The organism is Massilimicrobiota sp. SW1139, assembly GCF_012027715.1.
GTDB classification, from domain to species: domain Bacteria; phylum Bacillota_I; class Bacilli_A; order Erysipelotrichales; family Coprobacillaceae; genus Allocoprobacillus; species Allocoprobacillus merdigallinarum.
Window position 1 is genome coordinate 1 of the sequence record NZ_SJOR01000001.1, and the last position, 230686, is coordinate 230686.

Sequence of the window (230686 nt, forward strand, 5' to 3'; positions counted from 1 at the left end):
AACATCTGCTTTTCATTTTGTAAAAACTGTGGCATAATAGATACGAAAAGAGGGAGAAAAATGAAAGATATATATCAGGAAGCATTAGAATTACATGAAAAAACAAAAGGGAAGCTGGAAGTACAGTTAAAAGTCCCTTTAGAAGAAAGTCATGATTTATCATTAGCATATACACCAGGGGTGGCTCAGCCATGTCGTGAGATTGCGAAAAATAAAGATGATGTCTATAAATATACCTGGAAACAAAATAGTGTTGCTGTTGTCAGCGATGGAACTGCAGTTTTAGGATTAGGAGATATTGGACCAGAAGCAGCTATGCCTGTTATGGAAGGAAAAGCTGTCCTATTTAAAAAGTTTGGAAATATTGATGCTGTGCCTATCTGTTTAGATACAAAAGATCCTCAAGAAATTATTCGTACAGTTAAAGCTATTGCACCAACATTTGGTGGTATTAATCTTGAAGATATTAGTGCACCACGATGCGTAGAGATTGAAAGAACACTTATCAACGAATTAGATATTCCAGTCTTTCATGATGATCAACATGGAACAGCCATTGTTGTTACAGCTGGTTTATTGAATGCATTAAAAGTTGTTCATAAGAAAATTGAAGATATTACTGTTGTAGTAAGTGGAACTGGTGCAGCAGGAAGTTCTATTATCAAAATGATTCATGCATTGGGTGTTAAAGAAATATATGGATTTAATATCAATGGTATTGTCACAAGAGAAGATTATGATCAATATGATTTTTTAACTCAGGAACTAACTGAAATCACAAATTCTCAAGCGAAACGTATGACAATGGCAGAAGCTATGAAAGAAGCTGATGTCTTTATTGGTGTTTCAGCACCAGGTGTTTTAACACCAGAAATGGTCAAAAGTATGAAAGAAAATCCAATTGTTTTTGCGATGGCAAATCCTGAACCAGAAATTCCTTATCAGGATGCTATTGATGCTGGTGTTGCCGTCATGGGAACTGGACGCTCAGATTATCCAAATCAAATTAATAATGTTTTGGCATTTCCAGGATTGTTTAGAGGGGCTTTGGATGTAAGAGCAAGAAAAATTAGTGAAGGAATGAAATTGGCAGCGGCTCATGGTTTGGCCTCACTTGTGAGTGATGAAGAATTATCACCAACATATGTTATTCCAAATGCGTTAGATCCACGTGTGAGTCAGATTGTAGCTCAGGCTGTTGCAAAAAAGGCTATTGAAGAAGGACTTGCAAGATAAAGGCTATTTACAGCCTTTTTTTTGTTATGCTATGATGAAAACGCAAAGATAAAAACACAGTTTGGTTGGTAGTCCAAACATAAGTATTTAACTTATCAGTAACCTTCCTCCTTAGGTCGTCCGTTCTTTGTTTATGAAAGAAAGGAGGATGACAATGGAATCTGTTTCAATTACTTTAAAGGTTTATTATGAAGAAACATTTTAGGTGGGTGTTTTTGAAAGAATAGAAAATCAACAATTCTCTGTCTTCAAAATCATCTTTGGATTAGAACCACAAGATCAGGATATTTATCGAATGATTCTTAAACAATATCAATCTTTTGTTTTTAGTCCACCCATTGATCATGCTGTAAAAGTTCATAAGATGAATCCTAAGAAAAAACAAAGAACGATTCATCGAGAAGTTTCAAGTGTTTATATGTCAACACAATCACAGAGGGCTCTATCTTTGCAATATGAACAAATGAAAGTTTTGCAAAAACATCAAAAGAGTCAGACAAAAATGAAAACGAAAGAAAAACTTTATCAACTTAAACAGTAAAAGAAAAAACAAAAACATAGAGAACATTAGGCCTCTATGTTTTTTGCTTTTCTATTAATACATTCCTGGTGCCATTGGAGCAGGAGCTGGATTATCTTCTTTAACTTGTGCAACACCTGCTTCAGTTGTAATAAATAAAGCAGAAATACTTGCAGCATTTAATAAAGCACTACGTGTAACTTTTGTTGGGTCAATAATACCTTTATCAAACATTGATACCCATTCACCATCTTTAGCATCAAATCCTTGTCCATCAGCAACTTTCATTTGTTGTTCTACAATTTCATCACTATTGAAACCAGCATTTTCAGCAATTTGTCCCATTGGAGCAAGTAATGCATCTAAGACAACTTTAATACCTTTTTGTTTATCTACGTTAGAATCTTTTAACTGGTCTTTTAAAGCTACATAAGCGTTAACTAATGTAACACCACCACCCATAACGATTCCTTCACTAACAGCAGCTTTTGTGGCATTTAAAGCATCTTCAATTCTTAATTTCTTTTCTTTCAATTCAGATTCAGTAGCTCCACCAACTTTAATAATTGCTACACCATTACTTAATTTACCTAATCTTTCAGCAAAATTTTTCTTATCGTATTCTTGTTTTGCATTATTCATCTGTTCAGTGATTTCTTTAACACGTTGATCAATAGCAGTCTTATCACCACTACCACCAATCATTGTTGTATGATCTTTAGTAATGTGTATTTTCTTAGCAGATCCTAAATCAGTCATTTGCATGTCTTTTAAATTCATATTTAAATCTTTACTATAGAATTTAGCATTTGTTAAAATGGCAATATCTTGTAAGATTTCTTTTTGATTATCACCAAAACCAGGAGCTTTTGTAGCCACAACATTAAATGTCCCTCTTAATTTATTAACAACTAATGTTGAAATAACTTCTTGTTCAAAATCATCAGCAATTAATAATAAAGGTTTATTAGATTGCATAACTTGTTCAAGAATTGGTAAGATTTCTTGAACTGTGTTGATTTTTTGATCAGTAACCATGATTAATGGGTTATCTAAATCAACAGTCATTTTTTCTCTATCAGAAACCATATATGGAGAAACATAACCTTTATCATATTGCATACCTTCAGCAACTTCTAATTCTGTATCAAAGCTGTTAGATTCATCAACACTGATGACACCATCTCTACCAACTTTTTCCATGGCTTGAGCAATATATTGACCAATTTCTTTATCTCCAGAAGAGATTGTCGCAACACTTTCAATATCATTGCTTGTTTCCACTTTATGAGATTTATCTAAAATATATTTTGCAACTTCTTTACTTGCATAATCAATACCTTCACGCATTAATACAGGATTAGCACCTTTTTCTACAGCTTTTAATCCATCTTGAATCATGCTTTGAGCTAAAATTGTTGCTGTAGTTGTTCCATCACCAGCAACATCATTTGTTTTATTGGCTACCTCATATACAAGTTTTGCACCCATGTTTTCAAATGCGTCTTCTAGTTCGATTTCTTTAGCAATTGAAACACCATCATTTGTAATTAAAGGTGATCCAAACCCTTTATCTAAAACAACATTACGTCCTTTAGGACCAATAGTGACTTTTACTGCATCTGCAAGAGTATTAACTCCATTTAACATTGCATCTCTGACATCTTTAGAAAAACGAATTTCTTTACTCATTATTTATTCCTCCTATTCAATAATAGCTAAAATATCTTCTTCTTCTAAAATCATATATTCGTCATCATTATCTTTAAATTTTGTTCCTGAATATTCTTTAAAGATAACAGTCATACCTTCTTTTAAGTGTTCATCACATTTAGGCCCAACAGAGACAACAGTCGCTTGATTGCTTGCTTGTTCTTTTGGACTTGTTAAAATGATTCCGCTTGCTGTTTGAGTTTCAGCTTTTTCTTTTTTTAATATCACATAATCATGTAATGGTTTCAACATTTTGTATTCCTCCTTATGTTTTAGCACTCATATATCTTGTTTGCTAACAAGTATTATTATAGCTTGATATATGAACTGAATATGAACTTTTAGCACTATGTTTTCAAAAGTGCTAAAATCGTTAAAATATATGAATGTTTATTCTTTTTTATAACTCTATTTGATATAATATTTTTATAGATTGAAAGGTTAAAGGAGAATAAAAATGGCTAAAAAATATGAAAGATTTGTAAAATCATATGAATCATCAAAGTTTGCAGGTTCAACAGAAATATGGGTAGATAAAGAAACAGGTGTGAATTATTTATTTCATAGTAATACAGTTGGGGCTGGAATGACTGTATTGGTAGATAGAGAAGGAAAACCCATTATAACAACAGTTTTTCCAGATGATGAATAAATGGATTTGTTGAAAACAATATTGAATGATTTCAATAAGAATGTTTCATTTTTAGGGTAGTTGTTATAAGAGAAAATGAAATTATAGATAAAAATTATATTTGTTTGATGATCAATAACGATTAAAACATTAATCATTATACTTTGTAAATGCATTAACAATATGAAATAGTTGATCCCTATGCACTCATTGAGTGCTTTTTTATATTCTAAATTAGGAGGAAGATAAAAATGATCAAAAAATATAATTTCAAACAATGGTTCAGGGCAGCAGGTGTTCGTGCTGTCAAAACAATGGCACAGACATTTGTTGCGATGATTGGAACTTCAACTGTCATGAGTGAAGTCAATTGGCTAATGATTGCAAGTGCAACAGTTCTATCAGGTATTCTTTCAATAGCAACATCCATTGCAGGCTTGCCTGAACTTGAAGAAGTCAAAAAATAGCAGATATGAGAAATAACATTTGTCATACAGGTCTCTCATGCATGCATCTCAATGTTTCAGAATAATTCATTTTTGAATAAACGAAGTCATATAAGATTATTCAAACGCATAGGACATGAAATAGATGTCAATATATGAAAGAAAGATAACAAAGAGTAGTCAAAAAGACTGCTCTTTTGAGATTATACCTGAATATTATAAATCAAAAGGTGGGATGCTGATTATGAAAATAAATGTACACGGTGGACACAACAAATATTCTACAGGTGCATCAAAATATCTTAATGAATTAACTGAAGATAGGAAAGTTAAAAATGAAGTCATTCGCTTATTAAAAGCGCAAGGACATACTGTATATGATTGTACAGATGACGTTGGAAAAACCCAAAATGCGAACTTATCGAATATTGTAAAAAAATGCAACGCACATTCAGTGGATTTAGATGTTTCTATTCACTTAAATGCTGGAGGCGGAACGGGCGTTGAAGTATATGTCTATTCTGATACTTCAAGTTATGCTAAAACTATAGCAACACGTATTTGTGCAAAGATTGCAAAAACATTAGATATTAAAAACAGAAGAATGAAATATTCATCTAGTTTATATGTTTTAAAACACACGAAGGCGCCTGCATTATTAATTGAATATTGTTTTGTAGATTCAAAAGCAGATAAAGAAAAGTGGAATGCTAAAAAATGTGCTCAAGCCATTGTAGAAGGTCTTTTAAATAAGACTATTTCGACTGGCTCAGGTTCTTCATCAAGTTCAACAAAAACAAATTTCCTGATTAAAGTTTCAGGAGTTTCAAAAGGAGATGTGTTAAATATAAGAGCAAATGCAAATGCATCATCAAAGAAAACAGGGTCACTTGCATATAATGATCCTAATCAATACACCATTGTTGAAACAAAGAAAAATGGTACTGAAACTTGGGGTAAATTGAAATCAGGAATTGGATGGATCAATTTAAGATATACAAAGAAAGTCTAAGATGAATGATGTTATCATTCCGTAGCGAATACTCATGATTAATGAGGAATTTATTGGTTTATGTTGAATCTTTATGATTTAAAAAAACACTGTTATTGTTGAAATGAACCTTGTTATCTGTATATCCAAATAACAAGGTTCATTTTGTTATAACAAGTCAGATGAAATTATTCTTTAAAACCATTCTTTCTTTTGAATTTCAAAGACTTGATTTTCATGAGTGACAGGTAATATTTGAGCATGATATGGATTATCTAAATGTTCTTGTGATAAAAGTTTTGTTGTTTCATAATGTCCAAAATAATGAATTGGTAAAACGTAATGGCATGGAACATGGCGTAAGAAATAAGATAATCCCAGTGAATAATTCTTTTCTTGTCTGATATCTACAACGATACATGCTAAATCAATAGGTTGATCAATACTATTGATTTCTTGCTGATATGTGATGCGCTGATATTCATTATCCTTTTGTGATTCACCCTCCCAATGCCACCAGTGAAGATCACCAGCATGATAAATCGTTTGATTTTCTACCTGAACTATAAAAGCACATCCTTCATCAGTAGAAAGCAATGTGGAAATAGATAAATCATCTATTTGATAAGTTTGATGTATATCTACATAATATGCATCATATTTATGACGCAGTGTATTGGATAAAATATAAGTGATTTGAGGATGATGAATTTTAAAAATATTGGGATTATAATGATCATAATGACGATGGGAAACAAATACATAAAGTGGTTTGTTATGATTAAGATTGAGCTGACCTTGATAATAATCAAATAGAAGAAGGTGCTCTTCCAACTCTACTAAACATCCACTATGATATAAATGTGTAACTTTCATATAAAAAAAGATAACATGCGAAACATGTTATTCTTCTTCTCCTTCATCATAATTTGAAACATTATGGTAAACTTCATCAACATCATCACAGTCATTAAGTAATCCCATTAATCTTTCAAATAACATCATATCTTCACCTTCAAGTTCTACATAGTCTTGAGGTGTTGTTGTAATATCATCCACATCAAATTCAATATCTTCTTTAACAGCTTCAATAGCTGTTTTGATTTTATTTAAATCTGTTGGTTCACCTGTTATTTTAATACGTCCATCTTCTAATGTTGTAATGTCTTTAGCATCAACATCACCCATAACTAAAGCTTCTAAAACTTCGTCTTCGCTCATACCACTTAAAACAACAGTGCTTTCTACATTATATAAATAAGCGACAGAACCTTCAGCTCCTAATTTAGATTTTGCTTTCGTAAATGCAGGACGGACTTGAGAAATTGTACGATTAATATTATCAGTTAAACATTTTACAATTAATGTTGAGTTTCCTGGTCCAAAACCTTCAAATTGAATAGGTTCATAGTTTTCTGTTACACCACTTTTGACTTTATCAATAGCACGTTTAATAACATCAGCAGGAACTTGTTCTTTTTTTGCTTTATCTACTAAACGTCTTAATGCTAAATTTCCATCTAATTCAGGTCCACCAGCTTTTGCTGTTAAATAAATTTCTTTTCCATAGCGAGAATATAATTTCGCTTTTTTAGCTGCAGTTTTTGCCATTGCAACTTTACGCACTTCATGTGCTCTTCCCATGATAAAATTCCTCCTTTGAAAATTCCTTTAGTATTATAAACATTTTTTAGTGATTTTTCAATAAAAAATGGTATAATCACTATATTTCATATAGAATTGAATGAAGAAAGGAGAAATTATGAGAAAAATAGTGATTGTTGGAGCTGGAGCTTCAGGTGTCTATTTATCTGTTTTATTAAAACAAAAATATCCTCAAGATGATGTTATTGTTTTAGAACAAAATCAATCTCCCTTAAAGAAACTTTTAGCGACTGGAAATGGAAGATGTAATCTTTCCAATCAAAATATGGATCAACAATATTATGATAGTGATAATTTAGATATTGTTCAGTCGATTATTCAAGATTTTGATATGGTTAGTCAAATGAAAGAAATAGGACTATATTGTCTATATCAGGGTCATCTCTTGTATCCTAAAAGCGAGCAGGCTTTATCGGTAAAAAATGTATTGATGCAACGTGCTCAAGAAGCAGGGGTTTTATTTCTTTATGAACAGGAAGTTTATCGCATTGAATGTCAAAATCAATATAGAATTGTAACATCAAAACAAACATTTCATGCTGATATTGTTATTTTGGCCATGGGGAGTGAAGCAGGGAAACTTTCAGGCATGAATGAATCACGTTATCATATTTTAAAGCAGCTTCAATTAAAAGTGATTGAACCAGTACCTTCTTTAGTTCAGTTTTATACATCACCTGTTTTAAAAGCTTTAAAAGGTGTAAGAGTGAAGGGGACTTTTTCGTTGATGGAAAATGACAAGTGTATTCATCAGGAAAAAGGTGAATTATTATTTACTGACTATGGTGTGAGTGGTATTGCTGTTATGCAATTGTCATCTTTTTATAAAAAACATCATCAATATCAATTATATATTGATTTTTTTGACGAATTAAGTCACAATCAGTTATGTCAATATTTATCTCAGCAATCTTCATTATTTTTAGAAGGTATGTTAAATCATAAAATTGCATCATATTTTCAAAAATATCAAGATCTTCCTATTCAAAAACTGGCTTTTTTATTAAAACATTATCGTTTAGATATTCAAGGTATCAGAGAAGCGCAGTATGCACAGGTGATGAAAGGAGGATTATCATTAGAAGATGTCACTTATGATTTAGAATTAAAAAGATATCCTAGTATGTTTGCTATAGGGGAAATATTAAATGTAGCAGGAATGTGTGGAGGATATAATTTGCATTTTGCATTGGCAAGTGCTTATCGTGTAGCGCAGGCTATAGAAAGGAATGTATATGTTAAGAATTCATAATGTCAAAGTCAAATTAGGAGAAAAACGTTATGCAAAAGTCATATCACAATATTTGAATGTTCGAGAAAAAGAAATTCGAAATGTAACTTTGGTCAAACAATCTATTGATGCAAGAAGACAAAATGTTCATTTTATATGTAGTTTTGATTTTCAGGTTCGTGATGAAGCGCAGTATTTAAGAAAATTTCCACTGCTTCAACGTGTTCAACCATATCAATATCATTATTTACCATCAAATGATCAAAGTGTCATGATTGTAGGAAGTGGGCCAGCCGGTTTATTTTGTGCCTATGTTTTGGCTATGAGTGGTCAGAAAGTGACTGTTATTGAGCGTGGTCAGGAAATTGAAAAAAGAGAAAAGGCAGTGGCTGATTTGTTAGAAAATGGTTGCTTGCATTGTGAAAGTAATATTGCATTTGGTGAAGGTGGAGCTGGAACTTTTTCTGATGGAAAATTAACAACTGGTATAAAAAATGAACGTATTCGTTATGTATTGGAAACTTTTGTTCAATTTGGTGCGCCAGAGGATATTTTATATCTTCATAAACCTCATATTGGTACAGATTATTTACGTCAAGTTATTCAAAATATGCGTCAATTTTTAATTGAAAAAGGAGTTACATTTTTATTTGAAACACAAATGATTGATTTTAAACAGGAATCAGATAGTTATCATGTTACTGTTTTACATCATGGTCAGACTAAAGTGATGGATACTGATTTACTTGTATTGGCTATTGGTCATAGTGCACGTGATACTTATGAATTACTTTATCAAAAAGGTATGACTCTTGAACAAAAAGCTTTTGCAGTAGGCGTACGTATTGAACAATCACAACAAAAAATCAATCAAATTCAATATAAGAAAAGTGCTTCTTCACCATATTTAAAGGCGGCAGCATATAAACTTGCTGTACAAAGTGGAAAACGAGGTGTTTATACATTTTGTATGTGTCCTGGTGGTTATGTTGTCCCATCACAACATGAAGATGGAACGCTATGTGTTAATGGGATGAGTTATTATGCACGTGATGGTCAAAATGCAAATAGTGCTATTTTAGTCACTGTTTCCACAGATGATTTTGATAGTTCACATCCATTGGCAGGAATTGAATTTCAAAGACAATTAGAAAAGAAAGCATTTATGTTAGGTGGTGGGCATTTTCATGCTCCGGTACAAAAAGCTATGGATTATATAAATAATGAAGTCAATCCATTAGGTAAGATTAAGCCAACTTATCAGCCAGGATATCAGCTTTGTGATTTAAATCAGATATTTCCTGATTTCATTAATCATTCTTTAAAAGAAGGTTTGTTATTAATGAATCAAAAGATGCCTGGATTTATTGATGAGGACACAATTTTAACAGGAGTGGAATCAAGAAGTAGTGCACCAGTTAGAATTTTAAGAAATGAAAACTTTCAATCATCAATGAAAGGAATTTACCCAATTGGAGAGGGTGCTGGTTATGCTGGTGGTATTATGTCATCTGCAATTGATGGGATGATGTGTGCGGAACAGATCCTAAAGACGCATAAATAGTGGGAGGAATTATGAATATTGTTATTATTGGATTAGGAAAAGTGGGACAGATGCTGACACATTATTTATCAAATGAAGGATATAATATTGTTGTTATTGATCAAAATAGTCAGAAAGTAGAAAATGTTGTTAACCAATATGATGTTTTAGGAATTAGTGGAAACGGGGCCAATTTTCAAGTCTTACAAGAAGCGGGTGTTGATAAAGCCAATGTTGTTATTTCAGTAACGACATCGGATGAATTGAATATTTTATCTTGTTTATTAGCTAAGCAATTAGGAGCTAAGCACATCATTGCGCGTGTTAGAAATCCTGACTATTCCTTACAAAGTGAAATCTTAAAAAATAAATTAGGATTTTCTATGATTATTAATCCTGAGTTGGAAGCTGCAAATGATATCAGAAGAACAATTTTGTTTGCATCAGCCATGCGTATAGATACTTTTGCAAAGGGAAAAGTAGAAATTATTGAATTACGTATTTGTAATGGAATGAAACTAGATTCTATTGCTTTAAGTCAATTGTCTTCTGTTACAAAATCTCAAGTGTTAATTTGTGCGGTAAAACGTAACGATAAGGTTATGATTCCCGATGGAGATTTTATTTTAAAGGGTCAAGATCATATTTATGTTGTTGGTTCACATAAAGATTTAACAAAGTTTTGTTTAGATGCTGGTTTTGTATCAGAAAAAATCAAACATGTTATGATTATTGGTGGAAGTAAAATTACTTATTATTTAGCAAGACAATTAGCTGTACATGGAATTAAGACAAAGATTTTTGAAAGAAATCATGAGCGCTGTATTCAATTGTCTGAACAGCTGCCATATTCTGTCATTATTGAAGGAGATGGTAGTGATGAAAATATTTTAATGGAAGAAGGCGTCAATAGAAGTGATGCCTTAGTCAGTTTAACAGGATTGGATGAAGAAAATATTGTTTTAGCCCTAGTAGCAAAACAATTAGGTGTAAAGAAATCTATCGCAAAAGTGAATCGTATGAATCTGAATGGTGTTATTGATCAATTAGGTATAGATAGTATTGTTGATCCAAAAGTTTTAGTAACTTCTCAAATTATTCGTTATTTACGTGTCAAAGAAAATCATGATCGTTCTTCTAGTATTCAGACATTATATAAGATTGTCAATGAAGAAGTGGAAGCCGTTGAATTTATTGTTGATGAAAAAACAAAATATTGCAATATTCCATTAGCTCAAGTGAAAACAAAGAAAGATTTATTGATTGGTGGTATTATTCGTCAAAATCAGACAATTATTCCTAATGGTCAGGATGTTTTAAATGTTGGCGATCGTATTATAGTCATTGCTTACCATACCCCTCTTAAAGATATTAATGATATTTTTGAGGAAATTCACTGATGAATAGACGTATGATTTTTTATACGCTTGGTAAAATGCTCATGATTGAGGGGCTGTTGATGCTTTTACCATGCTTGACTGGTATGATTTATCATGAAAAGGAAAGTTTGGCATATCTTATTATTGCAATTTTATTATGCTTTATAGGAAAGCTTATGAGCTTACATAAACCTCAAAATAAAATCATTTATGCTAAAGAAGGTTTTGTAGTCGTTGCTGCAGCATGGATTTTTTTATCCATTTTTGGAGCTATTCCTTTTTGCTTGACGGGTGAAATTCCTTCTTATGTAGATGCCTTGTTTGAAATAGTTTCAGGTTTTACAACAACGGGTTCATCTATTTTAACAGATGTTGAGGCTTTATCACATGCCAGTCTATTCTGGCATAGCTTTTCACACTGGATTGGTGGTATGGGGATTCTGGTTTTTGTCGTGGCATTTTTACCAGATGCCAATGGTTCTACTTTACATATTTTAAAAGCGGAAATGCCAGGTCCTATTGTAGGAAAGTTAGTTTCTAAAATAACAGTATCTTCACAGATTTTATATCAGCTTTATACAGTTTTAACAATTCTTGAAGTCATACTTTTGATGTTGGGTGGAATGCCTTTCTTTGATAGTTTATTAAATAGTTTTGGAACTGCTGGAACAGGTGGATTTGCAATTAAAAATGCTTCAATAGCTTATTATAATAGTGCTTATTGTGATGGAATTATTACCTTTTTTATGATTTTATTTGGTATTAATTTTAATTTGATATATTTTGTTGCGATTAAAAAATTCAAAGCAGCTTTTAAAAGTGAAGAATTACGCTGGTATCTTATTATTATCTTTGCTTCAGCCATTGCGATATCGTTTAATATTTTACCTTTATATCATTCTATTTTTGAAGCTTTTCGTTATGCTATCTTTCAAGTTGGATCTATTATCACGACGACAGGTTACGTCACTGCTGATTATGGACAATGGCCATTATTTTCACAAACAATTTTAGTCTTGTTGATGTTTGTTGGAGCCTGTGCAGGTTCAACAGGTGGCGGGATGAAAGTTTCACGTATTATTATTGGAGTTAAAAGTGCTGTTGCCGAAATGAAGCATATGCTCCATCCACATAGTGTTGTTTCAGTTGTATTTGAAGGGAAACATTTATCGTTATCTACTTTAAATAATATTCATGTTTATTGGGTGCTCTATTTCTTATTGTTTGGTTTATCGTTTTTATTTGTTTCTTTACAAAATATTGATTTTACATCAGCATTTAGTGCTGTTGCGACATGTTTTAATAATGTTGGGCCTGGTCTTGGTGTTGTTGGACCAACAGGAAATTTTTCTAGTTTAACAGATATGTCAAAAATTGTTTTATCATTGGATATGCTGGCAGGTCGTTTGGAGATTTTCCCATTGTTAATGTTCTTTTCACGTTCTTTATGGAAAAAGTAAGAGTTGTTTGTAAAAAAGCAACTCTTTTCATTATGGAATTTTTTGTTATTCTTCACACCATATTTTTTTTTGTCATAAAATGTGATACACTAATAAAAAAGGTGGTTATAAAAATGAGTGCATTAATTGAATTTAAAAATATAGTTAAGAGCTATACAATGGGGGATATTACAATTAATGCCAGTGATGGTGTTGATTTTACTGTTGAAAAAGGGGAATTTGTCGTTATTGTTGGTGCTTCGGGAGCCGGGAAAACGACAATTTTAAATTTGCTTGGGGGTATGGATTCACCAACCAGTGGTTCGATTATCGTGGATGGTGAAAACATTGCCTTATATGATGAAAAAAAATTGACGGAATACAGACGTAATGATATTGGATTTGTCTTTCAATTTTACAATTTAGTTCAAAATTTAACAGCATTAGAAAATGTTGAATTGGCTTCTCAGATTTGTAAAAATCCATTAGATGCACGAAATGTGTTAGAAAGAGTTGGATTATCAGATCGTATGATGAATTTTCCAGCACAATTATCTGGAGGAGAACAACAACGTGTGGCTATCGCCAGAGCGATTGCTAAAAATCCAAAATTGTTGTTGTGTGATGAACCAACAGGAGCATTGGATTATCAAACAGGAAAGGCTATTTTATCATTGCTTAGAGAAATGTGTACAACTTATCAGATGACTGTTATTGTGATTACTCATAATTCTGCTTTGGCACCTATGGCAGATCGTGTTATTCATTTAAAAAATGGAAAAGTGAATGGTATAGAATTAAATGAAAATCCAAAACCAATCGAGGAAATAGAATGGTAAAAAGCAAGAAAAAAGCTTATTGGAAAAATCTGAGAAAGTCTATTTGGGCTTCTAAAGCAAGATTTTTTTCTATTTTTGCAATTGTCTTTTTGGGTGCAGCATTTTTTGCAGGATTGAGAAATACACCAGGAACAATGACAAAATCAATGGATGCATTTTTAGATCAGTATCATTATGCTGATTTAACATACATGGCTTCATTAGGTTTTTCTAAAGAAGATATTCAGGAAATCGAAAATATTGAGGGAATTGAAGCAATTGGATATGGTTATCAATTTGATGCCCTAGTCAATCATAATGATGATTCCTTGTCAGGGATGACTGTTTATGCAAATGATCATTATGATAAAGACATGATTAATAGTCCTTATCTGGTTGATGGACGTTATCCTCAAAAGGATAATGAATGTATGATTGATGAAGAAATGTTATCTGAAGGTTACCAGCTTGGTGATGAAATCTTGATTCATAATGATCAGGGCAAAAAAACATTTCAAATTGTTGGTATTATTAATGATGTTCGTTATATTGCGGTTACTGATCGTGGAACGAATACTTTAGGTGATGGGACAAATTCTGGATATATTGAAATTTTGAATGAAAACAATGATTTTTTAGCTATGCCAGAAGATTTGTATGATTTGCGTGATGAAGATGTTTTGTATAATCAGATTTCTGTTTGTGTTGAAGGGGCAAAAGAGTACAATGTCTTTAGTGAAGAATATGATGATTATATTGAAGATATCAATACAAAAATAAAAAGTACTTTATCCTTAAAAATGAGTCGTTTGTATGAAGACTTAACAAGTGATGCCAAAACACAGTTAGATAAAGCTCAAAAAGAATATGATGAAGGTTATACCACATATCAGGATTCAAAGAATTTATTTGATGAAAAAATATTAGAAGCAAAGATTCAATTAACAAATGCGAAGATAACATTAGCACAAAAAGAAAGTGAATATCTCAAAGCTCAAGCGACCGCTTCTTCGCAAATTGAAGACATGCTTGGAACTATTGAAAATACAAGTCAAGAATTGAAAAGTAATTTAGAAACTTTACAGGCTGAACTTGAAAACTATCAAAATAATTCTATTGAAGATATTTCGCCAGAAGTTCAAAAATCTATTCAGAGCTTGGAAAAAATGGGAGATATATTGAATTCGGCATCTTCTTCGTTAGATGGTTTAACACAGTTAAATGAGGCTTCTATTGCTATAGAAAAGGCAAAACTAGAAATTCAACAACAGGAAAATAAATTAACTTTAGAAGAATTACAGACAAATAACGAATTAGAAAAAGTTCAAAAAGAATTAAATGATGCCAAAACAAAATTGGATGATGCAAAAGATGAAATCAATCAAATTCCAAAAGGAAGATTATATACTCTAACACGTCATGAAAATGCTGGTTTAGTTAATTTTGATTCTAATAGAGAATCTATTGCTTCTATTGCAGATATATTTCCACTGATGTTCTTCTTGGTTTCTGCTCTTGTTTCTTTAACAACTATGACCAGAATGGTAGAAGAACAGCGTGGTCAAAGTGGAACATTACGAGCTCTAGGTTATTCTAAATGGGATGTTATTAAACAGTATATTGTTTATGTTATATTGGCTACTTTGTTTGCATGTCTATTAGGAATTGTGATTGGAACACAATTTTTCCCACGTATTATTTACTATTTATATAATTTAATGTTATTCCAGGTTGATGCACCTATTGCTATCTATTCAAGTTTATGGGTGGCAATAGAAACACTTTTCATTTCTGTTTTTGTTATTTTAGCAGTTACTCTCTTTGTATGTGTGAGTGAGTTGAATTTAATGCCTGCTGTCTTAATGCGTCCTAAGGCACCAAAGATTGGAAAACGTATTCTTTTAGAAAGAATTCCATGGCTTTGGAAACGTCTTTCTTTTAATCAAAAAGTCACGATGCGAAATATCTTTAGATATAAGAAACGTTTCTTTATGTCAGTTATTGGTATTGCAGGTTGTACAGCTTTAATTATTACGGGCTTTGGTATCAAATCTTCTGTATCACAAGTTGTTGATAAGCAATATCAGGATGTCTTTACGTATGATTATCTTGTCCGTATGGAAGATAGTGTATCAACCAAAACAGCACAGGAATATCAAAAAGATCTTTTGAATCGCAGTGAGGTCAGCAATGTTGAATATGTTTTAAATAAAAGTGTTAATCTTTTAAAAGATAAAGAAGATTTGTATGGTTCATTGATTGTGTATCAGTCAATGGATAATATGAAAAATTTTGTTAATTTTAATGATTATCACACACATAAAGATTTGGTTTTAGACGATGAAGGTATTATTCTTACTGCCAAAGCTGCAGAATTGCTGGGAGTAGAAAAAGATGATACGATTGATATCGAATTAGATGAAACTAAATATAATGTTAAAGTATCAGGAATAACAGAAAACTATTTTATGAATTATGTATATATGTCACAGACACTCTATGAATCAGTGACTTCACAAGATTTGGAAGTGAATAATGCATTTTTGATCATGCAAGATGATCGAGATTCAAGTCAAAAAACTTTAGAAACATATATGAAAGAGAAAGGATACGGTAATCTTTCTAATGTTGCATCTATTGGTGAGGAGTTTGATAAACAGGTACAAAGTGTTAACTTGGTTGTTATTATTTTGATTATCTGTGCAGGAGCATTGAATTTTATTGTCTTATATAATTTGACAAATATTAATATTCAGGAACGTAAAAGCGAGATTGCAACAATTAAAGTTTTAGGATTTAGGCGTAAAGAAGTCTATGATTATATTTTTAGAGAAAATGTTCTATTGTCTGTTATTGGATCTTTAGTTGGTATTATCTTTGGTTATTTCTTGCATAAGTTCATTATTATTACGGTTGAGCTAGACATGACTATGTTTATTAGACAAATTCATATAAGTAGCTATATTTATGCAGTACTCATTACTTTAGGTTTCACATATTTCATCAATTTGACAATGCGTCATGTTTTAAATAAAGTAGATATGGTAGAATCTTTAAAAAGTATTGAATAATATAAAATAATCAAGATAAATGGCATCAAATGTTTCATGGTGGAGGAGAAGTTCAAGAAAAATGAACTTCTCCTTTTTTACATAGATATTGGAACAGGAAAGGGTATAGATTTTTATTTATTTGATGATTATCATGCAAGTGATTTTTATAAAAATATTTAAAATTTATATAAAAAATAAATATCTTTATGATTTTTAGAATATTTGAAAAAATAAAGTTATTTTTTGTTGACTTGTATAAAATGTTAAGTATAATAATGAATATATTTAGAAAAAGGGGAGAGATATATGAATATAAAAAAAGTTATGTCTTTAATGGCTGTGTCAAGTATGTTGGTTGCTTGTGGTGGAGGAACTGGTGGTTCTTCAGCTACAGAATTAAAAGAAGGGGATACAATCAAAATTGGATTTGTTGGTCCATTAACTGGAGAAACATCAACTTATGGAATTCCAGTTAAAAATACAATTGAACTTGCCATAGAAGATTATAATAATTCTGATGATGCAAAATATAAAGTAGAATTACTAGCTGAAGATTCTCAAGGTAAGGAAACAGATGCTGTGAATGCTTATAAAAAATTAGTTGGTGAAAAGGTTGTTGGAATTGTTGGTCCTGTTATTACGGCTGAAGGTTTAGCTTTAGGAGAGGCTTCTAAAGCTGATGGAACACCTATTGTTTCACCAAGTACTTCTGGTGATAGTATTACTTTAAATAATGATGGAAGTACAAGAAGCAATTACTTTAGAACATGTTCTAATGACTCAATGGGTGGTCAGACAATTGCAACAGCTATTGGTGATGGTCGTATTAATGTTAAGAAAGTTGCTATTTTAACAAATAGTGGTAGTGATTATAGTCAGGGATGTACAGATTCATTTGTTGCTCAGGCAAATAAAGATGGCACACAAATTGTATTACAAGAAAAATATCCAAAGGATACAAAAGATTTTGGAAGCTATATTACAAAAGTAAAACAATCAGGAGCAGATGCTGTTTATATTCCAGATTATTATGAAATGATTGCAACTATGGTTGGTCAATTTAAAAATGCTGGTTACAATGGTACATTCTTAGGAACTGATGGTTGGGATGGCGTTTTATCAGTTAAAGATGTTGATAAATCTATTTTCAATGGAGCTTATTATACAAATACATTCGATGACCGTGTAGAAGATGTACAAAATTATGTAGCTAAATATAAAGAAAAATATAACAGTGATACAAACATGTTTGGAACAATGGCTTATGATGCAACTTGGGTATTATTGAAAGCAGTTGAAGCTGCTGGAACAACTGATTATGCTAAAATTTGTGAACAGTTAGAAAAGACAAATTATGATGGTATTACAGGTCATTTTGAATTTGATGATCAACATAATCCAACAAAAGAATTGGTTGTTAAAACTATTAAAAATGGTGAATATAGTTATTTAGATTAGAAGAAAAATAAAGGAGATTTTTCTCCTTTATTTTTTTAAGTCAGGAGGTTTACAAATGGAATTTTTAACACAAATTATCAATGGATTAAGTACAGGTGGAATGTATGCACTTGTTGCCATTGGTTATACAATGGTATATGGGATTGCTAAAATGATCAATTTTGCTCATGGTGAAATTATTATGGTTGGCGCATATCTGGCTTATGTGATGACAACTATGGTGCAAGCACCCATTATTGTTAGTGTTTTAGTAGCCATTGCTGGATGTGCTTTATTAGGTGTTGTGACAGAAAAAGTGGCTTATAAGCCCCTTAGAAATAGTGGGAGTTTAGCTGTTTTAATTACTGCTATTGGTGTCAGTTATCTGTTACAGAACTTATTTTTGATTTTATTTGGTTCTGCTGCCAGAACTTTTCCTCAATATATGCCTAGTGGTACAGTATCTTTTTTTGGCGCTCATATTACGTATGTCGCTTTGCTTTCACTTATCTTAACTTTTATTTGTACTGGATTATTGCTTTTGTTTATAAACAAAACAAAATTGGGAAAAGCAATGCGTGCTGTCAGTGAAGATCGAGGAGCTGCAGAATTAATGGGAATCAATGTGAATACAACCATTTCTCTAACATTTGCCATTGGTTCTGGTTTAGGGGCTATTGCAGGTATTATTTATGGTATGAGTTATTCTTTGATTAATCCCTATTTAGGTGCCATGTTAGGTATCAAAGCTTTTATAGCAGCTGTTCTTGGTGGAATTGGAAGTATTCCAGGAGCAATGGTAGGTGGATTGATTATTGGTGTTGCTGAAGCATTTACAATTTCATATATTTCATCTGCTTTTTCAGATGCAGTTGTTTTTGGTATTTTAATCTTTATTTTATTAGTTAAGCCAGCAGGATTGTTTGGTCAGAATATGAGAGAGAAAGTGTAGGTGATAGGGATGAAAAAGAAACAAATAAAAGATTTGATTATATCCTTTATCATGGCGCTGATTATTTATGGAATCATTATGTTTTTAATGAGTGCTGGAATTGTTGACTATTATTGGTCAGGAATTCTCATTATGGCTTGTGTCAATGTTATTTTAGCAACAAGCTTGAATTTAGCGAGTGGTTATTTAGGACAGTTAACTTTAGGACATGCTGGATTTATGTCCGTAGGAGCTTATACATCTGCTTTATGTAGTTTATATCTTCATTTCCCATTTTTATTAAGCTTATTGATTGGTGCTATTGCTGCCTGTCTGATTGGCGTTGTTATTGGTATACCAACATTAAGATTAAAAGGTGATTATCTTTGTATCATTACTTTAGCATTTAATGAAATCATACGTGTTATTATGCTTAATTTAAGTATTACAAATGGTGCCAAAGGATTGATGGGATTTCAAGCAATGAATATTGATTTTTCTGTCTATTTTTTAAGTGCTGTGATTACAATCTATGTCATTTACTGTATTGTTAAATCACGTCATGGGCGTGCCATTATTTCTATTTGTGAAGATGAAACAGCCAGTGAATTATCTGGTATTCCTACATCATATTATAAGATCTTAGCTTTTGCTATTTCTGCTTTCTTTGCTGGGATTGCAGGTGGATTATATGCTCAATATATGGGAATGCTGGTTCCTTCTACATTTGATTATAATAAATCAGTAGAAATTCTGGTTATGGTAGTATTAGGTGGATTAGGAAATTTAAAAGGTTCTATTATAGCAGCTATTATCATGACGATATTGCCAGAGTATTTAAGAGCATTTGCGGATTATCGTATGTTACTTTATGCAATTGTTTTAATTGCTGCAATGATTATCAAAGAAAAAAATTTAGTGCCTCGTATTAAAGCTAAATTTTTTAAGAATAAGACAGTGGAGGTGGATGACTGATGAGTTTGTTAAAAGCAGAGGGATTAGGAATCCAATTTGGTGGTTTAAAAGCTGTTGATGAGTTTAATTTTGAAATGGATAAAGACCAATTATATGGTTTGATTGGACCAAATGGAGCTGGAAAAACAACTGTATTTAATTTGTTGACAGGTGTTTATAAACCAACGAGTGGACAAATACTTTTTGATGGGAAGTCACTTTTAAAGATGACACCTACGCAAATTACACAATTAGGGATTGCAAGAACATTTCAAAATATTCGTTTGTTCAAAAAAATGAGTGTTATTGATAATGTTAAGGTTGGATTGCATCATTCTCAAAATTATTCATTATTATCATCTATTCTTCATCTTCCAAGTTATTTTAAAGGTGAAGAGGCTATGCAGGAAATGGCTATGAGCTTACTTCGTGTTTTTGATCTAGAAAAATATGCTGATGTCAAAGCTGGAAATTTACCATATGGAAAACAACGTAAACTAGAAATAGCAAGAGCACTTGCAACGTCACCTAAACTTCTTTTGTTAGATGAACCTGCAGCTGGTATGAATCCTATTGAAACAGAAGAATTAATGGAAACGATAAAGATTGTAAGAGAAAAATTTTCTATTGCGATTTTATTGATTGAACATGATATGAAACTTGTTATGGGGATTTGTGAAAAAATTGCAGTTTTAAATTTTGGTACAGTCTTAGCATTTGGGACTCCAGATGAAATTAAAAATAATCCTGATGTGGTTGCAGCATATTTAGGACATGAAGAATAGGGGGATGACCATGTTAAAAGTTGATCATTTAAATGTTTATTATGGTGTGATTCATGCGATTAAAAATGTAAGTTTTGAAGTGAATCAAGGTGAGATTGTGGCTTTGATTGGAGCTAATGGGGCTGGAAAGACATCTATCATGCATGCTATTAGTGGATTGGTAAAACCTAAAAGTGGTACGATATCTTTTATGGGGGATGAGATTACAAAACTTCCTGCACATAAAATTATTGCTAAAAATTTAGCTCAAGTTCCTGAGGGTAGACGTATTTTTGCTCAATTAACGGTTCAAGATAATTTGGAAATGGGTGCTTATTTACGTACGGATAATAAAATAGGACAAGATTTAGAAAAGGTCTATCAAAGATTTCCACGTTTAAAGGAACGTAGAAATCAATTGGCTGGAACACTGTCAGGTGGAGAACAGCAGATGTTAGCAATGGGGCGCGCACTAATGTCAAAACCAACGCTATTATTGTTAGATGAACCATCAATGGGGTTATCACCTATTTTGGTTAATGAAATTTTTGACATTATTAAAAGTATTAATAAAGATGGAGTAACGGTATTATTAGTTGAACAAAACGCAAATAAAGCACTTTCAATTGCTGATCGTGCCTATGTTCTTGAAACTGGAAATGTTATTGTATCAGGGAAAGCCAATGAAGTTGCAAATAATCCCAAGGTAAGAGAAGCTTATCTTGGTTAAAGAAGATTGAAGAATCTTCTTTTTTTTAATGAATATTGAGACCGTTTTGTTTTGTTGTTAACAAACGATCACCATATGCTTTTAAAATAAACGAAATGTAAATCAGACTTATAAGATAACATGCATCATGACGTAATGATAGTGAGCAAATAAATGGATGAATTATATAAATGAATAAACCACTTAATAAACACCATAAAATAAAATATATCAAACATATTCTCCCTTGATAATTGAAAGCATGATGAGAATAATCCCAACATTGAGTGTGAAAAAATCGCTCAATATAATAACTACTTAATAATTCTAATAAAGTCATACAAATTCCACCGATAAGACATACGAAAAATGGATGAAAATACTGAAGATAGGGTTGGCATAATATAAGGATACAAGCACCAAAACCATATAAGGGAATAAATGGCCCATTCAATAAACCTGATGAGATCCATTTTTTGCGAAATAACGAAACATAAATAGATTCAAGCCAATATCCTAAAAAACAATAAATTGAAAAATAGACAATAATCATAGCATTCTCCTTTTCAACTCATTCTATGAAATGAAGATAATAATATGTCTAAAATTGATTAAAAAGTGAATACTTTGTATAGAAAAATGATAAAAAACAAAAAAATATCAAAAAAAGTTAATTCAAAAAATATTGATACAATCAACAAAATTTTAATTTCTTAAGAATTTCTTAAGAAAATTGTGGACTTTTTGTGAACGTTGTTTTATAATTCTAAGTGGGTATATTATTGAAAGGAGGCAACGAATGGATAGTAATATTAAGACGAATTTATTGGAAATTATGCAAGAGCATGTTTTAAAACGTAAAGCTATGTTCATTCCGATGTTATGTATTTCAACATTTGGTTTGGTTGGTTATGCTGCTGTCGATAAAGAAAAACCTACAATCGAAGCTAATAAGATTGAAGTTCTTTATGGGACAAAGCTAGATAAAACGATGTTTGCTATTTCTGATAATCGTGATTCCCTAGACGCTATGGATGTAAAAATTGATGATACATCATATGATGCATATCAATTAGGTATATATAACGTCGAAGTAACTGCAACCGATATGTTCTCAAATTTAAGTACAAAGGTTGTTCAAGTAGAAGTTGTTGATAAAACTGCTCCTGAATTGAATCCGGTAGGAGATAGTCAAGGTTATGTTATTGATGTTGAAGCAAATGGTAGTCAAGATATCGCTCAATATGTCAATGCATCTGATAATGTTGATGGAGATGTTACACCATTTATTGAAACAGACAAGAAACTCGATACTTCAAAATTAGGATCTCAAATGATTGAATTGAGTGTTTCAGATAACGCTGGAAATCAAACTCAACAAACATATGAATTCTATGTATCAGATACGACTGCACCTACTATTAGTTACAAGAAGGGATCTACAGTTACAGTAGACTATGGTTCTCAATTTGATTATTTAGATTATATCAAAGTGACTGATAACTTTGATAAGAAAGTGAAATCTATTGAAGTAGATGGAACTGTTGATACTAAGAAAGATGGAGAAAAAACTTTAAAAATTACTGCTAAAGATTCTTCTGGTAATGCATCTGAAGAAACATTAAAAGTTAAAGTTGGTGACTTAAGTGCACCTAAGATTAGTTTATCTAAGTCTTCAGTACAAATTACTAAAGGTAAGAGCTTTAATGCAAAAAGTTATCTAGAAAGTGCAACTGACAACAAAGATGGAAATGTGACTTCTAAAGTCGAAATCAGCAATCCAGTTAATACAAATAAAGCAGGAAAATATACTGTTGAATATAGTGTTACTGATAAAGCTGGTAATTCAAGTTCTAAAACTTTGAAAGTTACTGTTGTAAATCCAGATGACATTGCTCCTAATCAAGGAATGGTAGCTACTGCTCAATCACGATTGGGTTGTCCATATCAATGGGGTGCAACTGGACCAAGTTCATTTGACTGTTCAGGATTTACTCAATGGGTATATCGTAAGAACGGCAAGAGTATCCCACGTACATCTGGAGCACAAAAAAGTGGAGGAAGAAAAATTTCTTTATCTCAAGTGAAACCAGGTGACATTGTATGGCGACCAGGCCATGTAGGAATCTACGTTGGTGGAGGAAGAGTTATTCATTCACCGACAACAGGATCTGTTGTTAGTTATACAAGTTTAAGTGGATTTACTTGTGGTGTAAGATATTAATGATGAAAAACTGTAATGAATGATTTCATTACAGTTTTTATTTTGTTATAATAGGGCTAAGGTTAGGTGATGAATATGTATATTGGAAGCCATACTTTAATGAAAAGATATGATGAATGTTTATTGAAACACGGTTATACAATTGAACAATTGGTTGATAAAGCAAGTGATTGTTTGTTGAAACATATCCATGGTGAATCATTTAGTATTGTTTGTGGGCCAGGTAATAATGGTGCAGATGGGCTTTCTCTGGCTATTAAACTTTATCAACAGAAAAAGAATGTACAAGTTTTTATATTTGAAAACACGAATCATCTTTCAAAAGCCAATGCTTATTATTTGCAGAAATGTTATGATTTGTCTCTTCCTGTTTATTTATTTCAGCAGGATAATTTAGAAGAATTGATTAGTTATATGACGGCTTGTGATACAATTGTTGATGCAATATTTGGCTTTGGGTTGAATAGCTCACCACGAGGTATTTATCAAAGTGTTATTGAAAGTATTAATCAACTCTATGATCAGGAAGTCATTGCTGTAGATATTCCTACTGGTCTTCAATGTGATTCAGGAAAACCATATCAAAGCGTCATTTATGCAACTTCAACAATTACTTTGAGTGCTATGAAAAATGGATTTCTTAATCCTGATAGCTACTTTTTTACGGGAAAAGTTATTGTTGAAAAACTAGATGTTGATGATGTGAGTGAAGAAGCTGGATTGTATCAGATGGCAGATGATAAAATGATGTTTCCGCTTTTAAAAGAAAGAATTTTTGATGGATATAAAGGCACATATGGACATACTTGTCTTATTACAGGATGCATGGAATATAAAGGAGCAGCTTTGTTAAGTGCAAAAGGTTGTGTTTATAGTGGTAGTGGAATTACGACAGTTATGAGTGATCAGGAAGTTATACATGCATTAACTCAATTCTGCCCTGAAGCAACTGCGGTTTTAAGGCCTCCTATTTTACAGAAAGAAGATTTCCTTCGATATGATGCTATATTAATTGGATGTGGACTAGGTCAAAGCTTAGATAGTTATCGTTATGTTATTGATGTTTTAGAAAAAACAAAACAACCTCTCGTTATAGATGGTGATGCTTTAACGATTTTATCAGCACATACTGATTTATTAAAACAGCAAAATCGAGATATTATTTTGACTCCACATTTAGGTGAATTTCAGCGTTTATGTCCATTCGACAGTCAGGATGATATGTTATTGGTTGCTCAAGATTTTGCAAAAGAGCATCATGTTGTTTTGGTGTTAAAAGGACCTTATACCATAGTGACAAATGGTCAGGAATCATATCGTATTCGTGCAGGAAATAAAGCTATGGCAACTGGAGGAATGGGCGATGTCTTAGCTGGAATAATTACAAGTCTTGTAGGACAAGGTTATCCTGCCTTACAGGCTGCAATGTTGGGTGTTTTCATACATGGATATACCGGTGATCTTTTAGCTAAAGAAGCCTATACTGTGATTCCGTCAAAGTTAATTGAATTTATTCCAAAAGCTATGAATAATATGATAAAAAGTAACCCGGAGGTTACTTCATAGAAATTAATGTAATATTGCGATGAGGACTTTTATTTCTTCGATAGGAGAAAAAGAGGTCCTCATTTTCAATTGTACAGTATGGAGAAATGGTTATATTTTTTTGCGGCACTTGAAGATTAAGCAATTGTTGTTGAATTAAACCTTTACTATTCAATAAATAAGCTCCATCTTCTTTTTGAATATAAAAATCATGTGTATCAAAAGACATTTGTTTAACCAAATCAATAATATCATCTTTTGCTTCAAAATTTCTTTGTTCAATGGATGGTCCAATATAGGCATAAATCATTTGAGGATTACAATTTTCATGAGTTATTAAATGTTTTGTGACTTTTCCAACTATTTCATTTACGGTTCCTTTCCATCCACTATGAATAGCGGCAACAATTTTCTGATCTCTGCAATATAATAAAACAGGACAGCAATCAGCATGAAAAGACCACAGCCATAAATGGCGATCACGTGTATATAAAGCATCATAATTGTCAAATGCATCCTCTTGACTCCACATACCTCTACCTCCATCTTGAAGTTGAACTTTTAAAAAGTTTGTGGTATGTCGTTGATGTGTTGCAACCATATGATTTAAATCAGTATGCAAAATTTGAGCTAATTTTTCTCGATTCTTTAAAACCTGTTGATCATCAATACCATTGAAACTCATATTCATGAGCTCTCCGTTACAATAACTGCATGTTGTATAAGCTTCAATTTCATGAAAACAATCCCATTTGATGAATTTCATTATAAAACTCCTTTCATTTGCCCTACCTCTTTTAAAAATATAACATACATTAAAGTGAAGGAGGGATTAATTATGTTTCAACAATCTTGTGGTTGTCAAAATATGAATTCATGTTCATGTCAAGGACAACAAATGAATTTTGGAAGTGTCAATGGTTGTCCACGTCCACAACCTTTAGTAGCTCCTAGAAGAGTTTGTGTGACAAATCAAATTACACCTGTTGCTCAGCCTGTGATTTGTCCAATTGAATGTCGTCGTGTCAACCATTGCATGTATTATCCAGTATTTTATCCTGTTTATGAGCAAACATTTGTCAATGCTCCAAATATGAACTCTATGAATTCACCTTTCTCATATCGTTAAAAATAGTTTCATCAGGATCAATGTAAATCGTTGAGTAATGTGAAAGTATCACTTGTCCCGGTTTAGCACCCTGTGGCTTTTTTAGCGTTTTAACCAAGGTATAATTGACAGGAACTGAAGAACTGTGTTTACCTTTGGAAAAGTAAGCAGCTATTTGACTTGCTAAACGAATGGTATATTCATCTAGATTCTGACTATGCACAATGACATGGCTTCCAGGCATGTCCTTGACATGAAACCACATATCATTTTTAGAAGCCATCTTAAAGGTAAGATAATCGTTTTGCAGGTTATTCTTACCTACATAGATTTGTATATTGTCTTTAGTAAGATATTGTTCAATATGCAATTTTTTTGGTCGATGCACCTGTTTGGTTTTTTTCTTTTTCAAATAACCTAAATTTTCTAATTCTTCTTTCATTTCTAATGCATCATAATAGGAAGCATTTTCCATCAGTGTGATAAGACTATCAAAATAAAGAATTTCATTTTCGACAATATCTATCTGTTCTTGAAGATGTGTTAAAGCTTTTTTTGCTTTTTGGTATTTTGCATAATACTTATTTGCATTTGTTTTACCATCATATCTTTCATCTAAAGCGATAGTCATCATACTACCATCATAATAATTTTCAACAGTGACTTCTTTTTGTCCTTTAGAAATCAGATGGAGATTAGCAAATAAAAGATCACCTTTAATACGTAAATCATCACTGTTTTGTGATTCAAAAAGAGTTTGTTTTAATTTATTAAGTTTATTGATGTTTCTTTGATATTCATTTTGAATAAATTTTGCTAAATCTGAAGTCTGTTGCTTGATACGATCTTTTTCATCAATTAAATCATAGTGTTTATCTAAACCATCAAATAAAGGATAAATTTCTCCGTTACACTGTAGATGCGTTAAAGGAATAATATGAAAATATTCCTTATCTTGATATTTGTGGATATAGATATTTTGTGAGTGATGTAATAATTGAATAATGTCTTGAAAAGTTTCTCCATGATGGATACGATAAAGAACTTCTTTTGAGAGTTCAGGAGAAAACCCTTGATAAGTTTTTGTCAGATTATCTGTTTCCATCCATTCACTTGTAAAAGGATTTTTCTTTTCAATTAAAGGGGGTTGATTATAAGTTGCTCCTGGCTGTAAAATACGAGCACTCATAGCGGGAGAAACACGTTTTAAACAATCAATGATTTTATTGTTGTCATATGTCAAGATTGCATTAGAATGTTTACCCATGATTTCTAGATAGAGATGATATTTAACAGTATCTTTGAGCTCATTTACACCAATCAGTTCAATATCTACAATACGATCAAGTTGAATCTGAGAAATTTTTTCAATATAAGCTCCTTCCAGATGCTTTCTCAAAAGCATTGTTAAAGCATTAGGGCTGGCTGGAGTTGGATAAGATAATTGAGTTAATTGAATTCTTGCATATACAGGATGTATTGAAATCAATAATTTGAAATTTTCTCTTTGTGAACGAATATGAAATAAAAGTTCATATTGAGAAATTTGATAGATTTTATTAATTTTTCCTCGTGTTAATTGATTTTGTAGTTGTTCTACAACACGAGATAGCATAATTCCGTCATAAGCCATATTTCATCACCGATAAATAGTATAACATATTTCAAAAAGAATTGACATTAATGTTTCATTCATGTAACATTGTTTCAAAAGGTGGTGGAGAGATTGAAAAAGGGGCTTTTAATCATTCTAAGTGGTCCAAGTGGTGTTGGGAAAGGAACAGTTCGTCAGGAACTTTTTAAAGATGAGAGTTTAAATTTAGCTTATTCTATATCTATGACAACAAGAAAACCTCGTCCAACTGAAAAAGAGGGAATTGATTATTTCTTTGTGAGTGAAGAAGAATTCAAAGAGAAAATTGAAAAAGGTGAATTGCTTGAATATGCTCAGTTTGTTGGAAACTATTATGGGACACCTCAATTTTATGTTGATCAGTTATTAAGTGAAGGGAAAAACGTTGTATTGGAAATTGAAGTTCAGGGTGCTTTGCAGGTGATGGCAAAATGTCCTCATGCTTTAACCATTTTCTTAGTACCCCCATCACTTGAAGAATTGGAACGTCGTATTCGTGGGCGTCGTACTGAAGAAGAAAGTATCGTTCAAGAAAGACTTGCAAAAGCAAGAAAAGAAATTGCAACAAAAGACGAATACAAGTATGTTGTTGAAAATGACGATGTTGTTGCTGCAAAAGAAAAAATTGCTAAAATTATTAAAGAAAATTTATAAAGCACCTTATGGTGTTTTTTTATTTGAGAAAAGAATTGACATGGGTTTCATTTTTATGACATGATATATTTAAGAATGTTTAGGAGGTATCTTATGAAAAAGAATCAGTGTTGTCCTAAGTGTCAAAGTCAGGATATTCTTTATGTTCCAGCTAAAGGGGTTTTCAGACGTAATGCTTATCAGGATATTGTTGTTGATGATCGTAAGCTAAAGGTTGAACAATATATTTGTAAAAAATGTGGTTATGTGGAAACATATGTCCATGATGATGATCTCAAAAAGATGGAGGAACTGTAAATTATGGATATCTGGGAAAAAATGTATTTGAAAGCTAAGGAACAATATCAACCTCATGAAGTTTCACCATTTATTTATGCACATCATGTTGTTTGTGCTTTGGAAAGTGAAAATGGTGAAATATATACTGGATTTTGTATAGAAAGCTGTAGTGGAGTGTTAGATTTATGTGCTGAAAGAGTTGCAGCATTGAATATGTATATGCAAAGTCAACAGACTATTGTGAAAAGAATGATTGCTTTTCGTGATCGTCCTCCATATGGAGGCGGGAGTGGGATGCCTTGTGGAGCTTGTCGTGAGTTTTTTATGCAATTGAATGAAAAAAATCAGGATATGGAAATTATGGTCGATTTTGATACGAGAGAAACTGTGACTTTAAAGGAACTTTTGCCTTTATGGTGGGGAGAAGAGAGATATCAAAATGAAAATCAATAGGACAGTCATGAAGACTGTCCTTTATAAATGAAAAAGGTCTTGGAATTATTTTAAAAAAAGTAAATTTATGATAGAATAGTGCAATAGGCAGGTGAGGATATGTATATTGTCAAAGTGTTAGTTGAACATCCTGTACATGCACTGGATACAACATTTGATTATTTGAGTGAAAAATCATTGCTTGTAGGTGTACGTGTATGGATTCGTTTTGGTTATCAAAAAATTATTGGTTATGTTGAAAATGTTGAAGAAACACATTTTTCAAAATCAGAGTTAGAACAACGTGCTGGTTTTCGCTATCAATATATTTTAGATGTTATTGATGAAGAACCGTTATTAAATGAAGAGTTACAGACATTGGCTAATCAGTTATCACGTATGACATTATCCCCACGTATATCATGTTTGCAGGCGATGTTGCCAACGCAATTAAAACCGAGTACTCACCAAACAGTAGGTATCAAAACACAACAGGTTGTTCACCTAGTTGAAGGAACTTATGCCAAAACAATCAAACAACAGGAATGTATGGCTTTTTTACAAGAACATCCAGATATTCCTGTTAAGGATATTCCATACAGTCGAGCTTTGCTTGATAATTTAAAAAAACAAGGATGTATTGAAATTGTTGAAAAAGAAGTTTATCGTCAGCCATTTTCAATTGAACATCAATCAAAACATATTCAATTAACAACACAGCAACAAAAAGTTGTGGATGGGATTTTGGCTCATCAAGGGAGAGTTGCTTTATTACACGGTGTTACAGGATCTGGGAAAACAGAAGTTTATTTAGCTTTAGCTGCTCATTATATTCAACAAAATAAGTCTGTTATGATGCTGGTTCCAGAAATTTCATTAACGCCTATGATGGTAGAAGTTTTTAGACAACGCTTTGGCAATCAGGTTGCGATTTTGCATTCCCGTTTATCACAAGGTGAAAAATATGATGAGTATCGTCGCATCAAACGCCAGGAAGTTAAAATAGTTGTGGGCGCCAGATCTGCTGTCTTTGCGCCATTAGAAAATATAGGCATAATTATTCTAGATGAAGAGCATGATGCCAGCTATAAACAGGAAGCAAAACCACGTTATTTAACCTCACAAATTGCTAAAATGCGTGCAAAAACGCATCATGCCGGTGTTGTTTTGGGAAGTGCAACTCCATCTTTGGAAAGTTATGCCAGAGCTTTAAAAGGGGTTTATGATTTATATGAATTACCTGAGCGTATTAATCAAAAACCATTACCACAAGTAGAAATAGTGGATATGATTCAAGAAACACGTCAGCGTAATTATTCATTATTTTCCAGAAAAATGAAACAAAGTATTCAACAGACAATTGATAAAGGTGAACAGGTTATTTTGTTATTAAATAAAAGAGGTTATGCTTCTTATGTACAATGTCAGGATTGTGGAGAAGTATTAAAATGCCCGCACTGTGATGTCACTTTAACTGATCATCGCAGTGAGCATAAATTAAAATGTCATTATTGTGAATATATGATAGATTATCCTCATGTTTGTCCTCGCTGTGGTTCAAATCATTTAAAGAGTGTAGGTTATGGAACGCAGAAAATTGAAGAAGAAATAGAAAAAAGCTTTAGTGGGGCTAAAGTGATTCGTTATGATGTGGATACAACCCGTCAAAAAAATGGGCATTTGAAATTGCTTGAAAGGTTTAGAAATAAGGAAGGAAATATTTTATTGGGTACACAAATGATTGCGAAAGGATTGGATTTTGAAGATGTCACATTTGTTGGTGTTTTAAATGCTGATTTGAGTTTGAATATTCCAGATTTTCGTGCCAGTGAAAGAACTTTTCAGCTTTTGTGTCAGGTATCTGGTCGAAGTGGAAGAGGGCAAAAACAAGGACATGTTATTATTCAAACATATAATCCAGAACATTATGCCATTACTTGTGCTGCCAAACATGATTATATTGCTTTCTTTCACCAGGAAATGCAATATCGTCAAAAAGCCAAATATCCGCCATATTGCCATATGGTCAGCATTTTGATTCAATCGCCTCATGAGGAACTTATACATAGTGTTGCGATAGATGTTAAAAATTATTTATTGGTACATAGTCAACAAACCGTTATTTTAGGTCCTGCTAGAAGTGCAATCTATAAAATGCAGGATATTTATCGAGAACGTATACTTGTTAAATTTTTACATTCACAAGATATTTATGAAGCTTTATGCGTTATGAATGATTATTATAATAAACAACAGAAAGGAAAGGTAAGGATCGTTTGTGATTTTAATCCATACTCACAAATATAATTATGGAAAGACAGATAGCATTAGAAATATTATTAAAATTTAAACAAGATAAAAGTTATTTAAATCTAACCATTAATGCCTATTTTAATCGTTATGATTTAACACGACAACAAAAAGATTTTATCACAAGAGTTGTTTATGGAACAGTTCAAAATATGTTGTTATTGGAATATATATTAAAGCCACATCTTCATATGCGTGTTAAAACATATGAAAAGATGCTTTTACTGATGAGTCTTTATCAGCATGAAATGATGGATTCTATTCCAGATTATGCTATTATTAATGAAGCTGTAGAATTAGCCAAAAAGAAAAAAGGAATGAAAACTGCACGTTTTATCCATGCTATTTTACAAAAGACTTTTCAATCATCTTATCAATTGGATGATTTGCCACCATTAGAAAGAATATCCATTGAAACAAGTCATCCATTATGGCTGGTAAAAATGTTTGATAAACAATATGGCTATGAAGAAACAAAACGTATTTGTTATGCTTTTTTAGAAGTGCCTCATCATTGTGCGAGAGTGAATACACTGCTTACTTCAAAAGAGGCTTTGTTGAAAGATTCAAAGTGGCAAGAAGCAAAACTGTCACCTGATGGTCTTTATTATTCAGGACATCATATTGCTTCTGATGAAGCTTTCATAAAGGGGTATGTGACAATCCAGGATGAATCTAGTCAACTTGTAGCCAGGTTATTGAATCCTCAAGCAAGTGATTATGTTTTAGATATGTGCTGTGCGCCTGGCAGCAAGACAACGCATTTAGCGATGCTTATGAATAATCAGGGATCAATTGAAGCTTATGATTTATATGCGCATAAAATAGATTTGGTTCAACAGCAAATACAACGCCTTAAAGTTAAAAATGTGCATACACATGAAGGTGACTCTACTTTGCTTAAAGATGTGTATCCAGCTGAGTCTTTTGATAAAATTCTATGTGATGCACCATGTAGTGGATTGGGAGTTCTTGCCAGAAAACCTGAAATTAAGTATCATGAGAGTTCGGCAATGGATGAAATGATAGCTATACAAGAAAAATTATTAGAAAATGCATATTTTTTATTGAAAAAAGGTGGTAATATTGTATATAGTACATGTACACTCAATAAAAAAGAAAATGAAAAACAAATAGAAAAATTCATGACAAAGTATCCTGATATGAAGAAAAGAAAAGAATTAACAATTTTACCATATCAGTATCATAGTGATGGTTTTTATATGTGTCTATTAGAAAAGGAATGAAAATATGAAATCAATTTATGATTATACACAAGAACAGATGATTGAAGAATTTAAAGAACTTGGAGAAAAGAAATTTAGAGCAACACAAGTCTTTGAGTGGCTATATCGTCAAAATGTACAATCGTTTGAACAGATGAATAACTTATCATTAGATTTAAGAGAAAAATTATCTCAAATCTATCAGATTGGACCAATGAAAATTGAAACAAAACAGGTTTCTCAAGATGGAACAATTAAATATCTTCTTCAACTGGAAGATGGAGGTTTTATTGAAACGGTATTAATGGTTCATGATTATGGAAGAAGTTTATGTGTCACAAGTCAGTTGGGATGCAATATGGGATGCCGTTTTTGTGCCAGTGGTTTACTCAAAAAACAAAGAAACCTGACTGCTGGAGAAATGGTCAATCAAGTACTGACAGTTATGCAAGATACACAGGAAAGAATCAGTCATGTCGTTGTCATGGGAACGGGAGAACCTTTTGATAACTATGATGCTGTCATGGATTTTGTTCGTATTATTAATCATCCTAAAGGTTTGGCTATTGGTGCTAGACATATCACAATTTCTACTTGTGGTTTATGTCATCAGATTGAACGTTATGCCAGTGAAGGAATTCAAACCAATTTAGCTATTTCTTTACATGCACCAAATAATGAAATTAGGGATCAATTAATGCCCATCAATAAGCGTTATCCAATGGAACAGTTACGACAATCTATTGAAAATTATATTCAACAGACGAATCGTCGTGTGACTTTTGAATATATTCTTTTAAAGGGAGTTAATGATGAATTAAAACATGCCAGACAGTTAGCTCATTACATCAGAGGGCTTAATGCCTATGTCAATTTAATTCCTTATAATGCTGTTGATGAACATGGATATCAACAGTCAGATAGAGAAACTGTTGAGGCATTTAAAAGTGAGTTATTGCGTCTAAAAATGAATGTAACTTTACGTAAAGAACATGGACGTGATATAGATGGGGCATGTGGGCAACTGCGTGCCATGAAGGTAGGTGAACAACATGCAAGTCATCATGAAAAGTGATATTGGACGCATGAGAAAAGTGAATCAGGATTATGTCCGTTGCTATCAAAAAAGTGATCATGAATGTTTGGTTGTTTTATGTGATGGAATGGGTGGACATAACGCAGGTGAAATTGCTTCACAAATGGCTTGCGATGATATTATTGAAAATTATCAGCAACAAGAGTCTTTAACTGATACAAGTCAAATTCATGATTGGATTTTATCAGCTATTCAACATGCTCATATGATTGTTGAATCAAAAAGCCATGAATCTCAAGAATTTGAAGGTATGGGAACAACAATAGTTCTTGTTTTATGTATTCATGACAATATTTATATTTCTCATGTTGGTGATTCGAGAGTTTATTGGGTTACTGATGAATTTATTCAATTAACAAGGGATGATACTTTGGTGAATGTTCTTGTTGATTCGGGGACAATTTCACAAGCTGAAGCAAGATTTCATCCTCAAAAGAATATCTTATTACAGGCTGTAGGAGTCAGTGATTCATTGAATCCTTCTTTTCTTGAAAAACAAATCAATGATGGGTTTTTATTGGTCTGTTCAGATGGGTTATATAATTCACTGAGTGATGAACAGATGATGAATATTTTGCATGCTCAGGAAGATATTGAAACGAGGGCTAGTCAGTTGATGGATGCTGCCAATACATATGGTGGGCAAGACAATATCAGTTTTGCACTTATTTTGACAAAAGGAGTTGTTAATTTATGAGTTCAATCAATAAAACGATTGCTGGACGTTATCAATTGAAAAGATTAATTGGACAAGGTGGAATGGCTGATGTTTATGAGGCTGAAGATTTAATTTTAAAAAGAACAGTGGCTGTTAAAATTATGCGTTCATCATTAACAGGGGATCCAGTTTATGTGACACGTTTTCATCGTGAAGCCAGTGCGGCTGCGGCTTTGTCACATAAAAATATTGTTGAAATTTATGATGTTGGTGATGAAAAAGATGACTATTATATTGTCATGGAATATGTACCAGGTCAAACTTTAAAAGAATTGATTCATAAACGTGGTGCTTTACATTACGTAGAAGCTGTTGATGTTATGAAGCAGGTTGTTAGTGCTACTGCTAAAGCACATTCTATTGGTATTATACATCGTGATTTAAAACCTCAAAATATTATGGTTACTGATAGTGGGGTTGTCAAAATTGGTGATTTTGGAATTGCATCTATTCAATCATTATCACAGGTGACACAAACAGATACAATTATGGGTTCTTTACATTACTTGGCACCTGAAATTGCCCGTGGAGAGAAAGCAACTGCACAAAGTGATATTTATGCTTTAGGGATTGTCTTTTATGAGTTGCTTCGTGGTGAAGTTCCATTTAATGGGGAATCTCCAGTTAATATTGCTTTAAAACATATGCGTGATGAAATTCCTTCTGTTTGTGCTTTTAATCCATCTATCCCTCAATCGGTTGAAAATATTATTATTAAGGCAACTGCTAAAAATATAAAAGATCGTTATGCAAGTGCTTCTGAAATGTTGGAAGATTTGAATCATTGTTTGGAAGCAGCCCATATCAATGATGAAAAAATAACATTTGATTATGAGGAAGATGATGAATTAGCAACAATTGTTGCTGAAGATAAAGACTTTTTTACACAGTCACAGACACATTTACCAATTGAAGAAGAAACAGAAGAAGAAACAAAACGTTCACATAAAAAGATGCTGATGATTATTGGTGGTAGTGTTGTCGCAGCATTAGCAATTTTAATTGCAGTCTATTTTCTGCTTTTACGACCTTCACAATCATTTGAAATGCCTGATGTAGTGAATTTGACAGAAGCTGAAGCTATCACTTTGTTAGAAGATAGAGGCTTGGAAGTTAAAGGTCATGTCACTTATGAATTGAGTGATGATGTTGAAGAAGGAAAAGTGATTGAAAGTGATCCTCTTGCAAAAGCAAATGTTAAAAAAGGTGATGAGGTTCATTTGGTTGTTTCTTCTGGACAATATATCGTCATTGAAGATTATGTCGGTAAAGATTATGCTACTATTGCAGATCAACTTGAGGAATTAGGCTTTAAAGTCAATAAAGAAGATAGAATTGATGAAGCTTCAAAAGGAACTATTTTAGAACAATCTTTGGATGCAGGAGAGAAAATTGATCCAAATAGTGACAATAAAACAATAACATTGACAGTTTCACAAGGATATAGTGCTGAGGTTCCAAATGTTTATGGTCAAGATATTCAAAAAGCTAAAAGTATTTTGACAGAAGCAGGATTTACTGTAGAGTTAAGTGTATTAGAACCACCAACATCAGTCGAAGAGATTAAAACTATGAAAATCAATGTTGTAGAAGAACAGTCACTTGATGCTTTTACAACAGTTTATAAAAAAGGTGAAAAAATTGTTTTGTATTATTATGATAAAAAACCAGAAATTCCTGAAACTCCTGAAACTCCTGCAGAAAACGAAAATAATAATACAACGACACCAAGTACTGACACTCCGTCTTCTTCACAAGTAACAGGAACAAATCAGATAACAGGACAACAATGAGGTAGAGAAAAACAATGCAAAAAGGACAGATTATTAAAGCTTTGGCAGGATTCTATTATGTCAAGTCACAGGGACAAGTTTATCAATGTCGTGCCCGTGGAAAATTTAGAAAAGATTCTTTAAAACCATTGGTTGGAGATTATTGTGAATTCTCTATTGAAAATCAAAATGAAGGATATATTTTATCCCTGTTACCAAGAAAGAACAGTCTTATTCGACCTCCAATCTGTAACGTTGATCAGGCTTTACTTGTTTTTTCTGCTAAAGAACCAGATATGAATTTATTACTGTTAGATCGTTTTTTGATTTTAATTGAACATCTTCAGATTCAACCAATTATTTGTATATCAAAAATGGATCTTGTGGATTCAAGTTTGATATATCATCAAATGAAACCTTATGAAGATGCAGGATATCAGGTTCTATATGTGAGTTCTAAACAAGAACAAGGGATAGAGGCTGTTAAGAATATTTTTAAAGATAAAGTAACAGTTGTTACTGGACAAAGTGGTGTTGGAAAATCAAGTTTATTAAATGCTTTGGATATTCATTTGCAGATTGATACAAATGAAATTTCAAAAGCTTTAGGACGTGGAAAACATACAACCAGACATGTTGAACTTATTGAGATGTATGGTGGTTATGTTGCAGATACACCAGGTTTTTCATCGTTGGAATTAAATATTGAACCAGTGGATCTGGCTATAAGTTATCATGATTTTCATGAACTTTCTAAACAATGCAAGTTTAGAGGATGTTTACATGAAAGTGAACCACATTGTGCAGTGAAAAATGCTGTTGAACAAGGGAAAATATCATCTCAAAGATATGAACATTATTTAATGTTTTTAAAAGAAAGCAAGTTATTGAAGGAGAAAAAATATGGTTAAAGTTGCACCGTCAGTTTTATCAGCTAATTTTGCTGAGCTCAAGAAAGATTTGGATTCTATTCGTGAATGTGGAGCAGACTGGATTCATTATGATGTAATGGATGGACATTTTGTTCCTAATATTTCATTTGGTTATAGTATTTTAAATGATATTGCAAAAGTGAGTGATTTATATCTTGATGTTCATTTAATGATTGAAAAACCAATGCAATATGTAGATGCATTTATAAAATCACATGCTTCATTAATAACAGCGCATATTGAGGCTTTTCATCACGAACAGGAAGTGAAAACATTTATACAGTATGTTCATGATCAAGGCGTACATGTAGGACTAAGTGTAAAGCCAAACACACCGATTTCATCAATTCAACAATATTTAGATGATCTTGATTTGGTATTAGTTATGAGTGTTGAGCCTGGATTTGGCGGACAAACGTTTCAAGAGCAGGCGCTTTCTAAGATACATGAACTTTGTCAGTTAAAACAGAATCGTCATTATTTGATTGAAGTGGATGGTGGCATTAATGCTACGACAGGTCAATTATGTCGAGAAGCAGGTGTGGATGTGCTGGTTGCTGGAAGTTATGTTTTTAATGCTGAAAATAGAAAGGAAGCTATTGATTCTTTAAAATGAAAATAGGCATTTATAGTGGAATCAATGTTGGATCTGTGAAAGATTCAACAATTGAATATATTGGTGTCGATCAGGGTGTTTATCATTTATACCAGCAGGGAATTACACCTGTGATAGCTATTGGAGATATGGATTCTATTGAAAATGAGCAGATTCTTCAAGATATCAATATTCAGCGTTATTCGAGTATTAAAGATGACACAGATACTGCATTGGCAATACAATATGCTATTCAAAAGGGTTATGATGCCATAGATTTATATGGTGTGACACATCGCCGTATTGATCATTTTATGGCAGTACTATGTTTGTTAGAAAAATATCAGGATATCTCTATCACGATCTATGATGAATGGAACAAGATATTTGTTTTAAAACCAGGTCAACATTATCTTGCTAAAGATCAATATCATTATTTTTCTATATTTGCTTTTGATGAGAGCGTCGTGACATTAAAAGATTGTCATTATCCATTGGATCATTACATCTTAAAAAGAAATGATCCTCTGTGTGTATCCAATCAAATGAATGAAGAATATGCGATTGTGGAAAATTCACGACCTGTACTCTGTATTCAATCAATATCATAATGGAAAGGAGGAATAAGAATGTATCAGATAGTTTCAGATGGTTCATGTGATTTAGATCAGTCATTGATGAATCAGTTTCATATTCATGTTGTTCCATTTTATATAACAACGGATAATGAACACTATCAAAAAGAAAAAGAAGATTTAGAAGTGCATGAATTTTATCAATTTATGGTTGATCATAAAGATGTTTTTCCTAAAACTTCTATGCCTTCTATTGAAGATTATATAAAAACTTTTACACCTATCCTGGAAAATCAGGAAGATATTATATGTATATGTATTACGACTAAATTTTCTGGTTCCTATAACAGTGCTATGAATGCGAAAATGATGTTAGATGAAAAATATCCTGAACGTCAAATTACGATTATTGATGCTACTGTGAATACTGTTTTACAAGGTTTACTGGTTATTGAGGCTGCCCAAATGAAAGAGGCTGGCTATCAATATGACGAAGTGATTCAAAAAATTGAAAATATCAAATCGTCAGGACGTATTTTCTTTACAGTTGGAAATTTTGAATATCTCATTCATGGTGGACGAATTGGTAAAGTTGCTGGAGTTGCAGCGAAAACATTAGGAATTAGACCTTTAATTGTACTTCATGATGGTGAAATATTTGCAATGGGTGTTACACGTGGACGTGAAAAATCTAAAAAGAAAGTTCTTGACCATACTGTAAAATATTTTAAAGATAACCAGCTTTCACCAAATGATTATCGTTTTTGTGTTGGGTATGGCTATGATCAACAAGAAGGAGAAAAGTTTAAAGAAAGCTTGCAAGAGGTGATGTTACAAGCTTATCCAGACTTCCATGAACCTATTTTAATTCAACAAATTGGCGCTACAATTGGTGTGCATACGGGACCATATCCAATTGGTGTGGGTATTTTAAAAAAATATGATCTTTAGGAGAATCCTAAAGATTTTTTATTATTAAAAATACCACGTGTTATACGCGTGGTAAAAGAATTAAGCTTAGCACGTTGAAAGTAAAAAGCCTCCAATGATACAATGAATTTAGCCTGGCAGCTAAGAAACAAAAGAATCAAAGGAGGTTAGTCTATGAAAGACATAAATAGTTTATCACATACATCATATAGATGAAAATATCATATAGTTATCGTACCAAAATATAGAAGGCTCATCATATATAATAAATTAAGAAGAGATATCATAGAGATATTGATACTGTTGATTAACAGATTCAAGGATGTAGAACTTATAGAGGGGCAAGTATGTTCTGACCATATACATATGTTACTTGAAATTCCACCAAAATATTCTATATCGGAATTTATGGGGCAGTTGAAGTCAAAGTCTACACTGATGATATTTGATTTGAATAAGTCAGGTTATTCATTATAAAAACAGTATTTGAATTTTAATAAACATTTTAGCACTTCGGGGTTGACAGTGCTAAAAAACATGGTATACTATAATTAGCACTTGGATATAATGAGTGCTAAAGGAGTGATGAAGATGAATATAGAAAAATGGACAACAGCTATGCAGGAAGCTATGCAAAAAGCCATGCAACAGACTTTAGGAATGTCTTGTCAGGTTGTTGATGTTGAAGATTTTTTATTAGCATTATTGGAAGATACAAGTGGTATTTTATATCGTGTGCTATCAAAAGCAAATGTCAATATTCAACAGTTAGAAACATTTTTAAGAAATAAACAACAACAAAAACCAAGAGTCAATGGTGTTGATGAAAGTCAATTAAGAATATCATATGATTTGAATCAATTGTTGATAAAAGCTCAAAAAGTGATGAGTGATTATAAAGATGAATATACAAGTGTTGAACATTTGATTATGGCAATGTTTGAAGTGCAATCAACATTTATTCAAGATTTGATTCGACAATATCATTTAAATAAAAAAGAATTAGAAAAGATTATTCAGGAAATGCGAGGTGGAAATATGGTTAATAATCCACAACCAGAAAATCAATATGAAGTTTTAACAAAATATGGTAGAGATCTTATTCAAGATGTTAAGGATGGAAAATTAGATCCTGTTATTGGTCGTGATGAAGAAATTAGACGTGTTATTCAAATCTTATCACGTAAAACAAAAAATAATCCTATTTTGATAGGTGAACCAGGTGTTGGAAAGACTGCTATTGTTGAAGGATTGGCATGGCGTATTTTTAAAAATGACGTGCCTGTCAGCTTACAAAATAAGACTCTTTATGAACTTGATTTAGGAGCTTTGGTAGCAGGTGCTAAATATCGTGGTGAATTTGAAGAAAGATTAAAAGCTGTATTAAATGAAATTAAAAAATCTGAAGGAAATATCATTTTATTCATTGATGAGATTCATCAGCTTGTTGGAGCCGGAAAAACAGATGGTGCTATGGATGCAGCTAACTTATTAAAACCAATGTTAGCACGTGGTGAACTTCACTGTATTGGAGCAACAACGCTAGATGAGTATCGTATGTACATTGAAAAAGATGCTGCTTTAGAAAGACGTTTCCAAAAAGTTCAAGTTGATGAACCAGATAGTGACGATACAATTGCGATTTTACGTGGTTTAAAAGATAGCTTTGAATCTCATCATGGTGTACAGATTACAGATAGTGCCATTGTGGCAGCTGTGAATATGAGTGAACGTTATATTACTGATCGTTTCTTGCCAGATAAGGCTATTGATTTGATTGATGAAGCATGTGCATCTGTACGTATGGAAATTGATTCTTTACCAGAAGAATTAGATGTTATCACAAGAGAAAAAAATCGTTTGGAAATGGAACGTATTTCTATTGAAAAAGAAGATAAAAATGCAGATAATGAAAAACGTCTAGATGAAATTAAGAGTCGTATTGCTTCATTAGATGAACAAGTAACAGGTTTAACAGATAAATGGAAAGAAGAAAAGAAAGCTTTAGATCATATTAAAGAATTAAAAGATCAAAAGGTGAGATATGAAGCCCTTAAAGATAAATATGAAACTGAAGGTAATTTAGAAGAAGCTTCAAAAATCAAGTATGAAACATTACCCCGTATTAATAAAGAAATTGCTGATTATCAATCACAAGAGTCTGATGATGCTTTATTACAGGAAAAAGTAACAGTTGATACAGTCAGTGAAGTTATTGCTAGATGGACAGGTATTCCTATTCATAAATTGATGGAATCTGAAAGAGAAAAATTATTACATCTTGATGATACTTTAAGAAAAAGAGTTATTGGACAGGATGAAGCGATTGAAAAGATCTGTGATGCTATTTTAAGATCACGTGCTGGAATCAATGATGAAAACCGTCCAATTGGTTCATTTATGTTCCTTGGGCCAACTGGAGTAGGAAAAACAGAAGTCGCAAAGAGTTTAGCAGAACAATTATTCGATAGTGAAAAGAATATTGTACGTATTGACATGAGTGAATATATGGAGAAGTTTAGTGTTTCTCGTTTATTAGGTGCTCCTCCAGGTTATGTTGGATATGAAGAAGGTGGCCAATTAACAGAAGCTGTTAGACGTGCGCCTTATAGTATTGTTTTATTGGATGAAATTGAAAAAGCACATCCTGAAGTCTTTAATGTTTTGCTTCAAGTCTTAGATGATGGTCGTATTACTGATTCTAAAGGCAATGTTGTTAGCTTCAAAAATACAATCATTATTATGACATCTAATATTGGCTCACAATATTTATTACAAGGTAATAATGAAGAAACAAGACATGAAGTTGAAATGGAATTAAAAACTCATTTTAAACCAGAATTCTTGAATCGTATTGATGAAATTGTCATGTTTAATTCATTAGATAATCAAGTTGTTTATAAGATTATTGATAAATTTATTGCTCAGCTTTCTAAACGTCTAGAACAACAAAATATATCAGTTCAAGTGAGTGAAGGGGCTAAAGAAGAAATCGCAAGAGAAGGTTTTGATCCTACTTTTGGAGCGAGACCACTTAAACGTTTCATTCAGGGACATATTGAAACTTTAGTTGCTAAAGAAATGATTAAAGGTTCTATTCAAAAAGATGATAACATTACGATTGATTATCAAAATCAACAATTTATGATTAGAAAGTCATAAGAGTGAGAAGGTTAGTAGAGGATTGACTTTACTAATCTTTTTTTCTTTTTATATTCAACAAAATGTGATAGAATAGCCAAAGGAGGAAGTTATGCAAAGATATTTTATAGATGCTCAAAATATAGAGGGATCATTTATACATATTGACCCTTATAATCATAAACATATGCAACGTGTCATGCGATATCATCAAGGTGATCGAGTGATTTGTATTTTACCAGATCATCATGTTTATATATATGAAATTATAGATATTGAAAAAGGAATACTTCAACAAAAAGAAGAGCTCATAGAAAATAATGAACTGGATGTTGAAGTGACTTTAATCTATGGCTTACCTAAAAATGATAAATTTGAATGGGTTCTTCAAAAAGCTACGGAATTAGGCGTTCATAGAATTGTTCCTTTTCTATCACAAAGAAGTATTATTAAAACGGATGAAAAATCCTTTGAAAAGAAAAGAGAACGTTATACTCGTATTTTAAAAGAGGCAAGTGAACAATCTTGTCGTCAGACAATACCTGAGTTGACTTCACTTATGAAAATATCACAATTAGAGAAATATTTAGGCGATGTCAATTTAGTTGCCTATGAAGAAGAAAGCAGAAATGGTGAAAAATCACTTTTAGCAAAAACGCTCCAAAAAGATTATCAGACTATAACAATTATTGTAGGACCTGAAGGTGGTTTTGATGAAAGTGAAATTCAAAAGATGAAAGAGCTAGGTGTTCAGGCCTGCTCGTTAGGAAAAAGAATTTTACGTAGCGAAACAGCCCCGTTATATATGTTAAGTGTTATTGGATTTAGTAGGGAGTTGATGTCATCATGGGATTTATAGAAAGTTTAAATAAAATAGGGGTGGAAATTCCTCTTGCTAAAACACAATTATATCAAGAAATAGAAAGTCATCGTTCTTTTTTTGAAAAGATGGGCTTATCTTCAAAGATCAAGACTGATTTTGATTTGTTTTCATATGAAATTATATATCGTGGTTTATTAACGCAAAATCAGATTGAAAATATTTATGAGGGATTTTTAAATCAACATTATGATTTATTGGATTATTTAAATTATGATGAAAAACAAAAGATGTTTAATAATGATATTGCTGGAGTTTTAGAAACGGCTCCTCATTTCCAGGATTTACAGAGTCAAGTCATGATTTATATTCCTTATTTAGAACCATTTGTCAATCAGCGTTATACTCATGATTATCAAATGTTGCTATTAAAACAACATCGTGAATATATACAAAATTTTAAAGTGAATCTTCATACACCAATTGATATGTATGGTTATTCTATCTTTCGTACAGGTTTTTCTTCTTTGGAGAATGTATACGAAGATCAAAGACATATTTGCTTTTATTTTGATCCGCTTAAAACCATTTATATCTTTAAAAAAGATAATCATGAATTTTTGAATAAAGTTATCATTCAAGACGATAAAGCTCAATGTGAAGTTCGTATTAAAGATATTCAAAAGATTGCATATGATATTGAAAATTATTTGTATCTAGATTGTTTAGAAACATTGAAGGATTTAGAATATATTTCTTTAAAGAATTATAAAAAAATTATAAAAAAATATAAATAGAAAGGATTTTTATGAAAAAAGTTGCGTTTTTAACATTGGGTTGTAAAGTGAATACTTATGAATCAGAAGCAATGCTGAAGCTTTTTTGTGATGCAGGATATGAAAGTGTAGAATTTAAAGAACAGGCAGATGTTTATGTCATTAATACATGTACTGTTACAAACACTGGAGATTCTAAATCTCGTCAGATGATTCGTAAAGCTATTCGTCAAAATCCTCAAGCTACAGTATGTGTAGTGGGATGTTATAGTCAGGTTGCAAGCCAAGAAGTTGCAAAAATTGAAGGTGTTGGTGTTGTTTTAGGAACTCAGTTTAGAAATCGAATTGTGGAATTTGTTGAAGAATACCAAAAAACACATCAGACTGTTATTCATGTTGCTGATGTTATGAAATTATCTCGTTTTGAAGATCTGGATATTGATGAATTTACGAAAAACACAAGAGCCTTTTTGAAAATTCAGGATGGATGTAATAATTTTTGTACATATTGCATTATCCCATACGCGAGAGGGCGTATTCGTTCGAGAGATAAGGAGAGCGTTTTAAAACAGGCTCAAAAATTAGTTGATCATGGTTTTGTAGAAATTGTTCTGACAGGAATTCATACTGCTGGATATGGACAAGATTTTGATAATTACAGCTTTTATGACTTATTGGTAGATTTAACAACAAAAGTGAAAGGTTTAAAGCGATTAAGAATTTCTTCAATTGAAATGAGTCAAATCACTCATGAAATTATAGATCTGATTGCTACATCACCTATTATCGTTGATCATCTTCATATTCCTATTCAGTCTGGATGCGATAAAATCTTGAAAAAAATGAATCGTCATTATACGACTGATGAATTTGCATCAAAGATGAAAGAATTAAAAGAAAAATTACCAACCTTGTCTATAACAACTGATGTTATTGTTGGTTTTCCTGGTGAAACTGATGAAGATTTTGAATCCACATATCAGTGGATTAAAGACATGCATTTTAACCAATTACATGTTTTCCCATATTCACCTCGTCAAGGGACACCGGCTGCCAAAATGAAAGATCAGGTAGATGGAAATGTTAAACATCAAAGAGTGAAAGCGTTGATGGATTTATCGCATCAGCTCCTTCATGAGTTTGCCAGCCAACAGATTGGACAGACTTTGAATGTTTTAATTGAAGAAGCTGATGGGGATTATATGATTGGTCATGCTTCTAATTATTTGAAAGTTAAAACGAAGTTACCATTGGATTCAGTAGGACATATCTATCCTGTTTTTATTGAGGAATGTCAAGATACAGAATTGATAGGAAGTGTTGTGAGTGAAGAAAATTAATGAATTATTTGATGTTGAAGAAGATTTTAAGATTCGTTCCATTCATAGTGATTCACGCTATGTAGGAAGAGATTCTATTTTCTTTTGTATTGATGGTTTAAGTGTAGATGGACATAAATATATTGAAGATGCTATATTTCAAGGGGCAAAATGCATTGTTTACTCTAAACCTTTAACATTTAAGCATAAGGATATTTTATATATCAAGGTTGATAATGTTTTAGATGAACTGAACAGAGTTGCTGATTTATTTTATGATCATCCTAGTTATAAAATGACGGTGATTGGTATAACTGGTTCAAGTGGAAAAACAATTGTTGCCTTGATGATTAAAAATGCTTTATCACAATTTTTAAAAATGGGATATATTGGGACAAATAATATTGAATATGCAGGTATTATTGAACAGTGCCCATATACAACACCAGAAACTATTTTTTTACAAAGACATTTAAATGATATGGTGAAAAAAGATGTCAAAGGTGTAACATTAGAAGTATCAAGTCATGGTTTGGCTTTGAAAAGAGTTGATAGTGTTCATTTTGATATTGCTGTTTTTACAAATGTTTATGAAGAACATTTGGATTTTCATGGGACGATGGAAAATCTGATGGCTTCTAAAGCTAAGCTTTTTTCCTTGTTAGATGAAAAAGGTTATGCTATTTTAAATACAGATGAAGTTCGCTTTTACACTCTTGTCAAAGACTCTATTAAAAGTCATGTTCTGACTTATGGTATTGAACATAGAGCAGACGTCATGGCTAGAAATATAGAGTTATTTATTGATCATAGTGAATTTGATTTACAGGTTCATGATGAATTACATCATGTCTCAGTTCCTGTTTTAGCTCGTTTTAATATATCGAATATTCTGGCTGTTGTAACATCTTTATTAGCGCTAGAAATGCCGATTATGCAAATTATTGATATGATTGAACATATTCAAGGTGTTGATGGACGTATGGAATTATTAAGTCATCCATATCCTTTCCATGTTATTGTGGACTATTGTCAACATGCGAAAAGTTATGAAAAAGTATTTCAGTTTGCTCAACAAGTGAAGAAAAACGGAAGAATTATTGCTGTTTTTGGAGCACCAGGAAAGAAGAATTATAATAAAAGGCAAAAAATAGGGAAATTAGCGAATCAATACTGTGATCAGGTTATTTTGACGGCTGAAGATAATCGAGATGAAGATATTCAGGATATCTGCTTAGATATTCAAAAATATATTGAAAAACCTGTAAGTGTTATTATTGAAGATCGTCGCATTGCTATTGAACAGGCAATTGAAATTGCAAATCGTGATGATATTATTTTGATTCTAGGGAAAGGACATGAACAATTTATGGCTTCTGCAATTGGAAATGATCCTTATCCTGGAGATAAATATGTTGCTTTAGAGGCAATTCATAAAATCTTTAAAGGAGAAGAAGATGATGGAAAAGAAATGGAACAAATTTATTGATCACACATTATTAAAAGCGAATGCAACAAAAGATGAAATTACGCATTTGTGTGATGAAGCAAAACAATATGATTTTGCTTCAGTATGTGTTAATCCAGTATGGGTATCTTATTGTGCAAAATACTTAGCAGATTGCGATGTGAAAATCTGTACAGTTATTGGATTTCCACTAGGAGCTAATACTTCAGAAGTGAAAGCATTTGAAGCAAAAAATGCTATTGAAAATGGTAGTGATGAAATTGATATGGTTATTAATATTGGGGCGTTAAAAGCTGGTGATATTGAAACTGTATATAAAGATATTCAGGCTGTTGTTGATGCCAGTCAGGGACGTTGTGTAAAAGTGATTATTGAAACTTGTTTATTAACTGATGAAGAAAAAGTTTTAGCTTGTCAACAGGCTATGAAAGCAAAGGCAACTTTTGTCAAAACATCAACAGGATTCTCAACTGGAGGAGCCACTGTTCATGATGTTGCATTGATGAAACAGACAGTTGGTGAACAATGCGAAGTCAAAGCAAGTGGTGGAGTGAAAACTTATCAGGATATGCAAGATATGATTGATGCTGGAGCAACACGAATTGGAACTTCATCAGGAGTTTTGTTGATGAAACAGCAATAAATGAAAAAAATGAAAATATCAAGTGGGAATTATATAAAAAAACTTGATTTTCTGTTATTATCAATGTATAATAACGCATGTATTTGGTATTAGTAAAGGGGGGAAGTTCAATATGGCAAAAACTGTAGTAAGAGAAAATGAATCATTAGATGATGCATTACGTCGTTTCAAAAGACAAGTTTCTAGAACAGGTACCCTTGCAGAAGCTCGTAAAAGAGAATTTTATGTTAAGCCTGGTTTAAAACGTAAAATGAAATCAGAAGCTGCTAGAAAAAATAAAGGTAAACAAAGATAAGAAGAACTTTTGGTTCTTCTTTTTTGTTTTGTATCATATATTCCACTGAGGTGGTATCATGCTGATGATTGATAAGGAACGTATTTGTATTTATGATTATCATGAAGTTCTGATGATGGATACACATTTTTTTAAAATTCAGATGCACGATTACAATTTGATTATTAGAGGAGAAAATCTACAGATTGAATATTATGATCAAAAGGAAATTCGACTTCATGGTCATGTGAAAGTGATTGAATATGATGAAAATAGGGTATGATAAATATAGTGTAGATGAGTCATTAATTTATTCATTATTGATTTATGCTAGAGATAAAAAATTAAAATTAATACATTTACAAAAAAAGGACTCACAATTTCTATTTTATCTTCCTGTTTATCAAAGATATATTTTAAAAAGATGGGATTATCCTTATCAGTATATTGAGACCATTGGCTTATTGAAATATATCTTTTTCTTATCACGACAGCATTTAAATTTTATTGGAGTGCTTTTTTTCTTCATCAGTATTTTTGTTTCATCTTATCTTATTTTTGATATTCAAATTGAAGGAACATTACCTGAGGTCAATAAGAGTATGATGAAAACTTTACAGAAAGAAAATATAGATTTGTTAAAACCACTTCAAAGCTATGAGAAATTAAATGATTTATTGCTGCAATTTAAAGATATATATAAAGAGAAAATTGAATATATGAATATTTATCAGACAGGCAGTGTTTTTCATATTGAATATACGAAACGTCGACAAGAAACAGTCAAAAAAGATGATTATCGTAATTTATATGCCAAAGAAGATGGCATGATTCAATCGTTAGATGTTAAAAGTGGTCATATTCTTGTCAAGAAAAATGATTATGTTAAAAAAGGTGATTTGCTTGTTGAAAATACAATCATATCAACCCAAAATAAAACAAAGATTATTCCAGTAGAAGGGCATGTTTACGCTTATACTTTTCATCAGTATGAAGCGAGTCTGCCTAATAAAAAACAAGATCACGGAGAAGCCTTTTACCAGCTTTTATTAAATATTCGTGCTCAGATACCAACAGAAGCTGTTATTGATAAAGAAAATGTTTTACAAATGACAAGTACACGTAGTAAAATAACGTTAAAGATGCATTATACTCTTATTGAAGATATTGCAGTCAAAGGAGAAGACAATGAAGAAAATCTTAAAGCTAGAAACATGCACAATGGATGAAATATCAAGACTTTTAGGTCAGAAGGAAGAAAATATACATTTATTAGAAGAAGCTATGCAATGTGAAATGATTGTTCGTGGTGATGAGATTGTTTTAAATGATACAGAAATCAAAAATCAGGAAGTTGAAGATATGATTCGTACTTTACTGACTTTAGTTAAGCAAGGAAAAACAATCAGTCAACGTGATATTATCTATTCTTTGAATTTAGCTAAAAATCATCAGTTGAATATGATTGATGAACTTTATCAGACAAAAATAGCAAGGACAACAAATGGAAAATTGATTTATCCAAAAACTTTAGGGCAGAAAGAATATTATAATGCTTTAAAGCGTAATGATGTTGTTTTTGCGATTGGTCCAGCAGGGACAGGAAAAACATATATGGCAGTTGTTTTTGCTGTTCAGGCATTAAAGAATAACGAAGTTCAAAAAATTGTTCTGACAAGACCGGCAGTGGAGGCGGGTGAAAGTCTGGGATTTTTACCAGGGGATTTAAAAGAAAAGGTGGATCCATATTTAAGACCTCTTTACGATGCTTTATATGATATGTTAGGTCGTGAAAAGACGGAACGCTTTATTGAAAAAGGCATTATTGAGATTGCACCACTTGCTTATATGCGTGGACGTACTTTGGAAGATGCCTATGTGATTTTGGATGAAGCACAAAATACGACTGATGCACAGATGAAAATGTTTTTAACTAGACTTGGTTTCCGTTCTAAGATGATCATTACAGGTGATATTACGCAAATAGACTTACCAAAAGGTGTAGGTAGTGGATTGAAAAAAGCTTTGCATATTTTAAAAGATGTCAAAGGTATTCGTTTTGTCTATTTGACAGCCTTAGATGTTGTTAGACATCCTGTTGTGCAGAGAATTATAGAACGTTATGAAGAAGATGAAAAAAGTGAAAATATCAATTAAATACTGATGAAAATCAGTAGTTATCCTATAATAAAAAGTGGTTCAATTATACCACTTTTTATTGCTTATTCGATTGTTTTTAAATAATGCTTTAAAACTTTTAAATGTGCCGTTGAAACAGGAAGCTGTGAAATATCATTTAAACTATATAATGATGACAATGGTTTGGAAATTGTAAAATGATAGATATGCATATACCATGTACGATGCGTAAAAACATGTTTAACCTGACCATGATATGAAACAAGAGATAATGATATATGATACTGTTTTTCAAATTCTTCAATAAAGCGATAGGGACTTTCCAACTCGTATTGAATAAAACTATATAAATTTTCCAATAATCCGGCAGGATTTTGAATCATGACATATTGATCTTGATAAGTAATAATGCCAGTTATGTAATTGAGTTCTTTATGTTTGATATTTTTTATAGAAATAGGTAATACTTTCTGTTGTCCAGATTGTCTGGCTTTACAAAAGGGGGCAATAGGACAAATTTCACATTGTGGATTTAAAGGACGACAAATAGTGGCACCAAGATCCATTAAACCTTGATTAAAGGCAGAAGCATCATAACCAATCAATAAATCGTTCACAATATGAAAAATATTCTTTTGAGCTTTTGGTAAAGCAATATTTTCAGTTAAGGCATATAATCGTGAGATAATTCTTAACACATTGCCGTCAATGGCAGGAGTAGACAATCCATAAGCAATAGAACAAATAGCTCCAGCAGTATAAGGACCAATCCCTTTGAGTTTTAAGATATTTTCATAGGTGTCAGGAAACTGTCCATCATATTTTTCGCAAATCAGTTGTGCAGTTTCATGAATATGTTTAGCTCGACGATAATAACCAAGACCTTCCCATAATTTATAAACTTCTTCTAAAGAAGCACTAGCCAATTTATCAATAGTATCAAATGTTTGAATAAAACGTTTATAATAGGGAATGACTGCTTCGGTTGTTGTTTGTTGTAACATAATTTCACTAATCCATATGTAGTAAGGGTTCGTGGTTTCTCGCCATGGAAATTGGCGATGATTGTGGTTATACCATGAAATTAAATTATTTTGTATATTATTTTGCATCAAATCACCATAAGTATTATACTATAAAAAATAAAAAAAGAAAAAGGATGTGATTTCATGAAAGCTCAAGATCAAATTATTCATGATTCTTTAAGAGAAACAAAATTAGCAGATGAAAGATTATCTCCTTATGCAACATGTAATAGTGATTGTATTAAAGTAAAAAATACAAAAAAGAAAGCCAAAGAATTTGATATTCGATGGCCTTTTGAAGAAGATATTGATCGTGTTTTATATTCCAAAAGTTATAGCCGTTATGTCGACAAGACACAGGCATTATCTTTTTTTAGTAATGTTCACATTACTAAGCGTTCTTTACATGTCCAGTGGGTATCACGTATAGCAAGACAGATTGGTAGAGGTTTAAATCTGAATTTAGATTTAATTGAAGCTATTGCATTAGGACATGATTTAGGTCATGCGCCATATGGACATGTAGGTGAAAAAGCTATTAATGATTGTTTAGAAGAAAGAGGATTTGGCTATTTTACGCATAATGCGAATAGTGTTAGAAATTTACTGTTTATAGAAAGAAATGGAATCGGATATAATGTATCTTTACAGGTCTTAGATGGAATCTTATGCCATAATGGTGAGATTCTTTCACCTATATATAAACCAGATAGTCATAAAACAATTGAACAGTTTTGGGAAGAATATGAAAAATGTTGGCATGAGAAAGATTGTTCTTTTAAGATTTTGCCAATGACATTAGAAGGATGTGTTGTTCGTATTTCTGATGTTATTTCATATGTTGGTAAAGACATTGAAGATGCAATTAAGGTAGGTATTATTTCTATAGATGATTTACCATTAGAAGTGGTTCAAGTATTAGGTAAAGATAATAAAGCCATTATTAATCGTTTGATTGGTGATTTGGTTATTCATAGTTATCATAAACCATATTTAGAATTTTCAAAAGAAGTCTTTCATGCCTTAGAAATTCTCTTTACATTTATTTCAACACATATTCATCATCATCCCACAATATTGAAAGAAAACGAAAAATTAACACGAATGGTGAAAGAATTATATGATATTTTATATGATGATTTCATATACCGTCATTATCCTCAAAAGGGTATATGTGCTCATGTTTCAAAAATGACAGAAACTTATTGCCAATCTCCTAGTGAGTTGATTGTCAGTGATTATTTATCAGGAATGACAGACAGCTATGCTTTGCGTTTTTATGAAGAACGTTTCTTACCACGACAACAGGGGGAAATGATAGAAGACTATTAAAAAAATTGTACTTATCTTAAAAAAGTGATAAGATAAAAGAAAGAAAGGAGTCAGACTATGAAACTCATAATTGCAATTGTAAATAATGATGATAGTAATGCTGTTCAGACAGCATTGACTGAAGGCGGTTTCTTTGTTACGAAGTTAGCAACATCTGGTGGTTTTTTAAAGAAAGGAAATACAACTTTCTTTATCGGAACAAATGATGATAAAGTAGATCCAGCACTTGAGATTATAAAAGCTCATGCTAGAAAGCGTGTAGAAAAGGAACCTACGGTTCCACCTACTGAAATGGGAGAATTTTTTACACCTATCATGGTGGATGTCTTAGTTGGTGGAGCAACTGTCTTTGTAGTAGACGTAGATCGTTTTGAAAAAATTTAAAAAACAGCTTAAGCTGTTTTTTCTTTGTAAAGGAGAACATTGTGGAATTAAGAATTTTAAGAGGACATGAAATTAAAGATGCAGCGCAACTTTTTTATAATGACCAGCAATCCTTATTAGAAGTACTCACTCTTTCTCGCCAAAAGAAGCTATTTTTTATTGGAGCTTTTGAAAAGAAACTGGTAGGGGTTATTGGGATTTATGAATTTCAACACATCAAATATTTATGCGTTTTAGAAAGTTATCGTCATCAAGGTATTGCCAGTAATTTGATACGTAAAGCTATACAATTATCTTGTGATGATTTATATGTGACTGTTTCTCAAACATTAGAGTCTTTATATAAACAATTGGGCTTTGAAATTCTCGAAGATCAATTAACAGAACAAAAACTTGTTTATCGCCATCAAATTCAAAAACGTTTTACTCATTATCAGCAAGTTCATGATTTTATTGCCAGTCAAAAGCAACGTGTTTATGCCCTGGATAATTTCAAACGTTTTATGAAAGATATGGGGAATCCTCAAATTTTATTGAAATCTATTCATATTGGTGGAACAAATGGAAAAGGTTCAACAACGAATTATATACGTTCTGTATTGCAAAATGCAGGTTATAAAGTGGCAACTTTTACATCACCTGTTTTAGTAACACGTTTGGAAATTATGCGTATTAATAATCAGCACATTCAAGAAGATGAAATTATTGTTTATGCAAATCGTTATATGGATTTATGTTTGGAATATGAACTTTCTATGTTTGAAATAGAAGTCTTTATTGCGATTATGTTTTTTATTAAACATCGTGTTGATTTTGCAGTTTTTGAAGTTGGATTGGGTGGTGACCTGGATGCAACAAATATTATCTATCCAATGATTTGTGCCAATACCAATATCGGTTTAGACCATGTTGAATATTTAGGAAATACATATGAACAGATTGCACGTACAAAAGCTGGTATTGTTAAAGAAGGGATTCCCTATGTAACAGGTGAAAAGAAGAGTGAATGTTTAAATGTTTTTCAGAATATATGTGACAAATTGCATAGCCCACTTATACAAACAAGACATATAGAAAATATTCATGATCATGGTCATTATTTAACCTATGATTATCGTCATTATCATGTAAGATTAAATACATCGGCCATTTATCAATGCCAAAATAGTGCGTTAGCCATAGAAATATTGGAATATTTAAAAGAGTACGAATATTTAACCTATACTGATGAACAGCTCTTAAATGGCTTATTAGAAGCAGCCTGGGCAGGGCGCTTTGAAACTGTATGTCAGCATCCGCTTATTATTATTGATGGAGCTCATAATAAGGAAGGTATAGAAGCTTTTTATCAGTCAGCTAAAAAATATTCGCATATAAAAATTATTTTTAGTGCTTTAAAAGATAAAGATACGCACGCTATGATGGAAATGTTGTTAAAATTAACAGATGATATTACTGTTTGTGAATTTGATTTTTATCGAGCACAAACCGTTGAAAAATTGGCAGAAAACTTTCCTGTTAAAATTGAAAAAGATTGGCATAAAGCCATTGATCAGGCATTTTTACATGAAGGTGTTGTTTTTGTAACGGGATCACTTTATTTTTTAGCACAGGTAAGGCCTTATATTTTAGAACATCAAAAAAATAAATAAAGAGTTGTGTTTTTGTAGAGAGTATGATATTATCGCATAGAAAAGAAAAAAGTAAGTCGGGAAAAATCTTTTCCTGACTTTTATTTTGAATGATTTGTATGACGTTTGCCTTGATTTTGTCGGATACAAGGCGAATGTAGATGAAAGAGAGGTTATATATGCAACAAGTCACTTTTTATGATTTAGGTTTATCAAAACAGGTTTTACAAGGTATTGAAATGATGGGGTATGTGATTCCTTCTCCTATTCAGGAAAAAGCTATTCCTGTATTATTGGAAGGAAAGGATATTATTGGACAGGCTCAGACTGGAACTGGAAAGACTTTGGCTTTTGGAAGTGTTTTATTATCTTGCATTAACAAAAAGGATGATGGAGTAAAAGCTTTAGTATTATCACCAACCCGTGAGCTTGCATTACAGATTGATGAAGAACTTCGACGTATTGGTAAGTATACGAGTTTATCTATTGTCAGTGTTTTTGGTGGAAGTGAAATAGAAAAACAGATTCGTTCTTTAAAAAAAGGTGCAGATATTGTTGTTGGAACACCTGGACGCGTTTTAGATTTAATGCGTCGTAAAGCATTAAAATTAGATTGTGTTGAATGGCTGGTTCTTGATGAAGCAGATGAAATGTTGAATATGGGATTTATTGATGATATTGAAACGATTTTACAGACTGTTCCTGAAGACAGACATACAGTTTTATTCTCAGCTACAATGCCAAGTGATATCAAGAAAATAGCAAGTTTTTATATGCATGAAGATTATCAGCATATTCAAATCAAAGCCAAAACAATGACAGCTTCTACGGTTTCTCAATATTATTTTGAAACGAAAGTGAATCGTCGTTTTGAAGTTCTATGCCGTATTTTAGATTCTCGAGAAATGGATAATGCGATTATATTCTGTAAAACAAAGCGTTCTGTTGATGAAGTTGTCGCAGCTATGCAACAAAAGCATTATAATGTTGAAGCTATGCATGGAGATTTATCACAAAACCAAAGAATGAATACGTTAAGAAGATTTAAAACTGGACAAATTCAATATCTGGTTGCGACAGATGTTGCAGCAAGAGGAATTGATGTGGATAATATTTCACATGTGATTAATTATGAATTGCCTCAAGATGAAGAATTGTATATTCATCGTATTGGAAGAACTGGTCGTGCCAATAAAAAAGGGGAAGCCTATTCTATTGTGACATCACGTGAGAGAAATTTCTTAAAAGCTATTGAAAAACATACATATAGTCATATTGAAAAATTAGATATTCCGGCTATTGAAGATATCTTTGATCAAAAAGTTAAAGAATTATTGTTTGATGTACAGGAAATCATGCTTAAAGGAAATATGAAACCTTTTCAAAAGATTGTAAAAGATATCCCACAGCATATGAAAAACGATGTGATTGCAGCATTACTTGCTATGTGTTATTCTCAAAGAGTTGGATATGATTATCAAAGTCTTAATGAGATGAATAAAGAAGAACAGCGTATTTTTATGACAGTAGGTTCAATGGATAAAGTTAATGTCAAAGATATTATTGATTTTTTTGTACGTTATGCAGATATTCAAAAAAGAGAAATTGGAGATATCACAATCAAAAGAAAGTTTACTTTTGTTAATCTAAGTCCAGGGGCTGCTCAAAAAGTTCTTGACTATTGTTATAATCAAAAAATTAAAGGAAGACGTGTTCGTATAGAATTAGCACAGGACGAATAAAAAACAACGAATGGCTCAAATAAATTTAAAAGAGAGTGAATGAATTTTGAAAAAAGATTCATTCACTTTTTTTAAATTCCGTCATTTTTTTATTGAATGTAAGCACTCACATAGTGTATAATATGAAAAGTAGTAACAAAGGAGGAAGTTATATGAAAAAATATGTCTACTTATTTAGTGAAGGAAATAAAGACATGCGTAACTTACTTGGTGGTAAAGGGGCTAACTTAGCTGAAATGACAAATATTGGTTTGCCTGTACCTCAAGGATTTACTGTCACAACTGAAGCCTGCACTAGATATTATGAAGACGGGAAAGTGATTGCTAAAGAAATCGAAGACCAAGTTTATGAAAAACTTGCTGAATTAGAAAAAATTACAGGAAAAACAATGGGGGATGCACATAATCCATTACTTGTTTCTGTACGTTCTGGGGCAAGAGCTTCTATGCCTGGTATGATGGATACAGTTTTAAATTTAGGAATGAACGATGAAGTGGCTAAAGGATTTACTGAAGCGACTCAAAATCCTCGTTTTGTTTATGATAGCTATCGTCGTTTTATTCAAATGTTCGCTGATGTTGTTATGGGATTCCCAAAAAGCTCATTTGAACATATGTTTGATAAAGTTAAGGAAGAAAAAGGTGTTGAATTTGATACGGATTTAACAGCTGATGATTTAAAAGAAGTTGTAGAAATCTATAAAGAAGAATATAAAAAACATGCTGGTGTAGATTTCCCTCAAGATCCTAAAGTACAAATGATGGAAGCTATTAAAGCCGTGTTTAGATCATGGAATAATGATCGTGCAATTACTTATAGACGTTTAAATGATATCCCAGGAAGCTGGGGAACAGCTGTAAACGTTCAAGAAATGGTTTATGGTAACCGTGGTGAAACTTCTGGTACAGGTGTTGCCTTTACAAGAAACCCTGCTACTGGTGAAAAGAAATTATATGGTGAATACTTAATGAACGCTCAAGGTGAAGACGTTGTTGCTGGTATTCGTACACCTCAAACAATTGATACATTAAAAGAAGTTATGCCAGATTGCTATGATCAATTTGTAAAAATTAATAAAATCCTTGAAGATCATTACAAAGATATGCAAGATATGGAATTTACAATTGAAGATGGTAAATTATTCATGCTTCAAACACGTAATGGAAAAAGAACAGCTGCTGCTGCTTTAAAGATTGCTGTTGATCTTGTTAATGAAGGTATGATTACTAAGGAAGAAGCTTTATTAAAAGTTGAACCTAAACAATTAGATCAATTATTACATCCAAACTTTGATGATGTATCATTACGTTGTGCACATGTTGTAGCTACTGGTTTAGCTGCTTCTCCAGGTGCCGCTACTGGTCGTATCTATTTTACTGCTGAAGATGTTATTGAAGCATCAAAGAATGGTGTTCAAGATATCTTATTAGTTCGTCTTGAAACTTCACCTGAAGATATTGAAGGTATGAATATTGCTCATGGTATCTTGACAATTCGTGGTGGTATGACATCACATGCTGCAGTTGTTGCCAGAGGTATGGGAACTTGCTGCGTTTGTGGATGTGGTTCATTAAAGATTGATGAAGAAAATAAAATTTTAACTACACCTGATGGTAAACAATATCATGAAGGTGATTATATGTCATTAGACGGAAGCACTGGTAATGTTTATGGTGAACAAATTAAAACTGTTGAACCAGAAATTAGTGGTGATTTCGAAACATTCATGGAATGGGCAGATGAAGTACGTAAATTACAAGTTCGTACAAATGCTGATACACCTAGAGATGCTTTACAGGCACGTAAATTTGGTGCAGAAGGTATTGGTCTTTGTAGAACAGAACATATGTTCTTTGAAGAAGAAAGAATTTTCAACTTTAGACGTATGATTACTGCTGAAACTGAAGAAGCAAGAAGAGAAGCACTTGAAAAAATCTTACCTTATCAAAGAAGTGACTTTAAAGAATTGTTTAAAGCTATGGAAATTTATCCAGTAACTATTCGTTTCTTGGATCCACCTTTACATGAATTCTTACCTCATACTGATGAAGAAATTCGCCCACTTGCTGAAAGCTTAGGTATGACTTTTGATGCTTTAAAAGCACGTGTTGAATCATTAAAAGAATTCAACCCAATGATGGGTCATAGAGGATGCCGTTTGGCAGTGACTTATCCAGAAATTGCTGAAATGCAAACAAGAGCTGTTATTGAAGCAGCTATCGCTGTGAATAGAGAAGGACAAAATGTTGTTCCTGAAATCATGATTCCTCTTGTTGGAGATGTTCATGAATTAAAATATGTTAAGAAAGTTGTTTGTGATACAGCAGATAAGATTATCAAAGAAGCTGGTGTAGAATTACCATACAAAGTTGGTACTATGATTGAAATCCCAAGAGCTGCTTTAACTGCTGATAAAATTGCTGAAGAAGCTGAATTCTTTAGCTTTGGAACAAATGACTTAACTCAGATGACTTATGGATTCAGCCGTGATGATGCTGCAAAATTCTTAGGTGATTACTATAGTAAACAAATCTTTGAATCAGATCCATTTGCTAAAGTAGACCAAGAAGGTGTCGGAGAATTAATGAGAATTGCTATTGAAAAAGGTAAGAAAACTCGTCCTGATATCAAACTTGGAATCTGTGGTGAACATGGTGGAGAAGCAAGCACTGTTGAATTCTGCCATAAATTAGGATTAACATATGTTTCATGTTCTCCATTCCGTGTACCATTAGCGCGTTTAGCTGCTGCACAAGCTGCTGTTAAAGAAAAAATGGGAATTGAATAATTGAAATACAAAGGGTATGATGCATTATCATACCTTTTTTTATCGACGGATTTATCCAACTATGATATAATAATGGCAAAGTGCAGGTGGTTTTATGAAAATACAGTTAAATTTAGATAGCTTGGCTGTCCTTTTATTTTGTGGAGATTTGGTTGTTGATAATACAGCCGCTCTTTCTCAAGATGAATGGTATAATGTAGAACGTAAATTGAAAAGTTCTACTAAAAAAACGCCATCTAAATTATTTGGTATGAATAAAGATACTTTAATAGATATTTTAGGTATTGAAGAATATATTGCTTATAAGATGATTGCAAGATTATCAACAATTAATGAATTGTTATTTGCTTTGTCTAATCTTGAAAATGAGGGTATTTCCATTACTACAAAATACGAAGATAATTATCCTACTGTTTTAACGACAACTCTAAAAAAACGAGCACCTTTGTATTTATATTATGTTGGTGATATGTCTTTGACTCAAAATCATATGGTATCTGTTGTAGGACCACAGGAACTTGAAAAGAGATTAAATACTTACACAAAAAATATTGTCACAAAAGTTTATGATGAGCAAAAAGTATTGGTTGCTAATGGAACAAAGGGAACAGATGCATATGCATTGAAAACTTTTTTAAATTTAGGTGGAAATGCAATCTGTTTTGTGAGTGATCATATGTTTGATAAAAAGAAAACTTATTCTCGATATATCAAAGATGGACGTATGTTACTCATGAGTGCAGTTGATCCATTTGCATATTTCAATGTAACAAATGCTTTAGATCGAAATATTTACGTTTGTGGTTTAAGTGATATACAAATTATTACAGCTACACATATTAATAGTGGTGCAGTATGGTTTACGACGATTCAAAATTTTCATTATCATTGGACTAAACAAATGGTTCTTGATGATAATCGTTATGGTGGTAATATTCGTTTGTTAGAAATGGGAGCTATTAAAATGAGTTATGATGATGTTTTGTCATTGTTAACACTTGATCAGATTATTGAAAAAAATGAAGTTGTTAAGGAGGAGGAAGAAGTTCTTGTAGATCAAATGTCTATCTATGAGTTCTTGGATGAATAATATGTTAAATAGGTTGATGTGGCAATTTAAGAAAGCTCCAATTACAGTTTCTCTGATTGGTATATGTATTATTGTTTATATTTTAAGTTTTTTTCTGTTTGGTGAAGAAATGACAGCTTATGAAGGACTATTTTTTGGTGGTTATAATCCTGTATATGTAATGGTAACGCATGAATATTATCGTCTTTTTACAGCCAATTTCATTCATTTTGGATTTCTTCATTTAGCTGTTAACTGTTATTCGCTTTATGGTTTGGGAATGTTTATTGAAAAATCACTGGATTTTAAAAAATATCTTATTTTAATTATTGTCACTGCTTTTATGACAACTGGACTGCCTTATATTTTTTATCTGTTGACTGGATATGGGGCTAATGTTGTAAGTGGTGGAATTAGTGGTGTTATTTTTGGATTGATTGGAGCTTTAGGAGCTTTAGCTTTACATTATCACTATATTTATATGGATATTTTCAAACAATTGGCACCTAATGTTATTTTGATGTTGGTTATTTCATTTGTTATTCCATCTATTTCATTATCAGGACATTTAGCTGGTTTAGTGAGTGGATTTATTTGTACATATATTTTATTGATGTTTAAACATCAAAAACATGTTATTCATTAATTGGAGGTAAGTTATGTCATTTCAGGATAAATACAAAGAATATAAAGAAAGACAAGAAGCAAAGAAATATTTTCGTTCTAATAATGATCAGTTTTTAAATTCTACACAATGGAGTAAAGTTATTGGTTTAGGATTATTGACTGCCATTGCGAGTGGTGTAGTACTTGGAATTGTGATTCACTCTTTACATATTACATCATCATTATTTTATATTATATGTGCTTTGGTTGTTGCTGGAGCAGTGACTAAAATATCACAAATTCATTCATCACAAATGGCTATTTTAAGTGTGATTTTAACTGTTATCTGTTATGTCGTGGGTGAAATGACTATGATCTATCTTCCTTTACATGAAGCAGGTATGGGTATGCAATTTATATCATTGTTAGATATTTTCACTTTAAGTGTTCGTTCACTGTTTGTAGGAGATTTGTTTACAACAGTTGTTGCTGTTATTGGATTATTTATTGCTTATGCAAGTGCGAAATAAAAACCCGAGAAATCGGGTTTTATTTTTTTGAATGAAAATCTGGTTGATAATATTTTTGTACATATTCTTCATAGAGTTCTTTGAATCTTTCATAGTGGACAATTTCTCTTTGTCGTAAGAAAGATAATGGGGCCAATAATTCAGGATCACGAGTTTGATTCATTAAATTTTCATAAATAGCTCTCGCTTTTTGTTCAGCAGCACAATTTTCGGCTAAATCTGCAACAGGATCACCTGTTGATGCAATTGCAACAGCATTAAATGCAATGCCGTTTGCATCATTTGGGAATAATGAGCATCCATGTTCAGTATAATGACTCTGTAAGCCTGCAGCTTTAATTTCTTCGATTGTAGCACCTCGTGTAAGTTGATAAACCATGGTAGAAACCATTTCCATATGTCCTAGCTCTTCACTACCAATATCTGTTAATAAAGCTTTTCCTTTTTCGTCAGGCATTGTATAGCGTTGAGTTATATAACGTGTAGAAGCAGCTAATTCACCATTTGGTCCACCAAATTGTGTAATGATATATTTCGCCATTGATAAATCTTTATTTTTAATTGCAATGGGATATTGCAATTTTTTACTATAAATCCACATTTTTAAACCTCCTTAATCTTGTTGATATTCCCAAGGCCAAGGGCCCTGTAACCAATCAAATGGGACTTTATTTTCACTGTTTTGAACCTCAAGTGGTCCATATTTTTTCTCAAATGTCATTTGTGCTTTTTTTGCTTTTTCAACATATTCCTGATATAGTTGAATCATGTTATGATCATCAGGATGTGTATCTAAATAAAGGTTGATTTCATGAGCAACAAAATTATACATTTGAACTTCTAATAAAGCATGCTGCCTGTTGTTTTCAGGTTGTAAGCAGTAATTAGAAAATCCCTGATAAGACATGTAGAGATCTTTGAATAGGTTTCCTAGTGTAATGGCTTCCTGTGGCTCAAATAATACAGGTTGGCATTGTCTAGAATGTTGTGGTGTATAGAATGGCGAAAAATAGCTTTTATCTTCTTGAAAAATATTCATATTAACCTCCTTTCATAATAGCTTATGAACCTATTTATAAAATGATAAGGACACATGTTTATTTTCAGTTCACATTTTCTTTTTATAATAGAATAGAAAGGTGGTTGGTTTTATGAAGGTTCAGGTTGTTTATACGACTCATTGTAAAGATGCTAAACTTCTTGCTGAAGATATGGCAAGATATGCTCGAACTTATGCAAAACCAATAACTGATTTTTGCTTTCAGGAAGATATTGATCTTTTAGTCATTGGATTTGAGGAATATCCATGTTTAAAAGATAAAGAATTAGAGAATTTTATATGTCAACTTTCTCGTCAACATATTCATAATTTAGCATTATTTAACTTATTTTGTTTTAAAAGCAAAGAAATGGAAAAAATTATTCAACTTTGTTTAAAACAGGATTTGCCACTTATGAGAGAAACGTATTCATGTAAAAAATCATTTAAAACAAAACATCATTTAGATGATGACATCCTTTCAGGTGGACGCGTCTATATAGAAGATATGGTTAATATATGTAATCATTATTATTAAGCTATCTATGGAATAGCTTTTTTTTGTATCAGGATTATGTTACAATAAATTTCATAAAAAGGGGGAATGGTTATGTCAAAACAATATCAATTTGAAACATTACAAATACATGCTGGTCAAAAACCTGATCCAGTAACGAAAGCAACAGGGGTACCTATCTATTTATCTAATGCTTTTACTTTTGATGATGCCAATCAGGCTAAAAATATTTTTGCATTAGAAGAAGGTGGATATTTCTATTCACGTCTATCTAATCCAACTGTTGATGTTCTACAACAAAGAATGGCTGCTTTAGATGGTGGTGTAGGAGCGGTAGCTTTTGCTTCTGGCACAGCAGCTATCATGGGATTGATTATGACTGTTTGTCAAAGTGGTGATGAAATTATTGCTGCAAATAATTTATATGGTGGAACAATTGGTTCATTATCAGGAACAATGCAGGGAATGGGATTTACTTCTCATTTTGTTAATCCACGTGATTTGGATGCTATGGAGAACTTAATTAATGAGAAAACAAAAATGATATTTGTTGAATCAGTGGGTAATCCTAATGGTGATATGTTGGATTTTGATGCGATTAGTGAAATTTGCCATCGTCATGGTTTATTATTTGTTGTAGATAATACAACTCCAACGCCTTATTTATTTAGACCTATTGAACATGGTGCTGATTTGGTTGTTTATTCTACGACAAAATATATTGCTGGACATGGAAATGTTATGGGAGGAATCATTGTGGATAGTGGCCGTTTTGATTGGCATAATGAAAGATACCCATTGATGACAACACCTGATAAAGCTTACCATGATATTGTTTATGCCGATTTAGGACAAGAGGCTTTTTGTACAAAAGCTGTTGCGAAAACATTGCGAGATTTAGGTGGATGTATGTCGCCATTTAATGCATATATGACTTTACTTGGATTAGAAACATTGTCTTTACGTATGGATAAACATGTTGAAAATTCAAGAAAGATTGCTGAATTTTTACAAAATCATGAAAAAGTGGAATGGGTAAGCTATGCTGAGTTAAAAGGTCATTCATCATATGATTTATGTCATAAATATTTTCCAAAAGGTTTTGGGGGATTGTTTACTTTTGGAGTAAAGGGTGGTTTAGAAGCTGGAAAATCAGTTATTAATCATATTCAACTTTTTACTCATGTTACAAATTTTGCTGATTCTAGAAGTCTACTCACACATCCTGCATCAACAACACATGCTCAAATGAGTGAAGAAGAAAGATTAGCTGGAGGAGTGCAACAAGGAACAATTCGTATTTCTGTAGGATTAGAGAATGTTGATGATCTGATTGCTGATTTAAATCAAGCATTTGATCAAATTTAATAAATAAAAAAGGCCTTATGAAATAAATTTCATAGGGCTTCTTTATTCAACAATCATAGCATTAGGCAAAGGTGCCTTAGGATTGTTCTTATTGAAATGATCATAGAAAAGAACACCGTCAAAATGATCGAGTTCATGTTGTAAACAAATAGATAAAAATCCTCTTGCAACAATAGTGACATCTTGATGTGTTAAAACATCATATCCTTTGACAGTTACTTTTGCATGTCTAGGAACATATCCATCTTTTTCCTCATTGACACTTAAACATCCTTCACCATCTTTTAAATAAGATTGTTTTTCTGTATAAGAAACAATTTTAGGATTAACAAGAGCATAGTCATCGGCTTTTTTTATATTTCCATCCTGATCGTATGTCAAAACATGAATAGCACACATTCTTTTTAAAATACCTAATTGTACTGCTGCGATTCCAACAGCAGGACGTAATTGATATTTTTCAGAAAGCTCTTCATCTTGTGAATTCACAAGAAATTCATGCATATCTAATAATAATTGTTCGTCTTCCTGGCTAAGAGGCATCTCTACAGGTTGAGAAATCTCACGAATCAAAGGATGATGATCATCAATAATATCTTTCATTAAAATCATGTTGTTAATCACCTCGCCATGTATTGTATCATAAACGAAAAAAATATGCTAGAAATCTAGCATATTTTTTGGATTAACAAATTTTTGTGCAACCACAGATAATAAGCAATAAGAAGACAACTAAGACAATAGCGAACCAAGTGCATCCATTATTGCAGCTAAATCCACCACAACTTGTTGTCATGACTGGAAAACTGTTGCAGCCACCACATCCAAATGGATTAAATCCAAATGTTGGCATGAAGCTATTGCATCCACATCCTCCGTAATTATAACAAGAGTTCATTGAAATCCCTCCTTTCACTTTAAACTATTCTTTATTTACAAATTTGCTAGTGTTTCTACCCAATTCCTGTTTTATTTTTAATTCATATCATGTATAATATGAAAAAGATAGGAAGTGAAGAAAATGTACGATTATCCGTTGAGTCCATTTTGGAATACCCAAGATATTATTGATGTAATGTCTTTGTATAATGCTGTTGAAAAAGCTTATGAAGAAGGTATTTCAAAAGATGAATTTATGACATGTTATCGTCGATATATAAAAGTTGTTGATTCAAAAAGTGAACAAAAACAAATTGATGCTGCTTTTGAAAAGGTTTCACATTATTCAATATATAAAGTTTTTCAAAAAGCTAAAGACAATGATTGGATTGACATGCGATGATAAATTTATTGAAAAGAATTTTTAAAAGACGTGGAGTTGATAAGACAGTTTACTTTTGTGTAGTTATTTTAACCATATATGGTATTGTGATGATTGGAAGTGCTTCAGTTGGTCAATCAGCGAAGATGGGACCTATGTATGCTTCGATGAATATGATTAAACAAGCTATTTTTGTGTTGGGTGGTTTTGCAGCGATGATTTTTTTGACACGTTGTTTTAAAAAGAGCTGGGTGAATGCCAATTCAACATGGATCTTTTATGCTATTGGTTTGGTTTTAATGTTAGCTTGTTTATTTTTTGAAGATGGAAAAGGTTCACATGCCTGGATTCGTATTGGCTCATTTACTATACAGCCTGCTGAGTTTATGAAAGTTATTATGATTCTTTTTCTGTCTTTCCATTTTGGAGAAATCGAAGAATATTGTCAGATTCCTCGAAATATCACAAGACAAAAAAAGGAAGAACTTCAAAAAAGAAAATTATGGTATTGTATACTTAGACCTATTTTAGCTATTTTTATTGCCTTTTTTGTTGGTGTCTTTTTACAAAAGGATATGGGAAGCTCTTTAATTATGGCGTTTATCTGTATGATGTTGTTTTTTATTACACCACGTCCATACTATACCAAATATAAAAAACTTGCTTTGATTTTACTGGTTATTGGTTTTATTCTTATATTGTTAAGTGCAACTTTCATATTAAAACCATATCAGTTAGGTCGTATTTATACCTGGTTAAATCCTTTGGGTGATATTGAAGGTGATGGCTGGCAATTAACGAATGCATTGATTGCTTTCGCGACAGGTGGTTTATTTGGAAAAGGGTTTGGATCATCAACTCAAAAGTATGGCTATATACCTGAATCACATAATGACTTTATTGTGGCCATTATTTATGAGGAATTAGGTTTGGTTGGTTTCATGCTGTTTTTAATTCCTTATGTGATTATTATATATAAGATGTTTCATTATGCATTAAGAATTAAGGATACAAAAAGTAAATTAATTCTTTATGGAGTAGGATTATATTTCTTTACTCATTTATTAGTGAATGTTGGAGGAGTTTCTGGCTTTATTCCTATGACAGGAGTTCCATTGTTATTGATTTCTTCAGGGGGTTCTTCAACTTTGGCAGCTATGATGGGATTAGGAATTGCTCAATCTATCATTGCAAAATATAATCGTGATCTTTTAAAAGAACAAATGGAATAAAATTGCATATGTTATTAATGGTGAGAATATGCAAATTGATGATTTTAAAGCTTTTGTGAAAACAATACCAGCTATTCGCGAAGAAGTTGTAAAAGGACGTTATACCTGGCAGCAACTTTATGAATTTTATGTTTTATATGGTGAAGATGACAAAATGTGGGAACCTTATAAACATAATAGGACAGACTTGACTGGGTTGTTAGATATTTTAAAAAATGTTGATTTAGATGCTCTTTCAAAAAGTTTTGAGGGGTTGCAAAAAATCTTAGATCTTGTTAGCACTTTTGTTGTTAAAGAACAACCAAAGTCTCAAAACAGGCAGTGGTACGATGATTAATGAGGAGTTGCGTCAATATTTAAGAATGCACCCAAAATGGTATTTGATTTTATCGCGCTATCCTCAAGAGTTTCCAACACTTTTACGACAATATAAAGTAGAAAATAAAATGACTTTTGCTGATCGTATTGAAAGAGTAGGAACTTTATTACAGATGTTAGATATGTTATTGTAGGTGAAAAATATGTATGAAATGATTGATGAACTAATGGATGCTATTTTTAAAACAGAAGAATTTGAAAAATATAATCAGGCACAATGTCATTTGTATCATGATCAGACTGTTGCATTACTATCAAGGTATCAAAGTTTGAAGGAAGATTATTTAAAAATAAAAGACTATCCTGGAGATATTGGTCAACAGTCATTAAAAAAAGAGTTACAGCAAGTTCAATATGAGATGAGTCAAAATTCTATTATTCAGAATTATTATCAGGCTTATGATCAATTGAATGACTTGTTAGAAAAAGTCACATGTATTGTTTTTAAGAATATAAGTGATGATTTACAAATAGAACGTTTTCAATTGTGAGGTATAATTCATGAGAGTCATTGCAGGAAAATTAAAGAGTCGTCAACTTAAAAGTGTTGATTCTAAATTAACACGACCTACAACAGATAAAAACAAAGAAAATTTATTCAATATGATAGGTCCTTATTTTCAAGGTGGTACATGTTTAGATTTGTTCGCTGGTAGTGGTGGACTTGGAATTGAGGCTATTAGTCGTGGTATGGATCAATTGTATAGTGTTGATAAACAATATCGTGCTTTTTTAACAGTGAAAGACAATGTAAAAGCATTAAAGATTGAAGATGTTGTTCATATTTATAAGATGGATTATTGGAAAGCTTTATTAAAGTTTGCTCAGGAGAATATTTGCTTTGATTTGGTTTTACTTGATCCACCTTATAGTATGAAGGTTCATCAGAAAATATTGGATTTTCTGGTTGAAAATCATATGTTGAATGATGATTGTATTATTGTTATAGAAGATTTAAAAGAAGAAGCCATTGATGTTAAAGAACCATTTATATTAAAGAAACAACAAATTTATGGGATTACATCATTACAAATATTAATATATAAGGAGAATAAATCATGAATGCAGTATATGCTGGAACATTTGATCCGGTTACATGTGGTCATTTGGATATTATTGAACGTGCAAGTAAGATGTATGATGTTTTGTATGTCACTATATTTGTCAATCCACAAAAAACAACATTGTTTTCTCTTGAAGAACGTTTGGCGCTTTTAAAAGAGGTGACAAAAACTTACGCTAATGTTCGTGTGGATTTTAGTGATGATTTAGCAGTATCTTATGCTAAAAAAATGAATGCACCCATACTGGTACGAGGTTTACGTGCAACGATGGATTTTGAATATGAATTACAGCTGGCCTTTTCAAATCAATATTTAGATGATAGTGTGGATATGATTTTTTTAATGACGAGGCCTAATCATTCTTATATTTCTTCTTCATCAGTCAAAGAAATTGCTTCACACCATCGTTGTGTAACAGGCTTGGTACCACCGATTGTGGAAAAAGCATTACATGAAAAATTTGGGTAATATAAATAAGGGAGGATTTATGAAAAGAATTGTTGATTTAAATGAATTGTCTTTAGAACAGATTCAAAATATTATTGATGAGGCTATTGCTTTTAAAAATGGTAAAGTGATTGATTATCACCAAAAGAAAGTTGTTGCCAATCTTTTTTTTGAGCCATCAACAAGAACTCATTATAGTTTTGATATGGCTGCTGGTAATTTAGGCTGCCGTACTCAAAATTTTGAGGCCAGTAATTCAAGTTTAAAGAAAGGTGAAACTTTGTATGATACTTGTAAATTATTTGAAAGTATCGGTTGTGATGCTTTAGTTATTCGTCATCCTGAAGAAGATTATTTTAAACAGCTAGAAAAGCTTAATGTTCCTATTTTAAATGCTGGTGATGGTAAAGGAAATCATCCTTCACAATCTTTACTTGATTTAATGACTATTAAAGAAGAATTTGGACATTTTGAAGGATTAAATGTTGTTATTGTGGGTGATATTTTACATTCACGTGTTGCTCATTCTAATTATCATGTTATGCAAAGACTTGGTATGAATGTATATACTTCTGGACCATTGGAATATAAACAGGAAGGCTACAACTATGTTGATTTTGATGATGTTATTGAAGACATGGATATTGTTATGCTTTTAAGAGTTCAACATGAACGACATGTTGGAGACGAGAATTTTTCTAAAGAAAAATATCATCAGATTTATGGATTATCTTTAGAAAGATATCAACGTTTAAAGGAAACAGCTATTATTATGCATCCTGCTCCTATTAATCGTGATGTAGAAATTAAAGACGAATTGGTAGAAAGTGAGAAGAGTCGTATTTTTACACAAATGCAAAATGGTGTTTTTGTAAGAATGGCAATGCTTCATAAGGTGTTAGAAAATGAATAATTACTTATTAAAAAACGCTTATTTATATAATCAGGGTATTTTTCAAAAAACAGATATTTTAGTCAAAGATGGTTATATTGAAGAGATATCTTCAAATATCGAAAACGGTGATATGCCTGTCATTGATTTACAAGGTAAGTTGGTTTCACATAATTTTATAGATATACATACACATTTAAGAGAACCAGGATATGAACATAAAGAAACAATTCATACGGGAAGTTTAAGTGCATTATATGGTGGATATGGTACAATTGTAGCTATGGCGAACACAAATCCATGCATGGATGATATTGAAACAGTTTTAGATTTCAAACATAGGGTTGAACAAGATGGTTGTGTTAACATCTATACATATAGTGCAATTACTCAAAATCTTCAAGGTCAGAAATTAGTAGATATGGCACGTCTTATTGATGAAGATATAGTCGTAGGTTTTTCCGATGATGGTAAAGGTGTTCAAAGTGATGAGATGATGGAATTGGCTATGCAGTTGGCAAGTAATTTAGATTCTATTATTGTCGCTCATTGTGAAGATGAAAGTGAACTGCATGGTGGTTGTATACATGAAGGACGTTATGCTAAAGAACATCATTTAATAGGTATTAATAGTGCTTCAGAGTATAAGCAGGTAGCAAGAGATTTAGAGATAGTTAGGCAATATCACAATCGTTATCATGTTTGTCATATTTCTACAAAAGAAACTGTAGCTTTATTAAATGAAGCTCAAAAAGAAGGTTTATCTGTATCAGGTGAAGCTTCACCACATCATTTAATTTTAACAGAAGACAATATTAAAGATTGTCATCCCAATTTTAAGATGAATCCACCACTTAGAAGTCAAGAAGATCATCAGGCACTTATTCAAGGACTCAATGATCGTACAATCACAGTTATTGCTACTGATCATGCGCCACACGCTAGAGATGAAAAGAATACATCTATTCAAAATGCACCGTTTGGTATTATAGGTTTACAACATGCATTTCCATTATTATATACTTATTTAGTTAAGAAAAATCTGGTTTCTTTAGAAACAATTCTAGATGCTTTAACAGTTGGACCAGCTCAAGTTTTACATTTTGACTGTCAAGTTCAAACTGGTTCTTTAGCTAATTTATGTATTTTTGACCTTGATCAATCTTTTACGATTGAAGAAAAGGACTTGAAATCAAAATCAGCCAACACACCATTTTTAGGAACAACATGTTATGGTCGTATTTTTGCTAATATTATGAATGGTGAATTTATAAATTTGGAGGAAAAATAAATGGAAAACTATCAGGGAATAATGACAATTGTTTCTAAAAAAGAACTTGTCAAAGATGTATATGAAATGGTTTTAGAAGGTGAAGCTGCAAAGTTCATTCAAACACCAGGACAATTTATTAATGTCAAAATTAATGACTCATTACAGCCTTATTTAAGAAGACCTATGAGTATTTGTGATTATGATGAAAATCATATAACTATTATTTTTAAAGTTGTTGGGGAAGGAACACAGATTCTTTCACAGAAAAATATTGGTGATACTTTAGACTGTTTAACAGGACTTGGAAATGGCTTTTTAGATTTTCAGGCTCAAAAGGCAGTTGTGATTGGTGGAGGATTAGGTGTGCCACCGATGTATAATTTAGCAAAAACTTTAAAAAATCATGGTGTTGAAGTTCAGGCTGTACTTGGATTTAATAGTCAAAATGATATTTTCTATCAAAAGGAATTTATGGACATTTGTCCTACATATATAGCAACTATGGATGGAAGTGTTGGTGTTAAAGGAACTGTTATTGATGCTTTAAAAGAAAATCATATTGAATTTGATAAATATTATGCTTGTGGTCCTGAAAAAATGCTCGACGCTTTGGTTTTAACATATCCTGAAAATGGTTATCTTTCATTTGAAGCACGTATGGGATGTGGTTTTGGGGCTTGTATGGGATGCTCATGCAAAGTCAAGACAAAACCATATAAACGTATTTGTGTTGAAGGACCAGTGTTAATGTCAAGTGAGGTGATTGTCAATGGCTAATTTAAGAGTTGAATTACCTGGATTAAATATGAAAAATCCAGTTATTCCAGCAAGTGGAACATTTGGTTTTGGGTATGAGTTTACGAAATTTTATGATATCAACTGTTTAGGTTCGATGATGTTAAAGGGAACAACTTTAGAACCACGTTATGGTAATCCTTTACCAAGAATCGCAGAGGGACCAAGTGGAATGTTAAATGCTATTGGTTTACAAAATCCAGGTGTGGATGCAGTGATACATGAAGAATTAGAAAAATTACGTCCATTATACAATGATAAAGTTATTGCTAATATTGGGGGTAGTGCTATTGATGATTATGTTGAAACTGCTAAACGTCTATCTAAACATGATATGGTAGGGGCATTAGAACTTAATATTTCTTGTCCTAACGTACATGCGGGAGGAATTCAATTTGGAACTCATCCGGACATGGCTGGGGCAGTGACAAAGGCTGTAAAAGCAGTGAGTCAAAAACCTGTTTATGTAAAACTTTCTCCAAATGTCACTGATATAGTTGCTATGGCAAAAGCAGTTGAAGCAGCTGGAGCAGATGGAATTACGATGATTAATACAATGATAGGAATGCGTTTTGATATCAAAACAGGAAGACCAATTATTGCAAATAAAACAGGTGGATATAGTGGACCAGCTATTTTTCCAGTGGCTTTACGTATGGTTTATCAAGTGACTCAGGCAGTGTCTATTCCTGTTATTGGAATGGGAGGAATTGCCAGTGGTAAGGATGCTATTGAAATGATGATAGCAGGAGCTAGTGCAGTGGCTGTAGGTTGTCAAAACCTTGTTGATCCTTATGCTTGTCCTAAAATCATTCAGGAAATGAATGATATTTTGGATGACATGGGTATTGAAGATATTCATGAGATTATTGGAAAATCACATCAATATAAATAATGATTGAAATATATGAAAATGGACATACTAGAAATGGTGAATAGTATGTCCATTTATTTTCAACTTTTTTTAGCAAGCTTTTTTTGGGGAAGTAATGTTATTGTTATGAAATTATTGCTGAATCAGCTTCCTTTTTTATTTTTAGCATTTTTAAGAGTCTTATTATCTTTTTTATTTTTAGGTTTGTATATTTGTTTTACTCATATTCCTTTACATTGTCCAAATAAGAAGAAATTAATCATTATTGCACTTCTATCTATATATTTAAACTTCTATTTTACTTTCTTGGGTATGAATCAAGTAAAAGGGGTAGATAATGCATTTATGAATGCTTTATCTCCAACAGTAACTTTCTTATTATCATTTCTTTTTTTAAGAAATCATTATACATTTAAAGAATGGATAGCTATGTTTTTATCATTGTTTGCTTTTTTACTATCTATTCATTTTCAGATTTTTTCAATACAGATTGGATTCTTTTATCTTCTGCTTGGTATGATTCTCTATATTTCTGGTAATATTCTTATTCAAAAATGGAATATTTCTCATAGTATAAGTTTTACTTTTTTTGAATTATTATTTGGCTCTCTTTTTTTACTTGGACATTGTTTATTTGATGGACAATTGAGATTTTATCAGTTAAGTTCGTTAAATATATGGGACTGGATTTTATTTTTGGTTATTTCTGGTCTAGGGTTTGCTTTTATACAAATCACTTATATGAAAGCTATTCAACAAATTGGAGTAGTTCAAACAAGTTTCTTTTTAAGTTTAAATCCTGTGTTTACTTATATAGAATCTTTAATATTTTTAAATGAAAGTTTTGATTTGATGCATTTTATCAGTTTTTTATTATTAATGCTTTCTTTGATTATGATACAAAAAAAGAAAACTTCATGAGTTTTCTTCGTAATAGTGTATGAGAGCCTGTGTTCCTAGATTGTCTTCTTGAAGACTTTGATACATTTGTAAGACAGTATTTAAGACAGGAAGTTCTTGATGATCCATTTCCTCTTTAGCAATTTTTAAATCTTTGATAAAATGCTTGATATAAAACCCTGGCTGAAACTGTTCATCAATCATCGCTTGTCCATTATGTTCTAACTGCCAGCTGGCAGCGGCACCTTTGGTGATACATTGCATCAATATATTCATATCTAATTGATGTTCTTTGGCATAGTGAATGGCTTCACTGACACCTGCAATGGTTCCAGCAATCACTATTTGATTAGCCATTTTGGTATGTTGACCCATACCGCTTGTTCCTACATATATACTTGTACCTAGGATATCTAATATTTTTTGAACTTTTTGAAAAGTTGTATAGTCTCCACCAACCATAATAGAGAGTGTTGCATTTTTGGCTCCTAAATCTCCTCCAGATACGGGAGCATCTAAACTTTCTAACTGATGTGCTTTGGCATCGTTGTAAATTGTTTTTGCAAGTTTTGGCGATGATGTTGTCAAATCTATAAGAATAGCTCCTGGCTTAGCATTGTTTATGATTCCTTTTGGACCATAATAAATATCTTTAACATCATGAGGGTAGCCTACCATTGTCATAATTATGTCTTGATTTTGTATACATTCATAAACGCTATCTTTCCAGGTAATACCAAGATCTATTAAATCTTGTACCTTGCTTTTCGTACGTGTATAGATTGTTACATCATATCCAGCGCTAATAAGATGTTGAACCATAGGTTTACCCATAACGCCAACACCAATAAATGCTATTTTATTCATGAAATATCCTCCTTTGAAATATTTTATAAATTCTTTTCATGAAAATCAATAAATAACTTGACTTTTCCTATGCTTTCTTTATAATTACAAATGCGGCTATATCTAGGATATAAGAGTCCTCGACCTATTTCTTGGACATAGCTAAGTCAAATAAAAGGAGGAATAAATAATGTTAACTAAAGAAGAAAAAACTGCTATTATGAAAGAATACGCAACTAAAGAAGGAGATACAGGTTCTCCAGAAGTACAAATCGCTGTATTAACTGCTGATATCAACAAATTAAATGAACACTTTAAAGTTCATAAAAAAGATTATCATTCAAACAGAGGTCTTTTAAAGAAAATCGGTAGAAGAAGAGATTTATTAAAATATTTAAAAAATAAAGATCTTGATAGATACACAGCATTAGTTGACAAATTAGGATTAAGAAGATAAGGATATTCGAAATGAATATCTTTTCTTTTTGTAAATAAAAATAACAGAAATATCATTTTCAATCATAAATTTTGTTAATCATGTAATCAAATGTTGAGCGTCTATGTTTTTTTGAAATCAATCATTATATAATAAGTTCGTCAAATGAAGGAGGACGACAATATGAGTAAGGAAGATATTATTCAAGAAGCAAAAGACGCTTATCAAAAGGTATTTAAAGATCAAGAAAAAAGAAATAATCAGGATAAAGAAAATGGAGTTATTTTCAATCAGGCTGAATTAAAAAAAGAAATTCAGGAAATGAAAGAAAAAGAAGAACAAAAACATAAAACTTTAGAAGCTTTACGCCATTGTATTCATGAAAAAGCTGAGGAATCTTATGAAAAGACATTTCATGAAAATGCAAATAAACATATTTCATCTCATCAGAAGATGGACACACAAGAAATGTATGGACAACTTCAAAGTGAAAAAGAACGTCTGACGAAAATGGTTAAAGAAATGAAGGATAAGGAATTATCAAAGCATAAATAGTGAAAAGATGACTTCGGTCATCTTTTTTTATGAATATCTGTGTAAAATATGATAAAGAAATGATTTGTTATTACTGTAAAATATGCTATAATGACAAAGATAATGAATGAGGTGAAAAATATAATATGTCAAAACATGTAATGAGTTTAGAGTTTTATGGGAAAACAATAACTGTTGAAACAGGTGAACTTGCTAAGCAGGCTAATGGTTCTGTTTTGGTAAGATATGATGATACAGTGATTTTATCTACTGCAGTGGCTGGAAAAGAGCCTAAAGACGTAGACTTTTTTCCGTTAACAGTAACATATGAAGAAAAATTATATTCAGTTGGGAAAATCCCAGGAGGATTTTTAAAGAGAGAAGGGCGTCCTAGTGAACATGGAACATTAACGGCACGTATGATTGATCGTCCTATTCGTCCATTATTTGCTGATGGATTTAGAAATGAAGTTCAAGTTGTGAATACTGTTTTATCAGTGGATCAGAATGCGTCACCAGAAATGGCAGCGATGCTTGGAGCATCACTAGCTTTATGTTTATCTGATATTCCATTCAATGGACCAATTGCAGGTGTGAATGTTGGTTTGATTGATGGACAGTTTACAATCAATGCTGGTCCTGAAGAGATGGAAAGAAGTTTAATTAATCTAGAAGTTGCTGGGACTAAAGAAGCCATTAACATGGTTGAAGCTGATGCTAAAGAAGTTGATGAAGAAACAATGTTAAATGCATTATTATTTGGTCATGAAGCTATTAAGCAGTTAATTGCTTTTGAAGAAGAAATTGTGGCTTTATATGGTAAGGAAAAAATTGAAATTCCTTTGTTTGAATTGGATGAAAATATTGTAAAAGAAGTAGAATCTTTAGCTAAAGAGAGAATGATTCAGGCAGTTTCTATTCCTGGTAAATTAGAAAGATATGGAGCTATTGATGAAATCAATGATGAAGTCGTCGCTTTATTTGAAGCTAGAGAATATGCTGATTCAAAAGAACAGGAAGCTGTTATTAAACAGGTTAAAATCGTTTTACATGATTTAGAAAAAGATGAAGTAAGAAGATTAATCACAGAAGATAAGATTCGACCTGATGGACGTAAAATTGATGAAGTTCGTCCATTGGATGCACAAGTTGATTTACTTCCTAGAGTACATGGTTCTGCTTTATTTACACGTGGTGAAACACAAGTGCTTTCTGTATGTACATTAGGTGCTTTAGGAGAACATCAAAAAATTGATGGTTTAGGTTTAGAAGATCAAAAACGTTTTATGCATCACTATAATTTCCCACCATACTCTGTTGGTGAAACAGGTAGAATGGGTGCGCCTGGTCGTCGTGAAATTGGACACGGTGCTTTAGGTGAAAGAGCCTTAGCTCAGGTTATTCCAAGCGAAGAAGAATTCCCATATACAATTCGTGTTGTTTCTGAAGTTTTAGAATCTAATGGTTCTTCATCACAAGCTTCTATTTGTGCATCATCTATGGCATTAATGGCTGCTGGTGTTCCAATTAGTAATCCGGTTAGTGGTGTTGCAATGGGACTTGTGAAAAAAGGCGATGATTATACAATCTTAACAGATATTCAGGGAATGGAAGATCATTTAGGAGATATGGATTTTAAAGTTGCTGGAACAAAAAATGGTATCTGTGCTTTACAGATGGATATCAAGATTGATGGAATCACAAAAGAAATCTTACAAGAAGCTTTAGCGCAAGCAAAAGTAGGACGTCAGCAGATTATGGAATGTATGATGAATGCTATTAGTGAACCAAGAGATCATTTGAGTCCATATGCACCAAAAGTCTATATGATGAAAATTGAACCAGATCAAATTAAAGATGTTATTGGAACTGGTGGTAAAACAATTAATGAAATTATTGAAAAATCTAATGATGTTAAAATTGATATTGAACAAGATGGTCGTGTAACAATTTATCATTATGATCAGCAAGCAATTGAAACTGCTGCCAAACTTATTGAAAATATTGTAAGAAGAGCAGAAGTTGGTGAAATTTATGATGGAAAAGTTGTTCGTGTTGAAGATAAATTTGCTTTTGTAGAATTATTTGAAGGAACAAATGGTTTCTTACATGTTGGAGATATTGCTCATGAACGTATCAATAAAGCTTCTGATGTTTTAAAAATAGGTGATATCATTAAAGTCAAAGTAACTAAGATTACTGATAAGGGTGTCAATGTTTCTCGTAAAGCATTGCTTCCTAAACCAATACATAAAGAAGAAAAGAAAGACCATGAGTAAAATTATTTTAGCAAGCACTTCTCCTAGGAGAAAAGAATTGCTTGAAAGAGAAGGCATTGACTTTAAAGTTGATGCTTCTTTTATTGATGAAACATTAGATGATTCATTACCTATTGAAAAACGTTTATGTGATTTAGCAATGCGTAAAGCATATCCTATTCATCAAAAATATCCTCACGATATTGTTATTGCTGCAGACACAGTGGTTTATTTTGATCATTGTGTCATTGGTAAACCACATGATCGTCAGGAAGCTTATGAAATATTGATGCGTCTATCTCATCATCGTCATGATGTTTATACAGGAGTTGCCATATATATGGGAAATGATTTAAAAACATTTTGTGAAAAAACACAAGTCTTCTTTAAAGATATAACTGCGATGATTGATGATTATTTAGATTCCAATGAATGGATGGGAAAAGCAGGCGCTTATGGAATTCAAGGGAAAGCTAGTGTATTTGTTGATTATATTGTTGGTGATCGTGATAATGTCATTGGTTTACCTATAACAAAAGTTAAAGAATGTTTAAAACAATGAAAACATCTTTAACTTCTTATTTTATACGAAATTTTGTAAACGGATTCATTTTTTGTTGTTTTCTGTGATGATTTTTATTATAATGAAGAATGGAAAATAAATGTGGAGGATAATGATATGGAAAAGAAAGTGAAAAGAATAGCATTACTTTCTGGTGGTGGTGACTGTCCAGGATTAAATGCAGTAATTAGAACAATTACAAAAACAGCTATTCATAAATATGGATGGGAAGTTATAGGTTATGTTTATGGATACCGTGGTTTATATAACAATAACTATATTGAATTAACAGAAGAAAAAGTTGAAAACATCTATAAGGAAGGTGGAACTATTTTATATAGTTCTAATAAAGATAATCTTTTTGACTATTTGGTAGATGATGGAAAAGGTGGAAAAGTTAAAAAAGATGTCAGTGATGTTGGTGTAGAAAACTTGAAAAAAGCTGGTGTTGATGTTCTTGTTGTTTTAGGTGGAGATGGAACGCTAACAAGTGCTAGAGATTTTTCAAGAAAAGGTGTTAATGTTATTGGAGTTCCTAAAACTATGGATAATGATTTATCTAGTACAGACCTTACATATGGTTTCATCAGTGCAATGAGTGTAGGAACTGAATTTATTGATCGTTTACAGACAACTGCTAAATCTCATCATCGTGTTATTTGCTGTGAATTAATGGGAAGAGATGCAGGATGGATTGCTTTATATGCAGGACTTGCTGGAAATGCTGGTGTTTGTTTAATTCCAGAAATTCCATTTACGATTGAAAATATTGCTAAACATATTGCTAAACGTGATGAACAGGGATTGCCTTATACTGTCATTGCAGTAGCTGAAGGAGCAAAATATGCTGATGGTACAAAAGTCATTGGTAAAATTGTAGAAGATTCACCTGATCCAGTACGTTATAGTGGTTTGGCTGCAAAAGTAGCGGATGATTTAGAAAAAGTGATTCCAAATCATGAAGTGCGTTCTGTTAATCCTGGACATATTATCCGTGGTGGAGATATTACTCCTTATGATCGTATTTTATCTATTCGTTTTGGAGTTAAAGCATGTGAATTGATTGATGAAGGACTATTTGGTAATGTTGTGACTCTTCATGGAGAAAATATGGATTATACATCATTAGAAGAAGTTATTGGTGATGCTAAATTCGGTAAACAAAAACGTGTCGATCCAAATGGTGAATTGGTTCGTGCTGCTAAAGCTGTTGGTGTTTGCTTTGGTGATGAATAACATAAGGGCTGTTATACATGTTTGTGTATAACAGTTTTTTGTAGAATGATAAAATATGTAAAAATAATTTGCTTAAATATTTAAATTTTGATAGAATATCTCGTACAAGTCAAAAGGAGGGATAAAATTGATTGAAGAGTTGATTGAAAATGGTGAATATCTTCAAGCTTTAAATCAGCTTCATGATATGAATGATGAAAAAACAAGATATTTAAGACTTGTTTGTTTCATTGGGTTAGGCGAATTTGAAAAAGCAAAATATGAAGGCGCTCATGCAAAGGCTTTGGCCAAAGAAACATATTATGATGTTATATCTATGTACATCATGGCATTAAAAGAATTGGGTGACTATGAAGAAGCAATAGATTTATTAATTGAAGAATTGTCTATGCCTTATATACCTTATCAATATGAAACTTTGTTTAATACGGCTTATGACGAAATTTTACTTGAAAAGCAGGAAGCCCGATATGAAGTTGAAAATAAAAATCAAATTTTTTCAATAGAAGAAATTAATCAATTGTTAAACAAAAAAGATTGTAATGAAGATTTGTTGTATATGGCACTTGATCAATTACAGCAATTGAATGTTCGTATGATTATTCCTACAATTAAAACTTATTTGATGGATCCAAACAAACATTTTTTTGCAAAGACTTTATTGATGGAAATTATGATCGATCAGCAGGTTGATGAAGAAATGGAAGTTGAGAAGTTTGGTCAGATTTATAGTTTTAATCCAAGCTATATGCCAATGGTATTAGATCAGCTTGCTTATACAGGTATTTTAAAGTATCTTGAAAATGCATTAGAAAGTGATAATCCTTCACTTTTTGAACAGTGTCAGGAATATTTGGAATATTTACTGTATTCTTTCTATCCACAGGAAATTGATGAAATGGATTATAATGTCTGGGCAGCCTCAATTCATTATTATGTGGCAACATTACTCTCTATAGATGTTGACTTGTCAGAATTAGAAATTTTATATTATTGTGATTTAGAAGCAATTGAAGAACAAATTTTAGCACTCAAACAAGTTGAGTGTTAAAATAGTTGCATTATGTGATTGTTTCATGTATAATAAGCGTGTTGAAATAATGGAGGAAGTATAAATGGAAACAGTTTGTAATAAACTTGAAAAATCTATGATGGAAGTTAAAGTGACTTTCACAACTGAAGAATGGAAAAAAGCTCAAGAAAAAGCATTAGACAAATTAGCAAAACAAGTTAAGATTGATGGTTTTAGAAAAGGTCATGTACCTAAACAAATGGTCAAAGCAAGACTTGGAAAAGGAACTATTTTAGAAGAAGCAACTGATATGATTTTACAACAAAATTATTCAGGTATTTTATTGGATAATGATATTCGTCCAGTAGGGCAACCTGAAGTGAAAATTGATGAAATTTCAGAAGATGTTCTTAAATTAACTGTAACTGCACCAGTTGCTCCAGAAGTACAATTAGGTCAGTACAAAGGTTTAGAAGTGAAAAAGACACAAGTTAAAGTTACAAAGAAAGAAATTGAAGCTGAATTAAAGAATTATCAAAATCAATTTGCTGAATTAGTTATAAAAGAAGATGGTCAAGTTGAAAACGGTGATACAGCTGTTATTGACTTTGAAGGATTTAAAGATGGTGTTGCTTTCGAAGGTGGAAAAGGTGAAAACCATCCATTAGAAATTGGTTCAGGATCATTCATTCCTGGTTTTGAAGAACAATTAATTGGTATGAGTGTTGGTGAAGAAAAAGAAATTGAAGTCACTTTCCCAGAAAATTATCAGGCTGCTGATTTAGCTGGACAAAAAGCAACTTTCAAAGTTAAAGTTCATGAAATTAAATCAAAAGTTTTACCTGAAATTGATGATGAATTAGCAAAAGATGTTAATGTTGATGGTATTGAAACTTTAGCTGATTTAGAAACTTATACAAAAGAACAAATCAAAAACAGAAAACAAAATGAAGCTGAAGCAAAATTCAGTGATGATATTTTCAATGCTGTTATTGAAAATACACCACTTGAAGTTCCTGATGCAATGATTGAAACAGAACTTCAACAAATGTTAAGAGAAGTTGAACAAAATTTATCTCAACAAGGTTTAACAATGGATTTATTCCAACAATTAACTGGTAAAACACTTGATGATATGAAAGCTGAAATGAGAGAACAAGCTGAAAAACGTGTGAAATTTAATTTGATTTTATCTGAAATTGTTAAAGTTGAAAATATCGAAGTGAGCGATGATGAAGTTGATGACGAAATCAAAGAAATTGCAACTTACTATGGAAGAGAATTCGACGAAGTGAAAAAACTCTTTGAAGGACAGTTAGGACAAATTAGAAATGATTTAGCTACTCGTAAAGCTGTTCAATTGATTAAAGATAATGTAAAATAAGACGCTTCAAGCGTCTTGTTTTATTAAAACAAATGAATAGACAAGTGACTCATTATTATATATAATAATGAAAATACAAAGGAGGTCATGAATTATGGATGAATTAGATATTGTCGTTGATTTACCTGTCATTTGTACTAGAGGGATGGTTGTTTTTCCCTCTCATGAAATTTCTTTAGATGTAGGAAGAAGCTTTAGCCTTAAAGCAATTGAATTAAGTGTGAATGAATTTGATGAAAACGTTGTTTTTATTTCTCAAACAAATCCACTTGATGAAAATACAGATTTTGATCATGTTTATCATTATGGAACATTATGCAAAATTAAAAGAAGAATCAAAAGAGATAATCATGGAACAATCAAATTGACTGTTGAAGGTCAAAAAAGAATAGAAATTTTAAATCTTGAAGAAAGAGATGGTTGTCTTTTTGCAAAAACAAAATATCTTGAAGATATTCATGGTGACCGTGCTGAAGAAATTGCCTTAGTTAGAAAATTAACAGATCAGATGCAAACAATGCATAAAAATCTTCAGGTTTTCCCTCGTGAAGTTTTTGCAAGTTTGTCACAGGGCATGAGTGCGAGTGCATTAGCTGATACAATAGGACAATATATTAATGTCGAATTAAAAACAAAACAAGCTATTTTAGCTGAATGTGATATTAATAAACGTTTATTATTAGTTCTTGCAAGCATGGAAGAAGAAAAGACAATTAATGAAATAGAAGAAAAAATTAATCTTAAAGTCAAAGAAAGTATTGATGAAAATCAAAGAGAATATTATTTAAGAGAAAAATTACGTGCAATTAAAGAAGAACTTGGTGATACACCTAGTAAAGAAGATGATACAGATTATATTCGTGAAGAAATTCAATCAAAACCTTATCCTCAACATATCAAAGATAAGATTGAAGAAGAATTAAAACGATATGATATGATGCCACCTGCTTCTTCTGAAGCCAATGTTGTGAGAACTTATATTGATTGGGTTATGAAAACACCTTGGTATCAAGAAACTGAAGATACACAAGATATCAATGAAGTAGAAAGAATTCTTGATGAAGATCATTTTGGATTAGAAAAACCAAAAGAAAGAATTGTGGAACACTTAGCTGTTAAACAAATGACTCAGTCTTTAAATGCTCCAATTATTTGTTTGGTTGGTCCTCCAGGAGTAGGTAAAACTTCTATTTCTAAATCAATTGCAAGAGCATTAGGTAGAAAATTTGTAAAAGCTTCATTAGGTGGAGTAAGAGATGAAGCTGAAATTAGAGGACATCGTAGAACTTATTTAGGTTCTATGCCAGGAAGAATTATTCAAGGAATGAAAAAAGCAGGTGTTGTGAACCCGGTTTTCTTATTAGATGAAATTGATAAAATGTCTAGTGATTATAAAGGGGATCCAACAAGTGCAATGCTTGAAGTTCTTGATCCAGAACAAAACCAATTCTTCTCTGATAATTATTTAGAAGAACCTTATGATTTATCAAAAGTTTTATTCATCGCAACTGCAAATGATCTTGGAAGTATTCCTGATCCATTAAGAGATAGACTTGAAATCATTGAGATATCTTCATATACAGAACAAGAAAAATTAGAAATTGCTAAAAGACATTTATTGAAAAAAGAATGTAAAGTCCATGGATTAAAAGATGAACAGCTTCATATATCAGATGATGCATTAATGTATGTGATTCGTCATTATACACGTGAAGCAGGAGTTAGACAATTAGAACGTTTAATTGCTAAAATTTGTCGAAAAGCTGTTTTGAAAATTTTAAAAGATCAGTCTTTAATGCTTACATTAAATGTTGAAGATTTAGAAGAATATCTTGGTAAAGCACCATTTGAACATACTAAAAAATTAGATAAGCCACAAGTAGGTGTTGTTACTGGAATGGCATATACGCAATATGGTGGAGATATTTTACCAATTGAAGTTAATCATTTTGCTGGTAGTGGTAAATTTATTATTACTGGACAGCTTGGTGATGTTATGAAAGAATCTGCTTCTATTGCATTAGATTACATGAAAGCAAATTCTCAAAAATATGGATTAGAAAACATTGCTTTTGATAAGCAAGATATTCATATCCATGTTCCAGAGGGAGCAGTGAAAAAAGATGGACCAAGTGCTGGTGTGACTTTAACAACAGCAATCTTATCTGCCTTTAGCAATCGTCCTGTTCGTGATGACGTTGCTATGACAGGTGAAATTACATTAAGAGGACAAGTATTACCAATTGGTGGACTTAAAGAAAAATCAATTTCTGCACATCGTAGTGGTATTCGTACAATCATTATTCCTAAAGATAATGAAAAGGATATTGATGATATTCCTGAATCAGTTCAAAATGATTTGAATATTATATTAGCAGATAATATTGATACTGTTTTAGAAAATGCTTTAGTGAAACAATAAAGCTGCTGATTGAATCAGTAGCTTTTTTTGAAAGGAGAAAGATATGTATAAGGTAAACAAAGCACAGTTTTTGCTCTGTGCAGCATGGAAATCACAATGGCCAGATCATCAATTACCAGAAGTTTGTTTAGCCGGACGCAGTAATGTCGGTAAATCAAGCTTAATTAATACATTGACGAATCATCAAAAATTAGCAAAAGTTTCTTCAACACCAGGTAAAACACGTACTTTAAATTTCTTTAATATTAATGATGAAATCTGTTTGGTAGATGTTCCTGGTTATGGCTATGCGAAAGTCAGTGATGCTATAAAAGAAAGCTTTGCAGATATGATTGATACATATTTAAGAGAACGCGATTTGTTAAAAGGCTTAATTTTAATTGTGGATTATCGACATAAACCGACTCATGATGATGTTCAAATGTATCAGTATGCTAAGTATTATCAGATTCCTGTTATTGTTGTGGCAACAAAAGAAGATAAATTAAAACGAAATGATTTAAAGAAAAATGAAAAACGTATTAAAGAAACTTTGGATTTTCAAGAAGGGGATCTGTTTGTTCGTTTTTCAAGTCTAAATAAAGTTGGAATTGACGAATTATGGCAAGCTATTTTTCAATTATGCGAACTTTAAAAATAGTGATTAAAAATTATTGTTTCAAAATTAAATAGTGAATGAGTCAAGAAATAAACTTTACACAATAATACCTATTTTTTCATATGCTATAACAAATAATCTCGCTCTTAACAAATCTTTTCATTTTTTGTATAATAGATATAGGGAGGGGGAAGAAAAAATGATACGTATTATGTTATGCTGTGCTTCTGGTATGTCTACAAGTTTACTTGTTGAAAAGATGAAGAAATCAGCTTTAGAACAAGGTATAGAGGCAGAAATTTGGGCTGTTGGTGCTAATGAGGTGAAAGCTAATGCCAATCGAACAGATATTATTTTATTAGGACCTCAAGTACGTTATGCTCAACGTAAAATTGAATCTGAAGCACCTGGGGTTCCAGTTGCTCATATAGATATGAAAGATTATGGAATGATGAATGGTCAATCTGTTTTAAAACAGGCATTAGCCATACTTGAAAAGAATCAATAATGAAGTAGAGACAAAAGCTCTACTTTTTTTATTGTCAAAGTTTCTCTTATTCATATTCTTCAATCTTATGCATACAGTTTGATAGGAGGGATTGTATGCAAAAGATATATTTTAAAAAAATGGTTGATTTGAATCATCAACTTCATGAATTAATTTCAATATCTGTTGATGAATCTATTCGTTATAAGATGGAAACAGATGGAATGCGTGCGGTTGGTAGTATTATGATTAATGGTGAATATAAAGATACACAGGAAAAACATCAATTTCATGAAACAATAGATTTAGATATTTTCGCATTATTTGAAAAGATTACAGATAAAAGAGATTTTCATGTGAAAGTAGAAGATTTTGATTATCATCTTGTTGATGGTAATTTGTCATTGGTTATACAGGCTTACGTATATGGGGTATTGGATGATGAAGATCGTGTTGTTGATACAGTGACGAGAAATGAAGAAGTGGATCCTGCAGAAGAGATTGAAAAGCTTTTACGTGAAGAAGAAAAAATTGTGGATGCTATTCCTGAAACAAAGGAAGTGACAATTCAACAGACAAGGCCATTGGAAGATAAACAAGTTGATATGCCTGTTCAAGAAAGTGAAGATGTCAATAATGATGAAGATTTAGGCACATATTATTTCTATGTTGTTCAAGATGGTGATAGCTATGAAACTATTGCCAGACATTATAAAGTAGATGAATATGCTCTTAAGCAGTACAATCATGAGCGTTCTTTAACCCAGGGAACAATCGTTATTATTCCATATATGATATGAAGGAAATTATTTTAAAAAACTATGGACTTCATGTTATTGGTGAAATTAAGTTAAGTTCACATGTTTTTAAATTAAAATGTGAAGAAGGATACTATGTTGCAAAAATCACATCACAGAAATCATTACAGAATATGTATGATTCTATTGAAACATTGAATTTATCTTGTTTTGTTCATATCATACCGAATGATCATCATGAATATCTGACTTCTTATCAGCAACAATATCTTTATCTTATGCCGTTTATTGAAAGTGGTTCACAACATCTCAAGGAAATGAAAATTCAATTCTATTTTGAAACACTAGCTTATCTCCATGGTCATAGTTTTTATGATATGAAAGTTAATCAGCAATATTTTCATACACTTGAAAATGATGTTTTAAAAGTGATTCAGGAACGTATGGCTTATTATGAACAGATGATTACAAATTATGAAAATGAGCTTTACCGTTCACCTAGTCAATGGCTGCTTGTTATGAATTATTATCGTATCTATGATGCGCTATGTTTAGCACGTCAATATTTATCACAGTATATGAATTGTGTTCAAAATTGTCGATCTATTCGTATTTGTATCACATATAAAAATTTTGATTATCAACATATTTCACTGAAATCTAAATGTTTAATATCACTTGATTATCTGGAAATGGATTTACCCATTTATGATATATTTGATATGTATCAAAAAATACCAGATATTCTTTTTGATTTGGATTGTTTGAGTCAATCCTATTTGAAAAAGTTTGAATTAAGAGAAGAAGAAAAATTATTACTTTGCTGTTTAATGAATATTGTGCCTATTATTCAATTAGAACATGACGAAATTGATAACATTATTAAGCTTTCACGCTTATTATATTATTTAGATTCAATTCATGATTTTATTACACAGTTATAATTGACTTTGATAGTCAGGTTTGTTAGAATATAATAGACGTTGAAGAGGAGGAGTACATTTTGTATTCTTAAAGAGAATCTCTGGTTGGTGTGAAGAGATAGAAGAAGAAATGGAAGGTAGCCTTGGAGTTTGTTTTCTGAATATTGAAGTAGGTAAACACGTATAACTGCGTTAAGGTTTATGAGGTATACAGATTGTATATGAATTAAGGTGGTACCACGAACATTCGTCCTTATGCGAATGTTCTTTTTTATTAAAGGAGGAGAAGAAATGGCTAATTATATTGTCTGGGGATTATTTATTTTTGCGCTTTGCTTTTTAGGTTTTTTCTTTAAAAAAAGAGTTGATGAAAATAGGGTACATCGTCAAAAAGCTGCGATGGAATATGAAGCTAAAAAAGAGAGATATTCATATTTAAGACCTGGAGTCTTAGAAACATGTCCAAGAGAAGATGTGACTGCGGCAGCATTGTTTCATTGTATGAGAAAAGAAAATGATGATTTTGATCATTATTTTGAAAAAATGAATGAAAGTGAGAGAACTGTTTATGGTATTTATATGATTACATCTTCTTTAGAAGGTCGTAATGCATCTTTACATAGTTTCTTTTTAAGTCCAGCGAGTCAACCATATGTACCAATGGTAGTTGATATTTTTGAAAGAGTTGGTGCACATGAAATTGCTGATTTAATGAAAGCAGCAAGACGTTTTGCAGAAATTATTGAGAATGATGAAGAAGATGATGAAGATGATCCAGAAATGGGAGATTATTCAAGATATAATTTTTCAGATTTTACAAATGAATTTGTGACACTTGTCAGTACCACAAACCTAGGAGAAAAGTTAACACAATATGTTTTAGATCATAAAGAAGATTTTTATGATACAGATATTCCTGACGAAGATAAAGAGGGAGATGAAATTGATGAAAAAAGAATTAGCGACGAAATATAACCACAAAAGTGTAGAAGAAGGAAAATACAAAACGTGGTTAGATCATCACTATTTTGAAGCGGGAGATACTTCTAAGAAACCTTATAGTATTGTCATTCCACCACCTAATGTAACGGGGAAACTTCATTTAGGTCATGCTTGGGATACAACTTTACAAGATATGATTATTCGTTATAAAAGAATGCAAGGTTATGATGCCTTATGGTTGCCTGGTATGGATCATGCTGGTATTGCAACACAAGCAAAAGTAGAAGCACGTTTAAGAGAAGAAGGTGTTTCTCGTTATGATTTGGGCAGAGAAAAATTCTTAGAAAAAGCTTGGTCATGGAAAGAAGAATATGCTTCTATTATTCGTAGCCAATGGGAAAAATTAGGATTATCATTAGATTATACAAAAGAACGTTTTACTTTGGATGAAGGATTAAGCGAAGCGGTTAAAACTGTTTTTGTAACGCTATATGAAAAAGGTTATATTTATCAGGGAGAACGTATTATTAACTGGGATCCAGTTCAACGTACAGCTTTATCAAATATTGAAGTTATTCATAAAGAAATTGAAGGACATATGTATTATTTCAATTATGAAGTTGTTGAAACAGGTGAAAAATTGATTATTGCGACAACACGTCCTGAAACAATGTTTGCCGATCAAGCGATTTTTGTTCATCCGGATGATGAAAGATATCAGCATTTGGTTGGAAAACATGCGATTAATCCTGCGAATGGTGAATCTTTACCAATTATGGCAGACAGCTACATTGACATGAGTTTTGGAACAGCTGTTATGAAATGTACACCAGCTCATGATCCTAATGACTTTGCTTTAGCAAAAAAATATCATTTAGCGATGCCAAAATGTATGAATGATGATGGTACAATGAATGAATTATGTGGTCAATATCAAGGAATGGATCGTTTTGAATGCCGTGAAGCTTTAGTCAAAGATTTTGAAGCAAGAGGTGTTGTTGATCATATTGAAAAACATATGCATCAGGTAGGTCATTCTGAACGTAGTCATGCTATTGTTGAGCCATACTTATCAAAACAATGGTTTGTCAAGATGAAACCACTTGCTAATGCGGCATTAGAAAATCAATTAAAAGATTCTAAGGTTTCTTTTGTGCCACCTCGTTTTGAAAAAACATTTAAACAATGGATGGAAAATATTGAAGATTGGTGTATTTCACGTCAATTATGGTGGGGACATCAGATTCCTGCATGGTATCATAAAGAAACAGGAGAAATCTATGTGGGTAAAAATCCACCTGCAGATATTGAAAACTGGAAACAGGATGAAGATGTTCTTGATACATGGTTTTCAAGTGCTTTATGGCCATTTTCAACAATGGGTTGGCCAAATAAAGAGAGTGAACTCTATCAACGTTATTTCCCAACTGACACATTAGTCACAGGTTATGACATTATCTTTTTCTGGGTTTCTCGTATGATTTTCCAATCATTAGAATTTACTGGTCAAAGACCATTTAAAAATGTTTTGATTCATGGTTTGATCCGTGATGAACAAGGAAGAAAGATGTCTAAATCTTTAGGTAATGGTGTTGATCCTATGGATGTTATTGACCAATATGGTGCTGATACATTAAGATTCTTTTTAACAACAAATTCTGCACCTGGTATGGATTTAAGATATATTCCTGAAAAATTAGATGCTGCATGGAATTTTATTAATAAAATATGGAATTCTGCTAGATTTGTTTTAATGAATATTGATGAAAATATGTCATATCAGGATTTATCATTTGATCATTTAAATTTAGCTGATCAATGGATTCTCAATCGTTTAAATGAAGTGATTGCTTCTGTTGATGAAAATATGGATAAATTTGAATTTGTTAATGTAGGTAGTGAACTTTATAATTTTATTTGGGATGATTTCTGTTCATGGTATATTGAATTGTCTAAGGTTCATTTAAATAGTGATAATGACATTGAAAAGAAAGCAACACAAAATACATTGGTTTATGTATTGAATGCAATTGTAAGATTATTACATCCATTTATGCCTTTTGTGACAGAAGAAATTTATCAATCTATTCCACATATAGAAGAATCTATTTGTATTGCGAAATGGCCTACTATTAATGATAGATTCAATAATGAACAAATTCAGGATCAATTTGTTTACTTAATTGATATCATTAAAGGTATTAGAAATTTAAGAGCTCAATATGTCATTAAAAATGCTATTGAAATTGCATATTCTATTCAAACGCAGGATACTCAGCTTGAAAGCTTACTTGAAAATCTTTCACCATATATTTATAAACTTTGTCATGCGCGTTGCTTTGGTTATAATGTTGAAACATCTTCAAATGTAGCAACAGAAATGATCAAAGGTGGTAATGCTTTGATTATTGAACTAGGTGATTATATTGATTTGGAAGCAGAAAAGAAAAAGATGGAAGATGAAATTAAAAAGCTAGAAAACGAAATTAAACGTTGTGAATCTATGCTTTCTAATCCAAACTTTGTTCAAAAAGCACCTGCTCAAAAAGTTGAACAGGAAAGAAAGAAATTAGCTGATTATCAATCAAAGTATAATGCAATGAAAGATAAATTGAATATGATGTAAAGTGAAATTGAAAAATTTCACTTTTTTTCGTTTTTAAGAAGAAAAAATTGAAAAAAATGTATATATAATAATTAGGGGCTACTGATGAAAGGAAGGGTCAGCATGAAAGAATTAACCGTACAACAGCAATGTGAAATTCAAGGTGGAGGTTTAATTGCGACTGCATTACTCTATTTGATATTAGGTGCTGCAGCGTATAAAATTATTAAATCGAAGAAGGGAAGAATTTCAATTCCAAGACTCATCAGTATTGAATGGAGAGATTAGTGATATGAAAGGCAATTTGCCTTTCATATTTTTATATGTTATAGCATAGATTAGAAAGGGTGATTAAAATGAAGTTTGAATGGAAAGTTGTTATTTTTGCAGTTGTTTGTTCTTTGGCTTTTATGTTTATTTTTACATATGGATGCTCTCTAGGACAAAAGACACTTTATGCATATCAGGTTGGTATTTATAAGGAAGCAAGTAATAAAGATGAAAAATTAGCTGAATTGAAAGAAATGGGAATCGAAGGATATACCTATACAAAAAATGACCAATATTATGTATTATCAATGATTAGTGAAAAAAAAGAAGATATAGAAAAACATGCTACACAGGTAAAAGGAATCATGAAAACTTATATTGTGCCAACATCTACCACAAATGAAATGTTATTGGATTCTTTATCGAAAGGTGATGATCTATGATTAAGACATTACCATTAGAAGAAAATCCACGTGAAAAAGCATTAACATATGGTATTGAAACATTGAATAATGTAGAATTATTGGCACTGATATTAAGAACTGGGCATAAAAATGAATCGGTGATTCAATTGTCACAACGTCTATTAACGGAAATTGGAGGTTTTGCAAATCTATCGACGGTTACTTATGCAGATTTGATTGCTTTGAAGGGAATTAAGCAAGCAAAAGCAATTGAAATATTGAGTATTATAGAAATTGCTAAAAGATTAAAAGATGTTTCATCAATAGAGAAGCCATTACTCAATCCTTATGATATTTTTGGAAGAGTACATAACCAGTTGATGTTTTTAAAGCAAGAACATTTCCTGTTGCTCTGTTTAGATAATAAAAATAAAGTCATCAAAGAAAAAACCATTTTTATTGGCTCATTAAATATGAGTGTTGTCACGCCTAGAGAAGTCTTTAAAGAAGCTATCGCTATAAGCAGTGCCAAAATTGTTTTAGTACACAACCATCCAAGTGGAGATGCATTGCCTAGTGAAGAAGACTTGCTTATGACTGAACAGTTTCAAAAATTAGGACAAATGATGTCAATTGAAGTCATAGATCATATTGTGGTTGGGTGGAATCAATTTTATAGTATTATGGCAAAACAATTGTTTTTTTATGAATAAAGATGTGAAAATATAGGAATTTGATAAATTGTTTTTTACGAATTGCTTTTTTTATATTGAGATATTATAATGTATGAATGATAAGAGGTGGTATCTTTGTATAGAAAAGGTAATAAATGGACAAAACAAAAAAGAAGAATCGTTATTATAACAGTTGTACTGGTTTCATTTTCAGTATTAACACTTGTAACCAGTCGTTCTGCTTCAAGTATAGAAATTATTTTTAAAGATACAATTGCAAATTTAGAATATTATATTATTAAAGCGCCTATTCAATATGTAACAGGATTATTTGAAGAATATAATGATTTAAAAGATGTTTATGAAGAAAATGCAAAACTGAAGGAACAATTAGATAATTTGGCTCGTGAGAGTGCAATGAATGAAGTTTTAACAAATGAATTAAATGATTTAAAAGAAATTATGGATATTGATCATCTACCTACTGAATATCAGGTAAAATATACAAATGTGATTGCTAGAGATGCTCAAAACTGGAATAATCAGGTCACTATTAATTTAGGGAAAATTTCTGGTGTACAGGAAGGTATGGCAGTTGTTAATGCTCAGGGGATGATTGGGACAATTACAAGTGTCAGTGAAATTTCTTCAACAGTCACTTTATTATCAAGTGAAACATCCAAGTCACAATTGCCAGTTATGATTTTAAGTGGTGATGAGGAATACTATGGATTATTAAATCGTTATAATATTAATACGCATAAATATTCTATTACTTTGCTAAGTGATGTTGAAACAATTGAAAAAGATGCTAAGGTTGTAACAAGTGGTCTAGGTGGAAAAGGAAAGAGTCCAAAAGGAATTTTAGTTGGAACAGTAGAAAATTATGCGACAGGTGATGATGCAACTGAGTCTGTTTGTGATGTCACACCTAGTGTGGATTTTGACGCTCTTAATGATGTTGCCGTTGTTCAAAGGGTGAATGAACAATGAGAAAACGTGTCCAAGATAGCTATCTAGCCAAATGTTTTTTAGTTGTTTTTTTATGTTTTGTAGTCGATAGTACAATTCATTATTTCTTGCCCTATAATTTCACTAAAACCGGAATAACCATCACACCATACTTAGGTTTAATGATGTTTGCGTTATTAGTGAGGACAATAGATGGTGCAGAACGTTATTTCTTTGCAACCATATGTAGTCTTTATTATTCTGTTGTCTATGCAAATTCTTTAGCCATATATATTCTTATTTATTGTTTAATCGCCTTTGTTCGTTCTTATTTGTTTAAATTAGACACATTAAATATTGTTGAATCTACAATTTTTTGTGTTTTGACAATATTCGCCCAGGAATGTATTGTATATTGGTTGATGTGGATTACCAATATGACAAGATATCCAATGGTTTCATTTGTAGTTATGCAATTATTACCAACACTACTTTTGAATGCTGTTTTATCTGTTATCATTTATTGGATCTACAATAAAGTGAAAATTGAGGTGAAATAATGAATATTGAAGTCAAAGGAATTAATGGAATACTGGTTATGAAAGTCAATGAGAATTGTACATTTCAGCAGTTTTTAGATGATTTGAATCAGCTTTTGGAGCAACCCTTATTTCAACAGGAGGGGTACTATCCAAGAGCTTTTTTTGATTTTGGCTGTCGAGTTTTAGCAAATGATGAAGTTCATTCTTTGATGGATTTACTGATGCAAAAAGAAAAGGTTTTATTCGATGGTATGACATATCATCAGCAACCTCATCAGGTCCATATCAGAAAAGAACAACTTCACAATGGTGAAGAAATTATCATTGATCATGAAACATTATTTTTAGGAATCGTAAATCCAGGAAGTTATGTTTATTGTTATCAAAATGTTTATTTTCTTAATACAGTCAAAGGAACTATTGTCGCAATGAATGAAGATGTGCGTATATTTGGACATGATTTTCAAAATGCTCAAATTATAATTAATCAACAGACATTACATGATTTGACAACTTCTGCACTCACAAGCGTTTATTATAAAGATAACCAGATTATTTTGACGAAGGAGGAAAATTATGTGTCGAACTATAGTCATTACGTCGGGTAAAGGTGGTGTTGGAAAAAGTAGTATGACCATTAATTTGGGTTATGCATTAGCCAATATGAATAAAAAAGTATGTTTAATAGATGCGGATTTTGGTTTGAAAAACTTAGATGTCATGTTAGGGTTAGAAAATAGAGTGATTTTTGATTTGAAAGATGTTATTTCAAATAAATGTTCTTTACAACAGATTTTAGTTAAAGATAAACGTATGCAATCTTTATATTTATTGCCTGCGTACAAATCACTTTCTTTTGAAAATTTAAATTTAGATTATATGATCAATATGGTAGAACAGTTAAAACAGGAATTTGATTATATATTGATTGATAGTCCTGCTGGTATTGAAAAAGGGTTTCAATATGCCAGTAGTTTGTCGAAAGAAGCTATTATCGTTGTCAATCTAGATACTGTTTCTTTACGTGATGCTGATCGTGTTGTAGGCTTATTGTTGAAACAGGGTGTTGATCAATTACATATGCTTGTCAATAAATATAATGAATCAGATGTTTTGAAAGGGCGTTGTCCTTCACTTAAAGAAGCCTACGATATTTTATCAATCCCATTGATTGGAATTGTTTATGAAGAACATGATATGATTGAGGCTAACAATAAAGGCATGCCTATTTATATGAATAAAAAAGAAAATATTTATCGATGTTTTGATCGTATTGTCAAACGATTAGAGGGGCAGGAGATTCCTTTTCAAAAAAATAAAAGAAAACCTCTACTGGAACGTCTTTTTAGATAATATTTTTTTGTTTTCTTTCATAAGTTAAAATGAGGTGAAAACTTGTGAATGATATTGATGAAATTAGAAGGAGAATGGAGAAGAGAAGGGCACATCGTCATCCTGTCTTAACCGATCGTCATTTTTCTAAAATTTATAATGGTATGATTAAAGCAATGGTTGCTTTACTTGTGGGAATTGCTATTTGTGCATATGTTAAGGTCAGTCCTAATGGAGATTATATTAAAGATTACGTGTTAAATGATTTACAGTTTTCAAAAGTCACATCATGGATTAACCAGCATTTATTGTCTTTTCAGGGACAAGAGGAAACTGCAACTGTTTCATCAAAGATGAATTATACACATATCAAAGATAATTATTATACGAATCAATCTAATGAAGTATTGAATTTTGGCAAAGGACGTGTCATCTATGTGGGAGAACAGAATTTATTAGGAAAATATGTAACAGTTCTTTTAGAAAATAACATAGAAGTGACATTTGGAAATATGCAGGATGTTTTTGTAAGTATGTATGACCAGGTTGAAGAATCAACTATATTGGGAACATATGAAGATCAGGTTATGATTGTTTTTACTCAAGGTGAACAGGAAATTGATTATTCAACATTTGAAGAGCTTATATCATAAACTTTCTATCCATCCAATTACGCTTGTTTATTTTCTTTTTTCATGGCTGGGAGGATATTTGAAATGGTATCTTTCAACTTTATTGATTGTTTGTTTACATGAAATATGCCATCTCTTGATGGCATATTATTTTCATTTTCAAATTAAAAAGATAGAATTGCTTCCATTTGGAGCATATTTGCATTTAGAAGATTTTTATTTTCAATCTATCTGGAAAGAAATGTGTGTTGTTTTAGCTGGACCATGTAGTCATTTGTTTATTTATGCAGGAATTCAAATGTTAAGTCATGGTGTTTATCAGGACTTTTTATTAACAATGAATATGTTTGTTTTGTGTTTTAATCTTTTACCTATCTATCCTTTGGATGGTGGTAGATTTCTAAGCTTACTTTTACAAAGTATTATGGATCTAAAAAAGTCTTTATTTTTGACTTTAAAAATATCTGTTTTTGTATATTGTTTGCTTTTCTTATTTTATTTGCAAATGAATACTGTTATTATTTTATGCTATCTTTTTTATCAGCTATGTTGTTTTTATAGGTTTATTTTTATTTATTTAAGGACATATTATGGAAGGATACCATCTTTTTCCAATCAGCGGCCACCCCTTGTTCATGATTGTTTGATATATCGAAGAGGTTATCATAATTATTATGTTATTGATCAAAAAATGAGAGATGAAAAAGAAATGATACCAGAGCTTTTAAAAAGTATAAAAAAAAGAAAAATATAGGAAATTATCTTGTTTTTTTGGACGTGTTATGGTATTATACAACGGGTATTGAAAATACACACATTGTGAATTCATAAATCGAGTGCCTGTTCATGGTGGTTTATGTTAGAAACAATGGAGGAAAAAAACGAAAGGGAGGAAGTTACAATGGCAGTAATTTCAATGAAAAAATTATTAGAAGTTGGTGTTCATTTTGGACATCAAACAAAAAGATGGAATCCAAAAATGGCTCCATACATTTTCACAGCTAGAAACGGTATTTATATCATTGATTTAAAGAAATCATCTGATAAAATCGATGAAGCTTATGCAGCTTTAATGGATATCGTTGCTAAAGGTGGAAAAGTTTTATTTGTAGGAACTAAAAAACAAGCTCAAGAAGCTGTTCAAACTGAAGCTGAAAGATCTGGAAGTTTCTATGTAAATTCTCGTTGGTTAGGTGGAACATTAACTAACTTCAAAACTATCCAAAAGAGAATTAGAAGATTAAAAGAATTAGAAAAAATGGAAGAAGATGGAACTTTAGAATTATTCACTAAAAAAGAAGCAGTTCTTCTTATGAAAGAAAAAGCTAAGTTAGAAAAGAACTTAGGTGGTATTAAAGAAATGAGAAGATTACCAAATGCTTTATTTGTAGTCGATCCTAAAGTTGAACATAACGCAGTTGCAGAAGCAAGAATCTTAGGTATCCCTGTATTTGGTATCGTTGATACAAACTGTGATCCTGATGAAGTGGATTATGTAATCCCTGCTAATGATGATGCTATTAGAGCTGTTAAATTAATTGTAGCTGCTATGGCGGATGCAGTGTGTGAAGCAAAAGGTGAACCAGTAACAGTTGCCTATGTAAAAGATGAAGATGATAAAGAAGTATCAATGAATGATGCTGTTGCTTCTGTAGAAGAAAACAAACAAAAAGGACCTAGATACAAAAATGCTGGACGTCCTAAAAATAACAAACCTGCTGAAGTAAGCAAACCAGCTGAAGTTAAAGAAGAAAAAACTGAAGCATAGTTAATAAGAGGGGAAGCTTATGCTTTCCTTTTTTTATAAAAAAGATGGAGGAGAAAAAAATGGCTATTAGTGCAAAATTAGTAAAAGAATTACGTGAAAAAACTGGTGCTGGAATGATGGATTGTAAAAAAGCACTTGAAGCTTGTAATGGTGATTTAGAAGCTTCTTTTGACTGGTTAAGAGAAAAAGGAATTGCTAAAGCTGCAAAAAAAGCAGATCGTATTGCTGCTGAAGGTTTAACTGCTTTTGTTGTTGATGGAAATGCTGCAGCAATCGTTGAAGTTAACTCTGAAACAGACTTCGTTGCTAAAAATGCTGAATTCCAGGAATTAGTAGCTTTAACAGCAAAAACAATTGTAAATGCAAAACCTCAAGATGTAGAAGCTGCTTTACAATTAGATGTTGAAGGTAAAGATTTAGGAACTGTTATTGCTGAAAAAAGTGGTAAAATTGGTGAAAAATTAAGTTTAAGAAGATTTACTGTAATGACTAAAAATGATGATGAAATCTTCGGTGCATATTCTCATATGGGTGGAAAAATGTGTGCTTTAGTTAAAGCTTCTGGTATTGATGAAGTGAAAGCTAAAGATGTTGCGATGCAAGTTGCTGCAATTGCTCCACAATATATTGATAGAACAGCTATTCCAGCTGAAATTTTAGAACATGAAAGAACTGTTTTAAAAGCTCAAGCTATGGATGAAAATGCTAAGAGTGCAAAACCAAAACCAGAAAATATTATTGAAAAAATGATTGAAGGGCGTTTAAACAAAAACTTAAAAGAAATGTGCTTAGTTGATCAAGCATTCATTAAAGATTCTGATCAAACAGTAGCTCAATACTTAGGTAATGGTAAAGTTTTAGAAATGGTACGTTTTGAAGTTGGTGAAGGAATGGAAAAACGTGAAGAAAACTTTGCTGAAGAAGTTGCTGCTCAAATGAGAGGATAATTATATAAATAGAAAGGACACACTTTTTGTGCCCTTTTCTTGTAAAATGGAGGAGAGATCATATGAAGTACAAAAGAGTTTTATTAAAGCTAAGTGGTGAAGCGTTAGCTGGTGAACAGGGATTTGGAATTAATCCAGTTGTTGTTGCAGATGTTGCAAGACAAATTAAAGATGCTAAAGATTTAGGTGTAGAAATTGCTATTGTTTGTGGTGGTGGAAACATTTGGCGTGGTAAAACTGGTAGTGATATGGGTATGGAAAGAGCCGCTGCTGACTATATGGGAATGTTAGCAACTGTGATGAATGGTATGGCTTTACAAAATGCATTAGAAGCTATTGGTTTGGATACACGTTTATTATCAGCTATTGATATGAAAGAAGTGGCAGAACCTTATATTAGAAGAAGAGCGGTACGTCATTTAGAAAAAAATCGTATTGTTATTTTTGGAGCAGGAACTGGTAGTCCATTCTTTACAACTGATACAACTGCTGCTTTGCGTGCAGCTGAAATGAATGCTGATGTGATTTTAATGGCTAAAAATGGTGTTGATGGTGTTTATTCAGCTGATCCTAAAATCGACCCACAAGCTAAAAAATATGATCATATAACATATTTAGATGTATTAAATGAAGATTTACATATCATGGACCAAACAGCAATTACATTATGTAAAGACAATGGTATCGATCTTTGTGTATTTAATATGCAAGAAGATGGTAATATTGCACGTGCATGTAATGGTGAATCAATTGGTACAATTATTTCAAAAGGAGGGAAAGAAACATGCTAGATTTAATTTTAGAAGAAACTAAAGAAAAAATGGAGAAATCTATTGAAGCTTTTAAACACGAACTTTCATCAGTAAGAACTGGTCGTGCTAATCCAACTATGCTTGATAGAGTAAAAGTTAATTACTGGGGTGAAATGACACCTTTAAATCAAACTGCTGGTATTTCAGTTGTAGAAGGACGTCAACTTGTTGTTAAACCATATGATAAAAATATTTTAAAAGATATTGAACATGCTATTTACGAAGCTAATTTAGGATTAACACCACAAAATGATGGTGAAATTATTCGTATCAATGTCCCAGCATTAACTGAAGAAACAAGAAGAGAATACGTAAAACAAGCGAAAAAATATGCTGAAGATGCAAAAGTGGCTTTACGTAACATTCGTAGAAATGCTAATGATGATGTTGAAAAAGCTGATTTATCTGAAGATGAAGTTAAATCAGGTAAAGAGAAAGTTCAAAAATTAACTGATCAATATGTTAAAATGATTGATCAATTAACAAAAGAAAAAGAAAATGATTTAATGACAGTTTAGTTTTTTAGACTCCTGCTTAAAAGTAGGAGTTTTTTTGTAGAATATTTTAAGATAAGAGTTCGCATGTTGAATCCTTTTATGTTATAATACAAAAAGATTATGAGGTGACGATATGTTTTTTAAGAAAAAAAGAAAAATAGATTATGATTTAGATATGACTAATATTCCTAAACATATTGCTTTTATTATGGATGGTAATGGTCGCTGGGCAAAAAAAAGAAAAATGCCACGTACATATGGACATCATGAAGGTACGAAAACAATTCGTACTTTAGCCTTAGAAGCAAACCGTCTTGGTGTGAAGGCTATGACTGTTTATGCTTTTTCTACTGAAAATTTTAAAAGAGATGCCAGAGAAGTCGAATATATTTTTAAATTGCCTAAAGAATTTTTTAATCTTTATTTAAAGGAATTAATGGATAATGATGTTCAAATTCGTTATATTGGTCATTTAGAAATGGCTCCAATAGAAACACAGAAAATCATTAAAGATGCAATTGCACAAACAGCACAAAATCATGGGTTGATTTTGACATTTGCTTTTATTTATGGTGGTCGTGATGAAATTATTGAAGCAACAAAAGATATTTGCGAACAATATAAAAATGGTCAAATTACTTTAGAAGATATTACAGAAGATTATTTTGAAAGACATCTTATGACAAAAGATCTTCCACCTGTTGATTTAATGGTGAGAAGTAGTGGCGAATGTCGTTTGTCAAATTTTTTACTTTGGCAATTAGCTTATGCTGAATTTGTTTTTGATGAGACATTATGGCCTGATTTTGATGAAAAGAGATTGCATCATGCTATTGCGATATATCAAGGTAGAGAAAGAAGATTTGGAGGTGTTTTAAAATGAAAACACGTATTATTACAGCTATCGTTCTTCTTATTGTTATTTTGCCATGTGTGATATGGGGAGGTTTACCATTTAAGGCATTAATAGGTATTGTTGCAGGAATTGCTGTTTTTGAAATGCTTTCTATCTGCAATCGTCCTAAAGCTCATATTTATTTATATCCAATCGTAGCTATCTTTGTATTTTATTCTTTATATTTTGAAAAATCATTACTGATTTCAAGTGAAATTATTATTTTATATATGATTATTTTAATGGCATGTAGTATGTTTGATGAAGGTATGAACTTTTTAAGATTGTGTTATTATTTTACATCAGGTGTTTTAATTGCTATGGGATTACATATGCTTTATCAATTGCGTTTAACATATGGATTAGAATATATTTTGATTCTTGCTTTGGCTACTTTTGGTACAGATACAGGAGCTTATTTTACAGGGATGTGTTTTGGAAAACATAAATTAAATCCTCGTCTTTCGCCTAAAAAAACGATTGAAGGTTCGATTGGTGGTGTCTTTTTAGGAACTGTTCTTTCTGCTGGATATGGTGCATATATTCAAATAGAGATGCCCATAATCTGGTTGATTATTATGTGTTTCATATTAACAATGACAAGTCAAATTGGTGATTTAACTTTTAGTAGTATGAAAAGAACTTTTGAAGTCAAAGATTTTTCTCAGATTTTACCTGGTCATGGTGGGATTTTAGATCGTTTTGATTCAATTCTTTTTAATGCAATGGTTTTTGGTATTTTGATTCATTTTATAACAATGGTGGTGGCTTAATATGAAGAAAATTTGTGTTTTAGGAGTAACCGGTTCAATTGGTCAACAAACTGTTGATGTTGTGAAACATCATCGTGATGAGTTTGAAATTGTAGCCATGAGTGCTGGTCGAAATATTGATTTATTAGAACAGACAATGACAGTTATTCATGCTAAGCATATTTGTGTTCAAAATGAAGAAGATATGCTTTATCTTCAAAGAAAATACAAAGATGTTCATTTTTATTGTGGTCAGGAAGGTTTGGTAAGTATTGCGACTTTGAATGAAGTTGATATTGTTTTAAATGCAATTGTTGGTTTTGCTGGCTTGCTTCCTACAATGAATGCTATTAAAGCTCATAAAGATATTGCTTTGGCTAATAAAGAAACACTTGTTGTTGCTGGTCATTTGATTATTCCTCTGATAAAAGAATATGAGGTACAGTTATTACCTGTAGATAGTGAACACTCTGCTATTTTTCAATGTATCAATGGGGAATATCATGGAGAGATTAATAAAATTATTTTAACAGCAAGTGGTGGAAGTTTTCGTGATAAAACAAGATCTGAACTTTCACATGTCAGTGTTGAAGATGCACTTAAGCATCCAAACTGGTCTATGGGTGCAAAGATTACCATTGATAGTGCGACTTTATTTAATAAAGGTCTTGAGGTCATGGAAGCCAAATGGCTTTTTGATGTTGATTATGATGATATAGAAGTTCTTATTCATCCAGAAAGTATTATACATTCTATGGTTGAATTTAAGGATACTGCTGTTATTGCACAGCTTGGAACACCGGACATGCGTTTACCTATTCAATATGCTTTAACTTATCCGCATCGTTTCCCATTAATGGGTGGTAAGCGTTTATCATTAAGTGAAGTGGGAACTTTGCATTTTGAAAAACCTGATTTTCATCGTTTTCATGCATTAGCTTTGGCATATGAAGCAGGGCGTAGAGGAGGTTCAATGCCATGTGTTTTAAATGGTGCAAATGAACAGGCAAATACTTTATTTTTAAAGAAAAAAATTGAATTTTTAGATATTGAAAAATATGTTGAAGAAGCTATGCGTGCGCATCATTGGATTGATCATCCAACTTTAGAACAACTCATTGAAATTGATCAATGGGCAAGAAATTTTGTAAAAGAAAGAGTAGGAGAAATATAGATGCAGACAATCATTACTATCATAGTATTTTTATTGATATTAGGTTCAATCATTATTATTCATGAATTTGGACATTTCATTGCTGCTAAAATTTTTGGTGTCTATTGTTCACACTTTTCAATAGGATTTGGTCCTAAATTATGGTCTAAAAAAGGTAAGGAAACGGAATATGAAATTCGTGCTTTGCCTTTTGGGGGCTTTGTTTCTATGGCTGGTGAAGAACAGAGTGATGAAGAAGAATTCAAGGATATTCCCCTTGAAAGAACTTTAAAAGGAATTAAAACATATCAGAAAGTGATTATCTTTTTAGCTGGAGTCTTTATGAATTTTGTACTGGCAGTTGTTGTCACATTTGCTGTTAATGCATTGAGTGGTCAGTTACCTGTTCAAACAGCTCAAGTTGGTCAAATTATAGAAAATTCTCCTGCTCAACAGGCAGGATTAGAAACTGGAGATATTATTCAAGAATTAACGATTAATGAAACAGGACAAGTTATTTTAGTATCAAATCTTGGAGATATTCAACTGACTCAAAAAGATCTTCAGACAACCGCATCTACAATCCATGTTCAAATTAAAGTGGATCGTGATGGGCAGACAAAAAATTTACAGGCAACTTTAAAATATGATCAGTCATCACAAGTTTATAAATTAGGAATTTATCAGGCAACACGTTCTATGAATATAGCTGAAGCGATTCAATATACGTTTATTTCTATTGGTGAAATGAGTGTTGCGATTTTTGTGGCTCTTGGTCAATTGATTACTCGTTTTAGTGAAACAGTTACACAGCTTTCTGGGCCTGTTGGGATTTATCAGGTCACTTCGCAGGTCACACAAACTGGGCAGATTACTTACATTTTAAATTTATTGGCTTTGCTTTCAGTCAATGTAGGTATCTTTAACTTATTGCCAATTCCTGGTTTGGATGGATGTCAGGTTATTTTTGCATTAATTGAAAAGGTTATTGGAAGAGAATTGCCTGAAAAAATCAAGATTGCTTTGCAGCTTTGTGGATTAGGACTGGTTATGTTATTAATGATTTTTGTCACATATCAAGATGTTTTAAGAATATTTCAATAAAAGGGATTTTTATCCCTTTTTGCTATAGGAGGTTTATTGGATGGATAAAATGCTTATATTATTACAGCAGCTTCATCTTGAAAACGAAGTTTCTGCTTTGAAACATGCTTATATTGAGCATGTGATTGTACATAAAGATAACTCTTATACATTTTATATTGGTGCATCACATATTGTGCCATTAACAGAAATCAGATTATTATTCGCAGCAAAAAAAGAATTTCCTTATCCATGTGAATTTCTTTTTGATTGGGCATCTTCATATACTCCTCAAGACGTTAAAGAATATGCTCTATTTATTTTTGATGGATTAAAACATCGTTTTCCACAAATTGATTTTATTAAAGAAGATTTATTATCTTTTGAAAATAATACTCTTGAAATTGAAGTTATTAATGATATTCAACTCAATCAGTTAGAGAAATTATATAAAATTTTTGATAAGTATTTTAATAAATTTGGAATGCAAATTGGTTTTCATGCTTTTATTGACCAAAATAATCAAACATATCAATCCATCCAAGAGGAAATGGATGCTTTAAATGAAGTTCAAGTTGATATGAAAACATTTGATCAGGTTAGTCAAGTTCCAAAAAAAGAAAATAAACCAAAGTATCAAGGATATAAAAAAGATTATTTTTCATTAACAATTGATGAAATTGATGACACGGTCAAAGAAGTGATGATTCAAGGCTATGTTTTTAAAGAAGAATCTAAGAAAGTCAAATCAGGAAAAACAATTCAATCATTATATGTGACTGATTATACCAACAGTATTGTTGTTAAACGTTTTGAAAATAAAGGTGGCAACAGTGTTGAAGAGATGAATAAAGTTAAAAAAGGTAATGTTTGGGTACGTGTAAAAGGAAATGTCGAATATGATACGTATATGAAAGATACTGTTATTGTGGCTCGAGAAGTAGAAGTCATTCCTTCACCTAAAATACGTCAAGATCAGTCTGAAAAAAAACGTGTTGAATTACATGTGCATTCAAAGATGTCATCAATGGATGGAATTGGCAGTATTTCTGAGTATATCGAAAGAGCTGCTTATTGGGGACATCAGGCTATAGCTGTTACTGATCATGGAAATGTTCAATCATTTCCTGAGGCACAAACAGCAAGTCAGAAACATAAGATCAAAATGATTTATGGGGTCGAAATGTATATGATTGATCCTGAATTTACAGTTGTTTATAATGAAACAGACAAAACATTAAAAGATTTAACATTTGTATCTTTTGACCTTGAAACAACTGGATTATCTATTATGGATGATGATATTACTGAATTTGGTGCGGTTAAAATAAAAAATGGACAGGAAATTGATCGTATTCAAAGCCTTATTAAACCTCATAAACGTATCTCACAGAAGATTACCAATTTAACACATATTACAAATGAAGATGTTAAAAATGCACCTTCAATTGAAGAATTTATACCGAAAATTTTAGACTTCTTTGGTGATGATGTTATTGTGGCTCATAATGCAACTTTTGATGTTGGATTTTTAAATGAAATCTTAACACGATATGGATATCAGAAATTAAAGAATCCAGCTATTGATTCATTAACTTTAGCGTGGAAACTTTTACCAGATTTGAAAGGATATCGTTTAGGTAATGTTGCCAGACATTATCGTATTCCTTATGATGGTGATGATGCCCATCGTGCTGATTATGATGCTGAAGTTTTAGCTGGTGTTTTTAATATGATGTTACATGATTTGATGCAACAAGGTTATTATAATGTATTGGATATGAATAAAATGGAATGTCCACAGGCATATAAGATTGTTCGTCCTAAACACATGTGTGTTCTTGCTAAAGATAAAACAGGTTTAAAAAATATGTTTAAACTTGTTTCTGAAGCGAATACAACTTATTTTGAAAAAACATCACGTATTCCACGAGAACGTTTAGAGTTTTATCGTGAAGGTTTATTATTTGGTAGTGGGTGCTATAACTCAGAAATTTTTGAGCTTGCAATGACAAGAAGTCTTGAAGAATTAAAAAAAGCGATGTCTTTTTATGATTATATTGAAATTCTTCCATTAGATATATGCCAATATTTTGTTGAAAGAGGTCGTGTTGATACGATGGAAGATCTCGCTCGTATTTTGCGTCGTATTGTAGATACTGCAAAAGAAATGGGAAAATTGATTGTTGCGACTGGTGATGTTCATTATTTAGATCAAAAAGATAAAATTTTCCGAGATGTTTTTACATGCAATCCTAAGATCGGATTAGGTGGAGCTTTGCATCCATTGACAGATCGTAATAATCCTACAGCTTGGACACCTGATGAGTATTTGCGTACAACTCAGGAAATGATGGATAGTCTTTCTTATTTAAGTGAAGATGAAAAGTATGAATTTGTTATTGAAAATACAAATAAAATTGCAGATATGATTGATGGTTCTTTCCATGTTGTTCATGATAAGTTGTTTACACCTCATATTGATAATGCAGATGAAAATTTACGTCAATTATGTTTTGATAATGCGCATAAACAATATGGAGAAGTCCTACCTGATATTGTTGAAAAGCGTTTAACAAAGGAATTAGATAATATCATTAAACATGGGTTTGGAGTTATCTATTATATTGCACATAAGCTTGTTAAAAAATCTAATGAAGCAGGCTATCTTGTAGGAAGTCGAGGATCAGTAGGGTCGTCATTTGTTGCGACAATGGCTAATATTTCAGAAGTTAATCCTTTACCTCCGCATTATTATTGCCCACATTGTCAATATAATGAGTTTTTACCGGAAGGGTATATTGCTAATGGTTATGATCTTCCTGATAAAAAATGCCCAAAATGTGGACATACTTTAAAAGGTGATGGACATAACATTCCATTTGAAACATTCTTGGGATTTAATGCTGATAAAGTACCAGATATTGATTTGAACTTCTCAGGGGATTATCAGCCAACGGCTCATGCTTATACAAAAGAAATTTTTGGTGAAAGTCATGTCTATCGTGCAGGTACAATCTCAACTGTAGCTGAAAAAACAGCTTATGGTTATGCAAAAGGTTATGCAGAGTTAATGGGAAAAGAAAATACTATGCGTCAGGCTGAACTAGAAAGAATTGCTAAAGGATGTACGGGTGTAAAACGTACAACTGGTCAGCATCCAGGAGGAATCATTGTTATTCCTGAAAATATGGATGTCTTTGATTTTACACCATATCAATATCCTGCTGATGATTTATCTGCGGAATGGAAAACAACGCACTTTGACTTCCATGCCATTCATGATAATGTTTTAAAATTTGATATTTTAGGACATGTTGATCCAACCGTTATTAGAATGCTGCAAGATTTAACTGGCGTCAATCCTAAGGATATTCCAACCAATGATCCAAAAGTCATGAGTTTATTTAATTCGACAGAAGCATTAGGCATTGATTTGAGTTATTTAAACTGTAAAACGGGAGCACTTGGATTGCCTGAGTTTGGTACTAAGTTTGTACGTGGTATGCTTGAACAGACACATCCAACTTCATTTAGTGATTTGGTTATTTTATCAGGGTTATCGCATGGAACAGATGTTTATCTTGGAAACGCTGAAACACTGATCAGTTCAGGAACATGTACGCTAAAAGAAGTTATTGGGTGTCGTGATGATATTATGGTTTATTTGATTGAAAAAGGTCTACCTAATAAAGATGCTTTTGATATTATGGAATGCGTTCGTAAAGGAAAATCACCAGTTGTTTTTCCAGAGAAAAAATATGAAGAACTGATGCGTCAGCATGATGTACCAACATGGTATATTGAATCATGTAAAAAAATCAAATACATGTTCCCTAAAGCTCATGCTGCTGCGTATGTTTTAAGTGCCGTACGTGTTGCTTGGTGGAAATTATATTATCCTAGAGAATATTATGCTGTCTATTTCACGACACGTTGTGATGCCTATGATATTGAAACGATGATTCAAGGAAAGGAAGCTGTCTATGCGAAATATCAGAGCATTTTAAATGATAAGCAAAACGGAGTCAAAATTTCAAATAAAGAAGAAGCTTTGATTTCTGTTTTTGAAATAGCCTTAGAAATGTTTGAGAGAGGAATGCATTTTAGTAATATTTCTTTGGAAAAATCTGATTCGCAGAACTTTATTATAGATCCAGATGATGACTCGGCATTATTACCACCATTTGTTTCTATTGATGGTTTAGGAACATCCGTTGGTGATAGTGTTGTTGAAGCACGACAGAAAAATAGATTCTTATCAAAAGAAGATGTCATGAAACGTACAAAATTAACAAATAATCAAATTGATTTTCTAACAAAACTGGGGGCATTTGAAAATATGTCTGAAGAGAATCAATTATCATTATTTGATTTCTCATAAAAATAGTGATGAAAGCATTGTTTTTTGTAATTGATTATGTTATATTATAAAAGTAATCAGTGATTTACGAGAGGGGAAACCCTCTCGTTTATATTTGTAAACGGAGGATTATATGCTAGAAAAAATCAAACAACTTATTCAACCTATATTAAATGATCATGATGTTTATTTAGATGACATTGAATATGTCAAAGAAAAAAATGAATGGTATTTAAGAATTTTTATTGAAAAAAATAATGGTCATCTTGATATGGATACATGTGTTGCAGTGAGTGAAGCTATTAGTGAAATGTTAGATCAGGAAGATTTGATTGAAGATGAGTATTATTTAGAAGTATCTTCACCTGGAGCTGAAAAACCATTAAAAACACTTGAAAAAGTTCAACAATCTATTGGAGAGTATGTATATATCCAGTTTAAGAATCCAACTCAAGGCATGAATGAGGTTTATGGGACAATACTGAATGTTGAAGGTACTCAAATTGAGTTACAGTATATGGTTAAAAACATTAGGAAAAAATGCAATATTGATTACAATGATATTGCTTTTATAAGGTTAGCTGTTAAATTTTAAGGAGGATAATGTAAAATGGCTAGTAAAAAATTTATTCAGGCACTTGATTTATTAGAAAGTGAAAAAGGTATCAAAAAAGAAATTGTGCTTGATGCTTTAAAAGAAGCATTAGAAAAATCATATAAAAAGAACTATGGTGGTCCTGAGTCAATTATTCGTGTTGAAATTAATGAAGTCAATGGAAAGATTCGTTTATATGAGATTAAACATGTTGTTGATGATGTCAATGATGAAGATTATGAACTGTCTTTAGAAGAAGCTCAAATGATTAATCCTAAGTATCAAATAGGTGATGATGTTGTCACTGAAGTTGATCCAGAAGTTTTTGGACGTTTAGCAGCTATTCAGACAAAACAGTTATTGAAACAAAAAATTCGTGAAGCTGAAAAAGAAACATTATATAACGAATATATTGATAAAAAAGATGATATTATTAATGGAACTGTTGATCGCGTGGAAGAACGTTTTGCGATTATTAATATTGGTAGAACAGGTGCTTTGTTACCATTAAATCAACAGATTCCAGGTGAAAAGATATATGAAGGGCAACGTATTAAAGTTTATGTGAGTGATGTTGAACGTAATACAAAAGGAACTCATATTGGTGTTTCAAGAACAGAACCTGGATTAGTAAAAAGATTATTTGAAATGGAAGTTCCTGAAATTTATGATGGAACTGTTGAAATCAAATCTGTATCTCGTGAAGCTGGAGATCGTAGCAAGATTGCAGTTTATACAAGCCATGAAAATATTGATCCTATTGGAGCATGTGTTGGTCCAAAAGGAAGCCGTGTACGCAATGTTGTAAATGAATTAAATGGTGAAATGATTGATATTGTTGAATGGAGTGAAGATCCAGTTGTGTACATTTCACACGCCTTATCACCATCAGATGTTGTACATGTCGATATTGATGAAGAAAAACACAGTGCTTTAGTTATAGTTCCTGATAATCAGTTATCACTTGCTATTGGAAAAAGAGGTCAAAATGCACGTTTAGCAGTACGATTAACTGGATGGAAAATAGATATCAAGTCAGTTAGTGAAGCTGCAAATGAGGGTATTATATATGGTGAAGATGCTGAATTTGAAAAATCATTTGAAGCAGAAATGATAAAAGAAGACGAACCTGTTATTGAAGAATCATTTGAAGATAAATTATCTGAAACAGATGAAGAATTACAAGAAAATTTCGAAGAAAATGATATAATAGAAGAAGATAGTGATATGTATCAAGAAGATCATGATGAATCAGAGGAATCAGAAGAATTTGATGATTATGATGACTACGATGAGTATGATGATTATGATTATGATCCAAAATATGATGAAGACATTGATTATGATGAATTTGACAAATATTATGATGAAAAATAGGGGTGATTTTGAGTGCGAAAGATACCTTTAAGAAAGTGTGTAGCAACACAAGAACAATTGCCTAAAAAAGAATTGATTCGTGTGGTGAGAAATAAAGAAGGTGAAGTATTTGTTGATCCAACAGGAAAGATGAATGGAAGAGGTGCTTATTTAAAAAGAAGCCTTGAAGCAATTGAACTAGCTCAAAAAAAAGGAGTTTTAAAGAAATCTCTTGAAGTAGATATACCTGATGAGATTTTTGAAGAATTAAAAAAATATGTTGGATAAAAGTACGATTTCATTGTTGGGATTAGCAATGCGTGCTAGAAAAATTGCTACAGGAGATGTGTTATTAAAGTCAATTCGACAAAAAAAGGTTGATTTTGTTATCATTGCAGAAGATGCAAGTGATAATACCAAAAAGAAATATATTGATAAATGTACCTATTATCATATTGATTATTGTGTTATGGGACAAAGTGAAGAACTTTCTCAAGCCATTGGGAAAAACAATCGTGTTGCGTTAGGTATATTGGATAAAGGTTTTGCAAATAAAATCAAATCAAAATGAGGAGGTTGATATTATGGCAAAAAAGAATACATCAACAAAGAAAAAGGGAAACCATCATAAAAAGAAACTCATTTCTAATATTCCACAAAAAAAGGAAGAAAAGAAATTGGGAGATGGAATTATTGAATATGAAGATGGTATTACTGTTGGTGAATTAGCTGAGATGATTGGACAGACACCGGCTAATGTTATTAAAGTTTTATTCATGCTTGGAACAATGGTAACAATCAATTCATCATTAAATGATGAACAAGTTGAGTTAATTTGTCTTGAGTATGGTTATGAAGTAAAGAAAAAGGTTATTGTCAGTGAAATTAACTTTGAAGATATTGAAATCATTGATGATGAAGCTGATTTAGTTGGTCGTCCACCAGTTGTTACAATTATGGGACATGTTGATCATGGTAAGACAACTTTACTTGATTATATTAGAAAATCAAGAGTGGCAGAAGGCGAATTTGGTGGTATTACTCAACATATTGGTGCTTATCAGGTTGAAGTGAATGGAAAGAAAATCACGTTCTTGGATACGCCTGGACATGAAGCATTTACTGCAATGCGTGCCCGTGGAGCGCAATTAACAGACATTGTTATTATTGTTGTTGCTGCTGATGATGGCGTTATGCCACAAACAAAAGAAGCAGTTGACCATGCCTTAGCTGCTGGTGTACCTATTGTTGTCGCTATTAATAAAATTGATAAAGAAGGTGCTGATCCTGAACGTATCAAAGGTGAAATGAGTGAATTAGGTTTAATGCCTGAAGAATGGGGTGGAGATACAGTTTACTGTAATATTTCTGCAAAAAAAGGAATTGGAATTCAGGAATTATTAGAAACATTGACAGTTGTTGCAGAACTTGCTGATTTAAAAGCAAATCCAAAACGTTATGCTTATGGTAGTGTTGTTGAAGGTCGTTTGGATAAAGGAAGAGGACCTGTTGCAACTTTACTTGTACAAAATGGAACATTAAGAGCTGGAGATCCAATTGTTGTAGGAACTGCCTATGGACGTGTTCGTCAGATGCTTGGTGATCATGGAAAAGAATTAAAAGAAGCTGGTCCTTCAACTCCAGTAGAAATTACAGGATTGAATGATGTGCCTGTAGCTGGTGATAAGTTTATGGCATTTGAAACTGAAAAGATGGCTCGTCATGTTGGAGAAGAAAGACAAAAGGCTAAACAGGAACAAGATCGTGGTGTTAGCTCAGCAATGAGCTTAGATGATTTGTTCAACCAAATTAAAGAAGGGCAGGTTGCTCATTTAAATATTATTGTCAAAGCTGATGTCAATGGTACAGCTGAGGCTGTTAAGGGTTCATTAGAAAAGATTGATATTGATGGTGTACGTGTCAATGTTATTCGTTCGACTGTTGGTGCAATCAGTGAATCTGATGTTTTATTGGCTAGTGCTTCTAAAGCTATTATTTATGGATTTAATGTTCGTCCTGATGCTAACGTAAGACGTAAAGCAGAGGAAGAAGGAGTAGAAATCAGACTTCATAATATTATTTATAAAATGGTTGAAGAAATTGAAGCGGCTATGCGTGGTATGCTTGCTCCTGAATTAGAAGAAGTTGTAACTGGTCAAGCTGAAATTAGACAAGTTATCAAGGTTTCTAAAATTGGAAATATTGCTGGTTCATATGTAACAGATGGATATATACGTAGAGATTGTGGTATTCGTTTAATCCGTGATGGTGTTGTTATTTATGAAGGAAAATTAGCATCTTTAAAACGATTTAAAGACGATGCAAAAGAAGTATCGGCTGGGTATGAATGTGGTATGACAATTGAAAACTACAATGATATTAAAGAAGGAGATATCATTGAAGGATTCATCATGGAAGAAGTCGAAAGAAAATAGGAGCTGATCTTTTATGGTATTAAAAAAAGAAAAATTAAATAATATTATTCAAAGAGAATTATCTGATATTATTCAAATGGAAGTTAAAGATCCAGCCATAGGTTTTTGTACGATTACTGGTGTAGAAGTAACAAATGATTTATCAATTGCTAAAGTTTATGTTTCTTTTTTAAATAAAAATCCTCAAAAAAGAATGGAAGCTTTACAACACTCTAAAGGATTTATTCGTACTCTTTTAGCAAAACGTTTAACAGTTCGTAAATGTCCAGAGCTACAGTTTGTTATAGATACATCAATTGAATATGGTAATAAAATTGAAAGTATTATTGAAGAATTAAATCAACAAAAAAAGATTTCTAATGATTAGAAATCTTTTTTTATATATTGTTTGAAGATTAAGGTTAATAAGCATATAATAATAGAAGGAGGACATAAAAATGAAAAAATGTATTATAAACGGGAAAATCATTTTACATGATGAAATTGTAAACAAAAATGTATTTATTGAAGATGATAAGATTACAGAAATTAGTGATCGCCAACCAGAAGATGAAGATATTATTGATGCAAAAGGTGCTTATGTAAGCCCAGGTTTCATTGATGTACATACGCATGGTCGTGGTGGTAGTGATACGATGTATGCTACATTTGATGATTTAAACACAATCTCTAAAGCAACTTTAAAAACAGGAGTAACATCATTTTTACCAACAACAATGACTATGCCTGTTGATGATATTGCTAAAGCTATTGAAAATATTGCTGTCAATAAGGATAAAGTTGAAGGGGCTCAAGTTTTAGGTACACACTTAGAGGGACCTTTCTTTAATAAAAAATATAAAGGGGCACAACCAGAAGAATGTATGATTTTGCCAACAGTTGATAATTATTTATCTTTTGTTCAAGATCATCAGGATATCATCAGAAAAATTTCTATCGCTCCTGAATTAGAACATTCATTAGAACTCATATCTTATTTAAAAGATAAGAATACAGTTGTTTCTTTAGGACATACAAATGCAACTTATGAACAAGCTCAAGCGGCTATTGATGCGGGGGCAACTTCAGGAACACATACTTATAATGCTATGACACCATTAACACATAGAGCACCAGGTGTTGTTGGAGCTGTTATGATCAATGATAGTGTTTATGCAGAATTGATTTTAGATGGCGTACATGTCAATTATGCAGCTGCTAAAGCATTATTACGTACTAAAGGTAAAGATAAATTGATTTTAATTACAGATTCTCTTGAAGCAGCAGGCTTGGAAAATGGAAAATATCTTTTAGGAAATCAAGATGTTTATGTAAAAGACGGAGAAGCAAGATTGATTGATGGAACATTAGCAGGAAGTATTGTTTCAATGAATGTGGCTGTTAAAAATGCTTATGAGCACCTTGGATTAACATTAAATGAAGCTGTCAATTTAGCAAGTTATAATCCTGCTCAGAGTTTAAATGAACCATTATTAGGAGAAATTAAAGTGGGAAATTATGCAGATATTATTTTCTTTGATGACAACATTCAAATCCAACAAACAATGATTAAGGGACAATTGAAATAGGTAGGTATAGAATATGGTGATTTTAAAAAATAGCGAATTAGAAGTTGAATTAAATGCAAAAGGTGCTGAAATTATTAAAATTATAGGACAGCATGATCAAATAAACTATATGTGGCGTAGAGATCCATCATTATGGGCAAGTAGTGCACCAATACTTTTCCCAATTGTAGGTGCTTTGCATAATGATGAATGTCGTATAGATGGACAAACATATCATATGACACAACATGGTTTTTCTAGACATAATGAATATATGACACATCAATTATCTGATACTTGCGTTGAGTTTGAATTAACTCCAAATGAAGATATTTTAAAACAATATCCATATTTATTTAATTTGAAAGTCATTTATACTTTAAAAGGGAATACATTGGAATGCCAATGTGTTGTCAAAAATACTGATCAAAAAACAATTTATTTCCAGATTGGTGGACATCCAGCATTTGCATGTCCGTTTATGGAAAATGAATCAAGTAATGATTACTATGTTGAATTTGAAAAAGAAGAAACTCTTGATCAGAAAGTCATTGATGTTGCTCATCGTGCCATGTCACGTACAACAAAACCATTTTTTGATCATGAAAAACGTTTCTTTGTAAGACAGGCATTATTGGATAATGATGCTATTGTATTTAAAGATTTTCAATCAAGCTATGTTGCATTAAAATCAATTAATCATCAAAAAGCTATTTATTTCCATATGAAAAATTATCCACATCTTGGTATCTGGGCAAGTAAACATGTAGGTGGATTATTAGCTTTAGAACCATGGAATGGACATGGAGATTATATCGACTTTGATGGCGAATTTAAAGATAAAGAAGGTATCATTTCATTAGAACCACAACAAGAATTCAGTTGCGAATTTGCTATTGAAATACGTCAATAGTTGACAAATTGAATATGGTCATGATGTTATAATAGACATATGAAAATTAAAATCATAGAAAAAACACATGAATTGGATTTAGAAGATGCACTTAATGAATTTATTCAAAAAGAAAATCCACAAATTCAGGATATGCAATATCAGGTTGCTTTAACATCATGTCATGGAAATCTTGAATACAGTTTTAGTTGTTTGATTGTATATTCATAGTCCATCAAGCCATAATAATATATGGAGGTGAAACTATGGCTAAGGATGTTAAATGTAGCGTAGATAGTTGTAAATATTATTGTGATGGATGTTGTGAAGCAAACTGTATTCATGTCGGTAATTGTCACTGCGTTGAAGCAAAGAAAAATGCAGAAACTGCTTGTGATACATTTGAATGTCGTGGAAAATAAATTTTTCAATGTTACATTGAAAATAGGGTATTGTTATGCTAGTCATAATGATACCTTTTTTCATTATGAGCATGATGATTTCATATAGCTATCTGATTATAAATTTGTTATAATAGAAGCGGTGATGATATGAAAAAAATATTATTATGTTTATTGATTTCTTTGTTCTGTGTGGCATGTCAATCATCATCTTCTGATGAACAATTTCAGGAATATTATCAAATTAAAGAACAGTTAATATCACATCAGGAATTTGATACAGATTATCCATTTCATGTTCAAGTTGTTTTTTATGATTTAGAAGATAGTTATCGTTATGATGTTATTATCGATCAGCCACAGATTGATATGTATTATATTGAGGCTATGGCATATGCTCATGAAGATGATCAAAAGATGTGTCCGGTTTTAGGAATTGTTGATGACTCTATCAGCCACATGAAAGTTGATTATATTGATAAAAGTCAACATTTTTATAAAGGAGTTCAGCTTTCTGGAGAAACTGAAAAGATACAAGATGTAAAAATATATGTTTGTTATTATTTGGATAAAGAAAAAACACAAAAAGCAGAAAAATATATTGAGGTACAATCATGAGATTAGATAAATTATTAGCCCATTGTGGTTTTGGAACACGTAAAGAAGTAAAACAATTAATTAAAAATGGTTATGTGAAAGTCAATGGTGAAGTTATTAAAAAAGATAAACATCATGTTGATCCTGTAGGAGATAAGGTCTATGTTGATGATGAACGTATTCATTATCAGGAATATGTTTATTATATGTTAAATAAACCTGCTGGCTATGTGAGTGCCACTGAAGATAATGTTTATCCAACTGTTATTGATTTAATTGAAGAAAATTATCGCCAAGATTTATTTCCTGTTGGGAGATTAGATGTTGATACTGAAGGCTTATTATTGATTACAAATGATGGTGTTCTTGCACATCAGCTGTTATCACCTAAAAAACATTGTCCTAAAGTGTATTATGCGAAAATTCAAGGTGTTGTAACAGATGATGATGTTCAAACCTTTTTATCTGGTGTTGTTATTGATAATGAATATCAATGTCAAAGTGCACATTTAAAAATTTTATCAACAACACAAAATCATAGTGAGATTGAAGTAGAAATCTATGAAGGAAAATTCCATCAGGTTAAGAAAATGTTTCATGCTGTTGGTAAAGAAGTTCTTTATTTAAAGAGAATACGTATGAAAAATCTAAACTTAGATGAAAATCTTGAATTAGGAGCTTATCGTCCTCTAACTGATGAAGAATTAGATAGATTAAAGAGTGAAACTGTGTTACAATAAAAAAATATAGGAGGCTTATATGCGTTTAAGAAACAATCCTAAAGCTAATGATATTTTAGCTGCACATGATGATATTGTGATTTTAGATGGTAAACAATATCGTGGAAAATGGAATGAGTTATTTGGAAATTCAAATCCTATATATATTGAAATTGGAATGGGTAAGGGTGATTTTATTATTGAAAATGCTTTACGTTATCCAAATATCAACTATATTGGAATTGAAAAATTTCCAAGTGTTATGGTAGGTGCTATTAAAAAAATAGATCAATTAGAAAAAATACCATCAAATTTAAAATTATTAAAAGAAGATGCCATTCTTTTAACAGAAGTTTTTGGTAAACATGAAGTGAATCGTATATATTTAAATTTTAGTGATCCTTGGCCTAAGAAAAGACATACAAAAAGACGTTTAACATCACCTGCATTTTTAGATGTATATCAAAATATTCTTATTGATAATGGTGAATTGATTTTAAAAACAGATAACCGTTCATTGTTTGAATATTCTTTGGTGTCATTTCAAAACTATGGATTACATTTTGAAGATGTATGCTTAGACTTGCATCATAGTGAAGGATATGAGGATAATATTCAGACAGAATATGAGAGAAAGTTTTCTCCATTTGGTCCAATATATCAAGTTAAAACAACATTTAAAGGAGTTAATAAAAATGGATAATTTAATAAAAATTAGTGATTTACAAGCATTTGAAAATGCAATTAAAGGAAATGCTATGTTAGTATTTTCAACAACATGGTGTCCGGATTGTCATTTTTTAAAAACATTTATTGATGATTTAGTAGTACAAAATCCAGAGTGGACTTTCTATTATATAGATCGTGATGAAATGGTTGATTTGTGTATTGATTTAGAGATTATGGGGATTCCATCTTTTGTCGCTTATCGTGATGGTAAAGAAGTTGGAAGATATGTCAATAAATTAAGAAAAACACAACAGCAGATTCAGGAGTTTATTGATCAGATTGATTAGAAAATGAGAAATAGAAATAATGTTGTAAGGAGGAAAGCAAAATGTTTAAAAAGTTTTTTAAAAAAGAAGAGGAAGAAGAATTATTTGAAAAAGTTGATCCCGTTTTAGAACAAAGACGTAAAGAAAAATTTAGTACTCCTCTTATTTATAATGATGAGGTTGAAACAAAGAAAAATATCAAAAAAGAAGAGCCAAAGAAAAAAGAGGTTAAAAAAAGTGCGCCTGCAGAATCTACTTATCGTATGAGTGAGATTATATCTCCAATGACAGGTTTAAAAGAGACAAAAAAACCAGAAGTTAAAAAGGTGGCAAAACCTAAGGTTAAGAAAGTCAAAAAGGAATCAGATGAATTAATTCCAATTATTAGTCCGTTTTACGGTCCTTTTGAAAATGTGGAAGAAGAAAAGACAAAAAAACCAAAAAAGGTTGAAGTGGAAGAACCAAGTGTTGAACAGAATTTAAGAAATATAGCAAATATTGTTGAAGAAGAACAAGATCAATTAAAAATTATTGAAGAGAGAACTGGTGAATTTAAGCTAGATTTCCAAAACAAAGATGAGGATTCTTTCATTGATGAAATTGATGATTCTATGAGTTTAGATGAATTGATGAGTCTTTATGAAAAAAAGTTTAAAGATTAATGAAGGGAATAGGTGTTGATATTATTGATCTTGAACGTCTAGATATTCATAATCTCAATTTTGTTAGACATATTTTATCGCCAAAAGAGTATCAGATATTTACAAAAATGAATTCTCCTAAAAGACAATTAGAATTTTTAGGAGGACGTTTTGCTGGTAAAGAAGCTTATATGAAAGCTTGTCATGTCGGTATTGGAGCAATGGCTTTTCATGATATTGAAATTTTAAATGATGAAAGTGGTGCGCCTTATTTACATGATTCTCATGCTCATATTTCTATTTCACATGAAAATAAATATGCAATTGCATTTGTTTTGCTTGAAAAGTAAAGATTTTCTTTACTTTTTTCTTTTATAGGCATGACTCATTTTAATAAATTGGTTCATATTTTTGTATGATTTCTCCTTTTTTTATCATTTTTATGCTTTTTGAGCTTCCAAAATATAAAGAAAAGTTATAAAAAGGATAAAAATGACCATTTTTGGTACTTTTTGTATTTTCCTATATACTCATAGATGAGGAGGTAAAATATAAAAATGTTTAATGAAATTATTTTAATAGGGAGACTTGCTGAAAATCCAAAATTCAAAGAAACACCGACTGGTGTTAAATTAGCAACTTTAATCTTAGATGTAGAAAGACCTTATCGTAATAATTTAGGGATTAGAGATCATGATTATATTAGTTGTGTTCTTTGGAAAGGCATAGCTCAAGAAGTTATGGATTGTTGCGAAGCAGGAAGTTTTTTAGGAATTAAAGGAAGGCTTCAGTCTAAAACATTTGAATCTCCTGATCATTTATCTACAACGATCATGGAAGTCAAAGTTGAACATGTTGAATTTTTGGATAAGTATTTTATGAAAAAATAGTCATTTGACTATTTTTTTGTTTTCTTTTAAGATAGAATTGTGTAAAATAGATAAGAATAGAAAGGGGAGATAAAGATGAGTATTGATCAGTCACATATTAGAAATTTTTCTATTATTGCCCATATTGATCATGGAAAATCGACTCTTGCTGATAGAATTTTACAACTTACTGGGGCAGTGAGTGATCGTGATATGAAGGAACAGTTACTTGATAGTATGGACTTGGAAAGAGAAAGAGGTATTACTATTAAATTAAATGCTGTTCAATTGACTTATAAAGCCAAAAATGGCGAAACATATCTTTTGCATTTAATAGATACACCCGGTCATGTAGACTTTACATATGAAGTTTCACGCTCTTTAGCTGCATGCGAGGGAGCTGTATTGGTTGTTGATGCTGCTCAAGGTGTTGAAGCGCAGACATTAGCTAATGTCTTTTTAGCATTAGATAATGATTTAGAGATTTTACCAGTTATTAATAAAATTGATTTACCAAGTGCAGACCCACAGCGTGTTATTCATGAAATTGAAGATATTATAGGTTTACCAGCTGATGAAGCACCTTTGATTTCAGCCAAAACTGGATTAAATATCGAAGATGTTTTGGAAGATATTGTGATGAACGTTCCTGCACCACGTGGTGATATTTCTCATCCTACACAGGCTTTGATTTTTGATTCTTATTATGACAGTTATCGAGGTGTTATTGTTTTTGTTTGTGTCAAAGAAGGAAAAATAAAAGTTGGAGATCATATTCGTTTTATGGCTACTGGAGCTGTTTATGAAGTGTTGGAAGTAGGGGTCAGAACACCAAAAGAGGTTAAAAAAGAAGAACTTGTAACAGGGGAAGTTGGATGGATTGCTGCTTCGATTAAATCCATTAGTGACGTTCATGTCGGTGATACAATTACAACTTTAGAACAACCTTCAAATGTTCAGTTACCAGGATATCGTCAATTAAATCCTATGGTTTACTGTGGTTTGTATCCTGTTGATAATGCAAAGTATAAAGATTTAAGAGAAGCATTAGAAAAAATGAAATTAAGTGATTCATCACTTGTTTTTGAACCAGAAACGTCACAGGCTTTAGGGTTTGGATTCCGTTGTGGATTTTTAGGCCTTTTGCATATGGATGTTATTGAAGAACGTCTTGAAAGAGAATTTGATCTTGAATTAATAGCTACGGCGCCATCCGTTATTTATCATTGTTATTTAACAGATGGTTCTATGATTGAAATTGACAATCCTGCTGCATTGCCTGGACCACAAAGAATCGATCATATTGAAGAACCATTTGTTAAGGCTTCAATTATGACACCTAATGAATATGTAGGTCCAATTATGGAACTATGTCAATCTAAACGTGGTGAATATCAGGATATTGAATATATTGATGACTTGAGAAGAAATGTTGTTTACCTGATTCCATTAAGTGAGATTGTCTATGACTTTTTTGATAAATTAAAATCATGTACAAAAGGATACGCTTCTTTTGATTATGAATTAGATGGTTATAAAGAAAGTCGATTAACACGTATGGATATTTTATTGAATGGTGATGTTGTAGATGCTTTATCAACAATTGTTCATAAAGATTTTGCTTATAACCGAGGTCGTATTATTTGTGAGAAATTAAAAGAGATTATCCCAAAACAAATGTTTGAAGTTCCTATTCAAGCTGCAATACAGGGTAAAGTTATTGCAAGAACAAATATCAAAGCTATGCGTAAAAACGTTTTAGCAAAATGTTATGGTGGGGATATTTCACGTAAGAAAAAACTTTTAGAAAAACAAAAAGAGGGTAAAAAACGAATGAAAGCAGTAGGAAGTGTAGAGATTCCTCAAGAAGCTTTTATGGCTATTCTTTCTGTTGATGATGATTAAGAGAATTTGTGAAATTCTCTTTTTCTTATGGGTTGATTTACTTTCTAGATTGTATATAATATAATAAGTCGAGGAGGTGCATTAAAATTGAATTTATTCAAAAAAAATCCCATTCGATTTGAAGGGCAAAAAGAAATTGAAACCCAAATTAAAAATCAAACCGATAATGTCATCTCAAGAAGATTTAAAATTTTAATGGGAGTTATTGGTGCTGTTGGTGTTGTCTTGTTGATACGTTTGTTTATTACTCAAATTTCTCAACAGGAATATTACTCAACAAAACTTGAACAATATAATACCAGTCTTTTTACTGCTGATACATTCCGTGGTAATATTTATGATCGAAATTATAAAAGACTTTCTTACAATAAAAATATCAATTGTGCGACTTATTATGCCGTACAAAATATTACGCAAGATGATATCAAAATCATTGCAAATTTTTTAGTCAAAAATGTGAATGTTGATATTAAAAGTGTAACAGAGAGAGATAAAAAAGATTATTTGATTTTAAAATGTGAGGATACTAAAGATAATTTAATTAATGATTTAATCACTAAGGAAGAAAGATCGACATATTCAAGTGATGAAATTTATCAATTACAATTAAATCGTATTACAAGTCAGATGTTAAAAGACAATTTATCTGATGATGATATTAAGTATTATATGATTTATTCAAAAATTCAAAACTGTACAAGTGGATCAGTTGTTTTATTAGAAGGTTTAACAGTTAAAGAAGCAAGTCTCATTGGTGAGAATTCTGATATTTTACGTGGTGTTAAAGTAACAAATGACTGGTCAAGAGAAAATACATATGGCACAGAATTTAGATCGGTTTTGGGAAGAGTTACAACAAAAAAAGCAGGATTGCCTGCAAGTACAAGAGATATATTATTAGCTCAGGATTATAACAATGATTCACGTGTGGGAATAAGTGGTTTAGAAATGCAATATGAAAATATTTTGGCTGGAACTCCAGCAACTTATTCCTTGGCTTATGATAGTGATGGGAATCCTGTTGTAGAAACTGTATCAAGCGGGACAAAAGGTGATAATATTCGTTTGACTATTGATTGGGATTTACAATCGGCGATTACTGATGAAATCGAAAAACAAATGAAGGCACATACGAGTTCAATATATAGATATGCTAACAACATTTATCTTGTTATGATTGATCCTAATACAGGAGCCATTTATGCAATGTGTGGTTATCAAAGAGATGAAAAGGGAGATATTTATGAATTGGCTGGTGGCGCTGTTCAAAACGCATTTGAAATAGGTTCGGCATTTAAAGGTGGAACAATATATGCAGGTATTAAACATGGTGTGATTAATCAATACACGGAATTTGATGATACAAGTAGTGGTTTTAAAATAGCTGGTACACCGACCAAGTTTTCATGGGATACAGGGGGATTAGGACGTTTAAATGCTGCAGAAGCTTTGTCACAATCTTCGAATATTTATATGTTTTATGTTGCAACCTTATTAGGTGGAGGAACTTATGAATATAATCAACCATTATATATTAAAGACTCAGCTTTTGATCAAATGCGATTAGATGTTGGAGAACTTGGGTTAGGTGTGAAAACGGGTGTTGATCTGCCTAGTGAAGCTTTGGGATATCGTGGTCGTGTTACACAACGACAAGCTGGTAACTTTCTTGACTTTGCAATTGGACAATATGATACTTATACACCAATTCAAATGGCACAATATGTTTCCTCAATTGCCAATGGTGGTAAAAGAATCCAACCACATCTTTTTATGGAATCTTTTACAGAAGATGACGATGGTGCAAAGATATCACTTTTACAACATCAGGTAAAAGTACTCGATGATGTCTCAAGTTATAAATTGGCTTTTGATACAATTCATACTGGATTTAGAATGGGTTGTGTGTCAGGACTAGCGAGTGGTGTCAATGGAGATTATGAAGCAGCAGGAAAAACAGGGACAGCACAGTTATATAGAGAAGGAACTAGTGATGTCTGGGCCAATCGTGCTTTTATTGGATATGCCCCTTATGATAATCCAGAAATAGCTGTTGCTTGTATCGCAGAAGGATTACCTGATGCTGGTGGAGGGACATGTACGACTCTATCGAAATATGCATTTGAAAAGTATTTTGAAAAATATGGATAAAAAGTGAAAAATTTATGGTAATTTTGAATTGTTTATGCTATTATAGTATGGCAAAGTCGTGATGGAGGTGTAAAAATGAGAGAAAACATCATTTTAAAATGTACTGAATGTGGTGAAGAAAACTACATTAATACAAAAAATAAAAGAAATCATCCAGAAAGAATGGAAGTCAAAAAATACTGTCCTAGATGTAATAAAAAAACAACTCATAAAGAAAAAAAATAAGCCTTTTTGGCTTTTTTTCTTTATTTTGAAAGGAACGAAGATAATGATAAAAAAATTAATATTAGGAACAATGCAAACAAATTGTTATGTTATATATAATGATAATCATGAATGTTTTATTATTGATCCAGGTGCTCAAGGACAAAAAGTTGCTAAATTTTTAGAAGAAAAAGAGTTAGAATTAAAAGCTATATTATTGACACATGGACATTTTGATCATATTGGCGCTGTTGATTATTTATATGAAAGATTTCAATGTCCAGTATATGCACAAAAAGAATCATTTGAAATCATAATAAATCCTCAATATAATCTATCTGCAATGATGGGAGAATCGTTTACTTTAAAAGCTCCTCTTTTGGAAGCAACTTCTACAATGAATATTATAGGGATGACAGTTCAGTGGCTATTGTTAGAAGGACATTGTTATGGAAGCAGTATGATTTATGTTCCTCAAGAAAATGCTTTATTTAGTGGTGATGTTCTGTTTGCTGGTTCGATTGGTCGTTATGATTTCCCCACATCATCTCATCTTACTACTAAAGAAAGTTTAGAAAAAATTAAATCTTTACAGTTTGATGCACGTTTACTCCCTGGGCATGGAGAAGAAAGCTCATTAAATTATGAACAAAAGCATAATCCATTTTTAAGATCATAAAAATTTATGATCTTTTTTTGTTGAAAAAAAGAAAAATGAAAAAATAATGCGTATATATATAATAGGAGGGTTATTATGGATGAACTATTTGAAAAAATGATTTATCGTGCATTGAATCAAAAAGCTACGGATATTCATATGTTATTAAAAAAAGATTTGAGAATTCAATTTCGTATTTTTGGTGAGTTAAAACTGTATGATATTTTAGAAAATGAAAAAGGGTATAAATTAATGAATTTTATTAAATATAAATCATTGATTCATACAAATTATCGTTTGATGCCACAAACTGGAAATATTTCTTTAAAAATGAATCAGAAAAAATATTTCTTAAGAGTTTCTTATTTACCGTCATTAGAATTTGAAAGTATTGTCATAAGAATTTTAAACAATCATGAATTACGTTCGATTCAAGAACTTACATATCAAAAAGAAATACAAGATTATCTTTATTGGCTATCGAAACAAAGTCATGGACTCTTTTTTATAAGTGGAGCTACAGGTTCGGGAAAATCAACAACTTTATATACTGTTTTAAAACAAATTCTTAATGACTCTCAAAAAAACATCATTACAATAGAAGATCCTATTGAAATCCATTTGGATGGTTGTTTACAGATTGAATTGAATGAACAGATTGGTATTACATATTATGATACGCTTAGACAAATCCTTAGACATGATCCAGATGTTATTATGATTGGTGAAATTAGAGATGAAGAAACAGCAAGAATTGCTTTGACTTGTGCTTTAACTGGACATCTTGTTTTAACAACTATCCATGCTAGTAATGCACCACTTTCTATTAAACGCTTTATGAATTTGGGTATTCACAAAACCGATATACTTGATGTTGTTGTAGGCATTATTTCACAGCGTATGAAATATGACGTGGCAAATAAAAAGGCATTTGTCATATCTGAACTCATGAAAAAAGAGGATATAGACAAATATCTAAATCATCAGGAGTTTTCTTATCTTTCTTTTCATAAAGCAGCTCATCAATTCATTGAAATGGGATTTCCATCTGAATTATTTGAAGAGGAATTTGTCTATGAATAAAGATTATTTGTTATTAAAAAATCTGTATGGTTTATTGGAAGCAGGTTATAGTATTGAAGAAGCTTTACGTTTATGTCAGCAAATGATTCATTACCATGTTATTGATGAAATGTTGGAGCAGTTAAATCACGGTGAATCAATAGAAAACATTTTATTGAATTCTTCTTTACCACATTTGTTCTGCGAATATTTTCGCTTTTTTCAAAATAAAAATTGTTTATCAGAAGCAATTAAAAAAAGCCTAGATATATGCATAATGAAAGAAGAATATCAAAATAAACTAAAATCAAAGTTAGCATACCCTTCTATATTGGTGACTTTTTTATTTCTTTTTTCACTATTTGTTGTGTTTATGCTGTTACCGAATGTCAATCAACTTTTTAGTTCTTTCCAAATCGAAAAATCATTTCTTATAGAGATTTTATTTGGCTTTTTTTATTTTATACCAAGTTTTATTATTGGTACTGTTTTTATAGCGTTATATCTTGTTTTAAGGCTGATTTATGCGTTAAAGCATAAATTATATAGAATTATTGAAATGTATCTTAAATGGCCGATATTTAAGCTGATTTTACAAAAATATTTTTCACTCAAATTTGCATTATACTTTCATGAATTATTAAGTGAAGATATTGACAGTACCAGTGTTATAAGCATTTTAAATGAACAGATGACGGATAGTGATTTAAAAATTATTTTGTATGAGATAAATAATCGATTGTATGGAGGTGAGAACTTAGAAGAAATATTGGAAGACTTTGAATATTTTGATGATTTATTTATGTCTTTTTTTCAGATGTATATGAAAAATCCACAACAAAGACATTCATTATCTTTTTATATTCAGATTACATATGAATATTTAGATTATTGTATAGAACGTTTTTTAAAATATCTGATTCCTATGATTTATGGCTTTGTGGCTTTGTTTGTCATTACAATTTATATAGCCATTATTATTCCTATGATGAATTCCATATCAAATATATAATAGAAAGGAAAGTAAATATGTTTAATAAAAAAGGGTTTACTTTAATTGAAATGATCTTCTGTATTAGTGTTATTTTAGTTATTCTACTTCTTGTTATTCCTAATGTAACATCTAAAAATACTGTTGTTAAAAATAAAGGGTGTGAAGCTCAAATTGAGGTTGTCAATTCACAAATTTTGTTATATGAAATTGAAAATGGTAAATTACCAACCAAGATCTCTGATTTAACAAGTGGCTCTGATCCATATTTAACAGAAAAGCAAGGTGTCTGTCCAAATGGAAAGAAAATATCTATCAAAAATGGGCAAGCCTATGTACGATAAATCAGGATTCACTATGATTGAAACATTATTTGTTCTCATGATTATGTGTATGTTATTTTGTTTGTCGTGGCGCATACATTTACCAGTCAAAAACGATCATACAAAGATTGAAGAAATAACACGTTTTTTATATCAGGCGAAATTGACAGCTATGAATCTAAAAACGCAAGTGACAGTGACTTTTGCATCTGATTTTATTCAATACGAATGGGAAGAATCCTCACAAACTTTTACTCTTGATTCAAATGATTCATTTGAATCACATCAGCTGACATTTAATGAAAATGGAAACATTCAAGGAGCAAAGACACTCACCTATTATTGTGGGAGTCAAGTTTATACACTTGTTTATCAGATTGGAAGTGGTAGTTTTTATGTTCAATAGAAAAGGAACTACTTTAATTGAAAGCTTGTTTGCTTTTGAAATTTTTATTTCAATTTTCATTCTCTTTATAAGTTTATTTTCAATATTATACAAAAAGGAAATAAAGATACATCAAGATTATCAATTATTGTTAAAAGAAGAAGGTGATTTTACATATTCACAAGATTACGTCAGTATCATCGAGATGGTTTTACTTTAATTGAAGTATTATTATCTCTTTCAATAACACTGATAATTATTTTCACTCTAACCAGTTTATTTAATCTTATACAATACGCTTATACTCATCATACTGCAAATAATGAAGATATTTATATTGCAGCCAAACAATGCAGTCAATATACCATTGGAACATCGTACATAGAAGTTGGAGAGGTATTTCGCTATTTAGATTTTGATGGAGAAGAGAACTCGCTTATTCTTGATAACAATAGATTAGTAAAAACGCCAGGATTTGAAATATTATTATTTCATGTTGATGATGTTTCTTTTTCTATTGAAAATGATTTGATATATATCCATTTAACAAGAGATCGTCAACGTTACTCTTTTCTATTGACATATGCGTTTACTTCTGAAAAAGAGGAAGGACAAGATGAAATCGTTACTAATGAATAGAAGGGGATCTATTCTTCAAATCGTATTAATTGTTTTTATGCTTTTAACATTAGCATTATCTATAACGAGTTTTTATATTCTTCAATCTGCCAGCCAGCTCCATTCTATTTCTTTGTTATTGAAACAAAAAAATTTAGAAATTTTCTTGGTAAAATATTATAGCGATACTGTTCAAAATGATATTTTACTAAGTGATGATTACAGTTTTAATGGTAATGAAGTGATATCAACCGTAGATGATTTAGGGAATTATTATGAAGTCACAACATTTGTTCAAACAAAACAGATGCAGTATTCTTTTTTAGTGTGGGTAGAAGTGGATACAGGAGCCATTTTAAAATTTGAATATGTATAGGAGGTTCTATTTTATGATTTATTATATTGTTTTTGGTATTTTGATTATTTGTTTTTTATTAACATGTTATTGTAATAAGGCAATGATAGATGAAAAAAAGAAACGCAATCTAAAAGTCATGATCTATATTTTACTTGCAATAGATTTTATCTTTATTCTTTTTTTCTAAAGCAATAGTACAATGCACTTTTTTATTTTACAATATCATTGAAATTTGCTATAATCTAGAAGACATATAGCAAAGGAGAGATATTTTTTATGGCAGTCAACATTAAAGAATTAAAACCAGGAAATGCATATACAGAAAATAATGATCTTTTTTTATGTATTTCTAATGATCAAAATAAACAAGGTAGATTATCAGGAAAATATATGGTAAAAAGAAAAAATATGAGAACAAGTGCTATTACTGAAGTTTCTTATAATCCTACTGCAAAAATTGATTTAGCGATGATTGAAAAAAGAAAAATGCAATATTTATATGATTCAGGAGATAGCTTTGTTTTCATGGATAATGAAACTTATGAACAAATTGAAATTCCTGCTAGTCGTCTTGAATGGGAAAAGAATTTCTTAAAACCTTCAGACGAAGTAGAAATAACAAGCTATGAAAGTGAAGTTTTAGGAATTCAATTACCAATTAATGTTGCTTTTAAAATTACTGAAACTGAACCAGCTGTAAAAGGTGATACAGCAACTGGAGCAACAAAAAATGCAACTATCGAAACTGGATATCAAATTAAAGTTCCTTTATTTATTAATGAAGGTGAAGTTGTTATTGTTAATACAGTTGATGGTAAATATCAAGGAAGAGCGTAAGCTCTTTTTTTCATAATTAAGTCTGTTTTATCATATAGTATATAGAAAAAAGGAGAATGAATATGAATAAACAGGCTTTTACATTTTTAACTTTATTTAGTCTTATTCTTGTGTTATCAATTTATTACATCATGTTACCACCAACCTCACAAAATGAAGTTGTTCAAAATGATATTTCTACTATTGAACAATTACAGAATCAGCTTGATAAAAAAAGAGAAGATATTATTACTAAAAACAATGAAATTATTGCAAAAGAATCAAGCACTTCTGAATCTATTAATGAAGCACTAGAAACTATAAGTGAAACAAAAAATGTGACTGAAAAAGAAAAATCAATTGTCACACAATTAGCGGAACTTGGTTATCAGGAAAGTTATGTAGAAATTGATAATCAGACTGTCAAAATAACAATTTTGAAAAAGGATGCAACACAAAGTGATGCTTCAAATGTCATTAAAGAAGTTCTTAATTTAGTAGGTGATTCATATCAGGTGGAAGTTAAATTTATTGATGAATAAAACTTGTATTTTTGTAACTTTTTATATACAATAGTAGTAAGAAGAGAGGTAATGTTATGGCACATAATGAATACTATACTTATACACAAGGACGTGTTAATGGAAAGATTTTGATGAATGTTCAAGTGTTTGATGAAATTACAAAGAGAACTGTCAATGAAATGAAAAATGTTTCTTTAGATACATCTAAGGGAATGCAGATTCCCGGTACAAAAAAAGTAGTAAACTGTTCAATAAAAGATAATGAAGTTTATATATGTATCCATGTTCGTATTAAATATGGTGTTAATATTTCATCAATAACAAAAGAAATTCAGGAGAAAATAGCAGTTGCTGTTAAACAAATGACTGATGTTGATGTACAACACATCAATATTGAAGTTGATAATATTGAGTTTGATTAAAGTAAGAAAATGATTTCTTACTTTTCTTTTATTTATTTTTATATATAATTGTGGTAAAATGTAATATATTTGAAAATTGTGGAGGCAACTTAATTATATGGAAAAAACACATAGAAAAATAGCGAGAGAACAAGCTACGATTTGTATTTATCAAAATTTATTAGTAGGAACTTCTCTTGATGAAATGCGTACTTATATATCAGAAAATGAAAAATTATCAACAAGTGAAGATTCGTTAAACTTTGCGTTGTGGTTAGTAGAAACAACATTACAGAATAAAGAATCTTATCAAAAATTATTAGAAAAACATTTAAAGAAAGGTTGGACTTTTGAACGTTTAAGCGTTATGGAAAGAGCCATCTTATTAATTGCGGCTTGTGAATTGTTGGAATCCGATCTTCCTAAAACAATTGTGATTAATGAAGCTGTTGTTAATGCTAAGAAGTTCTGTGATGATGAATCTTATAAATTCATTAATGGTATTTTAGGACATATTGCTTAATGGATGCAAAAAAATATATTAGTGTACATACATTAAATAAATATATAAAAGCAAGATTTGATCAGGATGCTTCTTTGCATAATGTCTATATTACTGGTGAAATTTCAAATTATAGACCACATCCTAGTGGTCATCTTTATTTCACTTTAAAAGATGATCATTCAAGAATTTCAGCAGTTATGTTTTCTTCGGCAGCAAAAAAACTTCAATTTCAATTGGAAAATGGAATGAAAGTGTATATACGAGCCCGTGTTTCGGTTTATGAAGTCACTGGTGAATATCAGTTATATGTACAATCAATTGAACAGGATGGCCTAGGAAAGTTATATCTAGCATTTGAAGATTTGAAAAAGAAATTAGCAAAAGAAGGCTTATTTGATGAAAAGTATAAAAAGCCTATACCTCGTTTTCCTAAATCTATTGCTATTTTAGCAGCTAAAAGTGGAGATGCTGTTCATGATTTTATTGAAATTGCACATTCACGTTTCCCTTTTGTAAGATTGATTTTTTTCCCAATTCCAGTCCAAGGGAAAAATGCATATTTAAAAATTATCGAAACTTTACAAAATGTAGATCGCATTGGTTTTGATTTGATTGTGATAACACGTGGTGGTGGTACAATTGAGAATTTGTGGAACTTTAACGAAGAAGCTTTAGCCCGTGTTATTTTTCAATGCCAGACACCTATTATTAGTGCCGTTGGACATGAATTAGATTTTACAATATGCGATTTTGTCAGTGATCTGCGTTGTCCAACTCCAACAGCAGCAGCTGTAAGTGCTACACCAGATCAGGAAGAATTAAAAAAACATCTGAATGGATTAACACAACAATTGGTGCATGATATGAACCACTATCTTCAAAATTGTCAACAAACATTAAATAGATTAAAAAATTCTTATTTTTTAACAACACCAGAAGCTCTTTATTCACAAGAGATATTACGTTTAACCCATTTACAAGATCAGTTCTCTTATCAGTTTAAGTTATTAAATATGAAAATTGAACAACAGCTTTTACATCATCAAAAACAGTTAAAGCAAAAAATGGATCAAAATATACAAAAACAAAACTATAAAATTCAACAATTGATTATCCAACTTGATGCTTTAAGCCCTTTAAAAGTTATGCAGAGAGGTTATACTTTAATAAAGAAGGATAATCAACTTATAAAATCTCAAAATGATGTAAAAACAGACGATCTTATTGATATACAATTTTATGATGGTATGAGAAAAGCACAAATAAAGTAGGTGAGAAAATGGAAGCAATGACATATGAAGAAGCTATAAAGCGTTTAGAAGAAATTGTAAGTTTACTTGAAAATAATGAAATTGCATTAGAAGATAGCATAGCTTTATTTCAAGAAGGTATTACTCTTTCCAAATATTGTGATGAAAAACTAAAAAATATTCAAGAAAAAGTTGCACAAATATATGAAGATGGAAAGCTCAAAGAATTTAAGAATGGGGAATAATACAATGGATACAATGAAAGAAGAAATTAATCAACGTTTAGCGGAATTATGTGAACCATTGAAAGATGGAAGAGTCAAGGATGCAATGTTATATTCATTATTGGCACCTGGTAAACGTTTGCGTCCAATTTTATTTTTAACAGTGTTAAGAGCTTATCAATTTGATTACCATCAATATTTAGATGTTGCATGTGCAATTGAAATGATTCATACTTATTCACTTATTCATGATGATTTACCTGGTATGGATAATGATGATTTAAGAAGAGGAAGAAAAACGTGTCATAAAGAATTTGATGAAGCTACAGCTATTTTGGCTGGTGACGCTTTATTAAATTTAGGAGTTAATATCATATTACAAACAACCTCACTTGATGATTCTTTAAAAGTTCAACTAACTAATCTTTTGTATCAGGCAAGTGGAATTAATGGGATGATTTATGGTCAACAGCAAGATCTTTATTTTGAAAATCGAAAAGCTGATTTATCTCAATTAGAAGATATCCATAAACACAAAACAGGAGAGTTAATTTCAGTTAGCATGCAAATAGCTGCCTGTATCGCAAAAAAAAGTGATCTTGATGCGTGGAAACAACTTGGTTTTGACTTAGGTTTAGCATTTCAAATTCAGGATGATATTTTAGATGTTACAGGGACGACTGAAGAGTTAGGAAAAAAGGTTGGAAGTGATTTGGAAAATCATAAATCTACTTATGTAAGCTTGATAGGAGTCGAAGCTTCACAGAAAAAAATCGAAGAATTATTCCAAAAATGTTATGAAAAAATTTATGCAATGCAAATTAATCATGGATTGATTTTAGAATTGTTTATAAAAATTTTGAAAAGGGTGAGTTAAATGAAACTTGAGCAAATCAAGAATCCTCAATTTTTAAAACAATTAAATATTGAAGAACTAGAAGAACTGGCTGATCAAATCAGGTCATTTATTATTCATCATGTATCTGAAACAGGTGGACATTTTTCTAGTAATTTGGGGGTTGTTGAATTAACAATTGCTTTACACTATATTTTTGATTCACCATTAGATAAAATCATTTTTGATGTTGGACATCAATCTTATGTTCATAAAATATTGACAGGACGAGCTGCACAATTTTCAACACTTAGACAATATAATGGTTTGAGTGGCTTTCAAAAGAAAAAAGAAAGTATTCATGATGTATGGGAAGCTGGTCATTCATCAACAGCATTATCAGCGGCTATTGGAATGGCCATTGCTAGAGATTTAAATCACGAACAAGGTGAAATGATATGTGTTGTAGGTGATGCTGCACTTATGAGTGGGGAATCATTTGAGGCACTTAATTATATTGGATCTGTTGATTCTAAAGTGATTATTATTCTTAATGATAATAATATGTCTATTTCTAGAAATGTTGGTGGCTTAAGTAATTTCTTTTCTGATATTCGCATGTCTACACAATACAAAAACGCTCGTAATAATTACATTTCTTTTTTAAGTAAATCAAATTTAGGAAAAAAAGTTTATAAAATAACAAAAAAAGTGAAGGATCAAATAAAAAACAATGTTATTAATGATAATATTTTTGGTGAATTTGGTTTAGATTATATAGGACCTATTAACGGTCATGATTTTCATGATCTTTTTAATGCTTTGAGTTTGGCATCTGAAATGGATCATAGTGTTGTTGTTCATGTCCATACTGTAAAAGGAAAAGGATACCCTCTTGCTGAAAATGATTATTATGGAGTTTATCATGGTGTTGCTCCATTTGACTATCGTGAAGGTATTCGTTCAAAAGAAAGTTCCATTATTAGCTGGAGTGAAGTTGTGGCAAGACATATTGAAAAATGGATGTATGAAGACCAGGACATTGTAACAATTACACCAGCAATGATATCAGGAAGCTGTCTGCGTCATATTTTTGATACTTTTCCTGATCGTGCTTTTGATGTAGGCATTGCTGAAGAACATGCTATGACTTTTGCTGCTGGACTTTCAAATGCTCAAAAGAAACCATTTATTACTATTTATTCTTCTTTTTTACAACGTGCATATGATCAGATCAACCATGATATTGCAAGAATGCAATTACCATGTCTCATAGGCGTGGATCGTAGTGGACTTGTTGGTGCAGATGGTGAAACTCATCATGGCGTTTTTGATATGAGTATTCTTTCATCTATTCCAAATCTTGTTATTATGACACCTAAAGATGCTATTGAAATGAAAATGATGATAAATACTGTTTTTCGTCACTTTCAACATCCTTATATTCTCAGATTTCCAAAGGGGAATATTGAAGATAAAGATATTTCTTTAGATAAGGAGATAAGTATAGGATCATGGGAAAAGATTATCTTTGATTCACAGAATGCTTTAACTATTGTTACTTATGATGTAAAAGTTGATCGTGTTGCTCATTGGCTTATGACAGAACAATTGCCAGTTAATTTAATTAATGCACGTTTTATTAAACCTATGGATGAAAATATTCTTGATGAACTGTCTCAAACACATCAACATATACTTGTTTATGAAACTGATTTGATGATTGGGTCGTTAGGTGCATCTATTGCTCATTATTATTCAAGAAAGAAAATGCCTATGACTATTGATTATATAGGAATTGATGACCATTACACACCTCAAGGAGATTTAGACACATTATTCAAAATAGAACATATACATTTAGATGATTTAAAACAAAAAGTAAAGGAGATACTTGATGAAGAAGGAAAGAGTTGATATTCTTTGTGTAGAACAGGGATTATTTGATTCTCGTGAAAAGGCAAAGCGAGCTATAATGGCGGGAATCGTTCGTGATGATTATGACTATATTGATAAACCAGGTACTAAAATACCAGTTGATTCACATTTGTATATCAAAGGTGAAAAATTACCCTATGTATCACGTGGTGGATTAAAGCTTGAAAAAGCTATTCAAATTTTTAATTTAGATTTAAATCATCTATTAATGCTTGATATTGGTTCTTCTACTGGAGGATTTACAGATTGTGCTTTACAACATGGTGCTAGAGAGGTTTATGCTTTAGATGTTGGAACAAATCAGTTAGTCTGGAAATTAAGAAATGATCCTCGTGTTCACGTTTTAGAACAAACAAACTTTCGATATGCTACAATGGATTTATTTCAATATGGTCAACCGGATTTTGCGAGTATTGATGTTTCGTTTATTTCGTTAAAACATATATTTCCTGCTTTATCTCAGATTTTAAAAAAGGATTCATATTGTGTGGCTTTAATTAAACCACAATTTGAAGCTGGCAGAGAAGATGTTGGGAAACATGGAATAGTTTCACAACCTGAAATTCATCAAAGAGTCATTCAAGAAGTTATTACATATGCTCGTGAACAAGGATTTTCTTTACAGGGACTGACTTACTCGCCAATTACTGGAGGAGAAGGGAATATTGAGTTTTTAGGATGCTTTATTCATCGTCAGAATGTAGATAAAGATATAGATATTTATAAAGTTGTCGAAGAAGCACACAGCCATTTTAAAGGGTAGGTGAAATACATGTTAAAAAGTTTATATGTTTCATCATTTGTTATTATTGATAAAATGAAAATTGATTTTCAAGAAGGAATGAGCGTTATTACTGGAGAAACAGGAGCTGGAAAATCTATTGTGATTGATGCTATTGGACAATTATGTGGTAACCGCTCTTCTGCTTCATTTGTCAAAAAAGGATGTTCAGAAGCTATCATTGAAGGTGTTTTTGATGTGACTGTGACACCTCAACTAGAAGCTATATGTCAGCAATTACATATAGAAGCTGATGACGAATTTATTATTACAAAAAATATTCAAAGTAATGGTAAGAGTCAAGTTAAAATCAATTATCAATCATCTACTCATAATGCTTTGAAGTTATTAATGCCTTATTTGATTGATATTCATTCTCAATTTGAAACACAAAAACTTTTTGCTCAAAAAAACCATATCCTTTTATTGGATGAATATGCAAAAGATGAGCTACAAGATCTTTTCTTAGATTATCAAACTCAATTTCAACAATATAAAGATATACAACAACATTTGAATCAAACTATTCAAGAAGATATGTCAGATGAACAGCTTGATTTTTTAAAAAGCCAATTAAAAGAAATTGAAGAAGTCAGTTATACAGATGATGAAATAGATCATTTTGAAGAAGAATTAAAAATATTACAAAATTATGAGAAAATGAATGAAAGTATTCAAAATTTTGAACAACTTATGAATAATGGTCAAGGTGTTTTACCAAAATTAAAAGAGGCTACTTATGAAATTCAATCATTATCTTCTTACCAAGAGTTTGAGGAACCTGTAGAAAGTATACAAAATCTTTATTATAACTTATTAGATATTACAGAAAATATACTGGATACATATCGTTCTTTTCATTTTGATGAATATCGTTTTAATGAACTTCAAGATATTTTATTTAAAGTCAATAGATTAAAAAGAAAATATGGTTTTACAATGCAAAATATTCAGGAATATCATGATGAATTAATACAAAAAATTCAAACTATTGAAAATAGAGAAGAATATATTTTACAGCTTCAAAATAAGCTTCAGCAACAAGAAAAGAAAACAAAAGATATCGCAATGCAAATGCATCATATACGTAAAAAATATGCTAAAAAATTTGAAGCTGATATTCATCAAGAACTCCAAGACTTATATTTAGATAAAGCTATTTTTAAAGTTCAAATAAAAGAATCTCAAATGCTTCAACCACTTGGATGTACTGATATACAATTTATGATTTCTATCAATCAGGGACAAGATTTAAGCCTTTTAAATGAAACAGCGAGTGGGGGAGAAATTTCACGTATAATGTTAGCAATAAAAACAACAATTTTAGAATATAACAGTATTGATACTATTATTTTTGATGAAATTGACACTGGTGTCAGTGGAAAAGTTGCGACGAAAATTGGTGAAAAAATGAAAAAAACAGCTTTAAAAAAACAGGTTATTTGTATTACTCATTTACCTCAGGTTGCAGCTTTGGCAGATTATCATTATTGTATTGAAAAAAAATCAACTGATGATGAAACTATAACTTCTATTCATCTTCTAGATTCTAACCAAAAAATTATAGAAATTGCAAAAATGTTATCTGGTGAAACTATGACTCAAGAAGCTATAGCAAATGCAAAAAAATTATTAGATGCATAAAATAAAGCATATATGCCAAAATAAAATGTAATCAATTTGATTACAAGGAGGTGTATATGCTTTGCTTTTTAAAAAGTTGAGTATATCACTCATCACTGTCGTTTCATTAGTATTCCCATCCTTTCAAGTCTATGCAGCAGATGTTATTCTAGGTGGTCAATCAATAGGTATCGAGCTTGATTATGAAGGTGTTATGATTACTGGAACTTATGATATTTCTATTGACAATCGTCCCTATAATCCAGCAAGTGATGGCTATCAGTCTGGTGATTTAATTATGCAAGTGAATCAGCAGAATGTAGAATCTATTTCAGAGTTAATGGAATCTGTTAAGAACAGTGTAGAAAAGAATCAAAAAATTATGTTAACCTTAAAACGTCAGAATAAGACCATAAAAAAAGAATTGAAATTTCAAAAAAAAGATGATCAATTTACGACTGGACTTTATGTTCAGGATGGTTTAACTGGCATAGGTACGATGACGTATTATAACCCTGAAACACATCACTTTGGAGCATTAGGACATATGATGTATGATACTTCATTATCAAGTGATACAACGATTAAAAATGGAACAGTTTATAATTCGTATGTTAAAAAAATAAACCCTTCTCAAAATGGAAATCCAGGTGAAAAAATTGCTGAAATCGGTTCTATTGAAATAGGAAGATTGTATGAAAATAATAATTATGGTATTTATGGCCAATATACAAATCTTTCTGATCAACTTCAAACAATTTCAACAGCTTCTATGGATGAGATTGAATTGGGAGAAGCTTATTTTTTAACTGTTCTCAATGGTCACGAAGTCAGTCGTTGTTCAATTCGTATCACTGATTTAAAGAAACAAAACGAACCAGATGTAAAGGGTATAACTTTCGAAATAACAGATGATGAAGTTCTGTCATTAACAAATGGTATTGTTCAAGGAATGAGTGGCTCACCTATCATTCAAAACAATAAACTCATTGGATGTGTAACACATGTTGACATAAACAATGTTCATCAAGGTTATGGATTATATATTGATTGGATGCTTAAAAACGACAAATAGAAAGAGAATCCTGCTAGATTCTCTTTTTCTTATTTCAACATGATTAGACTTTTTAACAAACTTTATGTCGAAAAAAGCAGTGAAAATTTTGACGAATAGATATAAATTCATTTTTTCACATTTATTTTTTGTATAAAGACTAGGAATATGAATTTGACACATATATAATAAATTTGCTGATGAGAAGAAATCGAAAGGGAAAATTGGAAATTATGAAAACATTTATTGCTATCGAACAACCAGAGTTATTGGAAAATATAAAATATAATTTAGAAAAAACAAATAAAATGACTGTTGTTGGAACGGCACAAAATGGTATTGATTGTTTAAATTTCTTTAATCAAAGAACTTGTGATTTATTAATTATTGATCTAATGTTATCTGAAATTGATGGCATTGGAGTTTTAAAAAAACTAAAAGAAATGAATAAACAATCTTTTCAAAAAGTTATCTGTATTACCCAATTTACAAATCAGACAATTTGCAATATGTTAGAAGAACTTGGTGTCACTTATTGCTTTAAATATCCTTTTGATATTCAACACTTTATTCAATCAACACTTTATATTACTGCATCTGAATTTCAAAAAACAGATTTAATGGATCAGGATGAATCTGAAAAATATAAAAAAGTGAAGATTGAAAATGAAATCACAGAAATTTTACATGAAGTTGGAATTCCTGCTCATATTAAAGGTTATATGTACTTAAGAACAGCTATTTTAACAACATATTATAATATTGAAATTCTTGGTCAGGTTACAAAAGTTTTATATCCAGATATAGCAAGAATGTATAATACAACTTCATCTCGTGTAGAAAGAGCTATTAGACATGCTATTGAAGTTGCATGGAACAGGGGGAATACAGATGCTATTGATGATATATTTGGTTACACTGTTTCGGCAGTTAAAGCGAAACCAACAAATTCAGAATTTATTGCAATGATTGCTGATAAATTAAGATTAGCACATAAAACTGATCATGTAAAAAAAGAAAGTCTTTATAATTATAAAAACTATATGTTAAAATAGTTATGAAAGTTGAGGTGATTTCTTTGCAAATTATTTTTCATATTGATTTGAATGCATTTTTTGCAAGTGCTGAAATCTCTCAAAATCCTGATTTAGAAGGAAAACCTATTGTTGTCTGTCGTGAGTCACGTCGCAGCATTATTACAACTGCCTCTTACGAAGCAAGAAAATATGGAATTCATTCAGCAATGCCTTTATTTCAAGCAAAAGAACTATGTCCACAATTGATTACTGTTCCGCCTCATTTTCAACTATATAAAACTCTATCTCAACAATTTTTTGAGCTTATCTCATCTTTTTCAAAAAAACTTGAAGTCGCAAGTATTGATGAGTGCTATGTTGATATGACAGAATATATTCAACATCAGCATATCCATCCATATCAGGCCGCTAAAGACATTCAAAATCATGTTTTTAAAACTTTAAAATTACAATGTTCTATTGGTGTTGCGCCTAATAAATTTCTTGCTAAAATGGCCAGTGATATGAAAAAACCAATGGGGATAACCATGATTACAAATCGTAATTTTAAAGAAAAACTTTGGCATTTACCTGTAGGGGATATGTATGGAATTGGGAAAAAGACTGTTCCAAAATTACAGCAAATGGGAATTTATACTATTGGTGATTTGGCAAAATATGAAAACTATGAAAAAATAAGAACTATTTTTCAAAAGAATACATTTATTGTTTATCAAAGAGCTAATGGCAAAGATTTCTCTAAAATCAATTATGAGAAGAATGAGTTAAAATCAGTTGGAAATTCAACGACTTTTGAAAATGATAGTCATGATGAAGAATTCATTAAATCCGTTTTTCATTCTTTGTCACAGGAAGTTTCAAATCGTGCCAAAAAAAGAGATCTTGTATCTAATTCTATTTCTATTACACTTAAATATACACGAGAAAAATCAAAGACAAAACAAACTATTATTGATCAATATACAAATGATTTTGATATCATTTATGCGACAGCTTTATTATTATTTGAAAGTATTTATAGTGGTGAAAATTTACGTCTTGTTGGTGTCAGTTTAAATAATGTTGTTCATGTTCAAGATTTAAATATACAGTTATCTTTATTTGGTAAACAAGGGAATCATCTATCTCATCATTCTCAAACCGATCAGTTTATTCATCAATTTAATGAACACTTCCCTGATATGAAAGTTATGAAAGCATCCTCACTTATTGAAGATGATGAAATTCAAAAAAAGTATCTCAAAAATAATGAATAATTTAAAAGAACGCTCATATGCTTTACAGAGGTGATAACATGAGTGTTTTTTTACAGCGTTTTATTCAAAATAAAAAATATATACTTATTGCAATTGGGATTACTGGATTAATAGGCTTTTTATTTGGATTTTATCAGTATACGCATACACAGGAACCTATACAAAAGTTTTTCCATTATTTATTTTATTTAAATATTGAAAGTTATACAAATCATTACCAATTATATATTATTCAAAGTGGATTATTGATTTTTATTTGTACATATTTAAGTACGAGTTATGTAGGACAATTAGGTTTGTTATTTATAACTTTTTTAAAAGGATTACAAATATCATTTTCTCTACAATATGTTTTATCTGTTGTTCAAATGAATGTAATTATGGTTATTTTAATGTTATGTGAAATTTTTTTTGAAATCATCATAGTTTCAATTATTGTTTATATTGGCCTATATATATCTAGTTATGTGACATTAGTTAATTTTTATATCGAACAGAATTTTAATATCAAAAGTATTTTAAATTATCGACTTAATTTTATTATTGCCTCATTGATTGTACTCACATGTTCATTAGCTTTTCGATTATATATTGTTCCTTTATTTTAGAAGTGACTTTAGTAGTTTTTTTTGATAAAAATTGTTATAATAGCAATGGTGATGTATTTTGAAATGTAAAGATGCTATGTTGGAATATCGAGAGTATATGATTGTTGAAAAAAATTATAGTCAGCATACTGTTCATGCATACCAAAGAGATATTAAACATTTTTTGGATTATGTTTTTAAGATATATGAAATTCAATATATCGAGGATGTAAACAAGGATCATGTATATTCATACTTAAAAACAATGCGTCAAAAATTAAGTGATGCGACTATTGATCGTCATATGATATCTTTAAGACAGTTTTATCAATTTCTCATTAAAGAAAAAATTGTTTCTCAAAATATAATGAGTTCTTTTGAAATGCCAAAGCGTAAAAAATATCTGCCACAGGTTTTAAGTGAAGAAGAAATGTTTCAATTATTAAATTCTATTGTTGTAAAAGATGCCATTTCATCACGAAATCGTTGTATGGTAGAAGTTTTATATGGATGTGGTTTGCGTGTGAGTGAAATGTGTTCATTAACTTTGCAAAGTGTGAATATTCAAAAAGGATTTGTTAGATGTGTTGGAAAAGGAAATAAAGAAAGAATTATTCCAATGAATAAAAGTTGTGGACTTCTACTCAAAGAATATATTGAAAAGTATCGTGATGAACTTTGCAAAAAAGGAACAACACCTTATCTTTTTTTAACTCAAAATGGAAAAGTAATGACGAGAGATGATTTTTATCATATTCTTGAACATTTAGTGAAAAATAGTGGTTTAATGAAACATATAAGTCCTCATACTTTACGCCATACTTTTGCGACACATTTATTAGAACATGATGCTGATTTACGTTCAATTCAGGAAATGCTAGGGCATAGTGATATTTCAACAACAACTATCTATACACATGTATCACAAAATAAAGCAATTGAGGATTATCGTCAATTACATCCTAGAATGCAAGAAAGGAACAAGAAAAATGGAAAAATATAAACGTGTATTTTTAATAGTGTTAGATTCATTAGGTATAGGAGATGCACATGATGCTGCACAATTTGATGATGTTGGCGCAAATACTTTAGGTCATATCTGCGAAAAAGTAGGGGGGCTAGATGTTCCTTGTTTAGAAGGAATGGGCTTAGGAAATATTGGTCAATTTCAAGGTATTCATGCTTTAAAAAATCAATTAGCTTATACTGCAAGACTTGAAGAAGTTTCCAATGGTAAAGATACAATGACTGGACATTGGGAAATGATGGGATTACATATTACCAAACCTTTTAAAACATTCACTGAAACAGGATTTCCAAAAGAATTCATTGATCTATTTGAAGAAAAAACAGGTCGTAAATGTGTTGGAAATTATGCTGAAAGTGGCACAAAAATACTTGATGACTGGGGTGAACATCAGATAAAAACTGGTGATTGGATTGTTTATACATCAGCAGATTCAGTATTTCAAATTGCTGCTAATGAAGAAATTATACCTCTTGAAGAATTATATAAAGCGTGTGAAATTGCTAGAGAAATTGCAATGGATGACAGATGGAAAGTTGGACGCATCATTGCCAGACCATTTGTTGGTAAAAAGAAAGGTGAATTCGTAAGAACAGCTAATCGTCATGATTTAGCGTTAAAACCATTTGGTAAAACTGTTTTAGATAGTCTTAAAGAAAATCAGGTTGAAGTCATTGGAATTGGTAAAATACCAGATATATTTGTTGATCAAGGTATTACACGTAAAGTCAAAACTGTTTCTAATCATGATGGTATGGAAAAAACAATAGAAATTGCGAAAGAAGATTTTCGTGGATTAGCTTTCTTAAATTTAGTAGATTTTGATGCTGTTTATGGACATAGAAGAAATCCTGAAGGATATGGACAAGCTATTGTTGAATTTGATCATCAGTTAGAAGAATTATTATATTGTTTAAATAGTGATGATTTGTTAATGATTACTGCTGATCATGGAAATGATCCAACATACAAAGGAACAGATCATACACGCGAAAATGTTCCACTTATCATTTATAGCAAGTCTTTACAAATGCCTAAACATTTAGGACTGTTAAAAAGTTATGCAGTCATTGGAGCAACCATTGCAGATAATTTTGATGTTGAAAACCCTGGTATAGGATCATCTATATTAAATCAAATCATCTAGGAGAAATTTATTATGAATTCACAGGATACTAGACATGGCATTATGATAACTTTAGGAGGTACTCTTATTGGTGCTTTGTTATATATTTTTGCTTTGTCTTTAGATAATCATTTTGTTATCATAACAAATTATATCATCGCAATGATATTGTATACTTGTTCTTTTTTAGCTGCATTTCAACAGTATAAAAAAATGGCTTCTCATCTCATGATATATATTCTTATATTGATTATCATAGTTTTGGCTATAAGTACATATTCTTTTGTTTCAATATTCTTATAAAATTCACATAATATATATTATACGAAGTTGTATATACTTTTAAAAAGTCTTATTACTGATTTATAAGACTTTTTATTATGTTTAAATATGACTCCCCTGCATCCCTGCATATTTATGAGCAAATTCCCATTTATCTTTATTTATATTGACATAGATATTCTATATCTAAATAATACATTGATTTTTTGGATTTTTCTTCATAAAATTTTTACAAAATCAATCATAATAAATGGAATTATTAAATCCGTTTACAATTTATCTTATATCTATTATAACACGATATATTTGTTTTCCATTGTTTTTGTATTATTGATAATTGAAAATCAGTATTTTTTTATAAAAAAAGAAGCATTTTAGCTTCTTCATTAGTATACTTCATTAATATATTTATTAGATTCCATTCTATCTTTTTGAAGCGTATTGCTCATCATTGTAATGATATATTTACTTTCACAGTTTAAATTTACAGTCATATCACATTCAAGAATTAACTTTTTAGAAGATTTCTTAAAATATGACAACATTTGTAAAAGATTATTTTGATTGAAATAGATGGCTTCACTTATATAAATACTTTCATCATCTTCATGATATATAAAATAGCCTAAATCTTCAAATATAAGGATTTGATCATTGAAACTTTCACATCTTTTTCTTAAAAGTTGCCAGTATTCATGACTACGAATACGATATTCATCAAAATGACTAACAAATTGATGATAATATTTTTCTAACAAATCATATTGCTGACTTATTTTCAAATCAGAATAATTTTCCAACATATTTTTATCAATCTCAATAACCTGATGATAATGTGATGCATGAAATCCAAAAGGTCGATAAATTTCAGGATGATAAGCTTGCAGATAAATCGTTTTATTTGTGTATTTACTCAAAACAAAATATAGAAGTTGCTTCATTAAGCCTTGTTTTTGAAAATATGGATGTGTACACACACCTAATATAAAATAACATTCTTCTGGCTTCTTATTTTTCATAATAGACATTGGAACGATTTGTAAAGCAGATAAAATACGATTATCATTTTTAAGTACAAAAGTATTTTCTTTATGATAAAGCTCTTGAAAATAATAGTTTGTTGATTCTTCTGTTTCATCTTCGAAACATTGTAGCCATAGTTTTTTAATATCTTCTAAATTATGATCATTTGCTTTTTCAATTATTGTCTGATTTTCATAAATACGATATTTATGAATCATCTTAACAGGGTGTAATGATTGCTTTGATCGTCTTAAATTTTCTAGACCCATATCTTCTTCCCTATTTACCCATTTTTCATTTTGAAAATGATGTTCTAATAGTTCTTTTAATATAGCAGGATATAATCCTCTAATATCTTTATTTGCTTTTTCAACGTGTATTTGAATAGTAGAATGATTAAGTTTTGAAGCAATAATAAAAGCTTCTAATTGGTTATGGATAAAAATTCCTCCAATATGAAATGGTAAAAGATGCTTTGAGGAAAGCAATGACATGATTCCTCTAACTTCACTTGTCATTGATTCACTTAAATTATCCTTTTCCCCTTCCCATCTATTTAGACAAGTAAAAATGATATCGAAATCTTTGACTATATCCAAATCACGATATTCATAATCAGGATAAGCTTTAAGAAAAGCATTGTAATGATTACGTCTTTTTTGCATTTTCTTACCAGCTAAAGTTTGAAGCATATCTTTATCATAGATATAATCATCATTAAATGGTGTCCTTTCAAAAAGGAATTGATGCGAATAATCATTTTTTTGAAGTGTTGAAACAAAACTTTCAATAGCACAATCAATCATAAAAGGAAAACCATGTTGATGGCTATATTTAATCATGTAATCTAAAGCTTCCTGATAAAATTCGGGTGTCGTAAAAGGCATGGCCCAAAAATAAATGTTTTTATAATGATGCAGCATAATAAGAAAGTTATCATGTATTTCATATTGTATATGATACTCATGATTCCACATCATCATTGTGACAAAATTGGAGTTATATCCTTCATAATTGGCTTTTTCTAAATACGGTTGAATAATTGCATAATCTTCTAATTTTAATTGTTTCATGATTGTTGAGAAAGCAGCATATGAATAAACTGTTTTGCTGTTCTTCCTGAAAAACCTCCATTTCTTATTTCCCACTGTAATGCTAATTCATGTAGTTGTTCAGTTGGCATTGTTAAATGATAAGTCTTAGCTAATGCATCAATAATATCTAAATAATGTTGTTTATCTGGATGAATATACATGATTTGAACACCAAATCGAGATACTAAAGATAATTTTTCCTGCATAGCATCGTTATTATTAATTTCCTGATCATGATTACGATCATTCCATGTTTCTTTGATTAAATGTCTACGATTACTTGTTGCATAAATTAAAATATTATCAGGTTTCTTTTCAAGACCACCTTCAATAACGGCTTTTAAATATTTATATTCAACTTCAAATTCTTCAAAAGATAAATCATCCATAAAAATGATAAAACGATAATTTCTATTTTGTAATTCATTAATAATTTGAGGCAATGATATAAATTGATGTTTATAGACTTCAACCATTCTTAAACCTTGTTTATAATAACGATTCAATAAAGCTTTAATACTACTTGACTTTCCTGTCCCACTATCGCCATAAAGTAAAACATTGTTGGCTTTTTGACCATTTAAAAATGCTTCAGTATTTGCTATTAAGCGTTCTTTTTGACTTTCATAACCAATTAATTGTTCAAGTGTATTATTGCCAATATGATCAATTGGTATAATTTGATTATTCAAATATCGAAAGGCTTTATTTAATCCATATTTTCCAACACCATACTGATAATAATGATTATATAATATTTGATAAAACTCTTCCACTGATGTGCTTTGAGAAAGCTGAGTTTGTAAATTTGTTAATACATCAAAAATTTCTTGATTGATAATCGTAGAACTGTTTTGAAAGTCAAAAAATAAATCTTTATATAAAGAATCAAGATAAGAAAAATCATAATGATAAAGATTGTAAATGATTTCAAAATCATGACAAACTACTTTTTTTAAAGAAACAGAAATGTCTTTTTTTCTTTCTAATGCCAATGTGAATGTATTTTCATGATAAGCTAATAAATGCGTTAATAGACTTTGGAATAATTGTCCATGTAATTCATATTTTTCAGCTAAAACAAGAAGACTAGCAATAAATTCTGATTCATCAATAGATGCATCATCATCCATAAAAGATAAACATTTTAAAACAATATCATCCTGAGATATATTTTTATAGACTATAAGCTGATCGTTAATCATAAATTAAACTCCTTTCTGTAAAAAAAGACGATAAAATCGTCTTTTTGTTAATTTTTAAAACTGTGGATAGGAGCAGGAATACGTCCACCTCTATCAATAAATTCATCACATGAGAATGGATTGACAGGCATGATAGGTGCATATCCCAATAAACCACCAAATTCTACTTTTTCACCAACATCTTTACCTATAACAGGAATAATACGTACTGCAGTTGTTTTTTGATTAATCATACCAATAGCCATTTCATCTGCAATAATTCCAGAAATTGTTTTTGCTGATGTTTTCCCTGGAATCGCAATCATATCTAAACCAACTGAACATACGCATGTCATAGCCTCTAATTTTTCCAATGTTAAGGCACCAGCTTCAACAGCATCAATCATACCTTGATCTTCACTGACAGGGATAAACGCTCCAGAAAGTCCACCAACATATGAAGATGCCATAACACCACCTTTTTTAACCTGATCATTTAAAATAGCTAGAGCAGCTGTTGTTCCAGGAGCCCCTACTCTTTCTAAGCCCATTTCTGTTAAACAGTCGGCAATACTATCACCAACTGCCGGTGTTGGGGCTAATGATAAATCAATAATTCCAAAAGGAATATTTAAAGCTGCAGAAGCTTCTCTAGCGACTAATTGTCCGACACGTGTAATTTTAAAAGCAGTTTTTTTAACAATTTCGCATAATTCTCCAAAATCTTTTCCTTTAGCTGTTTGAATTGCTTTTCTTACAACACCAGGACCACTGACACCCACATTAATAATAGCATCAGCTTCACTGACTCCATGAAAAGCTCCAGCCATAAAAGGATTATCATCAGGTGCATTACAAAAGACAACAAATTTTGCACACCCAATAGAATCTTGTTCTTTTGTTAATTCAGCAGTTTCTTTGATGATTTCCCCTATTAATTTAACTGCATCCATATTAATTCCCGTTTTTGTAGATCCTACGTTTACTGAACTACATACCAATTCAGTTTCTTTCATAGCTTGAGGAATAGATTGAATTAATAATTTTTCAGCAGGTGTCATTCCCTTAGAAACAATCGCACTGTAACCACCGATAAAATTCACACCAACTTTTTTAGCACAACGATCTAAAGTTTTAGCGATTTTGACAAAATCATCTGTTGATTGACATACAGATGCACCAATAAGACCAATTGGAGTTACAGAAATTCTTTTATTAACAATAGGAATCCCATATTTTTTTTCAATATTTTCTCCAGTTTCAACTAAATGTTCAGCAACACTTGTAATTTTATGATAAATATTTTGACATAAAGTATCTATATTAGCATCAATACAATCAAGTAAACTAATCCCAATTGTAATAGTGCGGACATCTAAGTTTTCCTGTTCAATCATCTTATTTGTTTCATTAACTTCAAATAAATTTATCATGATTTTCCTCCTTAGATTCTATGCATTTTATTAAAAATATCTTCATGCTGTAATTTAATATAAACGCCTATATGATTTCCTAAATCTTCTAATTGATCACAAACGTCTGAAAATGATTCTTTTGCTAAAGACATATCAACAATCATCATCATATTAAAGTACCCATCTAATATTGTTTGAGAAATATCTAAAATATTAATATTTGCTTTGGCTAAAAATTGACATACATGAGCAATAATGCCAACCTGATCTCTACCTACAACTGTTATAATTGCTTTTTCCATTTTTCTTCCTCCTGATTTTTAAATATTATAACAAACAATATGTAAAAAGAAAAGAAAAAAAGGAGCTATGCTCCTTTAAGAAATTATTTTAATAAAGATAAAGCTTTTTCGAATACGGCTTTACCGTTCATTGTTCCATAATCTCTCATATCAATGACATCTACAGGGATAGGTCCAGCTTTTCTACCAGCAGCTAATTTTTCAATAGCAGCTTTTTGGAATCTAACTTGTGGGCCAAGTAAGATGCAGTCAACTTCTTCTAATACTCTAGGTGCATCAGAGAATGGTAATGCAAAGATTTTGCATTCAACACCAGCATCTTTAGCAGCAGCTTCCATTTTAGTAACTAATAAACTTGTAGACATTCCTGCAGAACATACTAATAAAATAGTTTTCATATTTCTTACTCCCTTTCTTATTATTACAATATATATTGTAACAATTTTTACCTGAATTGTAAACACTTACGGATAAAAATTTTCTATTTGAGAAAATCGGTTGATTCTATCAATATAATTATGAATTTATAATTGAAATATGATAGAATAATATAAGAAAAGAGTTGATTGAAATGAAATTATTAGTTGTCAGCGATAGTCATCTTTACGAAAATTATTTACAGCGTGTGGTAACTCACTATCGTTTTCATGTTGATTATATGATTCATTGTGGTGATTCATCTTTACCTGTTGATGATCCATATATACAATTATTTGATATTGTTGTTAAGGGCAACCATGATGATGCACCCTTCCCTATCTATAAAACATTTCAACATATCTGTGTTACACATGGACAATATTATGGAGTTTATTATGGATATGATCAATTAATACAGCTTTGTCAAAAAGAAAATTGTTATCTTTGTTTACATGGTCATACACATGTTCCAACGGTTCAAAAACATCAAAACATTCTTTTTGTTAATCCAGGAAGTTTGATGATGAATCGAGGAAGTTATGGATATGGAACATATGCTCTTATTGATATTCGTGATAACAATGATATCCAAGTTGAATTTCATCATTGTCAAACAGATGAGATTTGTAATCAGGATATATTAGATGAAGGACTTGAATTATTAGAAGAATTTAAAACACTGTTAAAATAAAAAGAAGTTAGCTTCTGTAACTAATTTCTTTTTTATTGGTTGTTTTTATTTTTTTCTTCAACTCTTTTACGTTTATATTCAATAATAAACATAACTTCTTTTAAATCATCATCTGGCAATTCTGTTAATAGACGTGCAATATTTGCAATATTATAATAATCGTATTTTTTACCACTCATAATTTCTTCAACACTACGTCCATAAAGATGTGAAAGAATTTTTAATTCACTAACTGTCACATCTCTTTTACCATTTTCAATATCTGAAATAGCAGAATGTGGAACATTAAGATGAGAAGCAACTTCTTTTTGAGTAAGGTGTTTAAAATTACGATAAACCTTCAGTCTTTTAGCTAAATCCATATCTATTGCCATAAGGTCACCTCCATAATAATATTATATCATGAATGAAAAACAATCGCAATTTAGAATATGAAAAAACTTTTTTTGTGAAAGACATAAATATTGATGATTCAACATTATTCTTTGAAATATCCTGAAGTTACTTTTATTTTCTGTCGAATATGGCTCTTTTGTTGGTTATAGATCATCTGCATAAAATCATCCATCACCATTTGAACTTGTTGCTGATCTTCGTTAGTGAACGCAATAAGGAATCCACCAACTGGTAATTGTTTAAATTGATCATAAAAAAGTGTATGTGCATTTAATAAGTGCATGCGACATTTATTATCAACCATTATGTCAAATTTCTCATTTTTTCGATCTCTCAAGGCAAAATGACCTTGTTTACACATTTGACAATGCTTATATTGATATCCAAAATAATATTGAGTAATTGGACAATATTCGCTAATCATATTTGTTGTTTTACCGAATATTTGAACAAGACATTGCGTTAAATCTATCTGCAAATGTTTAATCTCAGTTGCTGACATTTCTAGAGAAACCAAATATGGTTGATGATAATGATGTGCAGCATACGAATTATAAATATTTAAGCCCTGCCCAACAATCAGTTTTTTATCTTGGAAAGCCATATATGCACCATAATCATTTACCAATATTGTATCTATTTGCGAATAAATCTGTGATGATAATACATCTTCAATATCATCATCTTTCATAACAGGAGATGTCATCATAATCATTTTCTTTTGATGTTTTTGACAAATTTCATAAGCTTTTTCTATATTTTCCTGATAAGGATAAATAATTGTATCAAAAGGATATTGAATGACTGTTTTTAATTGTTCTATGGAATGAACAAGAATATAAAATTGAGGTGCTTGAGAAGTGCTTTTTTGGCTATATGTAGACATTTTTTGTCGACTATGATGATGTATTTTTTGATAAGATAATTTTTCAATCAACATATCTGTTGCATGTCTACGCATCTCATTAATATCTCTAATAGGCATTGAAATACCTTCATCTATGTTTATCTGTATATGCTCTGCTATAAATGGTGTAGATCCCAGTTTTAATAACTGCTGGTTGATTCTCTGTTTTTCAAGAGGCGTATTATGAGCTAATTGAACTTCCTGTTGTGATTCAACTGTTACTTTTAAATTTTCTTTTTTAAGAATAAGTCTTGCTTTTTGATAAATACGCGCTTCAAATTCCATAGATATTGAGACTTTTCGTGGTGATTTTTGATATGTCTGTTGCATTTTTTCAACAACATTTGTATCAAGTGTTTTTCTAACCAATCCTCGATCAACATAATAATCAAATTCTATTTCAATCACATCATTTGAATAAGCTTTATTCACTAATTTTTTTTGATGATAGATTTTATTGACTGGTCTTCCTTTATCAATATTTTCAAAAACAATGCTATCACCTTGCATGAGTGTATCTTTTAAACGAATCCCCACTCTTTTTTGTTTTTTATGATAATACAAAACTTCACCAATAATACTACCCCTATGTCCAGAATAGTCACCATCTACAAGATGAGTATCATGTTTTAAATAACCTAAAGTATAATTGCGATTAAACATCGCCTTCATATCATGAATAAGGGGTTGTAAATCAATTTTTTTATGTTCATAATAGGCATCAATTGCTTGGCGATATGCACGTGTAACGCTGGCAACATATTCTGGCCTTTTCATACGTCCTTCTATTTTCAATGAAGAAACACCTGCTTCAATAAGAGCACCAACATGTTCTATTGTCATCATATCCTTTGGTGATAGAATAAAAGGATATTTTTCAGGTAAAACTTGATCATCCTTTAATAATTGATATGGCAAACGACATGGTTGGGCGCACTGTCCCCTATTTCCACTTCTTTTTCCAATCATACTGCTCATTAAACATTGTCCAGAATAGCACACGCACATAGCTCCATGAACAAAAACTTCAATCTCTATAGATGTATTTTGGCAAATAGATTGAATATCTTCTAATGTATTTTCACGTGCTAATACAACACGTGATGCACCACATTTTTCAAAATAATTGACACCATAGTGATTCATAATAGAAGATTGTGTACTCATATGAATTTCAAAATCAGGATATAAAGTTCTGACGATATCAAATAATCCAACGTCTTGGATAATCAGAGCATCTACTTGAAATTCATATAATTTATCTAAATATGAAATCAAAGCATCTATCTCCGCATCTTTAAATAACGTATTTACAGTAACATAGATTTTGACACCATATAAATGAGCGTATTGTATTGCCCATTGTAGTTGTTCATCATCAAAATTTTTTGCAAAAGCACGTGCACTAAATAAAGTTCCACCTAAATATATAGCATCCGCACCATTTTGTACTGCAGCGATTAAAGATTCTTTGTCGCCAGCAGGAGCCAATAATTCAATTTTTTTCATAGAGATCCTCCTTATATAAAAAAGCAATAACAAGTGTTATTGCGATAATATAGAAATAAGATGATAACACATTTTTGCAGAAGCTTGGCTAGCTTGTTTTAAATATTCATCAAATTGCACATGATTTTCACCTTTTTGATAGATATCACTTAGAGATCTTGTGATAATAAATGGAACTCGAAAAACATGACAAACCTGTGCAATAGATGCAGCTTCCATTTCAGCACATATTGCATCAGGAAAATTCTTTTTAATCTGACTAACCTGATCATCACGACAAATAAATTGATCTCCTGAAACAATAAGTCCCATATGATATGATAGATGAAGATCTTTCAAAATATTTTCAACCTGTTTTAAAGCTTTTTTATCTGGTTCAAAGATACGCGGCATTCCAGGCACTTCACCAAGTTCACGTTGAAAAGCAGTTACATCAACATCATGATGGAGAACCCCTGTTGAAATAACAACATCACCAACATTTTGTGATAAAGAAAGTCCACCAGCAGAACCTACATTAATAAGAAAATCAATATCATAATTTGTTAATAACAAAGTGGTTGAAATAGCTGCATTCACTTTTCCAATACCACCTTGTACAACTACAACTTTTGTATTCGCTATTGTACCTTCATAAAAAGTATATCCATGAATTGTCTGCATAGAAGTTATATCCATATACTTTTTTATTTCAGCAACTTCTTCTTCCATAGCTCCAACAACTGCTATCATATGGTTTCCTCCTTTTGACATACAAATATAATTCTTTCACAATCATCATGATATTCATGAAAATCACTATAATAATCAACTTGCGAAAAACCAGCTTCCTTTAACCAGTATAAATATTGATTTACCGAATAAGTCTTTTGATAATGATCTTCATCAACTATTTCAGATTCTTGTTTATCTTCAATATAAACATGATGATGCACATATCCATCATCTATTTTATCAACACGCCATTCAAAAACAAACTCTTCATCTTCTTCTTTTTCTGAATATTGATCTAAAATAACATTCATTTTGTATAAACTATCAATATCAAAAATAAAAGTACCTCCAGCTTTTAATGAACGAAATACATTTTGAAAAGTCTGCATAATCTGATGTGGTTCAAGTAAATAATTGATAGAATCACACAAACATAAAATAAGATCAACTGGTCGTGATGTTTCAAAGTCGCACATATTAACTCTTTGTAAAATAAGATTTACTTGATTAGCAATAGCTTTCTGTTTTGCAACTTCTAACATATCAGTAGAAATGTCAGAAGCATATACAATTTTATGATCTTTAGCTAAACGAATAGCAATTTCACCTGTTCCACATCCCAATTCAAAAACTTCTTCAAATTGACAATGTTCCAATATAAATTGATAGTAATCTTCATAAAATTGTTCATCCATTAAGCTATCATAATAGTAAGCAAAGTTTTCATAACTCATTTGGCCAACATTCCTTCAATGTTAATACGAGGCATATCTCCCCATAATTTTTCCAAATTATAACTTTCTCTTTCAGCCGCTTCAAAAATATGACAAACAATATCTCCTAAATCTATAAGAATCCATTTAGAATTTCTTAATCCTTCAATACTTTTGACTTCATAATGATTCTTAGCACATTCATCTTGAATATTATCAGTAATTGCCTGCATTAATCTTTCATTGCTAGCTGTACATAAAACAAAAGTATCAAACATTGGACTTACATCACGCATATCAATAGCAGTAATGTTAGTAGCAAGTTTGTCATCCATAGCCTTTACAACACATTCTAATTTTGTCATTATTTTTCTCCTTTTACAACGAAATAATCATAAATTTCATAAAAACAATCATCAAAATCTCTATTTTTCTTTTTTGAAAATTCATAAAAATCTATCAATGAATCTCTAAATCCTGCATTTATATCTTTTTTACATAATTCAATCTGCTTTGATGAATCATAACCTCTTAATGGGTCTAATTTATCTGCAACATATAGACATTTTCCAATCAATGAAATATCAACAGAAGCAGTTGTATGATCTTCAATAGCCTTTAAAATAATAGGATCTTCTATTAAAAACTCATGTTCACTTACATATCTTGATAACCATTGATGCCATATAGGATATGGTTTAGAGATATATTCTGGAAAATAATTTTGCATAATAACAGTTGCTTCTTTTTGATCCATTTCTTTAGCAACATCATGCATAATCCCTGCAATATATGCTTGTTTTTCATTCAAATGATTCGCTTTGGCAATCTTTTTAGCCAATTGAGCAACACTACATGTATGTTTCCAACGTTTTTCTTTCATACGTGAAGCAACCATTGTTTCTAAGTATAATCCCTGACTTGAAATATAACGAAGTACATGGAGATCTAACATTTCAATATGCCCCTGTCGAACATCACTGCTTGATGCATAGACAGGACGATTATTTAAAACAAGAAAATGATATTGATTTAAAACATCCGATAATGGCTCATATCCTCCACGCTGAAAAGCAACTAACTGTACTAAGTTAGAAATTTTTTTAGCTTTTTTCCATTTATCAAAAGCATTTGCCTGATCCATACCCATAATATAATAATATTTGTTATTGGGATGTTTTTCAATGATCTTTTCAAGAGTATGAATGGTATAATTTTTTTGATTTTGATCATCATCAAGTTCAATTGTATTCACTGTGAGTTTATCATTGCCCTGAATAGCCAAATGAATCATATGTAAACGCTCTTTAGCGTTGGCACAACTTTGATTTTTCCATGGATTATGTCGTGTAGGGATAAATTGCACTTCGTCTAATTGAAGCTGTTCAATTGCACACATGGCAATTTCTACATGTGCTTTATGAATAGGGTCAAAGCTTCCGCCAAATAATCCTATTTTTTTCATGGTAAGCGATAAATTCCTTGAGGACTATGACGATAAAAAACAATCGTACGACCAATAATTTGAACAACTTCAGCTTTTGTATGCATACTTAATTCAACAGCTACACTATTCACATCATCAGGACAACTTTCTAATAGTTTCACTTTAATTAATTCCTGTGCTTCTAAAGCATCATCAATACCTTTAATCTGATTAGCAGAAACACCTTCTTTACCAACCTGAAAAATAGCTTTTAAATGATGTGCTTCACTTCTTAAATATCTTTTTTGTTTACCTGTTAACATAATTGTTTCCTTTCTTTTATATAATTGCCTCTCTAATCATAACTGAAATTTGAGGTGGAACATGAACTTTAACTTTTCCACCATGAGATGAAATGGTTATAAACCCTAATCCTGAAATAACAATATCACATTTTCCAGGTTTTAAAGTAAAATCATAGGTTTTCATTTTTTCAATTGAATCCATACCATTTAGTTCAAATGAAAAAGTTTTATGGCGATTATACAATGCATCAGCATTGCTTGTTTTTGTACGATGAATTTTAAGTTGTCTAGAAAAATAAGTAATAAAACTTGCCTGATCACCACTGATATAATCAATTCTTCCTAATCCATCAAAATAAATAGTCTGTTTTTCCTGTAACTGAAAACCAATAGGTCTCAATTCACTTTGAGGAATAATCTTTTTTAAATCCTGAGGATCAATAAAATGAGTCATTTGATGATCATTAATAATTCCTGGTGTATCATATAAATATGAATGATTATCTAATGGAATTTCAATAAAATCAAGCGTCGTCCCAGGGAATTCTGAAACGGTAATTAAATTCTGTTCTTCAACTTGAGCATAATGTTTTAATAAGGCATTGATAAAAGTAGATTTTCCAACATTTGTTACACCTACAACATAGACATCCCTTTGTTTACGATATGACATAATAGCATCATAAATCGAATCCATATTCATATTTTTCTTACCACTTGTCACAATCACATCTACCGGTTTTATTCCTTCTTGTTTTAATTGTCTTCTCACCCAATGTTCTAACTTACGTTCTTTTACTGATTTAGGTAAAAGATCACGCTTATTAGCTAAAACCAGGACATCATTAAAACCAATATGACGTAATAACCCAGGAATCATGCTTCCCTGAAAATCAAATAAATCAATCATATACACAACTAAACAATCTTTTTCACCAATATGATCCAATAAATTTAAAAAATCATCTTTTGTGAGATTTGTTGTCTGCAATTTATGATAATTTTTTAATTGAAAACAACGCTGACATAAGATATGTTCTCTTTGAGTTGCATTTTTAGGAACATAACCAATATGCTTTTCATTATGACTTTGAATGATAGCACCACAACCATAACATTTTTTTACTTCTTCCATATATACCTTCCTTCTCGCTTATTGTATACTATTTCTTATTTAATGAAAAGAGATAAACATAAACATCGACAAAATTCATATAATATTTTGAGGTGACTTATGTTTACAACAATTATTGCATTATTACAACAATTTTTATTTGTTTCGTTTATTAAAACGCAAGCATTTAAACCCCAATTAACACCACAACAGGAAAACAAGTTATTAGAAAAATATTTTCAAGGTGATCAGAATGCTAGAAATGCGCTAATTGAACATAACTTAAGACTAGTTGCACATATCGCTAAAAAATATGAAAGTTCTAAAGATTTACAAGAAGATCTGATTAGTATTGGTACAATTGGTCTTATCAAAGCAGTAGATAGTTATAATGCTGATAAATCAACAAAACTAGGAACATATGCTGCTAAATGTATAGAAAATGAGATTTTAATGCATCTGCGTCATCATAAAAAGACAGCTCTTGATGTTTCATTAAATGAAGTATTAGGTGTTGATAAAGATGGCGGAGAAATGACTTTACTTGACATTATCCCTGCCAAAGATAAAGATATTGTTGAACAAATTCAAACCAATGATCAGATTCAAAAATTACAGGAATATTTTACATTACTGACACCTCGTGAACAAGAAATACTCATTTATCGCTATGGGCTTAATCATCATCGCATATATACCCAAAAAGAAATCGCTCAGCAAATGAATATTTCTCGTTCTTATGTTTCACGTTTAGAAAAACGTGCTTTAATTAAGCTTCTCAAAGCATATATTCATTCTTCATAAATTAGAAGTCATCATTAAATAAGTCATCAAATGAAATAGGTTCAAAATGTTTATCTTGTTGTTGTGGTTCTAAAGGTTGACTCTTTTCAACCTTTTTTACATTTTGAGTTGTAGATAAATCTTGAGTTTCTGTAACATTCTGATATAAATCTGTAGATAATACCCCTTGATAATAAATATATGTAATATTTTCGTTCTTTAAAGATTGAATGATACTTGGTTTTTGTGAAATTTGAGATAATGAGTAATCCTTAATAGCAACCGTTTCTTTATGTTCTTGTGTTTCGATAATGAGTGTATCTTGAACATCTAAAACATAAGCTGATAAAGCATGAATTGGATTTGTCTTTGGTGATTTAAAAATTAATGTTCCTTTGGTTGAGCGATTGCAGCTTGGTATATCAGAAATTCGCATACGCTTAATTCCTGGCTGATCACTAATAAGAACATAAGAATAAGAATGCAGTGGATCAAATGTATTCATAGCAACTAATGAATCATTTTTTAAATTGATTCCTTTGATTCCACCCGCTTTTAATCCTAAAATAGAAATTTCCTGTTCACTATAAAGCGATACATATCCTAAAGATGATGTTAAAACAATAGCTTGATGATCATCTGTTAATGAAACTTGTAATAATTGATCATCTTGTTTTAAATTCATACATTTGATTGGTTTGCTGTATCTTGTGACTTCAAAATCTTGAAGAGAGACACGTTTCATTTGTCCTAAACGTGTTGCTAATAAAACATATAATGGTCTTTGGAATGATTTGACAAGAATAGATCCAATCATTTTTTCTTCTGGTGATACTTTTATCAGATAACTGATATGTTTTCCAAGTTCTTTCCATTTAAATTCTTCTAATTTATGCAATGGAATAAATAAATAGTTTCCTTTATCAGTAAAGACAAGCAATTTATCCAAAGTACTAGCAAAATGCAAATCTAATAAAACATCATCATCTTTCTTTCCAAACGCAATATTTTCACTTGCCTTATATGATCTTTGAGAGATTCTTTTCACGTATCCATCACGAGTAATAGATACATAGATGTCTTCCGGAAGAATCATAGCTTCTTCATCAATAACAATTTCTTGAACTTCATCTTTAATCTCTGTTAAACGTGGGCTAGGATATTGCTTTTTAATTTGTTTTAACTCATCTATAATGACTTTTCTTAATACTTTATCACTTGCTAGAATATTGTTTAATGTTTGAATTAAGACCTCTAAATCAGATTTTTCTTTTTCTAATGAAACAATATCCGTATTTGTTAAACGATATAACTGCAACATTACAATTGCTTCTGCCTGTTTTTCAGAAAACTGATACTGTAATTGAAGATTCTTTTTAGCATCCTGTTTATCATGTGAATGACGAATCGTATGAACAACTTCGTCCAAAATAGAAACAGCTTTAATCAAACCATCAACAATATGTTTACGATCTTCAGCTTTATGAAGATCAAACAAAGAACGCTTTGTAATAACTTCAATCTGATGTTCAATATAGCCATCCAAAATATCAACAATTCCCATGCAGACTGGTCGTTTATTTTTAATCGCAACCATATTATAATTATAATTCTTTTGTAAATCTGTATTCTTGTAAAAATAATTTAAAGTATTTTGAACATCTACATCTTTCTTTAAATCAATCACAATACTTAATCCATTACGATCAGATTCATCACGAACTTCAATAATACCATCAATATTTTTTTGAAAACGAATTTCATCTAATTTTCTAACAAGTTCAGCTTTATTCACTTCATAAGGAATCTGAGTAATCACAATTTTATTTATATTTTTTTCTTCAATTATTTGAGTCTGTGAACGGACAACAACTTTTCCTCTACCTGTTTCAAAAGCCTTTTTGATACCATTTAAACCTTCAACTATCGCTCCTGTTGGAAAATCAGGACCTTTCATAAATTTCATTAAATCATCTAATGAACAATGTGGATGTGAAATACGATAAATCGTTGCATCAATGACTTCTTCTAAATTATGTGGTGGAATATCAGTTGCGTAACCAGATGAAATTCCTGTTGCACCATTAACCAATAAATTAGGGAATTTAGCTGGTAAAACTGTTGGTTCATATTCAGTATCATCAAAGTTAAGTGCCATTTGCACTGTTTCCTTGTCAATGTCTTTTAATAACTCCAATGCAATGGGCGATAATCTCGCTTCAGTATAACGCATAGCGGCTGCAGGATCATTATCAATAGAACCATTATTTCCCTGCATATCAATCAAAGGCATACGCATTTTCCAATCCTGTGACAAACGTACCATAGCTTCATAAACAGAAGTATCTCCGTGAGGATGGTAATTACCAATAACGTTACCAACAGTTTTGGCAGATTTACGATATGGTTTTTGATGTGTATTTCCTTCTTTGTACATTGCATATAAAATTCTACGTTGTACAGGTTTCAACCCATCTCTTACATCTGGTAATGCACGATCTTGAATGATATATTTAGAATATTTTCCAAAGCGATCTCCCATAATGTCATCCAGCGACTGGGTTATGATTTTTTCTTTCATGTTAGACCTCCCTATTGATTAATGAAAAATGAATCTTCTAAAGAAAATTGAACATTGTCTTCAATCCATTCACGTCTAGGTTCAACTTTATCTCCCATTAAAACCGACACTCTACGTTCAACCAATGCAGCATCTTCAATAGAAACCTGAATCAAAGTTCTTGTTTCTGGATTCATAGTTGTTTCCCATAATTGATCAGCGTTCATTTCACCTAAACCTTTATAACGCTGAACATTATATCCACGCCCTATCTGTTTTTTTGCATTTTCTAATTCTTCATCATCCCATGCATAAACAACATCTTCATGTTTTCCATTTTTCTTAGATACCTTATACAAAGGTGGTAAAGCGATATAAACTTTTCCTGCTTGAATTAAACCTCGCATATAACGATAGAAGAAAGTTAATAATAAAACCTGGATATGCGCACCATCAGTATCAGCATCGGTCATGATAATGACTTTTGCATAATTAGAATCATCAGCGTTAAAATCAGCACCAACACCAGCACCAACAGTATTGATAATTGTACTAATTTCTTCATTTTTTAAAATATCAGCCATTGCTGCTTTTTCAGTATTAATAACCTTTCCACGTAATGGTAAAATAGCCTGATATTTTCGATCTCTTCCCTGCTTTGCACTTCCACCTGCAGAATCACCTTCGACTAAATATAATTCTTTTCTTTTTTTATCTTTTGACTGTGCCGGAGCAAGCTTTCCACTTAATATCTTTTCAACTTTATTTCCTTTACCTTTTCTTGCTTCTTCTCTCGCTTTTCTAGCTGCATTTCTTGCCTGTGAAGCTTTAATCATTTTTTTTACAAGTTCATTAGCGGTTTCTTTATTTTCCTCTAAAAAATAATTAACCTGTTCATAAACAACATTTTCAACTATATTTCTTGCCTCAGGAGTTCCTAATTTAGATTTGGTTTGTCCTTCAAATTGTAATAATGATTCAGGAATTTTAACCGATATAACAGCAGTCAGTCCTTCTCTTACATCACTACCCTCAAGGTTTTTATCTTTTGGTTTTAATAATCCATATTTTCTGGCATATTCATTGAAAACTTTCGTAAAACCAGAACGGAATCCTGTTTCATGTGTTCCACCATCACCAGTTCTTACTAAATTAACAAAAGAAATCAGATTTTCCTGATATCCATCTGTGATTTGAAAAGAAATCTCAACTTCAATAGGATGAGAAGCATCATCAAATGATACTGTAGAATGAAGTGTCTTTTTATCATAATTCAAATATTCAATAAAAGCTTCTAATCCATTTTCATATTGAAATGAATCATGTTTTCCAGTTCTTTCATCAATAACATTCATCTCAATTCCTTTTAATAAGAAGGCACTTTCTCTTAATCGTTCACAGATTGTTGAATAATTGAATTCAACTGTCGAAAAAATATTCTTGTTCGGTTTAAAATGAATGATTGTTCCAGTGCGAGACGTTTTACCAATGACCTTTAAAGGTGAAATGATTTTAGCCCCATCTTCAAAGCGTTGGTGATGAATTTTACCATCACGATAAACTGTGACTTCTAACCATTCACTCAAAGCATTCACAACAGATGATCCAACACCATGTAAACCACCAGATGTTTTATAACCACCATCTTCACTAAACTTACCACCAGCATGTAATATCGTTAAAATAACTTCTGTTGTAGGCTTACCAGAAGCATGCATACCTGTTGGCATTCCACGCCCTTCGTCCTCAACACGAATACTATTATCTTTTCCAATTGTGACAGTGATTTTTTTACCAAACCCAGCAAGTGCTTCATCAATAGAATTATCAACAATTTCCCATACAAGATGGTGTAAACCTCTTGAATCTGTTGAACCTATATACATACCTGGACGCTTTCTGACAGCTTCTAGTCCCTCAAGAATTTGAATGTTAGATTCATCATAGTGATTTGCTTTCATATCTGATTTCCTCCTTTTCCAACTTTATAATTATATCAAAAACTATTTGATATTGCTAGAGAATTCATATCATAGCAAATTTCTAGAATTTTCGCAAATCCTTTAAAAAAATTGATTTTTCTCCTTTTTTATGTATAATAAAGCTCGGGGAAGTGAAAAAATGGATATATTAATATATTTACTATTAATTTTAATGGGATATTTATACGGTTCAATACCATTTGCCTTAGTTATAGGAAAACTATTTTATCATACTGATGTAAGAAATAGTGGTTCTGGTAATTTAGGTGGAACCAATGCTGGAAGAGTTCTAGGAAAAAAAGCAGGACTATCAGTTATTATATTAGATGCTTCTAAGTGCTGTATTTCTATTCTTATTGCTGGAACAGTTGCCAAATATATGAAACTTGATATGAATATTATTTACCCATGTGCTTTAGCATGTGTGATAGGACACTGTTATCCTATCTTTGCTGGATTTAGAGGCGGAAAAGCTGTTTCAGTCGCTATTGGGTATGCATTAATGACAAATATTTATGCATTTTGTATTGCATTGGTTATTTTCTTGCTTACATTAAAGATTTCAAAATATGTTTCTTTAGCATCAATTCTTGGAGCAATATCAATTGCAGTTATATCTCCTTTTTTAGGTTACAGCACAATTGGTATTATCACGAATATATGTATAGTTGCTTTACTTGTCTATAAACATAGAAGTAATATTCAAAGATTAAGAAATGGTACTGAAAATAAAATTACATGGATGTAAAAACCTGAATGTTTTTTTAACACTCAGGTTTTTATTTTGCAAAACTTGCATGCATAACATGCGGTAAAAAATGATGATCGTTATAAGATAAAACTTGATAAATGCCATCATGTTCTTCAATACACGTTAAAGAGCATCCTTCAACAATCTGTTGATTGATTTTTACGAAATCTTTTTTGTCTAATTGTAAAATAACAGCCATAAAAATTACAAAACACATTCCATGAGTAACAATAAAGATTTGACTATCTGAGTCCATTTGTTTTAAATCATTCAAAAAACTTTTGACTCTTGTCATGACTTCATCATAACTTTCACCTTGTGGAATTCTCTCAAACAACTCTGGTTGATTCCATAACTGGTGATATAATTCGTGCTGATTTTTTAATAAATCAGCAATTTTTTGTCCTTCAAAAACTCCAAAATTCATTTCCATCAAACGATCATCAGTTATTACTTTTTCTTGACCAAATAATAAACAAGCTGTCTGATAGGCACGTGGTATGGGACTAGAGTAAACACAATCAAATTGCAAAGCATTATCTGTGAGATATGTTTTTAAGGCAAGAGCATTATCAATACCTTCTTGAGTCAATGGGGAATCTAAACGTCCCTGCAACCTTTTTTGTTCATTCCAAAGAGTTTTAGAATGACGTGTTATATATATCTTCATATACGAAAAAATAAGGGATATCCCTTATTTATATTGATCATTAATGCTTTTCATAATTCGTTTGATTTGTGTTTCATTAGGTTTACGTCCCATTTCCATAAACATAGCACGAATCATTTTTTCATTAATTGGTGGATTCTTCTTTAAATTTCTTTTGAAGAAATAACGAGCAGCAAAGAATCCTATAACAAGACCTATTAAAAGTCCTAAAATTCCATATAACATTTTTCAATCCTCCATTCAATTACCAAATTATTATAACATAGTCCTATGCTTTTTGCAAAATTATTTCGTAATCATATAAAAATTTTTAGAAAAAGACGATATCATATCATATATATGATGATTGCTACCCTCTTCTTCTATTTGTAAATCATATTCATTCATGATAATTGTCATCTTTTCTTGAGTTATAGGATTAAAAAGCTGATGAATTCCATGATAATAGGAATAATGTTCACGTGATTGAATTTTATGTAAAAGTTTTTCTTTTTCGTTGACCATATTAGAAAAAATCAATTCTATCTGTTTAGTCTTATACATATTATCTTGTTCCTGATAAACTTGTTTCAAAAAATCAGGATACATATTTACAAATTCCACAAAACGTTCCTTAACGCAGACAATTTTATATTTCATATTCATCACCATGTTTATTATAATCCTTTACCAATAAAAAATATGTCAAAAAAAGAACCTATTACAGGTTCTTAAAGTGATAAGTATGTTTCAACAATGTTTTCAACAGTAAAACCATATTTTTGGATAACGATATTGGCTGGAGCACTTGCACCAAATTGATTAACAGAAATAACTTTTCCGTCTAATCCTACATATTTATGCCAACCAAAATCACAAGCCATTTCAACAGCAAGACGTTTTCTGATATGTTTTGGTAAAACCTTTTCTTTATATGAATCATCCTGCTGATCAAATAATTCCATTGAAGGCATTGATACAACTCGAACATCTTTTCCTTGCTCTAATAACGCCTTTTGTGCCTGCATAGCTAATTCTACTTCGCTACCAGTTGCAATGATAATACCATCTAAATTGTCTTTTTCTTGAGAAACAACATATGCCCCATGACAAACATCTTCATAAGTTGCATGAGTGAAATTTGTTACATTTTGTCTTGTTAAGATAAGCGCAGTTGGACAATCATTTGTTTCAACCGCTTTTTTCCAAGCACCACACATTTCATAAGCATCAGCTGCTCTTATCACTTGAATATTTGGCATCGAACGTAACATTGCCAATTGTTCAACTGGTTGATGTGTTGGACCATCTTCCCCTACAGCAATTGAATCATGTGATAGTGGTAAAATAATAGGTAATTTCATTAAGCATGCCATTCTTAATGCAGCTTTGAAATAATCACTAAACACCATAAATCCACCAGCAGCAACCTTGATACCTTTGTGTAAAGTCATCCCATTCATTATTGCAACCATTGCAAATTCACGGATTCCAAAGAATAAATTACGTCCTCCATAATTCTCACAACTAAAACGTTCTGCATTTTTGATAATTGTTTTTGTAGAAGATGCTAAATCTGCAGTTCCAGATAGGAATGTTGGGTTTTGTGCTGCAATAGCATTGATTAATTTTTCACTTGTTACACGTGTTGCTTCACTTATACCATCTTGATATTCTTTTATAAAAGCAGTTTCATCAAAAGAATATTCATCATTTATATTTTGGAATAATTCCTGGTATAACTCAGGATATTCTGTTTTATATGTATCCATCATTTTGTTCCATTTATTATAAGCACGTTTACCACGATTAAATACATTTTTCTTAAAATCATCATAAACTTCTTCAGGAACAAAGAAATTATCATATTCAAATCCATATTGTCTTTTTGCATATTGTCCATCTTCTTCTCCAAGAGGAGCACCATGAACTATACTTGTTCCCTGATTTCGAGAACCAAATCCAATAATAGTATTCACGATAATTAAAGTCGGTTTATAAACTTCTTTTTTAGCTTTTTTAATGGCTTTTGCAATAGCTTCATAATCATTCCCATCTTGAACACAAATGACTTGCCAATTCATAGACTCATAACGTTTCTTTACATCTTCACTGAATGAATAATTTAAAGGACCGTCAAGAGTCACATTATTCGCATCATAAAGCACAATAAGCTTTCCTAATGAAAGATGCCCAGCCAATGATGAAGCCTCATAAGTGACACCTTCTTGCATATCTCCATCACCACATAATACATATGTATAGTGGTCAATCACTGGATAATCTTTTTTATTGTATCTTGTTGCTAAAAAAGCTTCAGCCATAGCCATTCCAACAGCCATTGGGATACCTTGACCTAAAGGTCCACTAGAAGCATCAACACCATCTGTCAGTTCTACTTCAGGATGTCCTGGTGTGCAGCTTCCCCATTGTCTGAATTGTTTCAAATCATCCATTGAAACTTGGAAACCAGATAAATGTAATAGGCTATATAACAGTGAAGACGCATGTCCACTTGCTAAAACAAAACGATCACGATTAATCCACTGAGAATGTGCTGGAAAAACTTTATACTCTTTTGTAAATAAGGAATATAAAGCTGGAGCAGATCCTAATACCATTCCAGGATGTCCTGAGTTAGCTTTATTAATCATATCTATCCCAAGTGATCTAATCGTTGCAATTGATAGTTCAGATTGATTCATTATCTCATTATTCCTCCTTCTAACACACTAACATTATACACAAAAACACATGAATATCAAACAAGATTTGACATAATCTAAGATTTCCTTAGTTTTTTCGTTTAGAAGGTGTTATATCATTCCCTTTAGGATCGACAACTTTGACATGCTGAAGCTGTTGTTTAAACCCTTTACGAAATAAACGAAGATATTCTTTACGTAATTCCTGTTGTCTTTTCTTTTCTTCCTCATTTAAACCTTCAGTTTTACTTTTTCTTGCAAGAGCATTAATCTCATTAATCATCTCATCACTTATTTTCTCCATGTTTTCCTCCTCAAAAAGAAAAACCTAAGAGTTTTTTAGATTAATCCCTGGTATATGCAGGTGGGTATCTTGTGTCCAATTTTAGGATCCCTATTCAAGATAGGTTTTCAACACCATCAGACAACAGTCAGATTCCCTTATCTATCGTGTAGGAAATACATATATCTCTTAGGTCACTCACATTATAACATAAAAATAAATTGTGTAAATAGTGAAATCTTTCATTCTATAAAATGTCTTTATTTTTGTGATTGATTTTGCGGTAAAACAGTAAATGAACTGATATATTGTATATCAAATAAATCTTTTAATTGATTTAAATCATCTAATGTTAAATCATTTAAACAATCTATTAATTCAAAAATCATAACACCTTCAAAATAATATCGACTAAACATATTCGCAATAGCTTCAGGACTATTGAAAACAGATATCAAAATCCCCATTGTTTTTTTCTTTAGACGTTCAAAATCATCCTTAGAAATGGAATAATCATGAATATGTCTAACAAAATCATAAATCTTGTCTTTCAATTTATCAGGATATAGAGTATCTCCTCCTATTTGTAAGAAACAATAATCTCTTTCTTGTGTAAATTGAGCACTAAAACTATCATTAATCAATTCATCTGTTAGCCACTTCTCATATAATGAAGAACTCTTTGCAAAGAAAATATCTAATAATAAGTTCATACCTAATTCTCTTTTTAAACGTTCTTGTGGCGCTTGTAAAATATCATTTATTTTTAATGATACAATGATTTTAGGCATAGTTACATCCATATATAAAGTTGCATCATTTTGTGCTACCTCTAATGGTTCATTAACAACTTCTCTTTGAATAGGATTTTCTTTTTCAAAATGCTTATTTTCCTGGTTTCCTCTAATAAGTTGCATAGTTTGTTGAGGATCAATATTTCCTACCACAAATAACATCATGTTACTAGGATGATAGAAAGTATGATAACATTTTTCTAATGTATCTTTATCAATAGAAGCAACTGTTTCAACAGTTCCAGCAATATCAATTTTCACAGGATGATGCTGATATAAGTTTTGAATACTTCCAAAATAGCATCGCCAGTCTGGATCATCATCATACATTCTGATTTCCTGATTGATGATTCCTTTTTCTTTTTCAACATTTTCATCTGTTAAATAAATATCTTGTACAAAATCAAGTAATAACTCAATACATTCTTTTTCATGACTTGTTGTACTAAATAAATATGCAGTTCTTGAAGAAGAAGTAAAAGCATTTGTATTCGCACCTAATCTTGCAAAGGCATCACTTGCATCACCATTTTCCATTTCAAACATTTTATGTTCTAAGAAATGAGCAATTCCATCAGGAACTTTTATCATTTCAGATTCATGTAGAGGAACAAAAGTCGTATCTATAGAACCAAAACGTGTAGAAAATAGACCATATGTTTTGGAAAAACCAACTTTAGGTAAAAGATAAACTTTTAATCCATTTTTCATTTCTTCATAATATAACGTTTCCTTTAATGTTGGATATTTAAATATTTTCATGGAACTCCTTTCCTGTAAGGAAGTAAATTGTATCCAGTTTTACTTTTTTAGCAACGTCAACAATTTCTTCTAAAGTTACATTCATTAGTTTTTCAATATATTCTTCACTCGTTTCATGAACATGAGTGATGTCACGGTTATAAGCCAAGGCAATCATACTGCTTGCTTCATCATTTGTCTTTTTTAAGGCATTTGTAAGCATCATTTTCGCGATTTTCATTTCTTCTTCACGAACATTTCCATTTTGTAAATCACTAAGCTGTTGATGAATCAAATCAAGAGTCTTTTGATAATCTTTCTGTTCAATTCCAGCATTGACAATCATCATGCCATTAAAAGCATCATAACTAGAAGAAATATAATAACATAAACTATGTTTCTCTCTTACAACCTGAAATAAACGTGATTGTGAAAATCCACCAAATATGGCATTAAAAACAGTAAATGCATAATGCTGTGGTGATGTAAAATCACATTGAATCTGGTATCCTAAATTCAACTTAGATTGCGTAATATCCTGTTTTTCAATGACTTCTAAAAGTTCATGACGAGGACTTTGAAAAATATATGCTGAAGGATAATCATAGTATTGTTCTGGAAATTGCAAAAGACGTTGAAAAATATCTACAATATTTTCTGGAATATCACCAACAACATAAATATGCTTTTCATCTTCAACAATACATTTTTTCATATACTGATAAAGCTGTTGAGGTGTAATCTTTTGAATTTCATTTTCATAACCAGTACTTGGAATACCCAACACTTGATCTCTACCCATATATTCAAACAATTTATCTAAAGAATATGAAAACTTATCATCTTTATTAGCTTGTAGTTTTTCTTTTAATTCTTTCTTTTTGAGTTGCACGATTGTTTCATCAAAACCATTATCAACTATCAATGGACGATAAAATAAATCACTTAATAATTGTAATTGCTTTTCTAATAAATTTTCTTTTGTAGACAAATAAGCATCATTCACAAAGCTTGTTGTCACATTGATCACGTGTGACTTTCCTTTTGTTGTAATATGTGTAGACAAGCTTGCTCCATAGTTTTCATCAAGATAACGTGCCAAAGATTTAGTAGATGGATAATCTTGTGTTGCTGCCATCATGACAAATGTTAATAATGTTCTCATTGTTGTCGTTTCTTTCAATAACGGACTTTGTAATCTTAATGAAATTGTCATTGTTTTAAATTTTTGAGTTGGAATAAGATGTAAAGTATATCCCGACATTTGATAGACGTTTTCCATAAATAACCTCCAATTCGTATACACATATATTATACTCAATTTTCAACAAATTAAAATAAAAAAGACCAAGAGATTCTCTTGATCTTAACGTTTACCTTTATCAAACGGTTCTCCTTCTGCACGTGGTGCAGCAGAATTTTTAGATGTAAAAGCTAATACAATAAGTGTTGCCACATATGGTGTGATTTTATAAAAGTAATTTGGAATAGCTAATGAAGCTAGGAATGGTAAACCGGCAGAAGCAATAGTTTTCATAAATCCAAAGAAGAAAGCTGCTCCAGCAATATGCCAAGGTTTCCATTGTCCAAAAATCAATACAGCTAATGCTAAGAACCCATAACCAGCAACGTCTGCATTAAAGTTTGTACTTGTAGGAACAATAAATATTAATCCTCCAATACCAGCTAAGAATCCTGAAATAAGCGTTCCAGCATAACGAATTTTATAAACATTAATACCAGCACTGTCAGCTGCTTGTGGCAATTCACCACAAGAACGTAATCTAAGTCCAAAACGTGTTTTATATAAAATCAGCCATGACAAAATCAAAATAAGAATTCCTAAAAAGTTTGTAATATATGTATTTTGGAAAAGGAACTCTCCAATAAATGGAATATCTCCTAGAACTGGAACTTTTGTAATTCTAAATGTATTAGAAAATTCAACCTGTTGTGTTTGTTGAACTAATCTAGCAACAAATATACAAAATGCAGGTGCAAACATATTCAATGCAGTCCCACTAATTGTTTGATCGGCTTTCATATTAATAGAGGCAATCGCATGGAATAAAGCAAATAATGTTCCAGATAAACCAGCAATAAGTAAAGCAACTAATAAACAAATTTGTGGGTCCATTGCTTCTTGAAAAAAGTGAATGAAAAAGATTCCTGCAAATGCTCCAATAATCATCATACCCTCTAACGCAATATTAATAATACCACTACGTTCAGAGAATAAACCACCCAATGCAACAATTAAAAGTGGAATAAAGAAGAACATTGTCTGTTGAAATAAGAATAAAATATCACTCATATTATTGTCCCTCCTTTACTTTAGGTTTCTTCTTAAAATGGAAACCATTTGCTATAATACCTTTAACCATAAGTGCAAAAGCTGAGAAATAAATAATAATTGCTATAATAATATCAACAATTTGTGGAATAAATCCATAGATTTGCATTAATGAACCACCAATTGTTAAATGAGCAATAAATAATCCAGCTGCTAAAATACCAAAAGGACTAGAAAGACCTAATAAAGCAACAGCTATACCATTAAATCCTTCAGGTGCTAAAGTATCTACAACTGCCAAACATTTTCCAGTTCCACCTAAATAAACCAAAGCACCACCAATACCAGCTAATGCTCCTGCGATCATCATAGAGCAAACAATTTTTTGTTTAGCATTAATACCAGCATACTTACTCGCATCACGATTAAAACCACAAGCCTTTAATTCATAACCAAGTACAGATTTGTTGAGAATGATATGAATAACAACAACGAGAATAATCGCAATAACAATACCTCCATTCACATTTGGAATAAGATGTTCAATTCCAAATTGTGGAATAACAGCACTTGAGGCTACTGGTAATGTTTCATTTTTATTAATATTAAATACTGTTAATGGAACGATATAATTAACTGTATACATTCCAATATAATTCATAATAATTGAAGCAATAACTTCATTAACATTTAAATAGGCTTTCATAATTCCTGGAACACATCCCCATAATGCTCCAGCTAATGCTGCAAAAAGAATAGCAACCAGCCAGTGAATAGCACCAGGAAGAAAAGTCCATTCGACACCAATATAAATAGCTACAAATGCCCCAACAACAAACTGTCCAGGAGTTCCAATGTTAAAAAGTCCTGTTTTAAAAGCAAATCCCACTGATAAACCAGTTAAAATAATAGGCGTTGCATTATTCAAAACTTGTCCAATTCCTCTTGTTCCATTACTAAAGCCACCTTGAATGAGAGTTAAAAACCCATTCAATGCGTTTGATGGATTCGCAATAATAATAACAATTAATCCTATAATTAACCCCGCAATAATCGCAGTGACAGAAGATGCAAAATTAAGTGATGCTTCAGATTTAAACAGCTTTTTCATTTGTATCACCTCTCTTACTTCCTGCCATATAAAGTCCTAATTCTTGTACAGTGATTTCTTTAGGATTAAGTTCCCCAACAATTTCACCTTCATAGATAACTAAAATTCTATCAGACAAATTCATAACTTCATCAAGCTCTAAAGAAATCAATAAAACAGCTTTTCCTTCATCTCTTTCACGAATGATTTGTTTATGAATATATTCAATAGCTCCTACATCCAATCCTCTTGTTGGTTGTACAGCAATTAAACAATCAGGATCTTTATCAATTTCTCTAGCAATAATTGCTTTTTGCTGATTGCCACCAGACATGCTTCTAGCAATTGTTTTTGAACCTTGACCACTTCTTATATCGTATTGCTCAATCAATTTTTCAGAATATTTTTCAATTTCTTCAAATTTCAAAAAGCCATGCTGTGAAAATTGAGGTTCAAAATATCTTTGTAAAACCAAATTATAAGAAAGTGGATAATCCAAAACAAGTCCATGTTTATGACGATCTTCAGGGATATGTGAAATACCACTCACATTTCTTTGACGTATGGAAGCGTGTGTAATATCTTTTCCATTTAACGATATTGTCCCATCTAAAACAGGCATCAATCCTGTAATAGCTTGTACAAGTTCTGTTTGACCGTTACCGTCTATACCTGCGATACAAACAATCTCTCCTTTTCTTACAGAAAAGCTAACATTATTTACAGGATTTTTATGTCCTTTTTTACCTACTGAAAGATTTTTTACAACCAAAATATCATCTGTTGGATGTGACTCAGTTTTTTCAGTTGTTAAATTGATTTTTCGACCAACCATCATTTCAGACATTTCTTCTTTAGTTGTTGCGGCAACATCAATTGTTCCAATATATTTACCTTTTCTAAGTACAGTACAACGATCTGCCACTTCTTTAATTTCATTTAACTTATGTGTAATGAATAAGATAGATTTACCTTCTTTTGCTAAATCTCTCATGATTTGCATAAGTTCTTCAATTTCTTGTGGTGTTAAAACAGCGGTTGGTTCATCAAAAATCAAAACCTCATTATCACGATATAACATCTTAATAATTTCAACACGTTGTTGCATTCCCACAGTAATATCACTAATCAAGGCATCACAATCAACTTTTAAATTATAACGTTGAGAAATTTCTTCTACTTTTTTTCGAGCATTTTTCATATAAAGGAAACCATGTTTTGTATCTTCGGCACCTAAAACGATATTCTCTAAAACAGTAAAATTATGAACTAATTTAAAATGTTGGTGAACCATTCCAATTCCCAAGCTGTTTGCATCATTAGGATTATTAATTTGAACAACATGACCATTCTTTAAAATCTCTCCCTTTTCAGGTTGATATAGCCCAAACAAGACACTCATCAAAGTTGATTTTCCTGCACCATTTTCCCCCAGCAGTGCATGAATCTCACCTTTTCTTAATTCAATAGTCACGTCATCGTTTGCAATGATTCCCGGAAAAACTTTCGTAATATGTCGCATCTCGATAACGTTTTCCATTTTCTTCCTCCTTTTTTAATTTATCTTCATTATTTATTATAACTTAATTTTCAAGAAAATCACAACAATAAAATTCATTTAACAAAATAAGGCTTGAAAATTATGAATTTCAAGCCTTAACCATTTCAATTAATTTTCTATTGTTAATTCTACATTTGAACAATTTAAATCTTTTGGAGATTCAGCATCTTTGTTATTTTTAATTGTTACAGAACCATCAACAATTTTATCATAAATTGCATTATAATCAGCTTCAGTAAATTTTTCAAATTTTGAAGTTTCTAATGGTAAACCAACATCTCCATCTTTAGCACCTAAAACAATATTTTGTCCACCTCTAAATTGGATACTTGTATCATCAGTTTTATCGAAATCTCCACTATAAATAGATTCTAGTGCTTTTTGAACAGCATCACCTAATTTTTTATATGCAGAAGTGACAACTGTATCAGATTCAGAAGATTGATCAACGTCAACACCAATAACTTTTCCTACAGGATTACTTGCTTCAGCAGCAGCCATAACAGAGTTTCCTACAGAACCACCGCATCCAAACACAATAGTGACTCCATCTTTATACCATGAAGAAGCTTTTGTTTGAATTTCAGGAGTTGCACTAAATCCACCTGTATAATGATATTTCATTTTGACTGTAATACCTAATTCTTTAGCAGCATCATTAGCACCTTGAACATAACCATATCCAAAGTTCATAACAGCAGGTACTGCTTGTCCACCCATGAATCCTAAGCTTGTATTACCATCTTTAACAGCAGCATATCCAGCTAAATAACCAGATTGTTCTTCTTGGAAAGTAATACCGATTGTGTTCTTTTCAGTTTTATAGTCTTCATAACTTGCATCATGTGGGTTTCCATCAATTAAAATAAATTTAACATCAGGGTATTCAGTTTGTTTGATATAGATTGATTCTTCAAATAAATATCCAGGACACACAACAACTTTTGCTCCTGATTTTACAGCCTGATCAATAGAATTGTTGTATTCATCTGTTGTTGCATCAACAGGTTTGATGTATGTACATTCAATTCCATTTTTCTCTGCATATGCTTTAACACCTTCATATGTACCTTGGTTGAATGACTTATCATCAATAGTACCTTTGTCAGTTAACATAACAATTTCAGGCTTTGAACTAGATGCAGAATCACCTCCATCACCACCACATCCTACTAGCACCATAGATAATGCCAATAAAGACGCAAACATTTTTTTCATATCTTGTTTTCCTCCTTTAACATTCTAAACATATTTTAACATTATTTTCACAAAATAAAAAGAGAAAACGACAAATATCTTTATATTCGTCATTCTCCCTTTTTTAGAATATCTTATTTTTATTGATATATTCAATGTTTTTTATAAATCTTCTTCATGATATTGTCGAATATAAACTTCACGAGGTTTACTACCAAGCTGTGGTCCAATAACCCCTTCTTCTTCCAAACGGTCAATAATACGAGCTGCTTTATTATAACCTATTCTAAATTTACGTTGTAATAAAGATGTACTGGCCTTTTGAGCCTGAATAACAAATTCTCTACATTTTTCGTATTCTTCGTCTTCTTCATCAAAGTCATCACTTCCCTGTGTTGAGGAAATAGACTTGACATTGACATATTTGTCTTCATAAACCGCTTCTTGTTGAGAAGAGACATAATGAACAATGGCTGACACTTCTTCATCACTTACAAAACATCCTTGAACACGCATTGGCGAAGATGATCCCATTGGTGAAAAAAGCATATCCCCTTTTCCTAATAGTTTTTCTGCTCCAGATGTATCCAAAATTGTACGTGAATCAATGCTTGATGACACTGCAAAAGCTATACGTGATGGTATATTGGCCTTAATGACACCTGTAATAATATCTGTAGAAGGTCTTTGAGTCGCAACTATCAAATGAATACCAGCTGCTCTAGCCATTTGTGATATACGCATAATACAATCTTCAACATCTTTACTGGCAACCATCATTAAATCAGCAACTTCATCTAAGATAATAACATGATAAGGTAAAATTTCTTTTGGTTCATCAGTATGATCTTCATTATATGTTTTCGCAAATTCATTATATCCTTGGATATTTCTTGCATTTACACTTGCAAACAAATCATAACGTCTTTCCATTTCAGCAACGACTTCTCGTAAAACTGCAGCTGCTTTTTTAGGATCAGTAACAACAGGTGCCAACAAATGAGGAATTCCATTATAAATAGATAATTCAACTTTTTTAGGATCGACTAAAATCAATTTCACTTCATCTGGTTTAGCTCGCATCAAAATAGATGAAATAATTGTATTGACACAAACAGATTTCCCTGAACCTGTTGCCCCTGCAATTAATAAATGAGGCATTTTATCCAATTGTGCAAAAACAGGTTTCCCAGACACATCTTTTCCTAATGCTACAACAAGTGGATTATGCTGATATTTTGAAGTTGATAATAAACTTTTTAAAACATCTTTAAAACCAACCATTGCTGCGCTTTGATTAGGGACTTCAATTCCAACATAAGGTTTCCCTGGTATAGGAGCTTCAATTCTAATATCTGCCGTTGCTAATGCAAGCTTGATATCATCCTGTAACTGTAAGATTTTATTAACACGTGTACCAATTTCCAATTTCAATTCATACTTTGTAATTGTTGGTCCTATAAAAGCATTTTCTATTGTTGCATTGACCCCAAATTGTTTAAGAACATTGGTTAATCTTGCAGCGTTCTTGTTTGCTGCACTCTTTTCTTTAGAAACATTATGCGTTGATCTTGTTGACAACAATGATAGTGGCGGTAACTGATAGTGTGATAAATCTGTTTTCTTAGGTGGCTCTATGTAAGATTCTTGAGGACTTTCTTTCTCTTCTTTTATTTTTAAAGGTTTTTTTTCTTTAATATCTAATTTCAAATTATCTTGATCAAATTCAAAAGCACTTGTAATTTCTGGATCGATCTTTTCTTCAACATCATCAAAAGCAGAATCAGGAAAAAGAGGAATTTCTTTATCTTTTGACAAGAAATCAAAGAAATGAGATTTCTTTTTTAAAACAATTGTTTGTATTGGTGCTTCTTCTTGTTTAGATACTTTTGGCTTTTTCTTCTTTGTTTTTTGATGTTGAAAATAAAGTTTACTAAAAATCAACACCAAACCAATAATCAAAATAATAATTGATAAAATCAATGTACCTAAACTTTCAAACAGCGAACTAAAAACACCATATAAACAAATGCCAATAAATCCACCTTTATTCATCTGTTGACTCTGAAGATATGTAGAAATAACCCCCATTCCACTTGACTGTGGCTGACTAGGAATAGAAGCAATAGTCAACATACTGATAAAAATCGCATAAATACCAATCGCTTCTGGTCCATTCAAACGTGGAATTTGAGCCTTACATAATATATATATACAGACGACAAGAAGTGCTAAATAAACAACACCGTATAAATTTCCGGTTAAAAAAGCAACACAATTATGAATTCCCTGTCCAATAAATCCCAATCGTAAAGCTGATACAATAATAGCAAAGATCACAAATAAAATAATAATTCTCAAACGTAACTTTTCTTCCAGAATCTGATTCTTAGATTTTTTTGAACGCTTTGTTTTCGCCATTATGCTCACCTTCTTTCATTTTTCCATTATAACAAAATCTCACATTAATGAAAAGAAAAAGCAAGATTTCTCTTGCCTATATCTCGACAACAACACCAATAAAAACAGGTTTCTTGCCAGTTTCCTTTATAATATATTTCATTGACTGTTCTTTCATCATACTTCTTATTTCAGCAATTTCCATATCAGGATTATCTTTTAACTGACCAACAACTTTTTCACAAATTTCAATAACATGCTTAATAACATATTCAGAATCTTTTAAATAAACAAATCCTCGACTTTGACAATCCGTTTGAGCAACAATTTCTTTTGTCTCTCGTGAAATTGTTAGTCCAACAATGACCACCCCATCATTTGCTAATTGAATACGATCATCAATGACCTTTTCACCAACATCACCAATACCGATACCATCAATCATGACATCATCAATCTCATACACATCACGACTCTGTAATAATTCTCCCTTTTCAAATGTTACACGTTCCCCATTATCCATAATAATGATATGATCATCAGGGATTCCCATATCTTTGGCAATTTGTTGATTAAAGATAAAATGCTGATATTCACCTTTCATTGGAATATAGTATTTTGGTTTAAATATTTGAATAATAACTTTAAGATCTTCTTTTGATGCATGCATAGAAAATAAATCTTTATTTTTTAACAGATGAACATGTGCATCTGTTTTATATAATCCATTATGTGCTTTATTAGCAATCTTTTCAGTACCTGGCAAGACTGGTGAAGCAACAATAAATGTATCACCTTTTCTTAATTTCAATAAGTCATCTCCACCATCAATAACATCACAAATATCATGGTAGATACGACGTGGACTACCACTTAACAAGATAACATAGTTACTGTCATATTGTGGCTGACCAATTTTTTCTTTATCACCTAATAATGAATCAGGTACATTTAAAACAGGCTTTTTAGACCTTTGGGCAATTCTCAATAAACTATTTGTATTATCATATTTATCACGTCCATAAAAAACGATTTGACGTTTGTATTTTTTTGTAAGTTCAATAATTTCCTGAGTTCTAAAGACATTTTGCGCATAACTAGAAATAATGATTCTTTCATAGCTATCTTCAAATATATGATCAATCTTATTTGTCAGTTTATGATTTGGAGAAGTATATCCATCATGTTTAGCACCTGATGATTCAACTAATAATGCCAAAACACCTTTCTTACCAATTTCCATCATTTTTTGAATATCACATTGAAATTCCTTTGGAGCACCAAAATCAATAATAAATTCACCACTATAAACAAGATAACCATAACTTGTCCAAAGTGCTACTCCAACACTTCCAGGAATAGAATGTGTCACTGGGAAAAATTCAACAGGAACACCTTCGATATCAATAGAAGCATTGCGATGAACAGCATGTAAATCCAAATCAATTTTTACATGATTATGACGTTGAAAACGTTCTATCATTTGTTTAATTAAAAGTGCTGTTAATTGTGGTGCATAAACAGGAGCATGAATGCTTTGAAGTAAATAAGGCAGTGCTGCCATAGCGTCATCATGACCATGTGTTATGATAATTGCCGCAACCTGATCAGCTCTTTCTTCTAAATATGTAAAACTAGGAATGATGATATCAACACCTAGTTTATCTGAATCAGGAAATCGAAATCCTGAATCTATTATAAAAATTTTATCATTAATTTCAAAACAATACATACTTTTACCCATTTCAGCTTGTCCACCCATAGGTATAAACTTTATGACATCATTTTTCATTTTTTCACCCTTTCTTTTCATGATTACTCTTTAATATCATTATACATTTGTTTTCTCTTTGTGTATAGATGTTTTCAAAAGTATGAATATCATATCATATTATATTCATGGCTTCAAATTATTTTTCTGATAATTTTCTATAAGCGCCTCTAACTCTTGTTGCAATTGTGGTGTAATACTTGTCAAAGGACTTCTTAATATATTTTGAATATAACCCATTTCACTTAAAATATACTTTATTGGAGCGGGATTTGGTTCTTTGAAAAGAAATTGACTTAAAATCTTCAAATGTGCATCATCATATTGTTTTCTTTTTTGCATAATTCTTTCAATTAACGGATAATCAATATGACTTGCCACTGAAATAAGACCATCTATATGACATTGTAAACCTTCCAATAAAAGATGATCATCACCTAAATAAACTTTAAAATGTGGCAATGCTTTTTTTATTATTTTGATATCATCTAATGGTCCACATTGTTTCATTCCAATAATATTTTGATGCTTTGTTGCTAATCGAATGACAGTGGAAGGCGTAATACCAACTCCACAACGACTAGGAATATTATAAATCATTATTTTCTTATCTGTTGAAGCTCCAATCATATCAAAGTGCCTATAAATTCCTTCCTGATTCGGTTTTATATAATAGGGAACGATAACTAAAAAAGCATATATAGCCTGATTATCTTTATACATTTGAATATGTCTAATAACTTCAGCTGTACAATTTGAACAGATTCCTATAATAACACGAATATGTGGATATTTATCTAATATTCTTTCTACTAATACTCTCCTTTCTTCAAGCTTTAGTGTAGATGTTTCACCTGTTGTCCCACACAAAACAAAAGATTTGTTACCTTCATGTATCAATTTATCTAACAAACGAAATAATCCCGGATAATCAATAGACTGATCTTGATTGAATGGTGTTATTAAAGCTGTAAAGATCTCTTTCATTTAAATCTTCCTATACCCTAATAAAAAAGGTTGATGTTGCTGATGTTTCAATGCGAAATGTAATGTATCTAATACTTTATCTTTAGCCGCAATCATGCTTTGTGGCTTTCTTTGATAATCGTCTTGAAACATAGGAACAAAATAAAAATTTTTCTTATTAAAAAGCGAAAGAAGATGAACACCACTGATAGATAGAATATCATTTGAATAAACCCCTAATACAATCGGAATTTGATTACGTAAACATGATTTAACCAACATTGTTACACAATTATCATTAATACCTAAATCTATTTTATTTAAAGTCGTAGCATCACAAGGATAGACAAGTACAGCATCCAATTGTGGTTTTGGTCCATAGACTTCAGCCTCTTGAATCGTTGTATGAATATCTTTATGAGTGATTTCTTTAATCTTTTCTTCTAGCTCTTCATGTGTATAAAAACGAGTATCCAGTTGGTGCACATGTGGCGTTATAAAAACTTCTACATCATAATGTTGACAAACTTGTTTTAAAACTTCCAGCATATCATTCATACTACAAAATGAACCTGTTACAGCAAAACCAATTTTATACATTTTTCATCTTCTCCTTCATAAAATCTGTCATCATCCTACCAGCATACCCATATGCATATTTACTAGGAATAGATGGCAAGATAATACTATTGAAACCTTTTGATAATGCATAGTGATGATCTACACCATATGGATAGGAAGCAATATCAAGAATCATCATAGATGTTGGAGCCTGATCAAGCTTAGATGATGTCACAACCTGCGATGGAATTGTATTAATCAAAACATCACAATCACTTAAATCCATATGATCCAAATGATATGGTTTAGCTCCTGCTTTTTCAATGTCTTCAAAAAGCTGACGATTTCTTATTCCTACATGAACATAGGCTCGTAAAGCTATGAAATTACGAACAATGACCTGCCCGCAATGCCCATACCCCAGCACATGAATTTGACTGTGATATATAGGAAAACGACGATGTGAAATCAAATAGGAAATGACACCTTCAGCCGTCAAAATACTATTTTTATCAACAAAATCTTCCTCATCTAAAAAAGCATAATATTGAAAACCGTATTGTTTAGATAATGCATCTAGATAATCATTATGAATCATTGTTATGATTATTGTCTGTGGATGCAGCTGTTTCCATGTTTTTTCATCAACAATAATTGTATCACGATGTAATAAAAGTCGATTTTTTCGATCAATTCCTTTTAAACCCAAATAAATCATTTGACAATAACGCAAATCTTTCCATTCATCAGTTACATAATATCCATTTTTCACCAATTCTTCCATGACTTCCTGTCCACGTAAATCATCATGATTAACAAAAATCAGCATTCCTAGTCACCTCATTTTAAAATATGAATTATTTTCCAATTGGTGACATTTTCCCATCAATAAAATATGAATAAATTGATGCAAGTGCGGTAAAATAAAATCAATATGATCTTTTCATGTATCTTTATTCTTTTCTATGTTTAGAATTTTCCTTTTTATTTTTTTAAAAAAGTATATAATTTTAAAGAGGTGTCTATATGTCCTATATTTTAATCTTTCTTTCAACATTATTTATTGCTACACGTAAAGATGTGATGTATGAGAATATTACAGGCGTGTCTACATTACCAGAATATCATCTTCTCGTTGTTGTTTATACAATTGTCTGTGCATTTTATTTTGCATATCAAACTTATCGTCATTTTCAATATTTAAATTATTATCCAAAATATATTCCCTATCTTATTGTTTTAACAACTTTCATAATGTGTATTGGTGCCATATGTCCGTATTCAAATGATCAATCATGGCTATCACAACTCCATGTCTATGCTTCGATGATTTCATCACTACTTTTTATTGTGATATTACAAATCTATACACATTATCTTTCTATTCAATATCCATCCATTTACATTCAAACTCACTGGATCTTTCATTGTGGTTTACAAGTGCTGATTATTTTATTTATAGTCAGTGGTCATGTAAGTGGAATCCTAGAAATTCTTTATGTCTTTTTTATTTGTCTATACCTTTTCTTAATTGATCAATATAGAATCAAAGGTGAATCACTGCAATGATTCACCTTTAAAAGTAATAATATTTTTATCCATAACCAACGCTATGTAATTCCCATATGCCTTGATTATTTTTAATACAAACATATTGATATCCGGATGCATGATAGTTTCCTATAAATCCAGATGGTATGTTAAAGAATCCTGTATGGAATTCTAGATAAACAACTATAGCGTCCTGATATCCATAATCATTAATAAGTCTATATTCCGTCTCTTGACTTTCTTTACCATCATAATGAACTCGAGTCACTGTAATCCCGTCTTGACTTATAAACTCAACAGCTTCATTCATAATCAATTGAATCTCGTCATTTTTATGCCTTGTATTATTGAATATATCTCTTTTGATTTCTATAGGCTGATGAATGAATATTGTGATAAGAGAGATTATAACGACTACTGATAATATTATACCTTTTGTTTTCTCCTTCATCTTTTTCCTCCTTATTTACATTCAATATTACAAAAACAATGTGAAAATATAATGAAAAAAAACAAAAATTTATGAATAATATTAAACTGTTTTTTATAAACAAACATTTTATTATTTTATTCATATTCAGTGATACATAATTAGCATTATTCATTTCATCAAAAAAGTAAGCCTATAAGCTTACTAAACTCAAAATCTTAGGGACAAAAATAATAAGCCCTATAACAACTGAAGCAATTGCACTTATTAAAACAGCACCTGCTGCAGTATCCTTTGCTATTTTAGCAAGAGGATGATATTCTTGCGTACATAAATCGACAACCGCTTCAATAGCAGTATTGACTAGCTCTAAAGAAATGACAAGTCCAAACAACAAAATACAAACTAACCACTCTGTAATAGATAATTGAAAAAGAAAACCACATATAATAACCAAAAACATAAATACTAAATGTATTTTAATATTTCTTTCTTTTTGAATACATTGAATAATACCAGATATAGCATATCCTAAACTTTTATAAAATGGATCTTTGTGCATAGTCTTTTCTCCTTTAAAAAATTATATCATAGAAAAAAAGCAGACTCCACTTTTTTAACAAAAAAACCCTGATAAATCAGGGTAGTTTTTAAATGGCGTCCACGGAGGGATTCGAACCCGCGACCGCACGCTTAGAAGGCGTGTGCTCTATCCAGCTGAGCTACGTAGACATCTGTTTTTCGACTGCTCATATATATTAGCATAACATCTTATAACATGCAAGACTTTTTTTACTTTTTTATAAAAAAAGATACATTTGGTTAATTGTAAAAGTAAATTCTACTTTAAAAAATAAAGTGGAATTTAGTCTTACGAATTTTAATGTTATATGCTATTGATTATCTGTTCCTCATTTTCTGGATTAATGATATGAATGAAAATATTTCTAAAAATAAACATATGACCGCTGATCAACGTAATGAGATTTTTACCATGCTAGAAAATGGTGATTCCGTTTCTAAAATTGCTTCAGCTATTTCAAAGGATAAATCTACTGTTTCCAAAGAAATCAAGAAACATAGAATTGAACAGAGAATCTCCAATCTTCTTAGTAAAAATGGTAGCTGTGCTCATGTTAAAAGCTGTACACATACTCATTTATGCTCTCATGTCAAATGTAATCTCAAGCTTTGTAAAAGTTGTGACATATGTCAAAGCGTTTGTCCTGATTTTGAGCTTTATATATGTAAGCAATTAAAAAGTTGAATTTAGTCTTGTAAATTCATTACAATCTATAAAAAAAATGAAATTCACTTGAAGTTCATTATATACACAAATATAAAAATCAAAAATATAAATTATGTCATTTCTAAGATTAAGTTCTACTTATCAATATTTTTTAAGTAGAACTTAGTCTTAAAAAAAGTGGAATTTACTTTTCAAATTAAGTACAAATTTTACTCATAAGCTGTATACAAAAAATTGTCCTGTGATCATCTCACAGGACAATTTCATCATTGATTATTTGCGGTATCTTCTCTTACGGCTGTAAAGGATGGTGCCGGTCAGGGTAGTACCCGCAGCCAGCATAACCGCAATCCACAACATCATATTGCTGTTGTCGCCAGTTTCAGGAGAAGTGGTTTCGCCAGTTACCGAGGAGTCAGAATTTCCATTGTCTGATTCCGTCAGCTTGTAATTGGGATCAGTTGCACCGCAGACGGTGCATTTGCCATCTTCATAGCTGTGGCCGATAGCCGGAATATCCGCCACATCCTTCGTATCTGTGTAGGTCTGGCCGTTGAATTCGACGGTCGCTGTATATGTGGTTACGCCTGTTTCCGTACAGGTGGCGGGCGTCTTGACATCCGATGTAACAGTCACTTCCGGGCTTTCCTTATGGGTTTCATCGTTTGCACAGGTAAAGGTCACCGTACAGCTCGTTCCGTCCTCCGACCAGCTCCACACGGGTTCGCCGTAGCTGTGGCCGATGGCCGGGATGTCCGCTACGTCCTTCGTATCCGTATAGGTCTGGCCGTTGAATTCAACTTCCGCCGTGTAAGTGGTTACGCCTGTTTCCGTACAGGTGGCGGGCGTCTTGACCTCCGATGTAACAGTCACTTCCGGACTTTCCTTATGGGTTTCATCATTTGCACATGTAAATGTTACGGTACAAGTTTTGCCATCATTAGACCAGCTCCATTCCGGTTCGCTCCAATTATGTCCTGTAGCCGGAATCACGGTGCTTTCAGAAGTAATTTCATTCTCTCCTTCAGCGTCACTGAAATACTTGCCGCAATTTTTGCAGTACCAGTATTCTTCGTTACCTTCCGCTGTGCAGGTAGGAGCTTTATAATCTACTTTTTGTAAATTGTGTGTAACTGTCGGGAACTGCAAAGTGAAGGTGAACATTTTTCCGTCATCTGACACACCCTGTCCTGTTTTCACAACCGCAGTAACACCATCTATTTGGTATTCATCTTTATAGAAGTTTTCTGCAAATTGATCTAAATCCTGCCAATCGTATATGATAAACTGGCTCGGATCAAAATCCTCTGCAAAATAATAGCTCTCTTTATTTGTACCACTGATATCGGTTCTCATGACAACTGTCAATTCGGGAATATCTCCCGCCTGCCAAGTTTTTCCGTCAATGTCTGAATAACCGCTCCATACGGCGGAAGTAACAGCTGCATAAAATTCATTGGGAACATCGATATAGGTCTTACCGGGTTCTTTATCCACTACATCACCGGAACACTCTGGAGCAAATGCGATATGAAGCGGGCCGCCTGCTACAAGTTTTTCCGTAACAATCAAGCAGGGATCCCCGTAAGTGCTTGTTCTGCACTTTAGGGTGAACTTTCCGTTTTCAGTATCGTTCAGTACGAAATCATCTGCCCATTCAGAACTTTCTTCCGGCACTTCAATCACGAGAGTACCGTTTGCAAGACTGCTTGGTGTAACGGTCACAGGCTGTTCAACCGTACTGGTTTTTGCAATGCTTCCTGTACCGTTCAAAACTAAAGCTGCATTTCCTTTCGCCACAAAATCATTACAGCTAAATTTTCCGTTCAGTGTTGACTCATCCAGTTCCAAAGTGTTGGTTTGTAAATTCTGACTGCCCAAAGAAGAAGTTTTCAATGTCACAGAGTCTAAATCTGAAACACTTATATTTCCGCCGGAAACATTTTGGAATATCAAACTGCCGGTTCCCGTTGAATTTGGATATTTGGTGAATAAATCACTACGGTTGCCAAAATCGATGTTATCAAAAGTGACTGTAACACCATCTCCAATGTATGTTTCTTTCCATGTGGTTAGCGTACTTTTTTCTGTACCTGAGCCTTTAATTGTAATATTTTCTAAGAACGAATAGACATATTCACCATCTGTTGTTGCGTCATAATCTCCGATCAAATAGATTGTGCCGCCTGCTTCAATATTGTTAATCGCTTTATAGAGTGTTTTCAAAGGCTGATCTTCTGTACCAGCATTGTTGTCATTTCCGTTTATCATATCAACATATAAAGTTGTATAGGTAAAAGTTACAACGGTACCAGACCATTGTGAAATTGAAGTTTTTATATTTGAGCTTGAATCCAGCATAACATACGGACTGCCAGATTTAATAGAAGCAGTCACGGTGATTTTTTTGCCACTCATATTTAGAGGTATCTGGCAAGTAGATTCACTGGAGAGCGTAGAAGAATTTCCTTTCCACTGAAACTTAAAAACTTCGTCAAGATTAATTCCGTCGACCAAATTATCGATTGTAGCAGTAATCGCATTACCCGGAATTAAATCTGCTTCCTTCATAGTAAAAGTTGCATTTTTTGATGTGTCTTTGATGATATTGATCTTGTAGTTTGTACTGGAAGCGTTAAACATTTCACTGGGAATCGCTCCATAATCGATACAAACTGTTTTATTACATGTTTCTGTACTGCATATACCGGTTCCCGTTGTCTTGGCATGCCAGAATAAATTACCGCCATTATCGGTTTGCTTTGTCATCAAAATGGTACCATTGTTCTCAACGGTTCCATACACATGTGCCGGCCAAGAAACACTGGTTGCTACAACTTTTAATGTAGCACCGTCTGAGATAATAAGGTTACCGGTTTGAAAATCACTTGCACTACTCACAGTCAAAGTGTAACTGGGATCTATAACGATTGTTTTATCCGTATTTAAGTCGCCGGTATAAACGGTCATGTTGCCTGCAATATGAATTTCTGTGATATCCGAATCCGCCAGAGCTGCTGAAAGCTCTTTTTTTATCGTAATCGTTGTTGAACCGGCCGCAAATACTGTTGTCGGAAATAGCGTAACAATCAGCATTAACGATAATAATACCGCAAATGCTTTACTAAATGATTTAGATTTCATAATTTTTCCTCCTTCAATTCGTTTCCTTTTGCAAACAGCTTTGATAAGGTATCTAAGAAAGATTACAGATATGTTACACGCCTTTTGAGCATGTCTCTTTTATTCACCATAGACCACCACCCATTCGACTGAATGGTCAGACAGATAATATATATATATATATATATATAAATTGTGCGTCATCAATCTATCAATACAAAAAGGCTCATCCCGCCCATTGTAAATCGGACAGAATACACCTTGAAAAAATATGCAACTTTGCTCTTGACAAGAAAAACGGGCAGGATTATGCTTTGCTTACTTATAAACATTATCTCCTTTCTCGTTTTCATTGTCAAGCTCTCTCTTCACATAATTATACATATATATATTGAATCAAAAAAACGGCTGGTTTTCAATACGGGTTTTCGACACTCGTTGCCTAAAATACTTAGGTTAATTGTAAAAGTAAATTCTACTTTAAAAAATAAAGTGGAATTTAGTCTTACGAATTTTCTTGTTATATGTTATTGATTATTTGTTCCTCATTTTCTGGATTAATGATATGAATGAAAATATTTCTAAAAATAAACATATGACCGCTGATCAACGTAATGAGATTTTTACCATGCTAGAAAATGGTGATTCCGTTTCTAAAATTGCTTCAGCTATTTCAAAAGATAAATCTACTGTTTCCAAAGAAATCAGGAAACATAGAATTGAACAGAGAATTTCCAATACCCTTAGTAAAAATGGTACCTGTGCTCATGTTAAAAGCTGCACGCATACTCATTTATGCACTCATGTCAAATGCAATCTCAAGCTTTGTAAAAAGTGTGACATCTGTCAAAGCGTTTGTCCTGATTTCGAGCTTTATATATGTAAGCGATTAAGAAGGGCTCCCTATGTATGCAATGGCTGTGATTCCCGTAAATACTGTCGCAAGCCTATAAAATATTTTAACAACCCTTCTCATGCTCACAAAGAATATAAGGAAGTTCTTGTCAGTTCGCGTACTGGCATCAATGTCACTGAAGATGAACTCAAAAAGATTGATTCCATTGTCAGTCCTCTTGTCAGAGATAAGTCTCAGTCTCTCAATCATATATTTGCTTCACATGCTGATGAGATTGGCGTTTCTCAAAGTACTGTTTACAACTACATTGATGCTGGCTTTCTTGAATGTGCCAACATTGACCTCCCTAGAAGGGTTAGATTTAAGAAAACAAAGAGAAAAGCAGGGAAAAATGAGGTAAAAATCAATAAATCTGCATTGAGAAAAAATCGTACATATAATGATTATCTCGCTTATATGAACGAGCATCCCGATGCTAATGTCATCCAGATGGATACTGTCGAGGGCATCAAAGGTGAAAATCTCCTCCTTACCCTGCATTGTGTGAAAACACATTTTCAAATTGCTCATTTCATTTCAAGCAAGGAAAACACACATCTTGCACAGGTATTTGAATTGTATTACGAAAGATTTGATGATAAGAATCTCTTTAAGAATTTCTTTCAGGTCATACTTACAGACAATGGAAAAGAATTCACCGACATAGCTTATCTTGAAGAATTAGGAATAAAGGTATTTTTCTGCGATCCTAATAGATCAGATCAAAAAGATTCTTGTGAAAGAAATCATGAGTTTATAAGATATTTCTTACCAAAAGGAGAGACTTTCAAGAATCTTCATCAAAGGGATATTTGGAATATGATGTCGCACATCAATTCATACAAAAGATATTCATTAAATAATAAAAGCCCCTATGAAGTGACGGAATTCATATGGGGCAAAGAATTATTACAGGCATTGCACATCAAATACATTAAGCCTGATGAAGTGATTTTAAACAATTCAATTTTTAATAAAAACAGATAGGAAAGGATTGAAAATGAGGAACACTAAGAAAGTAGAATTTAGTCTTGCAAATTCATCGCAATCCTTAAAAAAATTGAAATTCACTTCAAATACATTATATACACAAACACAAAGATTAAAAATATAAATTATGACATTTCCAAGATTAAGTTCTACTTATCAATGTTTTTTAAGTAGAACTTAGTCTTAAAAAAAATAGAATTTACTTTTCAAATTAAATAAAAGATACATTTTTATTTTTGTATCTCTTTCAGTCTAAAATCCAGTTTCCCATTATCAATGAATAATACAGCATAGCTTCTGGCACTCCCTCCACGTGGTAAGGTTGTAGATCCAGGATTAATATAATAGAACGATCCATCTTTTTGAAACATTGGCATGTGCGTATGACCTGATATTAAAACCTGACAATGATTCCTTGTCAGTATATCATTCATAGCTAATTCTCTATTAAAATAGCCAAAATACTGACCATGAGTAATGAAAATAGATACACCTTCTACAACAAGACGTGCCTCTTTAGGTAAATCTAAAGACCAGTCATTATTTCCTTTGACACAGATAAAACCCTCTAATACTCTTAAATCATAAGCCTCGCTATCTCCACAATGAATATAATAGTCCCCATCATGTTCATGTTCTTTTACATAATCGATCATAGACTGATCGCCGTGGTTATCAGACATAATTACAATTTTTTTCATTTACATCACCTAGACACTATTATACCAAAAAAATCTAAATTTTAATATAATTATAATGAATTTGTGAAGTTTCCTGATTTCTAACACTTTCTCCATTAATGAGAATGTCTACATCCTTGACGTTATCTAAAGATGTTAAAGATAAAATGATAAGTTCTTCTAAAGTCTTATCAATTCTTTCATTGTCTAATAAAAGATTTGAATCTAATTCCAGTGTTAAAACCTGATTATCGAGTGATGCATTTAATAAATGAATTTTACTATTGATATGACTTAAAATAGTTTGAACTTGTTCTTCTAAACTATCAGACTCACTAATACGTAATGTTGTTGGAACATAATAAAGATAATCAGCTATTGTCTTTTCCTGATAAACCATCACAGGTACACTTTGATGTAAGAAAGTTGATGCTTCTTCAAAATTATTCAACCCTAAATCATGTGTTAGATGATTTAATGGAACAGTGCTATTGGGCAAATATGTTACATCTTTTCCATCTATTTGTATTTTAAGTTGATTAACATCATCATAATCAGTGAGTACATAAGTCAAAGCTTCAATAATATTTAAAGCATCTTGATTAGAATACAAACAATCATTAAAACTCACTGTTAACATATGATCTTGAAGTTCTACTGATTGAACTTCTAATTGTGAATCAATAACAGGATATAATCCATATGCCTGCAATTGAGACGATTGCATTAAATCAATTTTATTTCTAATATCAGTTTCTAATTCCATTTGATTATGCACATTTAAGCTTACAGGAACAAGATCATGATTAGCATCCTGATATATGAGAGTTTGTAAATATGTTTCACTGACCTGTTTTGAATCATCCATCTGTAAATATATAAAAGAACCAATAGCTAAACAAATAATTGAAACAGACACAATGATAATCTTCTTTTTCATGTTCCCACCTCAAAACAATATATGAAAATATAAAAAAAAGATTCCTATGAATCATATTTCTATAAAAAATATGATCTTTGACTTTCAATCAAGACTATTATGTATATTTCATTATCAAAATCTCAAATAGAATTTATAAAAAACATAAACAACAGAATATATTGCTATATTTTTTACTTAGTCTTCAATTCCATGTTATACAATAAAGGAAGTAACGTTATTTGTTACTTCCCTGCCATGTTTAAAATAACATCTATAAATTTTATAAATGAAGATGTGAAACAGATAAATCCTGATAATCAAAAAATCCTTGTGAAGATTCTACAAAAGTTTGTGTATCTCCCGTTGTATAAATTGTAATTGTCTGAGGTAATGAAGACGTATTTTCTAGATGATGGTTTTTAAGATATGAAGCCACTTCCTGACAGATAGATGCACTGCTGGAAATATAATCAATATCTTCGATCACGTCTTGAAACTGTTTTAATAGAATAGGATAATGTGTACACCCTAAAATTAAAGCATCTATTTTATTTTGATATGGTAACAAATATTCTCCTAAAAGTTCTTGTATTCCATATTTGTATTCACCAGACTCAATGACTGGAACTAAGCGTGGTGTCGCCAATTCATAAACAGTTAATTCAGGATTGTATTGTAAAAGCATTTGACGATACTTATGAGATTGAATTGTTGCCGATGTCGCAATCACCAAGACTCTTTGATGATGACGTGCTAAAAACTCATGTACTGTTGAATGAATGACACCTACGATGGGAATATGTGGATATAATTTCTGTAATTCATCCAAGACATTTGCACTTGTTGTATTACAAGCCAAAACAATCATTTTAACATGTTGCTTTGCAAAATAATCACATATTTGACGTGTATATTCTAAAAGTTGACTTTTCGTTTTATCACCATAAGGACAATGTGCATTATCACCAATATAAATCATATTTTCATGCGGAAACTGTTGACGCATATAGTCTAAAACTGTGAGTCCTCCTACTCCAGAATCAAAGATTCCAATTGGATTATTCATAATTATTCTCCCTCGTTTTGTAATTGATATTCTTCTAATGTTAAATTTGAATCATGCAAAGATTTAGCTAAAGATTTACCAACATATCGATAAATATGAGCATCATAGGCATGATTTGTAATAGAAGCCTTGCGCTGTGGATATCTTAAAATAAAACCATATTCATAAGCATGTTCTTCAAGCCATTTTGACATCTCAGTATTTTCAAATTTCTGATAAGCCAATTCAGATTGTGTGACTTCAATTGTCAATCCTAGCTGCATTTCATTATAACCCACTTCTTTTTCATCTAATGTCTGTGGTGACTGATAAGCACTGCGCAATAAAAAGCCTTTGTATTCTTTGCTTAAATCTGTATAAAGTTTTAATAAAGCATTATATGCATCCTTTTGTAAATACATTGTATAACTTACCCTTGGTATATCCTGTACGAGAAGTAATTCACGTGGCTCATATTTTCCAATATAGTTTTGTTGATTAACTAAGGTATCTAATTCATAAGGTGCAAAAACCATTTGTACTCCTGCTGGTAATGTTGTCGCCATTAAATCAGCTAAAATCTGCTGATTATAAGCACGTGTTAACATTTCCATAATCTGACTAATCTGATTTAAATCATCATAGCCCATTTCCTGTAAAATGAGGATATATTTCTCGCTATCCTGTACAAATGAATAATCATTTTCCTGATATAATGATTTCATTGATGTGTAGATATCAATATAGTCAAAATTAAAATTGTCAGTATTTAAAAAAGCTTCTTCCAAAACATTATGTACTAATACTTTGGCCTGATCAAAAGCTTGTTGACGATAAAGATAATCTAATCGTGTAGCTAAAGAATTTCCAGTTTCTAGAATATCTGTTATTGTTGAATAACGATGAGTTTCTTTTAAAAGGTTATAATATTGATAATTGACTAATTGAAAATCATCATATTCTATGTAGTCAATAAATAGATCAATTGAAATCTGATTATCTATTAAATATTCCTGCTCGTCATCACTTAAATATTTTTCAATTAAGACACGATTATCATTATTAATGCCATTAAGTCTATAAAATTTATCAAAATGAAGATTAACAACATAAAAAGAACAACCAAACAAAATAATGATTACAAGAAATAAGTGCCATGTTTTTAATTTCATGTCATCACCCTTTCTCGACTATTATAATACATATTGTTATATTTTTAAAGAAAAGAAATTGATTTCTAAAGATCAATTTCTTTCATTTTCATAAGTTCCAAGACAGCCTGGATACGAGATTCAACACCTAGTTTTTGAATCACATTGGAAATATGATTACGAACTGTCTTTTCACTAATATATAATTGTTTTGCAATTTCTTTTGTTGTATAAGATTGTATCAAGAGTGTAAATATCTCTTTTTCACGCTTTGTCAATAAGGAATGCATCATAACCCTCCCACATTAATATATGAGTAAAGGTTATGAGCTGTGCTCATTTGTATGCAAAGATTGAAAAAGTTCTTTCGCAACTTTTTCAGGTAAAACTTCCTGAAGTTCTTCTATAGTTGCTTCTCTCATTCGTTTTACACTTTTAAAATGATGCAACAATTGTTGCTTACGTTTTGGTCCGATTCCTTCAATATCATCTAACGTAGAAGCAAATAAAGATTTAGAACGTACATTTTTATGAAAACTAATAGCATAACGGTGAACTTCATCTTGCATACGTGTCAATAAAAAGAAAAGTTCACTTTTTGGATGAATAGGTATTGGCTGCCCATCCTGGTCCAACAACATAGCTGTCGAATGTTTATCATCTTTAGCTAACCCATAAACAGGTATATTCATTGCTAATGAATCAATAACTTCTTTAGCTGCATGAATTTGTCCTAATCCACCATCTACAATAATCATATCAGGAGGTGTCAGATTTTCCATCAAGACACGGTAATATCTACGATAAATCACTTCTCGCATACTTCCATAATCATCTGGTCCATCAACAGTTTTGATTTTAAATTTACGATAATCCTTTTTAGAAGGAACGCCATCTTTAAAACAAACCATTCCAGCAACTGCATAAGCACCCTGAATATTAGAATTATCAAACAATTCAATAATATGAGGTGTTTTCATATGCAAAAGATCACCTAACTGTTGGATAGCACCTAAAGTCGCTGCTTCATTTTTTTCCATTAATTGGAATTTCTTTTCTAATGATTCTTTAGCATTTTCAATCGCCATTTGAACAAGAGAAGCCTTATTACCTTTTTGAGGTTTTAGAATTTTACATTCAATAATTTGTGAAAGCAAATCTATATCCATATCCATAGGAACAAGAATTTCCTTTGGTAAGGTATTATTTTGATAAAACGAAACCATAAATTGCTGTAAACTCTCTTGAACATGATCTTCAATAGGTATTAAATTCAAATCACGTGATAACAGCTTACCGTGACGCATAAAAAATAACTGGATGCTTAAATAACCATGATCAACATAATATCCTAAAATATCACGATCAATCTGATCATTAAATTGAACATGCTGTTTAGCTGTCACATAACGAATATGTGAAATTAAATCACGATATTCTTTAGCTTGCTCAAAATTCAATTCCTCACTAGCCTTCATCATTTTTTCAGTTAACTCATTAACTTTTTCTTTGATATCCCCATTAAGAAGTTTAGTAATAGATTTTTTAATATCAACATATATATTCTCATCAACATCTTGAATACATGGCGCCAGACATTGTCCCAATGAATAATAAAGACAAGGTTTTTTAGGAATATGATTACATTTTCTAAGAGGATATAAACGATTTAATAATTTAAAAGTTTCTCTAGCTGCAGTAGCATCTGGAAATGGGCCAAAATGTTTGGCTTTTTTTTCTTTGGCATTTCTAACAATACGTAAGCGAGGATGTGTTTCATTTGTCATTTGAATATATGGATAATAGGTATTATCCATAAACATTATATTATATTGAGGGGTATAATCTTTAATCAGATTAATTTCTAAAAGCAGTGCTTCTTTTTCACTATCAGTTACAATATAATCAAAATCCTCAATTTCACTTACCAGTTTTGTCGTTTTATAATTATGAACACCAACAAAATAAGAATGAACACGATTTTTTAATTTTTTAGCTTTACCAACATAAATCACAGTTCCCTCTTTATTTTTCATTAAATAACATCCTGGTGATGCAGGTAATAAAGAGAGCTTATTTCTAATAAGATCATTCATTATTCAAAATATACCAGTGTAGCCCCTAATCCACCTTCATTAGGTCCACCATCTCGATATGATACAACGTGTTTGTTCTTATCTAAAATTTTCCTTACTCCTTTTCGAAGTGCGCCAGTTCCCATTCCATGTACAATACGGACATGCGGATAGCCCATCACCAAAGCATCATCCAAGAATTTATCAACCAATGCCATTGCCTCTTCATATCTTTTGCCAATAATATTGATTTCATAATTTCCTGTTTTAGAAACGGTTGATTTCTTTATTTTTGCTTTTTCAACTTTTTTCACTTTTGTTTGAGGATGTAAATAAAGCACTTCATCTTCATGTAATTTAACATTGAGTCCAGATATAGAAACCATAACCATATGATTCTTTAAAACTTCCACAATATCCCCTTCTCTGTTCATCTTCAACACACGAACATGATCTCCAATATGCAATTGATGATCCTGTTTATGAACAACCTCCTGATTAACATATTTCATTTGATCTAAATCATGACGTATTTGATTCATTTCATGAGGTTTTAATGTCGATTGTTTCATAATGTTCATCATATCCTGAACTTCTGTTTTGGCTTTATCGATAATTGCATTAGCCTCATCTTTAGCTTTTTGAATCATTTGATCTTTTTGATTTTCTATCTGACGTAACTGTTTTTCATATTTGTTTTGTAAGATTTGAACTTCTTCTTGAGATTCAATAAGTTGTTTTTCCTTTTGTTCTAAAATATCCTCTTTCATTTGCAGTGTTTCCATTAATCTTTCATGTTCAGACATGGATTCATTTTTAATATTTCGTGCATTTTGAACAATGTTTTTGTCTAAACCTAAAAGTTCTGCAATTTCAATAGCATATGATTGTCCAACACTGTCCAATTTCAAATGATATGTTGGTTTCATTGACTCTACATCAAAAGCAACGGCCGCCATCAATATCTCTGGATGCTCTTTTGCAAATGTTTTGAGTCGACCATAATGGGTAGTGGCTAAAACAAAAGATTTCATATCTACAAAACGTGATAAAATAGCTTCAGCCAGACTTTCTCCTTCTTGAGGATCAGTTCCAGATCCAATCTCATCTAATATAACTAAACTTGATGCAGTTGCATGATGTAAAATATCTATAATTTTCATCATATGACTAGAAAATGTTGAAAGTGACTGCTCAATAGACTGTTCATCCCCCAAATCGACATATATCTGATCAAATAAAGGAATAACAGCTTCACGAGCTGGGACTGGTAGTCCACATAACGCCATAAACGATAATAAACCTGCTGTTTTTAATGTCACTGTTTTTCCACCAGTATTACTTCCAGTAATTAATAAAATACGATGCTGTTTTAATATAATGTCATTCGCAATCACTTTTTCTTGATCAATACATGGATGACGTGCTTCTAAAAAAGACAAAACATTGCCATCTTTTTGGATCGTTGGTCGACAACAATGATAAAGCACACCAAACTGTGCTTTAGCAAAAATAAAATCTAATTCAGTAAGAATCTCTAAATTGAAATGAAAGTGATAATAATGATTTTTAACAAGTTGAGAAAGATGAAAAAGAATACGTTCCACTTCTTCCTTTTCCTGAGCTTCGTATAAACTGATCTGATTGTTCATACTTACAACTTCTGCTGGTTCAATATAAACAGTTTGCCCAGTCGCACTTTGAGCATGAATAAGTCCTTGAATCTGATTTTTATGATGCGACTGAACTGGCAATACCAGACGATTATTTCTTGATGTCATTTGATCAATAGATAAATAATCCTGACTTTCCTTCACAAGATGTTCCATTCTTGTACGGATTTGTGACTGAGTATTCCTTATCTGTTGACGAATATGAAAAAGCTTAGGACTGGCATGATCATCGACTTGACCATCTGGAGTTATACATTTTCTTATTTCTTCTAATAAACGGGGTTGAGCTACTAAACCAGTGTTAAGTTCATTTAAAAAATGAGCTGTTATTTCGCTATTATCAAAATAATTTTGGACATTAACAACACATTCCAGATGAGTTTGGACATGTAACAATTCTTCACCTGTTAATTGACCATCTCTATTAGCTTTTTTTAAACTCAAAGAAATATCACTAAGTCCACCTAATGGTAATCTTCCTTGTCGATCAATAAATTTCATGGCTTCATCAACTTTATCTAATGCCTCATTAACATCATCTTCATCATCAAATATCTGTAATTTTTGAACTTCTTGTTTCCCTAATGATGAAGCACAAAAACGCATGATTTTATCCTGAATGATGTTCATTTCTAATGTTTCATATATATTCTTCATTTTATCACCCCTTTACTTGAGATAGAACGTCTTGAATCTGTTGTGTTGAATAGTTTGAATCTTCTAATAATTGTGTTAACTGCTGAATTTGTGAAGGATTCAACTGAATGGTCTGATTTTGATGAAATACATAATCTTCAAATAATTGAAGTGCATCTTGTTCATTGATAAAATGAGTATTCATGGCATTCAATGTAAATTCAGCGATAAATTCTTTTGAATAAGTATCCAGACTATTATTATCTTGCATAAGATCACTCATATTCATAACGGTTTGAGTGACATCGGGAATCATATCGACAATGGCATTTGCGATATAGGAATTTTGAATCATTTCTTTTCCATTAGCTACAAATGAAATGAAAAGAAAAACCAGACAGATATAAATAATCAATATTCCTTCAACCACATGACAACATAAACCTAATAAACGATCTGCAAAAGCTGTTAAAGAAAAAGTATGCATAATACCTTTTAATAGTGGTTTTACCAAAACTCCTATGATTTTTTTTATGATCATGAAAACAATAAATAGGATGAAACCAACGACTATACGATTAATTGTAGAACCTATTAGTGAAGCAATAAAATCATGGCTGTCATATTGATAAATTGTCCATATTGATGATAATGGATCACTTAAAAAATAGACCAACAATAAAACGAATAAAAAAGATATAATATCATAAAGCTGAATAATGAATCCTTTTTTATACCCAATAATCGCAGTTATCACTAAAAATATGACACAAATGATGTCTATTGAAAAAAAATTCAAGAAAAACCCTCCTTATAAACGCCGATATTATAACATTTGAAAAATGTTCTGTCAAAATTAACAAAATTATGTTAAAATAATAATGAGGTGATTAACGTGGAACCAATTATTTTAAAAGTTGAACAAATTACATTGGAGAAAATGAAAAAATATTATGATAGTCAAATGGTTCCAGTTGATGACACAAACCTTATATTTAAAGCACATGCTATTGGTTGCGATATTATCGCTAAAGATAATCATACAGTTGAGTTTTCGGGTGCTAATGCTTTTCAGGAAGCCAAACATTGGTCTAAGAAAATAGCGAAACAATTAGCTAATATGACAACGAACATTGAAGATATTTTTCCGTATCATCATATTGGATGTGCTGAAACAGGTTCTACTGATTATTTAGGTCCAATCTGTGTTGTATCATGTTATGTACAGGAAAAAGATATTGAGTTATTAAAAGAGCTCAAAATTGATGATATAACAACTTTAAGTAATCGTGAAATTATTCAATGTGCAAAGCTCATTAAAGACAAGCTTATTTATAGTTTATTAATTTTAGATAACTCACATTATAATAAAATGGTAAGTGATGGTTTTAATCAAGCTAATATTAAATCAAAACTCTACAATCAGGCAACTGTTAATGTTATGCAGAAAGTCAAACAAAATGTAAAGGTAAAAGTGATCAATCAATTTGTTTCTCCAAAAACATATTTTAATTATCTGAAAAATGAAGTTATTGTTGTAAAAGATTTAATGTTTGTTTCAGATGCCGAACAAAAATACATGGCTGTATTAGCTGCTGAAATTTTATCAAGATATGCATATTTACAGTATTTTGCAAATATGACAAAGAGTTTAAAAATGAATTTAATCCGTGGATCAAGTTCTCAAGTTGATGTTGTTGCTGCAAAAATTGCTGCTAAATATGGCGAAAATATTTTAACAAAAGTTGTCAAACTCAATTTTACAAACACAAAACGTGTTAAGGCATTGTTGAAAGAACAGTAAGAATGGAAACGAACCATTCTTTTTTTATTATTACCTTTTGGTATTTTATAAAACCAATTTTGAATAAGTTTATAAAATATAAAAACTGAGCTATATTGGAATGATTAAAAACAATATAACTCAGCTTTTTTATTAATCTTTAATCTCTATATCGAAGCGTTGCATTTTTTGATAGGCAACACCTGCAGCATCCAGCATACGCTTTGCAGCACGATCACTAGGTGTATCATTATATTTATCATCTTCGTAAATAATCTTTTGAATACCACTTTGAATAATAGCTTTCACACATTCATGACAAGGAAATAATGATACATAGATACGACATCCCTTGAGATTTTGAATACTATTTAAAATTGCATTCAACTCAGCATGAACAACATATGGATATTTTGTATCATACATATCCCCTTCTCGACTGTTCCAAGGAAATTCCGTATCCTCACATCCCCAAGGCAATCCATTATATCCGACACCTACGATTTTATTTTCAGGACTCACAATACAAGCCCCCACTTGTGTATTAGGATCTTTTGAACGATATGCTGATAATTTTGCAATTCCCATAAAATACTGATCCCAACTAATCACTTTAGACATTTTTATTCCCCCATTTCTTCTCTTAGTTGTGAAAGTTTATTTAAAAAGAAATCTGGTAACTCACTTTCAAAATATAATTCTTCATGTGTTCGTGGATGAATAAATCCTAAAATTTTAGCATGTAAATATTGACCATGACTTGTATCATCACGTCTAAGTCCATATTGTGGATCACCATATACAGGATGTCCAATATATTGCATATGAACACGAATTTGATGTGTACGTCCAGTTTCTAAACGACATTCAACCAAACTCATATCACGAAAACGTTCAATCACTTTAAAATTTGTGATTGCTTCCTTGGCATTTTTATCAGTACAAGTCATTTTCTGTCGATCACGAGGATCACGTCCAATAGGTGCTTCAATTCGTCCAAACTCATGAGGAATCAAACCATGAACTAATGCATAGTAACGTCTTGTAACTGTATGCTCCTGTAACTGCTCACTTAAACTTTGATGTGCCAAATCATTTTTTGCAATCATTAATAAACCACTTGTTTCCTTATCAATACGATGAACAATACCTGGTCGCATCACGCCATTAATACCTGATAAATCTTGACAATGATATAATAAAGCATTCACAAGAGTTCCTGAATAAATACCTGCTGATGGATGAACAATCATACCACTTGGTTTGTTGACCACAATGACGTCCTGATCTTCATAAACAATATCAAGCGGAATATTCTCTGGTAATATATCTGTATTTTCTGGTTCAGGAATAGATACACAACAAATATCTCCTATTTCGGCTTTATAACTTGATTTAACAATGACATCATTCACAGTCACATTTTGTTGACGAATTAATTGTTGAATCTGTGTTCTTGACATATCTTTCAAATAACCAGACAACAATTTATCCAGCCTTTGACCTTTATGTTTTTCATCTACTGTGATTTTGATAGTTTCCATGCTTTATACTCCTCTATACATATTTCTAAGATGACTAACGCCATACCAATAGTAATCGCCATATCAGCAACATTAAAAATAGGAAAATTATATCCAAAAATAATAAAATCAATAAAATCTCTTACATATCCAAAGGCCATACGATCAATTAAATTGCCAATTGATCCCCCAAAAACAAGTACCAATCCAAAACGTGTCAATTTTTGATAGGGTTCAGATTTGATAAAATAATAAACAATTCCAATCGCAGCAACTATCCATACAATCACGAATAGATTTATTTTACCTGCCAACATTCCCCAGGCTGCCCCTGTATTATGTGTATATGTAAAATAAAAGAAATTATCTATAATGGAATAACTACCACCTAGAGATAATGTATGATCAACAATGATTTTTGTCACCTGATCTCCTATAACAATGACCAAAAAGGTCAAAACATATAATATCATAGTCTGATATGTTAATTTTAATTTTTTCATTCTTTTATCACCAGTTCCTATTATAAGCAAAAATGACATATAAAGCAAAGAAAAAAAGCATAGATATGCTTTTTATAAAATAAAAATAACAATTGCCAGATAATGAAATACTGAACCCATAATGACAAATATATGGAAAAGTTCATGAAAGCCAAAATCTTTCGTTAAATTAGGTTTTTTTAAAATATAAATAAAAGCACCAATAGAATATGCAATACCACCACAGGCAATTAAGAACAAACAAGGTAAAGGAATACCTCTAAATGATTGAAAATCAAATAAGATAGACCATCCTAAAATCAAATAAATAGCTGTTGCAACTGCACGAGGTGCATTTAACCAACAGATTTTTAAAATAATTCCAATAATAGCAACACTCCACAAAACAGCAAGAAAATAATATGAATGAGGCGCAGGCATACATGCAATAACAACTGGAGTATAAGTTCCAACTATTAATACATAGATCATTGAATGGTCTAATTTTCTTAAAATCGTTTTTATTCTTTGACTGCCACTAAAAAAATGATAAATTGAACTGGCACTATATAAAGCAATCAATGATATGCCAAAAATGATTCCAGCACATAAAACAGCCGGTGACGTATCTTTCTGTATGCCAATAAAAATCATAATCAATAAACCAATGAAAGATAAGCAGGCCCCTATAAAATGAGTTTCACTGCTAATAGGATCCGTAGCTTTCTGAAACAACTTTCTCACAATATCAACTCCTTTATATGTAGTATTAAATACTACTTTATACATCTATTATATTTTATTTTAACCATTTGTCAACGAGATATTGTTATTTTGTATAAATTCATGTATAGTTATTTATGAGGTGAGTTTATGAACAATGAAAAATTAGATATGATTTTAGATCAGATTGAAAACATGAGTCATTTAAAATCGGAAGATATACCTTCTCTTGATTTGTATATGGATCAAATTATGACTTTATTTGATATTAATCTTGCTGATAATAAGCGACATGATGATGATAAGCTTCTAACCAAAACGATGATTAATAATTATTCTAAAGAAGGATTATTAAAACCTATCAAAGGAAAGAAATATACAAAAAATCATATTTTACAAATGTTACTTATCTATTCACTAAAAAATACTATTTCTATCCAGGAAATCAAAAAGATTTTACAGCCTTTCCATGATCATATGGAAGAAATTGAACCCATTTATAATAATTATTTAAACATACAAAAAGAGTTATCTCATGATGTGACAATTTCTATTCAAAACTTAATTAAAAATCAACACATAGATTTAGATAACTCTTACCAACTTGTTTTCATTTTATTATTAATCTGTTCTTTAAGTAATCAATATAAAATGATTGCCGAAAGAATACTTGATACTTTTTATGAAACAGATGAAGAAAAGTAACCCCAAAGACAAGCTAAAGCTCTGTCCTGGGGTTTTTATTACATGAGAAAAACAATTGCTATGAAATGTAAAATACTTGCGCAATTAATGAATAAATGCCAAACAAAATGAAAATATTTTTTATGCTTAGCATAGAAGAAAACACCTACTGAATACATGATTCCACCCATAACAATAAAAAACAAAAACCAGAAAGAAGAATGAATAAGAAATGGAATAAAGATAATGGCTATCCATCCCATGACTAAATAAATCGTTGTAGATAAAACGGGAAAAGATCGTTTCGCAATAGCTTTCAATAAAATTCCAGCTAAAACTGCAGACCATTGAATAACTAAAATCAAAATACCAACCCAGCCTTGAACAACACATAAAGCTACGGGTGTATAACTTCCAGCAATCGCTAAATAGATGCAGATATGATCTAATTTTCTAAAGACATATTTCTGTTTAGAATCATAGGCCATACTATGATATATTGTTGAAATCAAAAACATTAAAAATAAACAAATAACAAAAATAGAAACACCTACACTACGAACAACTCCACCTTTAATATATGAATATACAGCTACAAAAGGCAAGGATAATAAACATAGTAAAGCCATCACACCATGACTGACAGCATTTCCAACCTCTTCGCCAAAAGTTAATTTAAACATATCTTTCATTGTTTTTTCTTTCATTTCCATTAACCCCCTATCAATCAAGAATACCAACCTGTTTTAATAAGAATTGACCATTACTTGATTTTGATATGCCTTTTTTGATTTTATAATCAAAATATATGTGTTCATCTTCATAGTATTCATCAAAATGATAATTCTGTTTTTTAAGCTGACCTAGTTCTAAATCATGCGTTGTTAAAAAAGTATAAGCATAAGGTAAGGATAACTTTTCAATCGTTGCTTTTGCTCCGGCAATACGATCCAAAGAGTTTGTTCCTTTAAAAATCTCATCAATAAAACAAATCATTGGTTGTTTCTTATGAGAATATTCAATCATTTCCTTAATACGTAAAAGTTCTCCATAAAAAGTAGAAATACCTTCTTCCACATTATCTTTCACACGCATAGAGGTCATAATATGCATTGGAAAACAGCTCATATTTTTAGCAAAAACAAATCCCCCGGCATATGCTAAAATTAAATTTAAAGCAATAGTTCGCATAAATGTTGTTTTTCCAGACATGTTAGAACCTGTAATCACACATAAAGATTCCTGCATTTCAAAATCATTTCCAACAACATGATAAGGATCAATTAAAGGATGACGCAAATCATGGAATGATAAAGTTTTCTGTTCCTGAATATCGGGCAAGACAACATCAAACTGATCCACTTTTAAAACTGCCAAGCTCATTAATGCTTCTATATGAGCTAAACTTTCAAACCATTTTGGAACAGCATGACTATATTGCTTGAGCCACTTGGCATATTGATATTGAATATAATAATCAAATAATCCTAAACCATTTAAAAATAGAAAAGCAAAAATATTTTGACGATAGATAACCTTTTGACTTATACGCGAAAGTTGTAAAATAGCCTTTATAGCATCTTCTTGATGCATTATATTTGATTGTAATGATTTTAGATAAGATGAAGAAAATGAGTTGTTCACAATTTGTGCATAACTCTGTGCATAACTTTCCAAACCTGTGGATAAGTATGCAATTGGTTCAAACATTTCCTGATGATAACGATATTTTAAAAACGTAAAACACAATTGTAAAACAACTCCTACTTCCAATATGGCTTGGCTATATGGTGTGCCCCATCCAAAACAGACACAAATCAAACTACAGCAGATAATCAAAGGTATAATAAATAAAAATCGTGATAATGTTGGAATGGACTGATTTTGAATATATGCCATCCATTTTTCAATGCCATTCTTTTTTTGTTCTGGAATCATTGAACCTAATGTTTCTAATCGAACAACAAATTCTGGCATATCTGCCAATTCTTTAACTGCTTTTTGACGTTCCATCATTTGATCATAGCTGCTATCCTGAATCAGATAATCTGCTAATTGCTTTTTCCCTTGTTGGGTAAATGCTACACAAATCATCTGATATAATGAATTTTGACCTAAAACATCCAAATCAAGGCTTTTATAGTCCTGATCACTTAAAAAAGCCTCTCCATTCTCTTCGAATTCTTTCCATTTCCCCTCTTTTCTATCTATATGATGCTTATATGTTTTCAAAAGGGATTGGATATAAAGATCTTGTTTTTTATAACGATTATGAATGATAACCACGCCTATAAATCCAATAAAGAAAATTCCTGCTAAAACATAGCCAATGTTTTGCCAATAATATCCCAATAGCAACAATACAATCATCGCGCAAAAAAAGACAAGCCTCAACACAGCAAACATATTGCAATAACGATGAATATATTGACTCTCTTTTTTTGTATTCATATATTCTTTTTCAAAATCAATAAAACTCATAATACCTCCACAGACTGTTTTTCAAATATTATAACTTCTTCATGACCCCAATATGAACGAGCTATTTCTTTAAAGCCCATAGCTTGCCAAAAAGCCTTTCCGTTTTTATTTTGAGATAAACAAGCTAGCTGTATCGTATATTGAGAATAATTTTGACATAATCTTTGAATAATTCTTTGACCATAATGATGATGCCATAAGCTTTCTTCTACTAGAAACAAACCAATCCATAAATACGACTGATCATGTTGCATAGAAAAACGATAGCCAAGCATATAATCTATATAAGCAATCATTGTTTGATGTTCATATATTTTATAGTGAAAATGATTTCTTTCATCAAATCCTTCAGGACCTAACATAGCCTGATTGATATAATCATAAGTTATTTCTTGAACATCCAATGAAAAATACGTTCTTTGACGCAAATAAAACTGATAAAGTTCTTCATCACATGAATGCACTAACTGATACTTCATATTTCCTCCATATAAAGAAAAACACGACAAAAATCGTGTTATCCTAAAAACATAAAATATACAAGAACTATGATACCTAAAACAATACGATACCATCCAAAAACTTTAAAGTCATGTTTTTTAATATAACTCATTAAAAACTTAATAACAAATACAGAAACAACAAAGGCGACAACCATACCAACAATAAGAATTGTTGCTTCCTGCATTGTAAAAGACAGACCAAATTTAACAATCTTTAATAGTGAAGCTCCAAACATAACTGGAATTGCTAAAAAGAATGTAAACTCAGCTGCAACAGTTCTAGATACGCCTAATAATAAAGCTCCTACAATCGTTGCACCTGAACGTGATGTTCCAGGGAAAATCGCTGCAATCAGCTGAAATACACCAATCAGTAAAGCTGTCTGAATTGTAATATTTCGTAATGAATGGATGCGACTATGTTGATGCGCATTTCTATTTTCAATCACAATAAACGCAATCCCAAAAACAATCAATGCTATAGATACTGTCTGATAATTATAGAACATTGCTTCTAGTTGTTCATCAAAGAGTACCCCAACGACTGCTGCTGGAATACAGGCTACTAATATTTTAATCCATAAGACAACCTTATCAACTTTTACATAAGATAATAGACCATCTTTAGCTAATGGATATGGATTGTCTTTTTTTCCAAAAGGAAAAAAATCATTCCAAAACAAAATAACAACAGCCATAATTGCACCTAACTGAATGACAACCTGAAACAAACTATAAAATTCCGGACTTACATCCAATTTAATAAATTCATCAAGTAAAATCATATGTCCTGTACTGCTGATAGGAAGCCATTCCGTCACACCTTCTACAATACCGAACATTATCGCTTTTATTATTTCAATCATTATTAACCCTCCTGATTGATTGTCTACTTGTATTACTATATATGAAATATACTCTTTTGTATATGCTTTTTGATAAAAATAATTATTTTCATCTATCTTTTTCTATAGATCTCGGCTCAAAAGTACGACACTTTCAATATGCTCAGTATGTGGAAACATATCAACTGGATAAACATCATGACTTTGATAGCCAATTTTAGCAAACATTTTCAAATCACGTGCCTGCGTTGTTGGATCACATGATACATAGATAACCTGTCTAGGCTGTAAAGTACGAATTGCTTCAATAAAAGTTTTTGTACTCCCAGCACGTGGTGGATCCATAACAACACAATCCACTTTTTGTTTTTGAATAGCCAATTGATGCATAAACTCAGAAGCATCCCCATTAACAAAATGAATATTTGAAATATGATTCATTTTTGCATTGTTAATAGCATCTTTATAAGCTTCTTTGTTGATTTCCACCCCAATAACAGTTTGAACATATTGAGCCAAAAACATTCCAATCGTTCCAATACCACAATAAGTATCTAAAATGGTATCATCCTGATGTAAATTCAATAACGATAAAATGCGATGATAAAGAACTGTACACTGTTCATGATTAATCTGGTAAAATGATTGTGCTGATATTTTAAATGTTAAGCCACATAATTGATCAACAATAAATCCTTTTCCATATAGCACTTTTTCTTGTTTAGATAAAACTACACTTGTTTGTCTACGATTTGTATTTAAAACAACCGATTGAACAGATGGGCAGGATTTTATTAATTCCTGACAAAAATTTTTACTTCCCTTCATGACATGATCTGTTCCAACCAGAACAACGAGTGTCTGATTCGTTATGACTGCCCTACGTATTAAAACATGTCTTAAAAATCCTCTATTTTTCTTTTCATCATATATGGATACACGATATTTTTTGAGAATCTTCTGTATGGTCGATAAAACTTGATGTGTTTCATCATCATGCAACAAACATGATTTCATCGGTACAATGCGATGAGATGTTTCTTCATATAAACCATATTCATATTTTTGATTAAAAGCGACAATGACTTTATTACGATAATAATATGGTTTTTCCATTCCAGCAACATCATGAACGAAATGATGAGGAAATAGTTTTTGACACTTTTCTTTTTTTATAAGCAACTGTTTTTGATAATCCATTCCAATATACTGACAGCTACCACATTGTTTTTTGATTGAACAATCCATAAAATTCCTCTATAAAGTTGCTAAAAAGGCAACTAAACAATCATAACATCTTAAATAAGAAGCCAAATCTAATTTTTCATCAGGTGTATGAACATTTTCCATATGTGGTCCATAAGTTATAATATCTAAATCAGGAATTTTTTGCTTGAAAATACCCGTTTCTAATCCACCATGTGTTGCCTCTTCTTTTAATGTCTGATTGGCATAGGTTTGATAAAATTCTTTAAACTGTGCTCTAAAGCGTGAATGAGGATCATAATCCCAACCCGGATAATCATTAGACACCTGAATAGAAGCCCCATATAATAAAGCAATTGTTTCCAGTTGTAGACATAACTCATCACGTAAACTTTTTAAAGGTGAACGTAATGAATAATCAATTGTAAAACTATTATCATGTGTACGTATGACCCCCATATTCAATGATAAAGTTGGTAAATGTTCAATTGCCTGTGACATTTCCAGCATTCCATTCAAACCTAAATACATAATTGAAATCATAGCTTCACTATCTTTTGCATTCACACAGACATGACATTCATCACAATGCAATTCCACATAAAATTCAGGATCACTGATTTCTAATTCCTTTCGAATATCTGCTTCGTACTGTCCAATATATTGTGCTAATTCTTCATAAGATTGCTGACTTGCAAAAGCAACTGTACACTCTCTAGGAATCGCATTGTTTTTTAATCCGCCTGTTATATCAATCAAACGAATATCCATCCCATTTTTCAATAAATGATATAAAATGCGTCCCGCAATCTTATTAGCATTTCCTCTACCTAAATGAATACATCCACCAGAATGTCCACCTTTTAAACCTTTCACTTCCAAAACATAAACTGGAGAATGATTATCTTCACCCGTAATTTCTTTGGTAATCAAAACATCATTTCCACCTGATGATGAAACACAAGTTTCCCCTTCTGCTTCATTATCTAAATTAATTAAACGTTTAGCTTTAAGTGATGTTGTATCCAAAGCCATTGCTCCACATAGTCCAACTTCTTCTTGAACAGTAAAGACACATTCCAATGCTGGATGAGATAAACTGTTATCTGTCAACAATGCCAACATATAACATACACCACAACCATCATCAGCTCCTAAAGTTGTCTCATTGGCATGTAAAAAACCATCTTCCACATAAAGCTTTAATGGATCAGTATCAAAATTATGTTGACTTTCTTTATTCTTTTCATTAACCATATCTATATGTGCCTGTAACATGACTGGTTCATGATCTTCATAGCCTTGACTGGCTTCTTTAAACACAATCAAATTATGCATGTCATCACGCATATAACGAAGATGATGTTGTTTAGCTAAATCTTCAATATAATCTGCCAATTTTTCTTCATGGTATGAACCATGAGGAATTTGTGAAATTTCTTCAAAATAACGATATATAAGTATATTTGTATCTAATACCGACATTCTATTTTCCTCCAATCTTGTCACAATTATATCAACTTCCCTATCAGATGTCTATGCCAAAGCATTCTGCAATAATTTCATTTCATCTTCATTAAGTTGACGATATTGTCCATATTTCAATTGTTCATCTAAAACAATATGCGCAAATGCTATACGTTTTAAACTAACAACTTCATTAGACATTGATAAAAACATTTTTTTGATTTGATGATATCTTCCTTCACATATTGTAACGAGGCAATGATAATCATCTTTTATTTCTAGCTCTGCTGGTAAACATTGATAGGTCCTATCTATCATCATTCCTTTTTGAAAAACCTCAACATAGTTTTCCGTTATTGGCAATTTTGTCTGCACTTCATATGTTTTTTCTACATGATTGTGTGGCAATAGAAGCTTTTTAGATAAAGATTTATCATTAGTTAATAACACAAAACCTGTTGTATCTTTATCCAGACGTCCAACACAATAACAATCATCTCGATCTATTAATTCTAATAGACAAGGATATTTCTGGTCATGCGCAGCACATATATATCCCACTGGTTTATTGATCATATAATAAACAAATGGCATTGCCTCAATCACTTTACCTTGAACTCTAATTTTATCCTCTTTACAAACAAGGTAATGTGGATCTTTCACACATTGATGATTAATTATCACATAACCTTTTTTGATCAATGTTTTGCATTCTTTCACATTGCCCAATTGGTTTTTCATTAAGATAAGATATAAATATTTTTTAATGGGTATTTCTTCCTCTCCAGCAATCATTGGAACGTACATTTCCATTATTTTTAATAATAACAGGTACCAATGTGCCACGTGAATACTGTGGATTGTCCTTTAAAATATCAGCTAAAGCTGATAAACGTTTATGTCCATCCACACAAATGTAATGTTGATTTTTCTGATTGACAGAAATAGGAAATGAAAAACCAATTCTTAAAACTGATTGATAAAGTGTTTGAGGATATTTTTGATAGTTAAATTCTATCTGTGATATATCTATTTTCATTATACGCATTTTGCCATCTCCTTTATTTTATTGATTATATCATTTTTTTCAAAAAAGCAAAATCTTTATCTATTTCTATTTAAACATGATATAATGTTGAATAGGGAGGTATCTTATGAATATATTATTGAGCCGTATTTTAACCTATTTAAATGGAACCCTTTTTCATGATTATAATTATAAAATTTGTACATTCATTATTTTTCATTACCTTGAAATGGAAGATATGAGTGAAGAAGAATTTTTAAAAAAAGGATGTTTTAAAAAAGAAGAATTATATTCTTTTATTGCCCTACTTGGCTTTAAAGAATATGAAGAATTTAAGGAAACCTTAGTCAATCATCATCAGACACGTCTTAATCAAATTCGTGTCAGAATGATTGGTGTTGATAGTCGTGAATTCATTGAAAAAATGGATAAAGACTGTAGTGATGATGAAATGCAAAAAATCATTAGTGATATTTGTCAAAAGCTTTATCGTGCCAAAAGAATTGTTGTATTTGGTGCTTTATATCCAATATCTATTGCTATTGAACTACAAACTGACATGATTACATTTGGTAAACCTTTTATTCAATATCATAGTTATGATCCTATTGTTATGGATGAACATGATGTGGCCATTGTTATTAGTGCAACAGGTCGATACTTAGAAGGATTTAAAAAGTCAAAAGCTGATGTACATATTGATAAAGCCCAGCAGATTTTAATTACCCAAAATAAAAAATATCTGAGAACAGAAACTTCACCAAATTGTAAAGTTATTTATGTTCCTGGTAAATTTGATAGTATTAATTTTAATTATCAAATTATGACAATTTGTGATTTAATTCGTCTACACTATTTTCAACAATATTACTTATAATACAAAAAGACTGTTACTCAAAACAGCCTTTTTTATTTTTTATCCATTTGACTTACTTTTTATTGTAATAAGATATGATCAGTATAATCATGAGTATGTTGAGTATAAAGATGAATCAAGTCTTCCACCGTTAAATTTTGTTTACGTTTTTCATCAATGAAATCAAGAATTCGCCCTTCACTCATAATAATGATTTTTTGTCCATATTGAATAGCATCTTCCATATTATGAGTAATCATTAATGTTGTCATCTGATTTTTTCTGACAATATTCGCTGTTAAATCTAAGACTGTCTTTGCAGTTTGTGGATCAAGAGCAGCAGTGTGCTCATCTAATAGTAAAAGCTGTGGTTTTGCATATGTTGCCATTAATAAAGACAATGCCTGACGTTGTCCTCCAGAAAGAACACCAACCTTTGTATTCATACGTTTTTCTAATCCTAATCCCAACTCTTTCAATGCTTCCTTCATTTGTTGGCGTTGCAAGTGAGAAACTGGTTTTAATTTGAAGTAATGCCCCTGACAACCAGCTAATGCTAAATTTTCTTCAATAGTCATAGTAGGTGCTGTTCCTTTTAAAGGATTTTGAAAAAGTCTACCGATGAAGCGTGAACGTTTGTACTCTTTTAAATTTGTAATATCTTGATGATTCAAATAAATATGACCCTGAGCTGGAAGAATCGCTCCACTTATTGTTTGAAACAATGTTGACTTTCCAGCTCCATTACTACCAATAATTGTTACAAAATCCCCTTGTTGAATTTGTAAATTGACATGTGATAAAGCTTTCTTTTCATGAATTGTATCAGGATGAAAAACAACCGATATGTCCTGTAATTCTAACATACTTTTTTCCTCCTTATTTTTAGTTTTGTCAAAATCAAAGCCAATACAACTAATAAAGCAGACAACAGTTTTAAATCTGTTGATGGAATCCCCATTTGTAAAGCTAAAGTGAGAATTCCACGATAAATAAATGCACCTATCGTAACCGCTAATAATTGATAATGAATCTGATCTTTTTTTATAAATGCCATTCCAATAATAATACTTGCTAAACCAATGACCATCATTCCTGTACCACTTTGACTATCCGCAAAGGATTGATGCTGAGCATATATAGCTCCAGACAAAGCCACAAGTCCATTGGATAAAGATAAACCTAAAATTTTCATCAAGTCAGCATTTATAGATGAAGCTTTAACCATATCTTCGTTATCGCCGCATGCGCGCAGCGCTAAACCAAGCTGTGTTTTTAAAAAATAATAAAGAACTCCAAAAATAACAGCTACAAACATGATAATCAATAAAAACTGTGAATATGGTTGTAAATTGGTCAATGGTGTAAATATGGTTGTAGAACCGAACAATGACAAATTAGGTGAATCATTCATAATTTTTAAATTTATAGAATAAAGTCCAGTCATAGTTAAAATCCCTGCAAGTAAAGATGCAATTTTCAACTTTGTTGTTAAAAGCCCAGTCACAAGACCAGCCAGCATTCCTGCAATAAAAGCTGCACATAATGCCAAGTAAGGATGCCCAGAAAGTGTCAAAACAGCACTAACTGCACAACCCAATGTAAAGCTTCCATCAACTGTTAAATCAGGTAAGTTTAAAATCTTATAGCTCAAATATAATCCTAAAGACATAATCGCAAATATACCACCAAGTTCTAATGCTCCAATAATAACTATCATATTCATAATATGACCACCCCTCTACATCATAACCAATGAAGAATCTTGAATGATGTTTTCAGGTAATTCAATATCAATCTGTGTCATGACATCCTGATTCACATAAATCTTTAAATCATCCTTAAAAACCTTAACAGGAATATCACTTACATTTGAACCATTAAGAATTTGATCAACCATATTAGCAGTTTCCCTTCCTAATTCTTCATAATCAATCCCTACACTTAAAAATCCACCATCCTGTACCATAGAATCTGCTCCTACATAAAGTGGAACTTGTGATTGAATACATGAATGACTGACAACGTTCATAGCACTGGCAATTGTATTGTCATTAGGAGCAAAAACAGCATCACATTGAGTTGCAAGAACATCAATTGCACTTTGAACTTCATTAACATTTGTAATAGTTGCTTCTTTAATTTCAAAACCATGCTTTTGTGCGTAATTTTTAGCTTTTTGAATATTTGTTACTGAATTAGCTTCTCCTTTGTTGTAAATAACTCCTAAAGTTTTTAAATTCGGATTTATTTCAAGGGCTTTATCAAGAATCAAATCTACTTGAATCTCGTCACTGGTTCCTGTTATATTTTTATCTGGTTTTTCTAAAGAACTTGTCAGTTTAGCTCCAATTGGATCACTCACTGCAGCAAAGACAACAGGTGTTGTTGAAGAAAGCGATGCAACTGACTGAGCAACAGGAGTTGCTATCGCAACAACGACATCGGGATTTTCTGATGCAAATGTTTGTGCAATACTAGCAGCAATACTATTATCCCCCTGTGCATTTTTAAAAATATATTCAATATTTTGATTATCTTGATAACCTAACTCTTCCATTTGCTTATCAAAAGCGTCCTTAATTGTATTCAAAGATGTATGTTCCATATATTGAACAATAGCAACTTTTTTCACAGTTGAGTTATCACCTTGACAACCCATTGTCATTGATAATATACATATTCCTATTAATACGTTTTTTAAAATTTTTTTCATAGTCTTATCTCCTCTTATAATATATTGTATTTTATTCATGTTTAACTAGAAAATAAGACACCATCGTTTCATTTTCATAAGAAAGCTCCTTTCTTATTGGCATATAAACAAAAAACACCTGTCCATCAAAGGACAGATGTTATAATCTGCGGTACCACCTTTATTGGTTATAAAAATAACCCACCTCATTAAAATGCCAACACATTTTTGCTTTGTAACGTAAGCTCACGTCGCAGGATACTCGTTACCTTTCCCCTTTGCCCTCATAGGTCCATTTACTTAACTGCCACTATCCAGCTTCCACCATCCTGGACTCTCTTTAAGTACATTTTCAAGTTTTATCTCCTACTCATTGGTTTGTTTATATCAAATTATCACACCTTTATTAAATTGTCAATATTTTTAGATAAAAAATAAATAATATCTATTTTTTTGTTAATTAAATAAACAAATAGCTGTAAAAATATAAAATATATTCTCCAAAAAACAAAGAAATAAAAATTCCCACACAAAGAAAACCAGCAAATGCGATATGATGATGGCGATGTGTTTTTTTATAAAAAAGTAAATATGATGCATAGATTCCACCCAATAAAACCGCTATCGTAAAAGCAAGTATAATCTTTATATATCCTAACATAAAGCCATTAACCATCAATAATTTGATATCCCCGCCACCAAAACTATCTGGAATCCAAAAATTGAGTAATAATAATGGCATACTTATAATCAATATACCTATCAAACGTTCCCACAATGAAACATCACTATAAGGCATTAATCCTAATACAATAAATATTTCTAAAATAATCATTTCATCAGGTATAATTTGCCATTGTCTATCTATTAATGAAATGGTTATAAAATCCATTATCAATAAAAAAAGAAGAATAGCCTTTATCATTTGAGATTCATAATAGACAAGTAAGACAAGCAAAAAACCACTCATCATTTCAAAGATAGGATAAAAAAGTGAAATGCGGTAATGACAATATCGACATCTTCCTTTTAAGATCACATAACTGACAATAGGTATTAAATCAAACCATTGTAAAGGATGTAAACAATCAAAACAAAAACTTCTTCCTTTTACAATATCCAAACCAAGTGGCAATCTATCTTTACACACTTGAAAAAAACTTCCTATAACAGCACCCAAAATAAAAAACCATACATATAAAAACATCTTCATGTCCCCTTTCATAGATATTTTTATAGTTGGTTTGTTTCATATTTCGATATTATTCTATCTTAAAATATATTCATTTTCAACAAAAAATATTTGACATTTTTTATTTTTTCTATAAAATATGGAGTGCTGTAAAGCTATAGATTTCTCTATTTCTGATTAATAAATAGAAAATTCTATAGCTTTTTTTACGAAAGGAGAATCTCAAATTATGGAAAAAAGAAATCCAATGGCTTATAAACCTATTTTTCCCCTTTTGATGTCTATGGCCTTTCCGCCAATGATTTCAATGCTTATTCAATCATTATACAATATAGTTGATAGTATTTTTGTGGCACAGCTTGGCGAAGAAGCTTTAACAGCTGTTTCGTTAATCTACCCCTTACAAAACTTATCATTAGCATTTTCTTGTGGTGTCGGTATTGCTTTAAACGCCATTATCGCAAGACATTTAGGTGCACATAATGATAAAGAAGCATCATTTGTCGCTACTCAAGGCATTGTTATGACACTTTTACATTCCATTCTTTTTGTTGGAATTGGTTTATTCCTTATAGAACCTTTTTTAACTCTTTTTACTCAAAATCAGGATGTCATACAATATGGAATCGAATACGGTTTTATTGTTATTACTTTTACATTTTCAACATTTATTCACTTAGCCATCGAAAAAATGTTTCAGGCTTGTGGAAATATGATCATTCCCATGATTATGCAAATGGTTGGAGCAATTGTTAATATTATTTTAGATCCAATACTTATCTTTGGATATTTTGGATTACCTGCTTTAGGTGTAAGTGGTGCAGCTCTCGCAACTATTATTGGACAATTTAGTGCCTGCTTTTTATCAATATATTTATTTTTACGCTATAATTCACATATCCATATTTCATTCCGTCATTTTCGTATTAATTGGCATACATTTAAAAATTTATATTCAATAGCTATCCCATCTGGAGTTATGATGTGTTTACCTTCAGTTTTAGTTTCAGCATTAAATGGTATCCTTGCTCCTGTGTCTCAAACTGCCGTTGCATTCTTTGGTATCTATTATAAACTGCAAACATTCGTTAATATGCCAACCACAGGCATTGTACAGGGAATGCGTCCAATTATGAGTTATAATTATGGAGCTCATCAAAGAAATCGTATGGACCAGACATTAAAAATGGCAACTCTTACTATTGGAACTATTCTATTATTTGGTACATGTCTATTCTTTATTTTCCCAGCTCAAATTCTTCAAATGTTTAATGCCAATCAAGATATGCTTATGGTTGGAATAACTGGATTACGTATTTTATCATTAAGTTTTATCTGTTCTACATTTGCCATTGTTATGTCTGGAGTTTTTGAATCACTAGGAAAAGGACCTATTTCTTTAATCATTACACTCACAAGACAATTTATCATCATTATCCCATTATCCCTTATTCTTTTACCACTTGTTGGCGTAACTGGTATCTGGTTAACATTTCCTTTATCAGAGCTGATTGCCTCATTCATTGCTTTTCTTTTATATCAAAAAGTTTATAAAAAAATAAAAATAGGAAATGAAAATTAATGATTCATTTCCTTTTCTTTTTACAAAAATTTAATATATGATAATGTTGTATATTTGATTCTTTTCTTACCATTTTTCAATGATATTCAAAATAAAACAAAGTTATAAAAACAAACAGTTTTATATACATAATATTATCCATGTATAATAGCTACAGCTAAATGAACACCTCGTTTAAACTGTATAAATCCATACTCATAAACAAATTCATTCACACAGTTTTCTAATTCTTCAACTTCTTCTTCACTCAGTATTAATTTTCTATTTGTAATACGTTCATGAAATTGATCCATTAAATCAAAATATCGAATATGTATCTGTTCCAGCATCATTTCTTCATCTTGATTTAAAATAATATCCGAAGAATATATATCTTTTAAAACATTATCCATATCACACATAGTTCTCTTCTCCTTACTGAGATGATCATAAGAACTAAACTGTTTTTTCAAACAATGAGCAATTTTTTAATGGTAAATGATTATGCTGTCCAAATATTTTTCTTTTAACATGATGTAAATCCACTTTATTTGGTAATATATATGATTCATCCTGAAAATCTTTAAAATCGCATAACACTATTCTTAATCCAAAATATTGACCCTGATAAGAAAATTCATTTAATAATCTTTCAATAACATACATAATCTCACTATGAATATTTGTATAATTTCTTAATTTCTCTTCTTTTTTATAAAAATTTAACTGCATGTCATAGAATTGAATTTGAATACAACGAACTCCATAGTCTTTTTCTTTAAGTTGCTTTACTAAATTAAAGCTTAGATTTTGTGCTATTATTAAAGCTTCTCTAGCATTTAAAAAAGTATCTTGATTATCTTGACCGAATGATTGAGGAAGGGTATGAACTGTTCTATGTATTTGAGACATTTCATCTCTTTTTTGAGAGCATATATTCTTCCCAAATATTTTTACTGCCTGATAAAAACTTAAAATTCTATATGATTCATAACTGTGCATATAAATCCATTTGGCAAATTCTTGATGAAAACTGAATCCTATATGTATTGAAATACAAAGTTCATCTGCTATTCTTTGCTGAATACATTTCATAAGTTTAATAGAATCCATACCAAATACATATTGAGATTTTGTTAAATCAAAAAATATATCATTTCTTTCTTCTTCAAAGACATCATTACAATATTCATATAAAATATTTTTTATTTGCTCTTTATAGAAACAATATTCATCCATGTTTCTTTGTTTGTTGATGAGTTCTTGATGAATCAATCTCTTTTTTATAATGAAATTTCTCTTTTTCTCTATTTGATCTATGCATTCTTCAAAACAAATATATCCAATTAAAGTTTTCCACATATTTCTCACTCCTCGCCAATTATTATATATGACCTTGTTGCATATTTCAATATTTTTATGCAACTTATTTTATTATTTTTGATTTTTTCTTTATTTTAGATGTATTTTATACTATAATATGCATATAGGAGGTTGACTATGGAACTCAAAGACATTATTAAGGATTATAAATATAGGCATCAACTTACAAATGATGAAATTGCTCAAAAACTAGGAGTCACGAAATCTACTGTCAGTCGTTGGATTTCAGGAGATGTCAAAAGAATTCAAGATGAAACATTAAAAAGATTAAATGAACTCCTTGGTTATGATATTGAACCCGTTATCAAAGGAAAGTCCATTCATTTAAAGCGTCCTATTTTAGGTTATGCAAAAGCCGGATATGATATGTATGGAGAAAATAACTATATGGGTGAAGAAGAAGTCACAGAAGAAGATTTTTATAAGGGAGATTATTTTTTGCAGATTCAAGGTGATTCCATGACTGGATCAGGAATAATGGATGGAGATTTAGCCCTTATTAAACAATGTTCCTATGCCTCAACAGGTGATATTGCAGTTGTCATGATTGGTGGTGAAGAAGTAACAGTGAAGCGTATTATCAAAAAACCAGATATGCTTATTTTGGAAGCCACAAACCCACTTGTTGAAAATAGATATTTTTCTAATGAAGAAGTTGAACAACTTCCTGTTCGTATCATTGGTAAAGTCGTTTATACAAAAACTTATTTTTAAACAAAAAATCTCATTCATGTTTTGAACTCTAAAGCTAATCTAACTTTAAGGGTTCACTACATTTATGAGATTTTTATATATCACAAGACATACAAATCAAATGCTTTTCTTCAACAAAATTATTTTTACTATAAAATCCTTCACTTAAAAAACCACGAATTGTCTGTAAAACCATTCTCTCTATATGCAATTTGATACACTCTTTTTTTGTTTGTTGTAATAGATAACTTCCTAAATGTTGTCCATGCAATTCTGGTAAAATGCAGACTTCATCAATCCATAGCTCTTTCTTTTCTAAATAAGTCATTTGACGCCCTAGTATCATACCTATCAACTGATTATCTCGATATAGAACATATCCCAAAGCATATGGTGAAAGTAGCATTTCTTTCAATCGCTGATAAGACTGCTCATAAGTCCACGTTTCATTCCATGGTTCTTGCATAAAACATTGCTGAAATAATATTGAACACTTATTTAAATGATAATATTGCATGGGAATAAAACACATTTCATGACTTTCAAGTTCTAAAAACATATCATACCATGTCACTCCACCATGGATAGATTGAGAAACTCCCAAGCAACTATAACCAAATTGTTTATAAAAATCTATTAACTCTTTTTTACAAGTCAGTACCAGGCCTTTTTTACCTCTTGTAAAAGCCAGATCAATAAAAGCATTCATTAATTTTTGAGCAATCCCACGATGTTGAAAAGTTGGTAAAACAGCTAAACCAAATATACTTTGATATGGATGATTGAAATCATGTAAGGATGTATCTTCATAATATTGATCAATTAAAAAACATGTTGAAATCATTGCCCCATTGATAAATCCAACAATCTGTCCTTCTATAACGGCTACTAAAAAACAATCAGGAAAAGCAAGAAATCTTTGTTGAAATTGTTGTTTAGTTGCAGCTTCTTGAGCAGGAAAACAAATTCTTTCAATTTCAGCAAGTTTTATTAAATCTTGCTCTTTGGCTAATCTTATTTCCATATATACTTTTTATAAAAAAAGACATTAATGTTTGATCAATGTCTTTATTCACCCATAGAAAGCAAGAACGCTGCACTATCTTCCAATCTTTGTTTTGCTTCTTTAATTTCCTGAAATTGTGCATCTGGGCATGTTTCAAACTGTACTTTTTTTGTTAATTTCTTTAATTGATTCAATTCATTTTTAATTTGTGTCCTTACAGTTTTATCTATTTCTTTATGATGTTTTGCTAAACTGGCTTCTACTCTTGACATTAATGTTTCTAAATCATTTTTAAAAACAAGTCTTTCTTTTGTTTTGGCATCCTGTTGTTCAAATTGTTTAGCTTCATGAATAGCTCTTTCAATATCTTCATCAGACATATGAGAACCATTTTCAATAGTAATACTTTGCATATTTCCACTAGCCAAATCTTTTGCAGAAACACTTACGATACCATTAACATCAATATCAAAAGTGACTTCAATTTGTGGAACTCCTCGCATTGCACGCTTAATCTTTTTAAGTTTAAATTTACCTAAACTTTTATTGTCTTTAGCTAAAGGTCTTTCCCCTTGTAAAACATTAATTTCAACTTGTGTCTGGAAATTAGATGATGTTGTAAAAATTTGACTATGACTTGTTGGAATTGGCGTATTTCGATCAATTAATGGAGTTGCAACTCCCCCTACTGTTTCAATAGATAATGTCAATGGTGTCACATCTAATAATAAGACATCATAATTTCCCATTGCAGTCACATCACCAGATAATTTACCACCTTGAATTCCTGCTCCCATAGCGACACATTCATCAGGATTTAATGATTTACTTGGTGTAATTCCAGTAACTTCCTTAATTTTATCTTGAACTGCTGGAATACGTGAAGACCCACCTACAAGAATAATCTTATTCAATTCAGCAGGTAATAAACGTGCATCATTTAACGCATTTTGCATTGGGAGAATTGTTCTTTCAACTAATTCTCTAGTAATACGATTAAATAAATCTCTTGTGATTGTCATTTCTAAATTTTGTGGTCCTGCAGATGTCGTTGTAATAAATGGTAAAGATACAACAGTAGAAGTCATTGAAGATAATTCGATTTTTGCTTTTTCAGCAGCTTCTTTGATACGTTGCATAGCCATTAAATCATTTCTCAATGAAATCCCTGAGCTTTTCTCAAATTCAGTTAAAATACGTTGTGCTAATAATTCATTAAAATCATCACCACCTAGATGATTATCTCCTGATGTTGATAGAACTTCAATCACTCCATTACCAATTTCAATAATAGAAACATCAAAAGTTCCTCCACCCAAGTCAAAAACCATCATTTTTTGCCCATAACTATTTTCTAAACCATATGCCAATGCTGCAGCAGTTGGTTCATTAATAATACGCATAACTTCCAATCCAGCAATTCTTCCAGCATCTTTTGTAGCTTGACGTTGAGCATCATTAAAATAAGCAGGTACTGTAATAACAGCCTGTTTAACTTCTTCTCCTAAATAATTTTCAGCATCTATTTTTAATTTCTGTAAAATCATGGCAGAAATTTCCTGGGGTGTATACTCACGATTGCCAATTTTCTTTTTATAATCAGTTCCCATTTCACGTTTAATAGATGAAATTGTCCCCATTGGATTTGTAACAGCCTGTCGCTTAGCACTTTCCCCTACAAGTCTTTGTCCATCATGTGTGAATGCTACAACACTTGGTGTTGTTTTCGCTCCTTCACTATTAGGAATAATGGTTGTTTTTCCATTTTCAATAAAAGACATACAACTATTTGTTGTTCCTAAATCAATACCAATAATCTTACTCATAAATCATTCTCCTTTAATAACATCTACAACAACAACTCATAAAAATATTAAACATCAATAACGAATAACAGCAATTAGCCATATTAGCATATGGTGACGTATAAGTTTGCTGTGTCTGACGATATTGACCACTTCCAGCCTGCAATTGCTGAACCAAGAAAATATATTGTAAATTACCAGGTTCCATTTGCGCTGCTGTTTGTGCATATTCTAATGCTGTTGCATTATTTCCTATACCATTCATAGCTAAAGCACTGTAATAAAACCATATTGATGAACGATTACGAATCTGTTCCAAAATATGAAGAGCATCCTGATAACGACCAGCTTGAATAAATGCCGCAACATCTTGAAAAGCCGCCTGATCATTACCCTGATATTGATAAGTCGACTGTGAACTTTGACCATATGTTTGATTCGTAAATCCTTTTTTTCGATTATCCATAATCGTTTTATATGCATTTTGTACCTGTTTAAACTTTTCAGTATATTCAGCCTGATGTTCACTATTAATATTAGCATCAGGATGATATTTTTTACTTAATGTTCGATAAGCATGTTTGACTTCATCATCTGATGCATTTGGAGAAATTCCTAATACTTGATATGGATCCATTTACTTCTTATCCTCCATTCTTTTTTGATAACGTAATTCATATTGACTCCAAACACCACTATATATGATATTCCTTAAAATTTCAACATTTTCCTCTATTGGAAGATATTCAAAAGCCTCGGCAGCTCTTGAAATCATCATTTCTAATAAATCATGACATCTCTCTTCAAAGTGTTCATCTTGAAAATGAGAAATAAATGGATTATAGTTATTGTCTTTTAGATCTTTTTCAATATCATCATAGGCATCTAGCAAATAAATATATTTACCTAAAAAAAATCCAAATTCCCTTAAATAATCTTGCCAGAGATCATCTTGAAAACAGCAAATTTCAGCCATGACTTTTCCAAAACATCCGGAAATATCATCAATACGAACATCTTCCATTTTTTCATATTCATGAATCTTGTCCAATTGTTTTTCAATCATATCCATCTTTTGTGGAAATTCTTTTTTTATAGATTGATAACTATGATTCAAAATTTTCTTATAAACCTGTTTTGACATCTTTTGATCATCAATCCAATCATCATCACATTTGAGATATGTTAAAGCAATTGTCATTTTAGCAGCATATTCAACATATTCATTTTGTATTTCCAGATGCTTTTTCAGTGGATGTAAAAAGCATCTACGATAGCTTGATTGATTATGTGGTTCATATAAACCAGATAATAAAATAGCTAAAAATGTCATATCATAATTTAAAGCTACGCGCCCTTTTAAACCATAATTATCATTTATAGTTCGACATAGCCCACAATAATATGACTGATAGATATCAAAATCTTTAAATTTCATTTCTGGTTTATTAATTACTATATATCCAAACATCATAATCTCCTTATCATAATAAATCATGATTAGTATAGTGTGAAGATATGAACGAAACATGAACTTATAGAAACTTTATTTTAAAAATGTTAAAATAAAAATGAAAGCTGGTGAATGGTATGAAAATCTCAAAAGAACAGCCTGTTTTAGAGCCTTTGGCCAATCGTTTAAGACCTCTGACATTGGACCAATATGTAGGACAAAAACATCTTGTTGGTAAAGGTAAAGTGTTATGGCAATTTATACAAAATGATCAGATTCCTTCTATGATATTCTGGGGTCCTCCAGGAGTTGGAAAAACGACTCTGGCAAAAATTATAGCCCAAACAACAAAAGCACATTTCATTGATTTTAGTGCTGTCAATAGTGGTATCAAAGAAATAAAAAAAATCATGCAAGATGCCATGGAGACACATCTTCAAGGAATCAAAACCATTGTTTTCATTGATGAAATTCATCGTTTCAATAAAGCACAACAGGATGCTTTTTTACCATATGTAGAACAAGGAAGTATTACTCTCATTGGTGCAACAACTGAAAATCCTTCATTTGAAATCAATTCAGCATTATTATCACGTTGTAAAGTTTTTGTCTTAAATGCTTTAAATGTTGAAGATATTATGGAACTTTTGCATCATGCTATTGAAGATCCTAGAGGTTTTGGTCACTTTCATGTTGATATTGATTCTTCAAGTTTATCAATGATCGCTCATTTTGCAAATGGAGATGCTAGAGTTGCTCTTAACACATTAGAAATGGCTTTTTATAATGCTCCTCATGAGCATGATCACATGACTATTACTCCTCAAATTATCGAACAAATGACAAGTCAAAAATCATTACTCTATGATAAAAATGGTGAAGAGCATTATAATTTGATTTCTGCATTACACAAATCAATGCGTAATAGTGATGTCAATGCTGCTATTTACTGGTTAGCCAGAATGCTAGAAGCTGGTGAAGACCCTTTATATATTGCACGACGACTTGTTAGATTTGCAAGCGAAGATATTGGTATGGCTGATAGTAGAGCATTAGAAATTGCTATTGCAGGATATCAGGCTTGTCATTTTATTGGAATGCCTGAATGCAGTGTCCATCTTACTCATGTTGTCACTTATTTATCTTTATCAGTTAAATCTAACGCTCTATATGTCGCTTATGAAGCTGCTAAAAAGGATGCATTAAAAACAATCGCCAAACCAGTTCCCTTACATTTACGCAATGCCCCTACCCGTTTAATGAAAGATTTAAATTATGGTAAAGGTTATCAATATGCACATGATTTTCAAGATAAACTGACAACTATGACTTGCTTACCTGAATCACTTCAAGACAGAGAATATTATCATCCAACAAATCAAGGAAATGAAAAAAAAGTCGCACTGCGACTTCAACAAATTCAACAATGGAAACGTAAACATCAAAAATAAAAGGTCAATGGCCTTTTATTTTTGTGTAACTTCATTAATAATATTGATAGCGTTTAAAGTTCTTGGAAAACCAATATAAGGTTGACATTGTGTAATCACATCAATTAACATGTCTCTACTATTTCCAACTTGTATATTAGCCATAGTATGAGCACGCAACTGATTTTCACAGCCACCTAAAGTTGCCAACATAACAAAAGTTAACATTTCTCTTATTTTTAAATCAAGCCCCTGACGTGTATAAAAATCTCCAAAACAATGTGCAGATAAATAATCTTGAATATGTTTTAATTCTTGAGGTGCATGATCATGATTAGCTTGAATATTCTCACGACCAAACGCTTCACTTTGAACATCAAATCCAGCTTGGAATCTTGTTTCTTCTTCTACTGTTGATTGATCTTCCAAAGGTAATTCAATTTGATTTTCAACAAAAACATCATGAACAGCATCAAGAGCTTCTTTCACTTTGCCTACACCAATATATGGAGTACATTGATAAATGGCTTCTTTCATTTCAACTGGAGTCACATTAGCCTTTAAAGCAGCATAAACATGTTCTTTTAAAGATTCTAAAGTCATATTCGTTGTATTAACAACAATTAAAATCAATTCTCTAAGACGTAAATCAAGATTACCATGCTGATAAACATCACCATAAATATAATGAATCATCATTTCCTCGTATGCTAAATCATGAGGACAAAAATGATTTTTATGCAATGACTGATATAATTCTTTTGCTTTTTCAATATCTCTCATAAATAAATTTTCCTCCTTGATAATTTTATTTTAAAACTTTAAAAATAACCTGTCTAATACTTATTATGTATTTGTAGCCATACTTTTTAAGCATGAAATATCTATTTATGAAAATATGTATAAAGTTCTTGAATAAAACGTGTCGCTGTAGCTGAAAAAACTTGATGTTTTTTCCATACAATAACTGCTCCAGTTTCATAGGCTGGTTTTAAAGGGATAAAACGAACTAATGATTGATTTGACATATATACAATTTTGTCTAGACACAACGCATATCCTAACCCTTTTTCAACCAAAATAGCAGCATTATATATCAAGTCATAAGTCGCAACAATATTTAAATCACTAATATCCAATCCCATCCAATGTGCCAGCTCATTTTGGACAATTAAACGATGCCCTATAAGGAGTGGTAATTTTTTTATGTCTTCAGGTGTTACATACTCTTTTTTAGCGATTTCGCTATTTAAAGGTGCAATAATACCCCATGCTTCTTTATAATTTAAACGTACAAAATCATATTTTTCAATATCAACAGGTTCAGTAAGTAACCCTATATCTAAAAATCCCTGATCAATTTTCTGTTTAACATCATCAGCATTGTCACTATACAAATGATATTGAATATGTGGAAAGCGACGATGAAAATCCATCATAAATTCTCCTAACTGATGCATAGCATTAATTTCTCCTGCACCAACAAAAATCTCCCCTGCTATTAATTCATCAGCTGCTAAAAATTCCTTTTCAGTTTTATCGGCTAAATCAATAATTTCTTCCGCTCTTCTTCTTAACAACATGCCTGCATCTGTTAAGGTAACCTTATTTTTTCCCCTAATTAATAATTGCGTATTCAATTCTTCTTCTAATTGTATGAGCTGTCTTGATAAAGTCGGTTGTGTAATATGCAATACTGCTGCTGCACGTGTAATATTTTCTTCTCTTGCAACTGTTAAAAAATATCTCAATATTCTAATTTCCATAATGAGCCCCCTTTTTACTATTGTACTAAAAAAAATAACTTTTTTATACCTTTTCTTTTGATTGATAACTACGCAAATGATTTCAATTGACTTTATTGGCTTTATAACACAGGAGAAAGTATCAAAAAATCATTTCATACTTTCTTATGTTATAAAGATATATTGCATTTTATACTCAAAAACATTATGATAAAAAACAAGGAGATGAAAACATATGAATTATTCTATCAGTGATGTTTCTAAAATCATGAATTTACCTGTTTCTACTTTAAGATATTATGATAAAGAAGGGTTGCTTCCTTATATTGAACGTAAAGATTCTGGTTATCGTATTTTTAAAGAGGATGATATTCGTATGCTTGAAATTATTGAATGCTTTAAAAACACGGGTATGTCTATTAAAGAAATAAAGCATTTCATCGAATTAGTCAAACAAGGCGATATTTCTTTACAACAACGTTATGAATTGTTTGTAGAACGTAAAAAAACTGTTGAAAAACAAATGCAAGATTTACAAAAACAACTTGATTTAATTGATTATAAATGTGAATATTATCAAAAAGCGCTCAAAGCTTATAATCAAAATAAACATCATAGTGATGAAAACAAATCATTATGATGTTTTTTCACATAAAAAAGCTGATAACATTTCATTTACCAGCTTTCCTTATGCTTTTATATAGATATACGATCTTGTTCATAGCGCCTTAAACTTTTCATAATTTCCTCAGTTGCCTGCTGTGGACTATTTTTTAAAAATCCATCTTTAAATTCATAACTGATATTTATAGAATCATCAGGAATTTGATCAATATACTCATTAGAAAAACCAATTTTCCAACATTTGTTTTCACGATAAGCATATAATGTCATATCATTAACATCATTGACATCATGAAACAATTGCTTTACGAGTTTATATAAAGCATATGGTGAAATATAATACACCTAACCTCGCCTCTTTTCATATTTCTATTATATAAAATAAAAGCCCTTTCAACAATAAAAAACTTAAATTTTTTTTATTTTTTATCAGTATATATTGTCAAATAGATGTCGAGTGATATAATAAAAAAGCATTTAAGGGAGTGTTATCAATGAAAAAAGATCATCAAGATGTTATTCTTCATTTTTTGATGGCTATGATAGGTGGTTTCTTAGGTGGATATGCTATTTTTGCTAGAATGAATATTTTTGGATCTGCACAAACCGCCAATTTAATTGAACTGATCAAAAATATATTTGGAACTAATTATGTGGAATCTTTAATGAGAATAGGTGCCCTTCTTATATATATTCTAGCAATAATGATTGCCACAGTTTTAACATATAAATCTCAACGGAATCTTAAACACCTTGTTTTATATCTTGAAATGATATGTATTGTTATATTGGGATTTATTCCTGAAGACATACCGCCAATCATTGCTTTGTATCCTTGTTTTTTTGTTACAGCATTTCAATGGTGTATTTTCAAAGGCGCTATGGGATATACAAGTTCTACTATTTTTTCAACCAATAATATCAAACAGACTGTTGTATCATTGACAGAATATTTTTTAATACAGGATACCACAATCAAACAAGAAAAACTCAAAAAAGGCTGTTTTTTTGGTGGCACTTTATTATGTTTTCATTGTGGTGTTGCTTTGTCGTATCTTCTATGGTCCATTTTTTCTTTAGCAGCCATTTGGTTTTTAATGATTCCTGTTTCCATTAATTTAGGATATTTAATATATATTGAAAAATATGCTTATCCAATTCAACATATAGAAAAGATGATTTGACACCAAATCATCTTTTTTCATATCTATCACTATTACCTATATTCAATGAAATCTCAATATATATTTTTTACTGTTATTTCAACTTAAATTCATCATAGAGTTCTTATGACTTATCGTCTTGTCTAATCACATTTTTTAAATAAAATTGATGATTGCCATATTCATATACAAAAATACAACAATTTCCAAATCCTTTTTTTAATTCTTCTGTTGGATCTTGCCATGCTCTTAAAAAATTAAAACAGGCGCCACCATGACTTACTGCCAAAACAGAATGATGATCTTCTTTTTCCATGATGGCAGTTAATGTATCAACCATTCTCTCTTTTAAAGTATTATTAGATTCACCACCAAATTGCAAATAATAGGTTTCACATTTTTGAGGATCATTTTCTGCCAAATAACCATGTTCTCCTTCTAGTAAGCCATAATTATTTTCTTTAAGTCCTTTACATCGCTGATATGGCATGGACGTTATTAATTCTAATGTATCACAACATCTTTCACTTGTTGAACTATAAGCATGATCAAAATGAATCTGATGTTCCTCAAACCATTTTTTTGCTAAAAGGGCTTGTTGAATTCCTTTTGATGTCAATGGAGAATCACACCATCCTTGAATCTTATGAAGAACATTAAACAAGGTTTCACCATGACGCATGAGGTATAATGTTTTCATTAATGTTCACCCTTTAAAACAAATGCTTCACCTGGAGCCAACACATGTATTCTATCAGGATTCATGACTCTTTGGTATAAATCTTCAGGATTACCATTAAATGGTGTCATATCTGGAGCATCAACACTACCCCAATGTATACAAATCAAATGAGCGTGAGGGTACGTATTAGCCAATTGAATTGCTCCATCCAAAGTAATATGCCAATCATTATCAGCAAAATCAAATAATATAACATCTGGTTTAGGCATATGCAAATGTTCATCTAATAAACGTGAATCACCAGGTAACCAAATTGTTCCATCAGGCGTTTTTAACCAATAACCACAATAATCTTTCTCTTCCCAATAACGATATTGCCATTTTTTCGAACCATTTTGCCAGTTATGTTGTGCTCGAGTTAATTGAACAGATAAATCCTGTACTTGAAAAACATCACCAATATCATGCTTTTCAGTTTGAAATCCTTCTTCATTCATAACATCTGCAACATAATTAGGAGCATAATATTGTTGACAAACATTTTGTACATGACGGCAAGTAGGTCGAGAAAAATGATCATTATCTATATGAGTAATCAATATACCATCTAATTGTGGAACATCCTGTGATAAAATAGGCACTTCATACAACAAAGGAATATCAAATCCTTCTAATACTGGGTCAATCATAACATTTGTCTGATAACTGTGTATCATAATGCCTGCACCACCTAGCCAATAAATACGTGTTTCCTGGTCACTATAAAAGGCTTCCTTTGTTATAGGGATGGAATCAGGAGCAACCGCCTGCCCTTTATTATTCTTAACTATATTTCTCATCAAAAAATCTCCTTTCTTTTATACTTTTATTTTAGTATAAAAAGAAGGAGATTTCTATTTATATATTTTTTGTTTTGTCTAAAAATGGACATTTCTATGAATTTGTCTATTTCTGATAAGGATGAATTGAATTGTCACTATCTTGAAATAATTTATCCATGCCTAGTTCTCGCATCTCAACAATCATTTGAACAATATCTTCACATGGAACTGGCATATCAGAAAGAATCCAAGATAATGTCATACTACTAGATGCATGAGCATGATAGATTGTTGCAAACCTTAAAGCATCTGGCATAGGTTCTTTGCCATAAAGCTCCTGATGCCACTTTAAATCAAAAGCTTGACAATGATCAACAATATAATCCTTTAAACAGTTCTGCCCTTCCATTTGACACGCCTGTTTCATAAACCAGTGATATTTTTTTATATTTTCAAAAGTCACTAATAGTGAATCATGAAAATCAATATTCATATTCTGATCATGAAAATCAGGAACAATAAATGTATCATAAACATAGCAAATCAAATCATTCTTATCTTTAAAATGATTATAAAATGTTTGCCTGCTGACACCTGTTTCTTTTAAAATTTGCGATACTGTCAAAGATTCTAAAGGCTTTTTTTGAGTCAATTCTAACAAAGCTGTTCCTAATATTCTTTTTACATCAATAGACATATATTCACCTGCCAACATTAAACAATTAAATAATCAAATCTTTCAATTTTTTCAGTTTCAGCGACCATTAAGAAATGATCATTTACACGTAAGACATGTTCCGGATTAACATAAAGTTCAATTTTCTGTGTTTCCATATCACGTTGTCCTAAAATATTGATTCCATATTTTTTTCTTAAATCTAAAGAAGATAACGTATGTCCAACCCATGCCTGTGGTACTTTCATTTCCACTAAGCTATAATTTTCATCAAGTTCAACCAAATCAGTTATGTTCTTTCTAAGCAATGTTCGTGCGAGTCTTTCTCCCATTTCTTTTTCAGGACGAATAATACGATCAGCACCAATTTTTTCTAAGATAGATTTAAATCTTTTATTCTTAGCTTTTGCGATAATATATGGAATACCAATTTCTTTTAAATTCAAAACACCTAAAAGACTTTCTTCTAAATGATTACCAATAGCAACAATACCAACATCAAATTCTTCGATTCCTAAATCAATCAAAAAATCTTTATCAGTAATATCTCCAATAACTGCCTTTGTAGCAAATTCTGAAACTCTTTGTACACATTCAGGGCATTTATCTACTGCCACAACCTCACAACCATACTGTGATAATGTTTTGGTAATTGTTGAACCAAAAACACCTAACCCTAATACTACAACTTGTTTACTTTTCATTTTCCCTATCCTATCAGAACATCACCAACTGGATAAACGATGTCCTTTCCTTTCTTTTGTTTATATTTCTTTGCAAAGACTAATACCATTGTCATTGGCCCAATACGTCCAATATACATTAATATAATAATAACTATTTTTCCTATGACAGTCAAAGTTGGTGTGAGTGATGCAGATAAACCAACTGTTCCAAATGCTGAGAAGACTTCAAAGATTAAATCAATAAAATCTGCACCTTCATTCATCGACAATATAAATAATCCCAACGAACAAACAAAGAAACTTAATATAGCAATAGTCAATGAACGTTTCACGACCTGATCATCAATACGACGTTTAAACATTGTGACAACTTCATAACCATTCTGTAAAGAATGTAAATACATTAATGCAATAACTAAAGTAGCTGTTTTAATTCCCCCAGCTGTTCCTGCTGGTGAACCACCAATAAACATGAGAATAGACATAAATAATTTTGTCGAATCATGTAAAGAGGCCATATCAACAGAAGCAAATCCAGCAGTTCTCGTTGTCGTAGACTGGAAGAAACTTGCTAAAATTTTATCACCCCATGGCAATGGTCCTAATGTTCCTGGATTATTATATTCAAGGAATAAAATGACTAATGTTCCCCCTAGCAATAATGAGACTGTTGCTAAAAGAACAATTTTTGTATGAAGAGATAATGATGAGAAAAATGTCTTTATCCTAAAAAATTTAAAATTTTCTTTATAGTGACGCCAAGACATTCTTAAATCAATCCAAACAACAAATCCCAAACCTCCAGCAATAATCAAACCAGCAATCGTCAAATTCATTAGAACATTTGTTTGATAAGGAATCAAAGAATTAGGACCAAGAATATCAAAACCAGCATTACAGAAAGCTGAAATTGAATGCCAGAATCCATAATAAATTCCTTTCACAAGACCAAATTCAGGAACAAAAACAATACATAATAATAATGCACCAACAATTTCAAAAAAAGCTGTATATTTAATAACTCTTTTAATATAAACTCCAATGGCAGCCATAGAATTCTGATTTAATGCTTCCTGCATAATAATTTTATTTGTATATGTTAACCTTTTCCTTAAAGCATAAATAAACATATTCAATAAGGTCAAGAATCCCAATCCACCAATTTGAATAAGCAAAATAATAATAAGTTGTCCAATGAGTGTATATTGATCAGCGACAACAAGTGGCACCAAGCCAGTTACACAAGTCGCTGATGTTGCAATAAACAAATGATCAATGTATGGAGCAACTGCTCCTTGATTTGAAAATGGACAAGCCAATAACAAAGAACCTACCAGTATTACCATAAAAAAGCTAAAAGCAATACGTCGCATAGGTGAAAAGACTTTCTTTTTCTTTGATTTATGAAAATCAACCGTTTCCATCTTTCTCCTCCATAAATATTAACATTTGATATAAAATATCATATATTTTTATAAAACAATTATAAAATAATCTATTTCAACCCATATCTTTTCCTATATGACAACTCCCTTCAAATCTGTTTATAAAAAAACAGATTCCTAAAAGAATCTGTCAAGATATTTTATTTTACACATATAAAGTAAAACTCTCGAATAAATAAAGCGTATTAGCTTTATGACAGACTCCACCACTTATTCGACCTCCATTGTAGCACAGTTAACTTTTTTGTCAACCAAAACAATAGGTTTTATCTTATTTTGTAAGAAGCACAATATTTTCGATATGAAAGCTTTGTGGAAACATATCAACAGGCTGACATTTCACAGCATGGTATCCATGTTGTTGCAAGATATCAATATCTCTTGCCTGGGTTGCCACATCACATGAAATATATACAATTTTATCAGGAGATAATAACAATAGCTGATTCAAAAATAATTGAGAACATCCTTTTCTAGGTGGATCGACAATCACAGCGTCAATATGTTTATGCTTTGTCGCAAAATCAACCATAAATTCACCAGCATCCTGACAATAAAATTCAACATTATCAATATGATTTCTTTTTGCATTTTCTTTAGCATCAATAATTGCCTGTTCAACAATTTCAACACCATAAACCTTATGAACATATTGAGCTAATGATAAAGATATTGTTCCAATTCCACAATAAGCATCTATCACTTCATCAGTTGGTTGCAAATTAGCATATTCAATGGCTTTTTGATATAAGACTTCCACCTGTAATGGGTTGATCTGATAAAAAGATTTCAAAGAAATACGATATGTGTTTCCTAATAACTGATCTTCTATATATCCATCACCATCTAAAATCATAACATCATCACCTAAAATCACATTATCATGGCGAGGATTATAATTTTGAATGATTGTTTTTAACTGAGGAAATTGCTTTTTAAGAGCTTGTATTAAATAGTCTTTTTGACGAATAGAACGTTGATACGTAATGAAAACAAGCATAGCCTGATTCGTATGATAACCATATTTGACAAGAATATGCTTAATATTTCCCTGATGTGTGAC

The 230686-nt window shown here is 31.2% G+C and carries 240 protein-coding genes, 1 tRNA gene, 1 other RNA gene, 1 pseudogene and 2 other annotated features (1 of these 245 cut by a window edge); of the genes and pseudogenes, 155 read left to right on the top strand and 88 right to left on the bottom strand.

Annotated features, from left to right (window positions below):
• Window positions 1–60: 60 nt before the first annotated feature.
• Entirely contained in the window at window positions 61–1236 is a 1176-nt protein-coding gene (locus E0K96_RS00005) for an NAD(P)-dependent malic enzyme (protein WP_087298017.1), read from the top strand.
• A gap of 205 nt (window positions 1237–1441) precedes the next feature.
• Window positions 1442–1777 carry a YjdF family protein gene (locus E0K96_RS00010; protein ID WP_168080254.1) on the top strand — a complete coding sequence of 112 codons (336 nt, stop codon included), beginning with the start codon at window positions 1442–1444 and terminating at the stop codon, window positions 1775–1777.
• Window positions 1778–1831: 54 nt separating this feature from the next.
• Here the strand turns inward: E0K96_RS00010 and groL are convergent, their stop codons facing one another.
• Both groL and E0K96_RS00020 read right to left on the bottom strand, forming a co-directional pair.
• Complete coding sequence (gene groL, locus E0K96_RS00015; RefSeq protein WP_168080256.1) at window positions 1832–3448, bottom strand: chaperonin GroEL; 1617 nt, start codon at window positions 3446–3448, stop codon at window positions 1832–1834.
• 12 nt (window positions 3449–3460) lie between these two features.
• A complete protein-coding gene (locus tag E0K96_RS00020) occupies window positions 3461–3721 on the bottom strand; it encodes a GroES family chaperonin (RefSeq protein WP_087245164.1) in 261 nt (86 codons plus the stop codon).
• 205 nt (window positions 3722–3926) lie between these two features.
• On the opposite strand from E0K96_RS00020, the gene E0K96_RS00025 reads away from it, so the two are divergent.
• From E0K96_RS00025 to E0K96_RS00035, 3 genes are all read left to right on the top strand, one after another.
• Complete coding sequence (locus E0K96_RS00025) at window positions 3927–4121, top strand: DUF6440 family protein (RefSeq protein ID WP_168080258.1); 195 nt, start codon at window positions 3927–3929, stop codon at window positions 4119–4121.
• Between the two features lie 230 nt (window positions 4122–4351).
• Entirely contained in the window at window positions 4352–4567 is a 216-nt protein-coding gene (locus E0K96_RS00030) for a holin (RefSeq protein ID WP_206080486.1), read from the top strand.
• A gap of 223 nt (window positions 4568–4790) precedes the next feature.
• On the top strand, window positions 4791–5558 hold the full coding sequence (locus E0K96_RS00035) for an N-acetylmuramoyl-L-alanine amidase (protein ID WP_168080260.1): 768 nt from the start codon (window positions 4791–4793) through the stop codon (window positions 5556–5558).
• A 174-nt stretch (window positions 5559–5732) separates the two neighbouring features.
• Here the strand turns inward: E0K96_RS00035 and E0K96_RS00040 are convergent, their stop codons facing one another.
• On the bottom strand, window positions 5733–6413 hold the full coding sequence (locus tag E0K96_RS00040; RefSeq protein WP_168080262.1) for an MBL fold metallo-hydrolase: 681 nt from the start codon (window positions 6411–6413) through the stop codon (window positions 5733–5735).
• Window positions 6414–6440: 27 nt separating this feature from the next.
• On the bottom strand, window positions 6441–7181 hold the full coding sequence (locus tag E0K96_RS00045) for a YebC/PmpR family DNA-binding transcriptional regulator (RefSeq protein ID WP_168080264.1): 741 nt from the start codon (window positions 7179–7181) through the stop codon (window positions 6441–6443).
• 118 nt (window positions 7182–7299) lie between these two features.
• Here E0K96_RS00045 and E0K96_RS00050 point away from each other — a divergent pair, with 118 nt between their 5' ends.
• The 11 genes from E0K96_RS00050 to E0K96_RS00100 all read left to right on the top strand — a co-directional run bounded on the left by E0K96_RS00050 (window position 7300) and on the right by E0K96_RS00100 (window position 21481).
• Window positions 7300–8454, top strand: a complete 1155-nt coding sequence (locus E0K96_RS00050; RefSeq protein ID WP_168080266.1) for an aminoacetone oxidase family FAD-binding enzyme — start codon at window positions 7300–7302, stop codon at window positions 8452–8454.
• Window positions 8438–9997 carry an NAD(P)/FAD-dependent oxidoreductase gene (locus E0K96_RS00055; protein ID WP_168080268.1) on the top strand — a complete coding sequence of 520 codons (1560 nt, stop codon included), beginning with the start codon at window positions 8438–8440 and terminating at the stop codon, window positions 9995–9997. Before E0K96_RS00050 ends, E0K96_RS00055 begins: the two co-directional genes overlap by 17 nt.
• 11 nt (window positions 9998–10008) lie before the next feature.
• Window positions 10009–11376, top strand: a complete 1368-nt coding sequence (gene trkA, locus E0K96_RS00060) for a Trk system potassium transporter TrkA (RefSeq protein WP_168080270.1) — start codon at window positions 10009–10011, stop codon at window positions 11374–11376.
• Window positions 11376–12815 (top strand): TrkH family potassium uptake protein, encoded by a 1440-nt coding sequence (locus E0K96_RS00065; protein WP_168080272.1) that lies wholly within the window; start codon window positions 11376–11378, stop codon window positions 12813–12815. Before trkA ends, E0K96_RS00065 begins: the two co-directional genes overlap by 1 nt.
• A gap of 113 nt (window positions 12816–12928) precedes the next feature.
• The gene (locus tag E0K96_RS00070; protein ID WP_168080274.1) at window positions 12929–13633 is read left to right on the top strand and encodes an ABC transporter ATP-binding protein; all 705 of its coding nucleotides are present in this window, start codon (window positions 12929–12931) and stop codon (window positions 13631–13633) included.
• Window positions 13627–16683, top strand: coding sequence for an ABC transporter permease (locus E0K96_RS00075; RefSeq protein ID WP_168080276.1), 3057 nt, complete (start codon window positions 13627–13629; stop codon window positions 16681–16683). The genes E0K96_RS00070 and E0K96_RS00075 overlap by 7 nt, the downstream gene beginning before the upstream one ends.
• A gap of 288 nt (window positions 16684–16971) precedes the next feature.
• Entirely contained in the window at window positions 16972–18123 is a 1152-nt protein-coding gene (locus E0K96_RS00080; protein ID WP_087304139.1) for an ABC transporter substrate-binding protein, read from the top strand.
• A gap of 55 nt (window positions 18124–18178) precedes the next feature.
• Window positions 18179–19054: a branched-chain amino acid ABC transporter permease gene (locus tag E0K96_RS00085; RefSeq protein WP_087245177.1), complete on the top strand. Its 876-nt coding sequence runs from the start codon at window positions 18179–18181 to the stop codon at window positions 19052–19054.
• A 9-nt stretch (window positions 19055–19063) separates the two neighbouring features.
• Window positions 19064–20008 carry a branched-chain amino acid ABC transporter permease gene (locus tag E0K96_RS00090; RefSeq protein ID WP_087245179.1) on the top strand — a complete coding sequence of 315 codons (945 nt, stop codon included), beginning with the start codon at window positions 19064–19066 and terminating at the stop codon, window positions 20006–20008.
• A complete protein-coding gene (locus E0K96_RS00095; RefSeq protein WP_087245181.1) occupies window positions 20008–20772 on the top strand; it encodes an ABC transporter ATP-binding protein in 765 nt (254 codons plus the stop codon). Before E0K96_RS00090 ends, E0K96_RS00095 begins: the two co-directional genes overlap by 1 nt.
• 10 nt (window positions 20773–20782) lie before the next feature.
• Window positions 20783–21481 (top strand): ABC transporter ATP-binding protein, encoded by a 699-nt coding sequence (locus tag E0K96_RS00100; RefSeq protein WP_087296651.1) that lies wholly within the window; start codon window positions 20783–20785, stop codon window positions 21479–21481.
• A gap of 25 nt (window positions 21482–21506) precedes the next feature.
• On the opposite strand, the gene E0K96_RS00105 is transcribed toward E0K96_RS00100, so the two are convergent.
• On the bottom strand, window positions 21507–22013 hold the full coding sequence (locus tag E0K96_RS00105; protein ID WP_206080488.1) for a putative ABC transporter permease: 507 nt from the start codon (window positions 22011–22013) through the stop codon (window positions 21507–21509).
• 246 nt (window positions 22014–22259) lie between these two features.
• Between E0K96_RS00105 and E0K96_RS00110 the strand changes: the two genes are divergently transcribed.
• Window positions 22260–23684 (top strand): C40 family peptidase, encoded by a 1425-nt coding sequence (locus E0K96_RS00110; RefSeq protein ID WP_168080278.1) that lies wholly within the window; start codon window positions 22260–22262, stop codon window positions 23682–23684.
• Window positions 23685–23759: 75 nt separating this feature from the next.
• Window positions 23760–25250, top strand: coding sequence for an NAD(P)H-hydrate dehydratase (locus E0K96_RS00115; RefSeq protein ID WP_168080280.1), 1491 nt, complete (start codon window positions 23760–23762; stop codon window positions 25248–25250).
• Here E0K96_RS00115 and pgeF read toward each other — a convergent pair.
• On the bottom strand, window positions 25240–25995 hold the full coding sequence (gene pgeF / locus E0K96_RS00120; RefSeq protein ID WP_168080282.1) for a peptidoglycan editing factor PgeF: 756 nt from the start codon (window positions 25993–25995) through the stop codon (window positions 25240–25242). The two genes, E0K96_RS00115 and pgeF, sit on opposite strands and share 11 nt — an antisense overlap.
• Before the next feature lie 72 nt (window positions 25996–26067).
• Here pgeF and E0K96_RS00125 point away from each other — a divergent pair, with 72 nt between their 5' ends.
• Complete coding sequence (locus E0K96_RS00125) at window positions 26068–26358, top strand: hypothetical protein (RefSeq protein ID WP_168080284.1); 291 nt, start codon at window positions 26068–26070, stop codon at window positions 26356–26358.
• On the opposite strand, the gene E0K96_RS00130 is transcribed toward E0K96_RS00125, so the two are convergent.
• Window positions 26330–27970, bottom strand: coding sequence for an Rqc2 family fibronectin-binding protein (locus tag E0K96_RS00130; protein WP_168080286.1), 1641 nt, complete (start codon window positions 27968–27970; stop codon window positions 26330–26332). The two genes, E0K96_RS00125 and E0K96_RS00130, sit on opposite strands and share 29 nt — an antisense overlap.
• Before the next feature lie 93 nt (window positions 27971–28063).
• Here E0K96_RS00130 and gmk point away from each other — a divergent pair, with 93 nt between their 5' ends.
• The 23 genes and pseudogenes from gmk (at window position 28064) to E0K96_RS00245 (ending at window position 50087) form a co-directional block, all read left to right on the top strand.
• Window positions 28064–28624, top strand: coding sequence for a guanylate kinase (gmk, locus tag E0K96_RS00135; protein WP_087245196.1), 561 nt, complete (start codon window positions 28064–28066; stop codon window positions 28622–28624).
• A 93-nt stretch (window positions 28625–28717) separates the two neighbouring features.
• Window positions 28718–28921 (top strand): hypothetical protein, encoded by a 204-nt coding sequence (locus E0K96_RS00140; RefSeq protein ID WP_087304142.1) that lies wholly within the window; start codon window positions 28718–28720, stop codon window positions 28919–28921.
• Between the two features lie 3 nt (window positions 28922–28924).
• Window positions 28925–29356: a cytidine deaminase family protein gene (locus E0K96_RS00145; protein WP_168080288.1), complete on the top strand. Its 432-nt coding sequence runs from the start codon at window positions 28925–28927 to the stop codon at window positions 29354–29356.
• A gap of 99 nt (window positions 29357–29455) precedes the next feature.
• Window positions 29456–31642, top strand: a complete 2187-nt coding sequence (gene priA, locus E0K96_RS00150) for a replication restart helicase PriA (protein WP_168080290.1) — start codon at window positions 29456–29458, stop codon at window positions 31640–31642.
• Window positions 31643–31644: 2 nt separating this feature from the next.
• On the top strand, window positions 31645–32892 hold the full coding sequence (rsmB, locus tag E0K96_RS00155; protein ID WP_168080292.1) for a 16S rRNA (cytosine(967)-C(5))-methyltransferase RsmB: 1248 nt from the start codon (window positions 31645–31647) through the stop codon (window positions 32890–32892).
• A gap of 4 nt (window positions 32893–32896) precedes the next feature.
• Window positions 32897–33946 (top strand): dual-specificity RNA methyltransferase RlmN, encoded by a 1050-nt coding sequence (rlmN, locus tag E0K96_RS00160; RefSeq protein ID WP_168080294.1) that lies wholly within the window; start codon window positions 32897–32899, stop codon window positions 33944–33946.
• On the top strand, window positions 33924–34664 hold the full coding sequence (locus E0K96_RS00165; RefSeq protein WP_087245208.1) for a Stp1/IreP family PP2C-type Ser/Thr phosphatase: 741 nt from the start codon (window positions 33924–33926) through the stop codon (window positions 34662–34664). The genes rlmN and E0K96_RS00165 overlap by 23 nt, the downstream gene beginning before the upstream one ends.
• Window positions 34661–36478 carry a Stk1 family PASTA domain-containing Ser/Thr kinase gene (gene pknB, locus E0K96_RS00170; RefSeq protein WP_168080296.1) on the top strand — a complete coding sequence of 606 codons (1818 nt, stop codon included), beginning with the start codon at window positions 34661–34663 and terminating at the stop codon, window positions 36476–36478. The genes E0K96_RS00165 and pknB overlap by 4 nt, the downstream gene beginning before the upstream one ends.
• Window positions 36479–36492: 14 nt before the next feature.
• Window positions 36493–37368, top strand: coding sequence for a ribosome small subunit-dependent GTPase A (gene rsgA / locus E0K96_RS00175; protein ID WP_168080298.1), 876 nt, complete (start codon window positions 36493–36495; stop codon window positions 37366–37368).
• Window positions 37361–38005 carry a ribulose-phosphate 3-epimerase gene (gene rpe, locus E0K96_RS00180; RefSeq protein ID WP_087304150.1) on the top strand — a complete coding sequence of 215 codons (645 nt, stop codon included), beginning with the start codon at window positions 37361–37363 and terminating at the stop codon, window positions 38003–38005. Before rsgA ends, rpe begins: the two co-directional genes overlap by 8 nt.
• On the top strand, window positions 38002–38595 hold the full coding sequence (locus E0K96_RS00185; protein WP_087245216.1) for a thiamine diphosphokinase: 594 nt from the start codon (window positions 38002–38004) through the stop codon (window positions 38593–38595). The genes rpe and E0K96_RS00185 overlap by 4 nt, the downstream gene beginning before the upstream one ends.
• An 18-nt stretch (window positions 38596–38613) precedes the next feature.
• Window positions 38614–39510, top strand: a complete 897-nt coding sequence (locus tag E0K96_RS00190) for a DegV family protein (RefSeq protein ID WP_168080300.1) — start codon at window positions 38614–38616, stop codon at window positions 39508–39510.
• Between the two features lie 204 nt (window positions 39511–39714).
• Window positions 39715–39939, top strand: a pseudogene (gene tnpA, locus E0K96_RS00195) (IS200/IS605 family transposase); the annotation flags it as partial.
• 141 nt (window positions 39940–40080) lie between these two features.
• A complete protein-coding gene (locus E0K96_RS00200) occupies window positions 40081–42651 on the top strand; it encodes an ATP-dependent Clp protease ATP-binding subunit (RefSeq protein WP_168080302.1) in 2571 nt (856 codons plus the stop codon).
• A 91-nt stretch (window positions 42652–42742) separates the two neighbouring features.
• Window positions 42743–43489, top strand: a complete 747-nt coding sequence (locus E0K96_RS00205) for an RsmE family RNA methyltransferase (protein WP_168080304.1) — start codon at window positions 42743–42745, stop codon at window positions 43487–43489.
• Complete coding sequence (locus E0K96_RS00210) at window positions 43477–44247, top strand: hypothetical protein (protein WP_168080306.1); 771 nt, start codon at window positions 43477–43479, stop codon at window positions 44245–44247. Before E0K96_RS00205 ends, E0K96_RS00210 begins: the two co-directional genes overlap by 13 nt.
• A gap of 11 nt (window positions 44248–44258) precedes the next feature.
• Window positions 44259–45566 (top strand): tRNA (N(6)-L-threonylcarbamoyladenosine(37)-C(2))-methylthiotransferase MtaB, encoded by a 1308-nt coding sequence (gene mtaB / locus E0K96_RS00215; protein WP_168080308.1) that lies wholly within the window; start codon window positions 44259–44261, stop codon window positions 45564–45566.
• A complete protein-coding gene (locus tag E0K96_RS00220) occupies window positions 45553–47034 on the top strand; it encodes a UDP-N-acetylmuramoyl-L-alanyl-D-glutamate--2,6-diaminopimelate ligase (protein WP_087245926.1) in 1482 nt (493 codons plus the stop codon). Before mtaB ends, E0K96_RS00220 begins: the two co-directional genes overlap by 14 nt.
• Window positions 47006–47656, top strand: coding sequence for a deoxyribose-phosphate aldolase (gene deoC, locus E0K96_RS00225; protein ID WP_168080310.1), 651 nt, complete (start codon window positions 47006–47008; stop codon window positions 47654–47656). Before E0K96_RS00220 ends, deoC begins: the two co-directional genes overlap by 29 nt.
• Window positions 47657–47768: 112 nt before the next feature.
• Entirely contained in the window at window positions 47769–47951 is a 183-nt protein-coding gene (gene rpsU / locus E0K96_RS00230) for a 30S ribosomal protein S21 (protein WP_087245930.1), read from the top strand.
• A 64-nt stretch (window positions 47952–48015) separates the two neighbouring features.
• Window positions 48016–48213, top strand: coding sequence for a YabP/YqfC family sporulation protein (locus tag E0K96_RS00235; RefSeq protein WP_240924386.1), 198 nt, complete (start codon window positions 48016–48018; stop codon window positions 48211–48213).
• On the top strand, window positions 48194–49159 hold the full coding sequence (locus E0K96_RS00240; RefSeq protein ID WP_168080314.1) for a sporulation protein YqfD: 966 nt from the start codon (window positions 48194–48196) through the stop codon (window positions 49157–49159). The genes E0K96_RS00235 and E0K96_RS00240 overlap by 20 nt, the downstream gene beginning before the upstream one ends.
• The gene (locus E0K96_RS00245) at window positions 49119–50087 is read left to right on the top strand and encodes a PhoH family protein (protein WP_168080316.1); all 969 of its coding nucleotides are present in this window, start codon (window positions 49119–49121) and stop codon (window positions 50085–50087) included. The genes E0K96_RS00240 and E0K96_RS00245 overlap by 41 nt, the downstream gene beginning before the upstream one ends.
• Before the next feature lie 65 nt (window positions 50088–50152).
• Here the strand turns inward: E0K96_RS00245 and mutY are convergent, their stop codons facing one another.
• On the bottom strand, window positions 50153–51181 hold the full coding sequence (gene mutY / locus E0K96_RS00250) for an A/G-specific adenine glycosylase (RefSeq protein WP_168080318.1): 1029 nt from the start codon (window positions 51179–51181) through the stop codon (window positions 50153–50155).
• Window positions 51182–51238: 57 nt separating this feature from the next.
• On the opposite strand from mutY, the gene E0K96_RS00255 reads away from it, so the two are divergent.
• The 8 genes from E0K96_RS00255 (at window position 51239) to E0K96_RS00290 (ending at window position 61177) form a co-directional block, all read left to right on the top strand.
• On the top strand, window positions 51239–52426 hold the full coding sequence (locus tag E0K96_RS00255) for a deoxyguanosinetriphosphate triphosphohydrolase family protein (protein ID WP_168080320.1): 1188 nt from the start codon (window positions 51239–51241) through the stop codon (window positions 52424–52426).
• A 57-nt stretch (window positions 52427–52483) separates the two neighbouring features.
• The gene (locus E0K96_RS00260) at window positions 52484–52810 is read left to right on the top strand and encodes a cyclic-di-AMP receptor (RefSeq protein ID WP_087245748.1); all 327 of its coding nucleotides are present in this window, start codon (window positions 52484–52486) and stop codon (window positions 52808–52810) included.
• A gap of 41 nt (window positions 52811–52851) precedes the next feature.
• Window positions 52852–54462: a GNAT family N-acetyltransferase gene (locus tag E0K96_RS00265; RefSeq protein WP_168080322.1), complete on the top strand. Its 1611-nt coding sequence runs from the start codon at window positions 52852–52854 to the stop codon at window positions 54460–54462.
• A 140-nt stretch (window positions 54463–54602) separates the two neighbouring features.
• Window positions 54603–56183, top strand: coding sequence for a DEAD/DEAH box helicase (locus E0K96_RS00270; RefSeq protein WP_240924388.1), 1581 nt, complete (start codon window positions 54603–54605; stop codon window positions 56181–56183).
• A 152-nt stretch (window positions 56184–56335) separates the two neighbouring features.
• Window positions 56336–58972 (top strand): pyruvate, phosphate dikinase, encoded by a 2637-nt coding sequence (gene ppdK, locus E0K96_RS00275; RefSeq protein WP_168080324.1) that lies wholly within the window; start codon window positions 56336–56338, stop codon window positions 58970–58972.
• 94 nt (window positions 58973–59066) lie between these two features.
• Window positions 59067–60062, top strand: a complete 996-nt coding sequence (locus tag E0K96_RS00280) for a DNA-processing protein DprA (RefSeq protein ID WP_087245740.1) — start codon at window positions 59067–59069, stop codon at window positions 60060–60062.
• A complete protein-coding gene (locus E0K96_RS00285; RefSeq protein ID WP_206080490.1) occupies window positions 60043–60687 on the top strand; it encodes a rhomboid family intramembrane serine protease in 645 nt (214 codons plus the stop codon). Before E0K96_RS00280 ends, E0K96_RS00285 begins: the two co-directional genes overlap by 20 nt.
• A 13-nt stretch (window positions 60688–60700) precedes the next feature.
• A complete protein-coding gene (locus tag E0K96_RS00290) occupies window positions 60701–61177 on the top strand; it encodes a hypothetical protein (RefSeq protein WP_168080326.1) in 477 nt (158 codons plus the stop codon).
• A gap of 19 nt (window positions 61178–61196) precedes the next feature.
• Here the strand turns inward: E0K96_RS00290 and E0K96_RS00295 are convergent, their stop codons facing one another.
• Window positions 61197–61778: a manganese catalase family protein gene (locus E0K96_RS00295; protein ID WP_168080328.1), complete on the bottom strand. Its 582-nt coding sequence runs from the start codon at window positions 61776–61778 to the stop codon at window positions 61197–61199.
• Window positions 61779–61790: 12 nt separating this feature from the next.
• Window positions 61791–62216: a spore coat protein CotJB gene (locus E0K96_RS00300; RefSeq protein WP_168080330.1), complete on the bottom strand. Its 426-nt coding sequence runs from the start codon at window positions 62214–62216 to the stop codon at window positions 61791–61793.
• Window positions 62217–62328: 112 nt separating this feature from the next.
• On the opposite strand from E0K96_RS00300, the gene E0K96_RS00305 reads away from it, so the two are divergent.
• Both E0K96_RS00305 and E0K96_RS00310 read left to right on the top strand, forming a co-directional pair.
• Window positions 62329–62754, top strand: coding sequence for a hypothetical protein (locus E0K96_RS00305; protein ID WP_168080332.1), 426 nt, complete (start codon window positions 62329–62331; stop codon window positions 62752–62754).
• 72 nt (window positions 62755–62826) lie between these two features.
• Window positions 62827–64101 (top strand): O-acetylhomoserine aminocarboxypropyltransferase/cysteine synthase family protein, encoded by a 1275-nt coding sequence (locus tag E0K96_RS00310; protein ID WP_168080334.1) that lies wholly within the window; start codon window positions 62827–62829, stop codon window positions 64099–64101.
• Window positions 64102–64143: 42 nt separating this feature from the next.
• Here E0K96_RS00310 and def read toward each other — a convergent pair whose 3' ends face one another.
• Together def and E0K96_RS00320 are read right to left on the bottom strand one after the other, a co-directional pair.
• On the bottom strand, window positions 64144–64713 hold the full coding sequence (gene def, locus E0K96_RS00315; protein ID WP_087245914.1) for a peptide deformylase: 570 nt from the start codon (window positions 64711–64713) through the stop codon (window positions 64144–64146).
• A 73-nt stretch (window positions 64714–64786) separates the two neighbouring features.
• On the bottom strand, window positions 64787–64999 hold the full coding sequence (locus E0K96_RS00320) for a hypothetical protein (protein WP_087245912.1): 213 nt from the start codon (window positions 64997–64999) through the stop codon (window positions 64787–64789).
• A gap of 123 nt (window positions 65000–65122) precedes the next feature.
• On the opposite strand from E0K96_RS00320, the gene E0K96_RS00325 reads away from it, so the two are divergent.
• The 12 genes from E0K96_RS00325 to E0K96_RS00380 are packed head-to-tail and all read left to right on the top strand — an operon-like array spanning window position 65123 to window position 73238.
• Complete coding sequence (locus E0K96_RS00325) at window positions 65123–65383, top strand: UPF0223 family protein (RefSeq protein ID WP_168080336.1); 261 nt, start codon at window positions 65123–65125, stop codon at window positions 65381–65383.
• 8 nt (window positions 65384–65391) lie between these two features.
• Window positions 65392–66594, top strand: a complete 1203-nt coding sequence (locus E0K96_RS00330; protein WP_240924389.1) for an FtsW/RodA/SpoVE family cell cycle protein — start codon at window positions 65392–65394, stop codon at window positions 66592–66594.
• A 28-nt stretch (window positions 66595–66622) separates the two neighbouring features.
• Window positions 66623–66931: a spore coat protein YlbD gene (gene ylbD, locus E0K96_RS00335; protein WP_206080492.1), complete on the top strand. Its 309-nt coding sequence runs from the start codon at window positions 66623–66625 to the stop codon at window positions 66929–66931.
• Complete coding sequence (locus E0K96_RS00340) at window positions 66924–67106, top strand: YlbE-like family protein (RefSeq protein WP_087245906.1); 183 nt, start codon at window positions 66924–66926, stop codon at window positions 67104–67106. Before ylbD ends, E0K96_RS00340 begins: the two co-directional genes overlap by 8 nt.
• A 9-nt stretch (window positions 67107–67115) precedes the next feature.
• A complete protein-coding gene (locus E0K96_RS00345) occupies window positions 67116–67463 on the top strand; it encodes a YlbF/YmcA family competence regulator (protein WP_168080338.1) in 348 nt (115 codons plus the stop codon).
• A 10-nt stretch (window positions 67464–67473) separates the two neighbouring features.
• Window positions 67474–68034, top strand: coding sequence for a 16S rRNA (guanine(966)-N(2))-methyltransferase RsmD (gene rsmD / locus E0K96_RS00350; protein WP_087245902.1), 561 nt, complete (start codon window positions 67474–67476; stop codon window positions 68032–68034).
• Window positions 68031–68504 (top strand): pantetheine-phosphate adenylyltransferase, encoded by a 474-nt coding sequence (gene coaD / locus E0K96_RS00355; protein ID WP_087245900.1) that lies wholly within the window; start codon window positions 68031–68033, stop codon window positions 68502–68504. Before rsmD ends, coaD begins: the two co-directional genes overlap by 4 nt.
• Window positions 68505–68523: 19 nt before the next feature.
• Window positions 68524–69396, top strand: a complete 873-nt coding sequence (locus E0K96_RS00360) for an aspartate carbamoyltransferase catalytic subunit (protein WP_087245898.1) — start codon at window positions 68524–68526, stop codon at window positions 69394–69396.
• Window positions 69389–70666 carry a dihydroorotase gene (locus E0K96_RS00365; protein ID WP_168080340.1) on the top strand — a complete coding sequence of 426 codons (1278 nt, stop codon included), beginning with the start codon at window positions 69389–69391 and terminating at the stop codon, window positions 70664–70666. Before E0K96_RS00360 ends, E0K96_RS00365 begins: the two co-directional genes overlap by 8 nt.
• A complete protein-coding gene (locus E0K96_RS00370) occupies window positions 70667–71425 on the top strand; it encodes a dihydroorotate dehydrogenase electron transfer subunit (protein WP_087245894.1) in 759 nt (252 codons plus the stop codon).
• On the top strand, window positions 71418–72338 hold the full coding sequence (locus tag E0K96_RS00375) for a dihydroorotate dehydrogenase (protein ID WP_168080341.1): 921 nt from the start codon (window positions 71418–71420) through the stop codon (window positions 72336–72338). The genes E0K96_RS00370 and E0K96_RS00375 overlap by 8 nt, the downstream gene beginning before the upstream one ends.
• A 45-nt stretch (window positions 72339–72383) precedes the next feature.
• Complete coding sequence (locus E0K96_RS00380) at window positions 72384–73238, top strand: DMT family transporter (RefSeq protein WP_168080343.1); 855 nt, start codon at window positions 72384–72386, stop codon at window positions 73236–73238.
• Here the strand turns inward: E0K96_RS00380 and E0K96_RS00385 are convergent.
• On the bottom strand, window positions 73233–74084 hold the full coding sequence (locus E0K96_RS00385) for an NAD(P)-dependent oxidoreductase (protein WP_168080345.1): 852 nt from the start codon (window positions 74082–74084) through the stop codon (window positions 73233–73235). The genes E0K96_RS00380 and E0K96_RS00385 overlap by 6 nt on opposite strands.
• A gap of 169 nt (window positions 74085–74253) precedes the next feature.
• Between E0K96_RS00385 and rpsO the strand changes: the two genes are divergently transcribed.
• The 77 genes from rpsO to E0K96_RS00770 all read left to right on the top strand — a co-directional run bounded on the left by rpsO (window position 74254) and on the right by E0K96_RS00770 (window position 142284).
• Window positions 74254–74520: a 30S ribosomal protein S15 gene (gene rpsO / locus E0K96_RS00390; RefSeq protein ID WP_087245886.1), complete on the top strand. Its 267-nt coding sequence runs from the start codon at window positions 74254–74256 to the stop codon at window positions 74518–74520.
• 162 nt (window positions 74521–74682) lie between these two features.
• Window positions 74683–75054, top strand: a complete 372-nt coding sequence (locus tag E0K96_RS00395) for a hypothetical protein (RefSeq protein ID WP_168080347.1) — start codon at window positions 74683–74685, stop codon at window positions 75052–75054.
• Between the two features lie 125 nt (window positions 75055–75179).
• Window positions 75180–77312, top strand: coding sequence for a polyribonucleotide nucleotidyltransferase (gene pnp / locus E0K96_RS00400; protein WP_168080349.1), 2133 nt, complete (start codon window positions 75180–75182; stop codon window positions 77310–77312).
• A complete protein-coding gene (locus E0K96_RS00405; RefSeq protein ID WP_087244090.1) occupies window positions 77305–77853 on the top strand; it encodes a Maf family protein in 549 nt (182 codons plus the stop codon). Before pnp ends, E0K96_RS00405 begins: the two co-directional genes overlap by 8 nt.
• 117 nt (window positions 77854–77970) lie before the next feature.
• Complete coding sequence (locus E0K96_RS00410) at window positions 77971–79089, top strand: 6-phosphofructokinase (RefSeq protein WP_087244089.1); 1119 nt, start codon at window positions 77971–77973, stop codon at window positions 79087–79089.
• A gap of 127 nt (window positions 79090–79216) precedes the next feature.
• A complete protein-coding gene (locus tag E0K96_RS00415; protein ID WP_168080351.1) occupies window positions 79217–80140 on the top strand; it encodes a DUF3196 family protein in 924 nt (307 codons plus the stop codon).
• Window positions 80141–80204: 64 nt separating this feature from the next.
• Window positions 80205–81485 (top strand): trigger factor, encoded by a 1281-nt coding sequence (tig, locus tag E0K96_RS00420; RefSeq protein ID WP_168080353.1) that lies wholly within the window; start codon window positions 80205–80207, stop codon window positions 81483–81485.
• A 94-nt stretch (window positions 81486–81579) separates the two neighbouring features.
• The gene (lon, locus tag E0K96_RS00425; RefSeq protein WP_087304214.1) at window positions 81580–83907 is read left to right on the top strand and encodes an endopeptidase La; all 2328 of its coding nucleotides are present in this window, start codon (window positions 81580–81582) and stop codon (window positions 83905–83907) included.
• A 43-nt stretch (window positions 83908–83950) separates the two neighbouring features.
• The gene (yihA, locus tag E0K96_RS00430) at window positions 83951–84541 is read left to right on the top strand and encodes a ribosome biogenesis GTP-binding protein YihA/YsxC (RefSeq protein ID WP_087936766.1); all 591 of its coding nucleotides are present in this window, start codon (window positions 83951–83953) and stop codon (window positions 84539–84541) included.
• A 163-nt stretch (window positions 84542–84704) separates the two neighbouring features.
• Window positions 84705–85013 (top strand): PTS sugar transporter subunit IIB, encoded by a 309-nt coding sequence (locus E0K96_RS00435; protein ID WP_168080355.1) that lies wholly within the window; start codon window positions 84705–84707, stop codon window positions 85011–85013.
• A 95-nt stretch (window positions 85014–85108) separates the two neighbouring features.
• The gene (locus E0K96_RS00440) at window positions 85109–85792 is read left to right on the top strand and encodes a LysM peptidoglycan-binding domain-containing protein (protein ID WP_168080357.1); all 684 of its coding nucleotides are present in this window, start codon (window positions 85109–85111) and stop codon (window positions 85790–85792) included.
• Entirely contained in the window at window positions 85789–86694 is a 906-nt protein-coding gene (locus E0K96_RS00445; RefSeq protein ID WP_087244082.1) for a hypothetical protein, read from the top strand. The genes E0K96_RS00440 and E0K96_RS00445 overlap by 4 nt, the downstream gene beginning before the upstream one ends.
• Window positions 86695–86724: 30 nt before the next feature.
• Window positions 86725–86931 (top strand) — a binding site (T-box leader).
• 33 nt (window positions 86932–86964) lie between these two features.
• The gene (locus E0K96_RS00450) at window positions 86965–87648 is read left to right on the top strand and encodes a DMP19 family protein (RefSeq protein WP_168080359.1); all 684 of its coding nucleotides are present in this window, start codon (window positions 86965–86967) and stop codon (window positions 87646–87648) included.
• Window positions 87620–90241, top strand: a complete 2622-nt coding sequence (locus E0K96_RS00455) for a valine--tRNA ligase (protein ID WP_087296613.1) — start codon at window positions 87620–87622, stop codon at window positions 90239–90241. The genes E0K96_RS00450 and E0K96_RS00455 overlap by 29 nt, the downstream gene beginning before the upstream one ends.
• Window positions 90242–90343: 102 nt before the next feature.
• The gene (locus E0K96_RS00460) at window positions 90344–90508 is read left to right on the top strand and encodes a hypothetical protein (protein WP_164483487.1); all 165 of its coding nucleotides are present in this window, start codon (window positions 90344–90346) and stop codon (window positions 90506–90508) included.
• A 68-nt stretch (window positions 90509–90576) separates the two neighbouring features.
• Window positions 90577–90933 carry a hypothetical protein gene (locus E0K96_RS00465; protein WP_087244079.1) on the top strand — a complete coding sequence of 119 codons (357 nt, stop codon included), beginning with the start codon at window positions 90577–90579 and terminating at the stop codon, window positions 90931–90933.
• Window positions 90930–91607 (top strand): RadC family protein, encoded by a 678-nt coding sequence (gene radC, locus E0K96_RS00470; RefSeq protein ID WP_087244078.1) that lies wholly within the window; start codon window positions 90930–90932, stop codon window positions 91605–91607. Before E0K96_RS00465 ends, radC begins: the two co-directional genes overlap by 4 nt.
• A gap of 87 nt (window positions 91608–91694) precedes the next feature.
• Window positions 91695–92561 (top strand): rod shape-determining protein MreC, encoded by an 867-nt coding sequence (gene mreC / locus E0K96_RS00475; protein WP_370519841.1) that lies wholly within the window; start codon window positions 91695–91697, stop codon window positions 92559–92561.
• Complete coding sequence (locus tag E0K96_RS00480; RefSeq protein ID WP_168080363.1) at window positions 92558–93079, top strand: hypothetical protein; 522 nt, start codon at window positions 92558–92560, stop codon at window positions 93077–93079. The genes mreC and E0K96_RS00480 overlap by 4 nt, the downstream gene beginning before the upstream one ends.
• Window positions 93079–93669: a septum site-determining protein MinC gene (locus E0K96_RS00485; RefSeq protein WP_168080365.1), complete on the top strand. Its 591-nt coding sequence runs from the start codon at window positions 93079–93081 to the stop codon at window positions 93667–93669. Before E0K96_RS00480 ends, E0K96_RS00485 begins: the two co-directional genes overlap by 1 nt.
• A complete protein-coding gene (gene minD / locus E0K96_RS00490; RefSeq protein WP_168080367.1) occupies window positions 93638–94414 on the top strand; it encodes a septum site-determining protein MinD in 777 nt (258 codons plus the stop codon). The genes E0K96_RS00485 and minD overlap by 32 nt, the downstream gene beginning before the upstream one ends.
• Before the next feature lie 44 nt (window positions 94415–94458).
• Window positions 94459–95046: a M23 family metallopeptidase gene (locus E0K96_RS00495; RefSeq protein ID WP_168080369.1), complete on the top strand. Its 588-nt coding sequence runs from the start codon at window positions 94459–94461 to the stop codon at window positions 95044–95046.
• Window positions 95012–95779: a site-2 protease family protein gene (locus tag E0K96_RS00500; RefSeq protein ID WP_168080371.1), complete on the top strand. Its 768-nt coding sequence runs from the start codon at window positions 95012–95014 to the stop codon at window positions 95777–95779. The genes E0K96_RS00495 and E0K96_RS00500 overlap by 35 nt, the downstream gene beginning before the upstream one ends.
• A gap of 147 nt (window positions 95780–95926) precedes the next feature.
• Window positions 95927–96793, top strand: coding sequence for a 30S ribosomal protein S2 (gene rpsB, locus E0K96_RS00505; RefSeq protein ID WP_087244093.1), 867 nt, complete (start codon window positions 95927–95929; stop codon window positions 96791–96793).
• Window positions 96794–96852: 59 nt separating this feature from the next.
• Entirely contained in the window at window positions 96853–97740 is an 888-nt protein-coding gene (gene tsf / locus E0K96_RS00510) for a translation elongation factor Ts (protein ID WP_168080373.1), read from the top strand.
• 62 nt (window positions 97741–97802) lie between these two features.
• A complete protein-coding gene (gene pyrH, locus E0K96_RS00515; RefSeq protein ID WP_087244070.1) occupies window positions 97803–98531 on the top strand; it encodes a UMP kinase in 729 nt (242 codons plus the stop codon).
• A complete protein-coding gene (gene frr / locus E0K96_RS00520) occupies window positions 98525–99070 on the top strand; it encodes a ribosome recycling factor (protein WP_087936273.1) in 546 nt (181 codons plus the stop codon). Before pyrH ends, frr begins: the two co-directional genes overlap by 7 nt.
• A 112-nt stretch (window positions 99071–99182) precedes the next feature.
• Complete coding sequence (locus tag E0K96_RS00525) at window positions 99183–99932, top strand: isoprenyl transferase (RefSeq protein ID WP_168080375.1); 750 nt, start codon at window positions 99183–99185, stop codon at window positions 99930–99932.
• Window positions 99929–100717 (top strand): phosphatidate cytidylyltransferase, encoded by a 789-nt coding sequence (locus E0K96_RS00530; RefSeq protein ID WP_168080377.1) that lies wholly within the window; start codon window positions 99929–99931, stop codon window positions 100715–100717. The genes E0K96_RS00525 and E0K96_RS00530 overlap by 4 nt, the downstream gene beginning before the upstream one ends.
• 1 nt (window position 100718) lies before the next feature.
• Complete coding sequence (locus E0K96_RS00535; RefSeq protein WP_168080379.1) at window positions 100719–101870, top strand: 1-deoxy-D-xylulose-5-phosphate reductoisomerase; 1152 nt, start codon at window positions 100719–100721, stop codon at window positions 101868–101870.
• Window positions 101871–102953 (top strand): RIP metalloprotease RseP, encoded by a 1083-nt coding sequence (rseP, locus tag E0K96_RS00540; protein WP_168080381.1) that lies wholly within the window; start codon window positions 101871–101873, stop codon window positions 102951–102953.
• A gap of 40 nt (window positions 102954–102993) precedes the next feature.
• Entirely contained in the window at window positions 102994–107316 is a 4323-nt protein-coding gene (locus E0K96_RS00545; protein ID WP_168080383.1) for a PolC-type DNA polymerase III, read from the top strand.
• Between the two features lie 112 nt (window positions 107317–107428).
• On the top strand, window positions 107429–107890 hold the full coding sequence (locus E0K96_RS00550; protein ID WP_168080385.1) for a ribosome maturation factor RimP: 462 nt from the start codon (window positions 107429–107431) through the stop codon (window positions 107888–107890).
• 15 nt (window positions 107891–107905) lie between these two features.
• Complete coding sequence (gene nusA, locus E0K96_RS00555) at window positions 107906–109267, top strand: transcription termination factor NusA (RefSeq protein WP_168080387.1); 1362 nt, start codon at window positions 107906–107908, stop codon at window positions 109265–109267.
• Between the two features lie 12 nt (window positions 109268–109279).
• A complete protein-coding gene (gene rnpM, locus E0K96_RS00560; RefSeq protein WP_168080389.1) occupies window positions 109280–109534 on the top strand; it encodes an RNase P modulator RnpM in 255 nt (84 codons plus the stop codon).
• A complete protein-coding gene (locus E0K96_RS00565) occupies window positions 109524–109817 on the top strand; it encodes a L7Ae/L30e/S12e/Gadd45 family ribosomal protein (protein ID WP_087244060.1) in 294 nt (97 codons plus the stop codon). The genes rnpM and E0K96_RS00565 overlap by 11 nt, the downstream gene beginning before the upstream one ends.
• A 13-nt stretch (window positions 109818–109830) precedes the next feature.
• A complete protein-coding gene (gene infB, locus E0K96_RS00570; protein WP_087296599.1) occupies window positions 109831–111681 on the top strand; it encodes a translation initiation factor IF-2 in 1851 nt (616 codons plus the stop codon).
• A 13-nt stretch (window positions 111682–111694) separates the two neighbouring features.
• A complete protein-coding gene (gene rbfA / locus E0K96_RS00575; protein ID WP_087244058.1) occupies window positions 111695–112048 on the top strand; it encodes a 30S ribosome-binding factor RbfA in 354 nt (117 codons plus the stop codon).
• 70 nt (window positions 112049–112118) lie between these two features.
• Complete coding sequence (gene nagA, locus E0K96_RS00580; RefSeq protein ID WP_087304203.1) at window positions 112119–113249, top strand: N-acetylglucosamine-6-phosphate deacetylase; 1131 nt, start codon at window positions 112119–112121, stop codon at window positions 113247–113249.
• A 13-nt stretch (window positions 113250–113262) separates the two neighbouring features.
• The gene (locus E0K96_RS00585) at window positions 113263–114141 is read left to right on the top strand and encodes an aldose 1-epimerase family protein (protein ID WP_168080391.1); all 879 of its coding nucleotides are present in this window, start codon (window positions 113263–113265) and stop codon (window positions 114139–114141) included.
• A 39-nt stretch (window positions 114142–114180) separates the two neighbouring features.
• Entirely contained in the window at window positions 114181–114351 is a 171-nt protein-coding gene (locus E0K96_RS00590) for a sporulation protein Cse60 (RefSeq protein WP_087244055.1), read from the top strand.
• A 35-nt stretch (window positions 114352–114386) separates the two neighbouring features.
• The gene (locus E0K96_RS00595; RefSeq protein WP_087244054.1) at window positions 114387–114542 is read left to right on the top strand and encodes a DUF1540 domain-containing protein; all 156 of its coding nucleotides are present in this window, start codon (window positions 114387–114389) and stop codon (window positions 114540–114542) included.
• Window positions 114543–114671: 129 nt separating this feature from the next.
• Complete coding sequence (locus E0K96_RS00600; RefSeq protein ID WP_168080393.1) at window positions 114672–115139, top strand: hypothetical protein; 468 nt, start codon at window positions 114672–114674, stop codon at window positions 115137–115139.
• Window positions 115136–115858: a pseudouridine synthase gene (locus tag E0K96_RS00605; protein WP_087296595.1), complete on the top strand. Its 723-nt coding sequence runs from the start codon at window positions 115136–115138 to the stop codon at window positions 115856–115858. The genes E0K96_RS00600 and E0K96_RS00605 overlap by 4 nt, the downstream gene beginning before the upstream one ends.
• A 19-nt stretch (window positions 115859–115877) precedes the next feature.
• Complete coding sequence (gene trmB, locus E0K96_RS00610) at window positions 115878–116540, top strand: tRNA (guanosine(46)-N7)-methyltransferase TrmB (protein WP_168080395.1); 663 nt, start codon at window positions 115878–115880, stop codon at window positions 116538–116540.
• Complete coding sequence (locus E0K96_RS00615) at window positions 116533–116853, top strand: thioredoxin family protein (protein WP_168080397.1); 321 nt, start codon at window positions 116533–116535, stop codon at window positions 116851–116853. Before trmB ends, E0K96_RS00615 begins: the two co-directional genes overlap by 8 nt.
• A gap of 41 nt (window positions 116854–116894) precedes the next feature.
• Entirely contained in the window at window positions 116895–117494 is a 600-nt protein-coding gene (locus E0K96_RS00620) for a hypothetical protein (protein WP_129737316.1), read from the top strand.
• On the top strand, window positions 117494–117823 hold the full coding sequence (acpS, locus tag E0K96_RS00625) for a holo-ACP synthase (RefSeq protein WP_168080399.1): 330 nt from the start codon (window positions 117494–117496) through the stop codon (window positions 117821–117823). Before E0K96_RS00620 ends, acpS begins: the two co-directional genes overlap by 1 nt.
• A 207-nt stretch (window positions 117824–118030) precedes the next feature.
• The gene (locus E0K96_RS00630; RefSeq protein ID WP_087244047.1) at window positions 118031–118363 is read left to right on the top strand and encodes a single-stranded DNA-binding protein; all 333 of its coding nucleotides are present in this window, start codon (window positions 118031–118033) and stop codon (window positions 118361–118363) included.
• A 75-nt stretch (window positions 118364–118438) separates the two neighbouring features.
• Complete coding sequence (gene lepA / locus E0K96_RS00635; RefSeq protein WP_168080401.1) at window positions 118439–120247, top strand: translation elongation factor 4; 1809 nt, start codon at window positions 118439–118441, stop codon at window positions 120245–120247.
• An 87-nt stretch (window positions 120248–120334) separates the two neighbouring features.
• Window positions 120335–122398 (top strand): peptidoglycan D,D-transpeptidase FtsI family protein, encoded by a 2064-nt coding sequence (locus E0K96_RS00640; RefSeq protein ID WP_168080403.1) that lies wholly within the window; start codon window positions 120335–120337, stop codon window positions 122396–122398.
• A gap of 75 nt (window positions 122399–122473) precedes the next feature.
• Window positions 122474–122623 (top strand): 50S ribosomal protein L33, encoded by a 150-nt coding sequence (rpmG, locus tag E0K96_RS00645; RefSeq protein WP_066443283.1) that lies wholly within the window; start codon window positions 122474–122476, stop codon window positions 122621–122623.
• Window positions 122624–122666: 43 nt separating this feature from the next.
• Complete coding sequence (locus E0K96_RS00650) at window positions 122667–123281, top strand: MBL fold metallo-hydrolase (RefSeq protein WP_168080405.1); 615 nt, start codon at window positions 122667–122669, stop codon at window positions 123279–123281.
• Between the two features lie 75 nt (window positions 123282–123356).
• Window positions 123357–124343: an ATPase, T2SS/T4P/T4SS family gene (locus E0K96_RS00655; protein ID WP_168080407.1), complete on the top strand. Its 987-nt coding sequence runs from the start codon at window positions 123357–123359 to the stop codon at window positions 124341–124343.
• The gene (locus E0K96_RS00660) at window positions 124336–125334 is read left to right on the top strand and encodes a type II secretion system F family protein (protein WP_168080409.1); all 999 of its coding nucleotides are present in this window, start codon (window positions 124336–124338) and stop codon (window positions 125332–125334) included. The genes E0K96_RS00655 and E0K96_RS00660 overlap by 8 nt, the downstream gene beginning before the upstream one ends.
• Window positions 125335–125351: 17 nt before the next feature.
• A complete protein-coding gene (gene comGC, locus E0K96_RS00665; protein ID WP_087244041.1) occupies window positions 125352–125657 on the top strand; it encodes a competence type IV pilus major pilin ComGC in 306 nt (101 codons plus the stop codon).
• Window positions 125611–126042 (top strand): competence type IV pilus minor pilin ComGD, encoded by a 432-nt coding sequence (gene comGD, locus E0K96_RS00670; protein ID WP_087244040.1) that lies wholly within the window; start codon window positions 125611–125613, stop codon window positions 126040–126042. Before comGC ends, comGD begins: the two co-directional genes overlap by 47 nt.
• A 153-nt stretch (window positions 126043–126195) precedes the next feature.
• A complete protein-coding gene (locus E0K96_RS12295) occupies window positions 126196–126660 on the top strand; it encodes a competence type IV pilus minor pilin ComGF (RefSeq protein ID WP_087304190.1) in 465 nt (154 codons plus the stop codon).
• Window positions 126653–127015, top strand: a complete 363-nt coding sequence (locus E0K96_RS00680) for a hypothetical protein (RefSeq protein WP_087304189.1) — start codon at window positions 126653–126655, stop codon at window positions 127013–127015. The genes E0K96_RS12295 and E0K96_RS00680 overlap by 8 nt, the downstream gene beginning before the upstream one ends.
• A 13-nt stretch (window positions 127016–127028) precedes the next feature.
• The gene (locus tag E0K96_RS00685; protein WP_168080411.1) at window positions 127029–127184 is read left to right on the top strand and encodes a hypothetical protein; all 156 of its coding nucleotides are present in this window, start codon (window positions 127029–127031) and stop codon (window positions 127182–127184) included.
• An 89-nt stretch (window positions 127185–127273) separates the two neighbouring features.
• Window positions 127274–127834: an elongation factor P gene (gene efp / locus E0K96_RS00690; RefSeq protein WP_168080413.1), complete on the top strand. Its 561-nt coding sequence runs from the start codon at window positions 127274–127276 to the stop codon at window positions 127832–127834.
• 62 nt (window positions 127835–127896) lie between these two features.
• On the top strand, window positions 127897–128355 hold the full coding sequence (locus E0K96_RS00695) for a SpoIIIAH-like family protein (protein WP_168080415.1): 459 nt from the start codon (window positions 127897–127899) through the stop codon (window positions 128353–128355).
• 56 nt (window positions 128356–128411) lie between these two features.
• Window positions 128412–128759, top strand: a complete 348-nt coding sequence (locus E0K96_RS00700; protein WP_087244034.1) for an Asp23/Gls24 family envelope stress response protein — start codon at window positions 128412–128414, stop codon at window positions 128757–128759.
• A gap of 97 nt (window positions 128760–128856) precedes the next feature.
• Window positions 128857–129261 (top strand): transcription antitermination factor NusB, encoded by a 405-nt coding sequence (nusB, locus tag E0K96_RS00705; protein WP_168080417.1) that lies wholly within the window; start codon window positions 128857–128859, stop codon window positions 129259–129261.
• Entirely contained in the window at window positions 129261–130514 is a 1254-nt protein-coding gene (gene xseA / locus E0K96_RS00710; RefSeq protein WP_168080419.1) for an exodeoxyribonuclease VII large subunit, read from the top strand. The genes nusB and xseA overlap by 1 nt, the downstream gene beginning before the upstream one ends.
• Window positions 130515–130522: 8 nt before the next feature.
• On the top strand, window positions 130523–130738 hold the full coding sequence (gene xseB, locus E0K96_RS00715; protein ID WP_087244031.1) for an exodeoxyribonuclease VII small subunit: 216 nt from the start codon (window positions 130523–130525) through the stop codon (window positions 130736–130738).
• A gap of 4 nt (window positions 130739–130742) precedes the next feature.
• On the top strand, window positions 130743–131594 hold the full coding sequence (locus E0K96_RS00720; RefSeq protein WP_168080421.1) for a polyprenyl synthetase family protein: 852 nt from the start codon (window positions 130743–130745) through the stop codon (window positions 131592–131594).
• Window positions 131595–133469, top strand: a complete 1875-nt coding sequence (gene dxs, locus E0K96_RS00725; protein ID WP_168080423.1) for a 1-deoxy-D-xylulose-5-phosphate synthase — start codon at window positions 131595–131597, stop codon at window positions 133467–133469.
• A complete protein-coding gene (locus tag E0K96_RS00730) occupies window positions 133450–134253 on the top strand; it encodes a TlyA family RNA methyltransferase (protein ID WP_168080425.1) in 804 nt (267 codons plus the stop codon). The genes dxs and E0K96_RS00730 overlap by 20 nt, the downstream gene beginning before the upstream one ends.
• A 9-nt stretch (window positions 134254–134262) precedes the next feature.
• The gene (gene recN / locus E0K96_RS00735; RefSeq protein ID WP_168080427.1) at window positions 134263–135915 is read left to right on the top strand and encodes a DNA repair protein RecN; all 1653 of its coding nucleotides are present in this window, start codon (window positions 134263–134265) and stop codon (window positions 135913–135915) included.
• Window positions 135916–135976: 61 nt separating this feature from the next.
• A complete protein-coding gene (locus tag E0K96_RS00740; protein WP_168080429.1) occupies window positions 135977–136969 on the top strand; it encodes a SpoIVB peptidase S55 domain-containing protein in 993 nt (330 codons plus the stop codon).
• Window positions 136970–137181: 212 nt separating this feature from the next.
• Window positions 137182–138003: a sporulation transcription factor Spo0A gene (gene spo0A, locus E0K96_RS00745; RefSeq protein WP_087244092.1), complete on the top strand. Its 822-nt coding sequence runs from the start codon at window positions 137182–137184 to the stop codon at window positions 138001–138003.
• A 14-nt stretch (window positions 138004–138017) separates the two neighbouring features.
• Entirely contained in the window at window positions 138018–139241 is a 1224-nt protein-coding gene (dinB, locus tag E0K96_RS00750; RefSeq protein WP_370519843.1) for a DNA polymerase IV, read from the top strand.
• A gap of 38 nt (window positions 139242–139279) precedes the next feature.
• Complete coding sequence (locus tag E0K96_RS00755) at window positions 139280–139849, top strand: hypothetical protein (protein WP_168080433.1); 570 nt, start codon at window positions 139280–139282, stop codon at window positions 139847–139849.
• 58 nt (window positions 139850–139907) lie between these two features.
• The gene (locus tag E0K96_RS00760; protein WP_087296578.1) at window positions 139908–140831 is read left to right on the top strand and encodes a tyrosine recombinase; all 924 of its coding nucleotides are present in this window, start codon (window positions 139908–139910) and stop codon (window positions 140829–140831) included.
• Entirely contained in the window at window positions 140818–142002 is a 1185-nt protein-coding gene (locus E0K96_RS00765; RefSeq protein WP_168080435.1) for a phosphopentomutase, read from the top strand. Before E0K96_RS00760 ends, E0K96_RS00765 begins: the two co-directional genes overlap by 14 nt.
• Before the next feature lie 12 nt (window positions 142003–142014).
• Window positions 142015–142284, top strand: coding sequence for a hypothetical protein (locus tag E0K96_RS00770; protein ID WP_168080437.1), 270 nt, complete (start codon window positions 142015–142017; stop codon window positions 142282–142284).
• A gap of 365 nt (window positions 142285–142649) precedes the next feature.
• Here the strand turns inward: E0K96_RS00770 and E0K96_RS00775 are convergent, their stop codons facing one another.
• The 5 genes from E0K96_RS00775 to E0K96_RS00795 all read right to left on the bottom strand — a co-directional run bounded on the left by E0K96_RS00775 (window position 142650) and on the right by E0K96_RS00795 (window position 147679).
• Window positions 142650–144359: a GNAT family N-acetyltransferase gene (locus E0K96_RS00775; RefSeq protein WP_087936380.1), complete on the bottom strand. Its 1710-nt coding sequence runs from the start codon at window positions 144357–144359 to the stop codon at window positions 142650–142652.
• A complete protein-coding gene (locus tag E0K96_RS00780) occupies window positions 144356–145585 on the bottom strand; it encodes an ATP-binding protein (protein WP_168080439.1) in 1230 nt (409 codons plus the stop codon). Before E0K96_RS00780 ends, E0K96_RS00775 begins: the two co-directional genes overlap by 4 nt.
• A 47-nt stretch (window positions 145586–145632) precedes the next feature.
• A complete protein-coding gene (locus tag E0K96_RS00785; RefSeq protein ID WP_087244018.1) occupies window positions 145633–146997 on the bottom strand; it encodes a PFL family protein in 1365 nt (454 codons plus the stop codon).
• An 11-nt stretch (window positions 146998–147008) separates the two neighbouring features.
• Window positions 147009–147281, bottom strand: coding sequence for an ACT domain-containing protein (locus E0K96_RS00790; RefSeq protein WP_168080441.1), 273 nt, complete (start codon window positions 147279–147281; stop codon window positions 147009–147011).
• Window positions 147282–147364: 83 nt separating this feature from the next.
• Window positions 147365–147679 carry a PTS sugar transporter subunit IIB gene (locus tag E0K96_RS00795; protein WP_087244016.1) on the bottom strand — a complete coding sequence of 105 codons (315 nt, stop codon included), beginning with the start codon at window positions 147677–147679 and terminating at the stop codon, window positions 147365–147367.
• A 173-nt stretch (window positions 147680–147852) separates the two neighbouring features.
• Between E0K96_RS00795 and E0K96_RS00800 the strand changes: the two genes are divergently transcribed.
• Window positions 147853–148392 carry a metallophosphoesterase family protein gene (locus E0K96_RS00800; RefSeq protein ID WP_087244015.1) on the top strand — a complete coding sequence of 180 codons (540 nt, stop codon included), beginning with the start codon at window positions 147853–147855 and terminating at the stop codon, window positions 148390–148392.
• Window positions 148393–148424: 32 nt separating this feature from the next.
• Here the strand turns inward: E0K96_RS00800 and E0K96_RS00805 are convergent, their stop codons facing one another.
• The 8 genes from E0K96_RS00805 to yqeH all read right to left on the bottom strand — a co-directional run bounded on the left by E0K96_RS00805 (window position 148425) and on the right by yqeH (window position 155497).
• Window positions 148425–148766: a helix-turn-helix transcriptional regulator gene (locus E0K96_RS00805; protein WP_087245222.1), complete on the bottom strand. Its 342-nt coding sequence runs from the start codon at window positions 148764–148766 to the stop codon at window positions 148425–148427.
• Window positions 148767–148870: 104 nt separating this feature from the next.
• Entirely contained in the window at window positions 148871–151204 is a 2334-nt protein-coding gene (locus tag E0K96_RS00810; RefSeq protein WP_168080443.1) for a peptidase U32 family protein, read from the bottom strand.
• A gap of 36 nt (window positions 151205–151240) precedes the next feature.
• Entirely contained in the window at window positions 151241–151936 is a 696-nt protein-coding gene (locus E0K96_RS00815) for a 5'-methylthioadenosine/adenosylhomocysteine nucleosidase (protein WP_087303795.1), read from the bottom strand.
• Window positions 151933–152652 carry a class I SAM-dependent DNA methyltransferase gene (locus E0K96_RS00820; protein WP_168080445.1) on the bottom strand — a complete coding sequence of 240 codons (720 nt, stop codon included), beginning with the start codon at window positions 152650–152652 and terminating at the stop codon, window positions 151933–151935. The genes E0K96_RS00815 and E0K96_RS00820 overlap by 4 nt, the downstream gene beginning before the upstream one ends.
• A complete protein-coding gene (rsfS, locus tag E0K96_RS00825) occupies window positions 152649–152996 on the bottom strand; it encodes a ribosome silencing factor (protein WP_087245230.1) in 348 nt (115 codons plus the stop codon). Before rsfS ends, E0K96_RS00820 begins: the two co-directional genes overlap by 4 nt.
• Entirely contained in the window at window positions 152996–154096 is a 1101-nt protein-coding gene (locus E0K96_RS00830) for a nicotinate-nucleotide adenylyltransferase (protein WP_168080447.1), read from the bottom strand. The genes rsfS and E0K96_RS00830 overlap by 1 nt, the downstream gene beginning before the upstream one ends.
• Window positions 154093–154380: a ribosome assembly RNA-binding protein YhbY gene (yhbY, locus tag E0K96_RS00835; protein ID WP_168080449.1), complete on the bottom strand. Its 288-nt coding sequence runs from the start codon at window positions 154378–154380 to the stop codon at window positions 154093–154095. Before yhbY ends, E0K96_RS00830 begins: the two co-directional genes overlap by 4 nt.
• Before the next feature lie 16 nt (window positions 154381–154396).
• Window positions 154397–155497, bottom strand: a complete 1101-nt coding sequence (yqeH, locus tag E0K96_RS00840) for a ribosome biogenesis GTPase YqeH (RefSeq protein ID WP_087245236.1) — start codon at window positions 155495–155497, stop codon at window positions 154397–154399.
• Between the two features lie 99 nt (window positions 155498–155596).
• Between yqeH and sigK the strand changes: the two genes are divergently transcribed.
• The gene (sigK, locus tag E0K96_RS00845; protein ID WP_168080451.1) at window positions 155597–156280 is read left to right on the top strand and encodes an RNA polymerase sporulation sigma factor SigK; all 684 of its coding nucleotides are present in this window, start codon (window positions 155597–155599) and stop codon (window positions 156278–156280) included.
• 1 nt (window position 156281) lies between these two features.
• On the opposite strand, the gene parC is transcribed toward sigK, so the two are convergent.
• The gene (parC, locus tag E0K96_RS00850) at window positions 156282–158840 is read right to left on the bottom strand and encodes a DNA topoisomerase IV subunit A (RefSeq protein WP_168080453.1); all 2559 of its coding nucleotides are present in this window, start codon (window positions 158838–158840) and stop codon (window positions 156282–156284) included.
• Window positions 158841–158851: 11 nt separating this feature from the next.
• Window positions 158852–160780, bottom strand: a complete 1929-nt coding sequence (gene parE / locus E0K96_RS00855; protein WP_168080455.1) for a DNA topoisomerase IV subunit B — start codon at window positions 160778–160780, stop codon at window positions 158852–158854.
• A 160-nt stretch (window positions 160781–160940) separates the two neighbouring features.
• Between parE and plsY the strand changes: the two genes are divergently transcribed.
• Window positions 160941–161549, top strand: a complete 609-nt coding sequence (gene plsY / locus E0K96_RS00860) for a glycerol-3-phosphate 1-O-acyltransferase PlsY (protein ID WP_168080457.1) — start codon at window positions 160941–160943, stop codon at window positions 161547–161549.
• A 31-nt stretch (window positions 161550–161580) separates the two neighbouring features.
• On the opposite strand, the gene E0K96_RS00865 is transcribed toward plsY, so the two are convergent.
• The 17 genes from E0K96_RS00865 to E0K96_RS00945 form a co-directional block, all read right to left on the bottom strand.
• Window positions 161581–162222 carry a histidine phosphatase family protein gene (locus E0K96_RS00865; RefSeq protein WP_168080459.1) on the bottom strand — a complete coding sequence of 214 codons (642 nt, stop codon included), beginning with the start codon at window positions 162220–162222 and terminating at the stop codon, window positions 161581–161583.
• Window positions 162223–162246: 24 nt separating this feature from the next.
• Window positions 162247–162447, bottom strand: a complete 201-nt coding sequence (locus E0K96_RS00870; RefSeq protein ID WP_087245250.1) for a YneF family protein — start codon at window positions 162445–162447, stop codon at window positions 162247–162249.
• Window positions 162448–162507: 60 nt separating this feature from the next.
• On the bottom strand, window positions 162508–162861 hold the full coding sequence (locus E0K96_RS00875; RefSeq protein ID WP_087297811.1) for a hypothetical protein: 354 nt from the start codon (window positions 162859–162861) through the stop codon (window positions 162508–162510).
• 71 nt (window positions 162862–162932) lie between these two features.
• Window positions 162933–164906: a transketolase gene (gene tkt, locus E0K96_RS00880; protein WP_168080461.1), complete on the bottom strand. Its 1974-nt coding sequence runs from the start codon at window positions 164904–164906 to the stop codon at window positions 162933–162935.
• Between the two features lie 88 nt (window positions 164907–164994).
• Window positions 164995–165210, bottom strand: a complete 216-nt coding sequence (locus E0K96_RS00885; protein ID WP_087245256.1) for a DUF896 domain-containing protein — start codon at window positions 165208–165210, stop codon at window positions 164995–164997.
• Window positions 165211–165227: 17 nt separating this feature from the next.
• A non-coding RNA gene (ssrS, locus tag E0K96_RS00890) (6S RNA) lies at window positions 165228–165388 on the bottom strand.
• 61 nt (window positions 165389–165449) lie between these two features.
• Window positions 165450–166745: an EF-P 5-aminopentanol modification-associated protein YfmH gene (gene yfmH, locus E0K96_RS00895; RefSeq protein ID WP_168080463.1), complete on the bottom strand. Its 1296-nt coding sequence runs from the start codon at window positions 166743–166745 to the stop codon at window positions 165450–165452.
• Complete coding sequence (yfmF, locus tag E0K96_RS00900; RefSeq protein ID WP_168080465.1) at window positions 166732–168006, bottom strand: EF-P 5-aminopentanol modification-associated protein YfmF; 1275 nt, start codon at window positions 168004–168006, stop codon at window positions 166732–166734. Before yfmF ends, yfmH begins: the two co-directional genes overlap by 14 nt.
• Window positions 168007–168090: 84 nt before the next feature.
• Complete coding sequence (locus E0K96_RS00905) at window positions 168091–169038, bottom strand: ABC transporter permease (protein ID WP_168080467.1); 948 nt, start codon at window positions 169036–169038, stop codon at window positions 168091–168093.
• A gap of 1 nt (window position 169039) precedes the next feature.
• Complete coding sequence (locus E0K96_RS00910; RefSeq protein ID WP_087297816.1) at window positions 169040–170128, bottom strand: ABC transporter permease; 1089 nt, start codon at window positions 170126–170128, stop codon at window positions 169040–169042.
• Window positions 170112–171647 (bottom strand): ABC transporter ATP-binding protein, encoded by a 1536-nt coding sequence (locus tag E0K96_RS00915; RefSeq protein WP_087297817.1) that lies wholly within the window; start codon window positions 171645–171647, stop codon window positions 170112–170114. Before E0K96_RS00915 ends, E0K96_RS00910 begins: the two co-directional genes overlap by 17 nt.
• A 129-nt stretch (window positions 171648–171776) precedes the next feature.
• Window positions 171777–172886, bottom strand: coding sequence for a BMP family lipoprotein (locus tag E0K96_RS00920; protein ID WP_168080469.1), 1110 nt, complete (start codon window positions 172884–172886; stop codon window positions 171777–171779).
• Between the two features lie 141 nt (window positions 172887–173027).
• On the bottom strand, window positions 173028–175286 hold the full coding sequence (locus E0K96_RS00925) for a DNA translocase FtsK (RefSeq protein WP_168080471.1): 2259 nt from the start codon (window positions 175284–175286) through the stop codon (window positions 173028–173030).
• Window positions 175287–175362: 76 nt separating this feature from the next.
• Window positions 175363–177078: a ribonuclease J gene (locus E0K96_RS00930; RefSeq protein ID WP_240924392.1), complete on the bottom strand. Its 1716-nt coding sequence runs from the start codon at window positions 177076–177078 to the stop codon at window positions 175363–175365.
• Between the two features lie 84 nt (window positions 177079–177162).
• Window positions 177163–178023 (bottom strand): 4-hydroxy-tetrahydrodipicolinate synthase, encoded by an 861-nt coding sequence (gene dapA / locus E0K96_RS00935; protein ID WP_168080473.1) that lies wholly within the window; start codon window positions 178021–178023, stop codon window positions 177163–177165.
• A complete protein-coding gene (locus tag E0K96_RS00940) occupies window positions 178024–178602 on the bottom strand; it encodes a dipicolinate synthase subunit B (protein WP_168080475.1) in 579 nt (192 codons plus the stop codon).
• Window positions 178595–179392 carry a hypothetical protein gene (locus tag E0K96_RS00945; RefSeq protein WP_168080477.1) on the bottom strand — a complete coding sequence of 266 codons (798 nt, stop codon included), beginning with the start codon at window positions 179390–179392 and terminating at the stop codon, window positions 178595–178597. Before E0K96_RS00945 ends, E0K96_RS00940 begins: the two co-directional genes overlap by 8 nt.
• Before the next feature lie 197 nt (window positions 179393–179589).
• On the opposite strand from E0K96_RS00945, the gene E0K96_RS00950 reads away from it, so the two are divergent.
• A complete protein-coding gene (locus E0K96_RS00950; protein ID WP_087303809.1) occupies window positions 179590–180132 on the top strand; it encodes a hypothetical protein in 543 nt (180 codons plus the stop codon).
• 25 nt (window positions 180133–180157) lie between these two features.
• On the opposite strand, the gene E0K96_RS00955 is transcribed toward E0K96_RS00950, so the two are convergent.
• The 3 genes from E0K96_RS00955 to E0K96_RS00965 form a co-directional block, all read right to left on the bottom strand.
• Window positions 180158–180565, bottom strand: a complete 408-nt coding sequence (locus E0K96_RS00955; RefSeq protein ID WP_168080479.1) for a hypothetical protein — start codon at window positions 180563–180565, stop codon at window positions 180158–180160.
• 172 nt (window positions 180566–180737) lie between these two features.
• Entirely contained in the window at window positions 180738–181106 is a 369-nt protein-coding gene (locus E0K96_RS00960) for a diacylglycerol kinase family protein (RefSeq protein WP_087936364.1), read from the bottom strand.
• Window positions 181107–181199: 93 nt separating this feature from the next.
• A tRNA-Arg gene (locus E0K96_RS00965) sits at window positions 181200–181276 on the bottom strand.
• 151 nt (window positions 181277–181427) lie between these two features.
• Between E0K96_RS00965 and E0K96_RS00970 the strand changes: the two genes are divergently transcribed.
• The gene (locus E0K96_RS00970) at window positions 181428–181811 is read left to right on the top strand and encodes a helix-turn-helix domain-containing protein (protein ID WP_168080481.1); all 384 of its coding nucleotides are present in this window, start codon (window positions 181428–181430) and stop codon (window positions 181809–181811) included.
• A 255-nt stretch (window positions 181812–182066) separates the two neighbouring features.
• Here E0K96_RS00970 and E0K96_RS00975 read toward each other — a convergent pair whose 3' ends face one another.
• A complete protein-coding gene (locus tag E0K96_RS00975) occupies window positions 182067–184937 on the bottom strand; it encodes a DUF1565 domain-containing protein (RefSeq protein ID WP_168080483.1) in 2871 nt (956 codons plus the stop codon).
• A gap of 544 nt (window positions 184938–185481) precedes the next feature.
• Between E0K96_RS00975 and E0K96_RS00980 the strand changes: the two genes are divergently transcribed.
• Window positions 185482–186798, top strand: a complete 1317-nt coding sequence (locus tag E0K96_RS00980; RefSeq protein ID WP_168080485.1) for an IS30 family transposase — start codon at window positions 185482–185484, stop codon at window positions 186796–186798.
• Between the two features lie 233 nt (window positions 186799–187031).
• Here the strand turns inward: E0K96_RS00980 and E0K96_RS00985 are convergent, their stop codons facing one another.
• From E0K96_RS00985 to E0K96_RS01020, 8 genes are all read right to left on the bottom strand, one after another.
• Window positions 187032–187502, bottom strand: a complete 471-nt coding sequence (locus E0K96_RS00985; protein ID WP_168080487.1) for a metallophosphoesterase family protein — start codon at window positions 187500–187502, stop codon at window positions 187032–187034.
• Window positions 187503–187536: 34 nt separating this feature from the next.
• Window positions 187537–188421 (bottom strand): GerMN domain-containing protein, encoded by an 885-nt coding sequence (locus E0K96_RS00990; RefSeq protein WP_087297825.1) that lies wholly within the window; start codon window positions 188419–188421, stop codon window positions 187537–187539.
• Window positions 188422–188683: 262 nt separating this feature from the next.
• Complete coding sequence (murI, locus tag E0K96_RS00995; protein WP_087244972.1) at window positions 188684–189469, bottom strand: glutamate racemase; 786 nt, start codon at window positions 189467–189469, stop codon at window positions 188684–188686.
• 2 nt (window positions 189470–189471) lie between these two features.
• Window positions 189472–190620, bottom strand: a complete 1149-nt coding sequence (locus E0K96_RS01000; protein WP_168080489.1) for a M15 family metallopeptidase — start codon at window positions 190618–190620, stop codon at window positions 189472–189474.
• A gap of 65 nt (window positions 190621–190685) precedes the next feature.
• A complete protein-coding gene (locus tag E0K96_RS01005; RefSeq protein ID WP_168080491.1) occupies window positions 190686–190889 on the bottom strand; it encodes a helix-turn-helix domain-containing protein in 204 nt (67 codons plus the stop codon).
• Window positions 190890–190922: 33 nt separating this feature from the next.
• The gene (gene uvrC, locus E0K96_RS01010; protein WP_168080493.1) at window positions 190923–192695 is read right to left on the bottom strand and encodes an excinuclease ABC subunit UvrC; all 1773 of its coding nucleotides are present in this window, start codon (window positions 192693–192695) and stop codon (window positions 190923–190925) included.
• A complete protein-coding gene (locus tag E0K96_RS01015) occupies window positions 192695–195004 on the bottom strand; it encodes an endonuclease MutS2 (RefSeq protein ID WP_168080495.1) in 2310 nt (769 codons plus the stop codon). The genes uvrC and E0K96_RS01015 overlap by 1 nt, the downstream gene beginning before the upstream one ends.
• Window positions 195005–195008: 4 nt before the next feature.
• A complete protein-coding gene (locus tag E0K96_RS01020; RefSeq protein ID WP_168080497.1) occupies window positions 195009–195782 on the bottom strand; it encodes a CvpA family protein in 774 nt (257 codons plus the stop codon).
• 96 nt (window positions 195783–195878) lie between these two features.
• Here E0K96_RS01020 and rnhC point away from each other — a divergent pair, with 96 nt between their 5' ends.
• Window positions 195879–196787: a ribonuclease HIII gene (gene rnhC / locus E0K96_RS01025; RefSeq protein WP_087244966.1), complete on the top strand. Its 909-nt coding sequence runs from the start codon at window positions 195879–195881 to the stop codon at window positions 196785–196787.
• 132 nt (window positions 196788–196919) lie between these two features.
• On the opposite strand, the gene E0K96_RS01030 is transcribed toward rnhC, so the two are convergent.
• The 4 genes from E0K96_RS01030 to trhA (E0K96_RS01045) all read right to left on the bottom strand — a co-directional run bounded on the left by E0K96_RS01030 (window position 196920) and on the right by trhA (E0K96_RS01045) (window position 199515).
• On the bottom strand, window positions 196920–197387 hold the full coding sequence (locus tag E0K96_RS01030) for a deoxycytidylate deaminase (protein WP_087244965.1): 468 nt from the start codon (window positions 197385–197387) through the stop codon (window positions 196920–196922).
• A gap of 2 nt (window positions 197388–197389) precedes the next feature.
• Window positions 197390–198310 (bottom strand): RluA family pseudouridine synthase, encoded by a 921-nt coding sequence (locus tag E0K96_RS01035; RefSeq protein ID WP_168080499.1) that lies wholly within the window; start codon window positions 198308–198310, stop codon window positions 197390–197392.
• The gene (lspA, locus tag E0K96_RS01040) at window positions 198286–198792 is read right to left on the bottom strand and encodes a signal peptidase II (protein ID WP_168080501.1); all 507 of its coding nucleotides are present in this window, start codon (window positions 198790–198792) and stop codon (window positions 198286–198288) included. The genes E0K96_RS01035 and lspA overlap by 25 nt, the downstream gene beginning before the upstream one ends.
• 72 nt (window positions 198793–198864) lie before the next feature.
• Window positions 198865–199515, bottom strand: a complete 651-nt coding sequence (gene trhA / locus E0K96_RS01045; RefSeq protein ID WP_168080503.1) for a PAQR family membrane homeostasis protein TrhA — start codon at window positions 199513–199515, stop codon at window positions 198865–198867.
• 129 nt (window positions 199516–199644) lie between these two features.
• On the opposite strand from trhA (E0K96_RS01045), the gene E0K96_RS01050 reads away from it, so the two are divergent.
• Window positions 199645–200199: a DUF1836 domain-containing protein gene (locus tag E0K96_RS01050; RefSeq protein WP_087244961.1), complete on the top strand. Its 555-nt coding sequence runs from the start codon at window positions 199645–199647 to the stop codon at window positions 200197–200199.
• Window positions 200200–200237: 38 nt separating this feature from the next.
• Here E0K96_RS01050 and trhA (E0K96_RS01055) read toward each other — a convergent pair whose 3' ends face one another.
• From trhA (E0K96_RS01055) to E0K96_RS01090, 8 genes are all read right to left on the bottom strand, one after another.
• A complete protein-coding gene (gene trhA, locus E0K96_RS01055; protein ID WP_087244977.1) occupies window positions 200238–200885 on the bottom strand; it encodes a PAQR family membrane homeostasis protein TrhA in 648 nt (215 codons plus the stop codon).
• A gap of 16 nt (window positions 200886–200901) precedes the next feature.
• Window positions 200902–202659 carry a MutS-related protein gene (locus E0K96_RS01060; protein ID WP_168080505.1) on the bottom strand — a complete coding sequence of 586 codons (1758 nt, stop codon included), beginning with the start codon at window positions 202657–202659 and terminating at the stop codon, window positions 200902–200904.
• On the bottom strand, window positions 202656–203138 hold the full coding sequence (locus tag E0K96_RS01065; protein WP_168080507.1) for a GNAT family N-acetyltransferase: 483 nt from the start codon (window positions 203136–203138) through the stop codon (window positions 202656–202658). The genes E0K96_RS01060 and E0K96_RS01065 overlap by 4 nt, the downstream gene beginning before the upstream one ends.
• A gap of 38 nt (window positions 203139–203176) precedes the next feature.
• Window positions 203177–204028, bottom strand: a complete 852-nt coding sequence (locus E0K96_RS01070) for an undecaprenyl-diphosphate phosphatase (protein WP_087936237.1) — start codon at window positions 204026–204028, stop codon at window positions 203177–203179.
• Window positions 204029–204130: 102 nt separating this feature from the next.
• Window positions 204131–205255: a 23S rRNA (uracil(1939)-C(5))-methyltransferase RlmD gene (rlmD, locus tag E0K96_RS01075; RefSeq protein ID WP_168080509.1), complete on the bottom strand. Its 1125-nt coding sequence runs from the start codon at window positions 205253–205255 to the stop codon at window positions 204131–204133.
• Between the two features lie 9 nt (window positions 205256–205264).
• Window positions 205265–206698, bottom strand: coding sequence for a beta-Ala-His dipeptidase (gene pepD, locus E0K96_RS01080; protein WP_087303821.1), 1434 nt, complete (start codon window positions 206696–206698; stop codon window positions 205265–205267).
• Window positions 206699–206749: 51 nt separating this feature from the next.
• Window positions 206750–207475 carry a 16S rRNA pseudouridine(516) synthase gene (locus E0K96_RS01085; protein WP_240924393.1) on the bottom strand — a complete coding sequence of 242 codons (726 nt, stop codon included), beginning with the start codon at window positions 207473–207475 and terminating at the stop codon, window positions 206750–206752.
• On the bottom strand, window positions 207444–207728 hold the full coding sequence (locus E0K96_RS01090; protein WP_168080511.1) for a hypothetical protein: 285 nt from the start codon (window positions 207726–207728) through the stop codon (window positions 207444–207446). The genes E0K96_RS01085 and E0K96_RS01090 overlap by 32 nt, the downstream gene beginning before the upstream one ends.
• Window positions 207729–207834: 106 nt before the next feature.
• On the opposite strand from E0K96_RS01090, the gene E0K96_RS01095 reads away from it, so the two are divergent.
• Entirely contained in the window at window positions 207835–208584 is a 750-nt protein-coding gene (locus tag E0K96_RS01095) for a MurR/RpiR family transcriptional regulator (RefSeq protein ID WP_087244940.1), read from the top strand.
• 59 nt (window positions 208585–208643) lie between these two features.
• On the opposite strand, the gene E0K96_RS01100 is transcribed toward E0K96_RS01095, so the two are convergent.
• The 4 genes from E0K96_RS01100 to E0K96_RS01115 form a co-directional block, all read right to left on the bottom strand.
• A complete protein-coding gene (locus E0K96_RS01100) occupies window positions 208644–209429 on the bottom strand; it encodes an ABC transporter ATP-binding protein (protein WP_168080513.1) in 786 nt (261 codons plus the stop codon).
• A complete protein-coding gene (locus E0K96_RS01105; RefSeq protein ID WP_168080515.1) occupies window positions 209423–210289 on the bottom strand; it encodes an ABC transporter permease in 867 nt (288 codons plus the stop codon). The genes E0K96_RS01100 and E0K96_RS01105 overlap by 7 nt, the downstream gene beginning before the upstream one ends.
• A gap of 15 nt (window positions 210290–210304) precedes the next feature.
• Window positions 210305–211279 carry an ABC transporter substrate-binding protein gene (locus tag E0K96_RS01110; RefSeq protein ID WP_168080517.1) on the bottom strand — a complete coding sequence of 325 codons (975 nt, stop codon included), beginning with the start codon at window positions 211277–211279 and terminating at the stop codon, window positions 210305–210307.
• A gap of 125 nt (window positions 211280–211404) precedes the next feature.
• Window positions 211405–211641, bottom strand: a binding site (T-box leader).
• Window positions 211642–211718: 77 nt separating this feature from the next.
• Complete coding sequence (locus E0K96_RS01115; protein WP_168080519.1) at window positions 211719–212465, bottom strand: prepilin peptidase; 747 nt, start codon at window positions 212463–212465, stop codon at window positions 211719–211721.
• A gap of 214 nt (window positions 212466–212679) precedes the next feature.
• Between E0K96_RS01115 and E0K96_RS01120 the strand changes: the two genes are divergently transcribed.
• Complete coding sequence (locus E0K96_RS01120) at window positions 212680–214032, top strand: MATE family efflux transporter (RefSeq protein WP_206080506.1); 1353 nt, start codon at window positions 212680–212682, stop codon at window positions 214030–214032.
• 134 nt (window positions 214033–214166) lie between these two features.
• Here E0K96_RS01120 and E0K96_RS01125 read toward each other — a convergent pair whose 3' ends face one another.
• A complete protein-coding gene (locus tag E0K96_RS01125) occupies window positions 214167–214433 on the bottom strand; it encodes a hypothetical protein (protein ID WP_168080521.1) in 267 nt (88 codons plus the stop codon).
• A 34-nt stretch (window positions 214434–214467) separates the two neighbouring features.
• A complete protein-coding gene (locus tag E0K96_RS01130) occupies window positions 214468–215373 on the bottom strand; it encodes a Y-family DNA polymerase (RefSeq protein ID WP_168080523.1) in 906 nt (301 codons plus the stop codon).
• A gap of 138 nt (window positions 215374–215511) precedes the next feature.
• Between E0K96_RS01130 and E0K96_RS01135 the strand changes: the two genes are divergently transcribed.
• Window positions 215512–216108: a LexA family protein gene (locus E0K96_RS01135; protein ID WP_087245870.1), complete on the top strand. Its 597-nt coding sequence runs from the start codon at window positions 215512–215514 to the stop codon at window positions 216106–216108.
• Between the two features lie 73 nt (window positions 216109–216181).
• On the opposite strand, the gene E0K96_RS01140 is transcribed toward E0K96_RS01135, so the two are convergent.
• From E0K96_RS01140 to E0K96_RS01155, 4 genes are read right to left on the bottom strand one after another with little or no spacing between them, the layout of a single operon-like run.
• Window positions 216182–217111, bottom strand: coding sequence for a GNAT family N-acetyltransferase (locus E0K96_RS01140; RefSeq protein WP_168080525.1), 930 nt, complete (start codon window positions 217109–217111; stop codon window positions 216182–216184).
• A 44-nt stretch (window positions 217112–217155) separates the two neighbouring features.
• On the bottom strand, window positions 217156–218919 hold the full coding sequence (dnaK, locus tag E0K96_RS01145) for a molecular chaperone DnaK (RefSeq protein WP_168080527.1): 1764 nt from the start codon (window positions 218917–218919) through the stop codon (window positions 217156–217158).
• A 13-nt stretch (window positions 218920–218932) separates the two neighbouring features.
• On the bottom strand, window positions 218933–219535 hold the full coding sequence (locus tag E0K96_RS01150) for a J domain-containing protein (protein WP_087297540.1): 603 nt from the start codon (window positions 219533–219535) through the stop codon (window positions 218933–218935).
• Window positions 219536–220369: a DUF5685 family protein gene (locus E0K96_RS01155; protein WP_168080529.1), complete on the bottom strand. Its 834-nt coding sequence runs from the start codon at window positions 220367–220369 to the stop codon at window positions 219536–219538.
• A gap of 119 nt (window positions 220370–220488) precedes the next feature.
• Here E0K96_RS01155 and E0K96_RS01160 point away from each other — a divergent pair, with 119 nt between their 5' ends.
• On the top strand, window positions 220489–221802 hold the full coding sequence (locus E0K96_RS01160) for a replication-associated recombination protein A (RefSeq protein ID WP_168080531.1): 1314 nt from the start codon (window positions 220489–220491) through the stop codon (window positions 221800–221802).
• Window positions 221803–221817: 15 nt separating this feature from the next.
• Here E0K96_RS01160 and E0K96_RS01165 read toward each other — a convergent pair whose 3' ends face one another.
• Together E0K96_RS01165 and E0K96_RS01170 are read right to left on the bottom strand one after the other, a co-directional pair.
• A complete protein-coding gene (locus E0K96_RS01165) occupies window positions 221818–222564 on the bottom strand; it encodes a carboxymuconolactone decarboxylase family protein (protein WP_087303832.1) in 747 nt (248 codons plus the stop codon).
• 101 nt (window positions 222565–222665) lie between these two features.
• Window positions 222666–223547, bottom strand: a complete 882-nt coding sequence (locus E0K96_RS01170; RefSeq protein WP_168080533.1) for a LysR family transcriptional regulator — start codon at window positions 223545–223547, stop codon at window positions 222666–222668.
• A gap of 214 nt (window positions 223548–223761) precedes the next feature.
• Between E0K96_RS01170 and E0K96_RS01175 the strand changes: the two genes are divergently transcribed.
• Window positions 223762–224166, top strand: coding sequence for a MerR family transcriptional regulator (locus E0K96_RS01175; RefSeq protein WP_129736282.1), 405 nt, complete (start codon window positions 223762–223764; stop codon window positions 224164–224166).
• Window positions 224167–224222: 56 nt separating this feature from the next.
• On the opposite strand, the gene E0K96_RS01180 is transcribed toward E0K96_RS01175, so the two are convergent.
• Window positions 224223–224495, bottom strand: a complete 273-nt coding sequence (locus tag E0K96_RS01180) for a hypothetical protein (RefSeq protein WP_087297546.1) — start codon at window positions 224493–224495, stop codon at window positions 224223–224225.
• A 149-nt stretch (window positions 224496–224644) separates the two neighbouring features.
• On the opposite strand from E0K96_RS01180, the gene E0K96_RS01185 reads away from it, so the two are divergent.
• Entirely contained in the window at window positions 224645–225334 is a 690-nt protein-coding gene (locus E0K96_RS01185) for a YoaK family protein (protein ID WP_168080535.1), read from the top strand.
• Between the two features lie 103 nt (window positions 225335–225437).
• Here E0K96_RS01185 and E0K96_RS01190 read toward each other — a convergent pair whose 3' ends face one another.
• The 6 genes from E0K96_RS01190 to rlmD (E0K96_RS01215) form a co-directional block, all read right to left on the bottom strand.
• Window positions 225438–226013 carry a histidine phosphatase family protein gene (locus tag E0K96_RS01190; RefSeq protein WP_168080537.1) on the bottom strand — a complete coding sequence of 192 codons (576 nt, stop codon included), beginning with the start codon at window positions 226011–226013 and terminating at the stop codon, window positions 225438–225440.
• Window positions 226013–226834 carry an MBL fold metallo-hydrolase gene (locus tag E0K96_RS01195; RefSeq protein WP_168080539.1) on the bottom strand — a complete coding sequence of 274 codons (822 nt, stop codon included), beginning with the start codon at window positions 226832–226834 and terminating at the stop codon, window positions 226013–226015. Before E0K96_RS01195 ends, E0K96_RS01190 begins: the two co-directional genes overlap by 1 nt.
• Before the next feature lie 106 nt (window positions 226835–226940).
• On the bottom strand, window positions 226941–227513 hold the full coding sequence (locus E0K96_RS01200; protein WP_168080541.1) for a TetR family transcriptional regulator: 573 nt from the start codon (window positions 227511–227513) through the stop codon (window positions 226941–226943).
• A gap of 17 nt (window positions 227514–227530) precedes the next feature.
• Entirely contained in the window at window positions 227531–228196 is a 666-nt protein-coding gene (locus E0K96_RS01205) for a potassium channel family protein (protein WP_087245533.1), read from the bottom strand.
• Between the two features lie 5 nt (window positions 228197–228201).
• Window positions 228202–229602, bottom strand: a complete 1401-nt coding sequence (locus tag E0K96_RS01210; RefSeq protein ID WP_168080543.1) for a TrkH family potassium uptake protein — start codon at window positions 229600–229602, stop codon at window positions 228202–228204.
• 292 nt (window positions 229603–229894) lie between these two features.
• A protein-coding gene (rlmD, locus tag E0K96_RS01215) for a 23S rRNA (uracil(1939)-C(5))-methyltransferase RlmD (protein WP_168080545.1) crosses the window boundary here: on the bottom strand, window positions 229895–230686 show its 3' portion. The gene runs 555 nt beyond the window's last position; 792 of the gene's 1347 nt are visible here — the last part of the coding sequence; its start codon lies off the right edge, out of view; its stop codon occupies window positions 229895–229897.

Excerpts from the sequence above, each read along its gene's own strand:
- E0K96_RS00005 (WP_087298017.1), top strand. The coding sequence starts at position 61 with ATGAAAGATATATATCAGGAAGCATTAGAATTACATGAAAAAACAAAA.
- groL (WP_168080256.1), bottom strand. The coding sequence starts at position 3,448 with ATGAGTAAAGAAATTCGTTTTTCTAAAGATGTCAGAGATGCAATGTTA.
- E0K96_RS00020 (WP_087245164.1), bottom strand. The coding sequence starts at position 3,721 with ATGTTGAAACCATTACATGATTATGTGATATTAAAAAAAGAAAAAGCT.
- E0K96_RS00025 (WP_168080258.1), top strand. The coding sequence starts at position 3,927 with ATGGCTAAAAAATATGAAAGATTTGTAAAATCATATGAATCATCAAAG.
- E0K96_RS00030 (WP_206080486.1), top strand. The coding sequence starts at position 4,352 with ATGATCAAAAAATATAATTTCAAACAATGGTTCAGGGCAGCAGGTGTT.
- E0K96_RS00035 (WP_168080260.1), top strand. The coding sequence starts at position 4,791 with ATGAAAATAAATGTACACGGTGGACACAACAAATATTCTACAGGTGCA.
- E0K96_RS00040 (WP_168080262.1), bottom strand. The coding sequence starts at position 6,413 with ATGAAAGTTACACATTTATATCATAGTGGATGTTTAGTAGAGTTGGAA.
- E0K96_RS00045 (WP_168080264.1), bottom strand. The coding sequence starts at position 7,181 with ATGGGAAGAGCACATGAAGTGCGTAAAGTTGCAATGGCAAAAACTGCA.
- E0K96_RS00050 (WP_168080266.1), top strand. The coding sequence starts at position 7,300 with ATGAGAAAAATAGTGATTGTTGGAGCTGGAGCTTCAGGTGTCTATTTA.
- E0K96_RS00055 (WP_168080268.1), top strand. The coding sequence starts at position 8,438 with ATGTTAAGAATTCATAATGTCAAAGTCAAATTAGGAGAAAAACGTTAT.
- trkA (WP_168080270.1), top strand. The coding sequence starts at position 10,009 with ATGAATATTGTTATTATTGGATTAGGAAAAGTGGGACAGATGCTGACA.
- E0K96_RS00065 (WP_168080272.1), top strand. The coding sequence starts at position 11,376 with ATGAATAGACGTATGATTTTTTATACGCTTGGTAAAATGCTCATGATT.
- E0K96_RS00070 (WP_168080274.1), top strand. The coding sequence starts at position 12,929 with ATGAGTGCATTAATTGAATTTAAAAATATAGTTAAGAGCTATACAATG.
- E0K96_RS00075 (WP_168080276.1), top strand. The coding sequence starts at position 13,627 with ATGGTAAAAAGCAAGAAAAAAGCTTATTGGAAAAATCTGAGAAAGTCT.
- E0K96_RS00080 (WP_087304139.1), top strand. The coding sequence starts at position 16,972 with ATGAATATAAAAAAAGTTATGTCTTTAATGGCTGTGTCAAGTATGTTG.
- E0K96_RS00085 (WP_087245177.1), top strand. The coding sequence starts at position 18,179 with ATGGAATTTTTAACACAAATTATCAATGGATTAAGTACAGGTGGAATG.
- E0K96_RS00090 (WP_087245179.1), top strand. The coding sequence starts at position 19,064 with ATGAAAAAGAAACAAATAAAAGATTTGATTATATCCTTTATCATGGCG.
- E0K96_RS00095 (WP_087245181.1), top strand. The coding sequence starts at position 20,008 with ATGAGTTTGTTAAAAGCAGAGGGATTAGGAATCCAATTTGGTGGTTTA.
- E0K96_RS00100 (WP_087296651.1), top strand. The coding sequence starts at position 20,783 with ATGTTAAAAGTTGATCATTTAAATGTTTATTATGGTGTGATTCATGCG.
- E0K96_RS00105 (WP_206080488.1), bottom strand. The coding sequence starts at position 22,013 with ATGATTATTGTCTATTTTTCAATTTATTGTTTTTTAGGATATTGGCTT.
- E0K96_RS00110 (WP_168080278.1), top strand. The coding sequence starts at position 22,260 with ATGGATAGTAATATTAAGACGAATTTATTGGAAATTATGCAAGAGCAT.
- E0K96_RS00115 (WP_168080280.1), top strand. The coding sequence starts at position 23,760 with ATGTATATTGGAAGCCATACTTTAATGAAAAGATATGATGAATGTTTA.
- pgeF (WP_168080282.1), bottom strand. The coding sequence starts at position 25,995 with ATGAAATTCATCAAATGGGATTGTTTTCATGAAATTGAAGCTTATACA.
- E0K96_RS00125 (WP_168080284.1), top strand. The coding sequence starts at position 26,068 with ATGTTTCAACAATCTTGTGGTTGTCAAAATATGAATTCATGTTCATGT.
- E0K96_RS00130 (WP_168080286.1), bottom strand. The coding sequence starts at position 27,970 with ATGGCTTATGACGGAATTATGCTATCTCGTGTTGTAGAACAACTACAA.
- E0K96_RS00140 (WP_087304142.1), top strand. The coding sequence starts at position 28,718 with ATGAAAAAGAATCAGTGTTGTCCTAAGTGTCAAAGTCAGGATATTCTT.
- E0K96_RS00145 (WP_168080288.1), top strand. The coding sequence starts at position 28,925 with ATGGATATCTGGGAAAAAATGTATTTGAAAGCTAAGGAACAATATCAA.
- priA (WP_168080290.1), top strand. The coding sequence starts at position 29,456 with ATGTATATTGTCAAAGTGTTAGTTGAACATCCTGTACATGCACTGGAT.
- rsmB (WP_168080292.1), top strand. The coding sequence starts at position 31,645 with ATGGAAAGACAGATAGCATTAGAAATATTATTAAAATTTAAACAAGAT.
- rlmN (WP_168080294.1), top strand. The coding sequence starts at position 32,897 with ATGAAATCAATTTATGATTATACACAAGAACAGATGATTGAAGAATTT.
- E0K96_RS00165 (WP_087245208.1), top strand. The coding sequence starts at position 33,924 with ATGCAAGTCATCATGAAAAGTGATATTGGACGCATGAGAAAAGTGAAT.
- pknB (WP_168080296.1), top strand. The coding sequence starts at position 34,661 with ATGAGTTCAATCAATAAAACGATTGCTGGACGTTATCAATTGAAAAGA.
- rsgA (WP_168080298.1), top strand. The coding sequence starts at position 36,493 with ATGCAAAAAGGACAGATTATTAAAGCTTTGGCAGGATTCTATTATGTC.
- rpe (WP_087304150.1), top strand. The coding sequence starts at position 37,361 with ATGGTTAAAGTTGCACCGTCAGTTTTATCAGCTAATTTTGCTGAGCTC.
- E0K96_RS00185 (WP_087245216.1), top strand. The coding sequence starts at position 38,002 with ATGAAAATAGGCATTTATAGTGGAATCAATGTTGGATCTGTGAAAGAT.
- E0K96_RS00190 (WP_168080300.1), top strand. The coding sequence starts at position 38,614 with ATGTATCAGATAGTTTCAGATGGTTCATGTGATTTAGATCAGTCATTG.
- E0K96_RS00200 (WP_168080302.1), top strand. The coding sequence starts at position 40,081 with ATGAATATAGAAAAATGGACAACAGCTATGCAGGAAGCTATGCAAAAA.
- E0K96_RS00205 (WP_168080304.1), top strand. The coding sequence starts at position 42,743 with ATGCAAAGATATTTTATAGATGCTCAAAATATAGAGGGATCATTTATA.
- E0K96_RS00210 (WP_168080306.1), top strand. The coding sequence starts at position 43,477 with ATGGGATTTATAGAAAGTTTAAATAAAATAGGGGTGGAAATTCCTCTT.
- mtaB (WP_168080308.1), top strand. The coding sequence starts at position 44,259 with ATGAAAAAAGTTGCGTTTTTAACATTGGGTTGTAAAGTGAATACTTAT.
- deoC (WP_168080310.1), top strand. The coding sequence starts at position 47,006 with ATGGAAAAGAAATGGAACAAATTTATTGATCACACATTATTAAAAGCG.
- rpsU (WP_087245930.1), top strand. The coding sequence starts at position 47,769 with ATGGCAAAAACTGTAGTAAGAGAAAATGAATCATTAGATGATGCATTA.
- E0K96_RS00235 (WP_240924386.1), top strand. The coding sequence starts at position 48,016 with ATGATTGATAAGGAACGTATTTGTATTTATGATTATCATGAAGTTCTG.
- E0K96_RS00240 (WP_168080314.1), top strand. The coding sequence starts at position 48,194 with ATGATGAAAATAGGGTATGATAAATATAGTGTAGATGAGTCATTAATT.
- E0K96_RS00245 (WP_168080316.1), top strand. The coding sequence starts at position 49,119 with ATGAAGAAAATCTTAAAGCTAGAAACATGCACAATGGATGAAATATCA.
- mutY (WP_168080318.1), bottom strand. The coding sequence starts at position 51,181 with ATGCAAAATAATATACAAAATAATTTAATTTCATGGTATAACCACAAT.
- E0K96_RS00255 (WP_168080320.1), top strand. The coding sequence starts at position 51,239 with ATGAAAGCTCAAGATCAAATTATTCATGATTCTTTAAGAGAAACAAAA.
- E0K96_RS00260 (WP_087245748.1), top strand. The coding sequence starts at position 52,484 with ATGAAACTCATAATTGCAATTGTAAATAATGATGATAGTAATGCTGTT.
- E0K96_RS00270 (WP_240924388.1), top strand. The coding sequence starts at position 54,603 with ATGAAAGAGAGGTTATATATGCAACAAGTCACTTTTTATGATTTAGGT.
- ppdK (WP_168080324.1), top strand. The coding sequence starts at position 56,336 with ATGAAAAAATATGTCTACTTATTTAGTGAAGGAAATAAAGACATGCGT.
- E0K96_RS00280 (WP_087245740.1), top strand. The coding sequence starts at position 59,067 with ATGAAAATACAGTTAAATTTAGATAGCTTGGCTGTCCTTTTATTTTGT.
- E0K96_RS00285 (WP_206080490.1), top strand. The coding sequence starts at position 60,043 with ATGAGTTCTTGGATGAATAATATGTTAAATAGGTTGATGTGGCAATTT.
- E0K96_RS00290 (WP_168080326.1), top strand. The coding sequence starts at position 60,701 with ATGTCATTTCAGGATAAATACAAAGAATATAAAGAAAGACAAGAAGCA.
- E0K96_RS00295 (WP_168080328.1), bottom strand. The coding sequence starts at position 61,778 with ATGTGGATTTATAGTAAAAAATTGCAATATCCCATTGCAATTAAAAAT.
- E0K96_RS00300 (WP_168080330.1), bottom strand. The coding sequence starts at position 62,216 with ATGAATATTTTTCAAGAAGATAAAAGCTATTTTTCGCCATTCTATACA.
- E0K96_RS00305 (WP_168080332.1), top strand. The coding sequence starts at position 62,329 with ATGAAGGTTCAGGTTGTTTATACGACTCATTGTAAAGATGCTAAACTT.
- E0K96_RS00310 (WP_168080334.1), top strand. The coding sequence starts at position 62,827 with ATGTCAAAACAATATCAATTTGAAACATTACAAATACATGCTGGTCAA.
- def (WP_087245914.1), bottom strand. The coding sequence starts at position 64,713 with ATGATTTTAATGAAAGATATTATTGATGATCATCATCCTTTGATTCGT.
- E0K96_RS00320 (WP_087245912.1), bottom strand. The coding sequence starts at position 64,999 with ATGAACTCTTGTTATAATTACGGAGGATGTGGATGCAATAGCTTCATG.
- E0K96_RS00325 (WP_168080336.1), top strand. The coding sequence starts at position 65,123 with ATGTACGATTATCCGTTGAGTCCATTTTGGAATACCCAAGATATTATT.
- ylbD (WP_206080492.1), top strand. The coding sequence starts at position 66,623 with ATGCAAATTGATGATTTTAAAGCTTTTGTGAAAACAATACCAGCTATT.
- E0K96_RS00340 (WP_087245906.1), top strand. The coding sequence starts at position 66,924 with ATGATTAATGAGGAGTTGCGTCAATATTTAAGAATGCACCCAAAATGG.
- E0K96_RS00345 (WP_168080338.1), top strand. The coding sequence starts at position 67,116 with ATGTATGAAATGATTGATGAACTAATGGATGCTATTTTTAAAACAGAA.
- rsmD (WP_087245902.1), top strand. The coding sequence starts at position 67,474 with ATGAGAGTCATTGCAGGAAAATTAAAGAGTCGTCAACTTAAAAGTGTT.
- coaD (WP_087245900.1), top strand. The coding sequence starts at position 68,031 with ATGAATGCAGTATATGCTGGAACATTTGATCCGGTTACATGTGGTCAT.
- E0K96_RS00360 (WP_087245898.1), top strand. The coding sequence starts at position 68,524 with ATGAAAAGAATTGTTGATTTAAATGAATTGTCTTTAGAACAGATTCAA.
- E0K96_RS00365 (WP_168080340.1), top strand. The coding sequence starts at position 69,389 with ATGAATAATTACTTATTAAAAAACGCTTATTTATATAATCAGGGTATT.
- E0K96_RS00370 (WP_087245894.1), top strand. The coding sequence starts at position 70,667 with ATGGAAAACTATCAGGGAATAATGACAATTGTTTCTAAAAAAGAACTT.
- E0K96_RS00375 (WP_168080341.1), top strand. The coding sequence starts at position 71,418 with ATGGCTAATTTAAGAGTTGAATTACCTGGATTAAATATGAAAAATCCA.
- E0K96_RS00380 (WP_168080343.1), top strand. The coding sequence starts at position 72,384 with ATGTCCATTTATTTTCAACTTTTTTTAGCAAGCTTTTTTTGGGGAAGT.
- E0K96_RS00385 (WP_168080345.1), bottom strand. The coding sequence starts at position 74,084 with ATGAATAAAATAGCATTTATTGGTGTTGGCGTTATGGGTAAACCTATG.
- rpsO (WP_087245886.1), top strand. The coding sequence starts at position 74,254 with ATGTTAACTAAAGAAGAAAAAACTGCTATTATGAAAGAATACGCAACT.
- E0K96_RS00395 (WP_168080347.1), top strand. The coding sequence starts at position 74,683 with ATGAGTAAGGAAGATATTATTCAAGAAGCAAAAGACGCTTATCAAAAG.
- pnp (WP_168080349.1), top strand. The coding sequence starts at position 75,180 with ATGTCAAAACATGTAATGAGTTTAGAGTTTTATGGGAAAACAATAACT.
- E0K96_RS00405 (WP_087244090.1), top strand. The coding sequence starts at position 77,305 with ATGAGTAAAATTATTTTAGCAAGCACTTCTCCTAGGAGAAAAGAATTG.
- E0K96_RS00410 (WP_087244089.1), top strand. The coding sequence starts at position 77,971 with ATGGAAAAGAAAGTGAAAAGAATAGCATTACTTTCTGGTGGTGGTGAC.
- tig (WP_168080353.1), top strand. The coding sequence starts at position 80,205 with ATGGAAACAGTTTGTAATAAACTTGAAAAATCTATGATGGAAGTTAAA.
- lon (WP_087304214.1), top strand. The coding sequence starts at position 81,580 with ATGGATGAATTAGATATTGTCGTTGATTTACCTGTCATTTGTACTAGA.
- yihA (WP_087936766.1), top strand. The coding sequence starts at position 83,951 with ATGTATAAGGTAAACAAAGCACAGTTTTTGCTCTGTGCAGCATGGAAA.
- E0K96_RS00435 (WP_168080355.1), top strand. The coding sequence starts at position 84,705 with ATGATACGTATTATGTTATGCTGTGCTTCTGGTATGTCTACAAGTTTA.
- E0K96_RS00440 (WP_168080357.1), top strand. The coding sequence starts at position 85,109 with ATGCAAAAGATATATTTTAAAAAAATGGTTGATTTGAATCATCAACTT.
- E0K96_RS00445 (WP_087244082.1), top strand. The coding sequence starts at position 85,789 with ATGAAGGAAATTATTTTAAAAAACTATGGACTTCATGTTATTGGTGAA.
- E0K96_RS00450 (WP_168080359.1), top strand. The coding sequence starts at position 86,965 with ATGGCTAATTATATTGTCTGGGGATTATTTATTTTTGCGCTTTGCTTT.
- E0K96_RS00455 (WP_087296613.1), top strand. The coding sequence starts at position 87,620 with ATGAAAAAAGAATTAGCGACGAAATATAACCACAAAAGTGTAGAAGAA.
- E0K96_RS00460 (WP_164483487.1), top strand. The coding sequence starts at position 90,344 with ATGAAAGAATTAACCGTACAACAGCAATGTGAAATTCAAGGTGGAGGT.
- E0K96_RS00465 (WP_087244079.1), top strand. The coding sequence starts at position 90,577 with ATGAAGTTTGAATGGAAAGTTGTTATTTTTGCAGTTGTTTGTTCTTTG.
- radC (WP_087244078.1), top strand. The coding sequence starts at position 90,930 with ATGATTAAGACATTACCATTAGAAGAAAATCCACGTGAAAAAGCATTA.
- E0K96_RS00480 (WP_168080363.1), top strand. The coding sequence starts at position 92,558 with ATGAGAAAACGTGTCCAAGATAGCTATCTAGCCAAATGTTTTTTAGTT.
- E0K96_RS00485 (WP_168080365.1), top strand. The coding sequence starts at position 93,079 with ATGAATATTGAAGTCAAAGGAATTAATGGAATACTGGTTATGAAAGTC.
- minD (WP_168080367.1), top strand. The coding sequence starts at position 93,638 with ATGTGTCGAACTATAGTCATTACGTCGGGTAAAGGTGGTGTTGGAAAA.
- rpsB (WP_087244093.1), top strand. The coding sequence starts at position 95,927 with ATGGCAGTAATTTCAATGAAAAAATTATTAGAAGTTGGTGTTCATTTT.
- tsf (WP_168080373.1), top strand. The coding sequence starts at position 96,853 with ATGGCTATTAGTGCAAAATTAGTAAAAGAATTACGTGAAAAAACTGGT.
- pyrH (WP_087244070.1), top strand. The coding sequence starts at position 97,803 with ATGAAGTACAAAAGAGTTTTATTAAAGCTAAGTGGTGAAGCGTTAGCT.
- frr (WP_087936273.1), top strand. The coding sequence starts at position 98,525 with ATGCTAGATTTAATTTTAGAAGAAACTAAAGAAAAAATGGAGAAATCT.
- E0K96_RS00525 (WP_168080375.1), top strand. The coding sequence starts at position 99,183 with ATGTTTTTTAAGAAAAAAAGAAAAATAGATTATGATTTAGATATGACT.
- E0K96_RS00530 (WP_168080377.1), top strand. The coding sequence starts at position 99,929 with ATGAAAACACGTATTATTACAGCTATCGTTCTTCTTATTGTTATTTTG.
- E0K96_RS00535 (WP_168080379.1), top strand. The coding sequence starts at position 100,719 with ATGAAGAAAATTTGTGTTTTAGGAGTAACCGGTTCAATTGGTCAACAA.
- rseP (WP_168080381.1), top strand. The coding sequence starts at position 101,871 with ATGCAGACAATCATTACTATCATAGTATTTTTATTGATATTAGGTTCA.
- E0K96_RS00545 (WP_168080383.1), top strand. The coding sequence starts at position 102,994 with ATGGATAAAATGCTTATATTATTACAGCAGCTTCATCTTGAAAACGAA.
- E0K96_RS00550 (WP_168080385.1), top strand. The coding sequence starts at position 107,429 with ATGCTAGAAAAAATCAAACAACTTATTCAACCTATATTAAATGATCAT.
- nusA (WP_168080387.1), top strand. The coding sequence starts at position 107,906 with ATGGCTAGTAAAAAATTTATTCAGGCACTTGATTTATTAGAAAGTGAA.
- E0K96_RS00565 (WP_087244060.1), top strand. The coding sequence starts at position 109,524 with ATGTTGGATAAAAGTACGATTTCATTGTTGGGATTAGCAATGCGTGCT.
- infB (WP_087296599.1), top strand. The coding sequence starts at position 109,831 with ATGGCAAAAAAGAATACATCAACAAAGAAAAAGGGAAACCATCATAAA.
- rbfA (WP_087244058.1), top strand. The coding sequence starts at position 111,695 with ATGGTATTAAAAAAAGAAAAATTAAATAATATTATTCAAAGAGAATTA.
- nagA (WP_087304203.1), top strand. The coding sequence starts at position 112,119 with ATGAAAAAATGTATTATAAACGGGAAAATCATTTTACATGATGAAATT.
- E0K96_RS00585 (WP_168080391.1), top strand. The coding sequence starts at position 113,263 with ATGGTGATTTTAAAAAATAGCGAATTAGAAGTTGAATTAAATGCAAAA.
- E0K96_RS00590 (WP_087244055.1), top strand. The coding sequence starts at position 114,181 with ATGAAAATTAAAATCATAGAAAAAACACATGAATTGGATTTAGAAGAT.
- E0K96_RS00595 (WP_087244054.1), top strand. The coding sequence starts at position 114,387 with ATGGCTAAGGATGTTAAATGTAGCGTAGATAGTTGTAAATATTATTGT.
- E0K96_RS00600 (WP_168080393.1), top strand. The coding sequence starts at position 114,672 with ATGAAAAAAATATTATTATGTTTATTGATTTCTTTGTTCTGTGTGGCA.
- E0K96_RS00605 (WP_087296595.1), top strand. The coding sequence starts at position 115,136 with ATGAGATTAGATAAATTATTAGCCCATTGTGGTTTTGGAACACGTAAA.
- trmB (WP_168080395.1), top strand. The coding sequence starts at position 115,878 with ATGCGTTTAAGAAACAATCCTAAAGCTAATGATATTTTAGCTGCACAT.
- E0K96_RS00615 (WP_168080397.1), top strand. The coding sequence starts at position 116,533 with ATGGATAATTTAATAAAAATTAGTGATTTACAAGCATTTGAAAATGCA.
- E0K96_RS00620 (WP_129737316.1), top strand. The coding sequence starts at position 116,895 with ATGTTTAAAAAGTTTTTTAAAAAAGAAGAGGAAGAAGAATTATTTGAA.
- acpS (WP_168080399.1), top strand. The coding sequence starts at position 117,494 with ATGAAGGGAATAGGTGTTGATATTATTGATCTTGAACGTCTAGATATT.
- E0K96_RS00630 (WP_087244047.1), top strand. The coding sequence starts at position 118,031 with ATGTTTAATGAAATTATTTTAATAGGGAGACTTGCTGAAAATCCAAAA.
- lepA (WP_168080401.1), top strand. The coding sequence starts at position 118,439 with ATGAGTATTGATCAGTCACATATTAGAAATTTTTCTATTATTGCCCAT.
- rpmG (WP_066443283.1), top strand. The coding sequence starts at position 122,474 with ATGAGAGAAAACATCATTTTAAAATGTACTGAATGTGGTGAAGAAAAC.
- E0K96_RS00650 (WP_168080405.1), top strand. The coding sequence starts at position 122,667 with ATGATAAAAAAATTAATATTAGGAACAATGCAAACAAATTGTTATGTT.
- E0K96_RS00655 (WP_168080407.1), top strand. The coding sequence starts at position 123,357 with ATGGATGAACTATTTGAAAAAATGATTTATCGTGCATTGAATCAAAAA.
- E0K96_RS00660 (WP_168080409.1), top strand. The coding sequence starts at position 124,336 with ATGAATAAAGATTATTTGTTATTAAAAAATCTGTATGGTTTATTGGAA.
- comGC (WP_087244041.1), top strand. The coding sequence starts at position 125,352 with ATGTTTAATAAAAAAGGGTTTACTTTAATTGAAATGATCTTCTGTATT.
- comGD (WP_087244040.1), top strand. The coding sequence starts at position 125,611 with ATGGAAAGAAAATATCTATCAAAAATGGGCAAGCCTATGTACGATAAA.
- E0K96_RS00680 (WP_087304189.1), top strand. The coding sequence starts at position 126,653 with ATGAATAGAAGGGGATCTATTCTTCAAATCGTATTAATTGTTTTTATG.
- E0K96_RS00685 (WP_168080411.1), top strand. The coding sequence starts at position 127,029 with ATGATTTATTATATTGTTTTTGGTATTTTGATTATTTGTTTTTTATTA.
- efp (WP_168080413.1), top strand. The coding sequence starts at position 127,274 with ATGGCAGTCAACATTAAAGAATTAAAACCAGGAAATGCATATACAGAA.
- E0K96_RS00695 (WP_168080415.1), top strand. The coding sequence starts at position 127,897 with ATGAATAAACAGGCTTTTACATTTTTAACTTTATTTAGTCTTATTCTT.
- E0K96_RS00700 (WP_087244034.1), top strand. The coding sequence starts at position 128,412 with ATGGCACATAATGAATACTATACTTATACACAAGGACGTGTTAATGGA.
- nusB (WP_168080417.1), top strand. The coding sequence starts at position 128,857 with ATGGAAAAAACACATAGAAAAATAGCGAGAGAACAAGCTACGATTTGT.
- xseA (WP_168080419.1), top strand. The coding sequence starts at position 129,261 with ATGGATGCAAAAAAATATATTAGTGTACATACATTAAATAAATATATA.
- xseB (WP_087244031.1), top strand. The coding sequence starts at position 130,523 with ATGGAAGCAATGACATATGAAGAAGCTATAAAGCGTTTAGAAGAAATT.
- E0K96_RS00720 (WP_168080421.1), top strand. The coding sequence starts at position 130,743 with ATGGATACAATGAAAGAAGAAATTAATCAACGTTTAGCGGAATTATGT.
- dxs (WP_168080423.1), top strand. The coding sequence starts at position 131,595 with ATGAAACTTGAGCAAATCAAGAATCCTCAATTTTTAAAACAATTAAAT.
- E0K96_RS00730 (WP_168080425.1), top strand. The coding sequence starts at position 133,450 with ATGAAGAAGGAAAGAGTTGATATTCTTTGTGTAGAACAGGGATTATTT.
- recN (WP_168080427.1), top strand. The coding sequence starts at position 134,263 with ATGTTAAAAAGTTTATATGTTTCATCATTTGTTATTATTGATAAAATG.
- spo0A (WP_087244092.1), top strand. The coding sequence starts at position 137,182 with ATGAAAACATTTATTGCTATCGAACAACCAGAGTTATTGGAAAATATA.
- E0K96_RS00755 (WP_168080433.1), top strand. The coding sequence starts at position 139,280 with ATGAGTGTTTTTTTACAGCGTTTTATTCAAAATAAAAAATATATACTT.
- E0K96_RS00765 (WP_168080435.1), top strand. The coding sequence starts at position 140,818 with ATGGAAAAATATAAACGTGTATTTTTAATAGTGTTAGATTCATTAGGT.
- E0K96_RS00770 (WP_168080437.1), top strand. The coding sequence starts at position 142,015 with ATGAATTCACAGGATACTAGACATGGCATTATGATAACTTTAGGAGGT.
- E0K96_RS00775 (WP_087936380.1), bottom strand. The coding sequence starts at position 144,359 with ATGAAACAATTAAAATTAGAAGATTATGCAATTATTCAACCGTATTTA.
- E0K96_RS00780 (WP_168080439.1), bottom strand. The coding sequence starts at position 145,585 with ATGATTAACGATCAGCTTATAGTCTATAAAAATATATCTCAGGATGAT.
- E0K96_RS00785 (WP_087244018.1), bottom strand. The coding sequence starts at position 146,997 with ATGATAAATTTATTTGAAGTTAATGAAACAAATAAGATGATTGAACAG.
- E0K96_RS00790 (WP_168080441.1), bottom strand. The coding sequence starts at position 147,281 with ATGGAAAAAGCAATTATAACAGTTGTAGGTAGAGATCAGGTTGGCATT.
- E0K96_RS00795 (WP_087244016.1), bottom strand. The coding sequence starts at position 147,679 with ATGAAAACTATTTTATTAGTATGTTCTGCAGGAATGTCTACAAGTTTA.
- E0K96_RS00800 (WP_087244015.1), top strand. The coding sequence starts at position 147,853 with ATGAAATTATTAGTTGTCAGCGATAGTCATCTTTACGAAAATTATTTA.
- E0K96_RS00805 (WP_087245222.1), bottom strand. The coding sequence starts at position 148,766 with ATGGCAATAGATATGGATTTAGCTAAAAGACTGAAGGTTTATCGTAAT.
- E0K96_RS00810 (WP_168080443.1), bottom strand. The coding sequence starts at position 151,204 with ATGAAAAAAATTGAATTATTGGCTCCTGCTGGCGACAAAGAATCTTTA.
- E0K96_RS00815 (WP_087303795.1), bottom strand. The coding sequence starts at position 151,936 with ATGATAGCAGTTGTTGGAGCTATGGAAGAAGAAGTTGCTGAAATAAAA.
- E0K96_RS00820 (WP_168080445.1), bottom strand. The coding sequence starts at position 152,652 with ATGAGTTATGAAAACTTTGCTTACTATTATGATAGCTTAATGGATGAA.
- rsfS (WP_087245230.1), bottom strand. The coding sequence starts at position 152,996 with ATGACAAAATTAGAATGTGTTGTAAAGGCTATGGATGACAAACTTGCT.
- E0K96_RS00830 (WP_168080447.1), bottom strand. The coding sequence starts at position 154,096 with ATGAAAAAAATAGGATTATTTGGCGGAAGCTTTGACCCTATTCATAAA.
- yhbY (WP_168080449.1), bottom strand. The coding sequence starts at position 154,380 with ATGTTAACAGGTAAACAAAAAAGATATTTAAGAAGTGAAGCACATCAT.
- yqeH (WP_087245236.1), bottom strand. The coding sequence starts at position 155,497 with ATGGAAGAAGTAAAAAAATGTTATGGTTGTGGTGCTATCATTCAAAGT.
- sigK (WP_168080451.1), top strand. The coding sequence starts at position 155,597 with ATGTTTACAACAATTATTGCATTATTACAACAATTTTTATTTGTTTCG.
- parC (WP_168080453.1), bottom strand. The coding sequence starts at position 158,840 with ATGAAAGAAAAAATCATAACCCAGTCGCTGGATGACATTATGGGAGAT.
- parE (WP_168080455.1), bottom strand. The coding sequence starts at position 160,780 with ATGAAAGCAAATCACTATGATGAATCTAACATTCAAATTCTTGAGGGA.
- plsY (WP_168080457.1), top strand. The coding sequence starts at position 160,941 with ATGGATATATTAATATATTTACTATTAATTTTAATGGGATATTTATAC.
- E0K96_RS00865 (WP_168080459.1), bottom strand. The coding sequence starts at position 162,222 with ATGAAGATATATATAACACGTCATTCTAAAACTCTTTGGAATGAACAA.
- E0K96_RS00870 (WP_087245250.1), bottom strand. The coding sequence starts at position 162,447 with ATGTTATATGGAATTTTAGGACTTTTAATAGGTCTTGTTATAGGATTC.
- E0K96_RS00875 (WP_087297811.1), bottom strand. The coding sequence starts at position 162,861 with ATGAAATATAAAATTGTCTGCGTTAAGGAACGTTTTGTGGAATTTGTA.
- tkt (WP_168080461.1), bottom strand. The coding sequence starts at position 164,906 with ATGAATCAATCTGAACTATCAATTGCAACGATTAGATCACTTGGGATA.
- E0K96_RS00885 (WP_087245256.1), bottom strand. The coding sequence starts at position 165,210 with ATGGAGAAAATAAGTGATGAGATGATTAATGAGATTAATGCTCTTGCA.
- yfmH (WP_168080463.1), bottom strand. The coding sequence starts at position 166,745 with ATGAAAATATTTAAATATCCAACATTAAAGGAAACGTTATATTATGAA.
- yfmF (WP_168080465.1), bottom strand. The coding sequence starts at position 168,006 with ATGGAAAACGTCTATCAAATGTCGGGATATACTTTACATCTTATTCCA.
- E0K96_RS00905 (WP_168080467.1), bottom strand. The coding sequence starts at position 169,038 with ATGAGTGATATTTTATTCTTATTTCAACAGACAATGTTCTTCTTTATT.
- E0K96_RS00910 (WP_087297816.1), bottom strand. The coding sequence starts at position 170,128 with ATGAAAAAGCTGTTTAAATCTGAAGCATCACTTAATTTTGCATCTTCT.
- E0K96_RS00915 (WP_087297817.1), bottom strand. The coding sequence starts at position 171,647 with ATGGAAAACGTTATCGAGATGCGACATATTACGAAAGTTTTTCCGGGA.
- E0K96_RS00920 (WP_168080469.1), bottom strand. The coding sequence starts at position 172,886 with ATGAAAAAAATGTTTGCGTCTTTATTGGCATTATCTATGGTGCTAGTA.
- E0K96_RS00925 (WP_168080471.1), bottom strand. The coding sequence starts at position 175,286 with ATGGCGAAAACAAAGCGTTCAAAAAAATCTAAGAATCAGATTCTGGAA.
- E0K96_RS00930 (WP_240924392.1), bottom strand. The coding sequence starts at position 177,078 with ATGAAAAGAAAGGGTGAAAAAATGAAAAATGATGTCATAAAGTTTATA.
- dapA (WP_168080473.1), bottom strand. The coding sequence starts at position 178,023 with ATGAAAGAGATCTTTACAGCTTTAATAACACCATTCAATCAAGATCAG.
- E0K96_RS00940 (WP_168080475.1), bottom strand. The coding sequence starts at position 178,602 with ATGTATAAAATTGGTTTTGCTGTAACAGGTTCATTTTGTAGTATGAAT.
- E0K96_RS00945 (WP_168080477.1), bottom strand. The coding sequence starts at position 179,392 with ATGCTGATTTTTGTTAATCATGATGATTTACGTGGACAGGAAGTCATG.
- E0K96_RS00950 (WP_087303809.1), top strand. The coding sequence starts at position 179,590 with ATGTCCTATATTTTAATCTTTCTTTCAACATTATTTATTGCTACACGT.
- E0K96_RS00955 (WP_168080479.1), bottom strand. The coding sequence starts at position 180,565 with ATGAAGGAGAAAACAAAAGGTATAATATTATCAGTAGTCGTTATAATC.
- E0K96_RS00960 (WP_087936364.1), bottom strand. The coding sequence starts at position 181,106 with ATGCACAAAGATCCATTTTATAAAAGTTTAGGATATGCTATATCTGGT.
- E0K96_RS00970 (WP_168080481.1), top strand. The coding sequence starts at position 181,428 with ATGTTATATGCTATTGATTATCTGTTCCTCATTTTCTGGATTAATGAT.
- E0K96_RS00975 (WP_168080483.1), bottom strand. The coding sequence starts at position 184,937 with ATGAAATCTAAATCATTTAGTAAAGCATTTGCGGTATTATTATCGTTA.
- E0K96_RS00980 (WP_168080485.1), top strand. The coding sequence starts at position 185,482 with ATGAATGAAAATATTTCTAAAAATAAACATATGACCGCTGATCAACGT.
- E0K96_RS00985 (WP_168080487.1), bottom strand. The coding sequence starts at position 187,502 with ATGAAAAAAATTGTAATTATGTCTGATAACCACGGCGATCAGTCTATG.
- E0K96_RS00990 (WP_087297825.1), bottom strand. The coding sequence starts at position 188,421 with ATGAAAAAGAAGATTATCATTGTGTCTGTTTCAATTATTTGTTTAGCT.
- murI (WP_087244972.1), bottom strand. The coding sequence starts at position 189,469 with ATGAATAATCCAATTGGAATCTTTGATTCTGGAGTAGGAGGACTCACA.
- E0K96_RS01000 (WP_168080489.1), bottom strand. The coding sequence starts at position 190,620 with ATGAAATTAAAAACATGGCACTTATTTCTTGTAATCATTATTTTGTTT.
- E0K96_RS01005 (WP_168080491.1), bottom strand. The coding sequence starts at position 190,889 with ATGCATTCCTTATTGACAAAGCGTGAAAAAGAGATATTTACACTCTTG.
- uvrC (WP_168080493.1), bottom strand. The coding sequence starts at position 192,695 with ATGAATGATCTTATTAGAAATAAGCTCTCTTTATTACCTGCATCACCA.
- E0K96_RS01015 (WP_168080495.1), bottom strand. The coding sequence starts at position 195,004 with ATGAAGAATATATATGAAACATTAGAAATGAACATCATTCAGGATAAA.
- E0K96_RS01030 (WP_087244965.1), bottom strand. The coding sequence starts at position 197,387 with ATGTCTAAAGTGATTAGTTGGGATCAGTATTTTATGGGAATTGCAAAA.
- E0K96_RS01035 (WP_168080499.1), bottom strand. The coding sequence starts at position 198,310 with ATGGAAACTATCAAAATCACAGTAGATGAAAAACATAAAGGTCAAAGG.
- lspA (WP_168080501.1), bottom strand. The coding sequence starts at position 198,792 with ATGAAAAAATTAAAATTAACATATCAGACTATGATATTATATGTTTTG.
- E0K96_RS01050 (WP_087244961.1), top strand. The coding sequence starts at position 199,645 with ATGAACAATGAAAAATTAGATATGATTTTAGATCAGATTGAAAACATG.
- trhA (WP_087244977.1), bottom strand. The coding sequence starts at position 200,885 with ATGAAAGAAAAAACAATGAAAGATATGTTTAAATTAACTTTTGGCGAA.
- E0K96_RS01060 (WP_168080505.1), bottom strand. The coding sequence starts at position 202,659 with ATGAGTTTTATTGATTTTGAAAAAGAATATATGAATACAAAAAAAGAG.
- E0K96_RS01065 (WP_168080507.1), bottom strand. The coding sequence starts at position 203,138 with ATGAAGTATCAGTTAGTGCATTCATGTGATGAAGAACTTTATCAGTTT.
- E0K96_RS01070 (WP_087936237.1), bottom strand. The coding sequence starts at position 204,028 with ATGATTGAAATAATAAAAGCGATAATGTTCGGTATTGTAGAAGGTGTG.
- rlmD (WP_168080509.1), bottom strand. The coding sequence starts at position 205,255 with ATGGATTGTTCAATCAAAAAACAATGTGGTAGCTGTCAGTATATTGGA.
- pepD (WP_087303821.1), bottom strand. The coding sequence starts at position 206,698 with ATGTCGGTATTAGATACAAATATACTTATATATCGTTATTTTGAAGAA.
- E0K96_RS01085 (WP_240924393.1), bottom strand. The coding sequence starts at position 207,475 with ATGATTGCTGGAGAGGAAGAAATACCCATTAAAAAATATTTATATCTT.
- E0K96_RS01090 (WP_168080511.1), bottom strand. The coding sequence starts at position 207,728 with ATGCGTATAATGAAAATAGATATATCACAGATAGAATTTAACTATCAA.
- E0K96_RS01095 (WP_087244940.1), top strand. The coding sequence starts at position 207,835 with ATGAATATATTATTGAGCCGTATTTTAACCTATTTAAATGGAACCCTT.
- E0K96_RS01100 (WP_168080513.1), bottom strand. The coding sequence starts at position 209,429 with ATGTTAGAATTACAGGACATATCGGTTGTTTTTCATCCTGATACAATT.
- E0K96_RS01105 (WP_168080515.1), bottom strand. The coding sequence starts at position 210,289 with ATGAATATGATAGTTATTATTGGAGCATTAGAACTTGGTGGTATATTT.
- E0K96_RS01110 (WP_168080517.1), bottom strand. The coding sequence starts at position 211,279 with ATGAAAAAAATTTTAAAAAACGTATTAATAGGAATATGTATATTATCA.
- E0K96_RS01115 (WP_168080519.1), bottom strand. The coding sequence starts at position 212,465 with ATGTTTTTATATGTATGGTTTTTTATTTTGGGTGCTGTTATAGGAAGT.
- E0K96_RS01120 (WP_206080506.1), top strand. The coding sequence starts at position 212,680 with ATGGAAAAAAGAAATCCAATGGCTTATAAACCTATTTTTCCCCTTTTG.
- E0K96_RS01125 (WP_168080521.1), bottom strand. The coding sequence starts at position 214,433 with ATGTGTGATATGGATAATGTTTTAAAAGATATATATTCTTCGGATATT.
- E0K96_RS01130 (WP_168080523.1), bottom strand. The coding sequence starts at position 215,373 with ATGTGGAAAACTTTAATTGGATATATTTGTTTTGAAGAATGCATAGAT.
- E0K96_RS01135 (WP_087245870.1), top strand. The coding sequence starts at position 215,512 with ATGGAACTCAAAGACATTATTAAGGATTATAAATATAGGCATCAACTT.
- E0K96_RS01140 (WP_168080525.1), bottom strand. The coding sequence starts at position 217,111 with ATGGAAATAAGATTAGCCAAAGAGCAAGATTTAATAAAACTTGCTGAA.
- dnaK (WP_168080527.1), bottom strand. The coding sequence starts at position 218,919 with ATGAGTAAGATTATTGGTATTGATTTAGGAACAACAAATAGTTGTATG.
- E0K96_RS01150 (WP_087297540.1), bottom strand. The coding sequence starts at position 219,535 with ATGGATCCATATCAAGTATTAGGAATTTCTCCAAATGCATCAGATGAT.
- E0K96_RS01155 (WP_168080529.1), bottom strand. The coding sequence starts at position 220,369 with ATGTTTGGATATATAGTAATTAATAAACCAGAAATGAAATTTAAAGAT.
- E0K96_RS01160 (WP_168080531.1), top strand. The coding sequence starts at position 220,489 with ATGAAAATCTCAAAAGAACAGCCTGTTTTAGAGCCTTTGGCCAATCGT.
- E0K96_RS01165 (WP_087303832.1), bottom strand. The coding sequence starts at position 222,564 with ATGAGAGATATTGAAAAAGCAAAAGAATTATATCAGTCATTGCATAAA.
- E0K96_RS01170 (WP_168080533.1), bottom strand. The coding sequence starts at position 223,547 with ATGGAAATTAGAATATTGAGATATTTTTTAACAGTTGCAAGAGAAGAA.
- E0K96_RS01175 (WP_129736282.1), top strand. The coding sequence starts at position 223,762 with ATGAATTATTCTATCAGTGATGTTTCTAAAATCATGAATTTACCTGTT.
- E0K96_RS01185 (WP_168080535.1), top strand. The coding sequence starts at position 224,645 with ATGAAAAAAGATCATCAAGATGTTATTCTTCATTTTTTGATGGCTATG.
- E0K96_RS01190 (WP_168080537.1), bottom strand. The coding sequence starts at position 226,013 with ATGAAAACATTATACCTCATGCGTCATGGTGAAACCTTGTTTAATGTT.
- E0K96_RS01195 (WP_168080539.1), bottom strand. The coding sequence starts at position 226,834 with ATGAGAAATATAGTTAAGAATAATAAAGGGCAGGCGGTTGCTCCTGAT.
- E0K96_RS01200 (WP_168080541.1), bottom strand. The coding sequence starts at position 227,513 with ATGTCTATTGATGTAAAAAGAATATTAGGAACAGCTTTGTTAGAATTG.
- E0K96_RS01205 (WP_087245533.1), bottom strand. The coding sequence starts at position 228,196 with ATGAAAAGTAAACAAGTTGTAGTATTAGGGTTAGGTGTTTTTGGTTCA.
- E0K96_RS01210 (WP_168080543.1), bottom strand. The coding sequence starts at position 229,602 with ATGGAAACGGTTGATTTTCATAAATCAAAGAAAAAGAAAGTCTTTTCA.